This window comes from Chryseobacterium gossypii (genome assembly GCF_041361455.1).
Lineage (GTDB): Bacteria > Bacteroidota > Bacteroidia > Flavobacteriales > Weeksellaceae > Chryseobacterium > Chryseobacterium gossypii.
The window spans coordinates 1-167,913 of record NZ_JBGCUR010000003.1; the positions used below are offsets into that span (position 1 = coordinate 1).

The following is a 167,913-nucleotide window of genomic DNA, read 5'->3' on the forward strand; positions in this document are numbered from 1 at the left end:
TTTCCTTTTTTTGTAAAATATAAAAAAGGCTATCTTACTTTTGAGACAGCCTCTTATGATATCAAATTGCGCACAAAGGCTGTAAACCATTAGGACAGTACTGATCACAAGGAATATAACTTTGATCATCAGGGCAATATCCGTAATTACTCCCCGGATCACCCGGATCACCGCCTCCAAGGCAAGGATGTCCCGGCGGGATTTCACACGGGCAGCCCACCGGGCCGATATCACAGGGACCAATGCCTGATCCTCCTTTGATGTTCTTTAATTCTTTTCGGTTGAGTTTTTGAAGTTTTTTTAACATAATATATTTTGTTTGGTTAATATTAACAAAAATAGCAAATAAGGCCATATAAATTAAACATTAACTCTTTTTAAAATAAAATATTCAAAATTTTCACCCAATCCATAAACAAATAATAATTTTATTTAAATTTGATAAAAAATCAATCATGAAAATAGTAAAATTCATTTTATGCCTGCTTTTCGGGCTTATGTTCATCAATGCAGGACTAGACAAGTTCTTCCATTACAATCCGATGCCAAAGCTTACAGATGAGCAAATGAAAGTGTATGCCGCTTTCGGTGAGATCGGATGGCTAATGCCATTGGTAGGAGCTGTAGAGGTTATCGGAGGAATATTATTTATTTTTCCTAAAACCAGAGCTTTAGGGGCTATTATCATTCTGCCTGTCATGGTAGGGATATTGCTGCATAATCTTTACAGAGACCCATCAACAACAGGGATTGCTATGTCCGTGGTATTATTCCTGATCAACCTGTGGATTATTGTTGACAGCAAAGAAAAATACAAGGCATTGGTGAGCTAAGAGAAATTATAAATGGTCAGTAGTTAATTAACGAAGAGAGACAATAGCTTAAAAACAGTCCTTACTCTGAATTAACTATTGACCATTACCTATTATTTATATAAACGCACTGAAACCGGTAATAGATCTTCCGACAATCAGCGAGTTGATTTCTTTTGTTCCTTCATAAGAATAGATCGCTTCGGCATCGGCCACAAATCTGGCTACATCATATTCCAGTAAAATACCATTACCTCCCATTACTTCCCTTGCCCTGGATACAATATCCCGGGTTCTCAAAGTACAGAATACCTTAGCCAGGGAAGCATGCTCATCTTTAAGAATCCCCTGATCCTGCATTTCTGATAACCTGAAAACCATGGTTTGCATAGCGGTAAGATTAGAAAGCATTTCCACCAGGTGGCCCTGTATCATCTGGAAAGAAGCAATAGGCTTTCCAAACTGTTCCCTTTTCCGGGTATAGTCTAATGCGCTTTCATATGCTCCTCTGGCGCAGCCTGTCGCCATCCAAGCCACACCTGCCCTTGTCATTCTCAAAACTTTTGCCGTATCTTTAAAAGAGTTGGCATGCTGCAGCCTGTTCTCTTCCGTAACCAAACATTCTTTCAATGTTATAAGCCCGTTCTGAACGATCCGGAGAGCCATTTTTCCTTTAATTTTTTCTACGGAGAACCCCGGATTATCTTTCTCCACAATGAAACCTTTCACTTCCCCGTCATCCAGATCTCTGGCCCAGATAATAACCAGATCCGCGAAAGTAGCATTCCCTATCCACTTTTTCTGTCCGTTCAAAATCCAGCCTTCAGGTGTTTTCTTACAGGTCACGGTCAGCCCTCCTGCCGCACCGGAACCTACTTCAGGCTCCGTCAGGCCAAATGCTCCTATCTTTTCAAATTTCTGCATCTGAGGAAGCCATTTCTGCTTTTGTTCCTCTGAACCGCAAATATAGATGGAACCCATAGATAACCCGGACTGTACTCCAAAAAAGGTAGCGATGGATGCATCAATCCTGGCGAGCTCCATTGCAATGACTCCTTCCATCAGGAATGGCATCCCGGGACAACCATACCCTTCATAGGTAACCCCGCAAATATCAAGCTTCTGAAATTTCGGGATCAGCTCGAACGGAAATTCATCTCTAAGCCAGTAATGATTCACCAAAGGTTTCACTTCTTTTTCCATGAACGCTCTTACTTTTAGCTGTATTTCCCTGTGTTCCGGGCTCAATGTATGGTAAATATCGTAAAAGTCACCATCAATAGGAGGAAGCTCCTTCTTTTTCTTATCCGGATCAAGCATTTTCATCAACCCCTTCAACTGTTTATCATTTAATCTGGAGAAGTTCTGCATCATTTTCGGCAGGTCGACTTTTTGAGAAATAGCGCTCAACTGATCAAAATCTATTGATCTGAACAATTCTATGGCGTTTCTGATTTTGGAAAAAGCGTTTGACATAGCTATAGTTTGAATTAATTGTAAAGAAGCATGCAAAAATTACTCCGAAAATTATATCCTTACACAATATACATTTTACAAACATTTGATTTTCAGCTAATTAAATTTATTTTTATTTTACAATACATTTGCTCCGGATTTTCAAATATTACAAAGAATCCATGTTGAACTTTGGCTTATCAAAACAAAAAATCAAAATTATGAAAACCTCTTCCATCAAATTATCACTGATATCCATCATCTTAATCAGCCTCTACTCCTGCAAAAAAGGCGAAGCTGCCGTGAGCAGTTATGAAGCGGCTGCGGCAGATTCAGCGGCCGTTTTGGTTCCGGACAGTATTTCTTCAGCGGCGACCACTAAGGTAAAAGATAAGCAATTCATAAAAACAGCCCGGGTAAATATGGAAGTAAGGGATGTCTATGAGGCAACGATTTCCATCGAGAAAGCCGTTCAGAATCTGGGTGGGTTTATCTCTCACAGCAACCTGCAAAGCAATGTTATCTCTGAGGATACCTACAATACTTCCGGCAAAGAGGCGGTGCTTATAAAAAAGTACCAGGCTGAAAACTCAATGCAAGCCCGGGTTCCTACAGAAAAGCTTGGTGAATTTCTCATTCTGGCCAATAACAGCAAGCTGTTTTTAAATTCAAGGCTAATCAATGCTGAGGATGTGACTTCAAGTATAAAATATGCAGAGCTTGAAGCACAAAGAATAAAAAGGACCGGCGAGAATATCTCCCGTATAAAAGCCGATAAGGACAGGGTGAAAATGGATGATGATAATATGGCGGAAGACCACCTGCAACAATGGGCCGGTATGAACGTTACCGATAATTTAAAATACAGTACCGTTGACCTCCACATCAAGGAACCCCAATTACGTATTACTGAAATTGCCGTCACCAATATCTCCCATATTGATAATAAGTATAAATTCAATTTCATTTATGATGCTAAAAATGCTTTTGCAGAAGGGTTCTACCTGATTCAGAAAATTATTGTCGGATTAATTGCCATCTGGCCGGTATGGTTAATTGCAGCAGCCATATTCTATTTTCTCCGGAAAAGGAGAACCTCTAAAGCTGCTTCTGAATAACTATCCTAATCTTTCGGTTATCATCATATTTTTAAATTTCAACACCTCCGGCTATCTATCGGAGGTTAAATTGTAAATGTCTGTCCGGAACCTGACTTAAAATCCCTGCTATATCCGAATAAAGGTCCGTTCCGAATCAGCCTTTTTAAATTATCCGTTCAAAATTTCACATCCATTCAATTTTCCGTAAATTTGTGCACTGAAATCCAGAATCCTTAAACAGATCTTAATATTACAAAAATGCTATCAAAAATAAATCCTATACACACAAACAGCTGGAAAGCTCTTAATGAGCATTTTGCCAACAATGACTTTGATCTCCGAAGTCTTTTTCGGTATAATCCGAACCGTTTTGAAGAATTTTCTGTAAAAAGGGATAATTTTCTTTTCGATTATTCAAAAAACCTGATTGATGCCAAAACGAAGGAGCTTTTGTTGAACCTTGCCGAAGAATGCCAGCTAAAGGAAGCCATTTCCAAAATGTTTTCAGGAGATAAGATCAATGAAACCGAAGGCAGGGCGGTTCTTCATACAGCTTTAAGAGATTTCTCGGACCGGGAGATCCTGGTGGACGGTGAAAATATTAAGCCTCAGATCAAAAGTGTTCTTGAACACATGAAATCTTTTTCTGAGAAAATTATTTCAGGGGAACATAAAGGTTTCAGCGGCAAAGTAATTACCGATGTTGTCAATATAGGGATCGGCGGCTCAGATTTGGGGCCTGTGATGGTTTGCTCCGCATTAAAGCATTTCAAAACAAGGCTAAACGTTCATTTTGTTTCTAACGTGGACGGGAACCATATCGCCGAGGTTCTTAAGAATCTGGATCCGGAAACTACATTGTTTATCATTGCCTCCAAAACATTCACAACCCAGGAAACCATGACGAATGCCAATTCTGCAAAAGACTGGTTTTTAAAAGCAGGAAAGCAGGAAGATGTAGCCAGGCACTTCGTAGCATTGTCCACAAACATTCAGGAGGTAAAAAAATTCGGGATCGCGGAAGAGAATATTTTTGAATTCTGGGATTGGGTTGGCGGAAGATATTCCCTCTGGAGCGCGATCGGGTTAAGTATTGTGCTGTCTGTTGGGTATGAGAATTTTGAGCAGCTTTTAAAAGGAGCTTTTGATACAGACCAGCATTTCCAGACTGCCGGTTTCCCGGAAAACATTCCTGTTCTGATGGGTCTTTTAGGAATCTGGTACCGTAACTTTTATGCCGCTACCAGCTATGCAATCTTGCCTTATTCGCAATACCTGGACAGGTTTGCCGCTTACCTGCAGCAGGGAGATATGGAAAGTAACGGTAAATGTGTGGACAGGAACGGCGAATTTGTGGAATATGAAACAGGACCAATTATCTGGGGAGAGCCGGGAACTAACGGACAGCATGCCTTTTACCAGCTGATCCACCAGGGAACCGAATTGATCCCTGCAGATTTCATCGCCTATGTGAAAAGCTGTAATAATGTATCGGACCACCAGGAAAAGCTGCTGGCGAATTTCTTTGCTCAGACAGAAGCCCTGGCATTCGGAAAATCTGAAGAAGAAGTTGAGGAAGAACTAAGAAGTGCCGGAAAATCCGAAGAGGAAATTGACAGACTGATAAACTTCAAGGTCTTCCATGGAAATACTCCTACCAACTCTATATTATTCAACGAATTAACTCCTTTTTCATTGGGACAGCTCATTGCTATGTATGAACATAAAATTTTTGTTCAGGGAGTAATCTGGAATATTTTCAGCTTTGACCAGTTTGGAGTGGAACTAGGGAAAGTTCTGGCCAATAAGATATTACCCGAGCTGGAAAGCGATGAGCCTGTAAGCACTCACGACAGCTCTACCAACGGACTGATCAATTACTATAAGAGAAATAAATAAATTTGAATCATATCTAATAAAAATAAAATGGCAGAAATTCTTGATGGGCTAAAAGTTTCCAAAGAAATCAAGGCTGAAATTAAGGCTGAAGTTGAAAAGATCGTTGAGGGCAAAAGAAGAGCACCGCATCTGGTAGCTATCCTCGTAGGAAACAACGGAGCGAGTAAGGCTTATGTAAACAGTAAGGTAAAAGACTGTGAAGAAGTAGGCTTCCGGTCCTCCCTTCTAAAATTCCCGAGTACGGTCTCAGAATCTGAGCTATTGGAAAAAATTGATGAGCTGAATAAGTCAAAAGCGGTAGACGGGTTTATTGTACAGCTTCCATTACCGGACCAGATCGATCAGGAGAAAATTATTAAAGCGATTGATCCGAGAAAAGACGTAGACGGCTTCCACCCTGAAAACTTCGGGAAAATGGCTTTGGAGATGGATACTTTCTTACCGGCCACCCCTTTCGGTATTCTAACTTTACTGGAAAGGTATAATATTGAGACCAAAGGAAAAGACTGTGTAATCATCGGAAGGAGTAAGATCGTAGGAAGACCTATGAGCATCCTCATGGGCAGAAAGGATTTTCCGGGAAATTCTACGGTAACCCTTACACACTCTTATACCAAAGATATTGAAGAGTATACCAAAAAAGCAGACATCATCATCACAGCTTTAGGAGACCCACATTTCCTGAAAGGGGATATGATTAAAGAAGGAGCTGTGGTCATCGATGTTGGCATTACAAGAGTAGATGATGATTCTCCGAAGGGATATTACCTTGCCGGGGATGTGGATTTTGACAGCTGTGCTGCCAAGGCAAGCTGGATCACTCCTGTGCCCGGAGGAGTAGGCCCTATGACGAGAGCGATGCTGATGAAAAATACGCTCATTGCCTATAAAACTTCGGTCTATAACGACTAATATAAAAATGAATAAGGAAGAAGATATTTTATTAAAAGAAGGTAAAATGCTCCCTGTAATGGAGCATTTTTACACTTTACAGGGAGAAGGAGCACACACCGGAAAAGCGGCCTATTTCATCCGTCTGGGAGGCTGCGATGTAGGATGCCACTGGTGTGATGTGAAGGAAAGCTGGAACCCGGAGCTGCATCCGTTGATGAATGCAGAGGAGATTGCTGAAACTGCAGCAAGGCATTGTAAAACAATCGTTTTAACTGGCGGGGAACCCCTGATGTGGAATCTGGATATCCTGACCTCGAAACTGAAAGAGCTGGGCTGTTCCATCCATATCGAAACTTCGGGAGCTTATCCCATGAGCGGCCATCTGGACTGGATCACACTCTCTCCCAAAAAGACGGGACTACCGAAAGAAGAGATCTATCAAAAAGCCAACGAGCTTAAGGTCATCATTTTCAATAACCACGATTTTACTTTTGCAGAGGAACAGGCTGCTAAAGTATCTGAAAACTGCAGGCTTTACCTTCAGAGCGAATGGAGCAAGCGTAATGAAATGTATCCGAAGATCACTGATTTTATTCTGGCCCATCCCAAATGGCAGGCCTCAGTTCAAACACATAAATATCTGAATATCCCATAAAAATATGTAAATTAGCCCTTCGTATCTCAAAAAACACAGATGCAGAGAATTCGATACTCCAGATACCTGAAATCAATCATTATTTTGCTTGACCTCACGGTTATTGCATCTGTTTTCATATTCTTTTTTATAAGCAGGAATGATCGTCTAAAATACAACCAGGAGATCTGGTATCAGAATATTTTTTCCCTCATCTTATTATTTATGTTCTGGGTGCTTTTAAGCGGCAGAACAAGAATCTATAACATCCCGAGAAATTTAACGTATACTTTGTTTCTTGAGCGGCTTTTGATCCATTGCCTGCTGTTCATTTTCTGCGTTTTACTTATCGGAAAGGTAAGCTATAATGTTTTTTTCAATACAGATGTTTACTGGCTGTCATTTTACCTGTTCTTTTTCATCTTCCTTACAAAATCTTTTGTTTATTTTGCCATTAAATACCTCCGTAGTCTGGGAATCAACCACAGAAATGTCATGTTTCTGAATGAAAATGCTTCCACCGAAGTACTAAAGAATATCATAAGGGACAGGAAAGATTACGGATATAAGATATTTGAATATAAAAAAACCGAAATAAATGCGGGGGAACTGGTTGAATTTTGGAAAAAGAACGGTATCCATACTTTATTTTTACCCACTGAAAATTCATTCAGTGAAAAAACCGAAAAGGAAATCTTCTCGTTGGCCGAAGCCAATAAGGTACACATTTCACTCATTCCAAGCATTGCACAAAGTGACTTTTTTCTGTATGATCTGGGATATGTTCAGACGCAGCCGGTTCTCAACCAGGCCAGATATCCTTTGGACTATTTCTCGAATTTTCTGTTGAAAAGGGTTTTCGACGTTGTTTTTTCCACCCTGGTTTTGGTATTCATTTGTTCCTGGCTGTTCCCTATTATTGCACTGGTTATAAAAGCCTCCTCTAAGGGGCCGGTATTCTTCCTGCAGAAAAGATATGGCTTCCACGAAGAGGTTTTCAACTGCATTAAGTTCAGAACAATGGTGGTTAATGCCGAATCTGCCATTAAAACCACAAGCGAAAACGATTCAAGAATTACGAAGGTTGGCAAATTTCTTAGAAAGACCAGTCTTGATGAGATGCCGCAATTCATTAATGTTTTAAAGGGAGAAATGTCCGTAGTAGGGCCACGCCCCCACATGCTGGCCGTAGATAATTATTATAAGCCCAAAATAGGAAGGTATAGTTTAAGAAGTACGGTAAGCCCGGGAATTACAGGTCTTGCGCAGGTAAATGGTTTGCGGGGAGATACCGGCAATGTGGAAGTGGAAATGAACAAGCGTATCCTGGCGGATGCCTTTTATGTCAGAAACTGGAGTTTTGTTCTGGATCTGGTCATTATCCTGAAAACCGTATTCCTGGTGATAGGTGGAGATAAAAATGCAAAATAATAAAGCTTTAACAAAAAAAGTCTAATTTAGCAAAATGTTAAAAAAGTTTTTTACAGCCGTAGGAGAATACATTATTCTTTTGGGTAAATCCATACAAAGGCCCCAAAAAATGAGGGTATTCTGGAAGCTGCTCATGAGAGAGATCAACGATCTGGGCGTCAATTCTTTCGGATTGGTAGTCTTTACTTCCATATTTGTCGGGGCAGTAGTGGCCATTCAGATGTTTAACAACTTTGATGCTTCCTCATTCCCGATTCCTACTACATTCGTAGGATACGCTACAAAAGCAGTACTGGTTTTGGAGTTCTCCCCTACCATCATAAGCCTGATCCTGGCAGGTAAGGTTGGCTCATATATTGCTTCCAGTATAGGGACGATGAGGGTTTCCGAGCAAATTGATGCATTAGATATCATGGGAGTAAACTCACCGAACTTTCTGATTTTCCCTAAGATAGTGGCATGCATCATCTTTAATCCGCTTCTGATCGCGATTAGTATCGTATTCGGTATAGGAGGCGGATATGTTGCCGGAATCCTTACGGGCAACTGGACGGAAAACGATTATATTGTGGGTATTCAGATGTATATGCCTAATCTGTTCATCTATTATGCATTCATAAAAACGGTTGTTTTTGCTTTCATCATCGCGACAGTTCCCGCATATTTCGGATATTATGTGAAGGGAGGCTCACTGGAGGTAGGTAGGGCAAGTACGCAGGCAGTGGTTTGGACAATGGTATTTATTATCATTTCTGAATTAATTTTAACCCAATTAATATTAAGCTGATGATCGAGGTAAAGGATCTTAAGAAAAGTTTTGATGATGTAGAAGTTCTAAAAGGAATTTCAACCACTTTTGAAAAGGGAAAGGTAAATCTAATTATTGGGCAGAGTGGTTCGGGGAAAACGGTTTTCCTTAAAAGCTTATTGAATGTTTATCAGCCATCATCAGGAGAAATTCTTTTTGACGGAAAGGATATCAATATCATGACAAGGGAAGAAAAGCAGCATTTACGTTCCGAGATCGGAACCGTATTCCAGGGAAGCGCCCTGTTTGATTCCCTGACCGTTGAGGAAAACATCATGTTCCCTCTGGATATGTTTACAAACTTATCCTACAGGGAGAAAAGAAAGAGGGTATCTGAAGTAATCGGAAGGGTGCATTTGGATAAGGCCAATAAAAAGTTTCCTTCAGAAATTTCCGGCGGTATGCAGAAGCGTGTTGCCATTGCCCGGGCTATTGTAAACAATCCCAAATATTTGTTCTGTGATGAGCCAAACTCCGGACTGGACCCTTATACATCCAATGTAATCGATGATTTATTGCTTGAGATTACCAAAGAATATAATACCACCACAATCATCAATACGCATGATATGAATTCTGTAATGACGATTGGCGAGAAAATTGTTTATTTAAGATTAGGTATTAAAGAATGGGAAGGAAACAAAGACATTCTTATTACCGCAGGCAATAAGAATCTTATTGATTTCGTTTATTCATCAGAACTGTTTAAGGAGCTAAGAGAATATTTACTTGAAAATAATAAAACTATTGATAATACAATCACTAAATTGGATGACAATGAAAAAAATACTTAGTATAGCATTTTTAGGACTTTCCTTATTTGCTTCAGCCCAGATTTCCCTTGCGGGAAAGGCCAACCTTATCTTCCCGACGGGCTCACCGTCATGGAAAAATATTAAAGGAACAGTGAATGACGCCATTGAAGGTGAAGGAAAAAACAATGCAGGATTTAATGTGGGGCTTTCCCTGAAGGTAGGACTGCCAACCTCTTTTTTTGTGATGCCGGAACTATATTATACCAACTTTAAAAATGAATTCACAGCAGCCAACACAACTTTTGACATCAAGCACAGCCGTATAGACCTTCCCGTACTTTTAGGATATAACATCTTGGGAAATACCCTGGGGGTTTTTGTGGGGCCTGTGGCAAGCTATAATTTAAGCAAGGAAGATACCTTTAACGATTTTAAGGAAAATGCCCGGGATAACTTTACGGTAGGATATCAGTTCGGAGCCCAGGTTGAAATTCAAAAGCTGATTATCAATGCAAGATATGAAGGCGCCTTCAGCAAGGATTCAAGGGATTTTATCAACAGGGTTTCCGGAGAGGAGATCAGATATGACAACCGACCAAATTTATTTATGGTAGGTTTGGGATATAAATTTTAATCCCGCGGAAATAACAACTATAAAAAATCCTCAAATTTAAATTTGAGGATTTTGATTTTTATCCTGGGCGTCAAGCTCTGCCTGTCGTTTTGCAATTTCAGCAGCCTGCTTTTCCAATTCTTCTTTATCTTTCTGTAGTTGTTTAAACTCTTTCCTCCTTTGCTCTGCTTTTACAGCACTGCCCTTGCTTACATAGCCCACCATTCCTCCGATAATCAGCCCGATACCAATCCCTCCCATAATTCCCATGATGTGAGGAAGCCCGATTTTATCTACAGTAAAATCAGTTGTAAGGTAAAAAAGTAATGCCGATAAGGCCAGAAGGATAAGTCCAGTAATTGATAAACTCTTCATAATATTGTGTTTGTGGTTAATAAAGCCTTACCAAATTTAGTGAAATTTAATAAGGCTTTGCTCAAGATTAAAAATTTATTCGTTTATATTTTTCCGCCGGCAGCCTTATAATACTCCAAAGCTTTTGGCAGATCTTTCTGAATATCTGAAATCCTGGTCTCAGGATTCGGGTGGGTAGATAAAAATTCCGGCTGTCTGTTTCCTGAAGATGCGGATTCCATCCTGTTCCAGAAAGGAATGGCTTCCCTTGGGTCATATCCTGCCATAGACATCAGGTATAACCCCATTTCATCAGCCTCGGATTCCTGGTTTCTTCCGTACTTCAATAAAGCAACCTGCGATCCTATAGGGTAAACCTTCTGGAAAACGCTCGCCCATTGGGCATTGGAAATACTTCCACCTAAAATGGCTCCTCCGTATTGGGCTACCATGGCCTGGGAGATCCTTTCATTTCCATGTCCCGCCAGAGCATGGGAAACTTCATGCCCTAACACTACAGCAAGGCCGTTATCATTTTTGGTAACCGGCAAAATTCCTGTGTATACGGCTACTTTACCACCCGGCATACACCAGGCATTCAATTCATTGCTTTGCAGAAGATTAAACTCCCAGTTGTAATTGGCCAGATCAGCAGATCTGCCTATATTCTGATAATATTTTTCCGCAGCAGCTTTTATTCTGCTTCCCACAGTAACCACTCTCTTGGCGTCAGCCGTTCCTGTAATCACTTTGGATTTAGCTAAGGTAGTTTTATATTCCTGTGCAGACATTGTTAAAATTTCCGAATTATTGGCCAATTGCAGAGATGATCTCCCTGTGATCGGGTTAGTGGTGCAAGCTGCAACAGACAATGCAACTGCCCCTATTCCTAGTAAGTTTTTTATTTTCATAGTTTCGAGTGTTATTAGTTCATGCTTAACAATTATTATTCCAAAACATTTTATAAGAATATATTTGCATACAATTTGCTATTTAAATTTAATAATTATTTCTATCATGAAAAAGTATATTTCAATGCTATTTGTTTTTGGATTTCTATTGTTTTTCCAAAGCTGCTCTTCCCAAAATTCGATGGATTCCAAAACAGTAGACGCTCTGGTCAATTCCCAGGAGTTCACATTTAACGCACAGAGGGCGAATCCTACCAATTATGACGTCATCAATATCATGAATTCCATGCCTAATTCAACCTCAACCAGAATATTGGAATTAAACGCAGGATATACCGTTGAGCTAAGAAATAATGTTCTTGACGTTGTTTTACCTTATTTTGGAAGGTCATTCAATCCTACTTATGGCAATAGTGACAACAGCTACAGATTTACCTCCAAAGATTTTACGGTGAATAAGTCTCAGAATAAGAAAGGAAACTGGGTGGTAAGAATTAAGCCTAATGATACTCAAAATGTTGATGAGATCATAATTGAAGTGTATAAAAACGGAAAAGCCTTTACCTCAGTAAGGAGTAGTAACAAACAGCCTATATCTTATGACGGGTATATTTCTAAAAATGAAGAAAGGGCTAAACCTTAGTCCGGTCGGATAAAAATTTTTCCACAAATAATTTTGCTTCGGTACTGGGATTTGAAACCATAGCCGAAGCATTTTTTTTATGCTGTATATAAGCTTCTTCCAGAGAATCGTTTTTTTTCATCATGGATAAAATATATTCCTGTACCCAGTATTCAAACCTTTTTTCCGCCTGTCTGGTTCTTACTTCATCAAATCGTCCGGTTTTCTTTTTGAGGATAATAAATTCATTGATTTTTGCATAAACTTCTCCCAGTCCTTCATTGCGCAGTGCAGACCCCAACAGCACAGGGATTTTCCAGTCTTTTTCCTTTGGCGGAAGAAAGTCCAGGGCCCGCTTTAATTCTAATCGTGTACTTTTTGCCTTCTGCAGATTATCCTGGTCTACCTTATTAATAAAAATAATATCCACCATTTCCATTATACCCCGTTTGATCCCCTGAAGTTCATCACCACCACCAATGATCTTCAAAAATAAAAACACATCAGTAATATCTGCCACCAAAACTTCAGACTGCCCTACCCCTACCGTTTCAATCAGGATATAATCAAAACCGGCAGCCTCGCAGATCATCATGGTTTCAAAAGTAGTGTTGGCCACCCCGCCCAGAAAGCCTGAACTTGGGGAGGCACGTATGAATGCATTTTCTTCTTTGGCCAGCTCTTCCATTCTGGTCTTATCCCCCAAAATGCTGCCCTTATTAACAGCGGAACTTGGGTCTATGGCCAGAACCGCCACTTTCTTCCCATTGGAAATCGCCAGTCTTCCGAAATTTTCTATGAATGTTGACTTTCCGGCTCCCGGAACCCCGGTTATTCCCACCCTTACGGAATTTCCGGTAAAAGGCATGATCTTCTTCAATAATTCTTCTGCCTGTAGCCTGTGCTCGGCTTTCTTACTTTCAACTAAGGTAATGGCTTTTGCAATCAGGCGCTTGCTTCCTGACCTTATCCCTTCAAATAGCTCTTCTGTAGAAAATTTCATTAAGCCAAAAATATAAAAATAACCTGCAAAATGCCATAATAATGAAAGTTAATTTTATCTTTTAACAATAGATCAGGAGAGAACTGATTGTAAATATTATTCCCGGGAAACTAAAAAACGAGGACAGACCCTTTTTCAGTAATCAAAACTTTAGATTCCCTGATCTTAGTGCCCGGAAAGAAATAAAATAACGGAACAATGGTGGAAATTACTTATTGCCAAAAGTCCCTGATTGAGAATTTGGGGAAATTAAATCCGGCATGCAACAGGCCTTGGTTCAGCGAAGCTGTTTCCAAAGCACATCTCCGGATTTTTTATCCGGACAATTTCATCAGAATAGTTAGTCAGTTTATCCAGGATCTACAGCATTTTATCAGCTAACCCGTCAACTGTGCAGATATTCAGGTGAAAACTATTTTCCGAAGAGATACAATTTATCGGGTTAAATATCTATCTGCTTTTTAATGCTGTAAATCTTGAATATTGCCATTAGGTATGAACCGAACCGGATTAAAAAAAGCTGCCACTATTGGTCTGAGGTTTAAATCACTTTATGTCCTCGGTGGTCGGTGCTCCATTGACAACGCGCCATAAGCCCAGCGGGTTTTCATTTTGTAATTCCATCGGCAGAAAATTCAGATCCCAGTTTTGGTAAGTGATGGGTTTCAAAAATCGTCTGATAGAGTAAGGCCCTACTGCTGTAAATCTACTGTCACTTGTTGCAGGATACCCGCCTCCATGATGTGTTGCATAAAGCGGCTGGATACCATTCGAAAAGTTATTAAGCATTAATCGGCCAACCCTATTGGATACTGTTTCAATAAGTTCTTGATTATTCTGCAAATCAGATTCTTCGCCGAATATGCAGGCCGTTAACTGATTGACAAAATGCCGTGATAATGCGTTCAGCTCATCCTGATCTTTATACGTAACTACAATAGAAAAGGTGCCAAAAACCTCTTCTGATAAATTTTCATGGGCTAAAAATGTCGGTACGTCTGTTTTTAAGACAATAGATTCTACTGAGATTCCGTCTCCTGGTTTTCCTTTTGCTAACACCTCTACCTGGCTTATGTCTAAAGCTGCCATCTTTCCTTTTCTGAATGACTCGGCAATTTTTTCTGTCAGCAAGGCCTGAGGCTCTGTATCTTTTAATTCATTTTGTAAGGCTGTTGCAAAGACATTAAGCTCTTCTGTGTCAGGGACAATCAATACCCCGTTATTGGTACAGTACTGGCCGGCTTTATCCACTAAAAAGTCTTTGAAGGTCCGGGCAAATGCAGCCGTATTTTTCTTCCAATAATCCTGCAGCACAAAAACGGGGTTTACACTGCCCATTTCGGCAAACACAGGGATAGGTTCTGGTCTTTTGCTGGCTATATCAAAAATGGCCCGCCCACCGGGAATAGATCCTGTGAAACCTATAGCTTTAACCAATTCATGCCGGACAAGAAACTGTCCTCCTTCATTGCCATTAGAAAATATCTGACCGAAAAGTTCCTTAGGATAGCCCTCTTTTTCCAAAGCTGCTTTAACAACTTTTTCCATATAAACACTTGTTTTTGGATGTGCCGGATGAGCCTTTACAATTACCGCACATCCGGCAGCAAAAGCAGAGGATGTATCAACACCGGCGGTTGAAAATGCAAAAGGCCAGTTGCTTGCTCCGAAAACAGCAACGACACCAACACCCTTCCCAATAGTTCTAAGGTTGTAATTTGTTTGGTCTCCAAAATACAGTTCCGTATCAATACGGATATCCAAAATATAACCTTTCAACAATGCGTCGGCATTAGCCCGCCAGGCTTCTACCAACCATTCTTTTTCGGCACGGAGAGTCTCTTTTGATATGTTCGTTTCCTCATGTGCAATTGAAATAATTTCTTCATCCGTATTTTCAATGGCATGAGCAATCGCTAATAATAAATCAGAACGTTCTTTTACATTCCTGTTTTTGTACTGTAAATAGGCCTGGTGTGTCTGTTTTACAGTTTTGTCTATAATGTCTGTTGAAGTAAATGAATCCATTTTTTTGATATAACTGATGATTATTAAAAAGAATAGCAGCCCGTATCAGGTGCGGGTTTTATGGAAAGAAAGAATCCGCAACTGCCTGAGCAATCTGATGATCCTGTTCAGGAGTCCCGCCACTTACCCCAACTGCTCCTACCAATAATTTATCGAGGTAGAGCGGGATTCCGCCACCAAAAGTGACTATTTTCCCTTCAAGCATAGTTTCTATTTGGAAAAAGGATGCACCGGGCTGTGTCATTACCTGCAGATCTTTAGTCGAAAGCTGAAAAATAACAGAAGTATAAGCTTTTTTCGGAGCTAATTCTTTGCTTACAAGCTTAGCGTCTTTCATGCTTAAAAAGACTAAAGGCAATCCTGAAGCATCCACGATACTAACAGATACCGGAACCCGGAGTAGCTCAGCCGTATGGGTAGCGGTTTGCAGAGCTCGAAGCAGATTTTCTGTCTCAAAATACGCCTTAATATCTTTCATATTGACTTTAATGTAATGGGGCGTTTTGTTTTTTTGTCCAGTTGTCTGCTTCTGTCTTTTTAACCACATCAATGAATTCTTTCGGACAAATATTACGGTATAATCCTTCATCGCTTTCTGCCACTTCTACCATTTTATCAATCATTTCTTTCGGATCATATTGTTCGTAAGGGAATTGCGGATCTTTAATATTAACCTGCTCTACTGTCAGGCTGATATTATTCTTTTTCGCTTCCTCTCTTAATTGTGTAACCTGAGGTAATAATTCAACACATGCAATTACATTGTGCCCGTTTTTTGCCAATTGTAAAGCTGTTCCTTTTCCTAATCCGCTACCAGCTCCCGTAATTAAAATTTTTTTTGCTTTCATTGTATATTTTATTTTACAGTATATAATGTCTATTGTGTCAAATTGAATGCCACCAGATGGTGAAAAATTTATATTTCTGATATTTTCAGACATTCATTATTTAATCACTGTTTTCTCATTTAAAATTTACATTAAAAACTAATTTTTTGATATTATTTTCAAGTAAACTTTATTATACTATGAATTTTATATAAAAAAATAATTACAATATTGTATATTACATAGAAAATTAACTAAATAATTAAAAAAAATTCATAAAATATCAATAATATTTAACTTTATCTGAATTTATTCATTACTAGGGCATCTTGAGACAAATTTTTGAAAGTATTACGTTCGGACAAATTGTCTAATTCGTAAAATAATTAATAATTTTTAATTAACAATTTAACGAAACAGTATTTATTATTGAAAAAGTTGTTATTTTTACGCATATTTCATGAACAGAGATGAGAAAAAAAATTAAAAAAAAACACATATTCTTATTGTTTTTATTTTCTTTATTATGTTGCGATTCGGAATCAAATAAAAAATATTATGAAAATTTTGATATCTCATTAATAAAACAAAGCAAAGATCTTAAGGCTTCCGGTGATATCAATGCGTTCCTGAAGTTACAGCAGAAATATCTTAATCAAGCTGAAAAGATCGGTTATAACGAAGGAAAAGGAATTTGCTATGTTAATCTTGCCCTCGTCAGTTTTGCCAGAGCTGATTCTCAAAAAAATTTGTTTTTGCTTAAACAAGCCGAAAGGGAGCTTAAAAACTCGGAAAAACCCGAACATTTAACAATTCTTTATAATGGATTTACTACTTATTATATGAATATGAATATGTATGAAAATGCATATTATGAAAGTAATAAGGCGTTCAATGAGTTGAAAAAAATTAAAAACAAAGAGCTGAAAAATGAACTTTCTGCCTCGGCATTTCTAAAAAGATCTATGTACTTTTACTATAAATCACAATATGATTCCGCCTTTTTTTATATGAATAAGTGCAATACCATTGAAAAGAATGCATTGAATGAGGGTATTTTAGCAAGTTTTTATATGGATGGGAGGAAATTTGATTCTGCTTATATCCATATTAACCGTGCCCTCGACATTATTGGAAATAAAAAAACAGCTGCACAGCATCAGTACAGTACTTACCTGACTCTTGGACAATATTATTTTATGCTTAAACAGTATCCCGCAGCTGAACAGGCCTATATGAAGGCTATGGAAACGGCATCCTCGGTAAAAAAAGTATATGGAGCCAATCCGGAATTGTATGGAGCACTTGCCGCGCTATATAAGGCTGAAGGTGATAAGGAAAAATCAAATTACTATGCCGAGAAGTTTAAGGCTGAAAATAAAATTCTTGAAAAAAACAGGAGTGAAAATATAAACCCTGCTATTGATGAATTTATTGGAAACATTAAAAACGAGGGAAATAATATAGTTGACAATAAGACAAAAATTTTTGGGGTACTGGCTTTACTTTATCTGACTGTAGGATGCTATGGCTATTGGAAAATAAAACGGATGTATCATAGAAAATACAAATTGGAGAAATATGCCGAGAACCTCAAAAAAAAGCTGGGCAATGATAAGTATAATGAAGTGGTGATGCTTGCTAAAAATAGTGATCCTCTTTTTTTACCCAAGTTCAGGGAACTCCATCCCGGATTTATCGAAAAACTGCTTCAGATGAGTCCTTTTCTGGGAAAATCGGAATTATTGCTCAGCGCTTTTATAAAGCTTCATTTTACAACTAAAGAAATTGCATCCTATACTTCAATACAACCGCAGTCTGTACAACAAAAGAAGAGAAGGTTAAGAAAAAAGCTTGGAATTTCAAGTGAAGTAGACCTGTATAATTTTTTTGATACATTAACTGCTGATCAAGAATAATTATCCTGGCGTATGAAGTCTAAAGAATATATAAGATTACTATTTTTAGTATTCTTTTTAATTGGTTGTTCAGACCCGGCCGAGGATCAGTTTAAATCTTTTGATTTACCTCTTATCCGGGAAAGTCTGAAACTAGAGTATTCAGGAAAGCTGCGGAATTATACTGAACTGCAGAGAAAATATCTGAAACAAGCGGAGAGGGAAAATTACAAGGGAGGGATAGCCACCTGCCACATCAATCTTGGAAGAATAAACCTGTATAATGATACCAAAGAGTATCTGTTCTTATTAAAAAAGGCTGAAAGTGAACTGGAAGATACCAGAAACCCGGCTCAAAAAGGAAGACTTTTTACAGAATACTCTTTATACTATAATTATTTGAGTATGCATACCTATGCAATTTATTATAATAATAAAGGGATTAAAGAATTAAGAAAAATAAATGATCCTTTAATAAAAAGATATCTTCTTGCGGATGCTTTCCGGGCAAAAGGAGAAATCTATAAAAATTTACTCAAACTGGATTCCGCCTATACTTATTTTCAGAGATCCCGTATTTTGAAAAAAAGAGTATTAACAGATGTACTGTTGGCTGAGTATCATGTAAACAACAATACGCTGGACTCCGCAAAGTCTTATTTAGGATCTGTCCTTGATCTATCCAGGAACAGGTATCTTCCTTATGAGGTTGCACGTATATATAAAGTATCAGGAGATTATGAGATGAGGCTGAACCGTTATAATGAGGCTGAAAGAGCATATTTAAACGCATTAAAAGCATATAAGCAGGCTAAAATGTTTGATAATACCCGCAGCAGATTGTATATATTACTTGCGGATGTTTATCAGAAAAAAGGCGATTGGAACAAGGCTGAGTACTTCAGAGATAAGTATCACCTGGAACATGAGTCTATCAACAAAAATACGCAGGCAAATTATCCTCAGGCCAGAAATAAGTTTATAGAAGACATTAAACAGGATAATGAAACAGAAAAGTTTAAAATATTGATTTTTATCGCCTTTTTAATTCTTTTTCTCATTATAGAAGGAGGGTATATTTATACCGTAATAAAAAAGGTACACCATCAAAAATACCTGTTGCAGAATGAAACAAGTAATTTGCAAAGGGAATTCTACAATAAAAAATATAATGAAGTCATAGCCTTAGCGAGAAAAAATGATTCTTCTTTTTTAATGAGATTTAAGGAAATTTATCCCGAATTTATAGAGAAACTGCAAAAGATCAATCCAGAACTGGAAAATTCAGAATTAACATTCTGTGCCTACATAAAACTAAATTTCACCACCAAGGAAATTGCTTCTTATACTTTTGTACAGCCAGGTTCTGTACAACAACGAAAGAGGAGGCTGAGAAAAAGGCTTCACTTGTCCAGCGACGTCGACTTGTATAAATTTTTTAATGAGTTCTGAATAATTAACCGTCGTCAGCAATTTGTTTACTGGTTTATACAGTTCTTTAAATGATTCATATAACGGGTTGAGATAAGATTTTCACAGCACACGATCTTAGATACATCATCTTTTATTAATACTGTAAACTAATTTTCAGATACATCAGGCAATTTTTTCCATTAATTTTCTGAAAGTTGTAATGGAAATTGATAATAACTACCCTATTATTTCATTAAACAGCGGGATTAAGGCTATCCTACTTTGGTCATACTTTTATTTTTCCTCTTTTATTGATTTAAGTTTCGAATAGCATTAAGATTATTTTAAATATTGATAATCAATATATTACATCTTCTGTATGATCTGTGTAGGAGCCTGTTTTTTTTATTTTTTATAGCGTTAAGGTACTTTTGCGGAAAGAAACAGATACAGTTAACAGGTTTATTAAAATCCAGAAATATTATAATGTTTAACTGTATGCCTTATAAACATAAAGTATCGAAAAAAAAATATATTATGAAAACACAAATTTTATCCATTTCCATGTGGTTATTCGCTTTTGTCCTCTGTTCGGGGCAAACCGGCAATGTAGGTATTGGAACTACAGATCCCAAAAGAACATTGGATGTAAACGGTAACCTAAGGGTGCGTACCATTGCCAATAAAAAAGACAGTATCAACACCTATAACCGGGTACTTATCGGGAATAGTGCGGGAAATATAGATTACATTCCTCTAGACGCTTTCAACGTTACGCAACCCAATGTTAAGACCATTAAATTTGCATCGGGAAGTTTCCCTCTTGTAGAAAACAGCAGTACAACAACCTATACCCCGCCCGTCACTATCGGGAATCTTTCAGTCCGGTATAAAGCATATGAGGAATGCAGCCCTGTTCCTTTTGGTGGATGCTGGTTCAGTGGCAAATTGGAATTCCGCTATAACAGAAATAATGGTATGGGTAGCCGGTGGGTTTCTTCAACAACCGGATCGGGAAGCGGTGGAAGTATTAACAGTTACAATTCGGGAACAGTATTGGGAGTTACTCCCCAACAAATAAATGACACTTATGGTTGGAATGAAATTAACTATGAATATGCTAACGGTAACAACGATATTACCACTACAACATTAAACTTGTTCACAACCAATGAAGTTTACAGGATATCATTTATAGTATACGAAAACCAAGATGCTGACGGAGGCACTAATACACCTGCTGTTCCGGGTACTGTAACTATTTTTGTAGAACGTTTAACCAACGATTAAAAAGATTCTAAAAACACACAAATTTTGATTAAATTAAGATGTTCCCACATCACAATACTTGATATCAGTTTATTCTTAAAAATAATTAATTATATTAACTCTGACAGAAAAGCAGCAAGTAAGATTGCTGCTTTTTAAATAGATAAACTTTCAGCCCACACCAATGCAAAAGAGTTATAATTCGGAAACATTCATAAAGGCAGTCTTATTGGAAACCCGGTTAAAAATTTTATCAACTGAGCTTAAACTTCTTATCCAACTATAATGTATTTTAAAATTACGAATAGATCATCTGTTTTCCTTCTTTGGGCATGCTGTTTACTGATAAGTATGGCGGCGGCCGTAGTGATGATTATCGGATCCTTAATTTTTCCGGAACAACGGGTTATCATTGCAGTATTGGGAATTTTTTTCTTTGCCATTATTTTCCTGATCCTTCTGGGTGTAAATGTTTTTGATTTTGAGAACTCCGGAGAGGTCATCGTGATCAGAAATTATGGCATATTAAATCATCTGTTCGCCAACCGTTATCACAGAAAATTAGAGCTCCCACGGGATAAGATTCTGGCACTTGAAATTAAAAGAACAATGATAAAAAAATATCTTAAAGTAAAGATAGAACGGTATGATGGGACCAGGATGATTGTTTTTTTCTCCATCTCCTATCTTTCCGACATAGATATTCTACAACTCACTGAAAGTGCAGGCCATAAATATCCAAACGGATCTATTCTTCTAAAGAATAAGACTAAATAATCATATCGAAAAGAATGACTTATCGGATAAAAGTATATCCTATTATTTGTTTTATATAGAACTACTTAAAAACAAAATAAATCATGTGTATCTCATATTGTATTTATAACATCCGTTAAGCTATAATTTTAAAGTTTTTTACGACTACACAGATACTACATAGACTGATAATCTTACTGAGGCTCTCAAAATAGATTTATATTTGCCCGGTAACAAGCTCTGATGATATGACCTTATTGCTGATAGTGCTTAGTTTCTTGCTCTGAAATAGAATAACAAAAATAATGTTAATTAATAAGCATAATTATGGAAAATCATGAAGAATTTATATGGCAGCCCAATATTGTAACCATAAAAATGTCGGCGGAATATATATCTTCAGTAGCCATCGAGGATAGTTTTGAGATCCCTCTGCCCCGACAGCCCGGGCAACAATATGATTTTTCCACTTTACAGATCGTTACCGGATTAAGAAAGACGGATAAAACTACAGAGTTTTTATTGGATAAAGACCTTTCTCAGGGAATACAATTTATTATAAGCACCATGCCTGCTAAGGAAGAGAGCAGACAAACCGGATTATCATTGAAAGTTTCAAAAAGTGAATGACACTATAAAAAAGGGTAAACGGATCTTTTTTTCTGACGAAAATAGCAAAAAACGTCAGCCAAAATAAAATTTTCACATAATATAAACCAGATTGTTTCAGCTATGGTAAAGCAATTCTCTACAATTTGTATAATTCACATCAATTAAAGAAAAATTATGAAAAAAACACTATTATTTTGTCTATCATTAATGGCTGCCACATTGGCAAACGCCCAAAATGATAATTGCTCAGGGGCCACGCCATTAACAGTGGGCACCGATTTTACTTCAGGAGCCATCACTTCCACCAACGTTGGCGCTACTACGGACGGTGCACTGCCTTCATGTAACACAGATGCTGTGGAGAATACCTGGTTTAGCGTAGTGGTTCCGGCAAGTGGAAATCTTAAGATAGAAACCCGTGAAGCTCCGGGATCTTTATTTGATGATTCGGTACTTACCGTGTACAGCGGAACCTGTGGTTCTTTGACAGGAATTGGATGTAATGATGACGGGGATTATGATTCTTTTTCATTTCTTACACTTATAGGACAAACCCCGGGAACCACATTATACATAAGCGTATGGAAATATGATTCCGATACAAGCAACGGAGAATTCCAGATTTCGGCGTATGATTTCCAGCCACTTGCTAATGACAATTGCTCAGGAGCCATACCATTAACAGTGGGCACCGATTTTAGTTCAGGAGCCATTACTTCCACCAACGTTGACGCTACTACGGACGGTGCACTGCCTTCATGTAACACACATGCTGCAGACAACACCTGGTTTAGCGTAGTGGTTCCGGCAAGTGGAAATCTCAAGATAGAAACCCGTGAAGCTCCGGGATCTTTATTTGATGATTCGGTACTTACCGTGTACAGCGGAACCTGTGGTTCTTTAACGGAAATTGGGTGTGATGATGACGGAGATAATGATTATTTTTCACTTCTTACACTTACAGGGCAAACCCCGGGAACCACATTATACGTAAATGTATGGAAATTTGATCCCGGTACAGACAACGGAGAATTCCAGATTTCGGCGTATGACGATACACAATTGTCTACTCATGAGGTGGCTGACAGCAGAAAAAAAATCGGTGTATCTCCAAATCCTTTCCGTGATTTTCTTACAATTTCTGATGTATCGAAAGTGAAATCAGTGAATATTATTGACACATCCGGAAAACTGCTTAAAACCATTGAAAAACCGTCTGCTTCTCTTTATCTTGGTGATTTAAAGGAAGGAATTTATTTGGTCACCTTAAAAATGGATGACGGTAGTACAAAAACTATAAAAACCATAAAGAAATAATCCATTTTAACATAACATAAGAAGAGACTGACCAAAGGTCAGCCTCTTTTAATTTTATCAGTTTTTGCCTGTACCTCCTTCATGTAGAGGGTTCTCAAGAGGCTATCAAATCTTAGGCAGCCTCCTTTTATTACCGGCAATTGCTTTAATGATTTGTAAATTAAAGCCAGTTAGGAACGGGTGGTCAGTTTCATTCTGAATCAACTGATTATTTTATAGTTTATCTGCATTTTGTTTAACGCCTGGAGATTTTTGCAGGGCTAGTTGCCCCCTGTTCATACAATTCCTTGAAACGGTAAAAGCAACGGCGTGAATGAGCCATCACTTTATACGTCTTTGATACATTTAATATTTTCAAACATTTCTCTTTGTGATTTTTCAATCAATGGCTGAAAGAATTTGCTATATTTGTTATCAACCAAAATAATGAGCATGAAAAAACACATCGCTACAGCAGTATTAATGGCTGTAGTACTGACCGCCTGTACATCCAGAAACGCTACTCCTACAACAGCTACAGGATCCGCCACGTCTACCGCCGGGCAGATAGCCCAGGGAAAAACCATTTTTGAGAACTCCTGCGGAAAATGTCATAAACTGCCGGATCCTACAAAGCATACTTCCGTACAATGGGTAGGAATCATGAACGCCATGGCTCCAAAAGCCAAGCTGACCGATGAGCAGCATCAATGGGTTTATGATTATATCGTTTCTGTAAAAAAATAATTCCTCAACTATTCACTTTAAAAGATAAGATCATGAAAAAAGTAATTTTAAGTATTTTTTCAGGGTTTGCCCTGCTGGTTTCATGCGGGCCTAAAAGCGTAGCCGTCACCGGGCCGAAATATACCTCGTCTGAACAGCTTGCGCAGGGGAAAACGATTTTCGAGAGCTCATGCAACAAGTGTAACAAACTACCGGACCCTGCAAAGCATGATGAGCAGGGATGGATAAAAACTTTGAGCAGAATGGCCCCGAAAGCCAGACTGACCGATGAGCAGCATCAGATGGTTTATGATTATCTGATTTCTGTCAATAAAAAATAAGCTTTCAATGAAAGCTTATTTTTTTAATTCAATCCCCAAGCCCGGTTTTTCCGAGAGAATTATCTTGCCTCTGTCTACAAAGCTGCCTGTGGCATCGTCATTGGATATGAGACTGGCCCCGTCCAGATCCGCGTAATCCGTAAGACCGGCTAAAGCGCTGCCTGCAGAAATACCTACTGAAGATTCGGTCATACAACCTATCATTATCTTATAGCCCAGTTCTTTTGCTTTCCGGATCATCCTGAGAGCTGGAGTAAGCCCTCCGCATTTCATGAGCTTGATATTTACACTTTTGTAGTAGGGCACCAGCTCTTCCAAGGACCAGAGGTCCTGGCAATCTTCATCTGCCATCCAATTGGCAAAACTTTCTTTTCTCAGTATTTTATAGCAATCAACGGGTCTCGGCTGCTCCAGATAGGAGAATCTCTGAACCCCGGGATTATTTTGCAGCCATATGCAGTCTTCATCTGTAAAACTGGTGTTGGAGTCTAAGGCAATATCCCTGTTCAATTGCAAAAGCTCTCCGATATGGTCCTTATTCAGCCCCTTACATTTTACTTTAAACTTCTTCCAACTGCTTTTTTCAATTTTTCTGATCTGAGCATTAATATCGTCCACAGAAATAGTAATTGAGCTTTCCGTAAGGTTGTCAGAAGGCAGCCGGTTAAGCTCTATAAAGCTTTTGTTTTCAAGCTTTCCGAAAAGATCCCAATAAGCACAATCCAAAGCGGAAAGCAAAAACGGATGCAGGTCCAGACGTAACAGGAAGGCAAAAAACTCATCCGGATGTGTGATCTCCCGGGCTTCGACTGCTGTCCGGATCTCTTCCAGTTTCACTATAAATCCGGTAAGGTCAATCCGGTAATAGTCTATTGCAACGCATTCCCCGTAGCCTTTTCTGCTTTGGTGGGAAAGTTCTACCAGCAAAGACTGCCTCACGGTATAATTGCCGTAAGAAATGGAGAATGTGTCTTTCAGCTGAAGCGCCCTGATCTTAAATTTTATCTGCATTTTCTAACTTATCCAATGTCGGAATGATCCTATTTTTACCCATGTCCCGTTAATTTTCTCATATATCTCCACAGATCCGTGACCGTCCAGCCCTCCACAGGAGACAGAGCTTTCGACGAGACAAACCCTTTTGTTCCTGTTAAAGAAGGGAACAGAAATCTTTCTTATACACCTGTTCTTATATTTTTCATTAAATCCTGTCCAGAAGTCTTTTCCTGAATCCCGAATGATTTTATCCAGCTCCCCGGTTGTTATATAGCTTAATTTTTTATTAATCTTATGCTGGTTCAGCTCAAACCCTGATAAAATCTTATTCTCCCGGTTATAGTGAGCCGAATCCTTTGCCTGAAAGTCTGCGTTATATTCCAGACTGATTCCCAAAGGCAGCGGTACCTCATCTGTATTTTCCGGTTCAAAATGAACTTCTTCGGGTGAAATGTGGTAAACATAATAATCTTTTGGCCCGAGCTCCGCACTGTCATTTTTGATCAACTGATTTAAAACCTCATATATCAGATCCGAAGTTCCTTCATCCGGGACAGAATCGGTCCCCAAAGTCTTTTTATCACATGAGATCAGTAACAGCCCGAGCAAAAGAATATAATGTTTCATGTATTAAAGCTACGAAAAAGGAGACTTATCTGGTCTCCTCTTTCTTTTTATTTTGTCTTTTCGGCATTTTATTTTTTACAAATATTTCCCTGTCATTCAAAAAATCAACCATATTTTTACAATAGCTGAACCTTTTGGCTTGTCTGATCTGTTCCAGGGCCATTTTGTAATCTTCTTTCTTCTCAAATAAAAATGCTTTGCAATACAATATATCCGCTTTATCTATACCTTTAATATTCAAGGCAAATTCTATCAGCTTCTCTGCCTCTTCATAATCCTCATTATCCAGAAGGCAGCTGATGTAATATTTCGGTGTATTCACATTACTGACATTACTCTGCATAGCACCTTCAAAATAAATTTTTGCGGTTTCGTAATCTTTAAGAATCTCAGAATATATTCTTCCCATCAGACAAAGGCTGTCTGCATCTTCAGGGTCGTAAGACAAGGCGTAATTCAATGCTTCCAGGCATTGCGTAAGGCTGTATGGATAATTATCCAGTGCCTCAAAATAATATTTGTTCTTAGTTAAGGTCATTTTTGTAGTTTTTAAGTTCGTTTTTCAGAATATTTCTTTGTTTCCTGAAAGATTTATCCTGGTAATTCCTTTTAAAATCTGTTCCCGAAAATGTGCGTACCGGATCTTCTCTCTGCACCTGTAAATGATTGTTCCAGGTTTCCTGCAATCTCTTTTCCAGCTGCCGGATATGGTGGGCCATCACTTTTTCTTTTAATCTTATGACGGAAAGCTTTTTATTTTCCAGCTGTGAGCGGGAATCCTGCACGAAAACACTTTGCCCGGAAGGCCAATGGGTAGCTCTGACGGCAGTATTCACTTTATTTACATTTTGCCCTCCGCTGCCCTGGCTTCTGGCCGTCTGAAACCGGATATCTTTTTCTTTGAAATCTATCTTCTTTACGTCTTCAATTTCGAAAACGCCAATGAACCAGTTGCTTCTTTTATGCAGCTTTCTGAATGTGCTTTTCCCAATCCAGCAAATGCTTCCCAACCAGCTTTTAAGGAATTTTGAAACTTCATTTCCTTTTAAAAGCAAGGTTACCGATTTTAAGGCCAGATTCTCATCACCGTTTTCACGATGGATGATTTCATAGTCTATTTTATTCTGTTTAGCTTCCTCCAGAAAGATCTTCAGGATCTTAGCAGCAACCCACTGGCATTCCAAAGGTCCTCTTCCGGAGGTTATCTGTATCAGCTTTTCCATTTATTTGGTATTTCACTTAATTTACGGATTGATCCTCTTTTTAATGTTATTTGTCCATTCTTACGATCCTGGGCTGAAAAGTCCCAAGAATATCCACCAGCTCAGTCTGGGCATTCATTACCTCATTGATGTCTTTATAGGCCATCGGAGCTTCTTCAGCATTTCCGCCCATCAGAACGACCTTTTTTGACTTCAATTCTTTTTTGATATCATTTTGAGTAAAAAGGCTTCTGCATTCTGCCCTGGAGAAAGCTCTTCCTGCTCCATGTGATGCCGATCTCAGGGAATCCGGATTTCCTTTTCCGCGAACAATAAACCCTTTTGCCGTCATGGTCCCGGGGATCATTCCGAGCTCATTTTCATCAGCCGGGGTAGCTCCCTTTCTGTGAACAATCACTTCCCTTCCATTGTGAATTTCCTTCCATGCAAAGTTGTGATGATTTTCAATCCTGGCTTTTACTCTGCCTCCCACAGCCTTCACCAGTCTCCTGTGGATATCGTCATGACATGCTGAGGCGTAATCTCCTGCCAGACTCATTGCCACCCAGTATTCCTGCCCGAGATGGGTACTGAGATCCAGCCATGCAAATTGCTGCGCTTCTTTCGGCAACGGACATTGTTCTACTGCAATCCTCGAATAATACTGAGCGATTTCTGCTCCCAATCCACGGGATCCACTATGTGAAAGAATACCAAGATACCTTCCTTTTGGGAGCCCGATCTGCTGATCTTCTTCGGTAATTTCCACTTCTCCGAATTCCACAAAATGGTTTCCGCCGCCGGAAGTTCCCATCTGCCTGATGGCCTTTCCTTTCAGCCTTCTCAGGATCGGGATCAGATCAAAGGTGTCCCTTTCAAAGATTTCATGATCCACATGAGACTTATGGATTTCATACATCCCGAATCGGGTATGTTCGGCAAGGGCTTTTTCATATTTATCTTTCGCTCCTTCCAGATATGATACCGGTGTATCCAGGATACTGAGACACATTCTGCAGCCAATGTCCATGCCCACTCCATATGGATCACAGCGTTTTCCACCGCAAGTACACCCCCGATAGGAAGCCCGTAGCCACTGTGTGCATCCGGCATTAAGGCTCCCTGAACAGATATGGGTAGTTTCAGTGCAGTATACAGCTGATTCTTTGCTTCTTCTGAAATATCCTTTCCGAATATTGTAAAACCGGCCCGTTGGGCGTTCAACATTCTTTTCTCTGTTTTCCTTGATGAAAGCAGGGCTTCCGCAATCTGTCCGAAGGTGAGATCTTTTTCATAATCTTCAGGATTGAGCAGGATCTCCTTTAAAAGAGACTTTACATGATGGATGTTTTTTGTGGAAAAATTTCTTTTCATTACCTCCAGAGCGATATTGATGCTCTGATTATTGGGATAGCCCAGCTTTAATATATCTTTTCCTTTAATTTTTAAATTTCCCATTGTTTTGATGTTTAAAGTTTAGATGTGATCATTAGAAATTAGCATTTCAAGCACATCATTTTTAGATCAACTAAAATTTTAGTTGACAAATATTATCATTGAATGAAAGGAATGAAAACTCATAAAGCTCACACTCTCATCTGCAATGACAAGGATAAAAGATTCCGGGAAACTTAATCTGAGTTTTGAATATTGCGCAATAAAAACCCGGAATCTTACGGCTCCGGGTTTTGATATTTCATTTACTGTTATTCTAAGAATGTATCCAACCACGAAGCCTTACCCCTACAAGCGGTAATCCAACTGTAAAATCCTTTTGAAATCTGAACATTGCTTCGTTGTTTTTTAATGGTTTAACTTTATTTTCGGGTGCAAAGATATTATTTTTTTTGAATCTCAAAAATTTTCAGCTAAAAAAAGAGGCTGTCTCAAAAGTACCCCCTCTCTCGGACTCCTGTCTGACAACTTTTGTCATTTAAGAGATTCTCAGAGCGTTAATTTACCTTTTGAGACAGCCTCTTTTTTATCCGTAAGTAAGGTCAGTCCTCGGCACCCCGGTTATCCATCGGCTCATCCATTCCTCTGCTGTTCGGCTGATATACTCTTTCCCGGTCCAGGAAATAGAGATCATTTTTCGCTTTAGCGATAATCCCATTGTATTGTTCCCTTGTCATCCCTTCAGGAATGGAACCGGCTTCATTGTCCTCAGACTCCTTTTTATAAACTTCAATTGCTCCTCTTTCATTCATCATTGTTTTTGCTTTCTGAGCTTGTTCAAGGGTATCTGTATAAACAATAATGGTATTATTCCCCACACTTTGCCGGCTATAAGCATCGAGCATTTCCACGTCATGGGCAAAAACGTAGCCCCAGAAGTTTTTTGTCTTTACATCTTCTACATAATCATCAGGAGATGATTGGTTTTCAAATCTGGACGTAGAAATAATAATATTTGCTTCGTCAAAACCTTGATCTTTTAAATCTTTTTTAATTTCCTCTGTATCTACAGTTACAGGAAATACTGAAATTACTGTATAAGCCATAATGAAATTTTTCATTTAACAGTACAAAAACCGTACAACTTATACCGTAATATTTTTTAGCCTAAAAATTTTTCCAGGATATCTACCGCACATTTCGGAAGGTTTGTCCCCGGGCCGAATATAAAATCGGCGCCGTTGGCATACAGGAATTCATAATCCTGCTGCGGAATGACTCCTCCTACTACAATTGTGATATCCTCGGCTCCCAGCTTTTTCAATTCTTCCACCACTTGGGGAACCAGAGTCTTATGGCCTGCCGCGAGCGATGAGACCCCTAAAATGTGAATGTCATTTTCTACCGCCTGCTTTGCCACCTCTTCCGGAGTCTGGAAAAGCGGCGCCACATCCACATCAAATCCCATATCCGCAAACGCCGTGGCTACTACTTTAGCACCTCTGTCATGACCATCCTGTCCCATTTTAGCTACCATAAGCCTTGGACGACGGCCTTCTTCTTCCTCAAACTTCTGAGTCAGCTGAAGGGCTTTTTCAAAGTATTCATTTTTTCCTGCATTCATAGCATATACGCCGGAAATTGTTTTAATATTTGCTTTATATCTGCCGAAGCTTTCTTCCATTGCATCGCTCATCTCTCCCAGGGTCACTCTTCTCCGGGCCGCTTCTATGCATAAGGCCAGCAGGTTTCCTTTTCCTGTTTTTGCGCATTCCCTGATATCATTCAGAATTTGCTCAACGGCATCTTTGTTCCTTTCGGCTTTGATTTTATTTAATCTTTCAATCTGCTTTCTGCGGACTTCCGAATTATCAATATCCAGGATCTCTATTTCATCCTGTTTCAATGAGGTTTTGAATGAATTTACCCCGATTATAAATTCTTCACCGCTATCGATCTTGGCCTGCTTTCGGGCCGCCGCCTCCTCTATTCTCATTTTCGGGATTCCGGCTTCAATGGCTTTGGTCATCCCTCCTTCCTGTTCCACCTCATCAATATATTTCATAGCTTCCCCGATCATCTGCTGAGTGAGAGATTCTATGAGATGGCTTCCCCCCATCGGGTCTACCACATCACAGATCCCGCTTTCCTGCTGTAAAATGATCTGAGTGTTCCTTGCTATTTTTGCTGAATAATCTGTAGGAAGGGCAATGGCTTCATCCAGCGCATTGGTATGTAAGGACTGTGTTCCCCCTAAAGCCGATGATAAAGCTTCAATGGCAGTTCTTGTGATATTGTTGAAGGGTTCCTGCTCTGTCAAAGACCATCCGGAGGTTTGGGAATGGGTTCTCAGAGCGAGAGATTTCGGGTTTTGAGGATTGAACTGCTTCAAAAGGTTAGCCCAAATGTATCTTGCGGCACGCATTTTGGCAATTTCCATAAAATGGTTCATTCCGATGGCCCAGAAAAAGGATAATCTTGGCGCAAAATCATCCACATTCATCCCTGCCTTGATCCCTGTTCTTACATACTCCAAGCCGTCCGCCAGGGTATAGGCCATTTCAAGAACGGGCGTGGCTCCCGCTTCCTGCATGTGATATCCTGAGATAGAGATAGAATTGAACTTCGGAATGTTCCGGGATGTATATTCAAAAATATCCGCAATAATTTTCATGGAAGGAGCCGGAGGGTAAATATAGGTATTCCTCACCATAAATTCCTTCAAAATATCATTTTGAATGGTTCCTGAAAGCTGTTCCTGCTTCACGCCCTGCTCTTCGGCAGCAACAATATAAAAAGACAGGATAGGAAGAACCGCCCCGTTCATGGTCATGGAAACGGAGATCTGATCCAACGGGATCTCGTTGAACAGGATCTTCATATCTTCAACAGAATCAATGGCTACACCTGCTTTTCCGACATCTCCCACCACTCTTGCATGGTCTGAGTCATAACCTCTGTGAGTTGCCAGATCAAAGGCTACCGAAAGTCCTTTTTGTCCTGCGGCAAGGTTTCTTCTGTAAAACGCATTGGATTCCTCTGCCGTAGAAAATCCTGCGTACTGACGGATGGTCCAGGGCTTCTGAACATACATGGTGGAATAAGGGCCTCTTAAATAAGGTTCAATGCCCGGAGAAGCCCGGGTTAAAGATTCGTTTTTAACGTCTTCCGCCTTGTAAGATGATTTTAGCTGAAGCCCATCTTTCTCAAAACTGTAAATTTCACTGGTTTTAGGTGATATATTCAGATCAGGTTTTTTTACAGAAATTGTCTTTCGCATTCCAATAATTTTATCTGGTAAAGTTAATTTTTTTGTATGAAACATGAAACCTGCATTTCATATTCCGTCCGACCTCTTATGATAAAAGCAATCCGGGCCAAATGCCCGGATTATCATAGCTTGTTTTATGAGCTAAAATCTTTGGATGAGCGGTAAATTACTATTTTTTTATTCCCATTTCATAGAAGGCAAAGGAAATCAGGTCTGCATTTTCTCCGATAACCTGTTCTGTTGATCTTCCGGCGCCATGGCCTGCGTTTTTTTCAATCCTCAACAGAATTGGGTTATTACAAGACTGTTTTTCCTGGAGCTCGGCGCCAAACTTGAAGGAATGTGCGGGAACCACCCTGTCGTCGTGATCACTTGTAATGATCATTGTGGAAGGATAGCAGGTTCCAGCCTTCACATTATGCACGGGAGAGTATGATTTGAGGTATTCAAACATTTCCTTACTGTCTTCAGCCGTTCCGTAATCATACGCCCATCCTGCCCCGGCTGTAAATTTATTATATCTTAGCATATCAAGTACACCCACTCCCGGGAAGGCTACTTTTGCCAGATCGGGACGCATGGTCATGGTAGCGCCTACCAAAAGGCCACCGTTTGATCTTCCTGAAAGCGCCATATATTCCTTGGAGGTATAGCCCTTATTTTGTAAATATTCCCCGGCAGCGATAAAGTCTTCAAAAACATTTTTTTTCTGCATTTTGGTTCCTGCATCATGCCATTTTTTACCATATTCTCCTCCTCCACGGATATTCGGAACGGCATATATTCCACCGTTCTCCATCCATATGGCATTCACTACGGAGAAAGCCGGCTGCAAGCTGATGTTGAAACCTCCGTAGGAATAAAGGATGGTAGGGTTTTTCCCATTCATTTTTATCCCTTTTTTGTAATTGATCATCATAGGGATCCTGGTTCCGTCCTTGGAAGTGTAAAATACCTGTTCGGATACATAATCATCAGGATTGAACTTCACTTTCGGCTTCTGGTATACCTCGGATTTACCGGAATCTACATGGAATCTGTACGTTGTTCCGGGAGTGATATAGTTGCTAAATGAGAAATACAGTTCTTTTTCTTCTTTTTTTCCTCCGAAGCCCCCAACATTCCCCTTTCCGGGAAGGGAGATCTCTCTGATCAGCTTTCCGGTCTTATCAAACTGTTTCACCTGGTCGATGGCATCAATCATATAAGTGGCGAAGAAATATCCTCCTCCCGTAGAGATGCCCAATACATTTTCCGTTTGCGGGATCACATCTTTCCAGGTCTCGGGAGCCGGGTTCTTAATGCTGGTTTTTACCAGGCGCATGTTCGGGGCATCTTTATCCGTAAAGATATACAGGTCGTCCCCATCCGTATCCACTATATTGGCATTAATGTCAAAGCCTTTAACAATTTGTATAAAGTCTCCGCCATTTTTCAAATCTTTTATATATAATTCATTCCCATTTGTTGCATTGGCTGCGGAGATGATCAGATACCTCTGATCTTCTGAAACTCCTGCACCCAGGTATCGCCGCGGGGTCTTATCTCCTCCGAAGATCAATTGATCTTCTGATTGCTTCGTTCCAAGCTTATGGAAATACACTTTATGCTTGTCTGTCATCCCGGAAAGCACCGTTCCTTCTTTAGGCTTATCGTAGCTGGAGTAATAGAATCCTTCATCACCCTGCCACGAGATCCCGCTGAACTTTACGTCCACCAGGGTATCATCGATCTGCTTTTTAGAGACCGCATCTATGATGATGATCTTATTCCAGTCACTTCCTCCTTCTGAAATAGAATACGCCGCTAAAGTTCCTTTTTTATTGAATGCGAGCTGAGATAGTGAAGTGGTCCCTTTTTCTGAAAATTTATTCGGGTCCAGAAACACTTCGGTCACTTTGGTTTTATTATTTGTTCTGTATAAAACCGACTGGGCCTGCAGGCCATCATTTTTATAGTAATACGTGTAATCTCCTTCCTTAAAAGGGGCCGATATTTTTTCATAGTTCCATATATCTCTCAGCTGGTTTCTGATTTTTTCCCTGAAAGGGATCTTTGAGAGATATTTCTCACTATAGGCTACTTCTTTATCTACCCATTTCTTGGTAGCTTCAGAATCATTTTCCAGATCTCTGAAAGGGTCTGCCACAACAGTTCCGAAATAGGTATCTGTCTGACTTCCTTTTACGGCTTTAGGATAATCATTCATTTTCTGGGAATAAAAAGATGCGGAGAAAACCACTCCGGCTGTTAATAAGAAAGGTCTGATCTTCATAATCAATGATTTTCTCAAAAATACATAAAGTATATAAATAAAAAAAGCCTCTGATCTCTCAAAGGCTTTATTATCTGTCAGGTCTTTAAAGGCTTTCTTCCTGGCCTTTCATTTTTTCTGCATTCTCAGCCATGATCACGGCATCAATCATTTCAGAAATATCCCCGTTCATATAGGCATCAAGGTTATAAATGGATTTATTGATCCTGTGATCTGTAACTCTTCCCTGAGGATAGTTATAGGTTTTGATCTTTGCTGAACGGTCTCCCGTAGAAACCATTGTTTTTCTTTGGGCTGCAATATCACCCTGAACTTCCTGCAATTTGATATCGTATAGTTTGGCACGAAGCATTTCCATTGCTAATTCACGGTTTGCCAGCTGGGAACGGGCCTGCTGGCAGACAACCACTATTCCCGATGGCTTGTGTGTAAGCTGCACCTTGGTTTCTACCTTGTTAACGTTCTGGCCTCCGGCTCCTCCTGAACGTGAAGTCTGCATTTCTATATCCGCAGGATTGATTTCCACATCCACTTCCTCGGCTTCAGGTAAAACTGCCACCGTAATGGCAGAGGTATGGACCCTGCCCTGGGATTCGGTTTCAGGAACACGCTGTACACGATGAACCCCGGATTCAAATTTCATAATACCGTAAACGCCTTCTCCTTCTACCTTCATGATCAGTTCTTTGTACCCTTTTGCGGCTTCGTTCGCATCCGTTACTTCATGTCTCCATCCTTTGGATTTGAAATACATGGTATACATTCTGTAAATATCTTCCACAAAAATCGCAGCTTCATCACCACCTGTTCCGGCACGAAGCTCCACGATCACGTTCTTATCATCCGCAGGATCTTTAGGGATCAGCAATACTTTCAATTCTTCCTCGAGCCCCGGAATTTTATCCTGGGCCTCCAGTTTTTCCATCTTCGCAAGGTCCACAAGGTCCCTGTCTGAGCCGTCAGCAATAATTTCGTCCGATTCTTCAATAGTATCTAAAGCCGCTTTATATTGGTCATAAACTTTAACAATTTTTCCCAGATCACTGTATTCCTTGTTCAAAGAAGAATATCTTTTCTGATCCGAAATCACGTCAGGCTGGATAATAAGGTCTGCCACCTCATTATATCTTTGCTTTATAGCCTCCAGCTTTGGAATTAAACTCTTAGACATAGTAAAAATTTAGTTTGCAAAGATACGGATTGATTTGTAGATGTGCTAATTTGAAATCAAATGGCTCTATATCATCCGGACTTTTTCTTTACATTCCTGAACTTATCATAAAAAGAGACCGCTACAAGCAGTTCTTTTAATTATTGTATGATCATTTTCTGAATGGCAATTCCGTTATCCGCCCTTAAGTGAACCAGGTAAGTGCCCGGAGGATAGCTTACCTTTAGTTCATAAGCGCCGTCTTCTTTTTCCAGCTTAATTGAATCCATTTTCCTGCCACCCATATCATAGATCTCAATTGCTCCGTTCCTGGCCTTATGATAAATAAACTGTACAAAGCCATCCTTCACCGGATTATCCGCGATCTGAACGGATAGTCTGTTTGCCGCATTTTCATCTGCAACGGAAAGAGACCCGGCATAATTGCCAAAAATCCTAAATTCTCCGGGCTGAAGGGTGATAGGTGCCGTAGTGGAAGTGATATTGGAAACCGCATTATTGATTAAATTCTGCCATTGCCCCGTATAAGGGAAATAAGGGACCACATCCCGGGCAGAGGTATTATAATTGGCCAGTACCACGACATTCTTTACCCCGTTGGTAATTGAATTATCATAAACATAGATCCTTGTGATCAGGCCATCAGGATCATTGACAAGGTTATTGGACTCCACGCTATATGTTTTGGATTTGAAAACAGGATAGGTATTCCGGATGTTGATGATCTGGGCCCAGGTATCATATACTGCTTTTCTGGCGGTATCAGCATCGTATCCCAGTGCAAAGGCAACCGGCTTTTCGTCTGTTCTGCATCCGCTGTTGATAGAGCCGTCAGGACATCTGTTGATGCTGAAATCATATCCCAGCTCACCAAACTGCCAGATCATTTTTGGCCCCGGAATGGTAAAGAAAGTGGCTCCAAATGTTTTCATTCTGTCCAGAGCCGTGCCTAAGTTTTTAACGTCATAGCTTCCGTTTACAGCACCATAAGCCAGATTTTTATACATTAATCTTTCCTCATCATGACTTTCTCCATAACCTATCCCACTCATATTGGTAAAGCCGTGAAGGGCATGATTCATTCTGTCATAATTACTGTTTTCCTTATATCCCATCGTATTCTGGTTGTATGGATCCGTCTGTTTATTCCATAGCATGACGCCTTTTCCTTCCGCTATTCTGTAGTTTGCCCACTGCTGTTCTTCTGCGTCTGTTCCCAGATGTTCAAAAATCATATAAGAATTGGGATCTATTGCCCATTGCTTGTCTGCATAATATTTAAGTATATCCACCCTGTCCTGCTGATAAGCATTGGTACAGGCTTCATCATTTTCAGAGCAGCTTTGTGTAAAGCCCTTGGTTAAATCCCAACGAAAACCGTCTATATGGTATTCGGACAACCATTGCTGTAAACATCTTTCCACATAATACCGGGTTGCCGTGCTTGTATGGTTGAAATCATTGAAAACATTGTAGGAATGTTTAGGCACCTGATTAAAATAAGGATTATTAGCTGCTACACCTCCATACCCGTCTCCATCGGGATCAATATTCCATAGCCTTACCAACGGTGATCTTCCCGTGGCATGATTAAAAGCAATATCCAAAATTACGGCAATCCCGTTTTGATGGCAGATATCCACGAACTCTTTGAACTTTTCCGGAGTGCCGTACGCTTTGTCTAAAGCATAATGGAAAGAGGTGTTGTATCCCCATGAAAGGTTCCCTTCAAACTCCATAATGGGCAAAAGCTCAACAGCGTTGATATTCAGACCCTTCAGGTAGGTAATTTTATTGATCAGGGACTGCCAGTTTTTTTCCTGGGTAAAATCCCTCAACAACAATTCATACACTACCAGGTCTTCTTTTGCCGGCCTTTGGAAATTGGTCACCTGCCAGTTATAAGGAGTCTGCCCTGTTTTAAACATTGAAACCTCAAAATCCTGTCCCGCCGGAAAGGCAGGAAGATTAGGATAAGTAGACGCAGAAATCCATTGATCATCATAAGAAGACAGGATCTGCGGAGAAAAAGGATCTGCTACTTTTTTCAGATCATTTGTCCTGTACTGAAACGTATATAGCTGCTGTGGGGTAAGTCCGCTCAGCTCAATCCAGTACAGATCAGGATTCGTAGTGTCTCTTTTCATCAGATAATTATCATCCACGATCCAGTTATTGAAGCTTCCGATCACATGAACGAAATTTTTAAACGGCGCATATAGTGCCAGTCCGACTTTCGTATTATCCGTCGGGTTATAGTTGATCCCTGGCTTTATCCATCCGGGGATGGCTTCGGAAACAACGTTTCTCGGAACCTGTAAGGTGAAAACAACGCTTTTGGAATTGGAGCCCGTATCGGTAGCAACCAGCTCCATACTTGCATCTGCAGTTACGGTATAATTATAAGAATATGAGGTGGATGGTGTTACTGTAGAATTGACAAGTGTTCCGTTTGCCTTGAGCTGGAAGGTAGCACTTACATTGGTTGACGCGGTAATATTGATTGAGTTTCCTGCCGGAACTGATGTAAGGCTGTTGGCGGCCGGATTGGTTAAGCTTAAATTCAATACTCCAACGTTGACAAAGATATCAGGTGTCGTCTGGTGACTTCCTGTTTTATCTTTCAATAAAAACCCAAATCTTCCGATTCCGGTCCTGTTAAAGAATGTAGTGGGAGTAAACGTCAATGAATAGGTATCCGTTGTCTGATCATAATTGAGCTTATTAGCATCATCAGAATTGTTCCAGGTGCCGTTGGTAGGGCAATCCTGGCTGTTGCTATAATTGGTGTCCAGTGACCACGACCAGATATAAACAGCATTATTCGAAATGCCCCAGGCAGATTCATCGATCTGGGTTCCCGGTACGGATAATGTGATCTGGTCAGTCTCATTAAATGGATTAGGTGTAATGGTATAGCTTATCTGCCCGAAGACCATCATGGTGATAAACAATAGTACACCAGAATAAATTTTCTCCATAAAGCTGACTTTTTTAAATTAATACTACACGAATGTAGTTTATTTTTTAAAAACTATTGATTTTTAGTTCAAAAAGATAAGTTCAAAGCTTGTTTCCTCCTATCCGGATATGTCTGTTTCGGGAATGATTTTGTCCGGTTAATACTATTTTTTATCGTACAGGATATGCCGGCATTCTATTTTTGACAATGAAAATTAAACAATTTAAATTTTTTAGTAATGGAAAATAACGGCACCCCATCAGAAAAAGTATTATATACGGGTAAAACACATACGACCGGAGGTCGTGACGGGTTTTCTAGAAGCTCCGACAACAATCTTAACGTCAGGCTCACCACCCCGGGTGGCCCGGAATCCGGAACAAATCCGGAGCAGCTTTTTGCCGCAGGCTGGTCTGCCTGCTTTATCGGCGCATTAGGCATTGCTGCCAGGAAACGAAGGATCAGGCTCCCGGAAGAGACCGCTATTGATGCAGAAGTGGATCTGTGTATGGATAACGACACCTATTTTCTCCAGGCCCGTCTCCAAATAAGCATTCCCGGAATTGATTATGAAACCGCAGCATTACTTGCTGATGAAGCACACCAAACCTGTCCATACTCCAAGGTCACAAGAGGAAATATCAATGTAATGATCAACATCATCTGATCATTCATTGGTCAAACAAAGGCCGGCCGTGTAAGTTACACAGCCGGCCTTTTATATAAGAATATTAATTTAATTATTTTCCAGGTGAATACCTTCACCAGGGCTTTCAGGAAGAGGTTTGGGATATCTCCGGCAAAGCTCAGAAGCGGATAAAAAAAAACCACTTAAAAATAAGTGGTTGATATATATTGTTTTGCTTTGATATTACTTTTTCAGAATTCAGGTGAAAAAGCAATGACAATCAATTAATGATGATGTCCGTGACTATCGTGTATGAAAGGACCGTTACCTTTAGGCTCATTAAAGATGACCTCTACTCCTTCCTGCTCATAAATTTTCTTTCTTCTGATATTTTCAGGGTCAAAAGGTTTTACTTTCCCGAAATACTCTTTCAGTCCTTCCGTTAACCACATTGGGATCACTAATCCGAAGAACATAAAAATACACCAGAATCCCACTAAGAACATGATAATGAAAAATATCGTCCAAAGGAACTGGTAAAACGGCCAAAATGCTGATAACATCATTTTTCTTAAAGATTTTAGGCAAAAATAGAACTTTTTTCTTTTTCACACAAAAGATAAAGGCTCTATTTTATAATTTATTTTGATTTTAAACTAATTAATGGGCGAGATCTGCAAAGAAATCATTTCCTTTATCATCGGTAATGATGAATGCCGGGAAGTTTTTCACTTCAATTTTTCTTACTGCCTCCATCCCGAGTTCAGGAAAATCCACCACGTCTACAGATACGATATTCTCTTTGGCCAGGATAGCGGCAGGGCCACCGATGGATCCCAGATAAAAGCCACCGTATTTCTTGCAGGCATCGGTTACATTTTTACTTCTGTTTCCTTTCGCCAGCATGATCATGCTTCCGCCATGGCTTTGAAATTCATCCACATATACATCCATTCTTCCTGCCGTTGTCGGCCCGAAGCTTCCTGAGGCCATGCCTTCCGGGGTCTTTGCAGGCCCTGCATAGTATATTGGATGGTTTTTGAAATATTCCGGCATAGGCTTACCGCTGTCTATAAGCTCCTTGATCTTGGCATGGGCGATATCCCTGGCAACAATTAAAGTTCCATTCAGTTTTAATCTTGTCTTGATCGGATATTTTGAAAGCTCGGCCAGGATCTCAGGCATTGGCTTATTCAGATCTATTTCTACGGCTTCCTCAAGGTGTGGAGGAGTATCCGGTAAAAATCTTTTCGGGTTTTCTTCCAGCTGTTCAAGGAAAATACCTTCTTTTGTGATCTTTCCTTTAATGTTTCTGTCCGCTGAGCAGGAAACCCCCATACCGACAGGACAGGAAGCCGCATGGCGCGGAAGTCTGATCACCCTGACATCGTGAGTTAAATATTTCCCTCCGAATTGTGCCCCGATAGCACTTTCCTGGCAAATCTTCTGAACCCTGGCTTCCCATTCAAGGTCTCTGAAAGCCTGTCCTGCTTCGTTTCCTTCTGTAGGAAGATGATCGTAATATTTGGCTGATGCTTTTTTTACCGCCGCCAGGTTAGCCTCGGCAGAAGTTCCCCCAATCACCAGGGCCAGGTGATACGGCGGGCATGCCGCGGTCCCCAGATCCGAAATTTTTTCCTTGATAAATTCTTCAAGAGATTTTTCGTTCAACAGGGATTTTGTTTTCTGGTAAAGGAAGGTCTTGTTGGCAGAGCCACCTCCTTTCGTTAAAAACAGAAACTCATAGGAATCGCCTTTCTTAGCATAAATATCGATCTGAGCAGGAAGGTTTGATCCTGAGTTTTTCTCTTCAAACATGGTTAACGGAACCACCTGCGAGTATCTTAAGTTTCTTTTCTGGTATGTATTATAAATCCCTCTGCTTAAATATTCCCCGTCATCTACCCCTGTATAGACATTTTCCCCTTTTTTACCCATTACAATTGCCGTTCCTGTGTCCTGGCAGGAAGGTAAAGCGCCTTCAGCAGCCACAGCAGCATTCTGTAAAAGATTGTAAGCAACAAACCTGTCATTGTCCGTAGCTTCAGGATCATCGATAATTCTTCTGAGGCTTTCCAGATGTGAGGAGCGAAGCATAAAAGAGACATCCGCCATGGCTTCTTCAGCCAACAGCTCCAGCCCTTTCGGATCAACAGTTAAAATTTCCCTTTCGCCAAGTTGTTCCACCTTCACATAATCTGAGGTAAGCTTCTTATATACCGTATCATCTTTCTGGATCGGATACGGATCCTGATATCTAAATTCCATTCAATTTTTTGTTTGTGCAAAAATAAAACATACCTAAAAAACATGAGTAAAATCAGTCATCCGAATTGATATTTATAATGATTATAAATTGCAAAATTCTCCGTTTATCAGTATTTTTATAAAAATTTCAATTACAATGAATTACAGAATAGAAAAAGACACCATGGGAGAGGTACAGGTACCTGCCGATAAATTCTGGGGTGCACAAACTGAACGTTCAAGAAATAATTTCAGGATCGGACCCGAGGGATCCATGCCTCACGAGATCATCGAAGCTTTTGCCTATTTAAAAAAAGCCGCCGCTTACGCCAATACTGATCTGGGCGTTCTTCCTGCCGTAAAAAGGGATATGATCGCTAAAGTTTGTGATGAGATCCTGGAAGGGAAATTAAATGACCAGTTTCCCCTGGTGATCTGGCAAACAGGATCCGGAACACAATCCAACATGAATGTCAATGAGGTAATTTCAAACAGGGCCCATGTAAACAATGGCGGACAGCTCGGGGAGAAATCTGAGATCCATCCGAATGATGATGTCAACAAGTCCCAATCTTCCAATGATACCTACCCGACCGCCATGCATATTGCGGCATATAAAAAAATTGTAGAAGTAACCATCCCTGCTGTTGAAAAATTAAAAAATACTTTATCCGAAAAATCGAATGCATTCAAAGATATCGTCAAGATCGGAAGAACGCATCTGATGGATGCCACTCCGCTTACCCTGGGACAGGAATTTTCGGGGTATGTGGCCCAACTGGAGTTTGGCTTAAGGGCATTAAGAAATACCCTTCCCCATCTTTCCGAACTGGCTTTGGGAGGCACTGCCGTGGGAACAGGCCTGAACACTCCTAAAGGCTATGATGTGAAAGTAGCCGAATATATTGCCCGGTTTACCAATCACCCTTTTGTAACGGCTGAAAATAAATTTGAAGCACTGGCCGCCCATGATGCCATCGTGGAAACCCACGGGGCCCTAAAACAGCTGGCCGTATCTTTATTTAAAATTGCTCAGGACATCAGGCTGCTGGCATCCGGACCACGATCTGGGATCGGGGAAATCTTTATTCCTGAAAATGAGCCAGGGTCTTCCATCATGCCAGGAAAGGTGAATCCTACCCAGAATGAGGCCATGACTATGGTTTGTGCGCAGGTTTTAGGCAATGATACCACTATTTCATTTGCAGGTACACAGGGAAATTATGAGCTGAATGTTTTTAAACCCGTAATGGCTTACAATTTCCTGCAATCTGCCCAGCTAATCGCTGATGCATGCAGTTCATTCAATGATCATTGTGCCGTGGGGATCGAGCCTAATTATGAAAGGATTAAAGAACTGGTAGACAAATCTTTAATGCTGGTTACTGCCCTTAATACCCATATCGGGTATGAAAATGCGGCCAAAATTGCCAAAACAGCCCATAAGAACGGAACAACACTGAAAGAAGAAGCTGTAAAGCTGGGCTTGTTAACTGCCGAACAATTTGACGAGTGGGTAAGGCCGGAAGATATGGTTGGAAGCTTAAAATAGTCTGCTATCTGCTGTTAAATATAATTAAAAGAGGCTTAACGGTCTCTTTTTTTGGCACAGGAATAATATAAGAGATAGGCAAAACACCTACCGTAAAAAGTATAACAGGGAATAAGAACTATCGATTTTTAACAGTCTCTATTTATTTGAATAACAATTTTTTGCGTAATCTATATCATGCTATTATTTTTTTTCATAACTTAGTGATATAAAATACTCCGCTGAAAAACCTCAACTCAATAACTAACCTAAAAATAAATAACCATGAAAAATTTGAAAAAATTGAACCGGGAAAGTTTAAAGAGTGTATTGGGAGGACATACCTGTCCGGCAAACACTTACCACATCACTTACAATGGCTATCACGCATGTTGCCTGCAAATTCCTACAGGAAATCCCTGCCAATCAACATTCTGTCTTGTACCAATAGAAATGTGCGATACGGAAGGACCGTTCTAACACAAAATGTAAATAGTTGATATTTTTTTTCAGGAAAGGGACGAGAAGCTGCTTTCCGTCCCTTTATTATTTCTGTCCGGAAGTGATTTCAAGATTGTTCACATCAGCTCTTTACCTATTCACTGACACCTGGTTCGCGAAATACTGCTCCAGGTCTTTTAAGGTTTCCGGATTGGTTTGGGTATCCTTTACAATCAAGCCTTTGTTGACTACGACAATTCGGTTACAAACCTCCGTGGTATGGGATAGGTCATGACTTGAGATCAGGAATGTCACTCCATCCTGTTTTGACAGCTCTTTAATTAGATTCTTAAGCTTTATCTGTGTGGAAGGATCCAGGTTGGCAAAAGGCTCATCTAAAATGACAATTTCAGGGTTTCCGATCATTGCGCCAACAATTCCCACTTTTTTCTGATTTCCTTTGGACAAGTCCCGGACATATTTCCCTGAATTCAGGATCTCACCATTAAAAAGATCATGGAACTGTTTCAGAAATTCATCTACTGATGCCTTATTCTGCCCTCTCAATTCCCCGATAAAGTAAAAATATTCTTCCGGAGTGAGATAGCCGATGAGGAATGAATCGTCTACAAATGCCGAAACCTTGTTTTTCCAGGCTTCAGATTCATTTACTTTGATTCCGTCTATGCTTACATATCCTGTTGACGCCTGGATCAGATCCAGCATCAGGCTGAAAAGAGTGGTTTTCCCTGCTCCGTTATTTCCTACAAGGCCAAAAGTTTCGCCATTGGGAATCTCCAGGCTTTCAATATTAAGAACGGTTGCTGTTCCGTATGTTTTGGATAAATTATTTATAACGATCATATCAGTCTTTGTTTTTAAAAGCTTCTAATGTACTGTATTTTTCCACCTTGTAATGTCTTACGATGATATCAAATATCCTCTCTCTCATTAAAAATCCTATTAGCCCTAAGAGCGCAATGCTCACAACTCCGGCGGCCATCCCGAAAAAATATTTGGAGACGGCAAACACAACCATCGGCAAAAGCATCTTGGGAATCAGCAGCAGCAAAGCTTTTATATTGAAGCTGTTTTTTTGCCCGAATCTTTTCTCCTTGGAATTAAGATCAATCTGGGTCTTGTTAAAAACACCAGACCAAAGCGTAAATTGCGAATTGACCCCGATATTATACAATCCTGCCGCGAAAAAGGTAAAATAGATTTCCCATCCGAAGTACGCGTAAAATAAGGCCATGACAATTGAAACAGCCGTCATGATATTCATCAGCCACCATTTAGCTTTCAGATACTCTTTGTAGGGTACATTCAATGTCATCATCAAAGGGTAATAGGAGCTGTCAAAAGCAGGAACTCTCTGACCGAACAGGAACTGAAAGCCTCCTGTAACGAAAAGCCCCATGAACATCATCATATAAGGTGTCTTATATACGGGGGATGTAAAGATCAGCAGCCCGTAAAAGATAAAGAAAAAGCTTCCGATTAAAATGCCTTTGGTAACCTTGTTCCTCCTCAGCATTTTTACATCATTATTGATAAAGGTCCCCAGCACGCCATATTTATTTAAAAATGCTATGTTCTCCGTTTTACCTATCTGTTTTTTAGCTTCAAGACCCTGATCAAGGTAAAATTCTTTATATACATGCCGAAAGCATATCCACCACAATCCCGAAAACAGGATCACAGGCAATATTACCAGATAAGGCTTCTCATACAGATTGTAAAAGAATGCTTCAGAATAGGTGAATAACGGAATGATATTGTAGTAAGCCCCTGTTCCGGATATCACAAAAATACAGGCCACAATAACGGCTACTCTTTCATTGTCATTAAACAGGATATTGATGAAATTATTAAGGTAAAACAATAAAGAAATGCCAGTAAACCAAAAAAAGGCTTTTATGCCGTATCCGTTGAAAAAACAGATCACGGAGAATGTGATAAAAAAGAAAGAATTCAGCCAGCTGAGCGGGGTCAGAAAGGTTTTCACCAGCGCATAGTTAACGATAGTTTTCTTCGGGATATTCAAAGTAAGAAAAGGCTTGATGTTCTGCGTGGGCATCTGCTGAATGAGATATTTAAACACGAGATCGGCCATCCACAATATAACCAGATATCTGGAAACCATTTTCAACGGGTCCTCGTGCATTTCTTCCCGTACGTAGAAGAAAGCCAGAAAAGCTCCGGCTACCAGGCATATAATGAAATACACTATTCCTATCAGCCTGAAAATCTTCATGGCCAGATTGAGCCCGACAGAAGTACCACGAAAAAAACTTTTGAATTCTAATCTCAGGAACTTTAAAAACATACCTTACTTTTTTACATTAGTAAATATAACGTAAAATATGTTACAGCTTTTATCCTATCAATTCTTTTGCCTGTGCCAATGCCGCTTCGGTAATCTTACTTCCCGAAAGCAGCTGTGCGATTTCATTAAGCTTTTCCTGATCATTTAATGGGATAATGGTAGACTGTGTTTTACCGGAAATATCCTTTTTCACCACTTTATAGTTGTTATTTCCTTTTGCAGCAACCTGGGCAAGATGAGAAATAACAATAAGCTGCATGTCCCGGGACATTTCACGCATCAGGTTTCCGATTTCCTCCGCCACTTTTCCTGAAACTCCGGTATCAATTTCATCTAAAATCAGTGTAGGAAGCTCATTATTTTCGGCTATGATCTTTTTTACCGCCAGCATCACCCTTGATCTTTCTCCACCCGAAATTGCCGTTTGGATCGGTTTTAAGGGAAATCCTGAATTAGCCTGAAATAACAGCTGAATGCTTTCCTTTCCGAATGAGGTGAAATCCGGAGTATCTTGAAGTTCGATATCAACCCTGGCCTTTTCAAGCCCTAGCTTCCTGAGCAGCTCCTCCGCTTTTTTAACGAAAACAGGAATGCTTTTCTTCCTGTTCTCTGATAGCCTGCCTGCAAGGATTTGAAGTGTCTCCGTCTTTGCCGAAATATTTTTCTCGATCTCTGCAATGCTAGATTCCAGCTCAGATGCTCCTTTTTGTTCTCCGGCCAACTGATCTCTGATCTCTTTCAATGCATTAATATCAGAAACATTATGCTTAAGGAATAAAAGATTGATCTTATTGTTCAGATCAGAAAGTGAGGCCAGGTTTTCAGGATTTATTTCTATTTTTTCAGCTTCATCTTCAAGTTCTGCAATGATATCCTTTAATTCTACGAATGATGCCTCAAGGCGGCTATCCAGTTCGGCAAAACTACCTGAAACTTCCGAGATTTTTGAGAGCTTGTTCTTGGCTTCATTAAAAAAAGATAAAATCCCGATTTCTTCCTGGTGGAATCTTGCTAAAATCTGGGCAAGGTTTTCAGAGATCATTTCAGCATTTTCCTGAACAGAAAGCTGATCCTGCAGCTCCTCATAATCCACATCATCCAGCTTCAGCTCTTCAAGTTCATTCAGAAGGAATTCCTTGTAATCGCTTTCTTTAGTGGTTTCGGAAAGTTGATCCTTAAGTTTTCTAAGTTGAATTTTTAAACTCTGGAAATCAGAATACTCATTCTGGTACTCTTCTATGATCTGTCTGTTTTCAGAAAGCCCGTCAATAATTTTAAACTGGTATTCCGAAGTAAACAGATTTGAGGTTTCAAACTGTGAATGGATATCGACAAGTTGTGAAGAAAGCTCTTTGAGTACGTCCAGTGTCACCGGCACATCATTGATAAAGGCTCTTGACTTCCCCGAAGGTAAAATCTCCCTCCGGATTATGGTCTGATGTTCATAATCAAGATCATTTTCAATAAAGAATTTCTTGAACTGGTTGTTTAATGAAAATTCTGTTTCTACAATGCTTTTTTCATCTGTATTTGAAATGGACTTCACATCAGCCCTTTCTCCTAAAATAAGTCTCAGGGCCCCAAGAATAATGGATTTTCCTGCCCCTGTCTCCCCGGTGATTACCTGTAAACCATTGTGCAATGATACGTCCAGGGTATCAATAAGGGCAAAGTTTTTAATATAAATTCTCGAAAGCATTGATAATAGCAGATTACTTTAGGTACTGCAAATATAGAACTTAGAATTCAGAATTCAAGAATTGAAATTAAGCTTTTATTATTTCCACTGGTTCCACTTATTCTCGGTATACTTGGGCGCAAACATGATCATAAGCTGTTTCAGATCATTCAGTATTATTCCCCCGTTATTTCCGGAATTGAAAATATTGAAGATCTCATCACTTTTGTTATCGATAAACAGATTGAAAAAATAATTCTGCTGAAACGAGTTTTCATACATTTTGAGCTGCATAAGGGCATCAAAGATCGCTTTTTTAGCACCCGTCTGGTCCTGATTATAAAGATTGTCAAGCCCGGCCCTGTGATAGGTATAAAAAGAGGAGCGCAGCTGGGCCATGTTAGGATTCAGGATTTCACTGATCAAAATAGATCTGCTTCGGGGCTCATTAAACTGTTTCCACCCGTCGTAAGTATTTTGAGACTGTCCGTTCTGAGCGATCTGCTGGGCTTTCTGGAACCATTGGGTTCCTCCCATAGACTGAAAGCTGTCTGCATCATAACCCAATATCAGATATACATAAAAGCTGATCACATCTATGAGGTTTTTACCTGAGAATTGTCTTTCATTGAAGATAAGGTTCTCATTTTCTACATAATCAAATGAGAATTTTGTATCCTGGAGGTTCATCAGCGGAGATTCATAAGAAGTGTTATAAACCGGCCGGACCGCCTGAACAACCAGGGTTCCCGCATACCTGTTCCCATCTTTTGAAGTGATAACGATTGCGAAATTTGATTTAATTTTCTCAAAGTTCGAAAGCTTTTTCCCTGTCCAGCTTGTATTGTTGATAAAATCCTTTAAGCTTTTCTCCAAAGCTTTATAGGTCTGCTGATTACTTCCCGCCAATTGCTGGGAGTTTACCTGAACGGTAGCCAAAAGCTCCTGGGAAAAAGAGATGTTATATACAAAAAGCAGTAAAAATAAGCTGATGAATTTTTTCATTATGTTTATTAAAAATTGAGAACGGAAATTTATTAAATTTATTTTAAAAGCTGGGACTCAACAAAATCGAAGATATCTTTTGCAACTTCATCCTTAGATTTCAGACCGAACTCCTTTTTTTCCGTTCTGGTGAATATCTTTATTTTATTCGTGTCATTCCTGAACCCTGCCCCCTCGTCACGAAGGGAATTAAGAATGATCATATCCAGGTTCTTTTTTTCCAGTTTTCCTTTTGCATTTTCTTCTTCATTCTGGGTCTCCAGAGCAAAACCAACCAGGAACTGATGAGTTTTCTTTTCTCCCATCGTTTTAAGGATATCCGGGTTTTTAACCAGTTCAATAATCAGGTTCTCATCATCTTTCTTGATTTTTTCCAGGGCAACTTCTTTGGGAGCATAGTCTGCTACAGCCGCACTTGCAATGCCTATGTCCGCCTTATCATAAAATTCAAAAACCTTTGCCAGCATTTCCCTGGCTGAGGTCACCTTGTGAAGCTCCACATTAGTATCTTTAATGACCTGTGAGCTGGGGCCTGAAATTAAGATCACCCCGGCACCTCTTTTAGCTGCTTCTCCGGCCAGGGAGTACCCCATTTTGCCTGAGGAATGGTTCCCTATAAATCTTACCGGATCTATGGCCTCATAAGTAGGCCCCGCAGTGATCAAAACCGTTTTTCCTTCGAGGGTTTTAGGTGTATTATGCGTATTGAAAAAATCTTCAACTGTTTTGGCTATCGTTTCCGGCTCAGCCATTCTGCCCTGCCCAATCAGTCCGCTTGCCAATTCCCCTTCTTCAGCAGGGATAATAAAATTCCCGAAATCTTCCGCCAGCTCCAGATTTTGTTTGGTTGACGGATGCCGGTACATATCCAGGTCCATGGCCGGGGCTATGAACACCGGGCATTTTGCCGACATATAAGTGGCTATCAACAGGTTATCACAGATCCCGTGAACCATTTTAGCCAGCGTATTTGCCGTACAGGGCGCCACAATCATCACATCTGCCCATAAAGCCATTTCCACATGGCTGTTCCACGTTCCGTTATCCCCATAAAAATCTGTATAAACAGGCTTTTTAGACAGGGTGGAAATACTGAGTTTGGTTACAAAATGTTCCGCATCGGGAGACATAATTACCTGTACTTCCGCTCCTTTTTTCACAAAATCCCTTATCAGAAAGTGAATTTTATAGGCCGCAATTCCGCCGGAAATGGCAATGAGTATTTTTTTCCCTGAAAGGCTCATTCAAAATCGATTTTAAAAGAATACTAAAATACTTATTTTTTCTTATAAACAGACAATAACAAAGGTCATAAAGAAGTAAGTTTCTTTATGACCTTCATATATAAAAAACACAAATGATTATTTTCTGTCGTCTGTTTTTCTGAAATAGATATCATCGTTCAACCATTCTTCAATCGCTATGGAAGTTGGTTTCGGAAGCTTTTCGTAATGTTTGGAGATCTCAATCTGTTCCCTGTTTTCAAAAACCTCCTCCAATGTAGAATTGTGTACGGCAAACTCATCCAGTTTATTGTGTAATTCTGTACGAATTTCCGCATTGATCTGCTCAGCTCTCTTTCCCATGATAACAATAGCTTCATAGATTGAGCCTACTTTTTCTTCAATCTTATCTCTATCGTAAGTAATGGTATTTACTTCTGCTTTTGTATCTTTTACACTCATTTTGAGAATATTAATTTATTTTAAGATGGCAAATTTACGAATTATCTCTGAATTTTGAAAGTAGCTGCCGGCGGAGGGGTCTGAAGCACCGCGCTATCCCTCTGGATCTGCAATGCCTTTTTCTCTGCATCTACCTGATCCTTCATCTGCTGTTCCGTTTTGCTCTTTTCTGCCAATTTTTCAGCTTCCTTTTTCTGTCTTGCTGTAAGGGCAGCCATCTTGGCTTCGGTCTGTTTTTTAACTACGGCAAAATCCGTTTTTTCTTTTTCCAGTTTTTGTCTAAGGTCTAAAGCGGTTTTGGCATATTCCGTATTAGGAAGCTCTTTTTCCACCTGTCTGGTAAAGGCCAGGGCACTTTCTATACGTTCTTCTTTCAGGTCATATACCGAATTGGCGGCAAGCTGGTAACGGGATTTCATGATATAATCATAAATTTTCGGACGAAGCTTTGTACTTGGAAAATCTTCCAGTACGTTTTCCAATGCCACATTGGCCGCCTTATATTCAGCCATTTTAAAATATTGTCTGGCATTTTCGTAGGCTTTAAATTCAAGCTTGTATGATAATTCGTCTATCAGCTGGTTGATATTTTTAGATCTTTCAGAATTCGGATAATTATTCAAAAAGTCCTGAAGCTCATTAATTGCCAGCTCTGTGCTGGACTGATCCAGGTTATAATCCATTGATCCTTCATAGTAGCATAATGCAGACATATAAGCCGCTTCTTCCGCTCTTGGATCTTTAGGAAAACTTACGGCAAAACTCTTGAACTGATGCCCTGCCAACTTGTAGTTTTTATCATAGTAATTTGCGTATGCCGTATTAAAGCCTACATTCGGGAAATCATCTGTTCCCGCCACCAGATTAGCAAGCCTGTCATACAATGCCAGAGCATTCTTCCATTTCTTTTTGGCAAAGTTGTCATTGGCAGCTTTCAAAATAAAATTTTTATCTGCACTTTTCATTGCTCTCTCCTGCTGGCTCACACATGATGAAACCACAGCAACCGCCAAAAGACCTAAAATATATTTTTTCATAAAAAATTCAACAGTTTTCGGATTTTTCCGATCTATTAATTTGCAAAAATATAACTTTTTTGCCAATAGATTTTTTTTTATGATTATTTAACGTAATTTTAGTCTGCAGCGTATCCCAGAATGGCAAAAACACTGAGCAAGAGATTCATTCTTACCTTTTTTTCCGCCTCTTTCGCATAAGTTTCCTCACTTTTGCTCGGAACATACAGCTCATAGAAATTCTTATTCCGGATCACAAATAATGTAGAGCCGATGATGGTGGTAAGAATATCTTCGGGCTTCGGTGTAAATGTAAAAACTCCGGATGCAACTCCCTTTTTAATTACTTCATCGAGTTTTTTAACGAACAGCTGGTAAAAATCCAGCAGCTCATCTTTCAAATTATCCGTATGACGCAGCTCCTGGGTTACAAAACCATGGAAGTAATTATATTTAAACAATTGGGCAACAATATATTTTATGATCTCCTTCATCTGCATTTCAGGCTTCCCGTCCTTGATGGTATCTGCAAACTCAGAAAAGTTTTCCCTGGTTTTCAATACCCGGTACTGATAAAGGTAAGCCATCATTTTTTCTTTAGACCCAAAATAATATGAGATCATGGCAACGTTAATGTTAGCTTTGGAACAGATATCCCTTACAGAGGTACCTTCATATCCTTTTTTCGCGATAAGCTCTTCAGCAATATCTAAAATATGGATCTGTTTTTCTGTAAATTTCTTTTTCATTGCAGCGTACTTTGAGTAAAGTTAAGAATTTTTTAACAAACAAATAAACGTTCGTTTAATGATTTTAGGGTAAGCCCAAATAATAGTATTTTTGAATATGGATTTTTTTGATTTTCATCATCATAAGAAAAATATCTCTTATGGAATTTATAACCTCGAAACAGGAGCCACCCCACCGGATCAGCTTTATTCCATCGGGATTCACCCGAAAGACATCGATATGGATCATCTTGAAGATCAATTCAGCTGGCTGGGATCCAATATTACGGAAAACTGCTTTGCTATCGGAGAATGCGGTCTGGACTCCTTTGTTCAGGTCAGTTTGGAAGACCAACAGGGTGTTTTCTCAAGGCAGGTTAAAATCTCCAATGAGATAAGGAAGCCTTTAATCATCCATTGTGTAAGAAGATTCTATGAGATAATCTCCTTCAGAAAAAAGGCAGAACAGGCAATGATCATTCATGGATTCAATAAAAAGCAAAGTATTGCCGAAGATCTGCTGAAGAATAATTTTTATCTGAGTTTTGGAAAAGCTGTTTTGTATAATTTATCTTTGCAGAATACTTTGAGAATTACTCCCTTGGACAAAATCTTTTTAGAGACCGACAATGAAGATTTCAATATTGAAGAACTGTACCTGAAAGCTTCAGTAATAAAGGGTGTTTCTTTGGAAAAGCTCAATGATCAAATTTTGGACAATTTAGAGACTATAAAAAATGGATAAATACTGGTTGGAAAGGACGGAACTTCTCATCAAGGAAGAGGGTTTGGAAAAGCTGAATAAGGCAAGTGTCCTCGTGGTTGGCCTCGGTGGTGTAGGTTCTTTTGCCGCGGAATTCCTGGCAAGGGCAGGTGTAGGAAATATGACCGTTGTGGATGGTGACACCGTAGATATTACCAATATCAACCGGCAGCTACCCGCTTTGCACTCAACTGTAGGAAAGCATAAAGTGGAAATTGTTGCGGAAAGGCTTCTGGACATTAATCCTCAACTGAACCTGACCGGGATCAATGAATTTCTGAATCCTGAGCGAATGGATGAAGTGCTGGACTCAGGCAAGTTTGACTATGTTCTTGACTGTATTGACAGTGTTACCCCCAAGCTTTGCCTGATCAAGGCTGCCAAAAAAAGGAAGATTAAGATTATCAGCTCGATGGGAGCCGGGGGAAAGACAGATCCAAGCAAAGTAATGGTAAGGGACATCAGCAAAACCCATAACTGCTACCTGGCCAAACAGGTAAGGAAAAGACTTAAAAAGGAAAAAATCCATAAAGGCATCCGGTGCGTTTTTTCAAATGAGCTCCAAAAAGAGGAAAGCCTTAAAATGACGGACGGAAGCAACTTTAAAAAATCCTTTTACGGGACCATCAGTTTTATTCCCGCTATTTTCGGCCTTTACGCTGCAGCTGAAGTGATTAATCATTTAGTAAAAAAGGATTAATGCAGAACCAATTCAAGTATCCCCGGAAAGAAAAGCTTAAAAAAAATTCCGAGATCACTTTGCTTTTTGAGAAGGGCAAATGGAAAACCTGTGGAAAGCTGAGGATGATTGTTCTTAAAAACGATCCTGCAGAAAGTACGAAATTCGGAGTTTCTGTTTCCAAAAGGTATTTCAAAAAAGCGGTTCACCGAAACCGGATAAAAAGGCTCTTAAGGGAATGCTACCGCCTGCATAAGGATCTGTTCAGGGAAGCTTTCGGGGAAAGGACGCTGGCTATGCTTTTCTGGGTATCTTCTGATATGCCGGAGAAGCTTCGGGATGTTGAAGCCGAGTTTGTGAAACTTTGCCAGTCTCAGAAAAAAGCATGATCCCTGCAGGGTATAACAATAAACGGCTGATACTTTTAGCAATATAATTTTATCTGATCAGATACATACTCAGAATCTTGCATAGTTTTTGTAACTTTATGGGAAACAACCAAATCTGAAACAAAATGTTAGATCATGTTCCCTATTTACCCTATGTGCTTAGCCTGTTCATTGGCATTGGCCTGGCTGCCGCAACGGGCTTCAGAGTATTCCTTCCTATGTTTGCCGTGAGTCTGGCTTCTTATCTTCACTGGATCCCCATGAATGAGCATTTTGAATGGCTCGCGGGCCTTCCGGCACTTATTACCACCGGAATAGCAACTGTTGCGGAGATTCTGGCCTATTATATCCCGTTCGTTGATCATTTACTGGATACGATTTCAGTACCTATGGCCACTATTGCGGGCTCCATACTTTTTGCCAGCCAGTTTACTGATCTTGGAACATTCCCGCAATGGGCATTGGCTCTGATTGCAGGTGGGGGTACGGCGGCTACCATCAGTTCGGGATTTGCCGGGATCCGGGCAGCATCTACGGCTACCACAGGAGGTTTAGGAAACTCCGTGGTAGGAACCACCGAGACCGCAGGAGCGGGAGTAATGTCTTTTTTAGCCCTGGCAGCTCCGGTTATCGCTGCTATTTGTGCAATTATTCTTGTAATACTGGTTGTTGTTATTGGCAGAAAAGCCTGGCGTAAGCTAAGGAATCAGGATATGATTGATCATACCTGAAAATAAAAAGGCTGAACTGATTCAGCCTTGTATATTTTTCATTAATTTTTATTACGGAAATCTTTTATTTCCTGTATTCTTTTTTCAAAATATTCTTTCTTGTCAGGATTTTTATCTATTAAGATTTCAAAGGCTCTTATCGCTTTCGCATATAGCTTCTGTTCAAAGTAAAGGTTAGCCAGTGTCTCCGTCATCAGATGCGAAATATCGTCAGTTTTCTCTTTGATCACATAATTGCTTTCTTCTTTTAACTGGCTGATCTTCGGATTGTTTTCAATAAAGGTATCGATTACCTTTAATTTATTTTCCACTTTTTCCTTTCCGGTTTTTTCAGACCTGTCTATCTTAAGCCAGTTTTGCCAGGTATTGATGAATCCAGGGACATTGCTGACGGCCGGGGCTTTTTCCGGCTTCTCCACAGTACTTTTTCCGGTTTCTTTCTCAACACCTTCGCCTTCTTCTTTTGCCGGCTGGATCGTCCAGCTCGAAATATCTGAGCTAAAGAAAGAAACATTCATTACCGGGGCCTCATTCTGACCTTCTCGGGATTCCACCATTTGCGGATCTTCCTTCAGGCCGTCTGCTGTTACAAATTCTTCAGACCTGTCTTCCTTGAGGTCCGGAAGATCTTTTATTTCAGGTAAAATTGCTGTATGTTCCGGTTTTGTTTCCGGAGAAGCCTCAACCTTCCGGGGCTCCGCATGTGCCGGTTTATCAATAAGGGAATCCGGGATATGGGTTTCAATATTCATTGGCTTCCATGAAGATCTGACCTCTGCAACGGCTTCCATTTTTTCCACCTGCTGTACAGATTCGTCGTGCTTTTCCGGTTTTACTTCTTCAGGTTTCTCTGTTTCCTGCTTTTGTTCAGCTTTTTCTTCAGCAGATGCAACATGGAAGCTTTGAGTTTCTGCAAAGCTGATCTCATGGCCCTCAGCCTCAGGCTCATTTTTCATTTCTTTCTGAGCAACAGCCTTCCCAGCCTTCATTTTTTTCTCAACTTCTTCTATCAGACGTCTCATTTCCTCCTCATGCCTGTTGACATTTTCCGTTCGCTGAGACTCAGACTTTATCGCCTGTTCCGCATTAGACCGGATCTTCACCTCCGGCATAAAGGAGTCCAGCCCATGAAAACTCAGCTCCCCATTATCACGAGGAGATTGTTTTTCTTCGCCTGAAGAGATCTCATCTGCTTCTGAGGCACTCGGGGAAGCGGGTCCGTCCTCTCTGCGGTTTTCTTTTCCACTTTCCTCAGTATCTTTTTCAGCAGCTGCCGGAATATTCACTTCAGGCAGGAAAGATGCCGTTTCCTGAAAACTTAATTCTGATGTATCGGTGATTTCTTCTTTTTCTGTTGTGGAAGAAATTTTATCTTCTTCGATAATGGTTTCAGGGGTACCGGAAACTTCTTTCTGATTTTCAAAATCATTTTCCCGATTATCGTCCTGGAACTTAGGTTTTTCCTGTTTCCGTTGCGTTACCAGAGTTCCTGATTCTAAAGTAGATTCCACATCAATGACCTCGGCTGCCTCCAGCAGGAAGTTTTCTTCTCCTTCGAATAAAATCCTGTTACGTTCACCATTTACATACACATATTTAATATCTGTTTGAGAGGCTGGTAGGACGTAGCATGCTTCTTTTTGGGCTTTGGGCTGTTTCTCCTCTCTTTTGATGGGAAAGCCTTTGCTTTCATAAATGTATTTAAAGGTATTTTTAGCCATTCCAGGCTTTTCCGTAACTATCTCGGTTTTGGGCTTCTGCTGTATTTTACCGTTGATCAGCTGATACAGAATCTTTTTATCCGTGGTATAAGCTGCTGTTGTAGTAAGCTCTTTCTGATAGTTCTCCTTATCGTACAGGTGTACACCATACAGATGCAACGCTCTGATATTCTGAATATAGGGAAAAGAATTAATCTCTTCTTTCAAAAGATAAAGATCTTCTGATTGAATGTTTTTAGGGTTTTTCAATAATTCTAAGACTCTAGGATTCATTTTACCAGTTTGCTACAATGTCGTTAAATATTTTATTGATAATTCTTTCAGTTACAATTTTCACCTGAGAGGTTTCAATGTCACTCTGCGACAGGCTGCTGTTGAAGACAGCCTCATCAGAATATGTTCTGTCGAAGCTCAGTTCCGGGTGTAATTTATTTTCGTAATGCACCTTTACGGTGATCGTTAGTTTATTCTGGGATTCGTTGATAACTCCTCCTGTAGACGTAGTCGTTGTATTTGAACTGATCGTTGTAGGGGTAATGGAATAGTCCGTAATTTCTCCCTCTATCAGGATATCAGGGTTTTCTTTGGTTCCTTTTAAAGTTGTCCTCTGCAGGAAACGGTTTTGGATATCAGTGGAAAACTGTTGTGATAAGGCGGGATTTACCAATGCAGCGTTGTTGGGAAATTCATTGATCTGAACCGTTTTTTCGTCCGTTAAGGATGATCCTGTAAAGCTATAGCAGGAATGCAGAAACCCCAGGCATATTATAAACAGCCAGCTTAATTTCAGTTTTTTAGTGATATTTTTAATATTAATATTCATTTTTTGATCCTATTTCTTTTATTTCATCATATTCTATCTGCTGCATGGCATCTTCATAAGCAAAATAATGGGCTGTGTACACCAATGGTAAGGTAAAGAAAATACCAATCCCGCATAGCAGGATTCCCAGTTGCCCAATAATGCTTATTACAAGCGAGAATAAGAATATTGACAGTAAATTATTTTTCCCCATTATAACGGACATATTCCAGGCTGTTTTCACCTCCTTTATCCCCCCGAACGAAATTAAAGCGGGAATATAGAACCCTTTAAGTGTAATTATCAGAATTGCAAGGGATAATATAACCAGATAAGGGATAAAAAAAGCAAAGAAAGCAGTAGACGGCTCCCCGTTTTCTCCGGTCAGAACCGGTATCATGATAAACATAGGGATATAAAGCAGAAATATTCCCCCAATCAGGATCAACTGCAAAATAAAGTAAGGAGTAAAATCATCAAAATTGAAAATATCACCCGGGCTGGCCTGCTGCCTTTTATTCAGCCTTCTGCAATATTTATAAAAATTCCCTACCGCTAAAAAGCTACAGAAAGGAATGATTGACATTACGATGCAGAAAAAGAAGGCCAGGAAAACATTTCCGAAATCTTTTTTTAAGAGGTCAACTCCTTTACTGATGTATTCATTAAACTTAAAATCGATGGGCTTTGCTTGAACTTTTAGCATTTTTGTTAGTCTTCCAGGTTATATTGTTTTATTTTTCTATAGAGTGTTCTTTGTGAGATTCCCAGCTCATCGGCAGCTTTGTTTCGACGTCCTTTATGCTTTTCCAGTGCTTTAATGATCAAATCTTTCTCGTTATTCTGAAGGGAGAGGGATTCGGGTTTATTTTCTTCAACCTCAATGTCCTCAACATCTTCATAGCTGTTGTCCGGATTAGAGATAATGGTAGGAGTCTGCACCTCATTTTTATCTTCAAAATACAGTAAAGAATTCGGGTTTACCGTTTTCTGGCTTTCTGCAGGAGTATAGATCCTGTTGATCAGGTTTTTCTCATGACTGCTCAGGTCTGCTGCGCCCCGGTTCTTTATCAGCTCCGAAGTTAAGGATTTTAAATCATTTATATCATTCCGCATATCGAAGAGAATTTTATACATGATCTCTCTTTCGCTGCTGAAATCTGTTTGCTTTTGGGAGCCAGGTGTATTTACCACCATTGGCAAATGTGCATCCATAGGTATGTATTCCGCCAGCTTTTCCACCGTAACCTTCCTGTTCCTCTCCACTACAGTCATCTGCTCCACCAGATTCCTCAGCTGGCGGACATTTCCCGGGAAGGAATAGTTTTCAATATAATGTATGGCACTGGGTTCCAGCTCCAGCTCCGGCATTCTGTACTTTTCAGCAAAGTCTATAGCAAATTTCCGGAACAGCAAATGAATATCTCCTTTTCTCTCGCGCAGGGGAGGCATATCAATCTGTACCGTGTTCAAACGGTAGTATAAGTCTTCACGGAACCTGCCATCCTGTATGGCTTTCATCATATTCACATTGGTTGCAGCCACAATTCTTACATTCGTCTTCTGAACCTGAGAAGATCCTACCTTCATAAATTCTCCGCTTTCCAGTACTCTTAAGAGACGGACCTGTGTCTGCAACGGGAGTTCCCCTACTTCGTCCAAAAAGATGGTTCCTCCGTCCGCCACTTCAAAATAGCCTTTTCTGGTGGCTGTAGCTCCTGTAAAAGCTCCTTTTTCATGACCGAACAATTCGGAGTCTATGGTTCCTTCGGGAATGGCCCCACAATTCACCACAATATAAGGCTGATGTTTTCTTCTGGATTCTGAATGAATGATTTTAGGAATAAATTCTTTTCCGACACCGCTTTCTCCGATCACTAAAACGGAAATATCCGTTGGCGCAACCTGGATCGCTTTTTCCAAAGCCCGGTTCAAAGCCGGGAAATTGCCGATAATTCCAAAACGATTTTTTATATTCTGTAATTCGTTACTCATAAGTAAATTAGATTATTGATTTTTAATATGATCTGCCTCACAATAACAGATCTGTGTCAGCCGGTTTCAAGCAATTGCTTATTCAGCCCATTAAATCCAGATAATCCTTGTTTCTGATTTTTGAAACTTTACTTTTAAAATGTTCATCTTCCGGAAAGCCACATTCATTACCCTGTTTTTCAAAGTTTTTCAGGACCTCATCATGACCGCATGCTACAGAGCCAATAAGACCTTGCTTTCCAGTATAGAAATTCCTGTATGGTTTTCCGGAAAAGATTTTCCCAATAAGAGCAAGAGCTTTTTGCTTTTGATGTATCGTAAAATATAAAGCTTGCTTTTCCTGTTTTTCTTTACAATTCCGGGAGTTTAAAAGCTTGCTGTACACTTCGCACAGCTTTTTATAATCCTCATTTTCAACAGCAATATTGCCGATGTGTGCAGAAATATTACTGCAGATCATCACCAATAAAATACTCAGGCAATATTTATGAATTCTTTCCATGTTTATTTTATGGTTGCTATTGATGGTAATTCTATTTAATGATTTGAAAAAGGGTTATTTAACTGTTTCCCCCAAAAGTGTGCCTTGTGTATTGTCAAAAACAAAAACGTCCACAATGTCACCTATTTTCTGGCCTTCCAGCTTATCAAACACACAAACGGCATTCTGTGAATTCCGGCCTTTCCATTGGTTTTCATTCTTTTTGGAAGTTCCTTCAATTAAAATCTGATGTACTCTTCCCACATAAGACCGCATCCGCTTTCTGGATAATTCACCCTGTAAGGCAATGACCTCTGCCAAACGTCTTTGTTTAACCTCAGCGGGGATGTTGTCCTCCATTTTTTTGTGAGCCGGAGTTCCCGGTCTTTCCGAATAGGCGAACATATATCCATAATCATACTCCACCTCTTTCATCAGGCTTAGTGTATCCTGATGATCTTCCTCAGTTTCATTACAAAAACCGACGATCATATCCTGGGAAAATGCGATATCCGGAACAATTTCCTTTGCTTTCCGGATAAGATCAAGGTATTCTTCCCGGGTATGTTGTCTGTTCATGGCCTGAAGCATATTATTGCTGCCGCTTTGAACAGGAAGGTGAACGTATTTGCAAATATTATCATATTTAGCCATCATCCTGAATACCTCCAGGCTCATATCCTGAGGATTGGATGTTGAGAACCTGATTCTCATCCCGGGAACAGCAATGGCTACCATTTCAAGAAGCCGGGCAAAATTAATCGCTGTGGCTTTCTGCATTTCAGTGGCCTTAGCAAAATCCTTTTTCGGCCCTCCTCCATACCAAAGGTATGAATCCACGTTCTGTCCTAAGAGGGTAACTTCTTTATACCCGTTGTTCCAGAGGCCTTTGCACTCTTCAATAATAGAATGCGGATCGCGGCTTCTTTCCCTTCCTCTTGTAAACGGAACCACACAGAAGGTACACATATTGTCGCAACCTCTGGTAATGGTAACAAAGGCAGTAACACCGTTTCCTCCCAAGCGTACGGGATTGATATCTGCATAGGTTTCTTCTTTTGAAAGAATGACGTTAATTGCCTCTCTTCCGTCCTCGGTTTCTTTCAGAAGGTTGGGAAGGTCTCTATAGGCATCCGGCCCGACAACCAGATCAACCAGTTGCTCCTCTTCCAAAAACTTGGTTTTCAGCCTTTCGGCCATACATCCGAGAACCCCAACCGTCATATTCGGTTTTTCTTTCTTCAGGTTTTTAAACTGGGACAGCCTCATCCTTACGGTCTGCTCTGCTTTTTCACGGATCGAGCATGTATTTAAAAGGATAAGATCTGCTTCTTCCGCTTTCAGGGTTGTATTATATCCCTGTTCATTAAGAATAGAGGCTACAATTTCGGAGTCAGAGAAATTCATCTGACAGCCATAGCTCTCCAAAAACAATTTTTTAGAGTTTCCGGCTTTTTCAGCAATAGCCAGAGCTTCACCCTGTTTTGTTTCGTCTATATATTTTTCTTGCACAGTTTTATCGGTTTAAAGGTTCAATTCTTAAAGCTCATTTTCATCTAAAATGTTTTGAACTTTAGTTTTGAAAAGTTTAGTTTGCAAAGATACAAAATATTGTGCCAAAATGGCAGGACTATTTTTGAATTAACAACATCGATCTTCTGCTACATATCAGCGGATAAAGATGTGAAATTCATCTTTAACTTCATTTCAGATTGTACAGGCTGGCCATTACACGTTGCAGGAGCCCATGTTTTTTTGATTCTTCTCACCACATATTGCATGTCGTCAAAAAACACTTCGCTGTTTAAAACTTTAGGCGCTCCCTCAATATCTATTACTTTTCCGGCAGCATCTATCGTTAAGGTAAACGTAAAGTCTCCCGACAAGGTATAGAAATCGGAATTAAGATAATTATACATGTATTTTTGCAGGATTTCTTTGTAAGCTGCCGCACCGCCTTCAAAGGCAGCAGGCTTGAAATCATTACAGCCCTTTACTGCGATCTGCAAAAAAGGCTCTTTGATGTCTATTTTGAGCAGGTTTTTATTATTTTCCATGATAAACGAGTCATCTCTGTCTTCAATATCCTGGGCAAATGAAAAGTTTGCGATAAAAAAAACTATCAATAGTACAGAGGTTTTCATAATACTTTTTATTTATCAAATGACCCATAAAAAAGGGTTATTTTGTAATCCTTTTTTCCTATCTTAATAGGGATTTCACCGATTATTACAGCAACCCTTTAATATGCCTGTAATTGCTCTTTACTGTATCAAACACCTCTTCCATTTTACCTCCAAGCATCAGTTGCGCCATGGATTTGGTCATTCCCAGCACCTGGTCAAATTCTATTTTCGGAGGCAGTGCCAGCGCATTAGGGTTTGTAAAAATATTCAAAAGATACGGCCCGTTATATTCCAGGCATTCTCTGATGGCATCCGCCACTTCTTCGGGCTTATGGATATTCTTTCCCGGATAGCCCATAGCCTGTGCCACCAAAGCAAAGTCGGGGTTCATCATGTCTGTTTCATTATCCGGCATTCCTCCTACTTCCATTTCCAGTTTTACCATTCCAAGGGATCTGTTATTGAAAACAATCAATTTCACCGGAAGCTTATATTGAAAAATAGTAGCCATATCACCCAATAACATTGATAAACCGCCATCACCGCACATCGCAATCACCTCCCTTCCCGGATAAGCCAGAGATGCGCCAATAGCCATAGGCATTGCATTGGCCATAGAGCCGTGGTTGAAAGACCCGAGCATCTTTCTTTCACCTGTTCCTGTAATGAACCTGGCTCCCCATACGCAGCACATGCCGGTGTCTACTGTAAAAACAGCATCCTTTCTGGCCAGCTGATCAAGAGTGTAAGCAACATATTCCGGCTGGATGGAATTTTCTTTTCCGAAATCCCTGACATATGCCATCTGATTCTCTTTTACTTTTTCATAAAACTCAAGTTGCTGATTGAGAAAATGAGTGTCTTTCTTTTCTTTTAACAGAGGCAATAAAGCATTGATGGTTTCTTTAACATCTCCCGTGAGCCCGAGCTCGAGCTTTGCCCTCCGCCCCAATCTCTCCGGGCTTTCGTCTACCTGGGCTATTTTATTTTTCACAGGCATGAACTTCTGGTATGGGAAATCTGTCCCTAAAAGGAGCACCAGATCTGCTTCATGCATGGCGTGATAGGCGGATGGAAATCCCAGAAGTCCTGTAAGTCCTATTTCATTAGGGTTATTGGGCTGTATCGCCATTTTTCCCCGGAAAGAATACCCTACCGGTGCTTTTAAATAACCTGACAGTTTTATGACCTCCTGTCCGGCTTTTTCTGCCCCTATCCCACAGTAAAGGGTAATCTTTTCACTTTCATTGATAAGATCCGCCAACCTGCCCAGCTCTTCATCAGACGGACGTATAACAGGGTTTGTTTTGAATACCTGCAGAGGTGGCCCCTTCCTCAGCCGGCAATTCCGAAACATCACCCGGAAGGCCAATGACAGCTACCCCTTTTTTGGAAATCGCATGCTGAATAGCTGTTTGTACTGTTCTCTGAACCTGTTCGGGTCTTGTTATCATCTGGTTATAATAACTACAATCATCGAACAGCTTTATCGTGTTCGTTTCCTGAAAATAATCCATTCCCATTTCATCGCTCGGGATCGTAGAAGCGATCACCAGCATCGGAACATGGGAACGGTGGGCTTCGTAGACACCATTGATCAGGTGAACGTGTCCGGGTCCGCAACTTCCCGCGCATACGGCAAATCCTTCAAGCTCTGCTTCAGCCGCAGCAGCATAGGCTCCAGCTTCTTCATGCCTGACATGTATCCATTCTATCGAGCTCTTTTTTACTGCGATATTCAAGTGATTAAGGCTATCGCCGGTTACGGCATAAATCCTTTTAACGTTTGCATTTTCGAGCATTTCAACGATCTGCTCCGCTATATTTTTTGCCATAATTCATATTTTGATTTGGTGTGCATCAGAATAGATGTATAAGGTGTTATTAAATTTCAAGCATTTCTTCTATCAAATTTAATGAATCTTCAACATTCCACCTGTATTTTCAGTTAATTTTCCCGATAATAAAAAAGGCCCTGCAACTGCAGAGCCTGATATGAGTAATATAAGATTACAATACTTCTATCTGGTTTCTCAACAGATCTTCAAATTCATCTCTTTTGCGGATCAGATGGGCCTTGCCATCTAAAAATAATACTTCAGCCGGCTTCAGCCTTGAATTGAAGTTGGAGCTCATTTCAAAGCCATAGGCTCCCGCATTATGGAAGGCCAGAATATCTCCTTCTCTTACCTCGTTTAGCTTTCTGTCCCAGGCAAAAGTATCTGTTTCACAAATATTCCCAACCACGGTATAGATCCTTTCCGCTCCTTTTGGGTTGGAAAGGTTTTCGATAACATGGTAAGAGTCATAAAACATGGGACGGATCAGGTGGTTGAAGCCGGAATTTACCCCTACGAAAACCGTTGCAGTAGTTTGTTTGATAACATTGGCCTTTACCAGCAGATAACCGCTTTTTCCAACAAGAAATTTCCCGGGCTCAAACCATAATTCAAATTTTCTGCCTGTTGTTTTGGAAAACTCGGCAAGTACTTTTTCAACTTTTTTCCCAAGGGTCTTCACATCTGTCTCCATCTCGCTGTCCTGGTAAGGAATTTTGAATCCGCTTCCCATATCAAGATATTTCAGATTCGGGAAATGTTCGGAAAGTTCCAGCATAATGTCCAAAGCCTGTAAAAACACCTCAGGATCCTTGATCTCGCTTCCCGTATGCATATGAAGGCCTTCTACATTAAGATTGGTACTCTTCATTATCCTTTCGATATGACGGAGCTGATGAATGGAAATCCCGAATTTACTATCAATGTGGCCCGTAGAAATTTTATAGTTTCCACCGGCAAAAATATGAGGATTGATTCTTACAAAAATCGGATACGTATTCCCGTATTTATTCCCGAATTGCTCAAGAATGGAGATATTATCAATATTGATATGAACTCCGTACTGCATAGCTTCTTCAATCTCTGCCAGATCAACACAGTTGGGAGTGAATAATATTTTTTCTTTGGGAAACCCTGCCTTTAGACCAAGCTTCACTTCATTTATAGATACGCAATCTAAAGAAGCTCCCAGGTTCCTGACATATTTTAAAATATTTATATTGGTTAAAGCCTTAGCCGCATAAAAGAATTTTGTGTGTTTTAAAAAAGAAGATGTAAGTTTCTCGTATTGAGTTTTGATAGATTCAGCGTCATAAACATACACCGGCGTGCCATATTCATTGGCAATTTTTAGCAAATCTGTTGAATTCATAATAATTAAAATACTTCTTTTTTGTTATAAGAAGTTACAAAGGTAAGGAATACTGAATTTATTTTGGTAATGGTAAGGTCTCAAAATCACCACGAAGCAGCGCCAACTGCAATTCATTGTTTAAATCTGAAGAGGGCAAAGGCAACTCTATTTTTAATTTGGAAAGCTTGCTTAATGTCTGGATCTGCGTGAACAGCTCATAAAAACCGTAGGAAGTTATCCTTCCGTTCTCTATAATCAGGAATAGTTTTTCTCCTAACTTTCTTCCCGCACCCAGCCACAGCTCATTGCGCTTCCTGAAATCTATTTTCTTTTTAAAGGCATCAATATCCTTAAACTCTTCTTGTCCAGATATGAACTGAACTGCTTTTGCTCCCTGGGTAAAGGATTTGAACTTTAAAATAGGTTTTTCTGCCTTATTCAGCTTATTTTTTTCAACAATATATTTATCGTTTCTGTAATAAAGCCCGAAAGGAAGCGATTCTCTTTTTCTGATGTTTTTAGAGCTCAATATCAATTTGGCGATGATATCACTTCCTGTAAGCTCAAAATTTATCTGCTGTACCTCTGTCTGAATGCTTTCCCATTTCCTGGATTTGGAATTGAAGACCTTTTTGGAAAATTTATTGATATCCTGTACATGGTCTGAAAAAATAATCTCCCCGCTCTCATTCTGAAAGTAGACAAATCCTTTTTCATTCGGCAAATCCTGGGTTAACTCTTTGATTTTATTGATATATGTTTTAGCATTGGTCTCCTCATGCTGTTTCTGAATGATCTCATTTTCAGTATCCTTTGAGATCAAAAGTTTAAAAAGCTCCAATGTAGCCCTTGCATCGCCATCTGCCCTGTGGTGATTCGTCAGCGGAATGCCCAGAGACTTGACCAGCTTCCCCAATGAATAGCTTACTTCATCAGGAATGAGCTTTTTTGCCAGGGGAATAGTATCTAAGGTGTTAATCTTAAAATCATATCCAAGCCTCTTGAATGATTGTCTGAGCATTCTGTAATCAAAATCAATATTGTGCCCTACCAATGTGGTATTTTGGGTTATTTCAACGATCCTCCGGGCAATTTCATGGAATTTGGGTGCTGTTTTCACCATTTTAGGGGTAATATTGGTCAACTTCTGCACAAAAGGGGTAATGTCACTTTCAGGGTTAACAAGTGAAATAAACTGATCGACAATTTTCTGCCCGTCATACCTGTAAATAGCAATGTCTATAATGCATTCTTTTCTGTAACCTGCACCATTACTTTCTATATCTATAATTGAATACATTTAAATTATACAGCTAACTTTTTTAGATTAATGTTAATAATACCCGCCATAGCGCCCTAAACAACTTCATGACTACACATACATAAGCTATGCCATAAATCAGGACAGCTCCGGTTATATTGATCTTCGGATGCCATCATCTGAAACATATGAATTTATCCCACAGCCGGTACTCCGGATAGCAATTTGTAAAGAGGCTAAAATAATAAAATTATGTCAAAACAGTAAAACACCCGCTGCCTCCATTATATTATATTTACATTAAAATATCCGTAATTGCTTCCGGGCTATCTTCTTCTTCCCCCCAGCCCGAACATTCCCAGAATGGCTTTAGCACTTTCCCGCATTAATGTACTGGTAAAAGTTCGTCCGGCTTTACTTTCCAGGATTTGTTCAAACATTCCGGGCTCTTCCTTCACCGGCTTCGTCTTGCCCGCCGGTGCATTTTGGGTTGCCTGTTCCATTCTGTTCACAAGCATTTCGTAAGCAGATTCCCGGTCAATAACCTGCTCATATTTAGCCACTAACGCCGATTTACTTGTCAAATCCGAGATCTCGGCATCATTCAGGACATCCATTCTTGATTCAGGGGATATCAGGTAGGTATGAACCAATGGTGTCGGGATACCTTTTTCATCCAATGCAGTCACAAAGGCTTCGCCAATCCCCAGATTCTGGATCAGGGTTGAAGCGTCATAAAATTCCGTGGTAGGGTAATTCTCCACTGCTTTCGAAATTTCTTTTTTATCTTTGGCCGTGAAACCTCTCAGCGCATGCTGTATCTTCAATCCCAGCTGTGAAAGCACACTTTCCGGAACATCCCCGGGAATTTGGGTGATAAAATAAATACCTACTCCTTTGGAACGGATCAGCTTCACCATGGTTTCGATCTGTGAAATCAAGGCTTTGGATGATTCATCGAAAATCAAATGGGCTTCATCAATAAACAGTACCAGTTTCGGCTTACCACTGTCGCCTTCTTCAGGAAAGGTCATGTAAATCTCCGCAAAAAGAGACAGCATAAATGTTGAGAACAGCTGTGGCTTATTCTGAATATCTGCAACCCTAAGGATATTGACCACTCCCTTACCTTCCCTGGTCTGAAGTAAATCCTGAACATCAAAACTCAGCTCCCCGAAAAAACCGGATGCTCCCTGTTGCTCCAAAGCTACAATTGACCTTAAGATAGCTCCCAGTGAAGATGAAGCAATGGAACCGTAATTTGCAGCAAGCTCAGCCTTACCCTGCGCATTATCCGTTACATATTGTAAGACCTTCTTCAGATCATTCAGATCTATTAAAGGAAGTCCCTTATCATCACAGTATTTGAAAACTATTGACATGATACTTTGCTGGGTATCATTCAACTGCAAAATTTTGCTCAGCAAAACAGGCCCAAATTCAGTAACGGTCGCCCGCAGTTTCACCCCTCTTTCACCCGAAATGGTCATCAGCTCTACAGGGAATGCCTGGGGGTGATACGGCAGCTGTGTTTTTGCATATCTTTCCTCGATTGCCGGATTCATGGTACCGGCTTCGGCAATTCCTGAAAAATCTCCCTTAATATCCAAAACCAATGACGGAATTCCCGCATGAGAAAGCTGCTCGGCAAAAACCTGCAGTGTTTTGGTCTTTCCTGTCCCTGTAGCTCCTGCAATAAGACCGTGCCTGTTGATGGTCTTTAAAGGAATGGTCACGTTTACCTCCGGGATTACCTCTCCGTTCAGCATGCCTTTTCCTAATATGATATGTTCTCCTTTTGGAGAATATCTTGCATTCAATTCCTCAATAAATTGTGCTTTATCTGCCATTTGACTTTTTTTTAATTCATAAATATAAAATTTTTTATAAAATATTTTATATGCCGGGATAATATTCATGATTAAGTTCAGTTATAAAGCTTCGTAAATTATTCTTAACTTAGTACGATCAAGAATGGGACTTTTAAAAATCTTTGATTTAGAATGAATAAAAACTTTATAGATTTATTCTATTGCTATAGATTCTTTATTTTAGCCTGTTTTAAAAAAATAAACACGATTTTTGTACTCAATTAATAAAACTGTTATATAGATAATGAAAGTTGAACAAATATATACAGGCTGCCTCGCTCAGGGTGCATATTACATTGTATCAGAAAATGAAGCTGCAATCATAGACCCCTTGAGGGAGGTGAAGCCTTATCTGGACCGTCTGGAAAAGGATCATGTAACTTTAAAATATATTTTTGAAACTCATTTCCATGCGGACTTTGTTTCAGGGCATCTGGATTTGAGCAGGAAAACCGGCGCTCCTATTGTATATGGCCCTACGGCACAGCCGGATTTCGAAGCACTTATTGCGGAAGATCATCAGATTTTCAACATCGGAAAAGTAAAAATAAAGGTTTTACATACTCCGGGACATACCATGGAAAGCTCCACATTTCTTTTAATTGATGAGAACGGCAAGGAAACGGCAATCTTTACCGGGGACACACTATTTTTAGGAGATGTGGGAAGACCTGATCTTGCCCAGAAATCCACCAATCTCACCCAGGAGGATCTGGCAGGGATTCTATATGACAGTTTACAAACCAAAATCATGCCTCTGGATGACAGCATTACCGTTTACCCGGCTCATGGCGCAGGCTCTGCGTGTGGAAAAAACATGCAGAAAGAGACCGTCGACACATTGGGAAACCAGAAAAGAACGAATTATGCTTTGAATCAGCCAGATCGGGAGTCTTTCATAAGAGAGGTTCTAGATGGGTTAACGGCTCCGCCAAAGTATTTCGGCATGAATGTGGCCATGAATAAAAGCGGATATGAAAGTCTTGATGTTGTTATGAACAAAGGTTTAAACCCGGTTTCGGCAGATGAGTTTGAAGCTTTTGCCGAAGAAACAGGGGCCTTGATTTTAGATACCAGAAGCCCGGGAGAGTTTTATAAGGGCTTTATCCCGAATTCAATCAATATCGGTCTAAAAGGGGATTTCGCACCATGGGTAGGAACCTTAATTGTAGATGTGAAATATCCTTTGCTGCTGGTAACGGATGAAGGCACTGAAGAAGAAGCCATCACAAGACTGAGCAGAGTGGGCTTTGATAATGTGCTGGGATATCTGAAAGGGGGCTTCAGGGCCTGGAAAGATGCCGGAAAGGAGACCGATGATATAAAAAGAATTTCTCCCGAAGAATTTGCTGAGCAGTATAATGAAAATTCCAAGGTCATTGATGTAAGAAAATTGACGGAATACTCTGCCGAGCATATTGACAACGCCTATAACAAGCCTTTGGATGTGATCAGCGACTGGGTGCATTCGGTTGACAATTCCGAACATTTCTTTCTTCATTGTGCAGGCGGCTACCGCAGCATGATTGCAGCCAGCATACTTAATTCACACGGAATCAGAAACTTTACCGAAATAGAAGGTGGATTTAACGGAATTAAAAAAACTGAAAAGTTCCCGATCTCCAATTTTGTCTGCCAATCCAAAACTTTATAGGAATGAAAATAAAGAATACGGCGGGAGGTGTCATTCTTACAACAGCCCTACTGCTAAGCAGCTGTAAGACGGCAATGGCCTCCGATATATCCAAAGCGGATATTAGGGATGTCGTTAATAGTCCTGATGTTACCTTAGTAGATGTAAGGATCCCCGAACAGTATGAAAAGGGAACGGCAAAGAATGCCATCAACATCCCTCTGGCGGAGACACAGAATAATACGCACGTCCTTAAAGGCAAAAAGGTTGTTGTATTCTGCAATAAGGGTATTCAGGCAGATCAGGCTGTGGAAATATTAAAGCAAAACGGAGTGGATGTTTATGATGGTACGAGCTGGGAAAATGTCAGGGCAATTCAGAATGAAAAAAGATCTTCACAACCATAAAATGTTAACACTATGTCACAAAAATTCCAGGAAATCATCAACTCGGAACGGCCTGTACTGATCGATTTTTTTGCCACCTGGTGCCAGCCCTGCAAGGTTCAGTCTTCGGTTTTAACTACCGTAAAAGAAAATGTAGGCGAAGGAGCCAGGATCATAAAAGTGGATGTCGATCAATATCCTGCCTTAGCTTCTCAATATGGAGTAAGAGGCGTTCCCACGTTAGCGATCTTCAAAAATGGGGAGTTGCTATGGAAAGAAAGCGGTGTGCATGACGTAAATACTCTGACCCAACTTTTAAAGCAATATATGTAAACTGTGATCATTCACAGTTTTTTTATAGTTGGATTGAAAACTGATCCCTGTCATTGAGAAATTGAAAATGATTCCTGAAATCCGTCAGCTCAGGCATAGATAATTCCGCTGAGATTATATTTCCGTTTTTGTTGGATATTTCTGTTCCGTCAGCAAAAAAACAATGAGAACTTTCTTTATAAAACAATTGGTTCCCGTCTGTTCCGATCCTGTTCAGGCCGAATACGAATGATAGATTCTCTATAGCTCTTGCCTTAAGCAGATGCTCCCAGGCAGCCACTCTTTTCTCAGGCCAGTTGGCAACATATAAAATGGCATCATAATCATTATTATTCCTTGCAAAAACCGGAAAACGAAGATCATAACAAACCTGCAATAAAAACCGGAATCCTTTATATTCTACAATTACCCTTTTCCTGCCGGGAGTATATATCTTATCTTCCCCTGAAAAGGAAAACAGATGTCTTTTATCATAAAAGCTGATGTCACCATCGGGCCTGACGAAATACATCCGGTTATAGAACTTCCCTCCTTGCTCTACCGGAGCACTTCCACAGAAAGCAGCATTCTTCTCCCCTGCCATTTTTTTAAGAAACCCAAGGGATTCCTCATTCTTATCCGAAACCTCTGCGGCATCCATACAGAATCCTGTAGAGAACATTTCCGGAAGAAGGAAAATATCCGCCTCCTGATCTTGAAGCTGATCTTTTATCAATTGAAAGTTGTCCTTTTTATTTTTCCAGACGATATCTAAATTTAGCCCCGTAATTTTCATAATCTTATCCAAAACTTCTATAAAAATACAGTTTTTTATTGGTTTCGGTTCTATTTTTGATACAAATAATCTTTAGTAATAACATTAAAAAGTGTAATATTTATGAAGAAACTGGTTTTTGTTTTCATGATGATTCTTTTCGGTGCTACCGCTAACGGACAAGCCTGGACGGGAAAAGGAGATCAGAAAATACAATTGGGACTCAATGCCTGGGGATATGGCACAGGGGTTACCGGAACTTATGATTACGGCCTAAATAAGCTCTTATCAATAGGTGCCGGTCTTAATGCTTATTTTGACGGTTATAAAGATAATGACGATGACAACAGGGTCTTTGTTTTCGGGCGTCTGAACTTTCATTTACAGGAAGCTCTGGGCCTTCCTTCAAAATGGGATATTTATCCGGGTGTGGATTTAGGAGTCCTTGGAAAAGATTTTGGAATCGGTGCCCATATCGGAGCCCGTTACTTTTTCAATGATAGAATCGGGGTATTTGCAGAGGTCGGGAACAATGGCAGCCTCGGGGTTTCTTTCAATTTATAGAGCCATTCTGAAAAATATATGACAAAGCTTCTTATCAGAGAGGCTTTTTTTATTTGGCATAGTTTTGATAATTGTTACCTTTGCAAATCAAAATCTAAAATTTATTAATGGAATTAGCAATCAAGATTTTCCAGTTTATATTAAGTATTTCAATCTTAGTAATTCTTCACGAGCTCGGACATTTTCTACCGGCAAAATGGTTCAAGACCAAAGTTGAAAAATTCTATTTATTCTTTGATCCATGGTTTTCTATCGTAAAGAAAAAAATCGGCGAAACGGAGTATGGTATCGGGTGGCTCCCTTTCGGAGGCTATGTAAAGATCGCCGGTATGGTGGATGAAAGCATGGATACCGAACAGCTGAAACAGCCGGCCCAGCCTTGGGAATTCAGAGCAAAACCTGCCTGGCAGAGACTTATCATCATGCTCGGAGGAGTTACCGTAAATTTCTTTTTAGCCTGGCTTATCTACAGCTGCCTCTCTTTTTTCAATGGGGAAATGTATACCGACCTTAATAAGTTTACTAATGGAGTGGAGGTAACCAATGCAGGAAAAAAAATGGGTTTCCAGAACGGAGATAAAGTCATCAGTATTGACGGGAAGCCAGCGGAGAGACTGGAAAATGCATCTATTAATATTCTTTTGGGGAATAACGTTACCGTGTTAAGAAACGGTAAAGAAGTCACTTTCCCTATAAACCCTGAAGGTGTAGCTGAAGTTCTTAAGCAAAAAGAAACAAAGCTCTATATCAGTCCGAGGGTGCCGATGGTCGTTGATTCATTGGCAACACCTGCTTCTCAAGCATCGGGATTTGCTGTTGGTGATAAAATAATTGGGATCAATGGACAAAAAGCCTCATTTTTTGATGAAGTAAGCTCTATTTTGAGTCAAAACAAAGGAAAAACAATTTCTGTAGAAATACTAAGGAACGGTGTTTCCCAAACTTTGCCTGCTGTTTCCGTAGACAAAAACGGTAAATTAGGAATAATGATTGAGTCCAAATCAATTGCAAAATCAATTGTAACCGATAAGAAATATTCTTTCGGAGAAGCTATTCCAAGAGGTTTTGAAAGGACTATTGAAGCCTTAACCATGCAGGTGAAGCAGTTCAAAATCATGTTTAATTCCAAGATCCAGGGATATAAAAATGTAGGAGGCCCTATCGCTATTGTAAAGAATATGCCTATAGATAAAGATAAGGATGGAAGCTTCGCTATCAACTGGCCTGCTTTCTGGGGCTTTACAGCGATGTTTTCCGTTTGGCTGGCATTCCTTAACCTGATCCCTATCCCGGGGCTGGATGGCGGGCATGTATTGTTCACTTTATGGGAAATCATTACGGGAAAACCGGTTCCTCAAAAAATTCTGGAGAATGCCCAGATGATTGGTGTTATCTTCCTGTTAGGTTTGATGTTATTGATTTTCGGAAGCGATATTTTCAAAGTACTTACCGGAAAACTGTAATATTTTTCGAAAATTTTAAATAAAAATTTGTCTGGTATAAATATTCGTCCTATATTAGCACCACTAAAAACAAAGGACATTCCTCCTTAGCTCAGTTGGTTAGAGCATCTGACTGTTAATCAGAGGGTCGCTGGTTCGAGCCCAGCAGGAGGAGCTAAAATCCATCAGAAATTCTGATGGGTTTTTTATTTAATTCTAAGTCATAATTACTGGGATCTTTAAAAATTAATGCTTTGAAAATTAGAGTTAAAGATAAAAACTCCTTTGTTTAAAAGCAATATCTCTCCAAAAATTTGCTTGATATCATTATTCCTGTTATCTTTGCACCACTTAAAAACAGAAGAATATTCCTCCTTAGCTCAGTTGGTTAGAGCATCTGACTGTTAATCAGAGGGTCGCTGGTTCGAGCCCAGCAGGAGGAGCGCTAAAAATCAAGAGGCTGTCTCAAAAGGTAAATTAACGCTCTGAGAATCTCTTAAATGACAAAAGTTGTCAGACAGGAGTCCGAGAGAGGGGGTACTTTTGAGACAGCCTCTTTTTCTATAATTTGTCACGAATATTTCACGAACATTAGTATCCTTATTTATTGTTATATTAGTACATGTTTTATTAATAACAAGAAAATAATGGAAAATTTCTACACATCATTTTTACCTTTGTTTTGATTCTTACGTTAATTTACATTATGGTAACAAAAAATAGGATTAGAATGTTTACTATTATTTCACTATTGTCTTGGAAGTTATGTGGTAATGCTCAAATTAAAAAAAATATATTATAATAATGAACATTGAAAAATATTGAGTTCGCTTTTATTAATTGAACTAATTTATTATGTTTATGATACTAATAATATTGACTGAGCTTGGAAAATAATGAAAAACAGTTTAAGAGATATGTATAATTCTGTATCAAGAAAACATTTACAGATATATGTTGATGAATTTGTTTTTAGATTTAATACTAGAAAAATGGAGTGCAGAGTTAGATTTAATTACTTACTTTTGAACTCTAATATATTATTAAAATTTAGAAAATTTAAAAATGATTAAACTTTAATCTGAAAATTAACACTTTTGGATTCTAAATGAAATTTTATATTTTTGATAATCAAATACATGTAAATTTCTTATTTTTGAAAAAACAGAAATTTGGATAATTTTGAAGAGCAGTTAGAAAATTTTATTAGAAACACAGATCATGAGTATTATACAACTCAAACAAAAATATGTTACTTTATTGTAGAAAGAATTTATAAAAGAGTTCTAGATGGGTATGATTTTGGTGCTATAAAGATCGATGAAGAATATGGATTGATTAAGGAAGGAAATCATAGATATATTGCTTATAAAATGGCTGGTTATGATTTTAAAATAATACCTTGGACTAAAAATCATACTGATCCTTTCAATAGAATTAATGACTTTGTAATTGATAATGAAGAAGATTGGGACAGGAATGATCCTGAATATATTAAGTATTGTACAGATGAATTTCTTAAAGATTTATAGGTAATATGAAACTTTTTTTAGACATTGATGGTGTAATGGTTCATGCTAATCCACATAGAACAGTGGAGTTAGAGGAGGATGGATTTTATAAATTTGATAATAAAGCTGTAGATGTTTTGAACTCTATAGATCATTCAAATATTGAATTAGTTTTATCAACCTCCCATAGATTCAGATATAATGTAAACCAATGGAGACGTATTTTTCGTAGGAGAGGTATTGAATTTAAAAGAGTATCTATAATGGCAATTGAAGTAGAACATAGACAATCTAGAAAATTTGAAATAGAAAAATGGATTACTGATCATAATATAGATTCAAACGACATAGTTATAATAGATGATGATAAATCTTTAAATGCTCTTCCTGAAAAATTAAAAAGAAGATTAATTTTAACAAATCCATATACAGGACTAACTAATGCAGATGAGCTAAAAGAACTTTTAAAATAAAAAGCAAATATTAAAAACTAGATTGGAAAATAAAAGAGAGGCTGTCTCAAAAGGTAAATTAACGCTCTGAGAATCTCTTAAATGACAAAAGTTGTCAGACAGGAGTCCGAGAGAGGGGGTACTTTTGAGACAGCCTCTTTATTTTTTAACAACTAGTGTAAAATTGGTATAGTTACCAAATATAAATGAGTTTTGCAATGAATTTTTTAAGGGAAACTATTTCATAAAATATTATTTTAATAATGAGAATTTGCTATACTCTAAATTCATTTGAAAAAATAAAGAACTGAAAAAATTCAATTTCAAAACAAAGTATGGGTTTTTGTGATGTAAGAAAATCAATAAAGTAGAGTAGCCCAGGGTATTATCGAGCTCCCAAACCACTGGAAGATTAATAAAGGGGCATTAAACTGTCAAGACATCCTACTGACAGATTATTCGTTTTAATAAAAAAATAATACTGTAACGCAGTCAAAATGATGGTGTTATTCATTACCTTTGCAGTTTATATATACATGCACAAAATTTTTTTATCTTTTAACCGTTTTTGAATAATCTGCATGCTTTTTGTTTATGCTATTGCCTGGAAAAAAAAACAAATGTTAATTACCAATTATAAACATCATTATTTATTTATTCTCATCCTTTTCTCCGGTATTGTTTATTCCCAAAATACGGCAAACGGTAAAATTGTTGATGCTAAAACCAATAAAGAAATCAGCGGGGTTGATGTTTTTATCAATGACAGCAATAAACCTTTTTTGACGACCACAGCGGGCAGTTTTAGCGTACAATCAGACAGTATTATCTATAAGCTTAAGTTTCTGAAAAAAAACTATGCTCTGGAAACAGTAGATATCACCCCTGAAAATGCCCGTAATATTTTTGTGAAGCTTTCCCAGGAAAAAGTAAGTGATATCCAGGAAGTGGTGATCCACAATGAAAAACCTAAGTATAAAAACAAAAAAGAAAATCCGGCTTATGCCATCATGCAGGAAGTCTGGAAAAGAAAAAGGAATAACGGACTGAATAAATTTGACACCTATACCTTCAAAGAGTACGAAAAAATTGAGTTCGATGCCAATAATTTAGACAGTGCATTCATGAAGAAAAAAATCTTCAACAAGCTTGATTTCATCTTTGATTATGCAGATTCCACGGCCAGAGGCAAAATGGCCCTCCCTATTTTCCTGAATGAAGCCATATATGAAAATTATGGAGAAAATAAACCCGGAAAAAAGAATAAGAGGCTTCTGATCGCTCAAAAAACATCCGGATTCCAGGATAACCAGATTGTTACTCTTACGGCTAAAAACCTGTACCGGGATATCAATATTTATGACAATACCTTAAATTACTTTGATATCGGCTTTCCAAGTCCTGTGGGGACAGATGGCTTCAGTACTTATGATTATAATCTGATCGATACCGTATCCATACGCGGGGAAAATGCCTATAAGATAAGGTATCAGCCTAAAAGAACCGAAGTTTTGGCCTTCCAGGGATATCTTTTTATAGATACAGACAGCTATGCCGTTCTGGAAGCTACTTTAAAGTCTACGCAGAAAATCAATGTCAATTTTATCAATGGGATATCTACAGAGCTGGAATATGACAACCCCGATGAAAATACATTCCTGCCAAAAAGATTTGTCACCGAAATTGAGATGACTCCCTTTTCAAAAAAGAAAACCGCCAAAAGTATAATTGCCAAAAGAACGGTAGACTATTCTGAATATGAATTCAATAAGCCTCTGGACGCAAAGGTGTTTACCCGGAAACCGGAAGAATATGACGATAAGTTTGTGGAGAAGGATGATGCATACTGGGTGAAGGCAAGGCCAGACTCCCTGTCCAAAAGTGAGCAGGGCATTTATGACATGCTTGACAAGCTTCAGCAGACGCCAAAGTTCAACAGGCTTGTAAAATTATATGAAACACTGGGTTCCGGATATTACAATATAACAAAAGGCATTGATCTGGGCCCTATCTTTTCCGTTTATGGAAGAAATGAGGTTGAAGGAGACAGGATAAGGCTTGGCGCAAGAACTTATTTCACCCGTAATGACCCTTGGAGGATTCAGTTCTACACTGCTTATGGCTTTAAGGATCAACAGGTCAAATATGGAGCCGAGGCGAGGTTTATGTTCAACAGAGTCAATCGGTTTATGGTGGGTGCGGGAACAAGAAGAGATATTTTACAGCTGGGGGTCCAGTTGACCACGGATGATGGTATCATGGCCCGTTCATTTGCATCTTCCACCGTTTTTGCAAGAGGAGAAAATGCATCCCTGAGCTCCGTGAACCAGACCAATATTTTTACGTCAATTGAACCGTGGAAGAACTTCCAGATCCGGGTTGACGGTACCATTCAAAGCATCAGATCAGCAAATCCCGAAGGGTTTAACCTTATGTACTACAGAAACGGAGAGCTTAGAAAAACGGTGAATGACTCTCACGTCACTGTCAGCTTAATAGCAAGGCCCGGGGCAAAATTTTCACAAACAGGTATCGACAGATATGAGCATGGCACTCTGGCACCTACTATTATTTTAAAATATACCAGAGGGATTGAAGGGCTGTTCAATGCCGATTATAATTATAATAAGCTTCAGTTCATGTTTTATAAGCCCGTATTAATCGGAAGCTGGGGTAAGACCTTGATCAATTTTGAAGCGGGAAAGAATTTCAATACCGTTCCGTTGGCTTTACAAAATGTAATTCCGGGAAACCAGTCGTACAGCCTGGCTGCCAATACTTTTGCGCAGCTTAATTATTATGAATTCGTGGCAGATACCTATACCACACTGCATCTGGAACATCATTTCAACGGCAAGGTCCTTTCCTTTATCCCGTTGATCAAGAAACTGAAGTTAAGGGAGGTCGCTTTCCTCCGGGGTGCTTACGGTACCTTAAGTGATGCCTCTAAAAACATCAATGTGGAAGGCTTTAAATATTCAGCTCCAAGCGAACATGTTTATTATGAATACGGTTTCGGAATTGAGAATATAGGCTTTGGAAATTTAAGAATTTTCAGGGTTGACTTCAACTGGCGGGGAAATTATCTTGACCGGCCCGATATCTCCAGATTCGGAATAAAAGCCGGCTTCCAGGTTGGATTTTAAGAATAAAAAACACCTCTTAGCGAAAGAGGTGTTTTTTTATTTACATGTAATTACATCCACCACAGATGGGCACCAGGGTCTGCGGAGAAAGACAAACCGGGCGGCTTTCCGCCGGCAGGCTGCAATACCAGTCACAGGAGATACCTTCACATTTAAAGCCTCCTTTTAATGTTTTGAGATCAGCCCTTGAAAGTTTTTTTAGATTTTTCATATGAATTTAGTTTAGAGTTGATGTATAAATATAACGAAAAAAGCCCCTTTAATAGTATTCAGAAAAGGGTAATAAAAAACCTCAGCCCACGGCCGAGGTTTGACTTTCTTTATAAAACGCTTAATTTATGCGTTTGGTTCTACAGATACGAAAGATCTGTTATTTGCTTTTTTAGTGAAAACTACTTTACCGTCTACTAAAGCAAACAAAGTATGGTCTTTACCGACTCCCACGTTTGCACCTGGGTGATGCTGAGTACCTCTTTGTCTAACAATAATGTTTCCGGCAATAGCATCTTGACCTCCGAAAATCTTCACACCTAATCTTTTAGAGTGAGATTCTCTACCGTTTTTGGAACTACCAACTCCTTTCTTGTGTGCCATTTTATTAGTGGATTATTATTATTTATTAAGTGCTTTAAAATTTCCGATATTCTTTACGATAGCAGCATCTACTTCCTCATGGGTAAGAACATCTTTTCCTAATTCTGCCTTCACTTCTTTTCCTAAAGTGATTAAAGCTTCTCTGTTGTCTTTAGACTGAGACAGACCGTTTTTCTTCAAGTGATAGTTCAGTTCATGATCTTCACTGAAGTTAACGGTTGCGTTGTCTGAAAGAACTTCTGCTTTAGGTTCTGATTTTACAGTTTCTTTTTTAGCAGCTTTCTTAGCCCCACCTTCAAAACCGGTGATTCCTGTGATCTGAATCTGGGTTAAAGATTGTCTGTGACCATTTTTTACTTTGTAACCTTTTCGTCTTTTCTTTTTGAAAACGATTACCTTATCAGCTTTTACATGGTCTAAGATCTCTGCATTTACAGTGATACCATTTACAGCCGGGGCGCCTACAGTGATTGCTCCGTTTACAGTAAGAAGAACTTTATCAAAAGAAACCTTGTCCCCTTTCTCTCCTTTCAAACGGTTTACAAACAACTTCTGGTCTTGCTCAACTTTGTATTGAAGCCCTGCTATTTCTACAATTGCAAACATTGTTTATAAATTTTTAGTTATTTCGAGGTGCAAATATAAGAATAATTTTCTAATTAGCTCACAATCAAAACTTCTTTTTTCACATACCATAAATTTCACTATGCTTTGAATAATTTTTCCCGGTATTACACTGCAGCATAATGGATTATTTTATAACTTCGTTTTCACCAAACAAAATTTTATATGAAAAGAAACTTAAATTTCTGCTTTTTAGCAGGGGCAATTGCCGCGTTTTCTTTAATAGGCTGTAATGATGATAATCTGGAAGACACCACAGCCCCACAGCCTCAGACGGAATATGCCAAAATCGAGCAACCAGGAGAGTTGGAAAAGATGTGCTCTTTTGTAGACCAATACTGGAGTTCAACAGCCGTTTTGAAAACAACGCTCCAGAATGACACGGATACCAACTTTATGAATTCCCAACTAACTAAAATTGCAAGTATGTGGGGAAATAGCAGCCCTGTTTTAAGATTTGTGGACGATCCGGTAAATTTCAACTCAACCTACAATGCGATATCTTATTACATCGGGAGAATCTATTACGGCTATGCCATTTATTATGATGCTAAAAATAAAGGTGGAGACATCGTTAACGCAATGATTCTTGCTCATGAATACGGTCACCAGCTACAATTTACTTATAATTTACCTTCCGTAAGTGAATCGACAGCAAGACCATCTGAGCTGGAAGCGGATGGTTTTGCAGGATACTATCTCAGAAGACCCAACGGGTACAATAAAACCAATTTCGCAGAGGTAGCAGCAGCTTATGAATTTGCTGCAAGCATCGGAGACTATGCTACGACGAGCCCTAATCACCATGGAACTCCTCCTCAAAGAAGATCGGCAGTGCGTCTGGGATTCCTTCTGGGCCAATATAACCTTTCAGCCGCTGATTTTGATTATAACTTCTTCTATTACTACCAGGGTGTTCTTAACGGAACCTATAAAATGAAAAAAAATCCGAGAAATCCTGAACTTGACGCTTACATGAGCCAATACATGGAGGAATTAAGAAAAATCCAGACGGGAGAGATCTCTGCTGAGGAATTTAAAAATCTCAAATAAAAAGATGACCAATAACATTCATTATTAGTATATTTAAGGAAGAGGTAAGCAAGACGCTTGCCTCTTTATTATTTATAATTCCAAAAGTTTAATTACTTTTGGGATTTATGCGATACAAGAATGAACAGAGATCTCTATATTGATTTTGCCAAGGGACTGGCGACACTGTCCATCATATTCATACATACAGCCTTCTGGTCCGGCCAGTTTTATATCCCGGCTGAGGTCAGAGTATTTTCATTGGTATTTGATGTCGCTTTGTTTTACGCTTTAAGCGGTATCACTTCCGGTTCAGATATTGAAAAAACTTTTTACAGATTGCTAAAATTACAGATCACCTATATGATCTTTGTAACCTTTCTGTTTTTCCTGGATTATGCTTTTAAAATTTTCGGACAGACTTTCTTCTCGGCAGAATGGTTACAGGATTTTTATTCGACCTTTGGATCAAAATACGCCGCTACAGGGATTTCTTCCGAGCCGCATTGGGAAAATCTCGGTAACTGGTATCTTCACCAGTATACCAACGCAGATACCTTTCCTGTTGTGATGGGTAGTTTCTGGTATCTTAAGGTATATTTTATTCTGAGTATCTTCGGCGTCTTAATTTTAAGATTCTTCCCACGGCATATCAATTGGTTTATAGGAATTTGTATTGCCCTGACATTGCTATTCAATATATTCCCATGGTATTATCCCACAGGACAGGTAGGCTACGTTGCCTTTTACCTCGCCATATTCCTTATCGCCAACAGGATGCGCGGAAAAAGAATCCCAACAAAGATGATTCCCCTGCTCTACGGAGCAGCCGGCTTAGCGCTTATCTGGATGTTCTCTCATTACGGGAAAGATATATTCTATAAAATAAACAGAAATAAATTCCCACCCAAAATACCCTATATAGTTTGGACGCTTTTTTCTTTGGTGACTCTGTTTGTTCTTTACAACAGACTGAAAATCAAAAAAGAAAATATAATTACCCATATCGGTAAAAATGCTATTTTCTTTTATTTCGCACAGGGAATAAGCTCTTCGCTTGTTTATTTCATTGTGGTTCCGCTCAATGGAAGAATGCCATGGTGGCTTCTGATGATCGGTATTTACCTCATCAATATAATTCTGGCCTTCCTTATTGCAGAAGGTTTAAAGAAAATAGACCTGGCGGGGTGGAAGACACTCCAATTCTTACGGAAGAAAACGGCAGGCTGAATTAATTTTTATTTTTTCCGCTTCTTGCCAGGAGTACAATAATAATGAGCAGGGCAATACCTCCAAGAATCAGATATACAGGATCCGTATACCACTCTGTAGTTGTGGTGGTTTTTGAATTGACACTGTTAACTTTCACTGTTCCGGAATCCTGGGCAAATGTGGTGAGTGACATCAACATAGAAAATACTAAAGTCAGCCCCATGTTAAGCTTACTTTTTAAAACTGCAATTGTTTCCATTGTTTATTTTTTTTATTCAATAAAGTTATATCAAAAAAAATACCACCATTTTCATCCATTCGATTGAAAATTATAATATTAGTTCTCTATTTTTAAATTTAAATAAAGCTTCTTACTTATTACAATTTATTTTATTTTTACAAAAAAATTTATACATGTTTAAGTTGAAACTTCCTACCGATCCCAGGTGGGCAAACATTGCGGAAGGGAACATCGAAGAGATTTTGACGGATCATGCCTGGTGTGAGCAGAAAGCGGCTACAAATGCCATCACTCTTATTACCATGCTTCCAGAATATCCTGAGATCGTCACAGAACTCCTTGCCATTGCACAGGAAGAACTTGATCATTTCAATCAGGTACATGAAATCATAAAAAAAAGAGGCTATACCTTCGGAAGACCGAGAAAAGATGAATATGTAAATGAGCTTGCCAAATTTATTGTCCAGGGAAGCAGAGAGGAACTGATTGTCGATAAGATGCTTTTTGCTGCCATGATAGAAGCCAGAAGCTGCGAAAGATTTAAAGTTCTCACTGAAAACATTAAAGATGAAGAGCTAAAGGTTTTTTACAGAGAGCTGATGATTTCCGAAGCCAATCACTATACTACCTTTATCGGATTTGCCAGACAGCTGGGTGATGCCGATAAAGTAAACAAACGTTGGGAAGAATGGCTTGAATATGAAGCAGGCATTATCAAATCCTACGGCAATAAGGAAACGATTCACGGCTAAAATAACCAAAGATTAAATTGAAAAAACTGACCTTTGAAAATATTGCTAATTTTTTTCTGAAAAACTTTTTTCAGGGATTGGTAATTATTGGCCCGATCGGGCTTACTATTTTTGTCATCTGGTACATCGTTACTTCCATAGACAATATTATCCCGTCTGTGGCCAAAGAAATCCCGGGGTTGGTTTTTCTTTCTACCATATTGATTACTGCGCTCTTGGGGTATCTGGGAAATAAATTTGTGGTCGGAAGGTTCTTTTTTGACACTATGGATAGCTTACTGGAAAAAACTCCTGGCGTAAAGCATATTTATACCCCTACCAAAGACGTTATGTCTTCATTCGTAGGTGATAAGAAAAAATTCAATAATCCTGTCTGGGTAAAGACCAATGAGAACCCGGAAATCTGGAGGATCGGGTTTTTAACCCAAAAAGAAATGGCTGATGTGGATAAGCATAACTACGTTGCTGTTTACCTTCCTCACTCCTATGCTATTTCCGGCTGGGTAATTGTTACTGAAGAAAAAAACATCAAGCCTGTAGTGGGAATGACCGCAGCTTCGGCGATGAAATTTGCCGTAAGCGGTGGTGTTGCCGGATTCCACTCAGACGATAACATATTCAAAGCTCCGGAATAAATTCTTATTCCTCTTTAATATACTTTTGATGAATTTGAAAATTATTTCAAATAAAATTTTCTTTAAAACAATTAATAAAAATATTTAATCATGAATTTACCGTACGCGGAGCCATTCCGCATTAAAATGATTGAAGAGATCCGTCAATCAACAAGAGAAGAAAGAGAGCAATGGCTTAAGGAGGCAAAATACAATCTTTTCAATCTAAAATCCTCGCAGGTTTTTATTGATTTGCTTACAGATTCAGGAACAGGGGCAATGTCCGACAGGCAATGGGGAGCTTTGATGACAGGCGACGAAAGCTATGCAGGATCACGTTCCTTTGAGCAATTGCATAACACTGTAAAGAATATTACGGGATTTAAATATCTTCTTCCAACACACCAGGGAAGAGCTGCGGAAAACGTTTTATTCTCTGTTTTGGTAAAGGACGGAGATGTGGTTCCGGGAAATTCACATTTTGATACCACCAAAGGCCACATCGAGTTCAGAAAGGCCCATGCAATTGATTGTACCATAGATGAAGCTTTTGACATCAATGATCTGCACCCTTTCAAAGGAAATATTGATCTTGAAAAGCTGGAAGAAGTCTATAAGTCCCATCCTAAAGAAAAAATCCCTTTTTGTCTGATCACCATCACCTGTAATTCATCCGGTGGACAACCTGTTTCCCTTGAAAATATGAAGGCTGTAAAAGAACTTTCAGACCGATATGGGATCCCTGTATTCTTCGACTCGGCAAGATTTGCAGAAAACGCTTACTTCATCAAAAAAAGAGAAAAAGGACAGGAAAACAGAAGCATAAAAGAGATCTGTAAGGAAATTTTCTCCTATGGTGACGGGATGACCATGAGCTCTAAAAAAGACGGACTTGTAAACATCGGGGGCTTCATTGCCTTAAATAATGAAGAAGTATTCAGAAAAGCTTCCAATTTCACTATTATCTACGAAGGCTTCATTACCTACGGAGGTATGGCCGGAAGAGATATGGCCGCATTGGCGGTAGGTCTGGATGAGGCTACGGAATTTGCTTACCTGGAAAGCAGAATCTCTCAGGTAGAATATCTCGGGAATAAGCTTATTGAATATGGCATTCCTGTTCAGAAGCCAATTGGCGGACATGCCGTATTCATTGATTCGTTAAATTTCCTGCCTAATGTTGCCAGAAAAGAATTTCCGGCCCAAACCCTGGGACTGGAGATTTATAAAGAAGCAGGGATCAGAACCGTGGAAATAGGGACCTTATTGGCAGACCGAGATCCTGAAACAAGGGAAGACCGTTACCCTAAGCTGGAGCTTGTGCGTCTGGCCATCCCAAGAAGGACTTACACCAATAATCATATGGATTATATTGCTACCGCTATCAGGAACGTTTATGAAAGACGACATGAGATTACAAAAGGATATAAAATCACATGGGAGTCTGACATATTAAGGCATTTTACCGTGCAGCTTGAAGAAGCATAAAAAAATTTAAACCGGGAAACATCGCCCGGTTTTTATTTTCCAAATATTGACATTTTAATTTCAGCCTGTCGGATTCTTAAAAATTCTGATATCCTTCTCTACATTTCCCTGAATCTATCTTTTAGTTTCCTGAGATTACCAACGGGATGTCCAACCGCATGTTCTGGAACAGGGAAAATTGCTGTAGTTCGTGTTTCTCAACTTCTAAAGAAAGTGTATACAGGATTATCAGCAGTTTCCGATAAGCAATCCTTTTATATATTGATTATTCAATACAACCTCTATTATACAAAATATTTGATTGATATAATTTTTCAAACAATGGTGAATTTATTTGCCGGTTTACCATTAAAATTTAATACTTTTGATAATACCAACATCAATTTACAGTATAATATGAAAATTAAATGCATGGGCGCCGCGTTTTTGGGCACTGCTTCCATATTGTATTCGCAGGAGATAAAAAAAGACACAATTTCCAATGAAAAGCAGCTTGAGGCAGTAACGATCACCGGAAGCAGAAATAAAAAAAGAACAGTTGTTGACACCCCCGTCCCTATTGATGTCATAGATATCAAACAGGTAAGCCAGTCAACAGGGCAGATAGAAGTTAACCAGCTCCTGCAGTTTTCGGCTCCTTCTTTTAACTCCAACAAACAATCCGGCTCAGACGGTGCGGATGCAGTTGATCCCGCAACATTAAGAGGGCTGGGACCTGATCAGACCCTGCTTTTACTTAACGGCAAGAGATATCATCAGTCTTCCCTTATCAACCTTTTCGGAACCAAAGGAAGAGGAAATACCGGCTATGATATGAATACCATTCCCATCGGGGCTATTAAAAGAGTGGAGGTACTCCGGGATGGAGCGTCTGCCCAATATGGCTCTGATGCTATTGCGGGTGTCATAAATGTTGTTTTAAATGACCGGGATCAGGGATTTGAGGGAAATGCCTTTTATGGCATGAACCTTTTTAAGAGCCCCGGAAATGACGACGTTGTATCAGACCGTAAGGTAGATGGAATCACTTTTGACTTCAATGGAAATTTAGGTACAAAGATAGGATCAAACGGAGGTTTCGGGAATTTTACAGCTGAATTTGTAAATAAGGATTTTGCTATAAGAAATGCCAATCCGGCTATGTATGCAGGCGCACCAAGACAACGTTTCGGGGATGCAAAATCACAAAACGTTTATTTTTTCGGAAATATTGAAGTTCCTTTGTCTGATAACCTGAAATTTTATTCCCATCCGGGGTTTTCCCACCGGAATACCCATGCTTATGCCTGGACCAGAAGTGCTGATGCAGACGGAAACATCCCCGAAGTTTATCCGAACGGTTTTAATCCGGTCCAGAATACAAGTATTACAGACTTTACGTTTGATAACGGTTTAAAATTCAAAGTTGCCGAATGGGATGTAGATTTTTATAATGCTTTTGGAAACAACCGGTTTACCTATGAAATCGACAATACCATTAATGCAACGTTAGGAGTAAATTCCCCGACAAGCTTTTACGCAGGAGGACATTCTTTGTTACAGAATACCACAGGATTCAATGCTTCAAAGCAGTTTAATGTATTGGAAGGCCTGAATATTGCTTTCGGCTCAGAGTTCAGGTATGAGAAATTCAATATCATTAAAGGAGAAGAAGCGTCCTATGCCATGTATGATATCCATGGAAATATAGTGACCGCTGATACAGATGAGAGCTTGCTGGTAACAAACCCGCTGAGTGGCAATGTGAGGCCGGGAGGTTCTCAGGGATTCCCGGGTTATTCCCAGAAGGTAAGCAAAAGCAGGAATAATTTCGCAGCCTACCTGGATACCGAGCTGGATATCACCAGGCAATGGATGATAAGTGTTGCCGGAAGATTTGAAAATTATAATGATTTTGGAAGTACCATCAATGGCAAGTTCGCCACACGATATGCGATCACCCCTCAACTGGCTTTCCGGGGCTCCGTTTCTACAGGCTTCAGGGCCCCTTCTCTGGCACAAAAATATTATAGCTTACAATTTACAAATTTCCAGGGAGGTGAGTTAGTAACCATTCAGCTTGCTTCAAATGACAGCGATCTGGCAAAGGCAGTGGGCATTCCACAGCTAAAAGAGGAAACGTCAGTGAACGGAAGTGCCGGATTTACTTTTAATATAGCAAGATTTACAGCAACTGTAGACGGATATTATATCAAAGTAAAAAACAGGATCGTGCTTACTGGTAATTTTTCCCAGGATGATGATGCCATCGGGCCTATCCTCGCAGCCAACCATATTGATCAGGCCCAGTTCTTCACCAATGCGATAGATACCAGGACAAAAGGCATAGATATCATTTTAAGTTACAATGATAATATTGGCAAAGGAAGGCTTTCCGCAACTTTAGCCGGTAACTATAATGACATGGAAATCACCAGGGTGAATACCACCCCTGAATTAGCCGGAAAAGAAGATATTTACCTGAGCCCCAGGGAAAGAGCTTTCATACTGGCATCTGCACCCAAAACCAAAATCAATTTAAATCTAAATTATAAGATCAATAAATTCAATGCCAATCTTCAGCTGGTAAGGTTTGATAAAGTGACTTTGCTTGGCTATAACGGGCCGGAAGATACCCAGGTTTACAACCCAAAGGTCACAACTGATCTGTCCTTTGGATATGAATTTACAAAGAACCTAAGCCTTACGATAGGCAGTAAAAATTTATTCAACCGGTATCCTACTCTTCAAAGGACCTCTGTATCTGACGGCAATACTGAATCCGGAGGGATCTTTGATCCTGTACAGATGGGTTTTTCCGGAAGACAGGCATTTGCAAGGTTCAACTTCAAATTTTAATATATTCAGAAGGCTCCCGCATTGGGAGCCTTTTTATTACTTTTTGGAGATCTTATATAATTTTCCGCTGTCAGTCACGGCATAGAGATTCCCGTCCGCTCCGTCAAGAACATCCCGGAATCTTTCCTTCTGATCTTCCAGCAGTCGTTCTTCACCCACTACTTTGTTATCTTTCATCACAATCCTGTTGATATGCTCACCGCTTAAGCACCCGATAAAGAGATTTCCTTTCCATTCATCAATATTTCCAGTATAAAAGGTCACTCCGCTTGGGGAAATCACCGGGTCCCAATAGTAAACCGGCTGCTCAGTACCTTCTTTCTGGGTTATCCCTTTCCCCACTTTTTCACCGGAATATTCAATCCCGTAAGTCACATCACCCCAGCCATAATTTTTACCCGGCTGGATAAGGTTGATTTCATCTCCTCCTCTCGGCCCCATTTCTACATCCCAAAGGTTTCCGCTTGGATCTATTGCCATTCCCTGAGGATTTCTTACCCCATAAGCATAAATCTCAGGCTTAAACCCCGATTTGCCGATAAAAGGATTCCCCGGGGCCGGCTTGCCTTCTTTAGTGATCTTTAAGATTTTGCCCAGGTAATTATCTGTTCTTTGTGCATATACCCTGGTTACCTTATCGGACCTTTCTCCTGTGCTTACAAATAAGTTTCCATCCTTATCAAAGGCGAGCCTGCTTCCATAGTGCTTATCTCCGTCATAGGAAGGCTCGGCACGGAAGATCACTCTTACTTCCGAAATATGCTTAAGGTCCGGAGACAGCTTTCCTTTGGCAACAGAGGTCAGGTTACCCTTTCCAAAAGGCTCTGAGAAGCTGAAGTAGATGATATTGTTAGAGGTAAAATCCGGATCAAGAGCTACATCAAGCATTCCTCCCTGTCCTTTTGAATCTACTTTCGGAAAACCTTCAATTTTAGAGATCTGCTTTCCATCTGTAGAAACCACATTCATATAACCTTTTTTATCTGTGATCAGAAATCTTCCATCAGGTAAATTAATAATTCCCCAAGGTCTTCCCAGATTATTACTCAGAACTTCTACCTTATAGGGTGTTGAGGTTTTTACCGCTTTAATTCTCGTTTGTCCCTTGAAAGCCGGCTTGTAATCAGAATTAGGTGCTTTTGTTTCCACACTTCCATCCGTACTCACCTGTTGGGCGCTGACGTTACTTTTTTTGCATGATAACACTAAAAACAAACTCAGGGCCGGAATGTAAAATTGATTGAATTTCATAGCATTAAGGATTAAATGATTGGAAGTATGAATGGAAAAATAATGCCATAAAGCTTGTATTTTAACACAAACGTCAATATTCTTTTAAAATACAAAAGCAGAAACCTTATGTTGATAACATAATATGCATTTTTAAAGAATTTTGGGAATAATTTTAACAAAAGTCCCTGTTATGACTCTTTTTTATTTCATAAATTTGATATATGAATTTCAAACTTCAATCAGATTATCAGCCGACCGGCGATCAGCCACAAGCGATACAGAAACTTACCGAAGGAATAGAAATCGGTGAGAAATACCAAACCTTACTGGGAGTTACCGGCTCCGGAAAAACATTTACCATTGCCAACGTTATTCAAAATGTCCAGAGGCCTACCCTGGTTCTTGCCCACAACAAAACGCTGGCAGCACAGCTTTTCATGGAGTTCAAAGAATTCTTTCCGGAAAATGCCGTTGAGTATTTCGTCAGCTACTATGATTATTACCAGCCGGAAGCCTATATTGCCACAACAGGTACCTATATTGAAAAAGATCTGAGCATCAACGAAGAGGTGGAAAAACTAAGACTTTCCGCCACGGCAAGTCTTCTTTCGGGAAGAAGAGACGTATTGATAGTTGCCTCTGTATCATGCATTTATGGTATCGGAAATCCTACTGAATTTCACAAATCGTTAATTTCTGTTGCGATCGGTGAAAAATTAACCAGGACAGCCTTGCTCCATTCACTAGTTAATGCCTTATATTCCAGAGCATTGAATGAGTTTCAGAGAGGTACGTTCCGCGTAAAGGGAGGTGTCATTGATGTATTTCCCGCCTATGCAGATAACGCGGTAAGGATCCAGTTTTTTGGAGATGAGATTGAAAAGATTCAGAGCTTTGATCCGGTAACCGGTAATGTGACTTCGAATTTCGATCAGATCCAGATATATCCGGCCAACCTTTTTGTAACTTCAAAAGAAACGTTAAACGGAGCCATCAGGAATATCCAGGATGATCTGGTAAAACAGGTAGACTTCTTCAATTCTATCGATAAGCCTTTAGAAGCAAAAAGATTGCAGGAAAGAACGGAGCTTGATCTGGAAATGATAAAAGAATTGGGCTATTGCTCAGGCATTGAGAATTATTCCAGGTATCTGGATGGCAGATTACCCGGCTCAAGGCCTTTCTGCCTCATCGACTATTTTCCGAAAGACTTTTTAATGGTCATTGATGAGAGTCACGTTACCATTCCGCAGGTCCATGCCATGTATGGTGGAGACCGGAGCAGAAAAGAGGCTTTGGTGGAATATGGTTTCCGGCTTCCCGCTGCTATGGACAACAGACCTTTAAAGTTTGAAGAGTTTGAAAGCATGCAGAACCAGGTAATTTATGTCTCTGCCACACCAGCCGATTATGAGCTGGAAAAGACAGGAGGAGCCTATATCGAGCAGATCATCCGCCCGACAGGTCTTCTGGATCCGGTAATTGAAATTAGGCCTACTCTAAACCAGATCGATGACCTGATGGAGGAGATTCAAAAGAGAGCAGATCTTGATGAAAGGGTTTTAGTTACCACCTTAACCAAAAAAATGGCCGAAGAGCTTACCAAATATTTCACAAAATTCGGGATCAGGACCAGATATATCCACTCAGATGTTGAAACTCTGGAACGTATACAGATTATGCAGGACCTTCGTGTCGGACTCTTTGATGTCCTGATCGGGGTAAATCTTTTAAGGGAAGGTTTGGATCTTCCGGAAGTGTCCTTGGTTGCCATTCTTGATGCTGACAAGGAAGGAATGCTGAGAAGCCGCAGATCCATGATCCAAACTGTTGGCCGGGCAGCAAGAAATATCAACGGAAAGGCGATTATGTATGCCGACAAGATCACAAAATCCATGCAGGCTACGCTGGATGAGACCAAATACCGCCGTGCCAAGCAAATGAAATATAATGAAGAGCATGGACTGGTACCTAAAGCCCTAAATAAAAAGATTTCTGAAAGCCTGGTAGGCAGAAGCAAGGATTTCCCGGATGAGAAATACACCCAAAAGGAGATATTGCAAAAAGCGGCAGAAGCCAAAGCCCACTACGGAGGCGAAGACCTGGAAAAAATTATCGAACAGAAACAAAAGGAAATGGAAGCTGCAGCCAAGAATCTTGATTTCATCAAAGCGGCCAAGCTGCGTGATGAGATTGCGGCATTAAAGGATAGTTGATAATTAGTTTCGGCGGCATCTTCGATGCCGCCGAAACTATCATTTAAAACTTATACCTTGTTTTTACAGGCTTAGAATAGTTTATTTCTCCACGGATGGGCGTCAAAAGGTCCATCAGCCCGTTCAGTTTAATTTCATAAATGGTTGACAGCTGCATCCCCAGCTTTCCTTTTGGCATCCCTTTTCTGTAAAACCATTCAAGATAGCTTACCGGCAAATCCGCGAGGATCGTGCCTTCATATTTCCCAAAAGGCATCTTAGCGATGCAAATTTCTTTTAATATTTCAGGGTTTATTCCTTCCACAACTTTATTTTTTTATACCAACAGATCTATATCATTTTCCAGCTCCTCATCTTTATTCAGTAGTTTCAGCTCGTGCGTATCATCATCTGAAAACTCATTTCTGTAAACCTGGATTAAAAGAAGGGTAAGTGAAATCAGGATAGGCCCGAAGATCAGCCCCATGAATCCGAATAGATTCATACCCATGATAATCCCGAAAACAGTATTTAACGGGTGTACATCTTCCAGTTTTTTCAAAAGAGTAAACCGGAGAAGATTATCTGTAAGACCAACAATAATCAGGCAATAGGCCGCTAAGCCGAGACCATGTCCGGTATCTCCTTCAGCGATCATATAGATACATACCGGTACATATACAATAGCAGCACCTACTACCGGGATCATTGATGCCGCTGCTGTTAACGCAAAAAGCAATACAGGGCTTGGTGCTCCGAAAATAAAATATCCTACCAGCGCTACCACTCCCTGACCCAGTGCTACCACGGGGATTCCGATCGCATTAGCCATGATCAGCTTTCTCATCTTTTCTCCGATCAAAGAGACATTGGCTCTCTTCAAAGGGGCGGATGAGGTAAGGATCCTTTCAAAAAGCCTCGGTTTTTCCAGCATGAAATAAAGGATAAAGTACATCGAAATAACTATGGTGAGCGTATTGAAAGTACTGCTAACAGCACTGGTGGAAATTTTCCCTACGGAACTCTTAACCTTATCCATATTTTCCTTACTCAATATATCAAAATTCGTTTTCGAATAGATATAGCTATGTATTTTTTCCAGGAATACATTAAACTTAGCCATATAGGCCTGCGCATTGCCAAGCTTCTGGATCAGGAGATCAGCAATAAAATAAACAGGCAGAATAAGAATGACCAGACTTGCCAACATCAGAACGAATGATGACAGCCATGGCTTCCATTTTCTTTCTTCCTGCAGATAAAAGTTATACTTCCGGCAAACCACATAAATGGTGATCGCCCCTAAAACAGAAGGTATAAAAAGTGCCAGATTAAAACAGATTAACCCTGCCAGCACCAGAATAATAGCAAGCAAAAAGATTTGCTTTATCTTAACGCCGCTGATTTGCTGATCTTTATTCATCATTATTGTGATACATAATTTGTCTTGGTTTCCCTAAAAAAGCGCAATATGCCGAATACATCACCACCATTATAAACGGAGCGGTAACGATAATGCCTATTCCGCAAAAAACAATTCCTGCCACCGATATTAAAAGCCCCAGCAGGGTTGTTCCCAAAAATGTGGTATAGTTTTCTTTAGCGATACTGAATGACTTCCCTAAGGCTTCTGTAGCAGATGCATTTTCAAATAACAGGATAGGATATCCTAACAATAATAGCGGATATACAAAAAAGAACGGAACAAGGCACATCCAGAAGGCTACTGTTGATATCAATCCGGAAAGAACACTATAAATCAATATATTAACAAAATTCTGCCGATACCCGATAAACAAGTCCGAAAACTCGATTGTATTCTTCGTATTGTACTTGTTTACAATATAGATAAGCCCGACATATAAAGGTGCCAATAAGAGCATCAGAATACCGGACAGAGTGAGATACAGTGAAAATCCCGGGGCATTCCAGTAGCTGAAGCTTGAATAATCGCCTGTTTCTCTCATTTCCTCAAAAACAGTATAGGTATCAAATCCACTGATCGAACGGATAATTGCTCCACCAATAATGTAAACGATCATAGCAATGATGGCATACAGAAAAACTCCTTTATACATTTCGAAAGCATGCGAAATAATTGATCCCGTACTTTTTTCCGGGACAGAGCCCTGCTGGTCAAATTCGTTAAATTCAGACATGGTTTAAATTTTTTAATGTTTTATCAAATTTAATTTTTTTTTGATAAAATATACGCTAAAAGGACAATTTTAACCTTTTTCCGTAAAAATGACTTTATAGAGCGAATAAATCATTGCATTCCAAAACGGAAAAGTAAACATCCCCCCCACCAGGAACAACCCGAAGCCAAGATATTTGAAAAGCGTGGCCACCATAACACAAACCAGTATTTCCGTAAAATACATCTTCAGGGCCTTAATATTCAGCGAAATGGCCTCAAATATTCTTTTATCCGTAAAAAACATTAATGGCGCAACAAATATTGTGATGATTACCCAGATGACCGCCAGCAATATCGTAGGGGTCGTAAGCTTGTAAATTAAAGCCCAAAAAATATAATATCCTGCGTACCTGAAAAAATTTGACCCGTTATACCCGGCGAACAGATCCCCTAGCTCGACTTTTTCATTAAGATCGATTTTTCTGAAGATCCGAAACAATCCCAGATTCAGCGGATACAGAAAAACGGTCGTACCTAAAATGGCATAGGTAAATTTCTGATAGCTCTTGGTAGCGCTTATCTGCACCAGCTTTTCCAGATATGCCTGGGTACCTGACCGCAAGGCATCTGCGATCTGCCGGTTCAGCTCCCAGATTCCGTATCGGTCTGCAAAAAAGAACATTGAGGTAAAAAAAACGGCAAAGAAAACGATTGAAAAAGCCAATTGAAAAAACAATGTTTTATTCCAGTAGAAGAAAGCCTGCTTCAATATAAAATCTATTCCTGGTTTCTGAGGATATTTGTTCTGCATTAAAAAAATTTTGTGCAAAAGTAAACATCAATAAGTATTTTTGCCGAATGTTTTCGATGAATCATCAAAAATTTATGGAAATGGATGAACTTTCGCTTCAGAAAGTTCCCTATTTCTTTATTGCAGACTTCCTTGCTGAAAAAGTTGAAATCTATAAGGAAAACGAAATTGAAAAAGAGGGCTTACTTATTGATTTTCAAAACTTTTCAAACACAAAACACAGATATAGCCCGAATAAGAAAATCCGATGGGATTCCTACCCGGAAACTTTAGAAAGCTTCAAAAAGGGGTTTGATAAGGTACAGGAAAATATCAGGCTGGGAAACTCTTACCTGACAAATTATACCAGGAAAACCAGGATTGAAACCAATTTAAGCCTGGAAGAAATTTTTTATCACTCAAATGCGAAATACAAAGTTTTTTATAAAGATTTTTTCGTATTTTTTTCTCCTGAAACTTTTGTAAAAATTGTAGACAACAAAATTTCGACCTATCCGATGAAAGGAACAATTGACGCTTCATTGGATAATGCGGTGGAAATTCTGAAAAATGACAGAAAGGAAAAAGCCGAGCATTATACTGTTGTGGATTTACTCCGGAATGATCTCAGCATGGTTGCAGACAATGTGAGGGTAGATAAGTTCCAGCACATTGATCTCATCAAAACACAGCAAAAGGACCTATATGCCATGAGCTCCGAAATTTCAGGCATGCTGAAACCTGAATTTAACGGAAAAGTAGGAAGTATAATGAAAAGACTGCTTCCTGCAGGCTCAATTTTAGGGGCGCCGAAACCGAAAACCCTTGAAATTATTCTTGAAGCCGAGGGATATGACAGGGGCTTTTATACCGGGATATGCGGGTGGTTTGACGGCCAGAATCTTGACAGTTGCGTAATGATCCGTTTTATTGAAAAAGAAGGAGATACCCTTTATTTCAAAAGCGGGGGCGGAATAACGCATCTGAGTAAACTGCAGGATGAATATCAGGAAATGAAAAATAAAATCTATGTACCAATTCATTGAAAGTATAAAAGTTGAAGACCAGGAAATATTCCTGCTGGACCTTCACCAAAAACGTGTTAATCAAACTTTTGCCCACTTCGGAAAGGAGGGTTCCATTGATCTTGCCAAAATATACAAACATCTGGAGCATGACGAAGACGGGCTTTTTAAATTAAGGATTGCTTATGATCTGGACAAGAGGGTACGGACGCAAATGATCCCTTATGCGATTCCGGAAATTGAAGATTTTCAGCTGGTTGAAAACAACAGCTTCGATTACTCCTTTAAGTTTGAAGACAGAAAGGAATTAGAAGAAATGAAAATGAGATCCAAGGCCGAAGAAATTATCATTGTAAAAAATAATCACATTACGGACACCTCCTTTTCAAATCTTTTATTCCTGAAAGGCAAAGAATGGTTCACTCCGTCAACCTATCTCCTGAACGGGGTCCAAAGACAAAATCTTTTAAAGCATAAAAAAATCAAAGAGCAGGAAATTACATTACAAAACCTTAAAGAATTCTCACATTTTCAGATCATTAATGCCCTGAATGACTTTGATGACATGTTCATATACCCTATTGACAGGATTATCAATCTGCCGGGAGATGAGGAATATTCAGACTTTTAGCTGTCTTTCATAAAGTTAAAATAAGCCTTTAAGACATCGGCGCTATTTTTACCGTAAGTATTCACTTCCAGTATTTTAGGATTAGCATCAGGCTTGAAGAAATTATTCATTACCCTGTCCAGCGTAGCCTCTTCCTCTACCCTGGTATAGGAAAAGCCAAAATGCTTGGCCAGATGCTCCGCGGTTTTATGATGTTTGGTGGCTATAAACTCATCTAAGGTGTTCGGATTGGCATTTCCCGGGCCGGGAATGATTTTGAAAATATTTCCTTCCCCGTTGTTGAAAATGATAACTCTTACAAATGGTGGGATATACTGGTTCCAAAGTCCGTTGATATCATAGAAGAAGCTCAGGTCACCGGTGATCAGCACTGTAGGATTGGCGTTTTTAATGGCAAATCCCATGGCTGTGGAAGTGGAGCCGTCAATACCACTGGTTCCCCTGTTACAGTATATCCTTCTTTTCCCGTAATCAAACAGCTGCGCATATCTGATTGACGAGCTATTGCTGAAATGAATATTATAATTTTCAGGGATGGCCTGTGAGGTCTTATTAAAAAAATAAAAATCCGAAAATTCTACCAGATTGATAAACTGCTGATGTCTGGCATCCTTTTTATCCCTTAAAGTATCCCAAAGATTATAGTAAGCCCTAGGCTCTAAATTAATGAATTTCAGCAACTTGGAAAAGAACTGCTCAGGCTTGGCCTCAATCCTTTCGGTCAGGGCAAAATAAGTATCCGGCTGCCATACTTCATCCAGATGCCAATGCTGTTTCGGACGGGCATTCCTGAGAAATTGCTTTACTTTTTTGGAAACTACATTCTGACCTACGGTTATCAGCAGATCCGGAGCATACTTTTTATAATCCTCTTCCGTAAAATTGAAAATATAGCGGTCAATATGCCTGAAGAATTTTTCATGGTATAAATTGGAGTTCGCTTCACTCAATACCACAACAGAATGATTTTTAACCAGTTGGGAAAGCTGGTTCTCCAGTTCAGCACTATAGTCCCGTGTTCCTACCAGGATCATGATCCTCTGGGAAGTATTCCAGTCTGCCACGAGATTAGAGGGGATGTCATATTCTTTATGTCTGATCGTCTTTTCTACCGTAGGGAATGCAGGCAGTTCCGAAATCAGCTCATAGAGAGGTTCTTCTAAAGGGATATTGATATGCACGGGCCCCTGCTTCTCGAAGCACAGCTCAATTGCCTTCTTTATAGCATCGAAATTAATATCTTCCGCGTTTTCCTTTCCATCCTCCAGAAGCTGGAAGTCTCCATAAGAATGCTGGTGGAAAAGATTATTTTGCCTGATGGTCTGTCCGTCAAAAATATCCACATAATCCGTTGGCCTGTCGGCTGTTAACACCAGAAGAGGCACATTCTGGTAAAACGCTTCAGTGATGGCCGGATAATAATTGGCCGCCGCCGAACCACTCGTACAAGTGATGGCTACAGGCTTTCTTTCACTCTTTGCCATCCCCAGGCCAACAAAAGCCGCACTTCTCTCATCTACAATACTAAAACAGTTGAAACCGTCCACCTCTGAAAAATGGATGGCCAACGGGGCATTTCTGGACCCCGGCGATATAACGATATCAGAGATTCCATACTGCTGGAGCAAATGGGCAAGTATCTGAATACTTCTTTTAGAAGAATATTTTTTCATGCAGCAAATTTACTTTATAAATGTTTAACTCTGAAACCATTCTTCTCTATAATTGATCATTTTTTTCACAATTTCAAAAAGCTCGGGAAGTCTGGCTTTAAACTCATGAGAGGTTTCAAAAAAATGTTCGAGAATCACGGAAATAAATTCATCACTGTTGGTAAAGGCATATTTTCTTAAATATTCTGAATTGTAAACCAGGCTATAGAAGCTTCGATCCTGTAAGATTTTATTGATCTCCCGGTATCCTTTCGCGAAATCACTCTCTGCAACAGTCTGATTATTCGAGTTCTTTTTCCTTGATGAAGACAGGATGGCATGTGAAAACTCGTGGATCCCGAGATTATAATTGTTATTGTCATTTTTTATTCCATCAAAGAAATGTTTCCACGAAAAAACAACAATTTTCAGCCCCGGATTGAACTCTCCCAAATGATCCTGTCTTGTAATGCTTGAAAAATAATAATCCGGATAGACTAAAATTGTATTAAAGCTGTCATTAAGATAGGTGTACATCCCGAAGGTCAGCTGAATATAGCAGGACGCAATGAGTATCTTCTTTTCTTCATCCAAAATCATCCCCTGCCGCCCAATGATTCTGTAATGCTTCAGAAAGCCGGCTACCCTGTCGTCAAAGCTTCGTTGGAAATCAGGCTTCAATCTTCTATAAAAAGCATAATTCCGCCTGATGATAGCTTGCTGATTTTCTGACAGCTTTCTTGAAAAAATTTTATAATGAATATATTGGGGTTTTCTGGAAACCTTTTTTCTCACCTCATCAACACCGTAAAACAAGGAAACAATGAACAGTGAGATGCCGATCTGTAAAGCATTTCTGAATATCAAATACCAAAAAACAGTGAAAGCAACAATTACTATGACAGAACCTTTTGTGCCTGTGAAAAATTTTCTCATTCTAAAGCAATCTGATCAAAAATAATTTAAAAAATGTAATTTAGCAATTCGTTAAATTTCTAAAAATGGATAAAATACCTAGTGTAGACCTGCGTGATTTCCTTTCGGGTGACCCGGAACGCAAACAGAAATTTGTAAATGAAATCGGAAAAGCTTACGAAGAAATTGGTTTTGTTGCTTTAAAAGGCCACTTTCTCGATGATGAACTGGTAGATGAACTGTATGGAGAGGTAAAAAAATTTTTTGATCTGCCTGTAGAAACAAAACAAAAATATGAAATCCCGGGGATCGGAGGACAAAGGGGATATGTAGGATTCGGGAAGGAAACGGCAAAAGGATTCAAAAAAGGAGATTTGAAAGAGTTCTGGCATTTTGGGCAATATCTGCCTGAGAACTCAAAATACAAAACAGAATACCCTGATAACGTGATTGTTGATGAGCTCCCAAAATTTAATTCCGTAGGAAAAGAAGCTTATCAGATGCTGGAGAAGACAGGTAAATATGTTTTAAGAGCATTAGCCCTGCATTTGGGTCTGGATGAATTTTATTTTGATGACAAAATCGCAGAAGGAAATTCTATTTTAAGGCCTATCCATTACCCACCAATTACAGAAGAACCGGATGACGCTGTAAGGGCTGCCGCACACGGAGATATAAACCTTATTACTCTTTTGATGGGAGCTCAGGGCAAAGGACTTCAGGTGCAGAACCATAAAGGTGAATGGATTGATGCTATTGCGGAGCCGGATGAGCTTATGATCAATGTAGGGGATATGCTTTCCAGACATACCAATAACAAGCTTAAATCTACAATCCACAGGGTAGTGAACCCACCTCGGGAATTATGGGGAACCTCAAGATACTCTATCCCTTTCTTTATGCACCCGATAAGTGAAATGCCTCTTAATGGCCTGGAAAACTGTGTCGATGAAAATAATCCTAAATTGTATGAGGATATCACAGCCGGAGAATTTCTGCATGAAAGGCTTGTGGAATTGGGATTGATAAAAAAATAACGGTTCCATTCAAGGTAATAATAAAACCTTATAGGCAAAGGCTTATAAGGTTTTATTTTGATACGTTCTGCCAAAATCTTTTAAAGCCGGAGCAGCAATATATGAATCTCGTAAAAAAACAATAAAAAAAACGTTAAGTTTAAAACATTTTATATATCTTTACTTATACATCAAATTTTTAATTAAAACAGTATGAAAAACTTAAAAAAACTAAGTAAAGAGACTTTGAAAACGATCTCCGGAGGAACTACCATTACTCCTGGCAATGATTTTTGCATGTATTATTGTAATGGCGTTGTCATTTGTGCAACCTGCAGTGATAAATTTACATGCCCGGATAATTCAATGTAAAGGAATTAACTGTCTGAACATTATAAGAAGGCTGTTCCTTTGGGGGCAGCTTTTACTTTAATCAAATAATCTCAGCTGCTGATCCTTGGTTCCGGTAAAGTTTTTAGTGGTAAGCTTCGGAAATTCTTTATCTGAAAAAAACTTTTTTCTTCCTATTTTAAAAGTATTATGGATCATTTCAGCAATATTGCCCTCTCCTTTGTACCTTTCAAAATACCGTTTCTCTCCTAGTTTCCCACCCCGCATAGAACGGATAAGATTTAAGACCTTTTGGGCCCTGTCCGGAAAATGGGTTTCGATCCATTTAACAAAAACCGGTTCCACGGTGTCATTCAGCCTTACCAGAGTATACCCGAAGCTTAAAGCCCCGGCCTCTGAAATTGCTTTTAGAATGTTCAGGGATTCATCACTGGTAAGCCCGGGGATTACCGGCGCCACCATCACATTTACGGGAATATGGTTTTCGGAGAGGATTTCAACGGCTTTCAGCTTATTTTTTGCAGAACTGGTCCTGGGCTCCATCTTTCTCCGCAGTTCTTCGTTCATTGTCGGGATGCTTATGGATACTGAAACCAGATTCTGCTCTGCCATTGGTTTTAAAATATCAAGATCCCTTAATACCAGGGCATTCTTGGTTAATACATTTACAGGGTGTCTGTAATCCAGGCAAACCTGAAGCATCTTTCTGGTGATTTCAAACTGTCTTTCCGCCGGCTGATAGCAGTCTGTATTTCCGGACAGTAAAATCGGAGCAGGCTTGTAGCCTTTTTTCCGGAAAAACTTTTCAAGCAATTCCGGGGCATTTTTCTTCACCATGATTTTCCTCTCAAAATCAACCCCGGCACTGTATCCCCAATATTCATGGGTAGGCCGGGCAAAGCAATAAGAGCATCCATGTTCACACCCCTGATAAGGATTCATGGAATATTCCATTGGCAGATCCTCGCTTTTCACCTGATTTACAATTGTTTTGGGAAACACTTCGGTAAAAGACGTTTTTTCCTGTTCCAGATCCTCATCATCAGGCTCATAGGTATATCTATCGAAACGGTTGATAACGTTCCGCTGAGCTCCCTGACCTTTTATAATATTTTCCTTTTGCATCCTTTTTCAAAATTAGAACCGAATTATTACAAAATAATGAGTTTTAACACTAAAGTTTTCCACAAAAAAAATCCAACACCTTAAAAAGTGTTGGATTTCTGACTTAAATTAAATTAATATATTTTTTTACTACTTCAATGCGTAAAATTCTACTCCGTCATATTCCTCATCCTGATTTTTTCCATCAAAATGCCTGTGATAATCTGTATAGTAATCACTATATTTTTTATCTTTTTTCTGTAATATCTTTTTAATGCCTATTATACTAAGTACTGCCAAAAGACCAACCCCTCCTGCCAGTAATACTCCGACTTCTTTTTTCATATTCTTGTCCGATTTATAATTTCCTTATTGCAAAAAGCATACCCAATATATTTCTAATGATTATAAATTTTGTTAACATTTAAACGGCTTTTTAATGGGGATATGATCATTAAAATTGGATTATTGGTTTAATTCTTGCAGTAATAAAGAAAAATATTATTATGGAAAGTACAGGAAATATAGACAAAATGACCACCCTGACCCAGGTCATGAAGAGATTAGCAGAAAGAGGCATCCACAGGGAATTCAGGATGGATGAAAACCGTGAAATGAAATTTGAAAATTCCGAAAAAAGTTATCAGCCTTCTGAATTGACGATCATAAAAACATACCGTTTTGAAGGACCCAGCAATCCGGATGATAATGCCGTTCTTTACGTTGTAAAAGACAATGCCGGAAATATGGGAATGATCATCGATTCCTATGGTGCAGAAAGCAATTACCCGAAAGAGTTTGACAACTTCCTCAGGGAAATTCCTATTCTGGAAAGTGATGAATTTGATTTTTAAGATATATTGGTCCGGAATTATTCAGTTCCGGACTTTTCTTTCTTTTTAAAGATATTTTTAAGGAAACCTTTTTCCGCCTTTTCCTTCTGAGGCTCGGGCTCATCCTTTTTGTCAGGGCTTTTAATTTCCTGCTTTAGTTCTTCTACCGACTGCTTCACATCTTTAACCTTTGAAACAGTATTTTTAATGGTCTTTTCTGTTTTATCAACATTCCTTCCAATCAAGGTCTTTTTAAGCCCTGCTTCAATACCTTTCCAGAACAAGTTAAAAAAAGACTTTGTAGGATCCCGCTCTACATCTTCCACAGTGACATCCTCAGGCAGATCTCCCGAGTTTGATTTTACCACCAGATTGGCAATGGCCGTCAGAATTCCTTTTTTCTCCTGATTGTTCTTATCTAAAATGGCGACTTTCAAATCTTTATGCTTAAGATTAAAGCTTCCGTTCAATCCGGACGGATTTCCTTTAAAATTAAAAAGCATCTCCTGAATGGTCCCCGTTGCTGTTATATGAAGGTAAGGCCTGATAAAAGGGTTGATTCCCCGGGCAGGAAGATTAACCGTTCTTCCGGAGATCGTAAACACATCATGGTGGTCCGCCACATCAAAATTCCAGTTCACAGACAGAGGTGCCAGGTTCATAAAAGAGCAGTTTATCTTAATATCAACTTTGGTAGGCTTTCCTTTTGCTTTCGCTGAATTAAGGTTTTTAACCGTCATATTAAAATTACTGAACGTAAGTTTGCCCGGTCCCAAACTTTCAGGAGTATCCTCTTCATAAACCAGGACAGAGTTCTTTAAGTTCAGATTATCAATCAGTACGGGGAATTTTATTGAGCGCAGCATACGGGAATACAAAGGCTTTTCTTTGGGATCATCTTTAGGAACTTTACTTCTGAAGATATTAGCATCAGCGGTTTGAATCGTAACCTCTGATGCGTCAATGTATTTATTCTGTGAAAATAAGTCCCAGTTGCCATGGGCTGTAATCTGGTTCGCCTTCAGATCATACAGATCTCTTTCTACCGGTATCATTTTGATGAATTGGGCTCTCGAAACGAGGGGTTTCATTACAAAATTATTGATCCGGACATTATTCTTATCAAGCCTCAAGGGTCCTGTGCTCATAGCATAGAATCGGGTTTTATAGGAAAAGCTTCTGGTTGTAAGAAAATAATCATTTACCTTTACGGCCACTCTCGAATGGGAATTTGAATTTAACTCGATGTTGCTAAATGTCCCGTTCAGATCATTAAAAGCCAAAGGCTGATTTCCTTTATCATAGGTTATGGACGAATTTTTCAGGATGACCTTTCTCACAATAACCGGAAATTTGATCCCCGCCGGAGCAGCTTTTTTAACCGGTTTGTTTACTCCTCCCCTAATGGTTCCCTTAACATTGTTGATCAGAATATCCTTGACATCAAGATTCAGCTTGTTATCTATAAATTCCCATTTATTGATGTTGAAAGCAATATGGCTTCCCACCAGGTCCATTGTTGTTTTTCCTGATACAGAAGTGCCGGGAACTATTGAAATGTCTCTCAACTCCCCACTCTTCGGGTTCAAAGCCATACTGCCGATATTAAAATCCTGATGGTTTGAAAATAGAATATCCTTTCCTGAAAAAAGGAAACTCTTGTATCCTATAGGGATGAATCCCCGTGCTGTTTCCTTGTCAAATCTCAGCTGATTGACGTTCAGGTTAAGGTGCCTGGCGTACAAAAGCTTGTTTCCGTCAGGTTTCATGATCTGAACGACAGCATTACGCAGGCTCACATCTTCCAAGTTCACTTCATAGTTCAGAGGTTTCTCCGGCTTGCGGGGAACCCCATGGGTTGTATATATTAAAAGATTGGGATCCCGAAAGCTGGCATTGGCAAGGGATATTTTATTTTTTTTCAATAAAACATCTTTAAACTCCATTTCCGGGATGGTAAATCTGAACAGCTTCGTCTTCTTCGGGTAAAATTTTTTAAACTGTTCCAAACTTAATAACGGTATCAGCTGAAAATTTTCGACTTTCATCTGCCCGTTTGACGTTGTAATCGTATTTATTTTTAAGGCATAAACGTTATCCGGCCGAAAAAAGAAATTTCTTCCTTTGATGTCGTACCGGTCAAAAACAACGGGAAGCTTATTTTCTACAGACTCTTCCGTCAACTGGAGATTTTCAACAAATAAATCCAGCTGCTGAACAGACAGGAACTTTTGCTTTGTGTGTCTGAAAATGCTGATATTCCCTCTACGGATCCTGATGTTGTCAAACAGAAAAGGATTTCTTTTCTTCCCAGTCCTGTTATCTACCGGTCTGGCAAGAATCATATTCAGATTAGCACCGGACAATAATAAATCCGAAGAGCTGATCTGCTTGTTAAAGATAGCATCATAGATCCCGAGCCTGCTGATCTTAAGCGTATCTATCGTACCCTGAAGGCCTATTACATTTATATTCTGGGGATTTTTGCTATTGACAGAAATGCCTGTTGAAAGTATATTTCCGGTAGTAAGATCCACATCCAGGGTTTTATACGAAACTTTATAGTCTGTATTGTTTTTGATATACTGGGGAAGCCGGGTCTTGAGCCAGATATTTAAACCGAAATTAGCAAGCAAAATGACAATAAGCAAAGCTCCAAGACCAATTGATAATCTTTTAACCCATTTTTTCATAATTGTGATTTGGATAAATATAAGACTATTTTTTTATATCCAGCTCTATCAGATATCCTTCATGTCCTCTTATATTGATAAAATCCCCACTGTCAAATCCCAGGTACTGCCCTTTAATTCCTGTCAGCTTTCCGGTGAATTCCGGTTTTTTGTCTAAGGTAAAAGAATTTACTTTTTCGGGTTTTTCAAAAGGATAATCGAACATCCACAGGTTCTCGCCCTCACTGTAGAACTTCTGGAAATCCTCAGGAAAATATTCCTTGATTTTCTTTTGGAAATCCGCCAGGTCTACTTCATCTTCAAGATCATCCTGTAACATTTTTTTCCAGCTTGTTTTATCCGGTACATGCTGTTTCAGGGCTACCTCTATCATTCCGGCTTCATAGCGGTTTTCAGTTCTGGCAATAGGTAATGCAAATGTTGCTCCCTGATCAATCCACCGGGTTGGAATCTGGGTATTCCTTGTTACCCCCACCTTCACTTCTCCGGTATAAGCCAGATACACCGTATGGGGCTGAAGCTGGATTTCCTTTTCTATCTCCAGATCTCTCTCTTCAATACCCAGGTGAGCTGTTGAAAGCTCCGGACGAATGATGGTATCACTGGCATACGGGCTTTCGAAAAAACAGTTCTTACAAAAGCCCATCCTGTAAATCGGCTTGTTTTCGCCACAATTTACACACTGAAACCCTATATGTTTAATGCTTAATTCTCTCCCAAACAGCTCGTTCATATGAATCAAATCTCCTGAAAGATTAAGATAATACTGGATCGGCTGGTCATTATAACTGATCATCTTTAAAATTTGCCCTTGAAACTGCATAATATTGATATTACTTTTTTAAGTAAATTTAATGATTATATTTTCAAGTAAGTAAATTTCATATTTTTGCGCTAATAAAAAATCACAGATGGTTTATCTTGTTACCGGAGGAAGCGGATTTATTGGTTCTCATTTGATAGAGCAATTATTAAAAAACGGACATTCTGTCATAAACATTGACAACTTTGATGATTTTTACGATTATCAGATAAAAATCAAAAATACCCTGGCGTCTACCGGCAATTTTTCTGATTTCAGATTCTCAGGCAGGCAGGCAGATATCCAAGAGCTCATTTCAGTAACAAAATCATCGAATTACAGCCTGTATTATCAGGATATCAGAGATAAAAACGGGCTCAGGCTTATTTTCGGAAACCATCATATTGATATGGTGATCCATCTCGCGGCTTTGGCCGGTGTACGCCCTTCTATAGAAAGACCGCTGGAATATGAAGAAGTAAATGTACGCGGAACGATGAATCTTTGGGAGCTGTGCAGGGACTTTAATATCAAAAAATTTATATGCGCCTCTTCTTCAAGCGTTTACGGCAACAATGAAAAAACCCCTTTTGCGGAGTCCGATAATGTGGACAACCCTATTTCACCTTATGCGGCAACCAAAAAATGCGGGGAGGTTTTAGGCCATGTGTATCATCATCTATATAATATTGATATGATCCAGCTAAGGTTCTTCACGGTATACGGGCCAAGGCAAAGGCCTGATCTTGCCATACATAAATTCACCCGACTTATCTCCCAAGGACAGGAAATCCCATTTTATGGAGATGGGACCACAGCCCGCGACTATACATATATTGATGATATCATCGACGGCATTGTAAAATCTGTCACATATCTGGAAAATCATTCCAATGTGTATGAGATCCTTAATCTGGGGGAGAGCCAGGTAATCACCCTGTCTGAAATGCTTTCCACTATTGAAAAGGCTATCGGGAAAACGGCCCGTAAAAAAAATCTGCCAATGCAGCCCGGGGATGTCCGGAAAACCAATGCGGATATTACTAAAGCCAAGGCTTTAATTGGTTATCAACCAGACACAGACTTCCAAAATGGCATAAAAAAATTTGTGGAATGGTTTTTGAGAAAATGACAAACAAGCGGTTGCAGGCAGGCTGTGGCAGGGTCTGTAACGAGCGGCAAATAAAAATTAATAAAAAGAATTGAAAATCAGCTATAAAAAAGTTTATTATATAACCTATTTTTATACTTTTGCAAAAAATTAGAAAATTATGTACTGGACATTAGAATTAGCTTCATATTTAAGTGACGCACCTTGGCCAATGACAAAAGCAGAACTTATTGACTATGCAATCAGAACTGGTGCACCTATGGAAGTAGTAGAAAATCTACAGGCCATTGAAGACGAAGGAGAAATCTATGAATCTATTGAGGAAGTTTGGAGTGACTACCCGACGGATGAAGATTTCCTTTGGAACGAAGACGAATATTAATTGAAGTGATAAGCTTTAGGCATTGTGCTTAGAGCTTATTGCCCTTTTTAAATATAAACATTCACACGATAGGCGTGTCATTAAAAACGCTTAAAGCAATCGTTTTAGGCATAAAGCAAAAAATTTATGAGTTTTTTAAACAAAGTTCTTAAGGGGTTTTTGGGAGACAAGAAAGCGCAGGACCTAAAAGAAGTAAAAAAAGTTGTAACAAAAATCAAAGCTGTTGAGCCGGAAATCCAGCAACTGTCTGATGATGGCTTAAGAGAAAAAACCGCTGAATTCAAAGAAACTATAAAATCTGCATCCAGCAAATTAACAGCTCAGATAGAACAGATAAAAGAGCAGATCAAAGGTTTAACGAACGTTGATGAAAAGGAAGCTCTTTTTTCAAAAATAGAGTCTTTAAAGAAAGAGTCATATGAAATCGAGGAGAAAGTTCTCGGCCAGATCCTACCTGAAGCTTTTGCCCTGGTAAAGGAAACGGCAAGAAGATGGGCTGAAAACGGGGAAATCCGTGTAAAAGCCACAGACTGGGACAGAGAGCTTGCTGCAACTAAAGATTTCGTTGAAATTCAGGGAGACACAGCAGTTTGGAAAAACTCATGGGATGCCGCCGGTACCGCCGTGGTCTGGGATATGGTGCACTACGACGTACAGTTTATCGGTGGGGTCGTTCTTCACAGTGGTAAAATCGCCGAAATGGCAACCGGGGAAGGTAAAACCCTGGTAGGTACACTGCCTATCTATCTAAACGCACTTCCGGGAAGAGGAGTTCATGTTGTAACGGTGAATGACTATCTTGCCAAAAGGGACTCCGCATGGATGGGGCCGCTTTATCAGTTCCACGGACTATCCATAGACTGTATTGACAATCACCAGCCTAACTCGGACGGAAGGCGGAAAGCATATAATTCAGACATTACCTACGGTACCAATAATGAATTTGGTTTCGACTATCTGAGAGATAATATGGTAACCTCTCCATCAGAGCTGGTACAAAGAGAGCTAAACTTCGCCATTGTGGATGAGGTAGACTCTGTACTGGTGGACGATGCAAGGACTCCGCTGATCATTTCCGGCCCGGTTCCACAGGGAGACAGGCAGGAATTTGACATACTTAAGCCTTCCATTGACAGAATCGTTGAAGTTCAGAAAAAAACGGTTTCAGCCATCTTCAATGAGGCAAAGAAGCTGATCGCCGCAGGTAATACCAAGGAAGGCGGGTTTAAGTTGCTTCAGGCATACAGAGGTCTTCCAAAGAACAGACAGCTGATCAAATTTTTATCGGAAAGCGGAAACAGGGCATTGCTTCAAAAAGTTGAAGCCCAATATATGCAGGACAACAACCGCGATATGCCGATTGTAGATAAAGATCTCTATTTTGTAATCGACGAGAAAAACAATCAGGTTGATCTTACCGACAAAGGTGTCGACTACATGTCCCAGGGAAATTCTGACCCCAATTTCTTTGTTCTTCCGGATATCGGAACTGAAATTGCAGAACTGGAAGCCAAAAATCTTTCCAAAGAAGAGGAGTTTGAAGCTAAAGAAAAGCTTTTCGCTGAATTTGCGGAGAAATCTGAAAGGGTTCATACCATGAGCCAGTTGCTCAAGGCATATACATTATTTGAGAAAGATGATGAGTATGTGGTGATAGACGGTGAGGTAAAGATTGTTGATGAACAGACAGGTCGTATTATGGAAGGCCGTCGTTATTCGGATGGTCTTCACCAGGCGATTGAAGCGAAAGAGAATGTAAAAATTGAGGCCGCAACCCAGACCTTTGCTACGATTACACTTCAAAATTATTTCCGTATGTACAATAAGCTTGCGGGAATGACAGGTACAGCTGAAACAGAAGCGGGAGAATTCTGGGAAATCTATAAACTGGATGTTGTGGTTATCCCTACCAACCGTCCTATCTTAAGACATGACAAGCAGGATCTGGTTTATAAAACTAACCGCGAAAAATACAATGCCGTAATTGAAGAAGTTGAAAAATTGACCGCTGCGGGGAGACCCGTTCTTGTCGGGACAACCTCTGTTGAAATTTCCCAGCTGCTTTCAAAGGCACTACAGTTAAGAAAAATCCCACATCAGGTATTGAATGCTAAGCTTCACAAGAAAGAAGCAGAAATCGTTGCCGAAGCCGGTAGACCCGGAGTAGTGACCATTGCCACCAATATGGCAGGTCGTGGTACTGACATCAAGCTTACCAAAGAGGTAAAAGAAGCAGGAGGTTTGGCCATTATCGGTACTGAAAGACACGATTCCAGACGTGTAGACAGGCAGCTTAGAGGTAGGGCAGGCCGTCAGGGAGATCCGGGAAGTTCCCAGTTCTATGTATCGCTTGAAGATAACCTGATGCGTTTGTTCGGTTCGGAGAGAATTGCCAAAATGATGGACAGGATGGGCCATAAAGAAGGTGAGGTGATCCAGCATTCCATGATCACCAGATCCATTGAAAGGGCTCAGAAAAAAGTCGAGGAAAATAACTTCGGAATCAGAAAGAGGCTTCTTGAGTATGATGATGTAATGAATAAGCAACGTGACGTTATCTATAAGAGAAGGAAGAATGCCCTGTTCGGAGATCATTTGAAATATGATATTGCCAATATGATCTTTGATGTGGCCAATTCTATTGTTGCCAAAGGAAAAGCATCCGGAAACTACAAAGATTTTGAATTTGACATTATCAAGAGTTTCACTATGGAATCTCCGATTTCCGAAAATGATTTCAAAAATAAAAATATCCAGGAGCTTACCAATATTCTTTTCAAGGCTGCCCAGGAGGATTATCAGATGAAGCTTAATCTTTTGAAAGAGAAATCGTTCCCGATCATTGAGAATGTATACCTGAACCAGGGCTCCATGTTCAAAATGATTCAGGTTCCTTTCACGGACGGGCATAAAACAATGACTATCGTTACTGACCTGAAAGAGGCCTATGAAACTCATTGTGAAAGCCTTATCAATGATTTCGAAAAGAATATCACACTGGCCATCATTGATGAAAACTGGAAGCTTCATTTACGTGAGATGGATGATCTGAGAAGATCTTCACAGGGAGCCGTTTACGAGCAGAAAGATCCGCTTGTTATCTATAAGCAGGAATCTTTCCACCTGTTTAGCGAGATGATTGACAAGCTTAACAAGGAAATAATTTCTTTCTTATATAAAGGAGAAATTCCCGCTTAATAAATAATTAATACATAAAAAAAATCCGCTTTGGCAATGCTAAAGCGGATTTTTTATTAACAAATTCCGCCAATATGACAAAAATCAATCTTGTTATTTATTTAGAATAATTAAAAACAATATATTTGCAAAAAATTGTTTTCATGAGAAATGTACTGATCTGTGCCTCATTATTGGGTTCTATGCTAACGTTTGCACAGGAAAAAGATTCTACCAACACCAAGAATATTGATGAAGTTATCATCAACACTTATATTAAGAAAGATTCTGATTATTCAAACAAAATGCCTTTAAAGGCTATTGAAGATCCGCAGGTGTATTCCTCAATAGGTAGAATTGCATTAGAGAATCAAATGGTATATTCTGTTGATGATGCATACAGAAATGTTACAGGGTTACAAACCATGTGGAAGTCTACAGGAAGGTCAGGAGATGGTGGTGCTTATGTTAATTTAAGAGGCTTCATTGCCAATAATTCTTTAAGAAATGGTCTTGCCGGACCTGTAAGCGGGGCAATCGATGCTGTAAATTTAGAAAGGCTGGAGGTTCTTAAAGGTCCTTCCGCAACCTTATTTGGAAGCCTTTTGACGAGCTACGGCGGAATTATCAATCGTGTTACTAAAAAGCCTTACAGTTCATTTGGCGGAGTGGTAAGCTTATCCGGTGGAAGCTATGATTTTTACAGAGCACAGGCGGATATAAATACACCCCTCACTAAAAATAAAAAATTACTTTTCAGGATTAATACTGCCTATACAACTGAAGGAACCTTCCAAACGGTCGGAAGAAACGACAATTTCGCATTTGCACCTAGCTTGACATATAACATAAATGACAGATTAAGCATCAATGTCGATTATGAAATGTTCAACAGTAGAAACCAGATGAACCAAATGTTCTTTTTCTACCTGCCAGCTTCTGCTATGGGAGCAACAAATATGAAGGAACTGGAAAATATGGGATTAAATTATAAAGAATCTTACACGGGTAAAGGCCTTTATAATACAGGAAGAACAAATAATTTGTTTGGACAAGTAAATTACAAAATCTCCGATAACATCACATCTTCTACCAATGCGAGCTATTCTTCCAGCTATTCCGATGGGTTCGGACCATACTTTTATTTTTCTCCAAAATCGGCTACAGATACTCAATTGGGATTAATGAGAGGAGATCAGTCTACCGTAGATAGCAAAAAAAGATACCTGGAAATTCAACAGAATTTTAATGCTGATTTCAAAATAGGAAATATGAGAAACAGAACGGTTGTTGGTCTTGATTTCCTAAGAGTTAAAGATGATCAGATGTTTATTTTTAATGGAAATTTTGATTGGGTGCCATTTAGTGGGGCCGATTATACCACAATGAATAATAATACTGTAACGGCAGAGTATGCCAATTTGATGAATAACCCTAATTTTAGCGCCAATAATACTTACCCTACGACTGGAATTACAAATACTTACAGTGCCTATATTTCCAATGTTTTAACACTTATAGAAGGATTAAATTTCCTTGCTGCGGTAAGATTTGACAATTATGATTTTAAAGGTGGGAAACTTGGACAAAGAGATTCACCTGCATATACTCAATCTGCATGGTCACCAAAATTTGGGCTTGTTTATGAAATCATAAAAGATAAATTTTCAGTTTTTGGGAATTATCAAAACAGTTTTAAAAATCTTGGTTATTTTACTAATGTCGACAATCAAAACATCCTTGCCAAACCAGAACACGCCAACCAAATCGAGGGAGGAATCAAGGCCAATCTTTTAAAAGGAAAGATTACATCTACAATAAGCTACTACAGTATTAAGGTTGATAACACGTTAAGACAGGTTGGCTATTTAGGATCAACGGCTTTGCAGGCTCAAGAAGGATCTCTTACAAGTAAAGGAGTTGAAGTGGAAATAAATGCTTATTTGGTAAAAGGATTCTCATTAATCGGAGGATTTAGCTATAATGATTCGAAATTCACAGAGGCTGATAAAGATGTTTTAGGAAGAAGGCCAACTACAGCTTCATCTCCGTATCTGGCCAATTTTTATGCAAGCTATCAATTTATGGATGGAAATCTTAAAGGTTTCGGAATAGGGATAGGGGGTAACTATGCAAGTGATAATAAAATTTTAAACTCTGAAACAATGGGAATATTCACTTTACCTTCCTACTTTGTATTAAATGCAAATGCTTTTTATGATGTAAAAAAATTCAGAATTGGGGTAAAAGTAGATAACTTTACCAATGAGCATTATTGGATTGGATATACTACGGCAAATCCACAAAAATTGATAAGTGCAATAGGAAGCATTACTTACAAATTTTAAGTATAAAAAGCTGATCATAACGGTTAGGTTAGCTTTTCAGCATGAGGAAAAAGCATCATCATAAAAGGAAGCCCTCTTTTATTAAGAAATGGTCTGCCAGGCTGCATTTGTGGCTTGGCTTATCCGTTGGTATGATCATCTTTATTGTTGCTTTTACGGGGACCTTATATGTGTTCAAGGATGAGATCCAAAACTTACTACGTAAAGAATCTGTTTATGTACCAAAAGAAACCATAAAAGAAAAACCTCTGCCGCTTGAGACCCTTCGTGAAAAGGTCACCCTTGAAGTTCATGAAAAATATCCTGTAAGCTCCGTTGAGATCCCTTTGGATAAAAAAAGATCCTATGAGTTTCTTTACTATGAGAAAAATAAGAAAGGATGGAACTATTTTGATGAAATCCTGGTCTATAAAACGGTATATGTGAATCAGTATAACGGAGAAATTCTGGGCATCTATAATGAAAAATATGATATCTTCCCGATTCTGAAAGCCATGCACTGGAGCCTTCTTCTGAATTCTGACTGGGGGAAATATGTGGTTGGGATCCCCGTTGTCATATTTATTTTTATGCTCATTACCGGGATTATTTTATGGTGGCCGAAAAATAAGCATTCCCGGAAAAAGCGTTTCTGGTTCGATTGGAAAAATATAAAAACGTGGAAACGTAAAAATTATGATCTTCACAGCATTCTCGGCTTCTATGCTTCATTTATAGCTTTGCTGTTAAGTGTAACAGGGATTTATTTCGCCTACCCTGTTGTAAAGAACGCATTCAATATTACATTATCAGGCTCTGCGGACCTTCCAAAAGAAAAGGAGATCAGGTCACCTGATTCACTCATGGCAAAGAGCAGTTCTGTCTTTGACCTGACGGCACGGGAGACCAGAAAACTATATTCACAGTCATCAAGCTTCAGGATTCCATTGAACGGAAAAAATAAGAAAGGAAAACAGTTGAACAATATTCCGGTAACCATTTATGGCAAGGACGGAAGATTCAGCATCCGGAATCAGCTTGTCTTTGATAAATATTCCGGTAAACTGCTATCAAATAAACCCCACGGAGAATTAAGCAATGCCGAGAAATATGCCAATGCCAATTATGACATCCATACAGGGTCTTACTTTGGTCTTGCCGGCAAAATCCTATGGTTCATCGCAGGCTTGATATGTACTTCATTGCCGGTAACCGGTTTTTTGGTATGGTGGGGAAAACGAAAGAAACAAGGAAAGAAAATATAATGAGAAAAGCACTTTTATCAGTGGCATGCCTGGGAACAGTTACTGCTTACGCCCAGGTTAAAGACAGTTTACAGACAAAAAATGTAGAAGAGGTTGTGCTGACTGCTTCAAGAAAAAAGGAAAATATTAAGGAGGTCCCAAGCTCTGTTACCATTGTCGGTGAAAAGCAGATCCAGTCACAGTTAACAGTTAACTCAGATATTACCAGCATACTGCAATATACCGTCCCGAGTCTGGCTACCAGCTCCGGGCAAACATCCAATACAGGACAAACCCTGAGAGGGCGCCAGGTCTTGGTTCTGATTGACGGAATCCCCCAATCTACCCCTCTAAGGAACGGGGCCAGGGACTTAAGGGTGATTGATCCCTCTGTAATTGAAAGAATTGAAGTCATCAAAGGAGCTTCCTCAATTTACGGAAATGGCGCAGACGGAGGTATCATTAACTACATTACCAGAAGAAGCAATTCTGATAAAAAAATATCGGGAATATCCCAGATCGGTATTACGGGACAACCTTACGGAGGAACATTGGGGTTCAGGGCCAGCCAGCTGCTTTCCGGAAAAATTAATGACCAGATAGATTATGTTGCTTCCCTGGCTTATGAAAGAACGGGCTATATGAAGGATGCGGACGGAGTGGACCTAAGCCCTACCTACAGCCCCGCAAAAATGGATAATTATAACGGCATGCTTAAGCTGGGGTACAATATCAACAGTAATCAAAGGATTGAAGCTTCATACATCGGATATGCATCCAGGTCAGATCTTGATCTGGGACTGAGAACCGGCAAATACGGCATCACGCCTACCATCGGAGAAGGGAGGGGCCTCGGCCGTGAGACCACTCCGCAAGGTACACCGCGAAATCATAACTATAAATTAAGTTACGATAATAAAAACCTGTTCAGGAATACTTCTTTAAACATCAATCTTTATTACCAGGATTTCAGAACGGTTTACGGATACAGTGACACCTTCCTGAATGGCGGACAGTCTAATGTGATTTCCAAAAAAGCAGGAGCCAGATTCAATTTTGATACCCAGCTTTGGAATACCGTGAATTCCCAGGCTGAGATCATTTATGGTGCAGATATCCTGAATGATAAAACCGTTCAGAAACTTGAAGACGGACGTTACTGGACGCCCGACATGGATATGACCAACATCGCTCCTTTCCTTTTGGTCAAGGTTGATCTGTTTAAAAAGCTTACCCTGAAAGGAGGCCTTCGTTATGAGAATATGAATGTAAAAGTTGGGGATTTCAATACCTTATCAACAATTAAAAATGACGGAACCTTTACCGAAAGTATTTTCGTAAAAGGCGGCGAGCTGGATTACAATGCTTTAGTAGGAAATATCGGGATACGCTATAATATAGAGCCATACATCAATTTATTCGGGAGCTTTTCCCAGTCTTATTCCATCAACGAACTGGGAAGAATCCTGAGAACCTCCACTTCCGATACCATTAGCAACCTTGAAACCAAGCCGATCATTGTCAATAATTATGAGCTGGGAGCTACCGGGCAGATATTGAACTGGATCAACTATGAGGTGACCTCCTATGTCAGTACATCCAAACTCGGCGCTTCATTTGTTCAGAGTCCGGACAGGGCACTGATGATCCAGAGGGCCCCGGAAATTGTGTATGGCGTGGAAGGGTACTTACATTTCAAACCTTCTAAATGGATCAATTTCGGCGGAAGTTACAGCTGGATGGAAGGGATTACTTCATTAAAGGATGACGGAGATTATTCAACAAAAATCAATAACAGCAGAATTTCAGCACCTAAGGTACTGGCCTATGTGCAGGTAAGACCCGTACCCTCTTTGTCTGTAGGCCTTGATATGCTTCATGCTTTCGGACAGAACCGGTTTGATCCTAATCCGAAAACAGGTTTATATGCCTATGGTGAAGGAAAAGTCCCTGAGTATACGGTTTTTAATTTCAAATCCACTTATGAGCTGAACAGAAACTGGAAATTATCTCTGGGTATTGAAAATGTCTTCAATAAGCTGTATCAGCCTGCCATTGCATGGTGGTCTGCAAGGGACAGCGATTTTACAAATTCCTTGGGGATGAGGGGAACCTTCATGATTGAATATAAATTTTAATTAATCTAAATAAAAAGTTGGCTTATCTTTGCAGAACGTAAAATAGCATGAGAAAAAAGCATCATCATAGGAAAAAGCAAAGCAAATTTAAAAAATGGACCGGGAAACTGCATCTGTGGTTGGGGCTGGGTATCGGCCTTTTGATCTTTATAATTTCAATTACGGGGGCATTATATGTTTTTAAGGATGAAATTGAAAATATCACCAGGAAAGACGTGATCTATCACCATGAGCCGGATGTTGATAAGAAAGAGGTTCTTCCGATCCGTACTTTGGAAAAAGCCGTTGTAGCCCAGGTTAATGAAAAGTATCCCGTACATTGGGTGAATATTCCTATTGACAGGAAAATGTCTTACCAGTTCTATTGGTATGAGCATGACCCGGAAGGCTGGAACTATTTTAATGAGTTCCCGATTTACAAGGTTGCCTATGTAAACCCTTATACCGGAGAGGTCCTAAGGACCTACGATGAAAAGAACGGCTTTTTCCAGATTGTAAAAATGATCCACTGGAGTTTCCTTTTAAAGCAGGAATGGGGGACTTATCTGGTGGGAATCCCTGTAATCATTTTTATTATCATGCTTATTTCAGGAATTATTCTCTGGTGGCCCAAAAACAGGTCTGCCAGGAAACAGCGCTTTTCCTTCAAATGGAAAAATGTAAAAGGCTGGAAAAGGAAGAATTATGACCTCCACAATGTATTGGGCTTTTATGCATCAATTTTCGCTTTAATCTTCTCTATTACCGGGCTTTTCTACGCATTTTTCGCAGTACAGGCCATGATCTATGTGATCTTCTCCGGTGGAGAAACAACGTATCCGGACTTTTCCCACATCAGAACCAAAGCTCCTATCGAACTTAGGACAGAAACCACTTTAGACAAGATCAGCAATACTGTAAAGGAAAAGTATCCTGACGCTTTTGGCTTCTCGATAGATCTGGGCCATGAGCATATGGATGATCATGAGCATCCGAATTTTGAGGTCTATGTAAAGCATCTTTCTTATTCTTACCATAAAAGCAGCAGCCTCATTTTTGATGAAAATTCAGGTGAGCTGCTTCATACTCACGATCCGAAGGATAAAAATTTCGGCGAGAAAGTGGTTTCCGCTAATTATGATATCCACGTAGGATCCATTTTGGGTCTCCCTACCAAGATCATCGCTTTTATCGTCAGTCTTATATGTGCCTCATTACCAGTCACAGGCTTTATGATATGGTGGGGAAGAAGAAAGAAAAAAACGGCAAAAGCTGCCTAAAAACTTTTTTTTATAATAAATATTCTGTGAATAATCTATTAATACAATCTTTTTTATAATTTTAGACCTTTAGAATTTAGAACAAGCATGTCATTAATAGATTTATCAAAACACGTTGCCCTTGGGATTGATATAGGAGGAACCACCACGAAGTTCGGGGTTGTAAACCACAGAGGGGAAGTTCTTGAAAAGGGTAACATCCGTACAGATATTTATGCCACCACTGAAGAATTCATTGATGTCTTATACGAAAATGTTCACCCTTTAATTGAAAAATACGGAAAAGAAAAAAACTTTGACGGTATCGGAGTGGGAGCACCGAACGGAAACTATTATAAGGGAACCATAGAACAGGCTCCAAATCTTCCATGGAAAGGGATCATTCCTTTTGGTGAAATGATGAAGGCAAAATTCAATATGCCCTGTACGGTAACCAATGATGCCAACGCTGCAGCCCTTGGAGAAATGCTTTTCGGGGCAGCCCGCGGAATGAAGGATTTTATTATGATCACTCTGGGAACAGGAGTAGGAAGCGGGATTGTAGCCAACGGCAGCCTGATCTACGGACATGACGGCTTTGCCGGGGAGCTGGGACACACCATTGTAAAACCCGGTGGAAGAAAGCACTGGAGCACAGGCTCTGAAGGCAGTCTCGAAGCCTATGCCTCCGCAACAGGAATTGCCATTACAGCAAAAAAAATGAGAGCGGAATTTCCGGAATCTATGCTTAATCAATATCCTGAAGAGGCCATTAATTCTAAGACAGTTCATGAATGTGCCCTGAAAGGAGACCCTATTGCCATAGAAGTTTTCAGATATACAGGCCAGAAACTGGGGGAAGCATTGGCTAATTTCGTAATGTTCTCCTCACCGGAAGCCATTCTTTTATTCGGGGGAGTGATCAAGGCGGGCGACTTTATTTTAAAGCCGGCTAAACTCCATATGGAAAGGAATCTTCTTCCTATATTCAGAAATAAGGTAAAACTGGTTTTCAGTGAACTTGATGAGGCGGATGCAGCCATTTTAGGTGCAAGCGCTTTGGTCTGGGAAAAGTAAATGAAAGCTATAAAATATCAGGCATCCTTCCGGATGCTTTTTTTATTCTTGCGGATGATATTATAGTGATAACATCATTTGCCTTATCTATCAATGTAATTGGTGTTTAAGAATCTGTTTTTGATATAATATGGAAAAGTTTTTCATATTTTTGATCTGCTTTTTCTCGAATAATATTCCTTTAAGAGAAAACATTTAATCATAATTAACCAAAAATGGACAAAAATAATTTAGAACAGGTCACTTTCGGCGGTGGATGCTTCTGGTGTGTGGAAAGCTGTTTCAATATGCTGAAAGGAGTACAGTCCGCCATCTCAGGATACTCCGGTGGTCATAAAGATAATCCTACCTATGAAGAGGTTTGCACGGGAGAAACCGGACATGCGGAAGTAGTGCAGATTACTTATGATCCCACAATTATCTCTTATGAACAGTTAATGGATGTCTTCTTCTTCCTGCATGATCCTACACAACTGAACAGACAGGGGAATGATATCGGGACCCAATACCGTTCAGTGATCTTCTATAAGGACGAAGCTGAAAAACAAAAGGCCGAAGAAGCAATTGAAAGATCCAAACAATCAGGAAGATGGCAGGGTAATTACGTGACAGAGCTGACAAAATTTGATAAATTCTGGCCGGCGGAACAATACCATCAGGGATATTACAATGAAAATCCTACTCAGCCCTATTGCAGCGCTGTGGTAGGCCCGAAAATCCAGAAATTCAAAAAACATTTCGGAGCGCGGGGAATGCTGGATGAAAATGATCTTTAATCATCAAAAATAAAAGCGAAGAGTTTCCTCTTCGCTTTGTTGTTTTACGCAAATACTATTTGATATGAAGAAATCTAATATCCTGGATTTTGGGAGAGCTCTTTGGTGGCGTCAAGTGTTGCCTGTGGAATCGGGAAGATCCTTCTGTAAGGCTGAGATGCCGGCTTAACTGTTCCCGGAAGATCAAACTTCCCGAATCTGATCATGGCTTTTCTTCTGTACATTTCCCAATACAGTTCATACCCTATCTCATTGTACAGCTTTGTGGCATCCAAAGAAGCGATGGCTACTCCCGGAGCATTGTTGAATAAAGCCTCACGGGTTCTGCTTGTCCTAAGCTTATTAACATCGGCCAGTGCAGCCGTTATATTTCCGTTTCTGAAATAAGCTTCTGCCCTCATCATATAAATTCCGCCCAAACGGTATAAAGGGATGTCTACTCCGCTTGTTCCATTATTGCCATATCCGGGATCAAACTCAAACTTGAAAACCCTTACTCCTCTGTTGATCTGAGCCTGTGTAAATACAGATTCCGAAGGATTATCGAAATTCAGCTCCGGAGTAAAATCTGCTGCGAGTGTAGTATTTTTTTCTGTGAATAATTTATACACCTTAATCCTTCCATCCGGGGTCATATCAAAGCTTCCGTTACTAAGAATCTTAGGCCCGTATTGCTGGCCCACCTGCAACCCTCTGTTAAAATGAAACCAGGGTTTTCCTGTTCCCTCTACCTTACTTGTAGACGGTACGCTTACATCTGTCCCGTCATTCTTAAACCATGTTCCGTCATCATACTGGTAGTATCTGTGAAAACGAGGATCTTCATGATTTCCGTTCCATGAATAATAAAATTCAGGTGTGATACAGGATGCGTTTGTCCCCCTGTTGTCCGGGGAAGGCTTCTGGATCCTTTCCATAGACATATAAGCAAGGTCGTTATCAGCGTTTCTGTTGGAATTTTTCTTCTGAACGATCGTAAAGATCATTTCCTTGCTCGTATCATTATTAATATCAAAATTATGGAAATAGTTTGATTCCAGACTGAAAAACCCTGAATTGATAAGCTGGCTGGAGTATTCGATTACTTTATCCATATCTGTTCCGCTTCCATTCACTGCCTGCTCGGTAAAGTTGAATGTACTTGCCGTTTTATTTTTCAGAACCGCTCTGTTCAGATACATATCTGCCAGTAAGGCATAAGCTGCCTGCTTGGTAAACCTTCCGGCATGGGTATTCTGGGTTTTAATATCGGCCAGATCAGGGATAAGCCCTTCCACCTCAGTGATCAGCTCATCAATTGTCGTTTCTGCTTTTCTCACCTGAATCGGAGCATTTATATCGCCCGGATCCCTATAGGGCGCCTGTCCGAAAAGGTCAATCGTTGTATAAGTATAAAAAGCCAGTAACCCTTTTGCCTCCGCTAAGAACAGCGCCTTATTGCTCACATTGCTTTTTTCAATACTTCTGATGGCCGTTAAAGATTTAGTGATCCCGAAATTTAATTGGTCCCAGGTAGTTTTTACCACATCACTGTTAGCGTCCCAGGTAAACTCATGTATCGCCCTCCATTTTCCTCCGTCTCCCCAATCGCTTCCTCTTGTCGGCAGCAAAGCCTCATCAGTAGAATACTCCTGTAATGCGAAAACGCTTCCATGGTCTACGAAAGTTCCGTCACCAAGCTGTCCGTAAGCTGCAGCGAGGGCACTTTCAGGATTGGCCAGGCTTTCAGAACCCAATACCTCATCAATCACTTTTTCATCCAGATCGGTACACCCGATTAAAGCCAGTGTCAAAATGGAGAAAAGGATCTTATTAATATTTAAAAATTTATATTTCATGATTTTTTTAACTTATTTAAAATTTAACAGTTGCTCCCAAAATGAAAGTTTTCGCAGACGGATACGTCGTATAGTCAATTCCCAGTGACTGATTTCCTCCTACCTGCTTGTTTGTGTCAACAAGCGGATCATAGCCCGAATAGCTGGTAATTGTAAATAAATTCTGTGCACTCACATAAAGATTTATGCTTCTCAAAAACTTCAACTGATTGATATCAAAAGTATATCCTAATCTTACATTATTCAGACGGATAAAGTCTGATTTTTCAAGATATAAAGAGGATAACTGAGGCTGGTTCGTAAAACTGGCCCCTGAATCATAGAAGCTTTTCAAAACATTTCTGTCTGAAGCTAAATTATTGATATTTAGATCCAAAGCTGTATTATTCACCAGATACCCTCCGGTCTGTCCGATGAAAGAGAATGCAAAATCAAACTTTTTGTATCTCATGTAAGAATTGATACCAAAAGTGAAATTCGGGATCGCCCCTTCAAAAATCTTCCTGTCTTTCGGACCGATTGCTCCGTCACCGTCAACATCTTCGTAAATATATTTCCCATTGGCATCAACCCCCAGGTAATTCAGCATATAGAAAGATCCCGCTTCATATCCGTTTTTATAGATATTGGCTGTAACTCCCGAAAGCCCGGGACCTGATACTTCCCCGGAATAAATTGCTGAGACCGGAAGATCTTTTACCGTATTATTTACTGTTGCCCCATTCACATCAAAGCTCCAGGTGAAATTCTCATTCCTGATAATCTCTGAGCCCAAAGAAAATTCAAGGCCTTTATTAACGATCTGTGCATCAACATTTTTCCATACCGTGCTTGTAGGACTCAATACTCCTGAAGGTATATTCAGAATCGGGTCTTTCGTGGTCTTGTTATAATACTCTAATGATCCGTAAAGCTTGTTTTTCCATAAACTGAAATCCGTACCTACGTTGATCTGTTCCACCACTTCCCATTTAAGATCAGGATTTGGCGTTCTGTTTACCATAACTCCGTTAATGAGATTTAAATTCTCATAAAGATAATACCCTGCACTCTGTGACAATGAATAACTTGCCTGGGTAATTTTGTTTGGAACCTCCTGATTACCGGTTTGCCCCCAGCTTCCTCTCAGCTTCAACTCGTTAATGATCCTGGAATCCTTCAGGAAATTCTCGTTTGAAATCGCCCAACCTAAGGCAACAGACGGGAAATATCCGTATTTGTTATTTAAACCAAAGCGTGTGGAGCCATCAGCCCTCAATGAGGCCGTTAGCAGGTACTTTTTGTCAAAATTATAATTTACCCTGCCGAAATATGATTGCAGCTCATTTTCCTGGGCATAGCCTGCTCCCGGAATAAAGGCCTCGCCGGAATAGCCCGGATTGATCTCCGGTGGGATTCCTGCGCCCTGCTCAGCAATATTTCTTACTCCGAAATAAGTTCCCGAAAACTTGAATTTTTGATAAGAGAACCCTCCCAATAAGCTGAAGTTATGCTTATTTAAACTAAAATCATAGGTTAAGTAATGTTCCAGAAGGACATTCAAAGATTCAAGATTAGCCTGAACATACATTCCTTTTGGTGTTCTGTCCGTCAGATTCGGAAACATTGTTGTATTCCTCTCTGAAGTGGTCTTGTCAATACCCAGATTAAATTTATAATTCAATCCCGGTAATATCCTCAACGTGGCTTCGGTATTTCCTAAAACCCTGAACGTATTGGTCTTATCATTATAAACACTCAACAGATACAGCGGATTGTAGTGGGCGTTCATATTGAAATTCGTATAATTTCCATTCTGATCATAAACAGAACGTGTCGGGTTTGCCATTAAAGCATGGATAATCACCTGGCCATCGGAACCTGCGTTTGCTCCGTTGGGTATTCCGGTTTCTTTGATGTCGCTCGCGGTAAGATTTAGCTTGACCTTGAGCCTTTTATTATCAAAGAAGGATTCTTCCGCATTCAGACGGGCCGTAGTCCTTCTGAAGTTACTATTCAATACGATTCCATCCTGATCCATATGAGCGATCGAGGCAAAGTAATTCCCTGTATCCGTGGATTTTGAGAAGGATACCGAGTGATTTGATGAAGCCGCATTTCTGTAAATCTCGTCCTGCCAGTCTGTGTTTCCGCCATGATCATAAAGTTTGTCGATCCCTGCGGCCCTGTACTGATCCGCCGTTAATAAATCCAATTTTTTGATCACGGAAGAAAAGCCTAAATAGGTATCATACGTGAACATCGGTTCACCTTTTTTTCCTCTTTTTGTTGTTACCAAAACGACTCCGTTTGATCCTCTCGCTCCATAAATTGCAGCTGCGGAAGCATCTTTCAGAACAGTTATCGATTCGATATCGGATGTATTTAAAAAGTTTAACGGGTTTTTTGCCTGGGCATTTCCTAAACCGATATTCGGCCCTGTTGCACTTACCGCATCATTGCTAAGAGGAACTCCGTCCACAACAAACAAAGGTGTACTCCCGCTTCTGATGGAGCCGATACCTCTGATCGAAACATTCACTCCTGCTCCGGGCTCCCCGCTTGATTGAACAATACGAACCCCCGCGATTTTCCCCTGCATTAAGTTATCAACAGAAATATTCATTCCTTCCTTGAAGTTTTCAGCCTTCAGCTGACTTACAGCTCCTGTCAGATCAGATTTTTTCTGGGCCCCGTACCCTACCAGGGTGACTTCAGCAATAGAAGCCGCTTCTTTTTTAGATCTCAGGTTCACGGAAACAGAAGTTCCTGTAATTTTCACGGTCTGGGTTTCATATCCCTCATAGGAAATGGACAGGGTCTGTCCGACTGATGCAGAAATTGTAAAATTTCCGACTGCATCGGTAGTGGCGGTAACTCCGGTCTCAACAACGGTTACCTTTGCCCCATTGATCGCAGAACCATCCTGGTCCAGCACTACTCCGGAGATCGTCTCATTCACCTGCGAAAAAACAGAATGGGCTTTTGTAAGTCCTTCCGCATGGACCTGATTGGCCACCAGAAAGATTAAAGCTATCGGAATTAGCTTTTTAAATGTAAATACGTTAATTTTGTGGTACATATCATTAAGTAATTGTGATCACATGCTTATGTAAAGCCGCTGTTGTTGCCGCAACAGTGGTTTTTTCTTTGCCTGTTAGTTTTTATTTTCGGCATACAAAGTAAAATGTTTTGCTTAAAAACTGTTTTAACTTAATATTATGTTAAAATCAACAAAATCTAAATTTCTCAAACTGAGAAAATAATATAACTCTACTTTTTAATATTCTTTAATTACCCATTTTCATATTTACAAAACTTTAAAAAACAGTTAACACTATATATAAATCGCTTAACCGGAGAGACACTAATTTTGCCCTAGAAAAACTGATCAAATGAAAAAGGCACTTTTCCTGGGTTTATATCTGTCTTCATTAAACCTGCTATGGTCTCAGCATAAAGACTTTAACAAACTAAAGATCAATGAAATCCAGGTGATCGGCTCACATAACAGCTATAAAAAAGCCATTCTCCCTGAAGTATATGAATATTTATCAAAGAGAGATTCTCAGAACTTCTTACCGAGAATACAATATGAGCATGCTGCCATCCCGGAGCAGTTAGATCTCGGATTACGTAACCTTGAAATCGATGTGTATGCAGACAGCAAAGGAGGAAAATACGCCCACCCGAAAATATTAGATCTTGTAAAAACGAGCCAGCCCTTTGATCCTGAAGGAAAAATGAAAAAACCGGGCTACAAGATGATCCATATTACAGATATTGATTATCAGACCTGGTACTATACGCTGAAAGATTGCCTGAAAGATCTGAAAAAATGGTCTGACTCCCATCCGGATCATGATCCTGTTTTTATTACTCTTGAGCCTAAAGACGGAGAAGCAAATGCTTTTGGTACCGAGCCTGAGCATTATACTTCAAAGCTTTTTGATGACCTTGATAATGAGCTGAAAAAGTATCTTGGAAAAGAGAAGATCATTACTCCCGATGATGTACGCGGTGCTTATGCCACTTTAAACGAGGCCGTCCTGAAAAAGAACTGGCCAACCGTGGAAAAAGCTAAAGGAAAATTTCTTTTTGTATTGGACAATAACGGTAAAAACAGGGATCTGTATATTCAGGGACACCCTTCGCTGAAAGGAAGAATGATTTTCACCAATTCCGATCCGGGAACACCTGAATCTGCTGTTTTATTTATGAATGATCCGAGCTCTGAAATTTCACAACTGGTAAGACAGGGCTATATTGTCCGCACAAGAGCAGATGCCGATACTATGGAGGCCAGAAAGGAAGACTATTCAAGATTTGAAAAAGCCAAAGAAAGCGGGGCACAGATCATCACAACAGATTATTATTACCCGAGCCGGCTTTTTAAGTCAGACTATAAGATCAGCTTTGATAATAATACCTACGAAAGAAAGAATCCTGTGACAGGAAAATAATATTTAAACACGTAATTAACATTTTAACAACAGGTAAGCCGGAAAAGATTCCGGCTTACCTGTTGAGGGCCTTTACCTTATGGTTTTTCAGATCAATTTCAAAATGATCCGCAGGATCTCCCGCCGATAGTAAGGAAAGGATCTCAAAAAGTGATTTAAGCTGTTTTACAAACGGATCCTGCGAGGCATCAGACGTATAAAGTTCTGCTAATATCCGGTATTGTTTTAATCTTTCTTCAGGGATATCCTTTTTTGCCAATTCATCTGCAGACTGAAATTTGTATAGATCGAGCAAAAGGTCATCCCAGCTCCAGCTTTTAAAAGATTCAGGGAAAATCCCGGTTTGTCTCAGCTTTTTTCTGGTCTCTTCAATAGTACCATTGCCGGCCTGTGACCGTAGCAGCAGGTCCTCCCCGTTCAACCGTTCGCCTGTTTTAATAAAATCAGAAGGCCATTCATCGGGGATCATACGTAATCTGACCAGTTCTTTCAGATGGAACAGCATAAAATCATGATATGAGCGGGTTTTCAGGATATCTTTATTCCACAGCCGCTTACGGCTGTCTTTACTTAAGGCTTCATATTCCCTTTCGTAAAGCGGAAAAAGGTCATCGAAATGAGGAACATCTTTCAGAATTTCCGTTTGTATCTCCATTTTTTCCGGAGTATGAACGGTAAGTATTTTGTATCCAGGCAAATAGGCTGCCAATGAGGGAACCTGAATATTAACGAGCATTTTATCTCCGGTACTCCTGATCCCGGTGTCATTGATATGCATGTGCCCTGCAAAATGGATCTGCAAACCGGCTTCAGCAAAAGCCCTGGCCACATTTTCCTCCGGCATGCGTTCCAGCTGCCATTTTTTATTCCCCAGAAGCTTCCTGATCTCAGAACTTGCCCCATCATTGAAATCAATCATCGGATAATGGGTGAATGCAATCAGGGTCTTGTTGTTTCTCTTAGCTTCCTTTGCTAATTTCTTTACCCATGCTATCAGGTGCCGTTTATGCGTCAGCACATTATTGTATCCTATGCCTGCCCCGTGGTAGTTATCCGGATCGTCAGGATGGCCATTTAGATCTTTAGGAATATAAGTATTCCCGTCAATAGCTATCATCCAGAGCCCTTTTACAGGTTCTACAACATAGCTGAGATCCGGTACGGAAAACCCTTTGGAAACGGCATACATTCTTTTGGAGTAATGGGCATTTTGTAAAGCTTTTTCATAAGAATAGTTTCTATAAACGTCCAGATCGAAAGGTGTACTCCAGAATATGTCCTCTTTTTTCGGATAAAATCCGAAGTCCTTCAGCTCGTCCAGAATCTCCAGATATCCGGATTCCGCAATGTCTTTTGTAATGATCTTATTCTTAGCTTTTCCTATGTTCTTTCGGCTGTAGACCCCCAGCGGATTTCCATCCTGTCCGAGAAAATCATCTTTTCCCGCATCCCGCCGAAGCGGACCAACCGGGTCGTGGTTTCCCGTTGTGATATAAAAGTTGATCCCGAACTTCTCGTGGTATTGATCCAAAATTCTGCGAAGCCCGCGAATATTATATGCCTGTCCGTCATCCGAAAAATCACCGGGCATAGCTACGATCCTGATCCCTTTTGCGGCAATATCATCAAGGGCTTTCAAAAGCGCAAAATAGTTTTCGTTAAAAACTCGGGTGGAATGAAGCTGGGCATCCATCGTTCTCAGAATGGTTGATTTTCCGGTTCCAGGATTCAGGATCCCCTTAAAATCATGGTCTGAAAAGCTTCCGTATAAGTCCTGAAAATGTACGTCTGAAAGAAATGCAATCTGCACCGGCTTTCGCTGAGCCCAACACCATGAAAAGACCACCAGTAAAATTGTAAAAATCCCCTTATTCATCTTTAACATGAAACGAAATTAAGAGAATATCCGGCGAATTGTTTTAATTGAATTTTAAATTTTTGTGAAGGGGCTTATTGTGTTTGTATGGTGTTTGCGTTTGCCCCCGCATATTTTGTTAGTATTAATTCCGATGACTTCCTTAATTCCTTTCCTGTTTCCGGGTCAATTCCGTCTGCCGTAAAAAAATCCACATCTCCATTATATTTTGAATACCAGGTTCTTCCAAGAGAGTTTTCAATGGTCATTGTGTCCTTTCTTGTAATCTTTTTAAAGTATTTGAACTGCTCTGCATTCATGGCCACAACTTTAAACTCGGGACCCACATTTTGATTATCTGTTGCAATATATTTTTCTCCATTCCAATACATATATCTCTTGCCAATATCTGCTTTTCCAAAAAATGTAAACATAGCAGGATCTGTTGAGCCAGGTTCTCCTGTTGTTTTTGGAAAAACAACACCTCCTGCAACAAGCAATAAAATAAAAGTCACTTCTAGTATGCCTAATCCGTTCTGTTTTATAAATTCCGGCATTGTAAAAATTGGCTTATTAGTAATGTTTATAACAATTTTAGATAGTGTTTGACTTATTGTATACTCTATTGTTTTCCAATCCATACAAAAACTTCGGAAATTATCATACCCTAAATAAACACTCAAATCATCAAGAATAGCCGGCTTAATATTATAATCACCATCATTTTCTACAATAGCTTTATAATACGTTTCAAAAGACTTATAGCTTAGAGTAATTTTAAAATCATCCAGCAAATCTCTTTCTAGTGATTTTAAAATTCCAGTAAATGTTTTTTCAGTTGCTTCATTTGAGGCTTTTTGAAATACTTCTTCAAGCAACTTTCTTTTCTGAGATAAAAATTTTGACATATAACTAAAATTATTTAGGAAAATAGTGTGTTTGCCTCTAAAAAAAATACGGTTTTCCGTACAAAACTTTCTAAAAACTTTCCAAGAATTTTCTAACCCTTGCCCTTATTTCCGTTAGATATTTGCTCCAGAAATCAGTTGATAAACAAAACATTAAAGACAAAAACAAATTTACAAAACTGATTTCAAAAATTACCGGATAAAGCGGAGGTAAAACTCCGGGTTGGGAAGCAGATGTTTCTCCTCCGTTTTTGAAGGTTCACTTCCCAAAAAATTTAGAAGCGCTTCAAATTTTAAACAGTGTACAGCTCGGGATACATAGGTATCGCGAGAGGAAGGAAAACAGTCTAAAATCTTCAAAATTTTAAGGAAATGATACAGTTTATTTTAATGCTATTAGGTTTAGCATTCTCACATAACAACGCAAGTTCAGCAGCATGTCACAATACTCAGGACCCAATTATAACCATACAGAATGATGGTCCAAGTGATCCGGGAACGGGAACGGGAGAAGGAGGTGACGACGGAGGTACGGGTGGAAATACAGGACAAACGCCTCCACCTTTTACACCTCCTAATCCATAATAATTAAGGGACAGATTGTATAGTCTGTCCTTTTTCTTACCTTGCATGCAAACTAATTTTATGAAATACTCATTTTTAATCATCTTATCGATAATCTTATTCTCCTGTAAAAAGGAAAAAAAAGAATTATCAACACAAATTTTGAGCACAAATTCATATTTCAAAAAAGCAAAAGAATATCAAAAGAATAAAGTTTCCGATTCGGCTTTTTATTATTTCAATTTAGCAAAGAATACTTTTTTAACAGAGAAAGACTCATTAGGTGTAGCAAGAGCTTTAGTAAATATGGCCATAATTCAATCTGATAAAGGTGACTATTATGGTGGAATTGAAACATCATTAAGAGCAAATAAATTTTTTAAAAATCAAAAAAAGACCGATAGTCTTGTTAAGCTTGTTCTTGCATCCAATTATAACAATTTAGCTATTTCTTCTTCTAATCTTAAAAACTATGATAGTGCCATTTCATATTATAATAAAGCATTGAAATATGTAAATGTTGAAAAAAGTAAACTTATCTACTACAACAATATCGGTGACGCATTAATTAGCCAAAAGAAATTTACTTTAGCAAAAAAATATCTTAATCTTGCTCTAGCTTCAAAAGATAGTATCGATTATGCAAGAGCACTTAATAATTTAGCGAGAGCAAAATTTCTAGAGAACAAAAATTACAACCCTTTACCAGAATTATTTAAAGCTTTAGAAATAAGAAAAAAAGAAAATAACAGTTGGGCAGAGAATTCAAGTTATGCAACATTGGCAGATTATTTTTATAATAAAGATCAAAACATTTCTTTAATGTACGCCAAAATGATGCTTGAAAAGGCTATTCAAAATAAAAGTGCAGATGATCAACTTGAAGCTCTACAAAAAATAATCATACTAGATAAGACTAACTATCTAAAAAACTTTTTGAAGTTCCAATCAATAAATGATAGTATACAAACAGCAAGAAATAAAGACAAGGATCAATTTGCTGTTTTTCGTTATGATATAGATGTAAAAACTGCAGAAAATGAAATGTTAAAAGTTATAGCATCAGAGAATAAAAATAGGAATTTACTTCTCTTAGTTGCTTTGATCTTTGCAATTATTACTATAGTTTGGTATCGCAAAAGGCAAATACAATTAAAACAAGAAAAAGAACTTGAGGTAAAAAACACTCAGCTTAAAATGTCCAAAAAAGTCCATGATGTGGTGGCCAATGGGATTTATCAGGTGATGACAAAAATTGAGAACCAAAACCTGATCAATAAAGATGAAATGCTGGACGAGCTGGAATTTGTATACGAAAAATCCAGAGATATTTCCTACGAAAAAACTGATAAAGGCAATAAGAAAGATTTCAACGAAAAAATCTCTGAACTGGTAGGTTCTTTCAATAACGAAAATGTAAAAACCTATCTTGCCGGAAATGATAAGGATATCTGGGCAGGTCTCAATGAGCCCGGGCAGGAAGAAATTTATCAGATTATCCGAGAACTGCTCGTCAATATGAGAAAACACAGCCAGGCAGACCGTGTGGTCTTCAGATTCGAAAGGGCAAACGGCCTCATCAAGATCTATTATTCGGACAACGGAATCGGCATTTCCAGCGACATAGCCCATAAAAATGGCTTGACGAATGCGGTTTCCCGTATTGAATCTTTAAACGGAGAAATTATTTTTGACACCAAAACCGAAAAAGGATTGAAAATCTACGTTTCATTTCCTGTTTCCTAAAAAAACTAAAAGAATGTTCAGAAAAATTTTAATCGCCGAAGATCATGAAAGCATCAACATTTCAGTGCAAAGAACACTGGAAGAGCTCAACATACCGAATGTTGATTATGTATATTACTGTGATGATGCCCTTGCAAAAATTCAGAAAGCCAACCGTGAAAACAGCCCGTATGATCTGTTAATTACCGATCTTTACTATGAAGAGGATCATCGCGAGCAAAACATTAAAGACGGAAAGGAGCTCATTAAGAAAATAAAGGAAATTCAGCCTTCCCTGAAGGTCATTGTCTTTTCAGCAGAACATAAATCAGGAATCATTGACTCCCTTTTCAAAGAATATCACATCAACGGTTACGTAAGAAAAGCCCGGAATGACTCTAAGGAATTAAAAAAATCCATCACATCAGTCTATATCAATGAAAATTATTTGTCCCTTGATCTTAAGCAGGATATGAAAAAACTGAATAGCTATGAATTTTCCGCTTATGATATTACTTTGGTCTCACTGCTGTCAAAAGGCATCCTCCAAAAAAATATTCCATCCTATCTTCAGAAAAACAACATAAAGCCATTCAGTCTGAGCAGTGTGGAAAAAAAATTAAACAGTTTAAAAGAAGGCCTGGAAGTCACCAGCAATGAACAGTTGGTTGCATTCTGTAAGGACCTTGGAATTATTTAAAACTGATTTGCCAAAGTTATTTTGACGGAGACCTTTCAATTTTTTTGAAAGGTCTTTGCGTTTTTTGCCGGTTTTACGGAAACCCGTAAGGTTTGACTTTCAAAGCTTTATATTTTTGGAATGTAAACAAAATTAAATGCTATGAAAAAGTATTACGTAAACCAAAAGGCTCAAAGTAACGGAGATCATGAGGTACATGATGAATACTGTAAATATTTACCCAGTATCGGAACCAGGAAATATCTTGGCTCATTTTCTTCTTGTAAAGATGCAGTAAAAGAAGCTAAAAAAGAATACAGCCAATCTAATGGATGCAAAACCTGCTCAAACGAATGTCACACGAGTTAAAATAATAATTATGGCAAAATTTATTATCACTCAAAGAATTAACAAAGAGTATCAATTCAATCTTAAGGCTGGAAATGGGGAAATTATTTTAACCAGCGAAGGATATGTTCAGAAAGTCTCGTGCAATAAAGGAATAGAATCGGTGAAGGTCAATTCCCAGGACGATTCCAGATACGAAAAACGCGTTGCAGTAAATGGTAAAGATTATTTTGTTTTAAAAGCAAGAAACGGAGAAATTATTGGGAAAAGCCAATTGTACACTTCAAAATCAGCCATGGAAAATGGAATTCATTCTGTAAAATCCAATGCTCCAACGGCAGAGATCATTGATGAAACCCTTAAAAACTAAATAATGGACCTTAAAATAAAACTTGAGCAATTACGCCAGAAAGTAGCGGGGCTGAAAGATCAGATTGGCACTGAAGAAGCTACAAAAAATGCTTTTGTCATGCCTTTCATACAAATTTTAGGCTATGATATCTTTAATCCTACAGAAGTGGTCCCCGAACATATTTGTGATATAGGAACTAAGAAAGGAGAAAAAGTAGACTATGTCATCAGAAAAAATGATGAACCTATACTGATCATTGAATGCAAGCATTGGAAGGAAAACGCGGATGCACACAATTCCCAGCTTCACCGGTATTATCATGTTTCAAAATCAAGGTTTGGTGTCCTTACCAATGGTATCGTCTACAACTTTTATACTGATCTGGAGAAACCTAATATAATGGATGAGAAACCTTTCTTTACCATAGATATTGAAGATCTGAAGGACAGTTCGATTAAAATTCTCGAAAATTTCACTAAAAAAGATTATAATCTTGAAAGCATTCTGGACTCAGCAGAAGCATTGAAGTATATAAAGGCGATAAGAAAAGAGTTTGAAAAGGAAATTGAAAATCCTTCAGACGAAATCGTTAAACTTTTAGTGAGCAGGTTTTTTGAAAAGCCTATAACCGCCAATAGGATGATCTCCTTTAAAGAGTATACCAAAAAAGCGCTTACAACCTCCATCAACGAGTCTATTAGCTTCAGGCTTAAGTCTGCGTTAAATATGAACGAGCAGATCGGAAAACAAGATGAAAATGTAAAGCCTTCCCTGCCGATTGATGAAAACAACGATTCCAAAATTATCACCACAGAAGAGGAAATGGAGGCATTTCAGATCGTAAAGGCCATTCTGAGGGAAAAAGTTCCTTCTTCACGTATTGCTCATCGGGATACCTTATCTTATTTCGGGGTACTATTGGATGACAATAACAGAAAGCCCATCTGCAGACTACATTTCAATACTTCCAATAAATATCTGGAAACTTTTCATAATGGCAAAGAAGCGGGAGAAAAGATCTTATTAAATAGTCTTGATGAGATTTACAATTATCGGAACGAGCTCCATAAAACATTAGAAAACTATAATTAAAGCCATGAAAGCATTCATCTCCGTATTCATTATTTACTTTAGTTTTTTCACTTCCGGCTCTTTTTCTCCAAAACCGGAAAAGAGCTTCCATCATGGCGGAAGGTGTACCGGATCTGCATATTGTACCGCATGTTCCAACTGTTCGGGTTGTGGACATTGCGCCGGTGGCGGCGGGACCTGTGGGGTTTGCAAAAACGGATACGCAGGGAAAAGCACATCCGGATATTCTTCTAAAAAAGGCAGGTTTAAAAGTAAAAAAAATACAGCAGCCAAAGCTCCTTCAGTGTTTGTTAATGAAATAAACATCAACTCTCCCAAAAAATATATCACAGATATTGCCTCAACAAAAGTCTATGAAAAACCTTCGTTGAAATCTAAGGTCATTGCAACGGTTCCAAAGAAAACCAAACTGATCTATCTTTCAAAACAAAGCCTCTGGTATAAAGTACAGATCAAAAAGACCGGAAAAACCGAAAAGACCGGATACGTTTACTATAAAGACATACTAAAAACAAAATAACATGAACTTAAAGAAATTTTTAAACGAAGAGCAGGATCCCAAAGCTGTTGAAAAGCTTTTAGGAAAAATCAGCAGCCTCCTCACTTCTCAGGAATCTGTAGAATATATTGCTGTTCAGAAAAAGCCTGCCCTTAACATTTCTCCAGACTGTATAGCTCTTACCAACAGAAGGATTATTTTTTGCAGGCCTAAAAACTTCGGCCTGTCAATGGATTTTCAGGATTACAGCTGGGTAGATATTGCAGATTGCCATATCAAAGAGAGAATCATGGGATCTACATTTATAATGAAGACGGTAAAAAACTTTATCAATAAGATGGATTACCTTCCAAAAATCCAGGCAAGAAAGCTGTATCAATATGCTCAGGAAATGGAAGAAAAAATGAGAAGCGTAAGAAGGGAAAAAGACCTGGAAGCCAGAAGAGCCTCTGCCGGCGGAGTCACTGTGAATAATGCCACCCCGATCATTGCGCAACCTCAACCGTTTCAGCATCAGAAGCCCCTGTTTATAGAAAATGAAGATCCTTTTTCCCTTTTGCAAAAACTAAAGGGCCTAATGGAAAGCGGAATCATCTCCCCGGAAGAATTTGAAGAAAAAAAGAATGAAATTTTATCAAGAGTTTAAATTATGAAATCAAAATTTACAACCGCTATGCTCGCTCTTTTTTTAGGAGGATTGGGTATTCACAGATTTTATTTGGGACAAAATATCACAGGGATATTTTATCTGCTGTTTTGCTGGACCCTTATTCCCTCACTGATCGCGCTGATTGATTTCTTTATCTTCATTTTTATGTCTGAAGACAGCTTTAACTACAAATATAATCTCCGATCAGGATTTTAAAAACGAAAAAATGAAACCTTTACTCACCTTCTGTGCAATAAGCTGTTTCATTGGTATTTTCAGGCTTCCTATAGAATATTATACTTTTTTGAGAATTCTTGTCTCCATTGGAGCTTTATCTGTTATTTATAACTTTTTAAGCTTCGGGCAATATTACTTCAGTATAATTTTTCTGGCTATTCTCATCATTTTCAATCCGGTCTTTCCCATCTACTTATATCAAAAAAGTCTATGGATCCCTATTGATACCATAACGGGGATTTTATTTCTGCTTATCGCTTTTGCCGATAAAGCGGAACAAAAAAAGGAAGAAAATACAGACGAAGACCCTGAACGCCAAACTCCTTTTATAGCACACAAACGGGACATTATCATTAATCCTAAAAAACCGAAACAAGACTAATAACCATGGAAAACATACAAATTACGGAAAATCTAAAAGCTCACTTTTTAAGGCTCTATCAAATGGCGATCTGCGATGATGATTTTAGTGCATTAGAGCTGAAAATGCTTTATAAGTGCGCGGAGGAAAAAGGTATTTCTTCTAAAAGTATAGATGAGCTTCTTCTGAATCCGATCAACTTAAGATCATTGGTTCCCCAAACTATTGAAGAAAAGGTAGATTATCTGTACGACCTTACGGTGATGATCTGGGCAGACGGAATCGTTTCTCCCAACGAGTACTCAACAATGGAAAAGTATGTCCTGATGTTTGGTTTTCTGGAAGAAAATGCGAAAGCTATTGTTGATTACCTCCTCGAAGCTGTAAAACTGGGAAAAAGCAAAACAGATATTTTATATGAACTAAAAAACTAAACTGACCATGGATACTACCAGTATAAAAAACTTATTCAAATTAAAATCTGTTCCTATGGAGCCGAAGCAGGAACAGCTTCCAAAAATAAAAGAAAACCCAGATGGCGAATCTGCGGAGGAAAGCAGGAAGAGGACTTATCATGGAGCCGGATACAGCGACAGCTCCAGGAATAACGGGAATCATGCAACATTAATGATCTGCCTTGATTCCGTGTACTCCAAGTTCCAGAATGAAGAAAAAGAGCTCGTGGAAAAACAGCAGAAACTAAAGGAGTCTTATATAAACGAGCAGAAAAACAGAGAAACGGAAATCAAGGCATTAACGGTGTCATTGGAAAACAAGGAAGACTTATTAAAAAATAAAAATGAAGAAATTGAAACCATTCAAAAAAAGAACGAAGCTTTAAAGGCTGAAATCAATGACCTTCCCAGAAACCCCGAAAAATACAATGTGAAAGCCACACGAGGAGCTTCAGCGAAATTTTGGATCGGATTGGTCCTTTTAATCCCTATCAGCCTGTATTTGTTCACGTTTTATATTTCTACATCCTATTCCGCTTTCTTTAGGAACTTTGACCCGAACAGTACGATCATTCAAAATGTCTTAGACGCTCAGGCTCTTAATAAGGCCTGGAATGAAGGGCCTTTGGAAGGAGCTTTTGTAACACTGATCCCTTTCGTCTTTTTAGGCCTGGGTTTTTTAATCCATATGTTCGGGGAAAACAAGAACTGGATAAACTATATAAAGTTAGGACTGCTGTTTATTGTTACTTTTGTTTTTGACGCCATTTTAGCTTATGAAATTGAATCTAAGCTATATGAATTAAACAAGACCTTCAACAGCCCTCCCTTTGATCTTTACATTGCTTTTACCAAGAATCAGTTTTGGGGGATCATTTTTGCCGGCTTTATTGTTTACATTATCTGGGGATTAGTGTTTGATTTTGTCATGAAAGAGCACCGGGAAAAAGACAAGATCAGGAACGAACAGGAAATCAGGCAAAGAACCATACTTTTTAACCTGGAAAAGATCCAGGCCATAAGGAAAGAAATCGAAGAAATTAAGAACCTCGCCGGAAATATTAAGGAAAACATCATTAAAGCAAGAGGAAGAATTGAAGAGTTACAAAATATCATCGACGGAGTCATTATTCCAACAAAAGATTATAAGCTCTATGCTTCTGAATACGTCCAGGGATGGATCACCTTTATCGGTGAGAAAATAGCCGTTTCCAAATCTGAGAAACAATCCATGATCGACAGCTGTATTGAGACCTACCATAAAAACCTGGAAACTGTAGGAGCAAATGCTGACAGCCAGAACTCTGTTTACCTATCCGTTTTATAAATTACATTCTATGAAAAAAATATTGTTTTTACTGATGGCTATTTCATTCGTTTCCTGCCATAAAGATCCTCCTGGAAATCCTGGAAATGAAAAAAAAGACCCGGTCCCCGTTTCCAATAATTTAAATGTAAGTATTCTGATCGATCTGTCCGACCGGATTGATCCGCAAATGAATCCCAATGCGACAATGGAATATTTCCAGAGAGACCTTGAATATATTAAGGCTATTGATAAAGGGTTTCTGGATCACATCAAAAGTAAAAAGGTCATTCAGCTTAATGATCAGATGCAGATCTTCTTTAACCCGGAGCCATCTGACCCTAAAATGAATCACCTGACCAAAGAACTGAAGGTTTCCTTCGATAAGAATACATCCAAAGAGAATATTGACCGGGTTGAAAAGAAATATTCAACCCTGCCAGCCGATATTTACCGGTCTGCCATTAATGACGGAAGGTATGTAGGTTCCGATATCTGGGAATTCTTTAAAAATAAAGTGAAGGATTATTGTATAAAAGACGATCACAGAAATATTCTTTTTATTCTCACCGACGGATACATGTATCATGAAAACACGAAATTTGCAGAAGGAAAAAAAACATCATACCTGACTTCAAAACTGATAAGGTCAAACCATCTGATCACTTCAGATTTTAAAGCCATTATTGAAAAAAGTCAATATGGTTTTGTAAATGCCAATGACCACCTTGAAGATCTTGAGGTCATCGTTTTAGGGATCAACCCTGAAGAAGGAAATCCTTTTGAAGAAAGTGTCATCAAAGAATATTGGGAAAACTGGTTCAAAGAAATGAAAATAAAAAAATATCAAATCCGGTCAGCAGATCTGCCTTCCAACCTGGAACCGATCATTCTAAAAGCCATTTCAAATAAAAACTAATCATTCCATATTAACTGTCAACAAAAAAGCGAAGATCCGGATATCTTCGCTTTTTATTTTCTTAACATTTCCGTATGCGGAATCCCATCTTCCAGATATTTCTTTCCGGTATCTTCAAAGCCAAATTCACCATAAAATTTCAGCAGATAATCCTGGGCGGAGATCCTGATCCCTGAAGTTCGGAAGCGGTTTTCTATCGTTTCAACAGCATATCTGATCAACTGTTTCCCCAGCCTTTTACCCCTTGCCTGATCCGTTGTCAGAACCCTGCCGATTGACGGTTCATTGTATTTAATACCTTTATTGAAGATACGGCAATAAGCCAAAATATTCTGATCCTGCTCTGCCCAGATATGAACCGCTTTACGATCATAGCCATCCAGGTCAGGATAGGGACAGTTCTGCTCTACGACAAAAACATCAATACGGGCTTTTAAAACAGCATATAATTCCGGAACAGTAAATTCACCGAAGGTTTTGATTTTCCAGATTATGTTATTCATCGAAGCTTACATTGTTAAGCGTTAAAAACTCATTTGTTTTCTCAATAAAGTTCAGGATTTCTTCGCATCCCTCCTTTTTTTCGGCAGATGTTATATACAATTCAGGAAGATCTTCCCATGTTTTGTGCAGCTCCCTTTTATAATCCTCCACATTTTTAATGACAGCATTGGGCTTCAGCTTATCCGCCTTTGTAAAAACAATGGAAAACGGCACTCCGCTTTCGCCACACCATTGGATGAATTCCAGATCAATCTTCTGAGGATTATGCCTTACATCCACCAGGACAAAAAGATTTACCAGATTTCTCCTGTTCAGAATATAGTTTGTGATCAGCTTTTCAAAATCTTTCCTCTGTACTTTTGAAACTTTTGCATAGCCATATCCCGGCAAGTCGGTAAGGTACCAGCTCTCATTTACCAAAAAATGATTGATAAGCTGGGTCTTCCCGGGGGTCTGGGAGGTTTTGGCCAGATCTTTTCTGTTCATCATGGCATTGATCAATGATGATTTTCCTACATTGGATCTCCCGATAAACGCATATTCAGGAATTTTGGGCTCAGGACAATCCTGCCATTTTCCGCTGCTTTTGACAAAATCAGCTGTTTTAATAACCATTTTTGAATATTTTAGAAAAACAAACCATTAAGAAAGTCTTAATGGTCCGGTATTTTTATTTTAAACTTTATCTTTAAGCCAGCTGTACAGGATTTCATTAAATTCATCCGGCTTTTCCATCATTGCTGCATGACCACATTTATCAATCCAGAACAGATCTGAATTCGGGATAAACTTATGCATATCCTCCGCGACCTCCGGGGGGGTCACATTATCCTGCTTTCCCCAGATAATACATGTAGGACAAGTGATCTTAGGAAGATCGTTCAGCATATTGTGTTTGATAGCACTTCTTGCAAGCATAACGGTTTTGATCCCCTTCATCCTGTCATTCACCACATTGAAGACCTCATCTACCAGATCCTCGGTAGCCACAGAAGGATCGTAGAAAACCTCTTCCGTTTTTTTCCGGATATAAGAACGGTCATTTTTTCTTGGAAAGCTATCCCCGAAAGTTCTTTCATATAGCCCCGAGCTCCCGGTCAGTACAAGATTTTTTACCAGGTCCGGCCTTGCCAGTGTTAATATCAGGCCTATATGGCCTCCCATAGAATTTCCAACAATAGTTACAGGTTCTGAGATATGCGTATCTATAAACCTGATAATATATTTTGCAAGAGTAGTAAGATTCGTATTGAGTACTGGCAAATCGTAGATAGGTAACTGAGGAACATATACTTTAAATCCTCTGCTTGAAAAAAAATCTACCATTTTATCAAAATTACTCAATCCACCCATCAGACCGTGCAAAAGCACCAATGGATGTCCCTCTCCCGCCTCTACAAAGGTATATTTCTTTTCTTTTTTTGTACTAAATATCATAAAACGCCTTAATAAAGCCTTGCAAAAATACAAATTAAACCTCAAAAATATTTTGATATGCCTAATTTAAAATAAAAATAATATAATAATCCGGTTTTTCCTGTTTTTTTTCAAAAGCTCTTATTATGGCTTAAATAACGTAGTTCCCAAAACGCAAAAGATCAACCACTTATGGCACAGGCATTCAATCTTTAATAAAACTTATTAACATTAAGTCAAAAAGTGGGAAAAAGTGGGAAATTTTGGAAATATTTATATAAATTTGTCCCAAATGAAGAATTTCATCGGAACATATGAGTGTAAAATTGACGACAAAGGTCGCTTAAAAGTGCCTTCATCTCTGATCAAACAGATGGAGAACTTTGAGGATAAGGCATTTGTGGTTAAACGCTCCGTGTTCCAGCCTTGTCTTGAAGTTTACCCGATGAATGCCTGGGATAAGCTAATGGGCAAAATTAATAAACTAAACAGATTCATTAAAAAGAATGCTGATTTCATAAGAATGTTTACGGCAGGAGTAAAAACAGTAGAACTGGATAATGCAGGAAGATTACAGATATCAAAAGACCTTACTCATTTCGCAAATCTTCAGAAGGATATTGTGATTACAAGTGCGGGAGAATTATTTGAGATCTGGGATAAGGAAGCCTATGAAAAGGTTATTTCTACCAATGAAGCCGATTTCGCAAGCCTTGCCGAAGATGTGATGGGCACTTTCGATGAAGAATAATACGCTGTTAAAGAAGCGAAAAAAACACAACTAAGCATGTATCATAATCCCGTTTTGTTGAAGCAAAGTGTTGATGATTTGGTGACGAATCCTGATGGAACTTATGTAGACTGTACTTTCGGAGGAGGAGGTCATTCAAGGGAAATATTGAACAGGCTTTCTGAAAAAGGAAGACTCTTCAGCTTTGATCAGGATCTGGATGCCCTTAAAAATACTATTGATGATCCGAGATTTACACTCATCAATCAGAATTTCAGATTCCTGGAAAACTCTCTGCTGATGTACGGCGTTTCCGAAACAGACGGAATACTGGCGGACTTAGGAGTATCTTCGCATCAGTTTGATGAGGCGGAAAGAGGATTTTCTACAAGGAGCAACGCACCATTGGATATGAGGATGAATGTGATGCAGAACCTTGATGCCAAAAGAGTCATCAATGAATATGAGGAAGAAGAGCTGGCAGACCTGTTTTATTACTATGGAGAATTAAGGGAGGCAAGAAAGCTGGCAAGGGAAATAGTTCATCACAGAAAAACGAAAAGCATAGAAACCACAGAGGACCTGAAGAAACTATTCAGCTATATTCCTCAGCATAAAGCAAATAAGTTCTATGCACAACTCTTTCAGGCGATAAGAATTGAAGTAAACCAGGAGCTTGAAGTTTTAAAAGAAATGCTCGTTCAGGCCTACAGAATCCTGAAGCCCGGCGGAAGGCTGGTGGTGATTTCCTATCATTCCCTGGAAGACCGCCTGGTAAAAAGATTTTTGAAGAACGGAATGTTTGAAGGAGAACCGGAAAGGGATATCTACGGGAATTATAAAAAGGCCTTTGAGCTGCTGAAAAGCAAGGCAGTCATCCCTGATGATAAGGAAGTAGAAGAAAATCCGAGAGCAAGAAGCGCCAAGATGAGAACAGGGATAAAGATGTAAAAAGCAGATTAAACCGTAAAACAACTGATAATAAAGCTTTGGCAAAAAAGACAACATATCGTCCACAGAAAAAACTCACTTTTATAGATATTATAAAAGGGAATTTTCTCAACCGCGATGAGATAAAGATGCACTACAAGTATTTTTTATTGTTGTTTGTGCTGATGATGGCCATGATCTACAGCAATCATCTTGTAAACAAGAAGATAAAGATCGTCAACGCCTTAAAAGAAGAAACGGAAGAATATAAATCAAGAAACGCTTATGCGCAAAGTAAGCTGATCAAAGTAAAAATGGAATCGGAACTGGGGAAAGAAGTTGCTCGGGATTCTTTAATGACTCTGGAAAACCATCCCCACAAACTATTAATAAAGCTGGATAGTACGGATGCAAAAGCAAAATGAATACGACAACAAACGTAAAAAAACGTTAAGATGGGGCTACCTCTTCGCAGTGGTAGCTTTGTGCGTGTTTGTCATGTTTTTGGCAAGAATCGTCATTCTTCAGAATACCAACGTTCAGGAGATCAAAGACGATTACATTAATAAAAACTACCGTGAGGCCACTTTAAAAGCTGCCCGCGGAAACTTATTCGCTTCTGACGGTTCAATATTGGCCACCACAGTAATGCGTTATGACATCTATCTGGATTTCAAGACCATTAAAGACACTGTGTATACGAACAATATCGGGGCTCTGACAGATTCTTTAAGTAAAATGTTCGGAAAGCCAAGAGCAGAGTTCAGAAAAAGGTTTGACGAGCAGAGAAAAAAGAAAAATCAATATTATTCCCTGGTTAAAGGACTTGATTTTGATGAATATGACAGGATCAGGAAGTTCCCGATCTTTAAAAAAGGCAAAAACAAAGGAGGCTTCATTGTAGACCGGAATTACAGAAGAGAGCTGGCAACCTCGGAAATAGGAGCCGGAACCATCGGGATAGACAATGGTGAATATAAATCCGGCCTCGAAGGCGCTTTTTCCAAGTATCTGACGGGAACTGACGGAAAAAGGCTGGAGCAAAGAATCAATTCATCCCAATGGAAACCTATTGATTACTGGAAGGTTCAGGAACCCATCGACGGCGAGGATGTCTATACCACCCTTGATCTCAGGATCCAGGACATAGCCCACTCTGCCCTTGAAAAACAGCTCATCAATTTCGAAGCAAAGCACGGAACCGTTATCGTAATGGAGGTGAATACCGGAAAAGTCCGTGCCCTGGTGAACCTTAGAAGAACGGAAGAGGGAGATTATGTAGACTCTTACAATTATGCTTTAAAAGACAATATCGAGCCCGGCTCCACATTCAAAACCATTTCCCTGCTGGCGGCAATGGATGACGGCTTTATCGATGAGAACACAACCGTAAATGTAGGTAACGGCGTATGGACATACGCCAAACAAAGGATCTCTGATGGTCACGGGGGTGGCACCTATGATATCAGCGATGTTCTGGCCAAATCAAGCAATGTGGGAACAGCAAAGCTGATCACAAAATATTATGCCGATAAACCCCAGATTTTTCTGGACCATCTGAGACGATGGAAACTGTTTGATAAAATGGACATTGAGCTTCCGGGAATTACAAAGCCCAAAATCGTAACTCCCGAAAATAAAAGGTGGAATGCCGCTACCCTGGCTTCCATTGCCTACGGATATTCATCCAATATCAACCTGCTGCAGCTGACAACCTTCTATAACGGCGTTGCCAATGGCGGCAAAATGCTTAAGCCTTTATTCATTGATAAAATCATGAAAGACGGGAAGGTAATCTACCAGGCAAAACCCGAGGTAATGGTAAATAAAATGGCTTCGGAAAAGGCAATAAAGATGATGACCCATGCATTAACCAAAGCCGTGGAAAAAGGAACGGCCAAAAGTATTTTTACCCCCAACCTGAAAATGGCTGGTAAAACAGGAACAGCCAGGTTTGAATACTGGCTTCCGGGACCTATGAAATACAGGGCCTCGTTTGCAGGCTTCTATCCGGCAGACAATCCAAAATATACCTGCTATGTGATGATCAGCGAGCCGAATACTGCAAAAGGATTCTACGGAGCAATCGTATCTGCACCTGTTTTTAAGGAAATTGCAGGAAAAACGTTCCTGAAAACACCACAGAACATTGAAAAAGAAATGCTTGTGGACAAAAAGGTAAACCTGAGTAAAATGGTTGATCCTAATGTGAAAATTGTGGTAAACAACAAACAGATGCCTAACGTTGTAGGACTGATCGGTAAAAACGTGATTCCGCAACTGGAAAATCTGGGCTACCGTGTTGATTACAAAGGAGTCGGCAGAATTAAAGAACAATTCCCTCTTGAGGGTACAACCATCAGTAAGAACCAGAGGATCTATCTATCCCTGCAAAATTGATTGGATCAGAATCAGCCTGAACAGGATGGCTTAATAAGAATAGGACGGCTTATTGAAAATAATGGAATTGGGAATCTAAAACCCCAGCAATATAAAATGATAATAGCAGAATTATTAAACAGGGTGCCAGTTTTGGAAGTCCACGGTGATCAGAACCGTGAGGTCTCCGAATTGGTATTCGACAGCAGAAAAGTTACGGAGAATGCTCTTTACATTGCAATAAAAGGAACCGTTGCAGACGGGCACTCATTTATTGCTTCTTCTGTTGCCAAAGGAGCCAGGGCAGTTGTTTGCGAAGAACTTCCCCAAACCCTGGATGATAATGTCACCTATATCAGAGTAAAGGACTCATCTAAAGCCTTAGGATATCTGGCTTCCAATTTTTACGGAAATCCTTCCCGGCAGTTAAAACTGGTAGGAGTTACCGGAACCAACGGGAAAACATCAGTTTCAACCTTATTATTCGATGTATTCAAAAACCTGGGTTATGATTCTGCCTTGCTATCAACCGTGGAGATCAGGATCGGGAGCAAAACCATCCCGGCAACCCATACAACCCCGGATGTCATTACCATCAATAAGATCCTGGCCCAGGCTGTAGATGAAGGATGCGAATTTGCCTTTATGGAAGTAAGCTCCCACGGCATTGCTCAAAACAGGATCGAAGGTCTTCACTTTAAAGTGGCAGGGTTTACCAATATTACCCATGATCATCTGGACTATCATAAAACTTTTGATGAATATCTGAAAACCAAAAAAAGGTTTTTTGACGAGCTTGAAGATTCTGCCGTTGCCATTACCAATATGGATGACAAAAACGGTTCGGTAATGCTTCAGAATACGAAGGCCAAAAGAAAATCTTATGCTTTGAAGACCATGGCGGATTACCATGGAAGGCTTCTCGAAGTTGATTTCAACGGGATGTTATTGAATTTCAACGGAAAGGAATTCTGGACGGCACTTACGGGAAAATTCAATGCCTACAACCTGCTGCTCGTCTTTGGAATAGCTTCCGAACTGGGATTTGAACAGGACGAGATCCTTCAGGCTATAAGCAGGTTAAAAAGAGTTTCCGGAAGATTCGAGACCTTTAAATCAGATGGAGGAATATTCTTCATTGTAGATTATGCACATACGCCGGACGCGCTGGAAAACATCCTGGACAGCATCAATGACATCAGAACAAAAAATGAAAGGCTGATCACGGTTTTCGGATGCGGAGGAGACAGGGATCACTCGAAAAGACCAGAAATGGGGAATATCGCCACAAAAAAATCAACCCTGGCCATTATTACCTCAGACAACCCGAGAACAGAAGACCCGGCACAAATCATAAAAGAAATTGAAGCAGGCGTTGAACCACAGAACTTCAGCAAATATACTTCAATTCCGGACAGAAAAGAAGCCATAAAAATGGCCATAAAGTTTGCAGAACCGAAAGATATTGTTCTGGTAGCCGGAAAGGGCCACGAGACTTATCAGGAGATCAATGGTGTAAAGCATCATTTTGATGATAAAGAAGTAATTAATGAGCTTTGGAAATTGATGGGGAAATAACCCTTTAAAAAAAGAAAACATATGCTATATTATCTATACGAATATCTTACAAGTCAGGGGATTCACATCCCGGGGCTGGGAATGTTGAAATATATCTCTTTCCGCGCCGGAATGTCCGTTCTGCTGTCTTTAACCATAGCTCTTGTTTACGGAAAAAGAATCATTAATTTCCTGAGAGCAAGGCAGATGGGTGAACTCGTCCGCGATCTTGGGCTGGCCGGCCAGAAACAAAAAGAAGGCACCCCTACCATGGGAGGCCTCATCATCATTCTGGCAACCATTATCCCTGTTTTGTTGTTTACGAGGATCACCAATGTTTATATCGTCCTTCTGCTTGTTTCCGTACTTTGGATGGGCGCGATCGGGTTTCTGGATGATTACCTGAAAAAAATAAAGAAAAATAAAGACGGCTTAAGCGGGAAGTTCAAGATTGTAGGGCAGGTCGGTTTAGGACTGATTGTTGGGATCACCATGTATTTCCATCCGGATATAACCGTTAAAAGAAAATATGCAGATGCCAAGGTAGTCAACAGGAACAATGTAGAACAGAATTTTATGCCGACGGAAAAAATTACGGTTTCCACAGTTCCTTTTGCCAAAAACAACGAATTCGATTATAGTGGTATTTTATTCTGGATGAATGATAAAGAAGCTCATGAATGGGCATGGATCGTCTTTATCCCGATAGTAATCTTTATTGTAACGGCTGTTTCAAACGGTGCCAACATTACGGACGGCATCGATGGCCTTGCCGCAGGAACAAGCGCAGTGATTCTGCTTACGCTTGCCTTCTTTGCTTATATTTCGGGGAATATCATTTTTGCAGATTACCTCAACATAATGTTCCTTCCGAACATGGGAGAAACCACCATTTTCGCAGTCGCTATGGTAGGGGCTGTGATCGGCTTCTTTTGGTATAATACCTATCCCGCCCAGGTTTTTATGGGAGATACGGGAAGTTTGATGCTTGGGGGAGTAATTGCCGTTCTTGCGATTATTCTTAGAAAGGAGCTTATGATTCCTGTCCTATGCGGAATTTTCCTGATCGAGAACATCTCGGTAATGCTTCAGGTGGCGGTTTTCAAATACAGAAAGAAAAAATACGGGCTGGAATATGCCCAGAACAATAGATTATTCAGAATGTCCCCTTTACATCATCACTATCAGAAGGGAGGCTTTCATGAAAGTAAAATCGTGAACAGAATGATCATTATTGGTGTCATGCTGGCCATTATATGTTTAATAACACTGAAAATGAGATAAATAAAAAGTATTGATGTATAAGCTCAAACCATATACATTTTTACATTTTGAAAAAAATTTAATATGAAAATAGTTGTTTTAGGAGGAGGAGAAAGCGGTTGCGGTGCTGCTTATCTGGCTAAGAAGCAGGGTATGGAAGTTTTTCTTTCAGACAAGGGAGCCATTAAAGATAACTATAAGCAGTTCCTGATTGATCATGACATTGAGTTTGAAGAAGAAAATCACAATGAAGGAAGAATCCTGGATGCGGATTGGATCGTAAAAAGCCCGGGAATTCCGAAAAAAGCCGATATAATCCAAAAGATCCATGAAAAAAGGATAAGGCTTTCTTCCGAAATTGAATTTGCTTCCGAATTTACCGATGCCAAAATCATAGCCATAACAGGAAGTAACGGAAAAACAACCACCACATCCCTGATCTATTACATTCTGAAGAATGACGGTTTAAACGTAGGTTTAGGGGGAAACATCGGATACAGCTTCGCCAAGCAGGTGGCCGATGAAAATCATGAATATTATGTCCTGGAGGTGAGCTCCTTTCAGCTGGATGATATTCAGAACTTCAGGCCTTATATCTCTTTATTGCTGAATTTGTCACAGGACCATCTGGATCAGTACAACTACAACTATGAGGAATATGCCCTGGCCAAGTTCAGAATCACTGAAAACCAGGAAAATGATAACTTTTTCATCTACAATAAAGACGATGAAATGAGTAAAAACCTGCTGGAAAAATTAGAGATTAAAGCGAAAATGATCCCTTTTTCCACAAAGGAAAAGATGCCTGAAGGAGGTTTTATAGACGATGATAAAATCGTGGTGAAGCTAAAGGATGAATTCTCAATGAAAATTGAAGAACTGTCGTTGTTAGGAAACCATAATGTGGCCAACAGCCTGGCAGCCTCGATTGCAGGTAAGATCCTGGAGATCAACAACGAAAGTATCAGAAATTCACTAATGACCTTTCAGGCGGTTGAGCACAGGCTGGAATTTGTAACTGAAATCGATGGTGTAAAATACATCAATGACAGTAAGGCTACCAATGTAAACGCCACCTATTATGCTCTTGAAAGCATGAAAACCCCGACAGTATGGATCGTGGGAGGTCAGGATAAAGGAAATGATTACTCGGAAATCGAGGAGCTGGTTAAAAGAAAAGTAAAAGCGATCGTCTGTTTAGGGGTTGATAATCAGAAAATTATAAACTTCTTTAAAGATAAAAAAGAGTTTATATATGACACCTCCAATATGGAAGAAGCGGTAAGGATCTCAAAATCAGTTGCCAAAAAGGGAGATACCGTCTTATTGTCTCCGTGCTGCGCAAGCTTTGATTTATTCAAGAACTATGAGGACAGAGGACGCCAGTTTAAGGAACAGGTTTTAAAAAATAAGTAAAATAACGTGGTAGGCACACACCGCATATTTTACAAGAATACAATGCTATGGACGAACAGAACACAGAAAGCAGATTTGAATTTCTAAAGGGCGATAAAGTGCTTTGGATGGTCATTCTTGTGATCTCCATTTTCTCTATTTTCCCTGTATACTCTGCAAGTTCAAATCTGGAATATATTGTTAATAACGGAACCACTACGGGTCACGTTATCAAACACATGTTCTTTGTGGTCTTAGGCTTGGGGATCATGAGGCTGGTCGGAACCGTAAAATATGAATATATCGGGAAGCTCAGCAGCATTTTGCTCGGTTTAATGATTGTCCTGCTGATTATTACCATGTTCACCGGACAAACCATTGACGGAGCCAGCGCTTCCAGATGGCTGAAAATCCCGGGAACCCCCATTTCATTCCAGCCATCCTCATTTGCCTTTTTAATGCTGATCATCTATCTGTGCAGGTATCTGACGAAAAAAATAACAAGAGAAAGGCTTCCGATTGAGAATATCATGTATATTTTCGGGCCTATCCTGCTGGTTTTTGTATTGGTGGCAAAAGATAATGGCTCAACGGCATTGATGATCCTGATGGTTTCTGTAATTGTCCTGATTATCGGACAGCTTCACTGGAAATATATTGCAGGATTTATATCCACCTCATTTGTAGCTATTGTCTTATTTCTGCTGATCGCATTAAATACCAATCTTATCGGCGGAAACCGTGTTCATACATGGATGAGCCGGATCGAGACATTTACTTCCAGTAAAGCAAAGACAGCAGATACTGACGATGAAAGCATAAAAGCGAAAAATTACCAGGTCATGCAGGCCAAGGCAGCTATCGTACATGGTGGAATCACAGGGATGGGGCCGGGAAAAAGCGCATTAAAACAAATGCTCCCGCAATCGGCCTCCGATTTTATCTTCGCCATCATTGTTGAAGAATACGGGCTGATAGGAGCTGTCTTTCTGATAAGTATGTACCTGATCATGATGATCAGGATCGTGATGATAGCCAGTAAAATGCCCGCGTTTTTCGGCTCTTTGCTTGTGCTGAGCCTGGGAGTAATGATCTTCATACAGCTTTCGGTAAATATTGCCGTAGCCGTGAACCTGATCCCGGTAACAGGACAGCCGCTCCCGCTGATAAGCTATGGAGGAACATCAATGCTGGTAACCTACCTTCAGCTGGGGATCATATTAAATGTAAGCTCAAGAATCCAGATCTATGATGAGGAAGGAATGGGCAAAAAACAAAGTATAGCGGAAATAAATGATATAGCATGACCTTCCGCCAAGGTCTGGACTTAAAAAAACAGAAAGAAATGAACAAAAGACTAAAAGTATTATTATCAGGTGGAGGCACGGGAGGACATATCTTTCCCGCCATTGCCATTGCAGACGAGATCAGAAAAAGGTTTCCCGATGCAGAGTTTTTGTTCATTGGGGCCAACGGCAAAATGGAAATGGAAAAGATTCCGCAGGCCGGTTATAAAATTGAAGGGATCGATATCTCCGGTATCGACCGGGGGAACCTTTTATCCAACCTGGGGCTGCCTTTTAAAATTTTAAAAAGTCTGTCCAGATCCAAAAAGATCATTAAAGATTTTGCTCCGGATCTGGCTATCGGCACTGGTGGTTTTGCCAGCGGGCCCGCTCTCTATGAAGCCAGCCGGTTAGGCATCCCGATCTTCATTCAGGAACAGAATGCACATGCGGGGGTAACCAATAAGATCTTAAGCAGGAAAGCCAAAGCTGTTTTTACAGCTTATCCTGAAGTAGAAGGCTTTCCAAATGATAAAATAAAATTCCTGGGTAATCCCATCCGTGAAAATATAGTGTCAGGAATGCAGCCAACCGCCCAGGCCAAAGAGAAAATGGGATTAAATAAAGATAAGCTCACCATTCTCTCAGTAGGTGGCTCTTTAGGATCAAGAACACTGAACAATGCGTGGAAAGATCATTTAAATGATATTATCAGTAAAGACCTTCAGCTTATCTGGCAAACAGGAAAGCTGGATTATAAAGATATAAAAGAAGGAACCGCATCTGCGGACAGCAGCAATATTCAGATCCTGGAATTTATTAAGGATATGGAAACTGCTTATTCTGCAGCGGATATCATTGTTTCCAGGGCGGGAGCTATCGCTATTTCAGAACTGGCTGTGGCCAAAAAGCCGGCTTTGCTGGTGCCCTTCCCTTTTGCAGCGGAAGATCATCAGACTAAAAACGCAATGAACCTGGTACAAAAAAATGCAGCCAGGATGGTGAAGGACTCTGAAATGAAAGAAAAATTCTGGAAAACACTACAGGAAATATGTGAGAATGAAGGTTTAAGAAAAGAGATGGCCGAAAACCTGACCTATTTTGCCAAACCGGATGCCGCTAGAGAAATTGTAGACGAAATTGTAAAAAACATAAATATAGCCTGATATGAAAACCAAATTACTCACCACCCTGCTGATTTGCTTTTTTGTAAATCTGTTCACAGCCCAGACGCTGGTGAAACCCGCTGACATTAAAATGTCATCCATAGCAGAGTTTTTGAAGGGCAAAGGCTACACCATTTTAGAGCAGAAAGACACCTTTATCAAAATAGAGAACAAGAATAAGGCGGTACTGTTCATGGATATTGACGAAGGAAAGAAATACATCAATCTGAATGAGAATATCCTCGTAAAAAAAGATGCTGCCAAGGAAAAGATCGATCATCTTCTCCTTGATATCAATAACCTGGCCATGATAAAGGCAGATTACCTGCCCAGCCAGAACTCCGTAGGCTTCCAGTATTTTTTCTGGATTACCAACGGATTTACCTATGAAACACTGGAAGATGCCATAATAGAATTCTTCTTATACCAGGGAGACGCGTACGGACTGGATAAAGACAAGATTTTCGATTATCAATAATATTTATACAGAGAATGAAATTATTAGAAACATATCAGACTTTTTACTTTGTGGGGATCGGAGGCATCGGGATGAGTGCTTTGGCACGTTATTTCAATGCTTCAGGTAAAAAAGTTTCGGGTTATGATAAAACCAATACAAAACTTACTCAGGAACTGATGAAGGAAGGGATTGATATTGTTTTCGAGGATCTCATTGATGAAAGGATAACTTCTCTTCAGAAGGAAAAAACACTGGTGATTTATACCCCTGCCATTAAAACATTGGGAATATTGGATTATTTCAACCAGAATCATTTTGAGGTTTTAAAACGGGCCAAGGTTTTAGGCCTGATCACGGAAAACACGGAATGCATTGCCATTGCCGGAACCCATGGTAAAACCACCACTTCTACCCTTGTATCCCATCTGTGCAAAGAAGCGGACCTGCCTTTTTCATGCTTCCTGGGTGGTATTGCTGAAAACTTCAGGTCAAACTTCCTGTATAACGGCTCAAAATATTCAGTGGTAGAAGCGGATGAATATGACCGTAGCTTCCTTAACCTTTCCCCCGACTGGGCGGTAGTAACCTCTACAGACGCTGATCATCTGGACATCTATGGGGATAAAAACCATATTGAGGAAGGTTTCCGGCAGTTTGCCGCTCTCGTTCCGGCTGATAAACAACTATTTGTAAGAAAAGGGATCGAAATCGGCAGAGATCATCAGACCTATGCCGTCAATGAAAAAGCTGATTATTATTCTGACAATCTCAGAATGGATCATGATAAAATTTATTTTGATTTTCACACGCCCACGGAAACGGTCAGGGATTTTGTCTGGGAAATACCGGGCATTCACAATGTGGAAAATGCAACGGCAGCACTGGCCATCCTTTATAATTTAGGTGTGGATTTCAGCACTTTAAAAGAAGCCCTTGCCGGTTTCAAAGGCATCAAAAGAAGGTACACCAAGCATATCTATAAAAACGGTAAAATTTATATTGATGACTATGCCCACCATCCTACGGAAATCAATGCTGTGATGGGATCAATAAGAACATTTTACCCCGGAAAGAAACTACTGGTGGTCTTCCAGCCCCATCTCTTCAGCAGAACAAGGGACTTTGCAGACGGTTTTGCAGAAAGCCTGGGTAATGCCGATGAGCTCATTTTGCTGGATATTTATCCGGCCAGGGAGCTTCAGGAAAACTTTGAAGGCATCACTTCAGAATGGCTGCTGGAAAAGGTGAATTTGTCCCGTAAGGAAGTATCAGCATTGTCCGGTGCTTTTGAAAAGATAAAGCAGAAAGATTTTGACATTCTTCTCACTGTAGGCGCAGGAAATATAGACACCCTGTATGACCCTCTTACGGAATGGTTAAGCTCTGATCCGGCAAAAGCATAGTAAGTGCATAATATATATATATTGAATGAATAAAATAACATAAGTACACTGTACTTTTTATTGTACAGAAAAATATGAAAAATAAATACAGAATATTAAAAATTGCTATCACAGTAATCATCCTTGGATTCCTGCTGAGCTTCTCATTGAAGAGATTCAGCAACCAGAAGATTACGGATAATAAAATTTCTGTAAAAATGAATGAAAAAACTCCGGTTTATTTCATCGATGAAAAAGATATTAAGGAAATAGTAAAAAAAGAAAACCCTTCGGGAAAAGTGGGAGATCTCAATATCCCTGCCCTGGAAAAAAAGATCAATGCACTCCCTGCCGTTGACAGTGCCAATGTTTATCTCAACCTGAACGGAAAACTTAACCTGGATATCAGACAAAGGGTTCCTGTTTTCAGATTAAACTACAATGGAAAGGATGTCTATGTGGATGAAAAGGGAATTGAGTTCCCTATTTCCAGAACCTACTCACATCCGTGCATGCTGGTAACGGGAAATGTAAAACCGGAAGAATACCGAAAACTGGCTGATCTTATTGAAAAAATCAACAAGGATGATTTTTGCAGGAAATATTTCATCGGGATATCGAAAGACAAAGGTGATTATAACCTTCTTACCAGTGAAGGAAACTATAAAGTGGAAATCGGTGACCTGGATAATATAGACTTTAAGGTAAAAGGATTCAAAACATTTGTGGAAAAATATCTCGTTTACCAGGACCCGCAAAAATACAGTATGGTCTCTGTAAAGTATCAGAACCAGATAGTGACCACCCTGAATCCTTATTTTAAAGAAAATGACAGCATCCTAAAAGCAGGTCATAAAGAGCTGGAGAAGGCCCCGGCTATGGTATCCGTCAGTAAAAATGAAGCAAGACCCAGAACGGCAGAGACCAAAAAGCCCGCTGCTCTGAAACCTAAGGAAAAGCCGGCCCCCAAAACATCAGCTTCCCGGAAAGAAGCACAAAAAGCGGAAAAGAAATCGGCGGCACCAAAGCCGAAAACAAAAGCAAAAGTAAAAATAGAATAAAAGGAAGGCCCAAAGAGATGACTGCAAACCAAGACGGGCCCGATTATAGATAGGGAATAAAATCAAATCGATATAAACAATGGAAAATCAAGAGTATTCAGTAGGTCTGGACATAGGGACAACAAAGATTGTCGCTATTGTTGGAAGGAGGAATGCACACGGGAAAATAGAAGTTCTCGGTGTTGGGAAGGCTAAGAGTCTTGGTGTTCATAAAGGTATTGTGAATAATATCTCACAGACCATTAATTCAATCAAGGCTGCTGTGTCTGAAGCACAGTCGAGTGCGGGAGTGCCGATCCGTAAAGTTACGGTAGGAATTGCAGGAAAGCATATCCGCTCTCTGCAGCACTCCGATTATATTATGCGTGAACACCCGGATAAGTTTATCACAGATGATGACATCGAAGCATTGAAGGATCAGGTAAAAAAGCTGGTCATGCTTCCCGGGGAAGAAATTATCCATGTACTTCCTCAGGAATATAAAGTGGATTCCGAAGGCGAGATCCAGGAGCCTATAGGTATGCACGGAAAACGTCTGGAAGCCAATTTCCACGTAGTAGTAGGGCAGATGGGCAGCATCAGGAATATTGCCAGATGCGTAAGAGAAGCAGGCCTGGAAATGGAAGCCCTTACCCTGGAACCTTTGGCCTCTTCGGAATCGGTACTTACAAAAGAGGAAAAAGAAGCCGGGGTAGCGATCGTAGATATCGGCGGCGGTACTACGGATATCGCTATTTTTAAAGATAATATCATCCGCCATACCTGTGTAATCCCTTATGGTGGCGGGATCATTACGGAAGATATTAAAGAAGGCTGTTCGATTATCGAAAAACATGCGGAGCAACTGAAAGTAAAATTCGGGTCTGCGGTTCCTGAGCTTGAAAAAGACAGCACCTATGTTACCATACCCGGACTTCATGGAAGACCGGATAAGGAAATTTCCCTGAAAACACTGGCCCAGATCATCAATGCCAGGGTGGAAGAAATTCTTGAAATGGTCAATACCGAGCTAAAAGCCTATGGTGCCTTTGAACAAAAGAAAAAACTGATTGCAGGAATAGTACTCACGGGCGGTGGATCTAACCTGAAACACCTGCGTCAGCTTGCCAATTATACTACAGGATTTGACAGCAGGATAGGTTTTGCCAATGAATATATCGCCAATGACAAGAACCAATACCTGAAAGGCCCTGAATTTGCAACATCTATCGGGTTACTAATGGAAAGCCTGAAAATCAGGGATAAGAAACAGAATACCGTGACCGAGGAGCCTGTTCAGGAAAAACCTCAGCAGGAAACGGCACCGGTATCCGCTGAAACGCCTCGGCAGACCCAGCAGGCAGCACCGGCCCCGGAGCAGCAGCAAGCAGGAAGCGAACAGCAGGAAAACAAAAAAGCGAAACTGACCTTTGGCCAGTCGCTTATGGAAAAAGTAAAAAAATTCTTTGAAGAAGTAGAATAAAATTATAAATGATGAATGATAAACGATGAATACTTTCATCAGCTGTCAATAATCAATTGTGAATTATAAAAAATTATAATTATGGAAAATTTAGGGACACAGGGATTTTCATTTGATCTGCCAAAAGGAAATTCATCAATCATAAAAGTAATCGGTGTAGGCGGTGGTGGAAACAACGCACTGAAACACATGTACGAAAAAGGTATTCACGGTGTGGATTTCGTGATATGCAATACAGACGCCCAAACGCTGGACAACAATCCGGTTTCCAATAAAGTTCAGTTGGGGACTTCCATCACGGAAGGGCTTGGAGCAGGAGCCGATCCGGAAGTTGGAGAAAAAGCGGCTATAGAAAGCATCGAGGAAATCAAGGCGGCCATGGGGCAAAATACCAAAATGGTCTTTATCACTGCAGGAATGGGTGGTGGTACGGGTACCGGTGCTGCTCCTGTTATTGCTAAAGTGGCAAAAGATATGGGTATTCTGACCGTGGGTATCGTTACCGTTCCTTTCAGCTTTGAAGGAAAAAGAAGGCTTGAACAGGCCGAGAACGGGCTTGAAAAACTAAGAAGCAACGTTGATTCATTAATTGTGATCAATAACGATAAACTAAGACAGCAGTTCGGTAATCTTGGCTTTAAACAAGGGTTCTCAAAAGCCGATGAAGTTTTAACCAACGCAGCAAAAGGAATGGCAGAGGTTATTACAGGTTATTTCGATGTAAATATTGACTTCAGGGATGCCAAATCCGTGCTTCAGAATTCCGGAACAGCATTGATGTCCACGGGGGTAGCCTCTGGCGAAAACAAAGCGGAAGAAGCCGTTAAAAAAGCCCTGGATTCCCCATTACTGAATGATAATAAGATCACAGGGGCCAAAAACGTGCTGCTGCTGATCAGAAGCGGTGTGGAAGAAGTAACTATGGACGAGATCGGTGTGATCATGGATCATATCCAGAAAGAGGCCGGAAATACTGCCGATATCATTTTCGGGGTAGGTTCGGATGAAGAATTGGGAGATTCCGTAAGCGTTCTGGTTATCGCCACAGGCTTTTCAAATGACAACAAAAAATTTGCAGGCCCTACGGAAAAGATCAAAATAAGCCTGAATGATACTTTTGAAGCACCGAAAGAATCCCCGTTCAAAACCAGAGAAGAAAGAGGGGCTGTGGCTACAGATTCTTCCCATGATTTCGGAGGAAAAAATCTTTTCAGATTAGATGATGAAGACCAGGAAACGCCGCAGTTCAGAGTTACCTCTTCTGAAAAAAAAATGACCGTTGAGGAAGAGGAGGTAAAAACGGAGATCAAATTCTTTGACAGAGAGGAAGATACGGTGGACAGCCCTGAACTGGGCTGGAGAAATGAAGAAGAGCCACAAGCATTCAACCTGTTCTCTTTTGATGATGATAATGATCCTAACGACCTGGAGATCCAGTCCTTCTCATTTGAAACAGAAGAAAAGAAAGAAGAACCTCATGCAGGTCTTTCAGGTTCATATTCCGAGGAAAAGCCAGTGGAGTTTACCTTCTTCGTAAATGAATCTGTAAATGAACCGAAAGCTGATCCCGGACAAAACAAAGCTGAATCCGGTTTTCAATCCAATGCCGTTAATCAGATAACTGAAGAGCCGCTTCAAAAAGTTGAGAATTTCTTCCAGACCCTAAAAGAAGAGCCTAAAGCAGAAGAAAAGGCTGCCACTGAAAATAAAACTGAAACAGAGGCTCCGAGGTCTGATGCATCAGAATTCACTTTCGTGAATAAAACGGTAGATCAGGATAAGGTGATGGAAAGAAGGAACAAGCTAAAGGAATTTAATTCACGATATCAGAATTTTGACAATACAAATGAATTTGAATCCGTTCCTGCGTTTAAGAGAAAGAATATCTCTATTGACGGAACAAACGCTTCAGATCAGAATATCAACACCTACCTGTCTGAGAACAACGGCACTATGCAGATCCGAGAAAACAGGTTTTTAAATAAGGATGTCGATTAAGTTCTGATAATGTACCAGTCTGAAGGAAACAAAATTCGCTCGGATTGGTACATTACCCCCCTTTATCCCTTGATAAATCAATAATTATGAGTTTAGAAAATACCATCAACGAAGCCATAAAAACGGCAATGAAGGAGAAGGACAAAGTAGCTTTGGATTCCCTTCGTGCAGTGAAATCCCAAATCCTTCTTCTCAAAACAGAAGCCAAAGGAGCAGAAGTCTCGGCGGAGCAGGAAATCGCTATCCTGCAAAGGATGATCAAACAGCGTAAGGATTCTTACGAACAGTTTACCGCACAGGGACGGCAGGACCTGGCAGAAGTGGAAGAAGCGCAAATGAAGGTCATTGAGCAATTCCTGCCAAAGCAGCTCACACCGGAAGAACTGGAAGAGGAAATGAAGAAAATCATCGCTGAAACCGGTGCCGGATCCTTGAAAGATCTGGGAAAGGTAATGGGTGTTGCTTCTAAAACACTGGCCGGAAGATCTGATGGGAAAAGTATTTCCGAAATGGCTAAGAAGCTTCTCTCCTAAAAAGAAAGCGGGCCACCACGTTTCAGTTCCTGAACACGTACCCACAAACCCAAACAAGGATATCCAACCTTTGCATATCGATTTGATTAAAGAAGCCCGGAACTATTGGTTCCGGGCTTCATTTTTGGTTAATGAGATATGTCTCACTTGCAGACAACAACCATTGAATGTTCATAATGAGGGACTTCTGTTAAATTTTTTTTCATGGTTATTTGTTTTCAGAATCATTTCAAATTTAATAAATATTTTTATTTATCCTAGCTTTTAATTCACTTTTTTTTGAATATTGATATATTATTAACATTTACTTAATTCTCTTTTCCGAAACCACTGATAGTTTTTATATATTGAACAAACGTAAAGAATTGCTTAAATTTGCATAGATAAAAAACAAAAATATGTATCCAACAGACTTAGTAATGCCGATGAAGGCTGAACTTACAGATAAAGGTTTCGAAGACCTGACAACTCCATCTCAGGTAGAAGAGGCATTAAAACAACCGGGAACCACTTTACTTGTTATCAACTCTGTTTGCGGATGTGCTGCAGGCGCTGCAAGACCGGGAGTAGTATACTCATTGACAGGAGATAAGAAGCCGGACCATCTGGCAACGGTTTTTGCAGGCTATGATACAGAAGCTGTAGCAGAAGCCAGAAAACATTTGGTCCCGTTCCCTCCCAGCTCACCATGTGTGGCACTTTTTAAAGATGGGGAATTGGTTCACATGCTGGAAAGACACCACATTGAAGGAAACCCGGCAGGTGCCATTGCAGCTAACCTTCAGGCTGCTTATGACGAATACTGCTAGGAAATAATAACCCAGAAAAAAAACCGTTACAAATCTGTAACGGTTTTTTATTTTACCCTAAACTATTCCCTGAAAATTCAAATATCATTATATTTGTTGTAATGGCAACGAAAGCACTTTTCAATACTGTGGTCAACTGGTTTATCCGGCAAAGGATAGATCAGATTCAGAATTTTATGAACCATCCTATTGAAACCCAGAAAGGTATCTTATTTTCTCAATTGTTTCATGCCGAAGATACCGAATATGGCAAAAAGTATGGTTTCAATTCCATATCAAGCTATCAGGACTTTAAAAACAAGGTTCCTATTGTTACTTATGAAGATTTCGAGCCTTATATTGAAAAAGCCAGACAGGGCCATAAAGATGTAAGCTGGCCCGGCTATATCAAGCATTTCGCCAAATCTTCGGGAACAACGAACGCTAAAAGCAAATTTATTCCTATCTCTACGGAAAGTCTTGAATACTGCCACATGAAAGCGGGAAAAGATATGGTTTCCATCTATGCTAACAACCATCCTGAAAATCAACTTTTCACCAATAAAAACCTTCGCCTGGGGGGAAGTTCAGAACTATACGCGGATTTCAACACGAAATTTGGTGACCTGTCCGCCATCCTGATAGATAATCTCCCGTTCTGGGTTGAAATCACCACTACACCGAGTAAAAAAGTCTCGCTGATGTCTGAATGGGAAAGCAAGCTGAGGGCGATCATTTCAGAGGTGAAAAATGAAGACGTAGGAAGTATCCTGGGAGTGCCCAGCTGGATGATGGTTTTGCTTCAGAGGATCCTGAAAGAAACCTCCGTAGCGAATATTTCCGAGCTATGGCCCAACCTGGAAGTGTTCTTTCACGGAGGTATCAGCTTTAAACCTTATAGGGAGCAATACAAGCAGATTATCGGAAAAAGCATCAATTACTACGAGATTTATAACGCTTCCGAAGGCTTTTTCGGGATCCAGGACAGATCTGACAGTGATGAAATGCTTCTGATGCTTGATTATGGGATCTTCTACGAATTTATCCCGATGGACCAGTTCCATTTTTCCCATCCCAAGGTTGTAAGCCTGGAAGATGTTGAGCCCGGAAAAAATTATGCAATGGTGATCACCACCAATGGAGGGTTATGGAGATACCTGATCGGGGATACCGTTGTTTTCACCTCTACAAATCCCTTCAGAATAAAAATCACCGGCAGAACGAAGCATTATATCAATGCTTTCGGGGAAGAATTGATGATCACTAATGTGGAATCTGCGCTTTCAAAGGCATGCGAGGCCACCGGAGCCTGCATTACGGACTTCACCGGAGCCCCTGTTTTCATGAAGGAAAATGAAAGCGGCGCCCATGAATGGATATTTGAATTCAGTGAAAAGCCGGACAACCTGGAACATTTCATAGATGTATTTGATCAGCACCTGAAAACAATCAACTCAGATTATGAAGCCAAGAGATATAATAATATGACCCTGAAAAGGCCTATTGTACATGTTGCCAAGCCTAACCTCTTTTACAGCTGGCTAGAATCCAAGGGAAAACTGGGAGGGCAAAATAAAGTTCCAAGGCTGAGTAACGACAGGGAATATATAGATCCTTTACTGGAAATGAATAAATAAAGAAACCGCAGAGCTCTCTGCGGTTTTTTATTATTATTTTTTAAGATCTTCCTTCAGCTTTTTAGCTCCTTCCTCTACTTTCTCGGCTCCTTTGGCAGCCGCATCCTTTACATCCTTACCTACCTCTTTGGCTCCTTCCTTTATATCTTTTCCTGCTTCATTCAGATTTTCCTTGGTCTTCTGCGCAGCATCGTCTATTTTATTTCCGGCCTCATCCACCTTGTTCTTTACATCTTCCTTGGCTTTATTTATCTTAGAAGAATCTATCATTCCGGGACCTTGGGTAACCGTTGTTGTAGTGGTAGTAACAGTTCCGTCAGGATTTTCAACACTTTCAGTTTTTGTTGTTGACTTGGTGCAGGATACGGCAAGTGCTGATAATAACAATACCGCTAAAATTTGTTTTTTCATATTTTATATTTTTTTTTAAAGTATTCAAATTTAAACTTTATTCTGATTTGTTTTCAACAGATGCAGGATTTTCTGATGTTTTTTGCTTTTTCTCATCTTCAGCTTTCTTTTTTTCTTCTTCCTGCTTCTTTTTATTCTCTTTTTCCAGCTCTTCCTTAATACGTTGCTCCTCAGCCTGAAGCTTTAATGCTTCTTTTACGGAATCCTGATATTGCCTGGAAGACATCCTGATCTGTCGCACCACATCTATGGAAGTGGCTCCGGCAGAAAAAGAGTCAATGGCTGTGGTATCATAGCTGGCTTTCGGGCTATCCTGCGGATACAGATCCACCGGCTCCTTTTTGGAACAACTTATACTTAGTACTGAGAAAACAGAGGTTATAAGCAGTAAATTTTTCATGAAGCTAATTTAGCAGAAATTCCGCAATTACAGGATAATGATCCGATAGTTGTACGGACTGATCTACTTTATAGCTTAAAGGAATAATTGATTTTGAAGAAAATATATAATCAATCCGCAAAGGGAATTTATAATCGTGAAAGCTGGTTGAACTGCCGTTGCCTGCCGTAAGGAAAGCATCCTGAAGATCTTTTCCCAGATTGTAATACTCATAGGAATTGGGAACAGAATTGAAGTCTCCTGCTAAAATTACAGGATAAGGAGAAAAGTCTATGGCTTTTCTGATTTTCTTTATCTGCTCCTCATGAGCTTTAAAGGTAGGGGTCATATGTGAAAAAAGCGCATTGATCTTTTTGCCTTCTTTATGAAGACCGTTAAACTCAAGCATAGACTTATGCAGCCTGAACGGCTCCAAATAAACATTCACTACCCGTACGATCTTACCGTTGATATCAACATCGGCATAGAAAGAATTTCCGCGGGATTTATTTTCTATAAGCTCCGCTTGTCTTACGATCCTGTGCTTGGTTTTTAGAATTACGGTAGGATATTTCACCAGATCCTGCCTTATTGCCCTGTTGGTATCTTTTTCCTGGATCAGGATAATATCCGCATCCTGGTCCCTGATGTATTTTTTCACTTTTTCCCATCCGAAATCACCATATTTCACATTAAAGGTAAGTACTTTGATATCCCTTATGGACTTAACATTTTCATTTTTAGGCGAGAAATTAATCCAGCGTCTGATCGGATTATAGAATAAAAAGGTGCCCAGTACAAAGGCAATGGCTATTTTTTTCCTTTTCACAATCCACAGCAGAGTCAGCAGGATGTGAACGATCATCAGATAGGGAAAGCCAAGGGAAAGGAGATTCAGATTCGCCACAATATTAGGCGGTATCCAAGCATTCGCCAATGTGCAAAGGAGCAGAACTATAACGGTAATATGAACAAATAATAATATCTGGTACGGCTTCATGAAATAACAGTCTGGGTTTCCGGGGTTTGTTTATCAAAAACCTTACCAACATTATAAACTTTAACTAACTTTAAGACTTTAGCGTTCAAGCTTAAAGCTCGCTAAAACAGGAAAATGATCTGATAGTTTTACAGAGCGGTCCACCTTATAACTTACCGGACTGACGGATCCGGAAGTGAATATATAATCAATCCGGATAGGAAATTTATAATCATGGAAGCTGGTTCCGCTCCCCTTCCCCACTTTTACGAAGACATCCTCCAGTCCCTCAAGAAGATGGTAGTATTCGTAAGAATTGGGAACAGAATTAAAATCTCCGGCCAGGATCACCGGATAAGGTGATGCCTCTATGCCTTCTTTGACGGAGGCTACCTGTTCCTGATGCATTTTAAAGGTAGGGATCAGTCTTTTCACCACATTTTTTACTTTTTGCTCGTCGCCTTCATCCCCGTTCAGCTTAATCATTTTCTTCTCGAACTGAAACGGCTGGAGGTAAACGTTGATCAACCGGTATACTTTGCCTTTTATTTCAATATCAGCTTGCATGGCATAAGCGTTATTGGTTTCATAATCGCTTTGGATCAGCTCCTTCTGATCAATGATTTTGTATCTGGAAAAAATAGAGACCACGGAATTTCCTCTTTTTTCCTTTAAGCCGCTGAAGCTGAAATCATCCATATTTCCATGTTCCTGGAGGAGAACAATATCTGCTCCTGTCTGATTGATATAGTCTTGAATACGTTCCGCTCCGAAGGTTCTGCCTTTGATATTGAAAGTGATGATCTTAAGGTCTGCTGACTCCTTTTCCTGTGGGGTAAAATTCACCCATCTTGTTACAGGATGTATAAACATCAGCCCCAGCAAAAGAAATACTATGGCTCTTTTCTTCCAGCTGAAAATCCAGAAAAGGGTCAATAAGACGTATCCGATGATCAAAACGGGAAATCCTAAGGAAAGCAGATTGAGCCAGGGAAATACTTTGGGCGGAACATATGCGTTCAGCAATGTCCCTGATAAAAGGAAAAGAATCCCCAGATGAAGGATCAAGAATATAAGACGAAGAACTTTCACAGGATCTTAATGGAATCTATATAAGTGTTTTTTCCAGCTCCTGGCTAAAAGGAAGCCAACTATTGCTCCGCCAACGTGGGCAAAATGAGCGATCCCACCCGCACTTCCTGAGAACCCGAGAAATATGGAAACAATAACAATCACGGGCAGAAGGTATTTCACTTTCATAGGGATGGGGATAAACATCATCATAATTTTTGCTTCGGGAAAGAGTGTGGCAAAAGCCGCTACTACACCGAAAATGGCACCCGAAGCACCCAGCATTGGTGACCTGAGTATTATGTAAAGCCTTCGATACAGTTCTACTCCTTCCGGATTAGTAGTGTTTACTCCTACATTCCCCATATAATCAACGGCAGATTTACCATATATTTCAGCAGCATTCAGGCCTAAAGCTTCCAGCCCCGAAGTGATCTGCTGAACTTCTATAAAATTCCATAAATTAAAAAGAAAAAAGCCTCCCAAACCGCTTAGAAAATATAAAATCAGATATCTTTTTTCTCCCAGGGTTCCTTCCAGAACGGCCCCAAAACTCCATAAGGTGAACATATTAAACAGGATATGCATAATACTTCCATGCATAAACATATGGGTGATGATCTGCCACGATCTGAAATTTGGAGAGAAAGGATAGTAAGCAGCAAGCGAATTTGTCAATTGCGGAAACACAAATCCTGTTATGACAAAAACGATCACATTAATGATAATAATATTTCTTGTAATGGGTGGTATGGTATTAAACATTTTCTTTAGAATTTGTTTTTAAAATCATTGAACGGAATCTCATAGAAGCATCTTTTCCCGTTAGGTAAAAATTCCGGGAAGCCTAAGGCTGTAAAATCCCTTATCAGTTGTTCCGCATCTTTTTTATAGATAAAGTCAAATCTTGACTTTGACTGCATTTTATTCCACTGGTTTCTGTAAAATTCCAGGAAATCCTCCTCTGTTCTGTAATCCAGCACTTCAAAAAGGTTTTCAAGGAATTTCATTACCTGTGTTTCTTTCAATCCTTCCGGCACCGCATCGATCCTCAATACGTTTTCATGAGCAATTTTCATGTCAAAGCCCAGATCGGGAAGATATTTTTTTATGGATTTATATTTATTTTTCTCAATTTCGTTCATATGGTATTCAAGGGAGAAAAGCAGGGCATGGCTATTGGTGGCTCCTTTTCTGGACTGCTGAGTGCTTTCGGCAACCACCAATCTGTGCATTCTTCCCAAATCCAGCATCAGGGTCTTATCTCCCTTGTTGAACAGCCAGTATCCGTTCGGAAGCCTCATCAGGTCTTCATCAAAATCCTCATCTTCAAATAAGTTGATTTTGGAAGGTTCCGCGGCAATATTCTGGTGATACATTTCGGCAATGTTCTGAATTTCAGCCGGCTGAACTCCTTTCTCCTCCAGAAACGGATTGTAATCCTTATCTACAATGATCTCAGGCATTTTAATGGTTCCGCTGTTTGCCTTGCTCGGGAGAGGCTTCATCATTATCTCATCAAGCTGCGGATCTCTTTCAAAATCCAGGCTGGGAGCAATATTATAAATTCCCAGGGACCGTTTTATGGTGGAGCGGATCAGGGCAAAGATGAGATGCTCATCTTCGAACTTGACTTCTGTTTTCTGCGGATGGATATTGACGTCAATTTTCTCAGGGGCCAGCTCCAGATAGAGGAAGAAGGTAGGGATATACCCCGGTAAAAGCAACCCTTCAAAGGCTTCCTGAACGGCTTTATTAAAATAGGGGCTCTTGAAGTATCTGCCGTTCACGAAAAGGAACTGCTCGCCTCTTGTTTTCTTGGCCCCTTCCGGCTTAGCCACAAATCCATGGAGTTTACACCAGATAATGTCTTCCTTGATCGGGATCAGCTGCGGCTGTAGTTTTCTTCCAAAAATATCCACAATACGCTGCATCTGACTTCCTTTCCTCAGCCTGAAAACAGGCTCATCATCATGAAACAAGGAAAATTCCAATCCTTCATGTGCCAGGGCAACGCGCTGAAACTCGTCAATGACATGCCGAAACTCTACATTATTGTTCTTAAGGAACTTTCTTCTTGCAGGAACATTATAAAAAAGGTTTTTAACCAGAAAGTTAGACCCGTCGGCTGTTTGTATGGGATCCTGGAACTGAAAAACCCCGCCTTCGATGTAAATGTTGGTTCCGATAGAGGCATCTTTCTGCTTGGTCCTCAACTCAACCTGGGAAACGGCAGCAATAGATGCCAACGCTTCTCCCCGGAATCCTTTTGTGGTTATTTTAAAAATGTCTTCCGTTCCTCTTATCTTGGAAGTGGCATGTCTTTCAAAGGCCATTCTGGCATCCGTTTCCGACATTCCTTTCCCGTCATCTACCACCTGTATCAGGTTTTTACCGGCATCCCTCACGATCAGCTCTATTTTGGTTGCCTCTGCATCAATGGCATTTTCCAAAAGTTCTTTCACAATGGATGCTGGTCTCTGCACCACTTCTCCTGCCGCAATTTGGTTGGCTACATGATCCGGTAAAAGCTGAATAATATCTGACATAAAACTTAAATCAACTTACAAAAATAGTTAATGAAAACGGGAATAAAAACATTAAAATCGGGAATTAAGATTTAATTTTCAAATTTTTGGCTCAGTTTGTAAGTGCATTCCGATGATTTCTCCGTTCCCAAAATACTTCTACTCCCCCAGAGATAGCAACCATCCCTCTCCTGTAAAGGAAGAGGGATGATTTCAAAGTTTACACAAAATTAATACTGATATTTTTATCTGAATTATTCGTCAAATACAAGTTTTCTTTTCTCTTTTCTTTTGGGTATCCCATGTATCTTATCGTAAAGGTATGCAAAAACGCTTGGCCTTTTATAGATTCTGCTGTATCTGTAACTGGTGTTGAAATGTCTTAAATGAATTTTATATGCGTCATACCCGATGACAATTAAAAGACATACACATATTATATAGAACACCCTGAACTCAAGGTAATAATAGGTGAGCCCTGAGAATATTGCTCCCAAAACATAGGCCAGCATAATGCTCATTAAAAGCTTGGCTCTTCCGATCAGTTCACCGTTCTTCCTGAACTTTTTCTGGGTAAACATGGAAAACAGGATCCCCAGATCCGTGGTAGTTCCCGTAAGGTGGGTTGTTTTTACTGAGAAATTGGATATACTGGCTGTCAAGCCATTCTGAAGACCTGTTGCAAAAAGCATCAACGCCACCAGAGACTGTGTTTCCGCCAAAGTCTTCTGGTAATAGAACTGGCCGTAAATACCTACGAACAGCAAACATAAGATCTCCAAAACAATAGGCATTGAATGGGCAAAGTACTTACTTCTTTTATTGAAATTGATCACAATAAAGTTGGATAAAAAGCTTCCGAAGAAGAACAGAAAGATCCATCCTCCCACTACGGCTACCTGCGTCCAGTTTCCTTTACTGATTTCTGCCGCCAGGATGGCATAGTGGCCCGTTACATTTGAAGTAAAAGAGAGAAATATCAATAGGGAGGCTATATTTATAGTTCCTGCGGTGAATGCAGTCAGCGTCCCCAGTCTAATGTTGTCTCCCAACGTCCTGCTGTTACTATAATTCCTTAACATTTCTTTATTTTTATGTGTTTTTATATATTTTTTTAAACTTCGACAAAGATTTCGGCAAGTTTTCCCCTTTCCGGAAGTGCTTCCCGGATCTCGATGGTTATTTCATGCGATTCAAGGTCTTTACATTTTTTGATATAAGGAATAAGATCAAATTTTCCTTTACCTTTGCTTCTGATCGACGGAGCATAGTAAGCTTCGCTGATATCTTCCGCTTTTACATAGTTGTTGAAAGCTCTCTGGAAGTTCCCGGTAAAAATATCGCATACGATCCTGTTGACTAAATGCGGGTACTTATTTTTAATGATCCCATAAGCGTCAACAAATTCCCGGGGCATTATTTTATTGAAAATTGTACTTTTGGTACTGAATAAAAGATCTCTGATGGAGTCTCCCATGTCATATCCTGAAACCAGCAGGATGTTGTATTGGCATTGCTCGCCTGATCTGTCTTTCTCTTTAAGTACTTTTTTCAATATATTTAAAGACTCAAGAGAGTAATCTGTAGCTATTAAGATGGTTTTGGTCATATCTTTAAAAGTTTAGTTTGTTACATTCTATTTTTGAACGATACAAAACTAAACTGACCAAATTAAAAGCTCTTTGGAAACAAATTAAAATGTAATTAAAGAGATTAAAATGAGATTAGAATTTGAATTAATCCCTAAAACTGAAGGATCCGGATGGCATATCAGGCTTCTTCATTTTGAGTATTGTAGAAATTAGGAAACCGGAGTTGCACCGTTGTCCCCTGGTTTTCATGTGAACTTACAATCAATTCTCCGTGATGCATTCTCACAATATTTCTTGCCAGCGGTAACCCGATGCCATATCCTTCGTAATTTTTCGTGTTGGAGGCTCTGAAGAAGGGATCATAAATCTTATTCATTTCCTCTTCCGGAATACCGATCCCGTTGTCCTTTACAATGATATAGACATCCGTATCCGTAGCTCCCAGCGAAACCCTCACCTGCTGGAAGTTGGAGTATTTACATCCGTTATTAATGATATTGGCCACGGCAAGATGTAAAAGCTGCTCATTGCCATGAACCTTCAGTTTCTTGGGATTATCGGGAAGCATGCTTATATCCAGGTAGATATTATTCCGTGAGTCTATTCTTCTTAAGGTTTCTATAACGTCCCAAAGCAGCTGGTCCATACGTACTTTATCCATTTTCTGGATTTTACCATCGAACCCGGTTTGGGCAATCATCAATAGAGCTTTAATCTTTTTGTCCAGCTTCTCCGCCTCATCCAGAATGATCTCCAGAGTTTCCTTATATTCTTCCGCTGTTCTGTTGATTGAGAGAGCAACATCCGCTTCTCCCATAATGGACGTAAGGGGTGTTCTCAGCTCATGGGAAACATTCCCGATAAGGTGGTTCTGGGTCTCAAACGAGGTCTCTATACGGTTGAGCATGTCATTAAAAGTTTCCACCAGCTCATTTAGCTCTTTATTATCAGGCTGGGATTCAAGTCTCAGGTGAAGGTTTTCAGAGCTGATTTCCTTTACCTTCCCGGTGATCTTCAGAATGGGCTTGAATAGTGTTTTAGACAGATAAAAAGAGAAGATCATGCTAAAGAATAATGACAGAACGATACAGGTGATCAGCGTTCTTTTTAGAAATCCCAGGTAATGGACCACATAATGGTTTTTCGCCGAGGCTATTGCGATATAATCTTTATCGTCATATTTAAAAGTCTGCCCGATATAATAAAATTCTCTGTCATTATAATTGGCCTCGCCATGCTTTACGATACTTTTGAAAAAAGAATCAGGGATATGGATTTCATGGGAGATCTTTTTAAAATTGGAATCTGCGGGAACGGCAAAAACATAATCTTTTTCCATCGGAAGCTCTTCATCATTCAGATTGTTCAAAACATAATTTTCCGGAAGATCAAGATCTTTCTTGCTTTTTTCAATCTGCACAATGGTTGTGGTCCGGATCTTAAGCAGCTCATAAAACCTTTGGTGTGAAAAGTTAACAATTGAAAAGTATACCAGCCCGCTGAACAGCAATATAATGGTGGTAAAAACCAACATTAAAAGCACCATGGTCTTGGTCTGATTTGTTATGACTTTATTAAACATCTTAAGGTTTTTTCAGCACATACCCCATTCCTATAACGGTATGTATCAATTTATTATCTTCCTGATGATCCAGTTTTTTTCTTAAGTAATTCACATAAACATCCACTACATTGGTTCCCAGCTCATAGTTCACTCCCCAGACGGCATCCAGAATTTCTGCTCTTGAAATCACTTTTTCAGGATTGTTAAGAAAATACAGCAGCAGTTTATATTCTGTGGAGGTAAGTGAGATCTCTTCACCACCCCGGGTTACTTTTTTAGTGTAATCATTTACAACAAGATCCGAAAACTGAAAGATATGTTCATTGTCTGCTTCCGGTTCAGCTACTTCGTTAGAATTGTTATTGTTAAAGCTTCTTCTCAACAATGATTTTACCCGGGCAACCAGCTCAATAAACTTAAAAGGCTTTACAAGATAATCATCTCCACCGCTTTCAAGGCCGAGAACAATATTTTCCGAGGTGCCCAATGCCGTTAAAAAAAGAATCGGGACATGCTGATTGGTTTTTCTGATTTCCTTACATACGTCCAGCCCGTTCATTTCCGGCAGCATAATATCCAAAATTACCAGATCAAAATCATTTTCCTGAACCAACTGTACCCCTGTACGCCCGTCAAAAGCAACCGAGATCTCATAGCCCTTTTCCTGAAGCCCCTTTTTGATAAAAGAGACCACACTGGTTTCGTCTTCAATCAGAATAATTTTTTTCATGAAATAAGGAATTTCACAAAAATAACAAAAAGACGGGAATTTTGCTGTCCCTCCATATTCAGAAATTAATCCAACCTTTTTTAAAATTTTTTCATCTTTAATTATATACGCCGCATTTTGTCGTGTGGTATCTATATTTTTGTGGTACATTGATAGAAAGAATAAATTAAATCTTTGTAATGCGGCCTTTATAACTTATTGGAAAGCATTAATTTTGCAGCGACTTTTAAAGAACTATTAACTAAAAAACATGGGAATGAAAAAGCTCTCTCTGAGTGTACTTTCGATGTGCACATTTATGGGCGTATCCGCCCAACAGGTGGTATGGCAAAAGGATATTGAATCCTCCACCCAGGATTTCC

General features: G+C 39.6%; 156 protein-coding genes, 2 tRNA genes and 2 pseudogenes. 88 read left to right on the forward strand and 72 right to left on the reverse strand.

Features of this window, described 5'->3' with window-relative positions; translation table 11 throughout:
* Window positions 1-61 precede the first annotated feature (61 nt).
* Window positions 62-307, reverse strand: a complete 246-nt coding sequence (locus ABMQ40_RS03210) for a hypothetical protein (protein ID WP_370896486.1) — start codon at window positions 305-307, stop codon at window positions 62-64.
* A 148-nt stretch (window positions 308-455) separates the two neighbouring features.
* Here ABMQ40_RS03210 and ABMQ40_RS03215 point away from each other — a divergent pair, with 148 nt between their 5' ends.
* Window positions 456-833, forward strand: a complete 378-nt coding sequence (locus ABMQ40_RS03215; protein ID WP_370896488.1) for a DoxX family protein — start codon at window positions 456-458, stop codon at window positions 831-833.
* Between the two features lie 96 nt (window positions 834-929).
* Here ABMQ40_RS03215 and ABMQ40_RS03220 read toward each other — a convergent pair whose 3' ends face one another.
* On the reverse strand, window positions 930-2,288 hold the full coding sequence (locus tag ABMQ40_RS03220; protein ID WP_370896490.1) for an acyl-CoA dehydrogenase family protein: 1,359 nt from the start codon (window positions 2,286-2,288) through the stop codon (window positions 930-932).
* A 200-nt stretch (window positions 2,289-2,488) separates the two neighbouring features.
* Between ABMQ40_RS03220 and ABMQ40_RS03225 the strand changes: the two genes are divergently transcribed.
* From ABMQ40_RS03225 to ABMQ40_RS03260, 8 genes are all read left to right on the forward strand, one after another.
* Complete coding sequence (locus ABMQ40_RS03225) at window positions 2,489-3,385, forward strand: DUF4349 domain-containing protein (protein ID WP_370896492.1); 897 nt, start codon at window positions 2,489-2,491, stop codon at window positions 3,383-3,385.
* Window positions 3,386-3,625: 240 nt separating this feature from the next.
* On the forward strand, window positions 3,626-5,266 hold the full coding sequence (gene pgi / locus ABMQ40_RS03230; RefSeq protein ID WP_370896494.1) for a glucose-6-phosphate isomerase: 1,641 nt from the start codon (window positions 3,626-3,628) through the stop codon (window positions 5,264-5,266).
* Window positions 5,267-5,293: 27 nt separating this feature from the next.
* Window positions 5,294-6,178, forward strand: a complete 885-nt coding sequence (locus ABMQ40_RS03235) for a bifunctional 5,10-methylenetetrahydrofolate dehydrogenase/5,10-methenyltetrahydrofolate cyclohydrolase (RefSeq protein WP_370896496.1) — start codon at window positions 5,294-5,296, stop codon at window positions 6,176-6,178.
* Between the two features lie 7 nt (window positions 6,179-6,185).
* On the forward strand, window positions 6,186-6,815 hold the full coding sequence (locus ABMQ40_RS03240; protein ID WP_370896498.1) for a 7-carboxy-7-deazaguanine synthase QueE: 630 nt from the start codon (window positions 6,186-6,188) through the stop codon (window positions 6,813-6,815).
* A gap of 39 nt (window positions 6,816-6,854) precedes the next feature.
* On the forward strand, window positions 6,855-8,225 hold the full coding sequence (locus tag ABMQ40_RS03245) for an exopolysaccharide biosynthesis polyprenyl glycosylphosphotransferase (RefSeq protein WP_370896500.1): 1,371 nt from the start codon (window positions 6,855-6,857) through the stop codon (window positions 8,223-8,225).
* A 34-nt stretch (window positions 8,226-8,259) separates the two neighbouring features.
* Window positions 8,260-9,012 carry an MlaE family ABC transporter permease gene (locus ABMQ40_RS03250; protein WP_370896502.1) on the forward strand — a complete coding sequence of 251 codons (753 nt, stop codon included), beginning with the start codon at window positions 8,260-8,262 and terminating at the stop codon, window positions 9,010-9,012.
* The gene (locus ABMQ40_RS03255) at window positions 9,012-9,827 is read left to right on the forward strand and encodes an ABC transporter ATP-binding protein (protein ID WP_370896504.1); all 816 of its coding nucleotides are present in this window, start codon (window positions 9,012-9,014) and stop codon (window positions 9,825-9,827) included. The genes ABMQ40_RS03250 and ABMQ40_RS03255 overlap by 1 nt, the downstream gene beginning before the upstream one ends.
* Window positions 9,811-10,422, forward strand: coding sequence for an outer membrane beta-barrel protein (locus ABMQ40_RS03260; RefSeq protein ID WP_370896506.1), 612 nt, complete (start codon window positions 9,811-9,813; stop codon window positions 10,420-10,422). Before ABMQ40_RS03255 ends, ABMQ40_RS03260 begins: the two co-directional genes overlap by 17 nt.
* A 36-nt stretch (window positions 10,423-10,458) precedes the next feature.
* Here ABMQ40_RS03260 and ABMQ40_RS03265 read toward each other — a convergent pair whose 3' ends face one another.
* Both ABMQ40_RS03265 and ABMQ40_RS03270 read right to left on the reverse strand, forming a co-directional pair.
* On the reverse strand, window positions 10,459-10,776 hold the full coding sequence (locus ABMQ40_RS03265; RefSeq protein ID WP_370896508.1) for a hypothetical protein: 318 nt from the start codon (window positions 10,774-10,776) through the stop codon (window positions 10,459-10,461).
* Between the two features lie 83 nt (window positions 10,777-10,859).
* Window positions 10,860-11,666: a M48 family metallopeptidase gene (locus ABMQ40_RS03270; RefSeq protein WP_370896510.1), complete on the reverse strand. Its 807-nt coding sequence runs from the start codon at window positions 11,664-11,666 to the stop codon at window positions 10,860-10,862.
* Between the two features lie 106 nt (window positions 11,667-11,772).
* Here ABMQ40_RS03270 and ABMQ40_RS03275 point away from each other — a divergent pair, with 106 nt between their 5' ends.
* Entirely contained in the window at window positions 11,773-12,309 is a 537-nt protein-coding gene (locus tag ABMQ40_RS03275; protein WP_370896512.1) for a DUF4251 domain-containing protein, read from the forward strand.
* Here ABMQ40_RS03275 and meaB read toward each other — a convergent pair.
* The 4 genes from meaB to ABMQ40_RS03295 form a co-directional block, all read right to left on the reverse strand.
* A complete protein-coding gene (gene meaB, locus ABMQ40_RS03280; RefSeq protein ID WP_370896514.1) occupies window positions 12,299-13,291 on the reverse strand; it encodes a methylmalonyl Co-A mutase-associated GTPase MeaB in 993 nt (330 codons plus the stop codon). The two genes, ABMQ40_RS03275 and meaB, sit on opposite strands and share 11 nt — an antisense overlap.
* 546 nt (window positions 13,292-13,837) lie before the next feature.
* Entirely contained in the window at window positions 13,838-15,319 is a 1,482-nt protein-coding gene (locus ABMQ40_RS03285; protein ID WP_370896516.1) for an aldehyde dehydrogenase family protein, read from the reverse strand.
* A 58-nt stretch (window positions 15,320-15,377) separates the two neighbouring features.
* Window positions 15,378-15,797 carry a GlcG/HbpS family heme-binding protein gene (locus ABMQ40_RS03290; RefSeq protein WP_370896518.1) on the reverse strand — a complete coding sequence of 140 codons (420 nt, stop codon included), beginning with the start codon at window positions 15,795-15,797 and terminating at the stop codon, window positions 15,378-15,380.
* Between the two features lie 7 nt (window positions 15,798-15,804).
* Complete coding sequence (locus ABMQ40_RS03295; protein ID WP_370896520.1) at window positions 15,805-16,260, reverse strand: SDR family NAD(P)-dependent oxidoreductase; 456 nt, start codon at window positions 16,258-16,260, stop codon at window positions 15,805-15,807.
* Between the two features lie 641 nt (window positions 16,261-16,901).
* Here ABMQ40_RS03295 and ABMQ40_RS03300 point away from each other — a divergent pair.
* The 8 genes from ABMQ40_RS03300 (at window position 16,902) to ABMQ40_RS03335 (ending at window position 24,457) form a co-directional block, all read left to right on the forward strand.
* The gene (locus ABMQ40_RS03300) at window positions 16,902-18,065 is read left to right on the forward strand and encodes a hypothetical protein (protein ID WP_370896522.1); all 1,164 of its coding nucleotides are present in this window, start codon (window positions 16,902-16,904) and stop codon (window positions 18,063-18,065) included.
* A 12-nt stretch (window positions 18,066-18,077) separates the two neighbouring features.
* Window positions 18,078-19,496: a tetratricopeptide repeat protein gene (locus ABMQ40_RS03305; RefSeq protein ID WP_370896524.1), complete on the forward strand. Its 1,419-nt coding sequence runs from the start codon at window positions 18,078-18,080 to the stop codon at window positions 19,494-19,496.
* A 498-nt stretch (window positions 19,497-19,994) separates the two neighbouring features.
* Window positions 19,995-20,747, forward strand: a complete 753-nt coding sequence (locus ABMQ40_RS03310) for a hypothetical protein (protein WP_370896526.1) — start codon at window positions 19,995-19,997, stop codon at window positions 20,745-20,747.
* 330 nt (window positions 20,748-21,077) lie between these two features.
* Window positions 21,078-21,503 carry a hypothetical protein gene (locus ABMQ40_RS03315; protein ID WP_370896528.1) on the forward strand — a complete coding sequence of 142 codons (426 nt, stop codon included), beginning with the start codon at window positions 21,078-21,080 and terminating at the stop codon, window positions 21,501-21,503.
* Between the two features lie 306 nt (window positions 21,504-21,809).
* Complete coding sequence (locus ABMQ40_RS03320; protein WP_370896530.1) at window positions 21,810-22,112, forward strand: hypothetical protein; 303 nt, start codon at window positions 21,810-21,812, stop codon at window positions 22,110-22,112.
* A gap of 156 nt (window positions 22,113-22,268) precedes the next feature.
* Window positions 22,269-23,411 (forward strand): T9SS type A sorting domain-containing protein, encoded by a 1,143-nt coding sequence (locus ABMQ40_RS03325; RefSeq protein ID WP_370896532.1) that lies wholly within the window; start codon window positions 22,269-22,271, stop codon window positions 23,409-23,411.
* Window positions 23,412-23,843: 432 nt separating this feature from the next.
* On the forward strand, window positions 23,844-24,137 hold the full coding sequence (locus ABMQ40_RS03330) for a c-type cytochrome (protein ID WP_370896534.1): 294 nt from the start codon (window positions 23,844-23,846) through the stop codon (window positions 24,135-24,137).
* Window positions 24,138-24,169: 32 nt separating this feature from the next.
* Complete coding sequence (locus ABMQ40_RS03335) at window positions 24,170-24,457, forward strand: cytochrome C (protein ID WP_370896536.1); 288 nt, start codon at window positions 24,170-24,172, stop codon at window positions 24,455-24,457.
* A gap of 15 nt (window positions 24,458-24,472) precedes the next feature.
* Here ABMQ40_RS03335 and ABMQ40_RS03340 read toward each other — a convergent pair whose 3' ends face one another.
* From ABMQ40_RS03340 to ABMQ40_RS03385, 10 genes and pseudogenes are all read right to left on the reverse strand, one after another.
* A complete protein-coding gene (locus tag ABMQ40_RS03340; protein ID WP_370896538.1) occupies window positions 24,473-25,468 on the reverse strand; it encodes an enolase C-terminal domain-like protein in 996 nt (331 codons plus the stop codon).
* 3 nt (window positions 25,469-25,471) lie between these two features.
* Window positions 25,472-26,080, reverse strand: a complete 609-nt coding sequence (locus ABMQ40_RS03345; RefSeq protein WP_370896540.1) for a hypothetical protein — start codon at window positions 26,078-26,080, stop codon at window positions 25,472-25,474.
* Window positions 26,081-26,105: 25 nt separating this feature from the next.
* Complete coding sequence (locus ABMQ40_RS03350) at window positions 26,106-26,618, reverse strand: tetratricopeptide repeat protein (protein WP_370896542.1); 513 nt, start codon at window positions 26,616-26,618, stop codon at window positions 26,106-26,108.
* A complete protein-coding gene (gene prfH / locus ABMQ40_RS03355; RefSeq protein ID WP_370896544.1) occupies window positions 26,605-27,303 on the reverse strand; it encodes a peptide chain release factor H in 699 nt (232 codons plus the stop codon). The genes ABMQ40_RS03350 and prfH overlap by 14 nt, the downstream gene beginning before the upstream one ends.
* 46 nt (window positions 27,304-27,349) lie before the next feature.
* Window positions 27,350-28,740, reverse strand: a pseudogene (locus tag ABMQ40_RS03360) (RtcB family protein).
* Window positions 28,741-29,279: 539 nt separating this feature from the next.
* Complete coding sequence (locus ABMQ40_RS03365; protein ID WP_370896546.1) at window positions 29,280-29,783, reverse strand: hypothetical protein; 504 nt, start codon at window positions 29,781-29,783, stop codon at window positions 29,280-29,282.
* 56 nt (window positions 29,784-29,839) lie between these two features.
* A complete protein-coding gene (gene scpA / locus ABMQ40_RS03370; protein ID WP_370896548.1) occupies window positions 29,840-31,957 on the reverse strand; it encodes a methylmalonyl-CoA mutase in 2,118 nt (705 codons plus the stop codon).
* Between the two features lie 160 nt (window positions 31,958-32,117).
* Window positions 32,118-34,223 (reverse strand): prolyl oligopeptidase family serine peptidase, encoded by a 2,106-nt coding sequence (locus ABMQ40_RS03375; protein ID WP_370896550.1) that lies wholly within the window; start codon window positions 34,221-34,223, stop codon window positions 32,118-32,120.
* Between the two features lie 85 nt (window positions 34,224-34,308).
* Window positions 34,309-35,394, reverse strand: coding sequence for a peptide chain release factor 1 (gene prfA / locus ABMQ40_RS03380; RefSeq protein ID WP_370896552.1), 1,086 nt, complete (start codon window positions 35,392-35,394; stop codon window positions 34,309-34,311).
* 140 nt (window positions 35,395-35,534) lie between these two features.
* Window positions 35,535-38,375, reverse strand: a complete 2,841-nt coding sequence (locus ABMQ40_RS03385) for an alpha-amylase family glycosyl hydrolase (RefSeq protein ID WP_370896554.1) — start codon at window positions 38,373-38,375, stop codon at window positions 35,535-35,537.
* A gap of 219 nt (window positions 38,376-38,594) precedes the next feature.
* On the opposite strand from ABMQ40_RS03385, the gene ABMQ40_RS03390 reads away from it, so the two are divergent.
* Window positions 38,595-39,023 (forward strand): organic hydroperoxide resistance protein, encoded by a 429-nt coding sequence (locus ABMQ40_RS03390; protein WP_370896556.1) that lies wholly within the window; start codon window positions 38,595-38,597, stop codon window positions 39,021-39,023.
* 245 nt (window positions 39,024-39,268) lie between these two features.
* On the opposite strand, the gene ABMQ40_RS03395 is transcribed toward ABMQ40_RS03390, so the two are convergent.
* Together ABMQ40_RS03395 and ABMQ40_RS03400 are read right to left on the reverse strand one after the other, a co-directional pair.
* On the reverse strand, window positions 39,269-39,550 hold the full coding sequence (locus tag ABMQ40_RS03395; RefSeq protein ID WP_370896558.1) for a hypothetical protein: 282 nt from the start codon (window positions 39,548-39,550) through the stop codon (window positions 39,269-39,271).
* A 94-nt stretch (window positions 39,551-39,644) separates the two neighbouring features.
* Window positions 39,645-41,252, reverse strand: a complete 1,608-nt coding sequence (locus ABMQ40_RS03400) for a fumarate hydratase (RefSeq protein ID WP_370896560.1) — start codon at window positions 41,250-41,252, stop codon at window positions 39,645-39,647.
* Window positions 41,253-41,388: 136 nt separating this feature from the next.
* Here ABMQ40_RS03400 and fumC point away from each other — a divergent pair, with 136 nt between their 5' ends.
* Both fumC and ABMQ40_RS16710 read left to right on the forward strand, forming a co-directional pair.
* Window positions 41,389-42,783 carry a class II fumarate hydratase gene (fumC, locus tag ABMQ40_RS03405; protein ID WP_370896562.1) on the forward strand — a complete coding sequence of 465 codons (1,395 nt, stop codon included), beginning with the start codon at window positions 41,389-41,391 and terminating at the stop codon, window positions 42,781-42,783.
* A gap of 264 nt (window positions 42,784-43,047) precedes the next feature.
* Window positions 43,048-43,242 carry a bacteriocin-like protein gene (locus tag ABMQ40_RS16710; RefSeq protein WP_442340150.1) on the forward strand — a complete coding sequence of 65 codons (195 nt, stop codon included), beginning with the start codon at window positions 43,048-43,050 and terminating at the stop codon, window positions 43,240-43,242.
* Window positions 43,243-43,353: 111 nt separating this feature from the next.
* Here the strand turns inward: ABMQ40_RS16710 and ABMQ40_RS03410 are convergent, their stop codons facing one another.
* The 8 genes from ABMQ40_RS03410 to ABMQ40_RS03445 form a co-directional block, all read right to left on the reverse strand.
* Window positions 43,354-44,067 carry an ABC transporter ATP-binding protein gene (locus tag ABMQ40_RS03410; protein WP_370896564.1) on the reverse strand — a complete coding sequence of 238 codons (714 nt, stop codon included), beginning with the start codon at window positions 44,065-44,067 and terminating at the stop codon, window positions 43,354-43,356.
* 1 nt (window position 44,068) lies between these two features.
* Entirely contained in the window at window positions 44,069-45,532 is a 1,464-nt protein-coding gene (locus ABMQ40_RS03415) for a DUF5687 family protein (RefSeq protein ID WP_370896566.1), read from the reverse strand.
* Window positions 45,533-45,581: 49 nt separating this feature from the next.
* Window positions 45,582-47,231: a DNA repair protein RecN gene (locus tag ABMQ40_RS03420; protein WP_370896568.1), complete on the reverse strand. Its 1,650-nt coding sequence runs from the start codon at window positions 47,229-47,231 to the stop codon at window positions 45,582-45,584.
* A 78-nt stretch (window positions 47,232-47,309) separates the two neighbouring features.
* Window positions 47,310-48,215 (reverse strand): type IX secretion system protein PorD, encoded by a 906-nt coding sequence (gene porD, locus ABMQ40_RS03425; protein WP_370896570.1) that lies wholly within the window; start codon window positions 48,213-48,215, stop codon window positions 47,310-47,312.
* Window positions 48,216-48,253: 38 nt separating this feature from the next.
* On the reverse strand, window positions 48,254-49,459 hold the full coding sequence (coaBC, locus tag ABMQ40_RS03430; protein WP_370896572.1) for a bifunctional phosphopantothenoylcysteine decarboxylase/phosphopantothenate--cysteine ligase CoaBC: 1,206 nt from the start codon (window positions 49,457-49,459) through the stop codon (window positions 48,254-48,256).
* A 117-nt stretch (window positions 49,460-49,576) separates the two neighbouring features.
* Window positions 49,577-49,900 (reverse strand): DNA-directed RNA polymerase subunit omega, encoded by a 324-nt coding sequence (locus tag ABMQ40_RS03435; protein ID WP_370896574.1) that lies wholly within the window; start codon window positions 49,898-49,900, stop codon window positions 49,577-49,579.
* 41 nt (window positions 49,901-49,941) lie between these two features.
* Window positions 49,942-50,937, reverse strand: coding sequence for an outer membrane protein assembly factor BamD (locus ABMQ40_RS03440; protein ID WP_370896576.1), 996 nt, complete (start codon window positions 50,935-50,937; stop codon window positions 49,942-49,944).
* A gap of 98 nt (window positions 50,938-51,035) precedes the next feature.
* Window positions 51,036-51,665, reverse strand: a complete 630-nt coding sequence (locus ABMQ40_RS03445) for a TetR/AcrR family transcriptional regulator (RefSeq protein ID WP_370896578.1) — start codon at window positions 51,663-51,665, stop codon at window positions 51,036-51,038.
* Window positions 51,666-51,762: 97 nt separating this feature from the next.
* On the opposite strand from ABMQ40_RS03445, the gene ABMQ40_RS03450 reads away from it, so the two are divergent.
* From ABMQ40_RS03450 to ABMQ40_RS03465, 4 genes are all read left to right on the forward strand, one after another.
* Window positions 51,763-52,389: a TatD family hydrolase gene (locus ABMQ40_RS03450; protein WP_370896580.1), complete on the forward strand. Its 627-nt coding sequence runs from the start codon at window positions 51,763-51,765 to the stop codon at window positions 52,387-52,389.
* On the forward strand, window positions 52,382-53,107 hold the full coding sequence (locus ABMQ40_RS03455) for a tRNA threonylcarbamoyladenosine dehydratase (RefSeq protein ID WP_370896582.1): 726 nt from the start codon (window positions 52,382-52,384) through the stop codon (window positions 53,105-53,107). Before ABMQ40_RS03450 ends, ABMQ40_RS03455 begins: the two co-directional genes overlap by 8 nt.
* Entirely contained in the window at window positions 53,107-53,475 is a 369-nt protein-coding gene (gene rnpA / locus ABMQ40_RS03460) for a ribonuclease P protein component (protein ID WP_370896584.1), read from the forward strand. The genes ABMQ40_RS03455 and rnpA overlap by 1 nt, the downstream gene beginning before the upstream one ends.
* A 125-nt stretch (window positions 53,476-53,600) precedes the next feature.
* Window positions 53,601-54,206 carry a DUF4126 domain-containing protein gene (locus tag ABMQ40_RS03465; RefSeq protein ID WP_370896586.1) on the forward strand — a complete coding sequence of 202 codons (606 nt, stop codon included), beginning with the start codon at window positions 53,601-53,603 and terminating at the stop codon, window positions 54,204-54,206.
* 41 nt (window positions 54,207-54,247) lie between these two features.
* Here ABMQ40_RS03465 and ABMQ40_RS03470 read toward each other — a convergent pair whose 3' ends face one another.
* The 11 genes and pseudogenes from ABMQ40_RS03470 to ABMQ40_RS03520 all read right to left on the reverse strand — a co-directional run bounded on the left by ABMQ40_RS03470 (window position 54,248) and on the right by ABMQ40_RS03520 (window position 67,634).
* The gene (locus tag ABMQ40_RS03470; protein WP_370896588.1) at window positions 54,248-56,200 is read right to left on the reverse strand and encodes a DUF8458 domain-containing protein; all 1,953 of its coding nucleotides are present in this window, start codon (window positions 56,198-56,200) and stop codon (window positions 54,248-54,250) included.
* A gap of 1 nt (window position 56,201) precedes the next feature.
* Window positions 56,202-56,750, reverse strand: coding sequence for an LptE family protein (locus ABMQ40_RS03475; protein WP_370896590.1), 549 nt, complete (start codon window positions 56,748-56,750; stop codon window positions 56,202-56,204).
* A complete protein-coding gene (locus ABMQ40_RS03480) occupies window positions 56,740-57,435 on the reverse strand; it encodes a hypothetical protein (RefSeq protein WP_370896592.1) in 696 nt (231 codons plus the stop codon). Before ABMQ40_RS03480 ends, ABMQ40_RS03475 begins: the two co-directional genes overlap by 11 nt.
* 5 nt (window positions 57,436-57,440) lie before the next feature.
* On the reverse strand, window positions 57,441-58,724 hold the full coding sequence (locus ABMQ40_RS03485) for a sigma-54 interaction domain-containing protein (RefSeq protein ID WP_370896594.1): 1,284 nt from the start codon (window positions 58,722-58,724) through the stop codon (window positions 57,441-57,443).
* An 82-nt stretch (window positions 58,725-58,806) separates the two neighbouring features.
* On the reverse strand, window positions 58,807-59,226 hold the full coding sequence (locus ABMQ40_RS03490; RefSeq protein ID WP_370896596.1) for a hypothetical protein: 420 nt from the start codon (window positions 59,224-59,226) through the stop codon (window positions 58,807-58,809).
* A gap of 54 nt (window positions 59,227-59,280) precedes the next feature.
* Window positions 59,281-60,717, reverse strand: coding sequence for a tRNA (N6-isopentenyl adenosine(37)-C2)-methylthiotransferase MiaB (miaB, locus tag ABMQ40_RS03495; protein ID WP_370896598.1), 1,437 nt, complete (start codon window positions 60,715-60,717; stop codon window positions 59,281-59,283).
* A 149-nt stretch (window positions 60,718-60,866) separates the two neighbouring features.
* Complete coding sequence (locus ABMQ40_RS03500) at window positions 60,867-61,349, reverse strand: energy transducer TonB (protein ID WP_370896601.1); 483 nt, start codon at window positions 61,347-61,349, stop codon at window positions 60,867-60,869.
* Between the two features lie 85 nt (window positions 61,350-61,434).
* Window positions 61,435-63,166: pseudogene (locus tag ABMQ40_RS03505) on the reverse strand (thiamine pyrophosphate-dependent enzyme).
* A gap of 175 nt (window positions 63,167-63,341) precedes the next feature.
* On the reverse strand, window positions 63,342-64,541 hold the full coding sequence (gene lysA / locus ABMQ40_RS03510; RefSeq protein ID WP_370896603.1) for a diaminopimelate decarboxylase: 1,200 nt from the start codon (window positions 64,539-64,541) through the stop codon (window positions 63,342-63,344).
* Between the two features lie 58 nt (window positions 64,542-64,599).
* The gene (locus ABMQ40_RS03515) at window positions 64,600-65,823 is read right to left on the reverse strand and encodes a 3'-5' exonuclease (RefSeq protein ID WP_370896605.1); all 1,224 of its coding nucleotides are present in this window, start codon (window positions 65,821-65,823) and stop codon (window positions 64,600-64,602) included.
* 287 nt (window positions 65,824-66,110) lie between these two features.
* A complete protein-coding gene (locus ABMQ40_RS03520; protein ID WP_370896607.1) occupies window positions 66,111-67,634 on the reverse strand; it encodes a helicase HerA-like domain-containing protein in 1,524 nt (507 codons plus the stop codon).
* A 265-nt stretch (window positions 67,635-67,899) separates the two neighbouring features.
* Here ABMQ40_RS03520 and ABMQ40_RS03525 point away from each other — a divergent pair, with 265 nt between their 5' ends.
* The 3 genes from ABMQ40_RS03525 to ABMQ40_RS03535 are packed head-to-tail and all read left to right on the forward strand — an operon-like array spanning window position 67,900 to window position 70,007.
* A complete protein-coding gene (locus ABMQ40_RS03525) occupies window positions 67,900-69,309 on the forward strand; it encodes an MBL fold metallo-hydrolase (protein WP_370896609.1) in 1,410 nt (469 codons plus the stop codon).
* 2 nt (window positions 69,310-69,311) lie between these two features.
* A complete protein-coding gene (locus ABMQ40_RS03530; RefSeq protein WP_370896611.1) occupies window positions 69,312-69,695 on the forward strand; it encodes a rhodanese-like domain-containing protein in 384 nt (127 codons plus the stop codon).
* A 12-nt stretch (window positions 69,696-69,707) separates the two neighbouring features.
* Complete coding sequence (locus ABMQ40_RS03535; RefSeq protein ID WP_370896613.1) at window positions 69,708-70,007, forward strand: thioredoxin family protein; 300 nt, start codon at window positions 69,708-69,710, stop codon at window positions 70,005-70,007.
* Between the two features lie 22 nt (window positions 70,008-70,029).
* Here the strand turns inward: ABMQ40_RS03535 and ABMQ40_RS03540 are convergent, their stop codons facing one another.
* Window positions 70,030-70,782: a nitrilase-related carbon-nitrogen hydrolase gene (locus ABMQ40_RS03540; RefSeq protein ID WP_370896615.1), complete on the reverse strand. Its 753-nt coding sequence runs from the start codon at window positions 70,780-70,782 to the stop codon at window positions 70,030-70,032.
* Window positions 70,783-70,884: 102 nt separating this feature from the next.
* Here ABMQ40_RS03540 and ABMQ40_RS03545 point away from each other — a divergent pair, with 102 nt between their 5' ends.
* The 8 genes from ABMQ40_RS03545 to ABMQ40_RS03580 all read left to right on the forward strand — a co-directional run bounded on the left by ABMQ40_RS03545 (window position 70,885) and on the right by ABMQ40_RS03580 (window position 77,876).
* Entirely contained in the window at window positions 70,885-71,325 is a 441-nt protein-coding gene (locus ABMQ40_RS03545; RefSeq protein ID WP_370896617.1) for a DUF6646 family protein, read from the forward strand.
* 107 nt (window positions 71,326-71,432) lie between these two features.
* Entirely contained in the window at window positions 71,433-72,788 is a 1,356-nt protein-coding gene (rseP, locus tag ABMQ40_RS03550) for an RIP metalloprotease RseP (protein WP_370896619.1), read from the forward strand.
* An 80-nt stretch (window positions 72,789-72,868) separates the two neighbouring features.
* Window positions 72,869-72,942 (forward strand) — tRNA-Asn (locus ABMQ40_RS03555).
* Window positions 72,943-73,136: 194 nt separating this feature from the next.
* Window positions 73,137-73,210: transfer RNA gene (locus ABMQ40_RS03560), tRNA-Asn, on the forward strand.
* 453 nt (window positions 73,211-73,663) lie between these two features.
* The gene (locus ABMQ40_RS03565; protein WP_370896621.1) at window positions 73,664-73,840 is read left to right on the forward strand and encodes a transposase; all 177 of its coding nucleotides are present in this window, start codon (window positions 73,664-73,666) and stop codon (window positions 73,838-73,840) included.
* 99 nt (window positions 73,841-73,939) lie between these two features.
* Window positions 73,940-74,299: a hypothetical protein gene (locus ABMQ40_RS03570; protein WP_370896623.1), complete on the forward strand. Its 360-nt coding sequence runs from the start codon at window positions 73,940-73,942 to the stop codon at window positions 74,297-74,299.
* Between the two features lie 5 nt (window positions 74,300-74,304).
* Window positions 74,305-74,751 carry an HAD domain-containing protein gene (locus ABMQ40_RS03575; protein WP_370896625.1) on the forward strand — a complete coding sequence of 149 codons (447 nt, stop codon included), beginning with the start codon at window positions 74,305-74,307 and terminating at the stop codon, window positions 74,749-74,751.
* A 599-nt stretch (window positions 74,752-75,350) separates the two neighbouring features.
* Window positions 75,351-77,876 carry a DUF5686 family protein gene (locus ABMQ40_RS03580; RefSeq protein WP_370896627.1) on the forward strand — a complete coding sequence of 842 codons (2,526 nt, stop codon included), beginning with the start codon at window positions 75,351-75,353 and terminating at the stop codon, window positions 77,874-77,876.
* 40 nt (window positions 77,877-77,916) lie between these two features.
* Here ABMQ40_RS03580 and ABMQ40_RS03585 read toward each other — a convergent pair whose 3' ends face one another.
* From ABMQ40_RS03585 to rplU, 3 genes are all read right to left on the reverse strand, one after another.
* The gene (locus ABMQ40_RS03585) at window positions 77,917-78,087 is read right to left on the reverse strand and encodes a bacteriocin-like protein (RefSeq protein ID WP_370896629.1); all 171 of its coding nucleotides are present in this window, start codon (window positions 78,085-78,087) and stop codon (window positions 77,917-77,919) included.
* Window positions 78,088-78,212: 125 nt separating this feature from the next.
* Window positions 78,213-78,470: a 50S ribosomal protein L27 gene (gene rpmA / locus ABMQ40_RS03590; RefSeq protein ID WP_370896631.1), complete on the reverse strand. Its 258-nt coding sequence runs from the start codon at window positions 78,468-78,470 to the stop codon at window positions 78,213-78,215.
* A gap of 18 nt (window positions 78,471-78,488) precedes the next feature.
* Window positions 78,489-79,076 (reverse strand): 50S ribosomal protein L21, encoded by a 588-nt coding sequence (gene rplU / locus ABMQ40_RS03595; protein ID WP_370896633.1) that lies wholly within the window; start codon window positions 79,074-79,076, stop codon window positions 78,489-78,491.
* 183 nt (window positions 79,077-79,259) lie between these two features.
* On the opposite strand from rplU, the gene ABMQ40_RS03600 reads away from it, so the two are divergent.
* Both ABMQ40_RS03600 and ABMQ40_RS03605 read left to right on the forward strand, forming a co-directional pair.
* Window positions 79,260-80,147, forward strand: coding sequence for a neutral zinc metallopeptidase (locus ABMQ40_RS03600; RefSeq protein WP_370896635.1), 888 nt, complete (start codon window positions 79,260-79,262; stop codon window positions 80,145-80,147).
* A gap of 120 nt (window positions 80,148-80,267) precedes the next feature.
* Complete coding sequence (locus ABMQ40_RS03605; RefSeq protein WP_370896637.1) at window positions 80,268-81,356, forward strand: acyltransferase family protein; 1,089 nt, start codon at window positions 80,268-80,270, stop codon at window positions 81,354-81,356.
* A gap of 1 nt (window position 81,357) precedes the next feature.
* Here ABMQ40_RS03605 and ABMQ40_RS03610 read toward each other — a convergent pair whose 3' ends face one another.
* Window positions 81,358-81,597, reverse strand: a complete 240-nt coding sequence (locus tag ABMQ40_RS03610) for a hypothetical protein (RefSeq protein WP_370896639.1) — start codon at window positions 81,595-81,597, stop codon at window positions 81,358-81,360.
* Window positions 81,598-81,752: 155 nt separating this feature from the next.
* Here ABMQ40_RS03610 and ABMQ40_RS03615 point away from each other — a divergent pair, with 155 nt between their 5' ends.
* From ABMQ40_RS03615 to ABMQ40_RS03630, 4 genes are all read left to right on the forward strand, one after another.
* Window positions 81,753-82,331: a MiaE family protein gene (locus ABMQ40_RS03615; protein WP_370896641.1), complete on the forward strand. Its 579-nt coding sequence runs from the start codon at window positions 81,753-81,755 to the stop codon at window positions 82,329-82,331.
* A 17-nt stretch (window positions 82,332-82,348) separates the two neighbouring features.
* Window positions 82,349-82,966, forward strand: coding sequence for a DUF502 domain-containing protein (locus ABMQ40_RS03620; protein ID WP_370896643.1), 618 nt, complete (start codon window positions 82,349-82,351; stop codon window positions 82,964-82,966).
* Between the two features lie 90 nt (window positions 82,967-83,056).
* Window positions 83,057-84,433 (forward strand): tryptophanase TnaA, encoded by a 1,377-nt coding sequence (gene tnaA / locus ABMQ40_RS03625; protein ID WP_370896645.1) that lies wholly within the window; start codon window positions 83,057-83,059, stop codon window positions 84,431-84,433.
* Window positions 84,434-84,829: 396 nt separating this feature from the next.
* On the forward strand, window positions 84,830-87,271 hold the full coding sequence (locus ABMQ40_RS03630; RefSeq protein ID WP_370896647.1) for a TonB-dependent receptor plug domain-containing protein: 2,442 nt from the start codon (window positions 84,830-84,832) through the stop codon (window positions 87,269-87,271).
* Between the two features lie 36 nt (window positions 87,272-87,307).
* Here ABMQ40_RS03630 and ABMQ40_RS03635 read toward each other — a convergent pair whose 3' ends face one another.
* Window positions 87,308-88,522 carry a PQQ-dependent sugar dehydrogenase gene (locus ABMQ40_RS03635; RefSeq protein ID WP_370896649.1) on the reverse strand — a complete coding sequence of 405 codons (1,215 nt, stop codon included), beginning with the start codon at window positions 88,520-88,522 and terminating at the stop codon, window positions 87,308-87,310.
* A gap of 203 nt (window positions 88,523-88,725) precedes the next feature.
* Here ABMQ40_RS03635 and uvrB point away from each other — a divergent pair, with 203 nt between their 5' ends.
* Window positions 88,726-90,720: an excinuclease ABC subunit UvrB gene (gene uvrB / locus ABMQ40_RS03640; RefSeq protein WP_370896651.1), complete on the forward strand. Its 1,995-nt coding sequence runs from the start codon at window positions 88,726-88,728 to the stop codon at window positions 90,718-90,720.
* A gap of 43 nt (window positions 90,721-90,763) precedes the next feature.
* Here uvrB and ABMQ40_RS03645 read toward each other — a convergent pair whose 3' ends face one another.
* The 4 genes from ABMQ40_RS03645 to ABMQ40_RS03660 form a co-directional block, all read right to left on the reverse strand.
* Window positions 90,764-91,015, reverse strand: coding sequence for a DUF3820 family protein (locus ABMQ40_RS03645; RefSeq protein WP_370896801.1), 252 nt, complete (start codon window positions 91,013-91,015; stop codon window positions 90,764-90,766).
* Between the two features lie 21 nt (window positions 91,016-91,036).
* Entirely contained in the window at window positions 91,037-92,125 is a 1,089-nt protein-coding gene (locus tag ABMQ40_RS03650) for an AI-2E family transporter (RefSeq protein WP_370896653.1), read from the reverse strand.
* Window positions 92,115-92,858: a beta-carotene 15,15'-monooxygenase gene (locus ABMQ40_RS03655; protein WP_370896655.1), complete on the reverse strand. Its 744-nt coding sequence runs from the start codon at window positions 92,856-92,858 to the stop codon at window positions 92,115-92,117. Before ABMQ40_RS03655 ends, ABMQ40_RS03650 begins: the two co-directional genes overlap by 11 nt.
* Window positions 92,859-92,927: 69 nt before the next feature.
* Entirely contained in the window at window positions 92,928-93,650 is a 723-nt protein-coding gene (locus ABMQ40_RS03660) for a hypothetical protein (protein WP_370896657.1), read from the reverse strand.
* Between the two features lie 47 nt (window positions 93,651-93,697).
* On the opposite strand from ABMQ40_RS03660, the gene ABMQ40_RS03665 reads away from it, so the two are divergent.
* Both ABMQ40_RS03665 and ABMQ40_RS03670 read left to right on the forward strand, forming a co-directional pair.
* Window positions 93,698-94,675, forward strand: coding sequence for an aminodeoxychorismate synthase component I (locus ABMQ40_RS03665; protein ID WP_370896659.1), 978 nt, complete (start codon window positions 93,698-93,700; stop codon window positions 94,673-94,675).
* The gene (locus tag ABMQ40_RS03670; protein WP_370896661.1) at window positions 94,659-95,285 is read left to right on the forward strand and encodes an aminotransferase class IV; all 627 of its coding nucleotides are present in this window, start codon (window positions 94,659-94,661) and stop codon (window positions 95,283-95,285) included. Before ABMQ40_RS03665 ends, ABMQ40_RS03670 begins: the two co-directional genes overlap by 17 nt.
* On the opposite strand, the gene menD is transcribed toward ABMQ40_RS03670, so the two are convergent.
* Together menD and ABMQ40_RS03680 are read right to left on the reverse strand one after the other, a co-directional pair.
* The gene (gene menD / locus ABMQ40_RS03675) at window positions 95,282-96,958 is read right to left on the reverse strand and encodes a 2-succinyl-5-enolpyruvyl-6-hydroxy-3-cyclohexene-1-carboxylic-acid synthase (protein WP_370896663.1); all 1,677 of its coding nucleotides are present in this window, start codon (window positions 96,956-96,958) and stop codon (window positions 95,282-95,284) included. The two genes, ABMQ40_RS03670 and menD, sit on opposite strands and share 4 nt — an antisense overlap.
* 24 nt (window positions 96,959-96,982) lie before the next feature.
* The gene (locus ABMQ40_RS03680; protein ID WP_370896665.1) at window positions 96,983-97,873 is read right to left on the reverse strand and encodes a zinc-dependent peptidase; all 891 of its coding nucleotides are present in this window, start codon (window positions 97,871-97,873) and stop codon (window positions 96,983-96,985) included.
* A 65-nt stretch (window positions 97,874-97,938) separates the two neighbouring features.
* Here ABMQ40_RS03680 and ABMQ40_RS03685 point away from each other — a divergent pair, with 65 nt between their 5' ends.
* Both ABMQ40_RS03685 and ABMQ40_RS03690 read left to right on the forward strand, forming a co-directional pair.
* Window positions 97,939-98,889 carry an isopenicillin N synthase family dioxygenase gene (locus ABMQ40_RS03685; RefSeq protein WP_370896667.1) on the forward strand — a complete coding sequence of 317 codons (951 nt, stop codon included), beginning with the start codon at window positions 97,939-97,941 and terminating at the stop codon, window positions 98,887-98,889.
* Window positions 98,890-99,081: 192 nt separating this feature from the next.
* Complete coding sequence (locus ABMQ40_RS03690; RefSeq protein WP_370896669.1) at window positions 99,082-99,240, forward strand: bacteriocin-like protein; 159 nt, start codon at window positions 99,082-99,084, stop codon at window positions 99,238-99,240.
* A 57-nt stretch (window positions 99,241-99,297) separates the two neighbouring features.
* Here the strand turns inward: ABMQ40_RS03690 and ABMQ40_RS03695 are convergent, their stop codons facing one another.
* A complete protein-coding gene (locus ABMQ40_RS03695) occupies window positions 99,298-100,344 on the reverse strand; it encodes a PA0069 family radical SAM protein (protein ID WP_370896671.1) in 1,047 nt (348 codons plus the stop codon).
* A gap of 129 nt (window positions 100,345-100,473) precedes the next feature.
* Window positions 100,474-100,668 carry a hypothetical protein gene (locus tag ABMQ40_RS03700; protein ID WP_370896673.1) on the reverse strand — a complete coding sequence of 65 codons (195 nt, stop codon included), beginning with the start codon at window positions 100,666-100,668 and terminating at the stop codon, window positions 100,474-100,476.
* Between the two features lie 161 nt (window positions 100,669-100,829).
* Between ABMQ40_RS03700 and ABMQ40_RS03705 the strand changes: the two genes are divergently transcribed.
* Complete coding sequence (locus ABMQ40_RS03705) at window positions 100,830-101,177, forward strand: hypothetical protein (protein ID WP_370896675.1); 348 nt, start codon at window positions 100,830-100,832, stop codon at window positions 101,175-101,177.
* A gap of 17 nt (window positions 101,178-101,194) precedes the next feature.
* Here ABMQ40_RS03705 and ABMQ40_RS03710 read toward each other — a convergent pair whose 3' ends face one another.
* Entirely contained in the window at window positions 101,195-103,849 is a 2,655-nt protein-coding gene (locus tag ABMQ40_RS03710; protein ID WP_370896677.1) for an AsmA family protein, read from the reverse strand.
* 25 nt (window positions 103,850-103,874) lie between these two features.
* The gene (locus tag ABMQ40_RS03715) at window positions 103,875-104,672 is read right to left on the reverse strand and encodes a DUF2797 domain-containing protein (RefSeq protein ID WP_370896679.1); all 798 of its coding nucleotides are present in this window, start codon (window positions 104,670-104,672) and stop codon (window positions 103,875-103,877) included.
* 88 nt (window positions 104,673-104,760) lie between these two features.
* On the opposite strand from ABMQ40_RS03715, the gene ABMQ40_RS03720 reads away from it, so the two are divergent.
* From ABMQ40_RS03720 to msrA, 9 genes are all read left to right on the forward strand, one after another.
* On the forward strand, window positions 104,761-105,783 hold the full coding sequence (locus tag ABMQ40_RS03720) for a GDP-mannose 4,6-dehydratase (protein WP_370896680.1): 1,023 nt from the start codon (window positions 104,761-104,763) through the stop codon (window positions 105,781-105,783).
* A 139-nt stretch (window positions 105,784-105,922) separates the two neighbouring features.
* Window positions 105,923-106,144 (forward strand): DUF2795 domain-containing protein, encoded by a 222-nt coding sequence (locus tag ABMQ40_RS03725; RefSeq protein WP_002662059.1) that lies wholly within the window; start codon window positions 105,923-105,925, stop codon window positions 106,142-106,144.
* A gap of 126 nt (window positions 106,145-106,270) precedes the next feature.
* Window positions 106,271-109,342 carry a preprotein translocase subunit SecA gene (gene secA, locus ABMQ40_RS03730; RefSeq protein WP_370896692.1) on the forward strand — a complete coding sequence of 1,024 codons (3,072 nt, stop codon included), beginning with the start codon at window positions 106,271-106,273 and terminating at the stop codon, window positions 109,340-109,342.
* A gap of 143 nt (window positions 109,343-109,485) precedes the next feature.
* On the forward strand, window positions 109,486-111,669 hold the full coding sequence (locus ABMQ40_RS03735; protein WP_370896694.1) for a TonB-dependent siderophore receptor: 2,184 nt from the start codon (window positions 109,486-109,488) through the stop codon (window positions 111,667-111,669).
* Between the two features lie 41 nt (window positions 111,670-111,710).
* Window positions 111,711-112,913, forward strand: a complete 1,203-nt coding sequence (locus ABMQ40_RS03740) for a PepSY-associated TM helix domain-containing protein (protein WP_370896696.1) — start codon at window positions 111,711-111,713, stop codon at window positions 112,911-112,913.
* Window positions 112,913-115,030, forward strand: coding sequence for a TonB-dependent receptor (locus ABMQ40_RS03745; RefSeq protein WP_370896698.1), 2,118 nt, complete (start codon window positions 112,913-112,915; stop codon window positions 115,028-115,030). Before ABMQ40_RS03740 ends, ABMQ40_RS03745 begins: the two co-directional genes overlap by 1 nt.
* A 47-nt stretch (window positions 115,031-115,077) precedes the next feature.
* Window positions 115,078-116,289: a PepSY-associated TM helix domain-containing protein gene (locus tag ABMQ40_RS03750; protein ID WP_370896700.1), complete on the forward strand. Its 1,212-nt coding sequence runs from the start codon at window positions 115,078-115,080 to the stop codon at window positions 116,287-116,289.
* 87 nt (window positions 116,290-116,376) lie between these two features.
* Window positions 116,377-117,345, forward strand: coding sequence for an ROK family protein (locus ABMQ40_RS03755; RefSeq protein ID WP_370896702.1), 969 nt, complete (start codon window positions 116,377-116,379; stop codon window positions 117,343-117,345).
* 215 nt (window positions 117,346-117,560) lie between these two features.
* The gene (msrA, locus tag ABMQ40_RS03760; RefSeq protein WP_370896704.1) at window positions 117,561-118,121 is read left to right on the forward strand and encodes a peptide-methionine (S)-S-oxide reductase MsrA; all 561 of its coding nucleotides are present in this window, start codon (window positions 117,561-117,563) and stop codon (window positions 118,119-118,121) included.
* 74 nt (window positions 118,122-118,195) lie between these two features.
* Here the strand turns inward: msrA and ABMQ40_RS03765 are convergent, their stop codons facing one another.
* Complete coding sequence (locus ABMQ40_RS03765) at window positions 118,196-119,959, reverse strand: RagB/SusD family nutrient uptake outer membrane protein (RefSeq protein WP_370896706.1); 1,764 nt, start codon at window positions 119,957-119,959, stop codon at window positions 118,196-118,198.
* A 16-nt stretch (window positions 119,960-119,975) separates the two neighbouring features.
* Window positions 119,976-123,020, reverse strand: a complete 3,045-nt coding sequence (locus tag ABMQ40_RS03770) for a SusC/RagA family TonB-linked outer membrane protein (protein ID WP_370896708.1) — start codon at window positions 123,018-123,020, stop codon at window positions 119,976-119,978.
* Between the two features lie 313 nt (window positions 123,021-123,333).
* On the opposite strand from ABMQ40_RS03770, the gene ABMQ40_RS03775 reads away from it, so the two are divergent.
* Window positions 123,334-124,401, forward strand: a complete 1,068-nt coding sequence (locus ABMQ40_RS03775) for a phosphatidylinositol-specific phospholipase C1-like protein (RefSeq protein ID WP_370896710.1) — start codon at window positions 123,334-123,336, stop codon at window positions 124,399-124,401.
* 55 nt (window positions 124,402-124,456) lie between these two features.
* On the opposite strand, the gene ABMQ40_RS03780 is transcribed toward ABMQ40_RS03775, so the two are convergent.
* Both ABMQ40_RS03780 and ABMQ40_RS03785 read right to left on the reverse strand, forming a co-directional pair.
* Window positions 124,457-126,286, reverse strand: a complete 1,830-nt coding sequence (locus ABMQ40_RS03780; protein WP_370896712.1) for a metallophosphoesterase family protein — start codon at window positions 126,284-126,286, stop codon at window positions 124,457-124,459.
* Window positions 126,287-126,351: 65 nt separating this feature from the next.
* Window positions 126,352-127,164 carry a hypothetical protein gene (locus ABMQ40_RS03785; protein ID WP_370896714.1) on the reverse strand — a complete coding sequence of 271 codons (813 nt, stop codon included), beginning with the start codon at window positions 127,162-127,164 and terminating at the stop codon, window positions 126,352-126,354.
* A 372-nt stretch (window positions 127,165-127,536) separates the two neighbouring features.
* Here ABMQ40_RS03785 and ABMQ40_RS03790 point away from each other — a divergent pair, with 372 nt between their 5' ends.
* The 13 genes from ABMQ40_RS03790 to ABMQ40_RS03850 all read left to right on the forward strand — a co-directional run bounded on the left by ABMQ40_RS03790 (window position 127,537) and on the right by ABMQ40_RS03850 (window position 136,350).
* Window positions 127,537-127,749, forward strand: a complete 213-nt coding sequence (locus ABMQ40_RS03790) for a hypothetical protein (RefSeq protein WP_370896716.1) — start codon at window positions 127,537-127,539, stop codon at window positions 127,747-127,749.
* Window positions 127,750-127,809: 60 nt separating this feature from the next.
* A complete protein-coding gene (locus ABMQ40_RS03795) occupies window positions 127,810-129,474 on the forward strand; it encodes a tetratricopeptide repeat-containing sensor histidine kinase (protein ID WP_370896718.1) in 1,665 nt (554 codons plus the stop codon).
* Window positions 129,475-129,487: 13 nt separating this feature from the next.
* Complete coding sequence (locus ABMQ40_RS03800) at window positions 129,488-130,153, forward strand: response regulator (protein ID WP_370896720.1); 666 nt, start codon at window positions 129,488-129,490, stop codon at window positions 130,151-130,153.
* 141 nt (window positions 130,154-130,294) lie between these two features.
* Window positions 130,295-130,501, forward strand: coding sequence for a hypothetical protein (locus tag ABMQ40_RS03805; protein ID WP_370896722.1), 207 nt, complete (start codon window positions 130,295-130,297; stop codon window positions 130,499-130,501).
* A gap of 10 nt (window positions 130,502-130,511) precedes the next feature.
* A complete protein-coding gene (locus ABMQ40_RS03810) occupies window positions 130,512-130,850 on the forward strand; it encodes a YegP family protein (protein ID WP_370896724.1) in 339 nt (112 codons plus the stop codon).
* Between the two features lie 3 nt (window positions 130,851-130,853).
* Window positions 130,854-131,924: a type I restriction endonuclease gene (locus ABMQ40_RS03815; RefSeq protein WP_370896726.1), complete on the forward strand. Its 1,071-nt coding sequence runs from the start codon at window positions 130,854-130,856 to the stop codon at window positions 131,922-131,924.
* A gap of 4 nt (window positions 131,925-131,928) precedes the next feature.
* Window positions 131,929-132,444, forward strand: coding sequence for an SH3 domain-containing protein (locus ABMQ40_RS03820; RefSeq protein ID WP_370896728.1), 516 nt, complete (start codon window positions 131,929-131,931; stop codon window positions 132,442-132,444).
* 1 nt (window position 132,445) lies between these two features.
* A complete protein-coding gene (locus ABMQ40_RS03825) occupies window positions 132,446-133,069 on the forward strand; it encodes a PH domain-containing protein (RefSeq protein ID WP_370896730.1) in 624 nt (207 codons plus the stop codon).
* A gap of 3 nt (window positions 133,070-133,072) precedes the next feature.
* On the forward strand, window positions 133,073-133,288 hold the full coding sequence (locus ABMQ40_RS03830) for a TM2 domain-containing protein (RefSeq protein ID WP_370896732.1): 216 nt from the start codon (window positions 133,073-133,075) through the stop codon (window positions 133,286-133,288).
* 10 nt (window positions 133,289-133,298) lie between these two features.
* Complete coding sequence (locus ABMQ40_RS03835; protein WP_370896734.1) at window positions 133,299-133,691, forward strand: DUF6804 family protein; 393 nt, start codon at window positions 133,299-133,301, stop codon at window positions 133,689-133,691.
* A gap of 5 nt (window positions 133,692-133,696) precedes the next feature.
* On the forward strand, window positions 133,697-134,104 hold the full coding sequence (locus ABMQ40_RS03840) for a hypothetical protein (RefSeq protein ID WP_370896736.1): 408 nt from the start codon (window positions 133,697-133,699) through the stop codon (window positions 134,102-134,104).
* Between the two features lie 7 nt (window positions 134,105-134,111).
* A complete protein-coding gene (locus tag ABMQ40_RS03845; protein ID WP_370896738.1) occupies window positions 134,112-135,452 on the forward strand; it encodes a beta-carotene 15,15'-monooxygenase in 1,341 nt (446 codons plus the stop codon).
* A 10-nt stretch (window positions 135,453-135,462) separates the two neighbouring features.
* Window positions 135,463-136,350: a hypothetical protein gene (locus ABMQ40_RS03850; RefSeq protein ID WP_370896740.1), complete on the forward strand. Its 888-nt coding sequence runs from the start codon at window positions 135,463-135,465 to the stop codon at window positions 136,348-136,350.
* 53 nt (window positions 136,351-136,403) lie between these two features.
* Here the strand turns inward: ABMQ40_RS03850 and ABMQ40_RS03855 are convergent, their stop codons facing one another.
* The 3 genes from ABMQ40_RS03855 to ABMQ40_RS03865 are packed head-to-tail and all read right to left on the reverse strand — an operon-like array spanning window position 136,404 to window position 138,291.
* A complete protein-coding gene (locus ABMQ40_RS03855) occupies window positions 136,404-136,853 on the reverse strand; it encodes a GNAT family N-acetyltransferase (protein WP_370896742.1) in 450 nt (149 codons plus the stop codon).
* On the reverse strand, window positions 136,846-137,469 hold the full coding sequence (yihA, locus tag ABMQ40_RS03860) for a ribosome biogenesis GTP-binding protein YihA/YsxC (RefSeq protein WP_370896744.1): 624 nt from the start codon (window positions 137,467-137,469) through the stop codon (window positions 136,846-136,848). Before yihA ends, ABMQ40_RS03855 begins: the two co-directional genes overlap by 8 nt.
* 60 nt (window positions 137,470-137,529) lie before the next feature.
* Entirely contained in the window at window positions 137,530-138,291 is a 762-nt protein-coding gene (locus ABMQ40_RS03865; RefSeq protein WP_370896746.1) for an alpha/beta fold hydrolase, read from the reverse strand.
* A gap of 271 nt (window positions 138,292-138,562) precedes the next feature.
* Here ABMQ40_RS03865 and mraZ point away from each other — a divergent pair, with 271 nt between their 5' ends.
* The 17 genes from mraZ (at window position 138,563) to ABMQ40_RS03950 (ending at window position 158,297) form a co-directional block, all read left to right on the forward strand.
* Complete coding sequence (mraZ, locus tag ABMQ40_RS03870) at window positions 138,563-139,021, forward strand: division/cell wall cluster transcriptional repressor MraZ (RefSeq protein ID WP_370896748.1); 459 nt, start codon at window positions 138,563-138,565, stop codon at window positions 139,019-139,021.
* A gap of 36 nt (window positions 139,022-139,057) precedes the next feature.
* On the forward strand, window positions 139,058-139,951 hold the full coding sequence (gene rsmH / locus ABMQ40_RS03875) for a 16S rRNA (cytosine(1402)-N(4))-methyltransferase RsmH (protein WP_370896750.1): 894 nt from the start codon (window positions 139,058-139,060) through the stop codon (window positions 139,949-139,951).
* Window positions 139,952-139,989: 38 nt separating this feature from the next.
* Entirely contained in the window at window positions 139,990-140,355 is a 366-nt protein-coding gene (locus tag ABMQ40_RS03880) for an FtsL-like putative cell division protein (protein WP_370896752.1), read from the forward strand.
* A complete protein-coding gene (locus ABMQ40_RS03885) occupies window positions 140,339-142,330 on the forward strand; it encodes a penicillin-binding transpeptidase domain-containing protein (protein WP_370896754.1) in 1,992 nt (663 codons plus the stop codon). Before ABMQ40_RS03880 ends, ABMQ40_RS03885 begins: the two co-directional genes overlap by 17 nt.
* Before the next feature lie 96 nt (window positions 142,331-142,426).
* Entirely contained in the window at window positions 142,427-143,887 is a 1,461-nt protein-coding gene (locus ABMQ40_RS03890; protein WP_370896756.1) for a UDP-N-acetylmuramoyl-L-alanyl-D-glutamate--2,6-diaminopimelate ligase, read from the forward strand.
* Window positions 143,888-143,908: 21 nt separating this feature from the next.
* The gene (gene mraY / locus ABMQ40_RS03895; protein ID WP_370896758.1) at window positions 143,909-145,150 is read left to right on the forward strand and encodes a phospho-N-acetylmuramoyl-pentapeptide-transferase; all 1,242 of its coding nucleotides are present in this window, start codon (window positions 143,909-143,911) and stop codon (window positions 145,148-145,150) included.
* A gap of 63 nt (window positions 145,151-145,213) precedes the next feature.
* On the forward strand, window positions 145,214-146,545 hold the full coding sequence (murD, locus tag ABMQ40_RS03900; RefSeq protein WP_370896760.1) for a UDP-N-acetylmuramoyl-L-alanine--D-glutamate ligase: 1,332 nt from the start codon (window positions 145,214-145,216) through the stop codon (window positions 146,543-146,545).
* A gap of 47 nt (window positions 146,546-146,592) precedes the next feature.
* Window positions 146,593-147,831 carry an FtsW/RodA/SpoVE family cell cycle protein gene (locus ABMQ40_RS03905; protein ID WP_370896762.1) on the forward strand — a complete coding sequence of 413 codons (1,239 nt, stop codon included), beginning with the start codon at window positions 146,593-146,595 and terminating at the stop codon, window positions 147,829-147,831.
* Between the two features lie 38 nt (window positions 147,832-147,869).
* Window positions 147,870-148,976 (forward strand): undecaprenyldiphospho-muramoylpentapeptide beta-N-acetylglucosaminyltransferase, encoded by a 1,107-nt coding sequence (gene murG / locus ABMQ40_RS03910; RefSeq protein WP_370896764.1) that lies wholly within the window; start codon window positions 147,870-147,872, stop codon window positions 148,974-148,976.
* A gap of 1 nt (window position 148,977) precedes the next feature.
* Complete coding sequence (locus ABMQ40_RS03915) at window positions 148,978-149,454, forward strand: hypothetical protein (protein WP_370896766.1); 477 nt, start codon at window positions 148,978-148,980, stop codon at window positions 149,452-149,454.
* A 14-nt stretch (window positions 149,455-149,468) separates the two neighbouring features.
* The gene (murC, locus tag ABMQ40_RS03920) at window positions 149,469-150,839 is read left to right on the forward strand and encodes a UDP-N-acetylmuramate--L-alanine ligase (RefSeq protein ID WP_370896768.1); all 1,371 of its coding nucleotides are present in this window, start codon (window positions 149,469-149,471) and stop codon (window positions 150,837-150,839) included.
* 74 nt (window positions 150,840-150,913) lie between these two features.
* Window positions 150,914-151,879: a cell division protein FtsQ/DivIB gene (locus ABMQ40_RS03925; RefSeq protein ID WP_370896770.1), complete on the forward strand. Its 966-nt coding sequence runs from the start codon at window positions 150,914-150,916 to the stop codon at window positions 151,877-151,879.
* A 79-nt stretch (window positions 151,880-151,958) separates the two neighbouring features.
* Complete coding sequence (gene ftsA / locus ABMQ40_RS03930) at window positions 151,959-153,341, forward strand: cell division protein FtsA (RefSeq protein WP_370896772.1); 1,383 nt, start codon at window positions 151,959-151,961, stop codon at window positions 153,339-153,341.
* Window positions 153,342-153,422: 81 nt separating this feature from the next.
* Window positions 153,423-155,339 (forward strand): cell division protein FtsZ, encoded by a 1,917-nt coding sequence (gene ftsZ / locus ABMQ40_RS03935; RefSeq protein WP_370896774.1) that lies wholly within the window; start codon window positions 153,423-153,425, stop codon window positions 155,337-155,339.
* 86 nt (window positions 155,340-155,425) lie between these two features.
* Window positions 155,426-155,872 carry a GatB/YqeY domain-containing protein gene (locus ABMQ40_RS03940; RefSeq protein ID WP_370896776.1) on the forward strand — a complete coding sequence of 149 codons (447 nt, stop codon included), beginning with the start codon at window positions 155,426-155,428 and terminating at the stop codon, window positions 155,870-155,872.
* A gap of 398 nt (window positions 155,873-156,270) precedes the next feature.
* A complete protein-coding gene (locus ABMQ40_RS03945) occupies window positions 156,271-156,681 on the forward strand; it encodes a BrxA/BrxB family bacilliredoxin (RefSeq protein WP_370896778.1) in 411 nt (136 codons plus the stop codon).
* Between the two features lie 101 nt (window positions 156,682-156,782).
* Window positions 156,783-158,297: a GH3 auxin-responsive promoter family protein gene (locus tag ABMQ40_RS03950; protein ID WP_370896779.1), complete on the forward strand. Its 1,515-nt coding sequence runs from the start codon at window positions 156,783-156,785 to the stop codon at window positions 158,295-158,297.
* 33 nt (window positions 158,298-158,330) lie between these two features.
* On the opposite strand, the gene ABMQ40_RS03955 is transcribed toward ABMQ40_RS03950, so the two are convergent.
* The 10 genes from ABMQ40_RS03955 to ABMQ40_RS04000 all read right to left on the reverse strand — a co-directional run bounded on the left by ABMQ40_RS03955 (window position 158,331) and on the right by ABMQ40_RS04000 (window position 167,551).
* Window positions 158,331-158,708 carry a hypothetical protein gene (locus ABMQ40_RS03955; protein ID WP_370896781.1) on the reverse strand — a complete coding sequence of 126 codons (378 nt, stop codon included), beginning with the start codon at window positions 158,706-158,708 and terminating at the stop codon, window positions 158,331-158,333.
* A gap of 37 nt (window positions 158,709-158,745) precedes the next feature.
* Window positions 158,746-159,108, reverse strand: a complete 363-nt coding sequence (locus ABMQ40_RS03960; protein WP_370896783.1) for a hypothetical protein — start codon at window positions 159,106-159,108, stop codon at window positions 158,746-158,748.
* A gap of 4 nt (window positions 159,109-159,112) precedes the next feature.
* Window positions 159,113-160,087 carry an endonuclease/exonuclease/phosphatase family protein gene (locus ABMQ40_RS03965; RefSeq protein WP_370896785.1) on the reverse strand — a complete coding sequence of 325 codons (975 nt, stop codon included), beginning with the start codon at window positions 160,085-160,087 and terminating at the stop codon, window positions 159,113-159,115.
* Window positions 160,088-160,165: 78 nt separating this feature from the next.
* Window positions 160,166-161,158 carry an endonuclease/exonuclease/phosphatase family protein gene (locus ABMQ40_RS03970; RefSeq protein WP_370896787.1) on the reverse strand — a complete coding sequence of 331 codons (993 nt, stop codon included), beginning with the start codon at window positions 161,156-161,158 and terminating at the stop codon, window positions 160,166-160,168.
* Window positions 161,159-161,164: 6 nt separating this feature from the next.
* The gene (locus tag ABMQ40_RS03975; protein ID WP_370896789.1) at window positions 161,165-161,902 is read right to left on the reverse strand and encodes a rhomboid family intramembrane serine protease; all 738 of its coding nucleotides are present in this window, start codon (window positions 161,900-161,902) and stop codon (window positions 161,165-161,167) included.
* A 5-nt stretch (window positions 161,903-161,907) separates the two neighbouring features.
* The gene (gene mutL, locus ABMQ40_RS03980; RefSeq protein ID WP_370896791.1) at window positions 161,908-163,686 is read right to left on the reverse strand and encodes a DNA mismatch repair endonuclease MutL; all 1,779 of its coding nucleotides are present in this window, start codon (window positions 163,684-163,686) and stop codon (window positions 161,908-161,910) included.
* 233 nt (window positions 163,687-163,919) lie between these two features.
* The gene (locus tag ABMQ40_RS03985; RefSeq protein WP_370896793.1) at window positions 163,920-164,747 is read right to left on the reverse strand and encodes a YoaK family protein; all 828 of its coding nucleotides are present in this window, start codon (window positions 164,745-164,747) and stop codon (window positions 163,920-163,922) included.
* Between the two features lie 32 nt (window positions 164,748-164,779).
* The gene (locus ABMQ40_RS03990; RefSeq protein WP_370896795.1) at window positions 164,780-165,274 is read right to left on the reverse strand and encodes a hypothetical protein; all 495 of its coding nucleotides are present in this window, start codon (window positions 165,272-165,274) and stop codon (window positions 164,780-164,782) included.
* 161 nt (window positions 165,275-165,435) lie between these two features.
* Complete coding sequence (locus ABMQ40_RS03995) at window positions 165,436-166,839, reverse strand: sensor histidine kinase (protein ID WP_370896797.1); 1,404 nt, start codon at window positions 166,837-166,839, stop codon at window positions 165,436-165,438.
* Between the two features lies 1 nt (window position 166,840).
* Window positions 166,841-167,551: a response regulator transcription factor gene (locus tag ABMQ40_RS04000; RefSeq protein ID WP_370896799.1), complete on the reverse strand. Its 711-nt coding sequence runs from the start codon at window positions 167,549-167,551 to the stop codon at window positions 166,841-166,843.
* Window positions 167,552-167,913 lie beyond the last annotated feature (362 nt).

What these genes read in the sequence shown, in the direction of transcription:
- ABMQ40_RS03210 (WP_370896486.1), bottom strand. Translation starts at nt 307, where the DNA reads ATGTTAAAAAAACTTCAAAAACTCAACCGAAAAGAATTAAAGAACATC.
- ABMQ40_RS03215 (WP_370896488.1), top strand. Translation starts at nt 456, where the DNA reads ATGAAAATAGTAAAATTCATTTTATGCCTGCTTTTCGGGCTTATGTTC.
- ABMQ40_RS03220 (WP_370896490.1), bottom strand. Translation starts at nt 2,288, where the DNA reads ATGTCAAACGCTTTTTCCAAAATCAGAAACGCCATAGAATTGTTCAGA.
- ABMQ40_RS03225 (WP_370896492.1), top strand. Translation starts at nt 2,489, where the DNA reads ATGAAAACCTCTTCCATCAAATTATCACTGATATCCATCATCTTAATC.
- pgi (WP_370896494.1), top strand. Translation starts at nt 3,626, where the DNA reads ATGCTATCAAAAATAAATCCTATACACACAAACAGCTGGAAAGCTCTT.
- ABMQ40_RS03235 (WP_370896496.1), top strand. Translation starts at nt 5,294, where the DNA reads ATGGCAGAAATTCTTGATGGGCTAAAAGTTTCCAAAGAAATCAAGGCT.
- ABMQ40_RS03240 (WP_370896498.1), top strand. Translation starts at nt 6,186, where the DNA reads ATGAATAAGGAAGAAGATATTTTATTAAAAGAAGGTAAAATGCTCCCT.
- ABMQ40_RS03245 (WP_370896500.1), top strand. Translation starts at nt 6,855, where the DNA reads ATGCAGAGAATTCGATACTCCAGATACCTGAAATCAATCATTATTTTG.
- ABMQ40_RS03250 (WP_370896502.1), top strand. Translation starts at nt 8,260, where the DNA reads ATGTTAAAAAAGTTTTTTACAGCCGTAGGAGAATACATTATTCTTTTG.
- ABMQ40_RS03255 (WP_370896504.1), top strand. Translation starts at nt 9,012, where the DNA reads ATGATCGAGGTAAAGGATCTTAAGAAAAGTTTTGATGATGTAGAAGTT.
- ABMQ40_RS03260 (WP_370896506.1), top strand. Translation starts at nt 9,811, where the DNA reads ATGAAAAAAATACTTAGTATAGCATTTTTAGGACTTTCCTTATTTGCT.
- ABMQ40_RS03265 (WP_370896508.1), bottom strand. Translation starts at nt 10,776, where the DNA reads ATGAAGAGTTTATCAATTACTGGACTTATCCTTCTGGCCTTATCGGCA.
- ABMQ40_RS03270 (WP_370896510.1), bottom strand. Translation starts at nt 11,666, where the DNA reads ATGAAAATAAAAAACTTACTAGGAATAGGGGCAGTTGCATTGTCTGTT.
- ABMQ40_RS03275 (WP_370896512.1), top strand. Translation starts at nt 11,773, where the DNA reads ATGAAAAAGTATATTTCAATGCTATTTGTTTTTGGATTTCTATTGTTT.
- meaB (WP_370896514.1), bottom strand. Translation starts at nt 13,291, where the DNA reads ATGAAATTTTCTACAGAAGAGCTATTTGAAGGGATAAGGTCAGGAAGC.
- ABMQ40_RS03285 (WP_370896516.1), bottom strand. Translation starts at nt 15,319, where the DNA reads ATGGATTCATTTACTTCAACAGACATTATAGACAAAACTGTAAAACAG.
- ABMQ40_RS03290 (WP_370896518.1), bottom strand. Translation starts at nt 15,797, where the DNA reads ATGAAAGATATTAAGGCGTATTTTGAGACAGAAAATCTGCTTCGAGCT.
- ABMQ40_RS03295 (WP_370896520.1), bottom strand. Translation starts at nt 16,260, where the DNA reads ATGTCTGAAAATATCAGAAATATAAATTTTTCACCATCTGGTGGCATT.
- ABMQ40_RS03305 (WP_370896524.1), top strand. Translation starts at nt 18,078, where the DNA reads ATGAAGTCTAAAGAATATATAAGATTACTATTTTTAGTATTCTTTTTA.
- ABMQ40_RS03310 (WP_370896526.1), top strand. Translation starts at nt 19,995, where the DNA reads ATGAAAACACAAATTTTATCCATTTCCATGTGGTTATTCGCTTTTGTC.
- ABMQ40_RS03315 (WP_370896528.1), top strand. Translation starts at nt 21,078, where the DNA reads ATGGCGGCGGCCGTAGTGATGATTATCGGATCCTTAATTTTTCCGGAA.
- ABMQ40_RS03320 (WP_370896530.1), top strand. Translation starts at nt 21,810, where the DNA reads ATGGAAAATCATGAAGAATTTATATGGCAGCCCAATATTGTAACCATA.
- ABMQ40_RS03325 (WP_370896532.1), top strand. Translation starts at nt 22,269, where the DNA reads ATGAAAAAAACACTATTATTTTGTCTATCATTAATGGCTGCCACATTG.
- ABMQ40_RS03330 (WP_370896534.1), top strand. Translation starts at nt 23,844, where the DNA reads ATGAAAAAACACATCGCTACAGCAGTATTAATGGCTGTAGTACTGACC.
- ABMQ40_RS03335 (WP_370896536.1), top strand. Translation starts at nt 24,170, where the DNA reads ATGAAAAAAGTAATTTTAAGTATTTTTTCAGGGTTTGCCCTGCTGGTT.
- ABMQ40_RS03340 (WP_370896538.1), bottom strand. Translation starts at nt 25,468, where the DNA reads ATGCAGATAAAATTTAAGATCAGGGCGCTTCAGCTGAAAGACACATTC.
- ABMQ40_RS03345 (WP_370896540.1), bottom strand. Translation starts at nt 26,080, where the DNA reads ATGAAACATTATATTCTTTTGCTCGGGCTGTTACTGATCTCATGTGAT.
- ABMQ40_RS03350 (WP_370896542.1), bottom strand. Translation starts at nt 26,618, where the DNA reads ATGACCTTAACTAAGAACAAATATTATTTTGAGGCACTGGATAATTAT.
- prfH (WP_370896544.1), bottom strand. Translation starts at nt 27,303, where the DNA reads ATGGAAAAGCTGATACAGATAACCTCCGGAAGAGGACCTTTGGAATGC.
- ABMQ40_RS03365 (WP_370896546.1), bottom strand. Translation starts at nt 29,783, where the DNA reads ATGGCTTATACAGTAATTTCAGTATTTCCTGTAACTGTAGATACAGAG.
- scpA (WP_370896548.1), bottom strand. Translation starts at nt 31,957, where the DNA reads ATGCGAAAGACAATTTCTGTAAAAAAACCTGATCTGAATATATCACCT.
- ABMQ40_RS03375 (WP_370896550.1), bottom strand. Translation starts at nt 34,223, where the DNA reads ATGAAGATCAGACCTTTCTTATTAACAGCCGGAGTGGTTTTCTCCGCA.
- prfA (WP_370896552.1), bottom strand. Translation starts at nt 35,394, where the DNA reads ATGTCTAAGAGTTTAATTCCAAAGCTGGAGGCTATAAAGCAAAGATAT.
- ABMQ40_RS03385 (WP_370896554.1), bottom strand. Translation starts at nt 38,375, where the DNA reads ATGGAGAAAATTTATTCTGGTGTACTATTGTTTATCACCATGATGGTC.
- ABMQ40_RS03390 (WP_370896556.1), top strand. Translation starts at nt 38,595, where the DNA reads ATGGAAAATAACGGCACCCCATCAGAAAAAGTATTATATACGGGTAAA.
- ABMQ40_RS03395 (WP_370896558.1), bottom strand. Translation starts at nt 39,550, where the DNA reads ATGATGTTATCAGCATTTTGGCCGTTTTACCAGTTCCTTTGGACGATA.
- ABMQ40_RS03400 (WP_370896560.1), bottom strand. Translation starts at nt 41,252, where the DNA reads ATGGAATTTAGATATCAGGATCCGTATCCGATCCAGAAAGATGATACG.
- fumC (WP_370896562.1), top strand. Translation starts at nt 41,389, where the DNA reads ATGAATTACAGAATAGAAAAAGACACCATGGGAGAGGTACAGGTACCT.
- ABMQ40_RS16710 (WP_442340150.1), top strand. Translation starts at nt 43,048, where the DNA reads ATGAAAAATTTGAAAAAATTGAACCGGGAAAGTTTAAAGAGTGTATTG.
- ABMQ40_RS03410 (WP_370896564.1), bottom strand. Translation starts at nt 44,067, where the DNA reads ATGATCGTTATAAATAATTTATCCAAAACATACGGAACAGCAACCGTT.
- ABMQ40_RS03415 (WP_370896566.1), bottom strand. Translation starts at nt 45,532, where the DNA reads ATGTTTTTAAAGTTCCTGAGATTAGAATTCAAAAGTTTTTTTCGTGGT.
- ABMQ40_RS03420 (WP_370896568.1), bottom strand. Translation starts at nt 47,231, where the DNA reads ATGCTTTCGAGAATTTATATTAAAAACTTTGCCCTTATTGATACCCTG.
- porD (WP_370896570.1), bottom strand. Translation starts at nt 48,215, where the DNA reads ATGAAAAAATTCATCAGCTTATTTTTACTGCTTTTTGTATATAACATC.
- coaBC (WP_370896572.1), bottom strand. Translation starts at nt 49,459, where the DNA reads ATGAGCCTTTCAGGGAAAAAAATACTCATTGCCATTTCCGGCGGAATT.
- ABMQ40_RS03435 (WP_370896574.1), bottom strand. Translation starts at nt 49,900, where the DNA reads ATGAGTGTAAAAGATACAAAAGCAGAAGTAAATACCATTACTTACGAT.
- ABMQ40_RS03440 (WP_370896576.1), bottom strand. Translation starts at nt 50,937, where the DNA reads ATGAAAAAATATATTTTAGGTCTTTTGGCGGTTGCTGTGGTTTCATCA.
- ABMQ40_RS03445 (WP_370896578.1), bottom strand. Translation starts at nt 51,665, where the DNA reads ATGAAAAAGAAATTTACAGAAAAACAGATCCATATTTTAGATATTGCT.
- ABMQ40_RS03450 (WP_370896580.1), top strand. Translation starts at nt 51,763, where the DNA reads ATGGATTTTTTTGATTTTCATCATCATAAGAAAAATATCTCTTATGGA.
- ABMQ40_RS03455 (WP_370896582.1), top strand. Translation starts at nt 52,382, where the DNA reads ATGGATAAATACTGGTTGGAAAGGACGGAACTTCTCATCAAGGAAGAG.
- rnpA (WP_370896584.1), top strand. Translation starts at nt 53,107, where the DNA reads ATGCAGAACCAATTCAAGTATCCCCGGAAAGAAAAGCTTAAAAAAAAT.
- ABMQ40_RS03465 (WP_370896586.1), top strand. Translation starts at nt 53,601, where the DNA reads ATGTTAGATCATGTTCCCTATTTACCCTATGTGCTTAGCCTGTTCATT.
- ABMQ40_RS03470 (WP_370896588.1), bottom strand. Translation starts at nt 56,200, where the DNA reads ATGAATCCTAGAGTCTTAGAATTATTGAAAAACCCTAAAAACATTCAA.
- ABMQ40_RS03475 (WP_370896590.1), bottom strand. Translation starts at nt 56,750, where the DNA reads ATGAATATTAATATTAAAAATATCACTAAAAAACTGAAATTAAGCTGG.
- ABMQ40_RS03480 (WP_370896592.1), bottom strand. Translation starts at nt 57,435, where the DNA reads ATGCTAAAAGTTCAAGCAAAGCCCATCGATTTTAAGTTTAATGAATAC.
- ABMQ40_RS03485 (WP_370896594.1), bottom strand. Translation starts at nt 58,724, where the DNA reads ATGAGTAACGAATTACAGAATATAAAAAATCGTTTTGGAATTATCGGC.
- ABMQ40_RS03490 (WP_370896596.1), bottom strand. Translation starts at nt 59,226, where the DNA reads ATGGAAAGAATTCATAAATATTGCCTGAGTATTTTATTGGTGATGATC.
- ABMQ40_RS03500 (WP_370896601.1), bottom strand. Translation starts at nt 61,349, where the DNA reads ATGAAAACCTCTGTACTATTGATAGTTTTTTTTATCGCAAACTTTTCA.
- lysA (WP_370896603.1), bottom strand. Translation starts at nt 64,541, where the DNA reads ATGAATTCAACAGATTTGCTAAAAATTGCCAATGAATATGGCACGCCG.
- ABMQ40_RS03515 (WP_370896605.1), bottom strand. Translation starts at nt 65,823, where the DNA reads ATGTATTCAATTATAGATATAGAAAGTAATGGTGCAGGTTACAGAAAA.
- ABMQ40_RS03520 (WP_370896607.1), bottom strand. Translation starts at nt 67,634, where the DNA reads ATGGCAGATAAAGCACAATTTATTGAGGAATTGAATGCAAGATATTCT.
- ABMQ40_RS03525 (WP_370896609.1), top strand. Translation starts at nt 67,900, where the DNA reads ATGAAAGTTGAACAAATATATACAGGCTGCCTCGCTCAGGGTGCATAT.
- ABMQ40_RS03530 (WP_370896611.1), top strand. Translation starts at nt 69,312, where the DNA reads ATGAAAATAAAGAATACGGCGGGAGGTGTCATTCTTACAACAGCCCTA.
- ABMQ40_RS03535 (WP_370896613.1), top strand. Translation starts at nt 69,708, where the DNA reads ATGTCACAAAAATTCCAGGAAATCATCAACTCGGAACGGCCTGTACTG.
- ABMQ40_RS03540 (WP_370896615.1), bottom strand. Translation starts at nt 70,782, where the DNA reads ATGAAAATTACGGGGCTAAATTTAGATATCGTCTGGAAAAATAAAAAG.
- ABMQ40_RS03545 (WP_370896617.1), top strand. Translation starts at nt 70,885, where the DNA reads ATGAAGAAACTGGTTTTTGTTTTCATGATGATTCTTTTCGGTGCTACC.
- rseP (WP_370896619.1), top strand. Translation starts at nt 71,433, where the DNA reads ATGGAATTAGCAATCAAGATTTTCCAGTTTATATTAAGTATTTCAATC.
- ABMQ40_RS03565 (WP_370896621.1), top strand. Translation starts at nt 73,664, where the DNA reads ATGAAAAACAGTTTAAGAGATATGTATAATTCTGTATCAAGAAAACAT.
- ABMQ40_RS03575 (WP_370896625.1), top strand. Translation starts at nt 74,305, where the DNA reads ATGAAACTTTTTTTAGACATTGATGGTGTAATGGTTCATGCTAATCCA.
- ABMQ40_RS03580 (WP_370896627.1), top strand. Translation starts at nt 75,351, where the DNA reads ATGTTAATTACCAATTATAAACATCATTATTTATTTATTCTCATCCTT.
- ABMQ40_RS03585 (WP_370896629.1), bottom strand. Translation starts at nt 78,087, where the DNA reads ATGAAAAATCTAAAAAAACTTTCAAGGGCTGATCTCAAAACATTAAAA.
- rpmA (WP_370896631.1), bottom strand. Translation starts at nt 78,470, where the DNA reads ATGGCACACAAGAAAGGAGTTGGTAGTTCCAAAAACGGTAGAGAATCT.
- rplU (WP_370896633.1), bottom strand. Translation starts at nt 79,076, where the DNA reads ATGTTTGCAATTGTAGAAATAGCAGGGCTTCAATACAAAGTTGAGCAA.
- ABMQ40_RS03600 (WP_370896635.1), top strand. Translation starts at nt 79,260, where the DNA reads ATGAAAAGAAACTTAAATTTCTGCTTTTTAGCAGGGGCAATTGCCGCG.
- ABMQ40_RS03605 (WP_370896637.1), top strand. Translation starts at nt 80,268, where the DNA reads ATGAACAGAGATCTCTATATTGATTTTGCCAAGGGACTGGCGACACTG.
- ABMQ40_RS03610 (WP_370896639.1), bottom strand. Translation starts at nt 81,597, where the DNA reads ATGGAAACAATTGCAGTTTTAAAAAGTAAGCTTAACATGGGGCTGACT.
- ABMQ40_RS03615 (WP_370896641.1), top strand. Translation starts at nt 81,753, where the DNA reads ATGTTTAAGTTGAAACTTCCTACCGATCCCAGGTGGGCAAACATTGCG.
- tnaA (WP_370896645.1), top strand. Translation starts at nt 83,057, where the DNA reads ATGAATTTACCGTACGCGGAGCCATTCCGCATTAAAATGATTGAAGAG.
- ABMQ40_RS03630 (WP_370896647.1), top strand. Translation starts at nt 84,830, where the DNA reads ATGAAAATTAAATGCATGGGCGCCGCGTTTTTGGGCACTGCTTCCATA.
- ABMQ40_RS03635 (WP_370896649.1), bottom strand. Translation starts at nt 88,522, where the DNA reads ATGAAATTCAATCAATTTTACATTCCGGCCCTGAGTTTGTTTTTAGTG.
- uvrB (WP_370896651.1), top strand. Translation starts at nt 88,726, where the DNA reads ATGAATTTCAAACTTCAATCAGATTATCAGCCGACCGGCGATCAGCCA.
- ABMQ40_RS03650 (WP_370896653.1), bottom strand. Translation starts at nt 92,125, where the DNA reads ATGATGAATAAAGATCAGCAAATCAGCGGCGTTAAGATAAAGCAAATC.
- ABMQ40_RS03655 (WP_370896655.1), bottom strand. Translation starts at nt 92,858, where the DNA reads ATGTCTGAATTTAACGAATTTGACCAGCAGGGCTCTGTCCCGGAAAAA.
- ABMQ40_RS03660 (WP_370896657.1), bottom strand. Translation starts at nt 93,650, where the DNA reads ATGCAGAACAAATATCCTCAGAAACCAGGAATAGATTTTATATTGAAG.
- ABMQ40_RS03665 (WP_370896659.1), top strand. Translation starts at nt 93,698, where the DNA reads ATGTTTTCGATGAATCATCAAAAATTTATGGAAATGGATGAACTTTCG.
- ABMQ40_RS03670 (WP_370896661.1), top strand. Translation starts at nt 94,659, where the DNA reads ATGTACCAATTCATTGAAAGTATAAAAGTTGAAGACCAGGAAATATTC.
- menD (WP_370896663.1), bottom strand. Translation starts at nt 96,958, where the DNA reads ATGAAAAAATATTCTTCTAAAAGAAGTATTCAGATACTTGCCCATTTG.
- ABMQ40_RS03680 (WP_370896665.1), bottom strand. Translation starts at nt 97,873, where the DNA reads ATGAGAAAATTTTTCACAGGCACAAAAGGTTCTGTCATAGTAATTGTT.
- ABMQ40_RS03685 (WP_370896667.1), top strand. Translation starts at nt 97,939, where the DNA reads ATGGATAAAATACCTAGTGTAGACCTGCGTGATTTCCTTTCGGGTGAC.
- ABMQ40_RS03690 (WP_370896669.1), top strand. Translation starts at nt 99,082, where the DNA reads ATGAAAAACTTAAAAAAACTAAGTAAAGAGACTTTGAAAACGATCTCC.
- ABMQ40_RS03695 (WP_370896671.1), bottom strand. Translation starts at nt 100,344, where the DNA reads ATGCAAAAGGAAAATATTATAAAAGGTCAGGGAGCTCAGCGGAACGTT.
- ABMQ40_RS03700 (WP_370896673.1), bottom strand. Translation starts at nt 100,668, where the DNA reads ATGAAAAAAGAAGTCGGAGTATTACTGGCAGGAGGGGTTGGTCTTTTG.
- ABMQ40_RS03705 (WP_370896675.1), top strand. Translation starts at nt 100,830, where the DNA reads ATGGAAAGTACAGGAAATATAGACAAAATGACCACCCTGACCCAGGTC.
- ABMQ40_RS03710 (WP_370896677.1), bottom strand. Translation starts at nt 103,849, where the DNA reads ATGAAAAAATGGGTTAAAAGATTATCAATTGGTCTTGGAGCTTTGCTT.
- ABMQ40_RS03715 (WP_370896679.1), bottom strand. Translation starts at nt 104,672, where the DNA reads ATGCAGTTTCAAGGGCAAATTTTAAAGATGATCAGTTATAATGACCAG.
- ABMQ40_RS03720 (WP_370896680.1), top strand. Translation starts at nt 104,761, where the DNA reads ATGGTTTATCTTGTTACCGGAGGAAGCGGATTTATTGGTTCTCATTTG.
- ABMQ40_RS03725 (WP_002662059.1), top strand. Translation starts at nt 105,923, where the DNA reads ATGTACTGGACATTAGAATTAGCTTCATATTTAAGTGACGCACCTTGG.
- secA (WP_370896692.1), top strand. Translation starts at nt 106,271, where the DNA reads ATGAGTTTTTTAAACAAAGTTCTTAAGGGGTTTTTGGGAGACAAGAAA.
- ABMQ40_RS03735 (WP_370896694.1), top strand. Translation starts at nt 109,486, where the DNA reads ATGAGAAATGTACTGATCTGTGCCTCATTATTGGGTTCTATGCTAACG.
- ABMQ40_RS03740 (WP_370896696.1), top strand. Translation starts at nt 111,711, where the DNA reads ATGAGGAAAAAGCATCATCATAAAAGGAAGCCCTCTTTTATTAAGAAA.
- ABMQ40_RS03745 (WP_370896698.1), top strand. Translation starts at nt 112,913, where the DNA reads ATGAGAAAAGCACTTTTATCAGTGGCATGCCTGGGAACAGTTACTGCT.
- ABMQ40_RS03750 (WP_370896700.1), top strand. Translation starts at nt 115,078, where the DNA reads ATGAGAAAAAAGCATCATCATAGGAAAAAGCAAAGCAAATTTAAAAAA.
- ABMQ40_RS03755 (WP_370896702.1), top strand. Translation starts at nt 116,377, where the DNA reads ATGTCATTAATAGATTTATCAAAACACGTTGCCCTTGGGATTGATATA.
- msrA (WP_370896704.1), top strand. Translation starts at nt 117,561, where the DNA reads ATGGACAAAAATAATTTAGAACAGGTCACTTTCGGCGGTGGATGCTTC.
- ABMQ40_RS03765 (WP_370896706.1), bottom strand. Translation starts at nt 119,959, where the DNA reads ATGAAATATAAATTTTTAAATATTAATAAGATCCTTTTCTCCATTTTG.
- ABMQ40_RS03770 (WP_370896708.1), bottom strand. Translation starts at nt 123,020, where the DNA reads ATGTACCACAAAATTAACGTATTTACATTTAAAAAGCTAATTCCGATA.
- ABMQ40_RS03775 (WP_370896710.1), top strand. Translation starts at nt 123,334, where the DNA reads ATGAAAAAGGCACTTTTCCTGGGTTTATATCTGTCTTCATTAAACCTG.
- ABMQ40_RS03780 (WP_370896712.1), bottom strand. Translation starts at nt 126,286, where the DNA reads ATGTTAAAGATGAATAAGGGGATTTTTACAATTTTACTGGTGGTCTTT.
- ABMQ40_RS03785 (WP_370896714.1), bottom strand. Translation starts at nt 127,164, where the DNA reads ATGTCAAAATTTTTATCTCAGAAAAGAAAGTTGCTTGAAGAAGTATTT.
- ABMQ40_RS03790 (WP_370896716.1), top strand. Translation starts at nt 127,537, where the DNA reads ATGATACAGTTTATTTTAATGCTATTAGGTTTAGCATTCTCACATAAC.
- ABMQ40_RS03795 (WP_370896718.1), top strand. Translation starts at nt 127,810, where the DNA reads ATGAAATACTCATTTTTAATCATCTTATCGATAATCTTATTCTCCTGT.
- ABMQ40_RS03800 (WP_370896720.1), top strand. Translation starts at nt 129,488, where the DNA reads ATGTTCAGAAAAATTTTAATCGCCGAAGATCATGAAAGCATCAACATT.
- ABMQ40_RS03805 (WP_370896722.1), top strand. Translation starts at nt 130,295, where the DNA reads ATGAAAAAGTATTACGTAAACCAAAAGGCTCAAAGTAACGGAGATCAT.
- ABMQ40_RS03810 (WP_370896724.1), top strand. Translation starts at nt 130,512, where the DNA reads ATGGCAAAATTTATTATCACTCAAAGAATTAACAAAGAGTATCAATTC.
- ABMQ40_RS03815 (WP_370896726.1), top strand. Translation starts at nt 130,854, where the DNA reads ATGGACCTTAAAATAAAACTTGAGCAATTACGCCAGAAAGTAGCGGGG.
- ABMQ40_RS03820 (WP_370896728.1), top strand. Translation starts at nt 131,929, where the DNA reads ATGAAAGCATTCATCTCCGTATTCATTATTTACTTTAGTTTTTTCACT.
- ABMQ40_RS03825 (WP_370896730.1), top strand. Translation starts at nt 132,446, where the DNA reads ATGAACTTAAAGAAATTTTTAAACGAAGAGCAGGATCCCAAAGCTGTT.
- ABMQ40_RS03830 (WP_370896732.1), top strand. Translation starts at nt 133,073, where the DNA reads ATGAAATCAAAATTTACAACCGCTATGCTCGCTCTTTTTTTAGGAGGA.
- ABMQ40_RS03835 (WP_370896734.1), top strand. Translation starts at nt 133,299, where the DNA reads ATGAAACCTTTACTCACCTTCTGTGCAATAAGCTGTTTCATTGGTATT.
- ABMQ40_RS03840 (WP_370896736.1), top strand. Translation starts at nt 133,697, where the DNA reads ATGGAAAACATACAAATTACGGAAAATCTAAAAGCTCACTTTTTAAGG.
- ABMQ40_RS03845 (WP_370896738.1), top strand. Translation starts at nt 134,112, where the DNA reads ATGGATACTACCAGTATAAAAAACTTATTCAAATTAAAATCTGTTCCT.
- ABMQ40_RS03850 (WP_370896740.1), top strand. Translation starts at nt 135,463, where the DNA reads ATGAAAAAAATATTGTTTTTACTGATGGCTATTTCATTCGTTTCCTGC.
- ABMQ40_RS03855 (WP_370896742.1), bottom strand. Translation starts at nt 136,853, where the DNA reads ATGAATAACATAATCTGGAAAATCAAAACCTTCGGTGAATTTACTGTT.
- yihA (WP_370896744.1), bottom strand. Translation starts at nt 137,469, where the DNA reads ATGGTTATTAAAACAGCTGATTTTGTCAAAAGCAGCGGAAAATGGCAG.
- ABMQ40_RS03865 (WP_370896746.1), bottom strand. Translation starts at nt 138,291, where the DNA reads ATGATATTTAGTACAAAAAAAGAAAAGAAATATACCTTTGTAGAGGCG.
- mraZ (WP_370896748.1), top strand. Translation starts at nt 138,563, where the DNA reads ATGAAGAATTTCATCGGAACATATGAGTGTAAAATTGACGACAAAGGT.
- rsmH (WP_370896750.1), top strand. Translation starts at nt 139,058, where the DNA reads ATGTATCATAATCCCGTTTTGTTGAAGCAAAGTGTTGATGATTTGGTG.
- ABMQ40_RS03885 (WP_370896754.1), top strand. Translation starts at nt 140,339, where the DNA reads ATGCAAAAGCAAAATGAATACGACAACAAACGTAAAAAAACGTTAAGA.
- ABMQ40_RS03890 (WP_370896756.1), top strand. Translation starts at nt 142,427, where the DNA reads ATGATAATAGCAGAATTATTAAACAGGGTGCCAGTTTTGGAAGTCCAC.
- mraY (WP_370896758.1), top strand. Translation starts at nt 143,909, where the DNA reads ATGCTATATTATCTATACGAATATCTTACAAGTCAGGGGATTCACATC.
- murD (WP_370896760.1), top strand. Translation starts at nt 145,214, where the DNA reads ATGAAAATAGTTGTTTTAGGAGGAGGAGAAAGCGGTTGCGGTGCTGCT.
- ABMQ40_RS03905 (WP_370896762.1), top strand. Translation starts at nt 146,593, where the DNA reads ATGGACGAACAGAACACAGAAAGCAGATTTGAATTTCTAAAGGGCGAT.
- murG (WP_370896764.1), top strand. Translation starts at nt 147,870, where the DNA reads ATGAACAAAAGACTAAAAGTATTATTATCAGGTGGAGGCACGGGAGGA.
- ABMQ40_RS03915 (WP_370896766.1), top strand. Translation starts at nt 148,978, where the DNA reads ATGAAAACCAAATTACTCACCACCCTGCTGATTTGCTTTTTTGTAAAT.
- murC (WP_370896768.1), top strand. Translation starts at nt 149,469, where the DNA reads ATGAAATTATTAGAAACATATCAGACTTTTTACTTTGTGGGGATCGGA.
- ABMQ40_RS03925 (WP_370896770.1), top strand. Translation starts at nt 150,914, where the DNA reads ATGAAAAATAAATACAGAATATTAAAAATTGCTATCACAGTAATCATC.
- ftsA (WP_370896772.1), top strand. Translation starts at nt 151,959, where the DNA reads ATGGAAAATCAAGAGTATTCAGTAGGTCTGGACATAGGGACAACAAAG.
- ftsZ (WP_370896774.1), top strand. Translation starts at nt 153,423, where the DNA reads ATGGAAAATTTAGGGACACAGGGATTTTCATTTGATCTGCCAAAAGGA.
- ABMQ40_RS03940 (WP_370896776.1), top strand. Translation starts at nt 155,426, where the DNA reads ATGAGTTTAGAAAATACCATCAACGAAGCCATAAAAACGGCAATGAAG.
- ABMQ40_RS03945 (WP_370896778.1), top strand. Translation starts at nt 156,271, where the DNA reads ATGTATCCAACAGACTTAGTAATGCCGATGAAGGCTGAACTTACAGAT.
- ABMQ40_RS03950 (WP_370896779.1), top strand. Translation starts at nt 156,783, where the DNA reads ATGGCAACGAAAGCACTTTTCAATACTGTGGTCAACTGGTTTATCCGG.
- ABMQ40_RS03955 (WP_370896781.1), bottom strand. Translation starts at nt 158,708, where the DNA reads ATGAAAAAACAAATTTTAGCGGTATTGTTATTATCAGCACTTGCCGTA.
- ABMQ40_RS03960 (WP_370896783.1), bottom strand. Translation starts at nt 159,108, where the DNA reads ATGAAAAATTTACTGCTTATAACCTCTGTTTTCTCAGTACTAAGTATA.
- ABMQ40_RS03965 (WP_370896785.1), bottom strand. Translation starts at nt 160,087, where the DNA reads ATGAAGCCGTACCAGATATTATTATTTGTTCATATTACCGTTATAGTT.
- ABMQ40_RS03975 (WP_370896789.1), bottom strand. Translation starts at nt 161,902, where the DNA reads ATGTTTAATACCATACCACCCATTACAAGAAATATTATTATCATTAAT.
- mutL (WP_370896791.1), bottom strand. Translation starts at nt 163,686, where the DNA reads ATGTCAGATATTATTCAGCTTTTACCGGATCATGTAGCCAACCAAATT.
- ABMQ40_RS03985 (WP_370896793.1), bottom strand. Translation starts at nt 164,747, where the DNA reads ATGTTAAGGAATTATAGTAACAGCAGGACGTTGGGAGACAACATTAGA.
- ABMQ40_RS03990 (WP_370896795.1), bottom strand. Translation starts at nt 165,274, where the DNA reads ATGACCAAAACCATCTTAATAGCTACAGATTACTCTCTTGAGTCTTTA.
- ABMQ40_RS03995 (WP_370896797.1), bottom strand. Translation starts at nt 166,839, where the DNA reads ATGTTTAATAAAGTCATAACAAATCAGACCAAGACCATGGTGCTTTTA.
- ABMQ40_RS04000 (WP_370896799.1), bottom strand. Translation starts at nt 167,551, where the DNA reads ATGAAAAAAATTATTCTGATTGAAGACGAAACCAGTGTGGTCTCTTTT.